We start from the raw sequence: 230,686 nt of genomic DNA, 5'->3' as shown, positions 1-230,686 counted from the left end.
TGACGGTAAGGCGTTCCGTTTCCACCATCCGGAACTCTCTGTGGCGATACATAGGTCAGATACTCCTCTTCCTCATCGGTTTATCTGTGTTCTTCGTTACATGCATTATAAACACACCCAAAAGGATTTGTCAACCATCAAAATCAAAAAGATGCAGGAAAATGAAAAAGAGTCGGTTTTTTCATTGTTTACGGAAAATTTGGAGATGAAGATGTGGACGCTGGCTGTGCGGCAGGAACAGCAAGTTGAAAAAGTTTTTGAAAAAATTTAGAAAAGTAGAAAAAAATAGTTGACATTTAAAAGACTCTCTAGTATAATAACTCATGTCGCTGAACAAGAGCGAACATGAGAATCACAGGATTCCTCAGGATGCCCAGATAGCTCAGTTGGTAGAGCAGAGGACTGAAAATCCTCGTGTCACTGGTTCGATTCCGGTTCTGGGCATTACAATTTCATAATTTATCATGCGGGTGTAGTTCAATGGTAGAACACCAGCCTTCCAAGCTGGATACGTGGGTTCGATTCCCATCACCCGCTTTTTTGTTGTTTAAAATTAAGAAAGCCCCCAGAGTTGTCGCTCTGGGGGCTTTCTTGTTTCATAGGAAATTACGTCCTATGAAACAAAAAACGCTCCGCGAGGATGTGCACTCGCGCGAAGCAGGAACATGTCGCAAGCGACCGCGCGAGACGCCCGGATGTGCCAAGGCACATTCTTTTTTATCAGATGCTATAAAAAACCAGAAAATATACCGCCATCAGGACTGCTAGAAATCCCGCATTTGCAATCGTGAACCAGCGGAAGTAGATTCCTTTTTTCTCTGGGCAGGAGCGGACGATATATTTGTAAGAAATAAGACTCGCCATGGATGCGATCAGGGTGCCGAGACCGCCGAGGTTAGTTCCGATCAGAAGGGAAACTCCTTTTTCGGTAAATCCGGACAACAGGATGGCGGCCGGAACGTTGCTGATTACCTGGCTGGCCAGAACGGAGACTATCACTTCGTGTCCCGTGATCATACTGGAAAGCAGGGAGCTTACCGCAGGAATGTGTTTCAGATTCCCGATGAAGATGAAGAATCCGATAAAAGTCAGGATGAGAGAGTAATCCACCTGACAGAAGATCTTCGGGTCTGCCAGACAGCCAATCGCCAGAATGCAGATAAACAGGATTGGAAGCGGCAGAAGACCGGCTACGGTGCAAAGGCACAGGAAAAACATTCCCAGACAGCAGAAAAGGCAGCGTTTAGGAAAGGTCTCATCGGAGGTTGTATCTCTACCGGCTGTATCTAGTGAGATAGTCTCCCTTGGTGTAAACATTGTGACGAGCAGCAGCAAAACCAATGAAAGCAGCGAAAATGGACCGATGCTCCGGATAAATGTATCAAGTGAAAGCTCAAAGTGGGAATACAGATACAGGTTCTGGGGATTCCCCACCGGAGTTGTCATGCTGCCGAGATTGGCTGCCAGTGTCTGGCAGACGACAACCGGAACGATCCGGTCTTTGCGGTTTACCATCCGCAGTAGTTCCAGAGCAAATGGAACGAAGGTAATTAAGGCCACATCGTTGGTGATCAGCATGCTGGAAAAGAAACACAGAAGAATCAGAAGCTGTTCCAGCTGCCTGAGTGAATGGATTCGAAGCAGCAGTAATTCCCCGAGCTGTCGAAAGAAACCGATGTTTTGGAGGCCTGTGGTTGCTGTCATCAGGCCAAAGAGCAGGATCAGTGTGTGCAGATCCAGATATTTCAGGTATCCGGCGGACGGTGGTATGATAAACATGGAAAGGACAGCCAGAGCCAGGGCGATGGTTAAAACGGTATCCTTTTTGAGAAAAGAACTTACTTTTTGTATCATGGTAAAATACTCCCTTGAAAAGAAAAAGTGTAACTGTGACCAGTAACGAAAATAGCGGAAACCCTCATGAAAATGAAAAGGTTTCCGCTATAAAATAAAAAGAGCGCGAGACGGGACTCGAACCCGCGGCCTCGACCTTGGCAAGGTCGCGCTCCACCAACTGAGCCACTCGCGCATTTCTGAAGCATCGCTTCAACGAGTTATATAATATCATAGGTCGGTTGATTTGGCAAGCGTTTTTTTAAAAAAAATCAAAAAATATAGAAAATTCATTACTGTTCACGGGTAGGCACGTTTGAAACCGGGAGAACCGTATGAAAACGATCAAGTTTCCATATTTTCCACTGGATGTGTTCCCGCGGTCTGCACAAACCCGATGATCTGTCCGGACAGGAGTACCGTGAGGATGGAATATACCATGCGGTTTAACGGAATGTAGCTCAGTGAAAGCACCAGTACAGCAAAATCGGACAGGAGGTAGATCCACTGGATTTTGATGTGCGTCACGTGGGAAAGGCTCATCGCAAGCGCATCGTCCCCGCCCGGGGCACCGCCGATCCGCACGCAGAGCCCGGCACCGACGCCGACGAAGACCGCGCCGAGCAGGGATGCGGCAAGCGGCATATCGGCAAGCTGCGGCCACAGGGGCGGAAACTGCTCACAGATCCGGTAAGACAGGGAGAAGCTGGCGCTGGAAAGAATGGAGTAGGCGATGAACTGCCGCCCCAGAAGTTTCCATCCCATCGCGTAGCAGGCGAGGTTCATGATGAAGCCGGACACGGATGGGGAGATATGGAACCAGTGATCAAGCAGAAGCGTCATTCCTAAGACACCGCCCTCGGTGACACCGGAAAAGGAATGGACATGGTACAGGCCAAATGCCAGAAATGCACTTCCAAACAGTGCAATCAGGCAGGATTTTAGTTTTAAATCGAGGGAATGGAATAATTTCAGCAAAATAACAGGCTCCTTACAAATGATAGTGTTGTTAATGGTTTCTCTATTTTAGTATGGAAACAAATTTGTGTCAAGAATAGACAAAAATGTGGGATGTGCGTATACTGGAAGATAGGAAGACGGAAAGGGGAATGAAAACATGGTAGAAAATCATCCGGACACCCGGAAGCAGGAATACCGCGGAATTGCCTGCCTGGTGCTGTCTGCGTTCTGTTTTGCGCTGATGAGTATGTTTGTACATTTGGCGGGCGATCTGCCGTCGATGCAGAAGAGTTTTTTTCGCAATCTTGTGGCGGCGCTGGCAGCGGTTGTTTTGCTTTTGCGGGCGGGAGAGCCGTTTCGTATCCGCAGGGAAAATCTGCCGTATTTTCTGATGCGGTCAATTTTCGGCACGATGGGAGTGCTGTGTAACTTTTATGCGGTGGATCATCTGGTGCTGGCGGACGCATCGATTCTAAATAAAATGTCGCCGTTTTTTACAGTGCTGTTCAGCTGGCTGATCTTAAAGGAAAAAGTTATGCCAATTCAGCTTTCGCTGATCTTCGGTGCGTTTCTCGGCAGTATATTCGTGGTAAAGCCGACATTCTCCAATCTGGCACTTGTGCCGTCGCTGCTGGGCTTTTTCGGCGGCATCTGCGCGGGCGCGGCGTACACGATGGTGCGGAAACTGGGAGAGGCAGGAGAAAAGGGACCGGTGATCGTGCTGTTTTTCTCGGTATTTTCCTGTGTGGTTGTGCTGCCGTGGCTGATTTTTGACTATCATCCGATGACCTGGCAGCAGATGGGGATCCTGCTTTTGGCGGGCTGCGCGGCGGCGGGCGGACAGTTTGCGATCACGGCGGCATACCGCTATGCCCCGGCGAGCCGTATTTCCATCTACGATTATTCGCAGCTGATCTTCTCGACGATGCTCGGTTTCTTCATCTTCGGGCAGGTGCCGGACGGCTGGAGTTTCCTAGGATATGGAATTATCTGCCTGATGGCAATTTTCATGTTTGTATATAATAACCGGAAAAGAAAGAATACTCAAAAGCAGGCACTTTTGGAATCGAAAGAGCCGTCAGATGTAATAAAAATGTAAGGGAAAGTATCCGCCGATATGGTTTACAAGCGATGCCAAATTATATATACTGAAGATAAAGTCGGAGTGGTTTTCGTGTCCAGAAACGTGAATTTCAGGAACAAAAGCTGGGTTGCCGACACAGTTCGAAAATGGGTTATAGATAGGGCAGAAAGTTATATAGGGAAATACGACATAAGCCCGACAGCAGACAGGAGGAAACAGGGATGAAAAAATTAGCAACCGCACTTGTGAGTGCAGCAGCCATTATGACGATGTCAACAACCGCATTTGCAGCCGAAAATCCGGCGGAGGTATTTGACCGGGTGATGGAGAAGAACAATACGATTCAGTCCGCGGAGATTCAGAGCGGCGTCCATTCGGTCATACTTGCAAAGGATGTCATTCCGGACGGTCAGATGAAAGTTGATATGGCGATGCATGCAGAGATGGATATGCAGGATACCACCGATCTCAAGTACCTGGCACAGGTCGCTTCCTCGATTCTGGGACAGGACAGCTATTCACAGGTTTTTTATACGGACGGCTACTATTACGTAGATGCCAACGGTGTCAAACTGAAATACCCGATGCCATTAGAGCAGATCATATCCTCCGTCCAGACCGGAGTCAACACCAGCAATATGGAATCCAGCTATATGAAGGGCATTTCCTTAAACGAGGTCAATGGAAAACGTGTGCTGGCATATGAGGCAAATCCAAAGAAGCTAAACAAGAACGTCAAAGAAGCCCTCGGAACCGTGATGAACACACTCGGCACCGATGTCAATCTGGACATGAACATTCAGGAAATGAAAGGCGCTTACGTGCTGGATGACAACGATTACATTATCTATATGACAAACTATATCGTATACAACATGGAAGTCCTCGACCAGCCGATGACCTGCATTACTCTGATGGAGACCGAAGTCCAGAACCCGGGCGAGCCGGTCGTAGTGACCCTTCCATCCACGGATGGCTATGAAGACTTAATCGGTTTATACGATGGAGTCATTGAAAGCGAAGTAGAATAAAAAAACAGACAAAAACAAAAATAGACAATCAAAAGCCAGCGTTCCAATTATCGATTGTACACATCCCACGCCAGCTGTCCGGCTGGGGCGGACATTTTTGTCCGATCCAGACGAACAGATGTAGCGAAAGCAAGCGAACAATGATAATTGGAGACGCAGGCGGTGCAGATTCCCGGACGCCTCTTTCCGCATCACGACAATCAATCAATCTATCTATTACTGCATCTCATCCTCAATCATCCGATACCCAATCCCGATCTCCGTAAACACATACTGCGGTTCCGCTGGATTCTGCTCCAGTTTCCTTCGAATATGTGCCATATTCACGCGCAGAATACTGTTATCATCGTCCGCATAGGGACCCCAGATATTCGAAATAATCGTATCATACGTCATGACTCTGCCGGAATTCTGTGCCAGCAGGGAGATAATCTTAAACTCGATCTGCGTCAGATGGACATCCCTTCCATCAACCGATACCAGATGTTTTTCAAAATCGATCGTCAGTCCCTTTGCATGGAATGGGCGCTTATAAAGCGGAGAAGCTGTGTTTAAGCGGTTGCTGTGGCGCAGGGCAGTCCGGATGCGCGCGAGAAGCTCGGAGGTGCCGATCGGCTTGGTCAGATAATCATCCGCGCCAAGGTCGAGCGCACGTACCTTTTCCTGTTCCTGCGTGCGGGCGGAGAGGACGATGATCGGGATGCTGGACCAGGTGCGGACCTGGCGGATGATCTCCATGCCGTCCATGTCCGGAAGCCCCAGGTCGAGGAGAATCAGATCCGGGCACTGGGACGTGATGATCGGAAGTGCTTCTTTTCCCGTGTGTGCGGTGGAAATGCGGTAATCCTGTGCGGACAGGGAGGCGGAGATGAAGTCGCAGATGTTTTTTTCATCTTCTACTAATAAAATAGAAAGTTTATGTGTCATGTTATTTGTCCTCCTTTGGAAGAGTAAAGTAAAATTCGGCACCGCGCGTGTGGTTGATTGCCTTGATTTCGCCGCCGTGGGCGAGAATGATCGTTTTACAGATGGAAAGCCCGATTCCCATGCCCTTTCGTCCATCCGGCGAAGTGCTGGTCGTGGAAGAAGAGCCGTCAAAGATGGTTGCCAGCTTCTCCGGCGGGATGCCGACGCCGTAATCACGCACATGAAAAATCGCATAGTCGGAAAGCGATTCCACATAGCACTCGATCGGTTCGGTGCTTTCCGCGTGGACAACGGAATTTTCCAGCAGGTTGATGAGAACCTGTTCGATGAGAACTGCGTCCATCGGGACCATCAGGAATTCCTCCGGCACGCGCACATGGATATTGGCGTCTGGAAGTCTCTTTTTTAAGCGGATCATCGCCTCGGAGAGAACTTCCTCGACCGGTTCCGAGGTCTTAGTTACCTTTGCCGTCTCATTGTTGATACGCGTGACGGAGAGCAGGTTTTCAACCATGTTTAAGAGCCAGTTGGAATCCTCAAGAATATGGCGCACCAGCGCATTTTTCTCAACCTCCGGGAGGCTGCTGCCATTTTCCAGATATACGGTACTGGAACCGATGATGCTGGTAAGCGGGGTGCGGAGGTCATGGGAGATTGCCCGCAGCAGGTTCGCCCGCATCTTTTCCTTTTCCGCTTCCATCAGCATCTTTTCACGTTCTGCCAGCACGCGCGCCTGTGTTTTCATGTTGCTTGTGATGGCGCTTGTAATGCTGGAAATTGAAAACATTGCCACGAAGGTAATCGGATAGCCGGCCATCGTGAAATCCAGCGCGAAATACGGATACGTGAACAGAAAATTGACGCAGACAACGCCGACAAAGGAGGAGAACAGACCGAAGCTGTATCCGTCCGTAAAACGCGCTACCAAAAAGACTGCCAGAATGTATGTTAGCGCGATGTTGGCAGTCGGATTTTTGAGCGCATGAAAAAAGCAGAACGCGATGATCGTGGCGGTACCCATGAAAAACAGGGTAAGTCCCCAGCTCTGTATGTATGTCGGAAGCGCACAGAATTTTTCAACGATCGGGCGGGTCCGGAACCAATTTTTTAAGGCGTCAATTTTGGATGGATGTGTTTTGCCGCCATTGGAAATGCTGGTATCCGGAGAGTTTGGTTCGGCTGAACCTTGAAGGCTGCTGGCTGATTCTGTTTTCAGGAAAGTTTCATTGGAAGTTCCAGAAACAGAAGGTTTACTTGAATGTTTCATTTAAATAAAGAAAGTCTCCTTTCAAAAAATTCATATGGATGCTTCTATTATACAATGTTTCTTCTGAAAAATAGAGAGGAAGACTGTTAAAAAGTTGAAAAAATCGTGAAAATTTGGGATAAAAACAGTAACACAATTATTGAGAATCTGGCTGGATAAGGGCGATTTCATTGCATTTTTAGCGTCGGTGTGTTAAACTCCAAACAGTCTCCCGAATGAGGGAAGCAGGCTGACCCGCCTGTTAGAAAGTGACAAACGGGCTGCCGGAGTGCAGGGCGAAAGGAATGAAAGTAAGATGAAAAAATTAGGAAGAAATGATCTGTGCTGGTGTGGAAGCGGAAAGAAGTACAAACATTGCCATGAGGCGTTTGACGAGAAGCTGATGGAGGCGGCGGACGCCGGATATCAGATCCCGGATCACGACATGATCAAGACCCCGGAGCAGATCGAGGGGATCCGCGAGAGCTGCAAGATCAATGTGGCAGTTCTGGACTATGTGGCTGAGCATATCAAGGCTGGCGTCACAACCGAGGAGATCGATCAGTGGGTATACAATGAGACAACCCGCATGGGCGGAATTCCGGCGCCGCTTGGCTATGAAGGATTCCCGAAGAGCGTGTGCACATCCATCAATGACCAGGTCTGCCATGGCATTCCGTCAGAGGATGTCGTATTAAAGGATGGCGATATCATCAACGTGGATGTTTCGACCATTTATCACGGCTATTATGCGGATTCTTCCCGTATGTTCTGCATCGGAAATGTCAGCCCGGAACATAAAAAACTGGTGAACGTTGTCAAAGAGTGTGTGGAATTAGGTCTGGAGCAGGTAAAACCGTGGGGCTTCATGGGCGATATGGCGGAAGCGGTCCAGAAGCATGCGGAAGAAAATGGCTATTCTGTGGTTCGTGAGATCGGCGGTCACGGCGTTGGCATCGAGTTCCATGAGGATCCGTGGGTTGGATATATTGGTCAGAGAGGCACCGGCATGATGTTTGCACCGGGCATGATGTTCACGATCGAGCCGATGATCAACGAGGGAACCGAGGAAGTATTCGTGGACGGCGATGACGACTGGAGTGTATACACGAAGGATGGAAAAGCATCCGCCCAGTGGGAGATTCAGGTGCTGGTAACCGAGGATGGCCATGAGGTGCTTTCCTGGTAGTTTGCAGAGTACATAAAAAGAGACGGCGTCAAACCGTCTCTTTTTTGTACCCAAGGTGGGTGTTCTTCACAGCCGAAGGGGGATAAAAGACTGCGAAGAAATATCTATATAAAGGAAATTGTTGTTAGTCGAGCCAGATAACGATTGCGCGCATCTTGTAGTGTCATCTGCCTCATTGATGTTATGCCATTATAATACTGGATAATTGTGTCCATATTTTGACCAATATCTAAAATAAATCTAAACGAGTATTACATAATTCGAAACTTTTTCGGAACTGTTTATGAGGACGGCGCGCTTGAATTTTTCTTGTCGATTTCTTGGATGGGGTATATAATAAATCTGGTGATTAAAGGGGTGCGGTCTGATTGGATAGAAACCGCGTCCAGAACAAAGCAATTAAGAAGAAAGTGGCAGGAATTATATGGAAAATTTTTTATTTGCACTTAATACAGTCCTTCCGTTTCTGCTTTATATCGCATTTGGATATGGAGTCAGGATGGCGGGGCTGGCGGATGAGGATTTTATGAAGCGCCTGAATAAAGTGATCTTTCAGGCATTCTTTCCGATTCTGATGTTTAACAACCTGTATTCCATTCCGGAGGGAATGACATTAAATCTGCGCCTGGTGGCAGTCGCCATTATCAGCGTGCTGCTTTTGCAGGCGGTTCTGCTTGCTGTGGTTCCGCGTCTGGTAAAGGAAAATGAGAGGCGCGGCGTTATCATCCAGGCGATTTACCGCAGCAATTTCGTCCTGTTCGGCATTCCGCTGGCAACCAGCGTGTTCGGTGAGGAGGGAACACTGCTGGCGACGATGATGGTGGCGATCGTGATTCCGGTCTACAACATAACGGCGGTCGTGATTCTGGAATTGTTCCGGGGCGGCAAGGTCCCGGTTTCTGTTTTGATTAAGAATATCCTGAAAAATCCGATGATCCGCGGCGCGCTCCTGGGCTTTATCTTCCATATATTAGGGATTAAACTTCCGGTTTCCGTGGAAGGACCGATCAAGCAGTTTGCCAATCTGACAACACCGCTGGCGCTGTTCGTACTGGGCGGAACGCTGCATTTCAATGCGATCGGCGGCAATCTGAAATATGTGGTTCCGTCGATAACCTTCAAGATGGTGATCCTGCCGGCAGTGGTTCTGGCGGTTGCGACGCTGCTCGGCTTTTCCGGTGTGGAACGTTTTGTTTACTTTGAAATGTACGCGACTCCGGTTGCGACGGCGTCCTATGCGATGGCGCAGAATATGGGCGGCGATGGCGAGCTGGCGGGACAGTTTGTCGTGCTGAGCACGGTCGCCTCGGTTGTGACGATCTTTTTGTGGGTCTATTTTCTTAATTCGATCGGATGGCTCGCATAAAAATAAATATATAATAGGAGACTGCCAGACAGTGGTTTGTGGAAGAGCAACAATTGTCTGGCAGCTTTTTTTGTGGAAACAAACACTGTTTTTCATGAGAACCGAAATTTTTTTTCATAAATTAAGATGTATGTATAATCTTTTCAAAATTAAAACATTTAATAGACAAAACTGATTGAAAAAGTTATAATAGTATACAAATGCGAGAAAACTTATTTATTTTCCATGTGCTTTTGATGCTTCGAATCAGCGAATTGTATGGAATGGGAGGATGTGAAACATAATAAGGATATTGCATTATTGTTGAAAAAAATTAGGGGAAAAGGTGGTGGTTCAATGATCAAGGAGACGATCCAGGCGGTCGAGGACGCAGAGGCGAAGGCATCGGAACTGGTCGCGCAGGCTTCGGAGGATGCACGCCGCGTTAAGGCGGAGGCGGAGGCAGAAGCGGATCGAATGCTCGCAGATGCACAGAAAAGGGGGAAAGAAGCAGCTGTGAAGCAGGAAGAAGAACTGACTCTCAGAGGGGAGGAGTACGTAAAACAGGCACTGGCAGAAGCCGAGGCGGAGTGTCAGACGCTCAGAGAGACGGCGGACAGACGGAAACCGGAGGTGGTTGACCGGCTCATAGCGGAACTGGTCTAGTGAATGGAGGGATGTAGATATGGCAGTATTGCAGATGCAAAAGCTATGTATCTGTGCCCTGAAGAAGGACCGTAAGTCCCTGATGGAGTTTCTGCAGGCTGCCGGAGTGCTGGAGCTCTCTGCGGAGGCGGAGCCGGACGAGGTATTTAAGCGGACGGACACGCTGGAGGATCGGCAGAAGTTTGAGCGAAATGCGGCGACGGCGGATCGCGCATTGGAAGTGCTTGCCGCGGTGGTTCCGGAGGAAACATCGATGCTTGCTGGACTTGCCGGAAAGCCGCTTGCAAAGGCAGGCGCGTACCGGGAGACGGAGGCGAACGCAGAGGCGCTTTTAGGTCAGGCGGAACGCATTTTGAACCTGCAAAAGCAGATCACGGAGGAAAAGACTGCGGCGCTTAGACTGCTGGCGGAGGCGGAAAGCCTGAAACCGTGGCAGAAGCTGGAGATTCCACTTGCGTATCAGGAGACGAAACGGTGTGCTATCTTAGTCGGCGCGGTCGGCGGAGGCGCTTATACGCAGGAAGAAATTTACGCTTCGGTGGCAAAACAGGAGCCGCAGCTTGAAAAATGGGAGCTGGAGGTTGTCGGAAGCGACGCCGACCAGACCTGCATTGCGGTAATTTGCCTGAAAGAGGACGAGGAGAAGCTGGAGACAGCACTCCGGTCGATTGGATTTGCCCGTCCGGCGCGTCCGGTGGAGGAAGTTCCGGCAGCTTACGCTAAGAAACTCAAAGCGCAGGCGGCAGAGCATGAGGGACGCGCGGCAGCGACGGAAGAAGAACTGAAACAGTGCGCTCCGGCGAGGGAAGATTTGAAATTGTTATCCGACTATTACCGCCTGAGGGCACAGAAGTATGAGGCGCTCGGCGAGATCTTACAGTCGGAAAAAACGTGTATGATCACGGGATTTATCCCGAAGCGCGATGCGAAAGGACTGGAGGAGAAGCTGAATAGCCGGTTTGAACTTGCAGTGGAAAGTTCGGATGTGCCGGAGGATGAGGAAGCACCGGTGCTTCTCTCCAACGGAACCTTCGCGGCGTCGGCGGAGGGCGTGACCGCGTCCTTTGGCTTACCGGCGAAGGGGGAGATGGACCCGACCGGCATCATGGCAGCGTGCTATGTATTTTTGTTTGGTCTGATGCTTTCAGATGCGGCATACGGATTTATTGTATTTTTGATGTGCTTCCTGGCACTTAAGAAATTCCCAAGGATGGAAGAAAACCTGCGGAAATCACTGCGGCTCTTTATGTACTGCGGACTTTCGACCCTGTTCTGGGGCGTCATGTTCGGCGGTTATTTCGGAGATGCGGTGGACATCGTGAGCCGGACGTATTTTGGACATACGGTGACGATACCGGCGCTCTGGTTTGTCCCGCTAAATGACCCGATGAAGCTTTTGGTTTATTCGATGTTATTTGGCGTGATTCACTTATTCCTGGGGCTGGGACTGAAAGGATATATGCTCTTAAAGGATGGCAAGGTTGTGGATTTTATCTGCGACGTGGTACTCTGGTACCTCCTGCTTCTGGGGCTGATCCTGATGCTGCTTCCGACGGAACTGTTTGGTTCCATCGCGCAGATGAATATCGTATTCCCGCCGGTGCTTAATTCGCTGGCAAAGGGAATGGCGATCGTGGGCGCGCTGGGAATTCTGGTGATGTCGGCGCGCGACAAGAAGAATCCGATCCTGCGGCTGGCGCTTGGCGCATATGATTTGTATAATATTACCGGATGGGTGTCGGATGTGCTTTCCTACTCGCGCCTTCTGGCGCTCGGACTGGCAACCGGCGTTATCGCATCGGTTATCAACCAGATGGGAAGTATGGTTGGAAATAATGTATTTGGCGTGATTGTATTTATACTGGTATTCTGCTTCGGACACCTGTTTAACCTGGCGATCAACCTGCTCGGCGCGTATGTGCATACCTGCCGTCTGCAGTACGTCGAGTTTTTCGGAAAGTTCTATGAGGGTGGCGGAAAGGCGTTCCGTCCGTTTAAGCAGATAACAAAATACGTGGAAATCAAGGAGGATTAAATATGAGCGGAATTGTATTTGCATTGTTGGGAGTTGCAGTGGCGGTTATTCTTGCAGGTATGGGTTCAGCCTACGGCGTAGGCGTGGCAGGTCAGGCAGCAGCCGGAGTCGTAACCGAGGATCCGGATAAATTCGCGAAGGTGCTTCTGCTCCAGCTGCTTCCGGGTACCCAGGGTATCTACGGTCTGCTGGTTGGTTTCATCGCTCTTTCTAAGATTGGTCTTCTTGGCGGCGGCGCTGACATGAGCATGTCGATCTCCCAGGGACTCTTATATCTGGCAGCATGCCTTCCGATCGGCGTGGTTGGTCTGGTATCGGCGAGACATCAGGGAAGAACGTCGGTTGCTTCCATCGGTATCGTAGCGAAGAAACCGGAACAGTTTGGTAAAGCGATGCTGTTCCCGGCGATGGTTGAGACCTATGCGATTCTGGCACTTCTGGTTTCGATTCTGGCAATCAATGCACTGTAATCTGGCACGGCGGAAAGAATCAAAATCAGTTAAGGAGTGAAGCGTATGAATGGATTAGATAAGATTATTGCTCAGATCCTTGACGATGCAAAGCAGGAATCGCTTGCGATTCAGGAAAAAGCAGCCGGTGAAGCGGAGACGACCCTTGCGGCAGCCGGTGAAAAGGTAAAAAAGCTGGAGGAAGAGCAGGCGAAATCGGCGGCGCAGCGTGAAAAAAGCTATGAGGAACGGCTTCGTTCTTCGGCGGCGCTAAAGAAGCGCCAGGCGATCCTTGCGGCAAAGCAGGCGATCATCGAGGAAATGCTTGCGGCGGCACACAGGGAGCTGCTGGCAAAGCCGGATGAGGCGTATTTTGCATGGATGGAGCAGCTTCTTTCCCGGTTCGTGACGGATCGGGCAGGAGAAATCTATGTTTCAAAACGTGATTTAGAGCGGATGCCGGATGATTTTCCGGCAAAGATAGAGAAGGCGGCGCAGGAAAAAGGCGGAAGCCTGGTACTGAAAAAAGAACCGAGGGAGATCGACGGGGGCTTTGTTCTGGTGTACGGCGGCGTCGAGGAAAATTGTTCTGCCGGGGCGTTGTTTGCGTCGCAGCGGGATGAGCTGGCGGACAAGGTACATGCGATGCTGTTTGGATAACGGCGGGAGAAGGTAAGGAGGGCTTATATGTCTGATACAAAATATGCCTACGCGGTCGCCCGGATCCGGGCACTGGAAAATGGGCTTTTTTCCTCCGCACAGATTGAACAGCTGCTGTCCGTAAAAAGCTACGAGGGGGCGCTGCGTTTCCTGACCGAACACGGCTGGGGGGATGCAGATACACCGCTCAGCGCGGAGGCGATCCTGACCCGGGAGAAGGCGAAATCCTGGGAGACGGTCCGCGACCTTTTGAAGGGCGACGACGCGATCCTGGCAGTGCTTTCCTACGGGGATCTCTACCACAATTTAAAGGCGGCGATCAAGGATGCAGCGGCGCCGGGCAGCCACGGCAATGTCTATTTTGACGACTGCGAGGTGGACGGCGCGCGGATGTCGAAGATCGTGGCGGAGAAGGACTGGCAGGCGCTTCCGGCACATATGCGGGAGGCGGCGAAGGAAGCCAGCGAGACATTTCTGCACACGGGCGACGGGCAGCTCTGCGATATCATTGTTGACCGGTCGGCGCTCGCAGCTATCTATGAGTGCGGAAAGAATGCGTCCGACGCGATCATCCGCGATTATGCCGAGACAACGGTCGCGGTGGCGGATATCAAGATAGCGGTGCGCTCCCAGAAGACGGGAAAACATCTGGATTTTATGCGGCGCGCGATGGCACCGTGCGATAGCTTGAATATCGAGCGCCTGTCACAGGCGGCTCTTGGCGGTGTCGGCGCGATCTGCGAGTATCTGGAAGGAACCCGCTATGGGGGCGGCGCGCAGGCATTAAAGGAATCGCCGTCGGCGTTTGAGCGGTGGTGTGACAATCAGCTGATCGAGACGATCAAGCCGCAGAAATACAACCCGTTTACGGCGGGACCGCTGGTTGCCTATATACTGGCGAAGGAAAATGAGATCAAAACGGTCCGTATCATCCTGACCGCCCGTCTGAACGGTCTTGAGGAGGAACAGATTCGGGAAAGGATAAGGGAGATGTATGTATAAGGTTGCAGTAGTCGGAGATTACGACAGCATCTACGGATTTGCGGCGCTGGGACTGGAGACATTTCCGGTGTCCGATGTAAATGAGACGGAGAAAGTATTTCTGGAACTGGCTTCTGGTTCCTACGCGGTGATCTATATCACCGAGGCGGCGGCTGCCGGGATTGAGACAGCCATCGACCGCTACCGGGAACAGCCGCTTCCGTCCGTGATCCTGATTCCGGGTATTTCCGGGAATACGGGAAAGGGCGTGGAGTCGGTCAAGCATTCGGTGGAACAGGCAGTTGGATCGGATATTCTGTTTGGAGATGCATGATAGAAAGGTGGGTGAAACCTTCCAATGAGCAAAGGAACGATAAAGAAGGTAGCAGGACCGCTGGTTATCGCCAGCGGGATGCGGGATGCCAATATGTTTGACGTCGTCCGCGTCAGCGACGAACGTCTGATTGGCGAGATCATAGAGATTCACGGAGATGAAGCGTCGATTCAGGTATATGAGGAGACTTCCGGTTTAGGACCTGGCGAGCCGGTAGAGTCGATGGATGTGCCGCTTTCGGTTGAACTGGGACCGGGACTCCTGACGAGTATCTACGATGGAATCCAGCGGCCGCTGGACGATATCATGAAGGAGACGGGCAGCAACAACTTAAAGCGCGGCGTTGAGGTTCCGTCTTTAAAGCGTGATAAGAAATGGCAGTTTGTGCCGACCGTGAAAGCGGGCGACAGTGTGGAAGCAGGCGACATCATCGGTACCGTGCAGGAGACGCTGATCATTGAGCATAAGATTATGGTGCCGTATGGTGTAAAAGGTACCGTCAAAGAGATCAAGAGCGGTGAATTTACGGTGGAGGAAACTGTAGCGGTCATTGAGACGGAAAACGGCGAAAAAGAGCTTACAATGATGCAGAAATGGCCGGTTCGGCGCGGACGTCCGTATCAGACGAAGCTGCCGCCGGTAAAACCGCTGATCACCGGACAGCGTGTCGTTGACGCATTCTTCCCGATCGCCAAGGGCGGCGTGGCAGCCGTACCGGGACCGTTCGGAAGCGGCAAGACCGTCATCCAGCACCAGCTGGCGAAATGGGCGGAAGCGGACATTGTTGTTTACATCGGCTGCGGTGAGCGCGGCAACGAGATGACGGATGTTTTAAATGAGTTCCCGGAGTTAAAGGATCCAAAGACCGGGCACTCCCTGATGCAGCGGACCGTGCTGATTGCCAATACTTCGGATATGCCGGTAGCAGCCCGCGAGGCATCGATTTACACGGGTATCACGATCGCAGAGTATTTCCGCGACATGGGTTATTCGGTGGCACTGATGGCGGATTCCACCTCCCGATGGGCGGAGGCGCTGCGAGAGATGTCGGGACGTCTGGAAGAGATGCCGGGCGAGGAAGGTTATCCGGCCTACTTAGGAAGCCGTCTGGCACAGTTCTATGAGCGTGCCGGTCATGTCATCTGCCTTGGCAGGGACGGACGCGAGGGCGCGCTGTCCGCAATCGGAGCCGTATCCCCGCCAGGCGGCGATATTTCCGAGCCGGTTTCCCAGGCGACGTTGCGTATCGTCAAGGTATTCTGGGGACTCGATTCAGCGCTGGCATACAAGCGCCATTTCCCGGCGATCAACTGGCTGACCAGTTATTCCCTGTATGTGGACAATCTGGGAAAATGGTTTGATGAGAATGTATCGGATGAGTGGATGAGCTGCCGCCAGGGTCTTATGAGCCTTCTGCAGGAAGAGGCAGAGCTGGAGGAGATCGTAAAGATGGTCGGCATGGATGCACTGTCCCCGATCGACCGCCTGAAAATGGAAGCGGCGCGCTCGATCCGTGAGGATTTCCTGCATCAGAACTCCTTCCATGAGATTGACACGTATACACCATTGCAGAAACAGTTCCGCATGATGAAGCTGGTGCTGGCGTTCTATGAGCAGTCGAAGAAAGCGCTGGAAGGCGGCGCTTCCATCCAGAATCTCATCAAGATGCCGGTGCGCGAGCAGATAGGACGTTTTAAATATACGAAGGCAGAAGACGTGGAGAAAGAGTATCAGGCGGTCCTCGATGAACTTGCGAAAGAGGTTGCCGATGCGGCTGGAAAGGGGGCATTCTAAATGCCGAAAGAATATAGAACCATACAGGAGGTTGCAGGTCCTCTGATGCTGGTGCAGGGCGTGGAAAATGTTACCTATGACGAGTTGGGTGAGATCGAGCTGGCGAGCGGCGAAAAGAGACGCTGCAAGGTGCTGGAGATCGACGGCGGCAATGCGCTGGTACAGCTTTTTGAGAGTTCCACGGGTATCAACCTTTCAAATAGTAAGGTGCGTTTTTTAGGCAGAACGATGGAACTTGGCGTATCGGAGGATATGCTGGGACGCGTCTTTGACGGTCTGGGCAATCCAATCGACGGCGGTCCGGAGATCCTGCCGGAGGAACGCCGCGATATCAATGGTCTGCCGATGAACCCGGCGGCGAGAAGCTATCCGCAGGAGTTTATCCAGACGGGTGTTTCCGCGATCGATGGTCTGAATACACTGGTTCGCGGTCAGAAATTGCCGATTTTCTCGGCGTCCGGTCTGCCGCATGCGAATCTGGCAGCCCAGATTGCGAGACAGGCGAAGGTGCGCGGCACGGACGAACCGTTTGCCGTTGTCTTTGCGGCGATGGGTATCACCTTTGAGGAAGCGCATTTCTTTACCGAGAGCTTTAAGGAGACGGGCGCGATCGACCGTACCGTCCTGTTTATCAACCTGGCAAACGATCCGGCGGTTGAGCGTATCGCGACCCCGCGTATGGCGCTGACGGCTGCCGAGTATCTGGCATTTGAGAAAAATATGCACGTTCTCGTTATCCTGACGGATATCACGAACTACGCGGATGCGCTGCGAGAGATTTCGGCTGCCCGCAAGGAAGTTCCGGGACGCCGCGGTTATCCGGGTTATATGTACACGGATCTTGCATCCCTGTATGAGAGAGCCGGACGCCAGAGAGGCAAGAATGGTTCGATCACGATGATTCCGATCTTAACCATGCCGGAGGATGACAAGACGCACCCGATTCCGGACTTAACCGGATATATTACCGAGGGACAGATTATCTTAAGCCGTGATCTGTACCGCAAGGGCATCACACCGCCGATTGACGTACTTCCGTCGCTGTCCCGTCTGAAAGATAAGGGAATCGGCGAGGGCAAGACGCGTGCTGACCATTCGAACACCTTAAACCAGCTCTTTGCGGCGTATGCGCGCGGCAAGGAAGCGAAGGAACTCATGGTGATCCTGGGCGAGGCGGCATTGTCCGATGTTGACTTAATCTATGCAAAATTTGCGGACGCCTTTGAAAAAGAATATGTTTCCCAGGGCTACAATACGGACCGCGATATCGAGGAGACGCTGCGGATTGGCTGGAAACTGCTTTCCATCCTGCCGAGAAGCGAGCTGAAACGTATCGATGAGAAGTATCTGGATCTGTATTATGGGAAAGAGTAAAAATGCCTGTGCATGGCGGATGCGCTTGAAAACGAAAGTGGCGTGTCATAACGCGGCTGCGGGAGCTGGCGGATCTGTCGTGACAAAGTGATTGCAGGAGAGAGGTGGTACGCATGGCATCGACACAGGTCAACCCGACCCGAATGGAGCTTACGAGGCTGAAAAAGAAGCTGGCGACAGCCACGCGGGGACATAAACTGCTGAAGGATAAGCGGGATGAGCTGATGCGCCAGTTCCTGGATCTGGTCCGGGAAAATATGGCGCTGCGCCAGAAAGTGGAGGCGGGCATCAGGAGTGCGAATGTGAATTTCGTCATCGCTAAAGCCGGGATGTCCGAGCAGGCGTTAAATACCGCGCTTGCCGCGCCGAAACAGGCGGTTTATCTGGAGGCAGACAAGAAAAATGTAATGAGCGTCGATATTCCGGTGTTCCATTATAAGACCCGGACGGCGGATGAGAACGATATTTACTCGTATGGATTTGCGTTTACTTCGAGCGATCTGGACGGGGCAGTCAAGTCGCTGGCGGACATTCTGCCGGATATGCTGCGGCTGTCCGAGACAGAGAAAGCCTGCCAGCTCATGGCAGCCGAGATCGAGAAAACGCGCCGGAGAGTCAATGCGCTGGAACACGTAATTATTCCGGAGGCGCGCAAAAATATCAAATATATCACGATGAAGCTGGATGAAAATGAGAGAAGCACGCAGATCCGCCTGATGAAGGTGAAGGATATGATGCTGGAGGAGAAGCATCATTATAAGGAGAAGCGGGAGCTTTGTTCGTGATGATGAAAATGCCTCTTCTGGCGGCTTTAGGGCTGTCAGGGGAGGTTTTTTTGCACATAGTTGTGAAAATGACGGGACGAGCCCACGAGGTCCGAACCGCCCTTTCGATATACCTTTGTTCGCTTGCTTTCACTACAGATGTTCGCCCATGACGGACTGCGTCCGCCCTGTTCGGACACCTGTGTTCAAGATGCGTACAAAGATATATGAAAGGCGGTTCGGACCTCGCGGGCTCGTCCCTGTGTATTGGAAAAAAAAAGAGACAGAAAAAAGTAAAGTATTTATTGGAAATATTTGGTAGAATAGGAGGAAATGAGGGGAGGAATTTTGCATGGCAAAGCAGGTACAGAGGGCGATCGGCTGGGTGGCAGCATTTCTTTTGGCGGTGGGGATGTTGTTCCTGCCGGTTTCGAAGGCGTATGCGGGTCCGGTATCGGGCGGCAGTCCTGGAAGTGGAGAGATGAGAGGTGTCTGGGTTTCGTATCTGGACTGGAATGGATGGGCGAAGGATGAGGCTGGATATAAGAAAGCGATGGATCAGACACTGGACCTCTGTGTACAGAAGGGGTTAAATGCGGTTTTCCTACAGGTTCGCCCGGATGGAGATGCGATGTATCCGTCACAGTATTTCCCGTGGTCGAAATTTGCCTCTGGAAAACAGGGAAAGAATCCGGGGTATGATCCGCTGGCATATGCGGTGCAGGCGGCGCATCAGCGGGGCTTGCAGCTTCATGCGTGGATCAATCCGTACCGGATCACGGGGTATCTGAACCGTTATTCGGATCTGTGTGCGTCAAATCCGGCGATCGCGTGGGCGAAGGACGGGGACAGTTCGAATGACCGGTGGGTATTGTGCCAGAATGGTGAGTATTATTACAATCCGGCGATTCCGCAGGTGCGCCAGCTGATTATTGACGGTGTGAAAGAGATCGTGACGAATTATGAGGTGGATGGCATCCATTTTGATGATTATTTCTATCCGAATCTCGATGACAGCAAGGCGGAAACATGGTTTGATTATCCGGAGTACCAGGCGGGCGGCACATCGCTGAGTGTGGCGGCGTGGAGACGGAATAATGTCAATGAGCTGGTAAGGGGCGTTTACAGTGCGGTCAAGTCGATCCGTCCGCAGGCATTGTTCGGTATCAGCCCGGAGGGATATTTACAGAACCTCCGAAAAGATACCCGCCAGTTTACAGATGTGGATGCGTGGATGACCCAGAGCGGCTATGTGGATTACCTGATGCCGCAGATTTACTGGGGATTTGAGGCGAAGCAGAACGGCCAGGCAGCGGGCTATGCGTTTGCAAACTGCCTGAATGAGTGGGTGACGCTGAAAAAGAAGGGCAATGTGAAGCTGTATGTCGGTCTGGCGCTCTATAAGACCGGAACAGATGCAGTGGACGGCAACGAGGTGCCGGAGTGGCAGCGGTATCATGATATCATGAAGCGCGAGGTGCAGGCTGGACGGGCAACCGGACAGGTGAGCGGTTACTGCTTCTATGATTTACCGTCTCTGACGCGTGCGTCGGCAGCGGAGGAAGTGGCGAATGTGACGGCGCTGTTCCATTAAGTGCTCCCTGATAGTTACTGTTCACGCATACGTGCCCAGTAACGGAATTTGCCGTGGCTTCGCATTTAAATACGGCAAATTCCTGCTGCCACCACGTTTTCTTACGGCACTTTCGGTTCCAAAAGTGCCTACCCGTGAACGGTAACCATGATACCTTGTTGTGTAAATGGGAACCCCTGTGGATGATTGCAACCACAGGGGTTCTGTGCTATACTGGATATACGATTGCAGTAAAAATGTTGTTGTTCACATAATGTTCAGATGGCAGCAAATATACGGACGAGGAGAGGGAAGATGAAAAAAACAGCACTTGTCATTATGGCAGCCGGAATCGGAAGCCGTTTTGGCGGAGGGATCAAACAGCTGGAGCCGGTGGGTCCGAATGGGGAGATCATTATGGATTACTCCATCCATGACGCGCTGGAAGCGGGATTTGACCGGATTATCTTTGTGATCCGCCATGATTTGGAGGAGGACTTCAAAGAAGTGATCGGGAACCGGATTGAGAAGATTGCGCCGGTGACATACGCATTTCAGGAGCTTTCGGATGTACCGGAGGGATTCAGTGTCCCGGCAGACCGGAAAAAACCGTGGGGAACCGGACAGGCGATTTTGAGCATTCGCGGACTGGTCGAAGAGCCATTTCTGGTGATCAATGCGGATGATTATTATGGAAAAGAAGTGTTCCGAAAGATTCATACATACATGGTGGAACAGATGGACGTGAACGCACCGGTGTATGATATCTGTATGGGTGGCTTTATTCTGGCAAATACGCTCAGCGAGAACGGCGGCGTGACACGCGGCGTCTGTGAGGTGGGTGAGGGAGAGATTTTAAAACGCGTAACCGAAACCTACAATATCCAGAAGACAGCGGACGGCATGACGGCGACGGATAAAGAGGGGAGTCCGGTTTCGGTTCAGGAGAACCAGCATGTATCGATGAATATGTGGGGACTCACACCGGGCTTTGTGGAGGAGCTGGAAAAAGGATTTCCAGAGTTTCTTGCGGGGCTGAAAGAGGGCGACGTGAAGTCGGAGTACCTGCTTCCGACGATCATCGATCAGATGATCCACGACGGACGCGCACGGGTGAAGCTTCTGGAGACGCATGACCGCTGGTTTGGCGTGACCTACCGTGAGGATAAGGAGAGTGTGACGGAGTCGATCCGGGCGCTGATCCGTGAGGGCGTGTACCCGGAAAAACTGTTTTGATAATTTGAGGAACAGTTGATTCGGCTGTGCAGAGGATAACGTGAAAAACGGTACGTGAGAATAACATGATACGCATAAATCCTGCATAGGATACCATGTAAGCCTTGAATTAAGGGGGAATGGCAGTCCGATGCAGGATTTTGCATATTTTAAGAGTCTTTATCCGGCTGCATGTAAGCAGATGCAGCTTTGCGTGGAAGCGGTCTGTGATGAGCTGGAGTATGAGGGGAGTCCCATCTATGATGAATATCCGGATCGGATCTTTCTGGAAAAACTGACAAAACGGGCACTGGAAAAATGGCAGAAGGTTTATCCGGCTGGAACGGAAAGGACGGATACACTGACGACCTATATAAAGGCGGCGGACGTGGGTACCGTATCCACAGAAGAAGGAACGGCGATGGTGGAAAATTCCCTGAAAATAGATTCTCCTGGTGGAGAAAGAGAAGAGAATCTGGCGGGAACCAGCATACAGCCGCATCTTCCTGGAAATGATGTATGGTATGGACCACTTCGGGGCGAACAGAAGGGCGGAAACGCTGGATATATGGTGTGGGAGGCGGATGAGCCGAATCTGACCGCGCAGGAGCGCCGTCCATGGAGTCCGCCGCCGGGACCGCGCCCGGGAGGACCAGGAAATCCGTGGGGACCGCCGCCCCCGCCGCCGGGACCGCGCCCGGGAGGACCGGGAAATCCGTGGGGACCGCCGCCTCCGCCGCCGGGACCGCGCCCGGGAGGACCGGGAAATCCGTGGGGACCGCCGCCCCCGCCGCCGGGACCGCGCCCGGGAGGACCGGGAAATCCGTGGGGACCGCCGCCCCCGCCGCCGGGACCGCGCCCGGGAGGACCAGGAAATCCGTGGGGACCGCCGCCCCCGCCGCCGGAACCGCGTCCGGGGAGACCGGGGAATCCGTGGGGAGCGCCGCTTCAGGATTTTCTTCAGGTTTTATTAATGAATGAGCTGCAGGAGCGAAGACGGTGTCGGAAGTGCTGAAATTGCGGTTTTTGGGTGCAAATTTTCTGAATCAAAATGCGGTAACATCCAGTTGTGACACGGATTTTGCCGATTTGGAAAAAGAACAATCGGAGTGAAAAATCGGAGTTCTTACAAATCATAGAAATTCTGGAATTTGAAGCCTGCTTGTGTTATACTGAGACAAAGGCTGCCGCCGGGACAGATAGGTGCCTGCGGCAGTTTTTGGCGTACATGACAAAACAAAAACAGTTCGACGGGTAGATTTTCCTGTACCTGTGAAGATACGGAACTGGTATGGTGGAGAGATAAAAGGAATTGATTTGATATATGAAGAAAAACCTGAAAAAGATACTGATTTTACTGATCTTATTTGTGCTGGCAGTAGCCGGTTATTTTACCTGGTCCTGGATGCAGCTGCGGGAGGATGGGGCAGTCTATACTTCGATTGAGGACGCGAACCTTCCAGTCGCTTATGTGAATATTCTGGGGCGGCGGATGAACGAGCTGGACGGTTTCGTGGAGGACAGCCAGAAAGCGGCTGGACGCGGGGATCTGACGCTGCTTCCGGCAGACCGGAAACTGTCGGTGACGATCGACAAGCTGGACTCCCAGATTACGGGGATGCAGTATGAGATCCGCAGTCTGGACGGCGAACGTCTGGTAGAACGGACAACGCTTGACCACTGGGAACAGTCAGGGGAAGAGGTTTCTGCGGAGCTTCCGATCCAGAACCTTCTGACGGAGGAAAGCGAATACCGCTTAACGATTGCGATCACGACGGAAAAGCACCCGGCGATCTATTTTTACACGCGCGTGATGTGGCAGCAGGAGAGCCGTGTGCAGGAGATGGTCGATCTGGCGGTGTCCTTTTCTGAAAAGACGTTTGATTATGATTCAGCGAGGGAGCTGACGACCTATCTGGAGACGGATCCGAATGCGGACAACAGTTCGTTGGGACATGTGACGTTAAAAAGCGATTTCAGCCAGCTGACCTGGAAAGGGCTTTCGATGGAGCGGGTCAGCGAACCGGAAATTCATCTGCGGGAGCTGCAAGGCATCATTGGGACGATCGATTTAAAGTATGTTGTAAGTGAGATGAAGGATGGCAAGGCGGCTGCTTATTACGATGTGATCGAGAGCTTCACGATGAAGCTGGGCGCACAGCGCATCTACATGATGAATTATGACCGCCGCGCGGACCAGATTTTTACGGGGGAGAGCAGCGCCTATTCTGGCGACCGGATTCAGCTGGGGGTTTCGGATGCGGAGGATCTGCAGTCGATGCAGGATGAAGCGGGAAAATACCGTGCCTTTGTGGCAAACCGGGCGCTCTGGATTTATGATACAGGAAAAAAAGAGAGCACAAAGGTATTTGCGTTCCGCAAGAGCGAGAATGATACGAGGGTCAATTATGATACCTACGGAATCAAGATTCTGGATGTGAGCGAGGCAGGCCAGATTGATTTTGCCGTGTACGGCTATATGAGCCGCGGTAACCACGAGGGAACGACGGGAATCGCGCTGTACCGCTATGAGACTGCGGGAAATGCCCTGACAGAGCGGCTGTATCTGCCGGCATCGACCGATTACGGCAACCTGCGCCAGGATATCAACCAGCTGTGCTACTTAAGCGGCGGGCAGACGCTGTATGTGCTGATGAACCATGCGGTTTACAGTGTCGATCTGACGGGAAAAGAGTACATGGTGGTGGCAGATGGCCTGACGGAGGAAAATTTTGCAGTCAGCACGGATGCCTCCCGGATTGCGTGGCAGGATGGGGCGGATATTTACCGTTCGACCAAGCTGCATGTCATGAATCTGGAGACAGGCAAGAAGGATGAGATTTCCTTCCAGGAGCAGACCGTGATCCGGCTGATCGGATTTGTCGGAACCGACTTAGTCTACGGGCTTGCCCATCCGAACGAGCAGCTTACGATGGACGGACGCGTGACGGGGCTTCCGCTGTATGCGGTCGAGATCGTCGGCAGCAATATGGAGATGGAGACCCGCTATGAGAAGCCGGGTGTCAGCCTGGTGGATGTGCGGATTCAGGACAGCCGGGTTCATCTGTCACGGATGCACCAGATAGGAAGCGGCTATCAGCCGATGGACGAGGACACGCTGGTCTGTAATGAGGAAGTGTCGAAAGATCCACTGGATGGAATCGCTACATTAAATGACAGCGCAAAGGGGCGTCTCTACTGCGTCAAGCTGGATGCAGGCAAGACGGCACGGAGCACGAAGGTGCATGTTCCGAAGCAGGTGGCAGCAGAAGAAAATGATGTGATTGTGCTTCAGAACAATGGCGCGGCTGCACAGCGGATTTACAGTGCCTACAGCGAGGGACGCCTGAAAGGCTCGTATGCGGAATTTTCCAGCGCGGTGCAGGCAGCTTACGATGGCATGGGACTCGTAACGGATGAAAATGACCGGGTTGTCTGGGTGAGAGCAAACCGGAGCGACGCGAAGACAATCCGCGACGTACAGAATATGGCGGGAACCGTCAGCCGCTATCTGTCGGATATGGCGGACGGAAAGACGACCTCCTCGGATGGCACAGAGTTAATCGACGCACGCGGGCTGACGCTGAACCAGATTCTCTACTTTGTCTACGCGGGCATGCCAGTGGTGGCATATCTGGGAGACGGAAGCTATGGTTTGATCTGTGGATACGACGCGTACAACATCTCCTGTCTCTGGTATCCGGGCACGGAATTTGCCTACACGGATAAGATGGGACTCAACGATGCAGCAGCATTTTTCGAGGGAAATGGAGGCAATGATTTCATCTGTTTCCTTGCTAATTAAGGAGAAAACGGAAGTTACTGTTCACGGGGAGGCACTTTTGGAACCGAAAGTGCCGTAAGAAAACGTGGTGGCAGCAGGAATTTGCCGTATTAGAATGCGAAGCCACGGCAAATTCCATTACTGGGCACATATGCGTGAACAGTAATAAACGGAAAGCCAGTGCTTTACAAATTGAGATGTTATGATATAATCATGTAGATAACATGATATAAATTTAAGAAAATATTAAAGATTTGAGGCGCCGTCTGGCGCGTGTAAGTATCGTAAGATAATAGATTTTGAGGTGCAGAATGGAACAATTTATTATGAAGGGCGGAAATCCGCTGGTAGGCGAAGTGACTATCAGCGGAGCGAAGAATGCGGCGCTGGGAATCTTGGCGGCATCGATTCTGACGGACGAGGATGTTTTAATAGAAAATCTGCCGGACGTGCGTGATATCAACGTGTTTCTGGAGGCTGTTTCGGAGATTGGCGCGATGGTAGACCGGATTGACCGGCACACTGTCCGCATCAATGCGAAGGGGATTCATGCGATCCATGTGGATGACGAGTACATCCGCCGGATCCGGGCTTCCTACTATTTTATTGGCGCCCTGCTTGGCAAGTATAAAAGCGCACAGGTTCCGCTTCCGGGCGGATGCAACATCGGCAGCCGTCCGATCGACCAGCATTTAAAGGGCTTCCGTGCCCTCGGTGCGAAGGTACAGGTGGAAAATGGCGCGGTGCTCGCACATGCGATTGATTTAGTTGGTACCCATATTTATCTGGATATGGTGTCGGTCGGCGCGACGATCAATATCATGATGGCAGCGACGCTGGCAGAGGGCGAGACGATCATCGAGAATCCGGCGAAAGAACCACATGTCGTCGATGTGGCGAACTTCTTAAACAGCATGGGAGCCAATGTCAAGGGTGCCGGAACCGACGTGATCCGCATCCGCGGCGTCCACAAGCTGCATGGAACCGAATATTCGATCATCCCGGACCAGATCGAGGCAGGTACATTTATGTGTGCGGCAGCGATCACCCGCGGCGACGTGATGGTACAGAATGTCATTCCGAAGCATCTGGAAGCAATTTCTGCGAAGCTTATCGAGATGGGCTGTGAGGTGACGGAGTTTGATGAGGCGGTTCGTGTTGTGGGACGCCCGAGCCATGTGCATACCGATATCAAGACACTTCCGTATCCGGGATTTCCGACTGATATGCAGCCGCAGATCACCGTGACACTGGCACTGGCAGAGGGAACCAGTGTAGTGACCGAGAGTATTTTTGAAAACCGTTTTAAATATGTGGACGAACTTGCCCGCATGGGTGGACGCATCAAGGTTGAGGGCAATACCGCGATCATTACCGGCGTGAAGAAGCTGACTGGAGCACAGGTGGAGGCACCAGATCTGCGCGCAGGCGCTGCCCTGGTCATTGCGGGGCTGGCAGCGGAAGGATATACGACCGTTGATGAGATCGGTTATATCCAGAGAGGCTATGAGCATTTTGAGAAGAAGCTGCAGGGACTTGGCGCGGTGATCGAGAAAGTCGATTCCGAGAAAGAGGCGCAGAAGTTCAGACTCAAAGTGGGCTGATAAAAAAGAATGCGGTGTCACATATTGCTTGACAGACACCGCGGAGTATGTTATCGTACTGTTGAAACTTTTAACAATTAAAAAGTTCGTATATATCCCTTATTCAGAGTGATGGAGATACAAAGGATCTATGAAGTCACGGCAACCCCGTTACATGGGACTGAAAATTGGTCTCAGCAGGGAACGGAAGGTGCCAGCCTGAGCGAGGAACCGGGAGATCGGTTTATCGAGCAATAAGAGGATTTGATCGAGATAATCAAGTCCGTGTTGCTGCGGACTTTTTTTATGTCTTACGACAAACTTATCAAAGGAGGAAATATGGAGAGATTACTTTTTACATCTGAATCAGTAACCGAAGGACATCCGGATAAAATGTGTGATCAGATTTCCGATGCGATTCTGGACGCGCTCTTAGAGCAGGATCCGATGAGCCGTGTGGCTTGTGAGACGGCGACGACAACCGGTCTGGTTATGGTTATGGGCGAGATCACAACGAAAGGCTATGTGGATATCCAGAAGGTAGTCCGCAATACCGTCCGTGAGATCGGTTATGACCGTGCGAAATACGGTTTTGACTGTGATACCTGCGGCGTGATCGTGGCACTGGACGAGCAGTCCCCGGATATCGCGATGGGAGTTGATAAAGCGCTGGAAGCAAAAGAGAACAAGATGACCGACGAGGAGCTGGAGGCAATCGGTGCCGGCGATCAGGGTATGATGTTTGGTTATGCGACCAACGAAACGGATGAATATATGCCATATCCGATTTATCTGGCACACAAACTGGCACGCCAGCTGACCAAGGTCCGCAAAGACGGAACCCTGCGCTACCTGCGCCCGGACGGCAAGACACAGGTAACCGTAGAGTACGATGAGAACGGCAAACCATCCCGTCTGGATGCAGTGGTTCTTTCCACCCAGCATGACGAGGAAGTAACCCAGGAGCAGATCCATAAGGATATTAAAAAATATGTATTTGACGAGATTCTGCCGGCAGAGATGGTTGATGAGAATACAAAATTCTTTATCAATCCGACCGGACGTTTCGTTATCGGCGGTCCGCACGGAGACAGCGGCCTGACCGGACGTAAGATCATTGTGGACACCTACGGCGGCATGGCGCGTCACGGCGGCGGCGCATTCTCCGGAAAAGACTGCACAAAAGTGGATCGTTCTGCTGCATACGCAGCCCGCTATGTTGCGAAAAACATCGTAGCAGCCGGACTGGCAGACAGATGTGAGATTCAGCTTTCCTATGCGATCGGTGTTGCACAGCCGACCTCCATCATGGTAGATACATTCGGAACCAGCAAGTTGCGTGAGGATCAGCTGGTTGAGATGATCCGCAAGCACTTTGACCTGCGTCCGGCTGGCATCATCAAGATGCTTGACCTGCGCCGCCCGATCTACAAACAGACGGCTGCATACGGACATTTCGGTCGCGACGATCTGGATCTTCCGTGGGAGAAGCTGGATAAGGTGGATGAATTAAAGGCGTATCTGTAAAAGTAGGAAACGCTGCAGGGATATCTGCCCGTAAAAAATCATAAGATCAGAACGAGGGGGCTGCCGCTTTTGCGGCAGTCTCTTTTATTACACAAAAAGGCACATGCTTTTTTATTTATAATACTTTTAGAGACGTAATCTGCAAAATATGATACACTATTTGTGGAAGATATCAGGAGCAAAAGCGCAGAAGTCCGACGCAGTTTTGCGGGAGGATTTTTGTAGGAGCAATCTGGTATCAGACCGGGCAATGACTGGAGGAAATAGGATGAAGATACGCACACGTCTGGCGATTGCTTTTGTGACGATTACGGTCGTTCCGATTGTGCTCATATTTGTGGCGGCGTTCGGACTCGTAAATTATCAGGAGCATCTGTTTCAGAAAACATACGGGCTGTCGGAGCAGATCGATCTGCTCTCCGGCAATCAGACACAGGTGTTTAACCGGCTGACGCAGGGAATCCAGGAGGAGATCCGCGAGGCGGTCGGGGAAAATACAGATTTATTTGAAGAACCGGCTTATTTGAACAAGGTCAATGAAGAACTGCGCGATAAATATTCGTATCTGGTCATCCGCAAGGGCAAGGACATCACATTCTGCGGAAGCGAGGATGGACGCGAGCTCTGCGAACGGCTGGCGCCGTACGGTGATCAGGGAAGTATGGCAGGCAGTATTTACATGGATGGCGAGGAACAGCATCTGGTCAAACAGATCGATTTCCGGTTTTCAGATGATTCACAGGGCAGTGTGTTCATCGTGACGAACGTCGGGGATTATGTGCCGGAGATCAAGGCGCTGCTCGGAGAGATGCTGCTTCTCGGCGTGCTGATTATCAGTTTTATGGGCGGTCTGCTGATCATGTGGATCTACCGTTCTCTGCTGCGTCCGCTGCACAAGCTGCAGGAGGCGACCAAGCAGATCCGGGATGGAAATCTGGACTTTACGCTCGATGTGGATGATGAAGATGAGATCGGAATGCTCTGCCAGGATTTCGAGGAGATGCGTCTGCGTCTCAAGGAATCGCAGGAAGAAAAACTCCAGTACGACAAGGAGAGCAAAGAGCTGATCAGCAATATTTCCCATGATCTGAAGACTCCGATCACGGCGATCAAGGGGTATGTGGAAGGCATTCAGGATGGCGTGGCTTCTTCACCTGAGAAATTGAATAAATATATTCGGACGATTTATAATAAAGCAAACGATATGGATCGACTGATTGACGAGCTGACGTTCTATTCGAAGATTGATACGAACAAGATTCCGTACAACTTTTCAAAGATCAATGTGGCGGAATATTTTGGTGATTGTGTTGAGGAAGTTGGTCTGGATATGGAGACGCGCGGCATCGAGCTGGGATATTTCAACTATGTGGACGAGGATGTGGTCGTGATCGCGGACGCGGAGCAGATGAAGCGAGTGATCAACAACATTATCGGAAATTCGCTCAAATATCTGGACAAGAAAAAGGGTATTTTAAATATCCGCATCAAGGATGACGGCGATTTTATCCAGGTCATCATCGAGGACAACGGAAAGGGAATCGCGGCGAAAGATCTGCCGTATATTTTCGACCGTTTCTACCGGACGGACTCGTCGAGAAATTCGTCCAAGGGCGGCAGCGGCATCGGGCTTTCGATCGTAAAGAAGATTATCGAAGATCACGGCGGACGCATCTGGGCGACCAGCAAGGAAGGCATCGGAACGGAGATCCATTTCGTTTTGCGCAAGTATGTCGGGGCATAGTGATTTGAAGTTTGGTCGTTTAAATAAAAACAGCAGGAGGAATTCACAGATGAGCAGAATATTAATCGTAGAAGACGAGGAGAGTATTGCAGAGCTGGAAAAAGACTATCTGGAGCTTTCTGGTTTTGAGGTTGAGATAGAAAATAATGGAGAAACGGGACTGAAACGCGGCATGGAGGAAGATTTTGACCTTCTGATTCTTGATCTGATGCTGCCAGGGGTCGATGGCTTCGAGATCTGCAAGAAGATCCGGGAAGTAAAAAACACACCGATCATCATGGTATCTGCGAAAAAGGACGATATTGACAAGATCCGCGGTCTGGGACTGGGCGCGGACGATTATATCACGAAACCATTCAGTCCGAGCGAGATGGTGGCGCGTGTCAAGGCGCATCTGGCGCGTTATGAGCGCCTGATCGGCAGCGGTATGCCGGAAAACGAGATCATCGAGATCCGGGGACTCAAGATTGATAAGACTGCCCGCCGCGTTTACATCAACGGCGAGGAGAAGAACTTCACGACGAAGGAATTTGACCTGCTGACCTTTTTAGCACAGAACCCGAACCATGTATTTACCAAGGAAGAACTCTTCCGCGAGATCTGGGATATGGAGTCGTTGGGAGATATCGCGACGGTTACCGTGCATATTAAGAAGATCCGTGAGAAGATCGAGTTCAACACGGCGAAACCGCAGTATATTGAGACGATATGGGGCGTTGGATACCGGTTTAAAGTCTGATGACTGGATAAGCCACATAAAAACGACCCTTGGGAAACGCAAACAGGAGCGCTTTCCAAGGGCCGTTTTATATTTCATAGGAAATTGCGTCCTATGAAATATAAAATGCTCCGCGAGGATGCGCACTCGCGCGAAGCAGAAACATGTCGCAAGCGACCGCGCGAGACGCCCGAATGTGCCAAGGCACATTCTTTTTCATCCCAACAGGATTTGGTCTGCCTGTTTCAGATCGTTCTCGTCCGGGATACGGATGCCGGACAGGGAATAGGGAATGCCAAGCGTTTCCCATTTATAGATGCCGAGCGTGTGGTAGGGGAGAATTTCTACCTTTTCCACATTTGAAAGTGTGTCCAGAAATGCACGGATTCCATGCAGGTTGGCTGGATCATCGGTAATGCCGGGGACTAAAACATGCCGGACCCACATGGGCTTATGAATCTGGTCTAAAAACCGGGCAAAGGAAAGAATGGATTCGTTGGAGTGCCCAGTCAGAAGACGATGTTTTTCTGGATCGATGTGTTTCAGATCCAGAATAACAAGATCGGTGTGCTCTAAAAGCGTGGTCAGGCGGGAAAAGAAAGGTTCGGCGGTGGTAAATGGCTGTCCCGCGGTGTCCAGTGTGGTGTGAATGTGCTGTTCTTTGGCAAGCTGGAAAAATTCACACAAAAAGTCAGCTTGAAGGAGCGGTTCTCCGCCGCTGACGGTGATGCCGCCGCCCCCGCGCCAGTAACTCCGGTAGCGGAGTGCCTGGCGAAGAAGTGCTTCCGGGATGATTTCCTGCGAACTGGTGTGTTTAGATGGACAAGAAACACCTTCGGAAAGAGCGGATGCGCCGGAAGTGCGGGTGGAGGCGTCCGGGAGGGAAAGTCCCTTTGGCAGTACCCATGTATCCGGATTGTGGCAGTAGCGGCAGCGCATGAGACAGCCCTGCATGAATACCACGAAGCGGACACCGGGACCGTCTACGGAGCCGAAGGTATCGATGGAATGAATATAACCGGTATGCATCGTTACAGCACCTCATGGCAGGTACGGGCGATCACGTCGAGCTGCTGTTCTCTGGTCAGATTGATAAATTTAACGGCATATCCGGAAACACGGATGGTGAAGTTGGCATATTCCGGTTTTTCCGGGTGTTCCATCGCGTCTTTCAGTTTTTCGATTCCAAAGACATTTACATTTAAATGATGCGCGCCCTGATCAAAATATCCGTCCAGGACGTGAACCAGGTTGTTTTTCCGTTCTGTCTCGGAGTGACCGAGCGCCCCCGGTGCAATCGTTTCTGTGTTGGAGATGCCGTCGAGCGCATATTCATATGGAAGCTTTGCGACCGAGTTTAAAGAAGCGAGCAGACCGTTCTGCTCTGCGCCGTAGGAAGGAGTTGCGCCTGGGGCAAACGGGGTGAATGCCGGCCGTCCGTCCGGAAGTGCGCCGGTTGCCTTACCATATACAACATTGGAGGTAATCGTGAGGATGGAGGTGGTTGCCTCGGAATTCCGGTAGGTGTGGTATTTTTTTACTTTATGTAAAAAGGTTTTTAACAGCCATACGGCAATCTCATCGGCGCGGTCGTCATCATTTCCGTAGCGTGGGAAATCGCCCTCTGTCTCAAACTTGCGGGCGATGCCGTATTCATCACGGATGACCTTCACTTTTGCATACCGGATCGCGGAGAGAGAATCGACCACGTGGGAGAAACCGGCGATTCCGGTGGCAAAGGTACGCCGGACATCCGTGTCGATCAACGCCATCTCAGCGGATTCATAGTAATATTTATCGTGCATATAGTGAATCAAATTGAGGATATTCACATAAATGCCCGCCAGCCAGTCCAGCATCTGATCGTATTTATGCATGACTTCCTGATAATCGAGGTATTCGGATGTGATCGGCGCATACGCCGGACCAACCTGCATCGGGCGTCCGTCTTTGGTAGTGTATTTCTCGTCTCTGCCTCCGTTGATGGCATAGAGAAGGCATTTGGCAAGATTGGCACGGGCACCGAACAACTGCATTTCCTTGCCTGTCTGGGTGGCGGAGACGCAGCAGCAGATACTGTAGTCGTCCCCCCAGATGGGACGCATGACATCGTCGTTTTCATACTGGATCGAGGATGTGTTGATGGAGATTTTGGCAGCATATTTCTTAAATGCCTCTGGCAGGCGGGAAGAGTAAAGGACGGTCAGGTTTGGTTCCGGGGACGGTCCCATATTTTCCAGCGTATGTAAAAAGCGGAAATCGTTTTTCGTTACCATCGGACGCCCGTCTTGTCCCAGACCGGCAACCTCCAGCGTTGCCCAGACCGGATCGCCGGAGAAAAGTTGGTTGTAGGATGGAATCCGGGCAAATTTTACCATGCGGAATTTCATTGTCATATGGTCGATTAATTCCTGTGCCTCGGCTTCGGTCAGTGTTTTTTCTGTTAAATCCCGGTTGATGTAGATATCAAGGAAGGTGGAAACGCGTCCGACACTCATGGCGGCACCGTTCTGGGTCTTAACGGCAGCGAGGTAACCGAAGTAGAGCCACTGGACGGCTTCTTTGGCATTGGAAGCCGGACGGGAGATATCAAAACCATAGATGGCAGCCATCTCCTGAATGCCCTTTAGAGCGCGGATCTGCTCGGCGAGCTCTTCCCGCTGGCGGATGATGTCATCAAACATGGCACCATTTCCGCAGCGTTCCAGATCCTTTTTCTTTTCCTGAATTAGGAAATCGATTCCGTACAGGGCGATCCGGCGGTAGTCGCCTACGATTCGGCCGCGTCCGTAGGTATCCGGAAGCCCGGTGACAATATGGCAGTGGCGGGCGGCTTTCATTTCCGGGGTATATGCATCGAAGACGGCCTGGTTGTGGGTTTTGTGGTATTCGGTAAAGATTTTATGAAATTTTGGATTGACATGGTAGCCGTAGGTTTCAGCGGCTTCCTCCGCCATCTTGATTCCGCCGAATGGCATAAATGCCCGCTTGAGTGGTTTGTCGGTCTGAAGTCCGACGATGCGTTCCAGATCTTTAAGCTCCGGATCGATATATCCCGGACCGTAGGCGGTCAGGCTGGATACGATTTCAGTTTCGCATTCGAGCACACCGCCCTTTTCGTGCTCTTCCTTCTGAAGCTTTTGAAGGCGTTCCCAGAGCAGATGAGTGGCACTGGTCGGGGCAGCGAGAAAGCTTTCATCGCCATCATATTGCGTATAGTTGTTCTGGATGAAATCGCGGACGTTCACTTCGTCGGTCCATTTGGAGCCCAGAAAATCTCTCCAGGCCGTTTGGAAGATAGGTGTGTTTTGGAATGTTTGATACATAGCAGACATGTGTTTCCCTCCTGGTTGAAAAATTTCGATCCCAGCAGAGACAGTGAGAGTGAAAAAAAGTAAAAAAAAATACCCACGGTCTGTGCTGTGACGCCCAGACGGTCGGCAATTTCCAGTCATACTTCATGTGGTTAATCCACTTATCCGTCAGTTGTATGACTGCTATGTTTAAGATATATCAGAACCGAAGAGGAATGTCAAGCTATATTTTGGGGAAGAGGTAACGGTTCAAATCCGTAGCTGTTCATAGTAACAAAAAGAGTGCCGGAAAGAGTGGACATTTGGCAAATGACTTGATAAAATGAGTAAAGTTTTAGGGCAGATGGGAATGAAAAAGGGATAAAAAGTTGCTGGGCACGATGCTTGAACAGTAATGATGAAACCTGAATTTGACAGAAATGACAGAAGTGAGGAAGAAAATGCTGGAAAAATTTTGTGTCGGGCTGGTGCGGATTTTGTTGGGAGGAATTCTTTTTTTCATGACACTGCTCAGCGCGGTTGTGACCTGCCGGGTCTATGGAGGTTCTGAGATTGTACAGTATGGAAGGGACAGTCTGTTTCTGCACCTGTTTTTTGGTGCGGGTGTGATTGGATTGACGGTGTTTTACAGGCGGAGAAAGGAACGAAAGTGCCGGAAGAACCAGTGGCTTCTTTTAGCGGCTGCTGCCTATCTTTTTTGGATTCTCCTTGTCCCGTCCTGGGGCGGTTCTGACTCCCATCAGTGTATGGCGTCCGCGCAAGGACTTCTGCAGGGCGATTTCAGCGCCTGGGAGCCGGTGGCGTATTCATATGGGACAGCGGAAGGACCGCTTGGGTATGCGTACACTTACCCGTCTCAGAACGGGCTGATTCTCTATATGGCAGTGCTGGCATTTTTCTTTGGAGATGCGGCGTATGTAGTTTTCCAGATTTTAAATATCGGATTTTTTATTCTGGGAATCGTGAGCCTGCAGCGGATGACGGTCTGGGGAAACGAAAGGTGCAGCTTGCTTTTGTGGATGGCGTGCTGTCTGCCATTTTCTTTCTATATCCTCTTCGTGTACGGCACGATGCCAGGATTTGGACTTTCGTGTCTGGCGATGGAACGTCTGGTGCGGTATGTGGAAGAGGGGCGGGGAAGAGACTTCTGGATTGGCGCGGCAGCAGTAGCGGCGGCGGTGATCCTCAAGTCGAATTATGAGATTGTGCTGGTGGCGCTGTTTTTGTATCTGGCATCCTCGGGAGTCTTTCGAAGGAAAGCACGCCTGCTGGTGGCAGCGGTGCTTCTGATTACAGTGTATGTGATTGGAAACCGGGGGATTCAAACAGGAATTTCTTCTGTGACCGGACGCACGGTATCGGACGGTGCGCCGATGATTGCCTGGGTGCAGATGGGACTGGAGGAGAGCAAACGTGGACCGGGCTGGTACAATGGCTATCAGGTAAAACTCTTTCAGAAGGCAGATGGGGATGCGGATCTGGCGGCCGCATGGGCGCAGGCAGATTTGCGGAAAACGATTTCAGATATGGCAGAGGAACCGGCGAAAGCCGCTGATTTCTTTGTTCGGAAGATCGAGTCAATCTGGGCGGAACCGACCTTTCAGAGTCTCTGGATCCAGGAGGTGGGAAATACCTCCTGGGCGGAGGGAAGCCCGCCATGGGAGCTTTTCAAGGAAGAAGGGGGTCTGAACCGGCTCTATGTTTTTGCGGCGAATCTGGTGCAGACGTTTGTGTATGCGATGGCATGTGTATGGGTGATTGCCGGGATGAGTGCCAAAGGAAGCCGAAGTAAGCATGTCCTGATGAACCGAACATGGGAAAAGAGGATAGAAGCAGAAAAGGCAGAAAAAACTGTGAAAGCTGTGAAAAAACAGGGAATGGAAACGGTCTGGGAGAGGCAGGAACGTGGAGAAACGGACAGATGGGGGATGCTGCTTCCGGGAATCGTGTTTATTGGGGGATTCCTGTTCCATCTGGTCTGGGAGGCAAAGGGGCAGTATTCGGTGGTGTATTTTATGCTGCTGCTGCCGTATGCGTATCTGGGGATGGAAAGAGTGGCGGATGTATTTTTAGATGTGACAGGTGCCGGGAAAGAATGATGTTTTGAGATAAAAAAGATACTGGGAACAGCCTGAAATAAGCCGTTTTCAGTATCTTTTTTATGGTTTAAAAGAGCTATGATTTCTAAAAATCCATTAAAAATTGCAATGATAAATCCGCTCCGCCGCCTGATAGAACACAGTTTCCCAGTATTTTTCCGGAATCAGCCGTTTCGTAATTTCGATGTAATCTTCATAGTTGGCGAGCGGCCAGTCGGTGCCGAACATGAGCTTATCATAGTCGCGGATGTAGGCAAGCCAGGTTTTCAGGGTGCTGATATACCCGCTCTGCTCTTCCAGAAACTCCGGAATGTCAAATTTGCCCTCTAAAAGCCCAGAGAGGTCGGCGGCGACATTTTCATTTTTCTCGACAACGGCGGCGGCATCCATCAGCCACGGGTTGCCGAAGTGGCACATGACGAACTGGACATCCGGATGGCGGACGGCGGCTTCATCGAGGGTCAGCGGATGGCTGTATTTGATGAATGCTTTGGAACCGGCGGTCTGTCCGGTGTGGATGGCAACCGGCTTTTTATACGCCTTGGCGAGGTCGTAGATCGGTTCGAAGCGCTCGTCGGTAACGTAGATGGAATCATATCCCGGATAGAGTTTGATGCCGACGCAGGTATTCCGTTTTAAGTTTTCTTCGACAAGATCGCATGTCTTCTGAATCTTTTCCGGCGTCAGTTTTCGTGCTTCGACGCCGACGCAATAGCGCAGAAAATCCGGGTATGTGTGATTATCCGGGTGAACGCCGCGGTTTCCCATGACGATGCCGCCGACGATATTATATTTCTGAAAGCATTCCCGCAGATGCTCTTCATTATTGATATGACCGGCTTCGATGGCAATCTCATCGAAATGCGGGTAACCGGGACAAAAGTGCAAATGTGAATCAATGATTTTCATAATGATAACAGGCGCCTGTATCAAAAACCTTTTGGAAAAAGAACGGCGCTGTCCTCCTTTCTGCTGTGATGTATGTCTGGAAGTTTTGAGAAAATCCGGTGCAACAAAACTTCGGGTGTATATAAATAAGAAATGCAGTGACAGTCCGGCAGGTTCATAGAGCATGCAGCAACTGTATGAAATCAACTGTTAGTGTAGTCCCAAATGGGGTGGATGTCAAATTTTTCTCCATCTGTTTGACATCCACACTATGATCTGGTATAGTGATAGCTATGCGTATTGCAAAGGGGCAAACTGCCTCTTTCTTTTTTTGTAAATATTCCGGAAGAATGCAAAAAAGATAACTAATATGATATATGAAATGTATCTCCGGAATGTGCAGACCGTTAATCAGACAATGAAAGGAATAGAATGGAAACAATCAGATTTGAAGATTTAGAGTTAGATGCAAAGATCATGCGTGCGATCACCGATATGGGGTTCGAGGCGGCTTCTCCGATTCAGGGACAGGCGATTCCGCTGGAACTGCAGGGACTGGATATCATCGGACAGGCACAGACCGGTACCGGTAAGACGGCTGCGTTTGGTATTCCGCTGTTACAGAAGATCGATCCGAAGAATAAGAAGCCGCAGGCGATCATTCTCTGCCCGACCCGTGAACTTGCCATCCAGGTATCTGAGGAGATCCGCCGCCTGGCAAAATACATGCACGGTGTCAAGGTTCTGCCGATCTACGGCGGACAGGAGATCGGACGTCAGATCCGTTCCCTCAAGGATGGTGTGCAGGTTATCATCGGTACGCCGGGGCGTGTGATGGATCACATGCGCCGCAAAACCGTCAAGATGGATCAGATCCACACGGTTGTCCTCGACGAGGCGGACGAGATGCTGAACATGGGCTTTTTAGAGGATATGGAAACCATCTTAAGCGCACTGCCGGAGGAGAGACAGACGCTGATGTTCTCAGCGACGATGCCGCAGGCGATTCAGCGGATCGCGACGAACTTCCAGAAAGATCCGCAGATTGTGCGCGTGGTCAAGAAAGAGCTGACCGTTCCGAAGGTAACCCAGTATTATTATGAAGTAAAACCGAAGAATAAGCTGGAGGTTATGTGCCGTCTGCTGGATCTCTATGATCCGAAGCTCTCAGTGGTATTTTGCAACACGAAAAAGCAGGTCGATGAGCTGGTACAGGGCTTACAGGGACGCGGTTATTTTGCAGAAGGACTTCACGGCGATCTGAAACAGGAGCAGCGTGACCGTGTCATGCGTGCATTCCGTACCGGACGGACGGACATTCTGGTGGCAACGGATGTGGCAGCCCGCGGTATCGACGTCGATGATGTTGAGGCGGTATTCAACTATGATGTACCGCAGGATGACGAGTATTATGTACATCGCATCGGACGTACCGGCCGTGCCGGACGCGAGGGCAAGGCGTTTAACCTCGTAGTCGGCAAAGAGGTTTACAAGCTGCGCGAGATCCAGCGCTACTGCAAGACCCGCATCATTCCGCAGGCGATTCCGTCTCTGGACGATGTGACCTCCATCAAGGCAGATAAGATTCTCGACCAGGTGGGCGAGGTGCTGCAGGACAGCGATCTGAGCAAGGTGATCGATATTGTAGAAAAACGTGTGCTGGAAGAGGACTACACGACGCTCGATCTGGCAGCAGCGCTGCTCAAAATGATGATGGGCGAAGAGGGCGAGGAGCTCTTAGAGGAGAACCGCCCGCTGCGTGAGCTGGAGGATCTCGAGGATGAGAGCCGCCGCAGCCGTGGTGGAAGAAACGGCAGAGGAAGCCGTGGCAGAAATGAGGACGTAGCGCGTCTCTTCATCAACATCGGAAAGAACCAGGGCATCCGTCCGGGCGATATCCTCGGTGCGATCGCCGGAGAATCCGGCATGCCGGGACGTATGGTCGGAAGTATTGATATGTTCGATAATTACACATTCGTCGAGGTGCCGAGAGAGCATGCGGACGTTGTACTGCAGGCGATGCGCGGTGCGAAGATCAAGGGCAAGAACGTGCATATGGAGAAGGCGAACCGGAAGTAAAGAGCATATTGAAATTATATTTGGCATATGCTATAATGCCATTAGGCGAAAAGACAAAAGTGTTCAAAGTGGCACAAAAACAAATCCCTCAGGTGCGGGCACACCTGAGGGATTTTATTCCATTTGGGCGAGGTGGCTTAAGCCTCTGGCTGACTACCTAACGATGTCCGTCCAACCACTTGCATATGTAATAGGCGATTACACTTGCCACGACGGACACAAGAAAAGACAGAAATATATTCAAAATGGCACACCCCCTTTCTGCACCTGTCTAGGGGTGGTAGCTGTATTAGTATATCATAAAGATAAAATTATAAAAAGTCATCTTTGAGATGTTTTGTTTGTCTCAAAGATGACTTTTTATCTTAATAACTTTAAAATTTGCTCTTACAGCTCCGCCGTAATAAAAATATCATAAATCGCTTTCACAGCCGCCTCGAAATCTGCGTTCTTCACGCCGATGATGATGTTGAGTTCACTGGAACCCTGGTCGATCATCTTGACGTTGATGCGGGCGTGTGCCAGAGCGGAGAAGATGCGTCCGGCAGTGCCGCGGGTGGACTTCATGCCGCGTCCTACGACGGCGATGAGTGCTAAATCGGACTCAAGCTCGATGGAATCCGGCTGTACCGCGCGGTGGATGTTGGAGATAACGAACTGCTCATGCTGTTCGAATTCGGACTGGTGTACGAAGATGGTCATCGTGTCGATTCCGGACGGCATATGCTCGAAGGAAATACCGCAGTCCTCGAAGACACCCAGAACTTTTCTCCCAAACCCAATTTCGGAGTTCATCATCGCTTTCTCGATGGTAACAGAGCAGAAACCAGTCTTTCCGGCGATACCGGTGATGGTGTATTTCGGCTTCCGGCAGGTATTCTCGACGATGAGTGTACCCGGATCCTCCGGCTTGTTGGTGTTGCGGATGTTGATCGGGATGCCCTCGCGGCGTACCGGGAAGATGGCATCCTCATGAAGGACGCTGGCACCCATGTAAGCCAGTTCACGCAGTTCTTTGTAGGTGATGGTCTCGATCGGAACCGGATTTTCCACGATGCGCGGGTCGGTTACCAGGAAACCGGATACATCGGTCCAGTTCTCGTAGAGGTCTGCGTGAATCGCGCGGGCTACGATGGAGCCAGTGATATCCGAACCACCGCGGGAGAAGGTGTGTATCGTGCCGTCCGGATTGGACCCGTAGAAGCCTGGGATGACGGCGCGCTCAGTGTGCGCGAGGCGTTCGGACAGCTCTTCATTGGTTTTCTCGGACAGGAATGTACCATTCTCGTCAAAGAAGATTACCTCGGCTGCATCGATGAACTCATAGCCCAGGTAATGGGACATGATGATACCGTTTAAATACTCACCGCGGGAAGCTGCGTAATCGCTGCCTTTTTTTGCGATAAAGTTTTCCTCGATGGTCTTGAACTCATAATCGAGGTTTAAATTCAACTCCAGACCGTCGATGATCTGCTCATAGCGCTCTTTGATGGCGGAGAGAAGCTTGCCGTAGCTTGCGCCGGTGGAAGCTGCCTCGTAGCAGGCATAGAGCATATCGGTTACTTTGGTGTCATTTTTGTTGCGTTTGCCCGGAGCAGACGGTACAACGTAGCGTCTGGATTTATCAGCACGGATAATATCTCCGACTTTTTTGAACTGTTTTGCGCTGGCGAGGGAACTTCCGCCAAACTTTACTACTTTCTTCATGATGTTCTTTGTTCCTTCCTAAAGTAAATATTGGGTTAATTCAGTTTCTGGATCTTCGGAAAATACTGGAACAGTACCTTGGCAACCAGTTTGTCGCGCTTGACGTATTTGTGCGTCCAGCGGCGGGCGTCGTTGGAATAGTTCCGGTTGTCGCCCAGCATGAAATAGCAGCCATCCGGCACTTCGTAGTGCTGCGGTTCCTCCGGTTCCATCGGTTCATGCAGATACGGTTCGTCGAGCGGTGTATCGGAACCATTTAAGTATACCTTGCCGTCTACGATGTCGATCGTGTCGCCCGGCATACCAATGATACGTTTGACATAGTACGTTTTGATGCCTTTCGCTTCATCATCCGGATAAATGAAAATGGCGATGTCACCCCGCTGCGGATCTCCGAATTTGTAGCTTAACCGTGAGCCGATGACGCGGTCGCCAGCCATGATGGTCGTTTCCATCGAGCTGGTCGGGACTTCGCTGTTGGCGATGATGAAATGGTTGACGCAGAATGCGATAATAGCGGCGGCAACCAGAACCTGAATCCAGCTTATGACCTCGTCCTTGAGATTGAAGCCTTCCTTGCGGCTCTTGCCCTTCTTGGATTTTGCGGCATTTCCGGTACCTGAAGCGTTGTTGTTCTCTTCGGGCGTATCTTCCAAATCGTGTTCCGAAGAGTTCTGGCCTGGCTGGTTGATGCCGATTTTTCCGGCGCGGAGTTCATCGAGCATCTCATCCAGTTCCTGATCGGAACGCCCGGAGAAATTGCTTCGGGACGAAATATGGTCTCTATCTTGATCTTCCATATATATCTCCTCTCTCTGCTGTTGCTGTCTGTGTGACGTTATCTTATGGCACTTTCAGTTCCAAAGGTGTCTGCTACGGCAGTAACGTTTGTGCAACGCATGAGCAGTAATAGGCTACTGTAAATGGTAACCTTCTGACATAATAGTGTATATGAGATGCCTTGATTTATCAAGTTTTTTCACGAAATTTCGGGAAAATTCATAAATGTTTTGAAGTGTATGATTGTATTATTGGGCGCGGGATGCTAAAATGAAGCTAAAACCAAAAACCACAAAGGAACGCAAGGGGGCGTATGTATGGATAAAACATTATACGATCTGATGGACTGGGCTGGAATTGAAGAAATTGTCTATTCGGAAGCGGCAAACCCGCACCGGATGCTGGGAGCCCATATGACGCCGGAGGGAATGCTGGTACAGGCGTTTATTCCGACGGCGCGCGATATTACGGTCAAACTTTCGGCAACCGGCAAGCAATACCAGATGGAGATGGCGGACGAGACTGGCTTTTTTGCGGCGCTGATTCCGCGCAAGACTCTGGCGGATTATACCCTCCTTGTGTTTTATGATAATGGTACGTTAAGCGAGATACACGATCCGTATTCCTTTGCACCGCAGTTTACGGAATCGGATTTGAAGAAATTCGAGGCGGGCGTCCACTACAGCATTTATAATAAGATGGGCGCGCATCCGATGACGGTCAAAGGTGTGAGCGGCGTCTATTTTGCAGTCTGGGCGCCGGAAGCGATGCGCGTGAGTGTCGTCGGTGATTTCAACCTGTGGGATGGCAGACGCAGCCAGATGCGGCGGTTGGGAGATTCGGGCGTGTTTGAGATTTTTATCCCGGAGCTAAAAAAGGGCGCTGTTTATAAATATGAAATTAAGTTCAAGAACGGCGACCCGGCGCTGAAGGCGGATCCGTATGCGAACTATGCGGAACTTAGACCGAACACGGCATCCATCGTCTGGGATCTGGACGAATATAAATGGAACGATCAGGACTGGATGAAGAAACGGGCGGCGCTCGACACGAAGACGGCGCCGATGTCGATCTATGAGGTACATCTCGGTTCCTGGATGCGAAAACCGACCGAGGTGGATAAGAGAGGACGCGAGATTGTCGGATCGGAGTTTTACAATTACCGTGAGATCGCGGTCAAGCTGGCGGAATATGTGAAGGAAATGGGGTATACCCATGTGGAACTTCTGCCGGTCATGGAACATCCGCTGGATGCTTCGTGGGGTTATCAGGTGACGGGATATTACGCACCGACCAGCCGCTTCGGCACACCGGATGATTTCATGTATTTTATGGATTACCTGCACGGACAGGGGATTGGCGTTATCCTTGACTGGGTTCCGGCACATTTCCCGCGTGATGCATGGGGCATGGCGCAGTTTGACGGAAGCTGCCTCTATGAGCACAAGGATCCGAGACAGGGGGCGCATCCGCACTGGGGTACGCTGATCTACAACTACGGCAGACCGGGGGTTTCAAACTTCCTGATTGCGAATGCGATGTTCTGGGCGGACCGCTATCACGCGGACGGCATCCGGTTTGATGCGGTGGCGTCGATGCTGTATCTGGATTATGGCAAGAATCCGGGTGAATGGATTGCCAATATGTACGGCGGTCATGAGAATCTGGAGGCGGTCGAGTTCTTAAAGCATCTGAACTCTGTCTTCAGGGGACGCAAGGACGGCGCGATTCTGATTGCCGAGGAATCGACGGCATGGCCGAAGGTTACCGGTGACGTGAAGAACGGCGGTCTTGGCTTTGATTATAAATGGAACATGGGCTGGATGAACGATTTTCTGGGCTATATGGAGCAGGATCCATATTTCCGGTGCCACCACTACAATGAGCTGACCTTCAGCATGATTTACGCCTACAGTGAAAATTTCGTCCTCGTCTTCTCACACGACGAGGTGGTTCACGGAAAAGGTTCCCTGGTCAATAAGATGCCGGGACAGACGTTTGAGGACAAGTTTGCGAACCTGCGGGCGGCATACGGTTTTATGATGGGACATCCGGGCAAGAAACTCCTCTTCATGGGACAGGATTTCGCCCAGATGGATGAGTGGAATGAGAATGCATCGATCGAGTGGGAGCTGCTGCAGTATCCGATCCACAGCCAGATGAAGGAGTATGTGAAGGAGTTAAATCACTTTTATACCAGCCATCCGGCACTCTATCAGAAAGATTATCAGACGGAAGGCTTCGAGTGGATCAACTGCATGGATGCAGCGGACAATATCATTGCATTTCTCCGGCGCGGCGCGGATGAGACACTGCTCTTTGTCTGCAACTTTGCCCCGCAGCTGCATGAGAAGCTGACGGTCGGCGTACCGTTTAAGGGAAAATACAAAGAGATTTTCAACAGCGATGCGGAGAAGTTCGGCGGAAGCGGAAAGGTCAATCCGCGTATGAAGTCCTCGAAGGCAGAGGAATGTGATGGAAAGGAAAATTCCATCACGATCCAGCTGGCGCCGCTTGGCATCAGTGTCTTCAGCTGCACGCCGACGGAGCCGGAGAAGAAAGAAAAACCGGCGAAGACGAAAAAGACGACCCACAGCACTAAGAGTGTAAAAGAAAAGGCTGAAACCGATCTCCAGAGCATGATGGCGGATGCAGCGGCGGCATTCAATGGAAAAGCCGGGGGGACAGCTGCTGCGGCAGCAGAACGCCTGGCGGGTATTTCAGATAAGCTGGCAGAGGCGAAGGCGGGGCTTTCCTCCAAGATTATCAGTCTGTCCTCGATTGCGAGACGACAGGCGGGATTGGAAGAAGGTCTGGATAAAAAGGTGGGAAAAGAGTAAGTACAGGAAGGAATGAAATAGATGGCAACAGCGGCAGAGCTGACAGGCGAGGAGATCGCGGCGGTAGCAGAGTCACTATCGGATCCGGCAAATTTGAACGTGGATACGATGGCTGCGATCATGCACCGGATTGGCCCGGGGCTTATGGCATTGGGACAGAAGGTACTGGTGGCGCTCATCATTTTCCTGATTGGACGTAAGGTCATTTCGATGATCGAGAAGATGCTGTCCCGCTCGATGGAGCATGCCGGTATGGATGTGGGTGTGACTCGTTTCCTGCGGGCGCTGACCCAGTTTGTGATGAATGTATTCCTGCTTTTTATGATTGCAGGGCAGCTTGGCATGGACAGCGCCTCGATTGTGGCGGTTCTTGGCGCGGCAGGTCTTGCGCTGAGTTTGGCGCTCCAGCAGAGTCTTGGAAACTTTGCGGGCGGACTCTTGATTTTAATTATGAAACCGTTCCGGGTGGGGGATTATATCATTTCCCCGTCCGGGGAGGGAAGGGTTTCGATGGTCGGGCTGGTTTACACGACTATCCTGACAACCGATAATAAAGCAATTACCATCCCGAATGGCACCCTTTCAAACTCAACCGTGACCAACGTGACGGCGATGGACAAGCGGATGCTGGAGCTCAAGGTCGGTATTGCCTATGAGGCGGATATCCGGACGGCAAAGGCGGTGTTAGAGCGCGTTTACCGGGAGCATCCGATGGTGAAGAAGGACGAGGACATCAAGGTATTTGTGGACAGCTTGGGCGACAGCAGCGTGGTGCTTGGTATCCGGGGCTGGGTAGAGACGGCCGATTACTGGCAGACGAGATGGGACATTCTGGAACAGATCAAGCTGTCATTTGACGAGGCGGGCATCGAAATTCCATACAACAAGATGGATATACATTTGAAACAGTAGCAATCGTTTAAACAGTATAAGCAATATAGACAGAGGAACAACCATGATTGACAGAGCGGCAAAATTCGCAGAACAGGCGCATAAGGGCGCACATCGGAAGGGAACCAGAATTCCGTATATCGTTCATCCGCTGGAGACGGCGCTGATTGCGTCGATGCTGACGAACGATGAGGAGATACTGGTAGCGGCACTTCTGCATGATACGATCGAGGACACGGATGTGACCTACGAGGATTTGAAACAGGAGTTTGGCACCCGGGTTGCGGATCTGGTCGCGGCGGAGAGCGAGGATAAGTCCAAAACCTGGATTGAGCGCAAGGGGCACACGCTGGAACATCTGAAAACAGCGAGTCCGGCGGAGAAGATCCTGACGATGGCGGATAAGCTGAGCAATATCCGCAGCATGGCGCGTGACTATCTGTTGGTCGGGGAGGAGCTCTGGCAGCGGTTTAATATGAAGGACAGAGAGAAACAGGCGTGGTATTACACGTCGATGATAGACCTTTTGAAGGATTTGAATGAGACACCGGAATATCAGGAATATGTGCGTCTCTGCGGCAAGGTATTTGGCGGGATCGCAGGGTGTTGTAGTTTACAAAATATATGAACGGCAGCATAAAAACAACATAGGATGACAATGAGAAACTGCAGCAGCCAGTCAGAAAGAATGGCTGTCGGAGGAGAGAAGGATGATAGGTTCTGAGATTTTGCGGAAACGGAAAGGTCATTCAGTTCAGTAAAAGGGGAAGAAACATGATTTTAAAAGATATTTGGATGGATGTAAAAGCGGTTCAGGAGCGCGATCCGGCTGCGAGAAATGCATTGGAGGTACTACTTTTATATCAGGGCGTACATGCACTGATCTGGCACCGGGTGGCGCACTGGTTTTATGAGCACCATATGTTTTTCATTGCGCGCCTGATTTCACAGGTGGCACGTTTCTTTACATTGATTGAGATTCATCCGGGTGCACAGCTCGGACACGGTATTCTGATTGACCACGGCTGCGGCGTTGTCATCGGTGAGACGGCGGTGGTCGGCGACAACTGTACGATTTACCAGGGTGTGACGCTGGGCGGTGTCGGAACACAGAAGGGTAAACGTCATCCGACGCTGGGAAATAATGTGACGGTCGGTTCCGGCGCAAAGATTCTCGGTTCTTTCGAGGTCGGTGATAACTGTTCCGTAGCGGCAAATGCGGTTCTGCTCCGCCCGCTCGAGGAAAATACCACGGCTGTCGGCATTCCGGCGCGTCCGGTCAAGAAGGACGGCGTGGCGCTGCCGAAGAAGCAGAAGATGATCATCGGCGAGGACGATCAGCGTATTTTAGAGCAGATCGACGCGCTCCGGAAAGAGCTTCAGGAACTTAGAGAAGAGTCGGCAAACCTGCGGAAGGAACTGGAGGCAGTGCGGGCAGGACAGGAGAAAGCCTGACACAAAATTATTCATAACGCCCCTTTCGGCTGCATAAATTTCTTTGAGAGAAATGCGTGCGGTTTGGAAAGGGGCGTTTTTTATGATAGAGCTGATCAAAAAAGAGATACATATGAATCGGCAGAGGGGGACGGCGGTGTCGCAGCTGACGCTGGATGATGATTTTATTGTGCCGGATGCGCTGGATGATGCGGTGCAGATACTGCTGTCAGACGGGGAAGTTCAGATAGAAAATTCACGGATTCAGGGAGAAAAGGTGTTGATCCGGGGAAAGCTTGTGTTCCGGGTGCTGTACCGCCGGGAGTCGGGCGGGCTGCAGGCGATGGGCGGGGAGATTCCATTTGAGGAAACGGTCAATGTGCCGGAGCTTTCGGAGCGCGACTATACGCAGATCGTATGGAATATCGAAGATTTGAATATTACCATGATTCATTCGCGCAAGCTGAGCGCCAAAGCGGTGCTGACGCTTACGGTGCGGGCGGAAAGCCGCGTCGATGCGCAGGCTGCCGCGGACGTCGAGACGGACGATGCGGGGCTGCAAGTCCTGAAGAGAAGCGTTCCGGCAGCGACGCTTGCAGTGCGGCGCAAAGATATCTACCGGGTCCGGGAGGAAGTAAGCGTATCGGCAAATAAGCCGAATATTGAGACGATTCTCTGGCAGGAGATGCGTCTTCGGGATGTTTCGGTGCGCCCGTTGGATGGAAAACTGCATCTGGACGGTGAATTGTCGGTGTTCCTGATTTACAGCGGCGAGGGCGAGCACACGCCGGTTCAGTGGTTGGAGGAGAGTATTCCGTTTTCCGGTGAAGTGGAACTCTCGGAGGCGGTGGAGGAGATGATCCCGGCGGTCGGGGTCCGGATTCTTCATGCAGAGGCGGACAAAAAGCCGGACAGCGATGGGGAGATGCGCGAAGTGGAAGTGGAGGCGGTGCTGGAGCTGGACATCCGACTTTATAAAGAAGAATCAGTGGAACTTTTAAGCGATCTCTATTCGACCGGCTGCGAGGTCGTGAGCGAGCAGGGGGAGGTGTGCTTTGACCGGCTTTTGACGCGCAACAGCTGCAAAATGCGAGTGGGCGGAAGCGTTTCTTTTCAGAAACCGGATCGAATTCTGCAGATTTGCCACAGCAGTGGGATTGTCCGGCTGGATGAGAGCCGCCCGTCAGAAAACGGTCTGGCGATCGAGGGAGTGCTGGAAGTCAGTCTCCTGTATCTGACGGATGATGACGCGGCGCCGGTCGGGGCAATTTCTGAGGTTCTGCCATTTTCCGGCACGGTCGAGGCGGAGGGGATCCGGGAAGACTGCGTCTGGCAGTTGAATCTGGGGCTGGAACAGCTCGGCGCGGTGATGCTGGGCGGCGGTGAGGCGGAGGTCAAGGCGCAGCTCACGGTGGAACTGCTTGTATTCCAGCCGATGCAGGAAGAGGTGGTTACATCCGTGCAGACACAGCCGTTCGATTTAAAGCGCTGGGAGCAGCAGCCAGGGATTGTGGGTTATATTGTGCAGCCGGGGGATTCTCTGTGGAAAATTGCAAAAAAATTCCACACGACGGTGGATCAGGTGCGGGAAATGAATGAAATCGACGGGGAGGAAGCCGGAGCAGGGGCGCGGCTGCTTCTGATCAAAGAGGTAACGGCGGGTAACTGTTCATAGGTAGTAATTTTAGAGAGAAAAAATCGTTTCTGTTCACGGGTGGGCACTTTTGGGACCGAAAGTGCCGTAAGAAAACGTGGTGGCAGCAGGAATTTGCCGTATTGAAATTCGAAGCCACGGCAAATTCCGTTACTGGACACGTATGCGTGTACAGTAACAAAAAATCCAGCCGGAATGGTTGCATTTGGGGGAAAACTTTATATACTATTATTGTAACGGTTCAATATCTTCACAGTTACAAGCAAAAATCCATGCAGATTTGACTTTGACAAAGGATTTTCGCCTTGTAAGCTAGGAAAACGCATCCGGCCGGTGCTTGATGATAGATCCGGGGAAGGAGTTTCCCGAACCGGGCGGTGCCCGTGCATTGCAAGGCGCGGCGCCGTTTACATAGGGCATCCGGATGCGTTTTCCTGTGTACTGAGAAATTTTTGTCGGGAGTGCGAACCATAAAGGCAGGATGAGGCATGAATTATACATATCTTTTGCGCTGCGCGGACGGAACCTTGTACTGCGGGTGGACGAACCATCTGGCAGCGCGGGTGGCGGCACACAATGCCGGGAAAGGTGCAAAATACACGAAAGCCCGCCGTCCGGTAGTGCTGGCATACTATGAAGAATATGCGACGCGCAGCGAGGCGATGCGCCGGGAGGCAGCGATCAAGAAACTGACCAAAAAGGAAAAAGAGGAGATGGCAGCGCTGGGACGGACGGAGCTTCCGGTGGATGACGAGACGTAGATATATCGCGCCGGGGCAGATTATGTACGAAGAATTGGTACAAACAATAGCGGTAAAGGCAAGAAACAGCAGTAGAAATTGGTAACTGTTCAGTAGGTCTGCACATTTACTGTGCTGACCGTACGAAAACATGGGCCAGCAGGCAAAAATCCCATTGCCGTAGGCAATTTTTAATGGATTTTTGCGCGTGACTGTGAAGGTACTGAACAGTTACAGAAATTGAAAGATAGAGAGAAAACAGGAGCGGATAGGTACAGTGAGAAAAAGTAGAAGAAACAAAGGATGTATAGTGATGGCAACAGTCCTTCTGGCAGCGCTGCTTGGCGGCTGTTCGTTTCTATCGAAGGAGGCAGACGCGACGGAGGTTTCCAGCAAGGCGGAAACGGAAAGTCCGGGTGCCACACAGGAGTCGGAGACTGAGACAGCTGAGACAGAGGAGACACAGGAGAGCCATGAGGCTGCCGAAGACGAAGAAAGCGGGGAAGAGGAAACCGAGGACCATTTCGTGGAAAAGAAGATCGTGGTGGCAACGGATATGCACTATTTTGCCGAGAAACTGGCAGGAAACCGCTGTGATTCCTTTGTCGGAATGGCGAGGGGCGGAGACGGGCGCGTGCTGGAGTACGGCTGGGAGGTCATGGACGCCTTTCTCGATGATATGAAGAAGGAAGATCCAGACCTCCTGATTCTGAGCGGAGATCTGACGCTGGACGGAGAGAAAGCGAGCCATGAGGAACTGGCAGAACTTCTGGAAGGACTCAGCGAGGCGGGAATTGAGGTCGCGGTTATACCGGGAAACCACGATATCAATAACCCGGATGCCCGCCGCTATACGGCGGATGGAGCGGAAAAGGTGGAGTCCATCACAGCGGACGAGTTCCGGGATATCTATGCTGATTTTGGCTATGTAGCGGCGGACAGCCGGGATCCGGCATCGCTGAGTTATCTTTATAAGATAGACAGTGCAAACTGGGTGCTGATGCTGGATTCCTGTCAGTATGAACCGAAAAATGAGGTCGGCGGCATGATCCGCCGGGAAACGTATGAGTGGATGGAGCCGATTCTGGAAGAGGCGGAGCGGGAAGGCGCCCGCGTGATATCCGTCAGCCATCATAACCTGCTGGATGAGAGCGGAGTGAGCCGGACCTTTTATGACAACTGTACGATCGAGCACAACGAGGAACTGGTGCGGATGCTGTCGGATCATGGCGTGCGCCTGCACTTGAGCGGACATCTGCATATCCAGCATTATAAGGAAGACGAGGACACGGGCATCTATGAGGTTGTGACGGGTTCCATGGTGATGGCTCCGTGCCATTACGGGATTGTCCGCATCTGGAACGACGGGACCTACCAGTATAATGCGAAACCTGTCGATGTGGACGGCTGGGCGATACGCCACTCGTACCACAACCGAGATCTGGCAGATTTTACGGCTTATTCGGAGTCGATCCTGCGTCGGGCGGCAATCCGCGATGCAATTCGGGATCTGAATCGCCATATCGAGGATCGCCATGCATTTTTTACGGACGAGAAGAAACAGGAAATGGCTTCGTACTACGCGGATCTGTGCGTGAATTATTATGAAGGACGGATGTATCAGATCGAGGAAGCCGCAAAGGAAAATCCAGTGCTGGAAGATTGGAACAAGATCGGCTATGTCAGCGAACTGAGCGATTTTTTGCAGAATATCCTGGAGGACGAGGCGAAGGACTACGGGCATCTGAAGATTCCGAGCGTACATTAAATAAAAATGGAGGTACCAGGAGGCATGGGAGAGACAAAAAAACAGCGTTCGCCGCTGACAACGCTCTGCTACATTGAAAAAGACGATTCATATCTGATGCTGCACCGCATTAAGAAGAAACAGGATGTGAATGAAGGAAAATGGATTGGCGTCGGCGGACATTTTGAGGAGAATGAAAGCCCGGAGAACTGCCTGCTGCGCGAAGTGAAGGAGGAGACAGGGCTGACTCTGACTTCCTGGCGCTTCCGCGGAATCGTGACGTTTATCGCGAAAGGCTGGCCGACGGAATATATGTGCCTGTACACGGCGGATGGATTTGAGGGAACGCTTCGCGAATGTGACGAGGGCGAGCTTGCCTGGGTGGCGAAAAAGGATGTATCGGCTCTGCGGCTCTGGGACGGCGATCGGATCTTTTTGAAGCTTCTGATTGAAAGGGATACGTTTTTTTCATTGAAATTGTCATATGATGGGGACGAGCTGATAGAAACTGAGCTGGACGGGGTAAAAATTACATACAAATAAGCACGCAACTGCGGGTTGGTTGGGGAACGAGGGTTCTGCAGTGCGTGCTCATGAGGAATAATCAATATATGGGAACCGATTTTGGGGAAAATCGGGGTGGTTGGCTATGCCAGAAAGATAAGAAGATGAATTATTTTCTCTTGTTCCTTATCTTTAACTTGATTATATATCATTCATCGTATATAATCAAATATAAATAAGAAGATAATTATTATAAATTTTTTGTTATAGAATCACAAGTGGACAAAAGTGCCGGAAACCCTGTAGATAAAGGGGAAAGAATGGAACAGAATGAGAATGTTCACGGGCGGGAAGTTTCGGGATGAAATATCCCGCAGGATGCAGCGATGAGAAAAAGCAGGGTACATAGGAGGAAACATGTTCGACGGAAAAGAGTATGTATACGCGGTCTACGAGGAAAAGAGTTTTTCGAAGGCGGCGCAGAAACTGTATATTACGCAGCCGGCGTTAAGCACGGCGATCAAGAAGGTGGAGAAAAAGATAGGAACTCCGATTTTTGACCGGAGCACCTCTCCGATCGGACTGACGCCGGGCGGTGAAGTTTATATCGACGCGATCGAAAAGCTGTTTGCGCTGGAACAGAACACGCTCAATCAACTGAATAACTTAAATGGGCTTCTGGCGGGCAAGCTGTCGGTTGGCGGAACGATCTTTTTTACCTCGTTTGTACTTCCGGGCGTGTTGAGCGAGTTTTCCCATCGGTATCCGCAGATCAAGATTGATCTGCAGGAGGGCACGACCACACAGCTGACCGATAAGCTGGTTGCCGAGGAACTGGATCTTCTGATCGATAACTCGGAACTGGATGACAAAAATTATGAAAAGTATTATTATAGCACGGAGAGAATTATTCTGGCTGTTCCGAAGAGTTTTCCGATCAATGAGGAGCTGACCCAGTATCAGCTTACCGCGGAAGATATCCGGGCAGGACGCCACAGTCAGGCGGAGTTCCCGGTACTGCCGCTGCCGCTCTTAAAGAGTACTCCGTTTATCTTCGTCAAAGAGGAAAACAGTATTTACAAGCGCAGCATGAAGATGTGCAGCCGCCAGAATTATTCGCCGAATATTATCATGAAACCGGACCAGGTTGTCTCTGCGTTCAACATGGCAGGACGGGGCGTGGGCGCGACCTTCATCCCGGATGGCCTGATCGTCAATCTTCCATATGAAGTGCCGCTGTGCTTTTACAAGATGAATGAAGAGCTGGCGGTCCGTTACGTTTATTTGTACAAGAAGAGAAATAAATACCTCACGAAGGCGATGGAGGAGTTTATCCGCGTGGCAGTCGGCGACGAGGCGTTCCAGAAGGTACGGGAGCAACGGGAGAAAGAGAATCAGGAGAGGAAAGGTTCGGATAAGAAGGGGGATAAATAATGCGAAGAGGAGAACGTGCGATTGAGTCGAAAGACGGGCAGAAAGCCATTTTGGAACACTGCCGGGTGTGTAGTCTCGCCTTTTCCGGGGATGAATACCCGTATGTGATCCCGTTAAATTATGGTTTTGTGTGGAACGAAGACCAGGAGATGCCGGTGCTGTATTTCCACGGCGCTCCGGTGGGAACGAAGATTGAGCATATGGAGCGCGACAACCGGGTGGCATTCTGTGTGCAGAATGAAAAAGAGATAAAGATTCTGGAACCGGCATGCAGAAGCACGATGATTTATGAGAGTGTCTGCGGGACTGGACGGTTATCCCGTGTGGCTGCTCCTGGGGAGAAAGGAGAGGCACTGACAAGGATCATGCAGCAGTATGACCCGGAGGGCGGACCGTATGAGTTTGCTCCGGAGGTAGCGGCGAGAACCACCGTCCTCTGCCTGCGTGTGGAAACTCTGACAGGTAAGAGCAATGCGCCGAAACCGGAGCAGCCATGAAACAGTTAAGACAGATGTCGATTCTGGTGCGGGGGGCACAGCTTCTGCTGCTGGTCCTCGCACTTTTTCTGGTTGTATGGCTGGTGCCGGATGCAGGGAAAAAGCATGCATCCGGGACGGAAGCTTCGGAAGCTGAGACAGATGGCGGCGATGTGGCGGAGAATGAAAAAAATAGAGCCGCCGGGAATCTGGAGGAGGATGAATCATCCGCCGGGGAAGTGATACAGGATGATGCAGATGAGAACGCTTCGGATGGAGAAACGGCTTTAAAGCGCCGGACTTCCCGGAAACAGCTGTATAAAAGAAAAAAAGAGCCCCAGAAGGCACAGGAAGAGACAGTTTATATGCCGCCGACCATCTGGCTGGCGACGGATCTTCACTATCAGTCCCCGCAGATGACAGATTTCCAGTCGGCGTTTGATACCTATACGATGGGAAATGATGGGACGATCGTGCCGTATCTGGATGAGATTACGGAGGCATTTCTGGAGGAGGTGCGGACGGCGCATCCATCGGCACTGGTTTTGAGCGGAGATCTCTCCCAGAATGGTGAGAAAGCAAACCATGAAGCGCTTGCAGAGAAGCTAGAGCGGGTGCAGGCAGCGGGAATTCCGGTGCTGGTGATTCCGGGCAACCATGATATTAACCACCCGTGGGCGGCAACGTATTTTGATGATCAGGTATCCCCGGCAGAGGGAACAAGTTCGGAAGAGTTTTACCAGATTTACCATAAGTTTGGCTATGATCAGGCGGTGTCCCGGGCTTCGGATTCGCTGAGTTATGTTTACCGCCTGGATGAAAAATATTGGCTGATGATGCTGGACAGCTGTATGTGTGAACCGGTCCATGAGACGGGCGGAAAGCTAAGCGAAGAGACGGTTGCGTGGATGAAAACACAGCTGGAGGAGGCGAAAAAACAGGGTGTGACGGTCATTCCGGTTTCACACCACAATCTGCTGGATGAGAGTACACTCTATCCGGAGGAATGCACGATTGAAAATACGAAAGAAGTGACCGCGCTTCTGGAAGCATATGGAGTTCCGGTGTATTTGAGCGGGCATCTGCATTTGCAGAGAATCAAGAAGCATACGTCAAATCTGAATACACCGGGCGGATATGGAATCCGGGAGATAGTGACTTCTCCGCTTCCGATGGCGCCGTGCCAGTACAGTATCCTAAACTGGCAGACGGATGGCAGTCTGTCCTACCATACAAAAAAGGTAGACATAGCAGGCTGGGCGCAGCGCTACGGGGAAGAAGACGAGAATCTTCTCAATTTTGATGCTTATGCGGATCAGTTTCTGGTAGATGTGATTTCGAAACAGGCGTTTAAGGCTCTGCAGTCGGCATCAAAGGATATCAAAGAAGAGATGGCAAGGCTCTATGCCGATATGAACCGTGATTATTGTTCGGGCACGAAGATTGATGTGGCAAAGATCAGAAAAAGCGAGGCATATCAGTACTGGATCCGTTATAGCGGCAATGATTTTTGGCTGGCAAGGCTGCAGGCGATCCTGCACGATGCCCGGACGGACAACACGGTGCTGGAGCTGAAAGCGGGTGTGGATTTCCCGCTGCCGGGGGAGACGATAGAAAACCCGGAGAATGCAGAAAAAGAGGAAACTGTCGGAGCAGATGCGGGCAGTCCGGCAGAGGAGATACAGAAAAAGGAGGAATCATATGGACTACGAGGGAATTGTATACAGACCGCCGAGTGAGGCGCGCAGCCTGATCATTCAGGTGACGATCGGATGTGCACACAACACCTGCGGCTTTTGCAATATGTATAAAGAAAAGAAGTTCCGGATCCGGAGCCTGGCGGAGATTCTGGCAGATTTGACGGAGGTTTCGCACAATCCGTATGCGCCGTATATCGAGAAGGTATTTTTGGCGGACGGCGATGCGCTGGTTATGAAAACAGAGGATCTTCTGGTAATTCTGGATGCGATCCACCGCCTGTATCCGGGCGTGAAGCGGGTGGCTTCCTACGGAACGGCACAGGATATTTTGCGGAAATCGGAAGAAGAGCTGATCCGCCTGCGCGAGGCGGGACTCGGAATCGTCTATGTGGGCGCGGAATCCGGCGACAATGAGATTTTAAAATATATCAATAAAGGCGTGACGGCGGAACAGACCATTGAGGCAGGGCAGAAGCTGAAACGCTGCGGCATCGCGACCTCAGTGACGCTGATTTCGGGGCTTGGCGGACGCAGCAAGGTGGAAGAACATGCCCTGTCCTGTGCGAAGCTCATCACGGCGATGAACCCGGAGTACGCATCCTTCCTGACGCTGCGCCTGTACGAGGGCACGCCGATGTATGCAGATGTCGTGGAAGGGCGGTTCCAGCGGATAACCCCGGATGAAATTGTGGATGAAATAGAAATTTTCCTGAAAAATGTGGATTCTCCGGGCACTGTATTCCGGACGAACCATGCGTCGAACTACGTGATTCTGGCGGGAACCTTAAACGGGGATATCCCGGCCATGCTTAAAAAACTGGAGGAGGCAAAGAGAACGCATCATTACCGGAAATTCCGGGAGACTGGCGATCTCTTATAAGTAGGTATGATTTATCTGATTTTTGCGATTCTTTTCAGCGCGTCCCTGGCGCTGGCGCTGCGGATCAGTGAGACGTTCAGCGATAACCGATATGGGATTTTGGTTGGAAATTATGTGACCTGCCTGGTGGTGGCATTTATTCTGCTTCCAGATAAAAATATCTTTGCGGCAGGCAGCCGGACGGCGGTTCTCACGGGAATCGTGAATGGATTTTTGTTTACAGGAAATCTGGTTCTGATGCAGAAATGCATCCGTGAAAATGGGGCAGTTCTGTCGTCGGCATTTGCGAAGCTTGGTATCGTGATTCCGGTCACGGCGAGTATCCTGTTTTTAGGTGAGATCCCGACGCTGTTCCAGCTGGTGGGAATTGTGCTGGTTATTGTGGCGATCTGGGTCATCAACAGCGAGGGGGACCGCGGCTGCGGACGCAGACGGAGGATGGGTTCGGCGGGACTTCTGCTCGTTTTATTTGTCGTCAGCGGTATGGCAGACGGGATGTCCAAGGTAACGGAGAGGATCGGCGAGAGACGGTTTGATGCGCTGTTTCTGTTCTATACGTTCCTGACCGCACTGGTTCTGACTGTGGTTCTGGCATTTCTCGAGCAGCAGAGAACCCGCCGCAAGATTGGAAAGATGGACTTTTTGAGTGGTGTGGCAGTCGGATTTCCAAACTATTTTTCAACCTCGCTGCTGCTGGCGAGTGTGTCGAGACTGCCGGCGTTTATCGTGTATCCGAGCTTTAGTGTCGGCACGATCCTGGTGGTCAGCTTTGTGAGCGTGCTGGTGCTCGGGGATCCAATCAGCCGGAGACAGATTGGGGGATGCGGGATTATTTTGGTGGCATTGGCGCTGCTGAATCTTTAGAATTTTCCGTTTCGGATGCTGCGCTCATAATAAAAGATATACTGTTGCATTACCCCTGCGTATCCTTTATAGCTTCCAAAAAAATCCTGGATAATAGTAGTGTACAGGCGGCTTTTTGGAAGGCGGCGGTAGCGGATGGGATGTTTGGGAAGGTATTCTTTGGTCAGGATCTGTTCGATCCAGGTATCGACGGGGAAGGCGTCGATGTGGTGGAGTCCGAAGAGGCAGACGCAGTTGGCGACCTTGGGACCGATGCCATAGAGGCTGGTAAGTGCGGTCATGGCTTCGTCCGGCGGCAGGGCTGCGAGGGATTCTAAGGATACGGTTCCGGCGAGGACATCCTGGATGAGGCGGTGGATGTATTTGGCGCGGTAGCCGAGTTTTAAGGCTAATAGGTCGTCCAGGCTGGCAGATGCCAGTTCTTCGGGCGAGGGAAAAGAATAGTAGGTGCGGATGGAACCGTCGGACAGGGCGGCGGTTCTCTTCGCACCGTATTTTTTTGCCAGGGTCTCGACGGCTTCGCGGATCTTTGGGATGGTTTTCTGCTGGGAGATCAGGAAGGTGATCATCATTTCCCAGAGATCCTGACGGAGAATCCGGATGCCGGAACCGGCGTCTGCCGCCGCCGCGAGGTAGGCATCGTCTGCGCGGATGGAGGCGATGAAAGAGCCGTAATCGGTGCCGAGATCGAAGTATTGTTTCCAAAAAGGAAGCGCTTCGTCCGGGCAGTCGAAGAAGAAACCGTCCGGCGTCTCGGAAATTTCCAGATAGTGCGTCCCGCTGATGAGTGACCAGATCCCCGGTTTTTCCGGAACCGGAAGCATACGGAAACATTGACCGGAGGCGGCGATCTGTGCGAGGTTCAGGTTCAGGCAGGAGATGATGTGGGAGTTGGGAAAATTGTGCTTTTCGATTGCAGGCAGGTTTGTTGTATGTGTGTTCATGGCAGGGCATCCTCTTTTTTTTAAATATTTTTTGCTTATATCAATGGAATATCAAGTTATAAAACCTTGAATCATAAAGTATCAAATCATGTAATTCTTATGAGACGTATCATAGCATAGAAGACCTTTGACTGCAAACGGTTACCTTTTATCAGAAAGGAATGTTACTGTTCACGCATACGTGCCCAGTAACGGAATTTGCCGTGGCTTCGCATTTAAATACGGCAAATTCCTGCTGCCACCACGTTTTCTTACGGCACTTTCGGTTCCAAAAGTGCCTACCTGTGAACAGTAACAAAGGAATTGCATCAGAGCGTAAAAAAATCTTGCGAAAGACGCGCTACTTAGGTATGATGTATATATGTGCGCACTCGCGCGAAGAGGAATCATGTCGCAAGCGACCGCGCTCGGCGCGAGAATGTGCCAGAGCACATGCTTTGTTCTATGGCAGGAGGGGAGACGGATGTTTTTTATCGGTGGCATCAGTTCCGGCGTGAAGCCGCTGGAGTACCTGAAAACAGTGATCTGCGGGCGCTGCGGCGCTTATGGGCGGTATCAGGTGTACATGACCTATATGTATTTTAGTTTCTTTTTTATCCCGATTTTTAAATGGAACCGGCGCTTTTTCGTAGAAATGTCGTGCTGCGGTGCGGTCTATGAGCTGGATCCGGAGGTAGGAAAGAGGCTGCTTCGGGGCGAGGAGGTCGAGATCACGGAAAGCGATCTGACACTTCGGCAGGATGGAAATGGAAATCCGTGGACGGGAAGTGATGCATCACACCGTCATAAGGTCTGTCCGTCCTGTGGATTTGAGACGGATGAGGATTTTTCGTACTGTCCAAAGTGCGGCAAACCGCTGTAAGGCGGGGAAATACAGACGGATACCGCTAAAAGAGTGATGGCGGCTGTGGAAGCACGGGACGGTTACAAAAATTTGATACAGCGCAGATTTTGGCGCAAAAAAGAAAGAGAGGCAGACAATATGTTAGAAGCTGGTATCAAGGGAAGACAGGAAGTTATGGTTACGGATGAAAATTCCGCAGCAGCAGTGGGAAGCGGTCTGTTACCGGTGTTTGCAACTCCGGCGATGGTTGCACTGATGGAGAAAACCGCGTGGATGAGCGTGGCTCCGTACTTAAACGACGGTGAGGGAACCGTTGGTACAAAGCTGGAAATTGCCCATAATGCAGCGACCCCGGTCGGCATGCAGGTTTGGTGTGAGAGTGAGCTGGTAGAAGTAGACGGCAGACGTCTCGTATTTAAGGTAGAGGCATTTGACGCGAAAGGTTCCATCGGCGGCGGCACACATGAGCGTTTCATCATCAAAAATGAGAAATTCTTAGCAAAAGCACAGAGCAAGAAAGAAAACTAAAGGTTGCGAAGAGAGCACAGCCGGCTGAAAGCGCTGCGAGTATCGTATGCGGGATACTTTTGGCTGGCTGTTGTTTCGTGTAATAGGAAATTCCTTGAAATTTCTTATTACACAAAAAGGCACTAACGTGCCAATGATGCGCACTCGCGCGAAGCAGAAACATGTCGCAAGCGACCGCGCTCGGCGCGAGAATGTGCCAAGGCACATTCTTTTTCATTATAGAAGGGAATTAATTCGTTTGAAAATCACATATATTCATCACAGCTCGTTTTCAGTTGAGCTTGAAAATGCCGTGATTCTGTTTGATTATTTTAAGGGAACTCTCCCGGAGTTCCCGGCAGGGAAGCCCCTCTTTATCTTTGCGAGCCATTTCCATGCCGATCATTATGCTCCGGTAATCTTTCAGCTGGGAGAGAAACGGGAAAATGTTTTTTATATTCTCTCAAAAGAGATTGGGAAAAAGATACCAGAGGAATATCGTAAACGATATAAAGACAGGATACGGCTGGTAAAGGCAGGAGAAAGATTTTGCCTGAATATTTCTGAAGAAAGCCTTATCGTCGAGACGTTCCATTCCACCGACGAAGGCGTCGCCTTCTGGCTCTCCTGCGAAGGAAAGGAGATTTATCACGCCGGTGACTTAAATAACTGGTGGTGGGAAGGCGAAGATATGGCATGGAACCGGAATATGGCGGCTTCTTATAAACAGGAGATGAAAAAGCTTTCCGGGCGCACGGCGGATCTGGCATTTATCCCGGTCGATCCGAGGCAGGAGCAGTGGTTTTATCTGGGCGCTGCCGGTTTTATGGAGCAGGCGGACGCAAAATGGATTTTCCCGATGCATTTCTGGGAAGATTATACGATTATACCAAAATTAATCGAACATCCATCCAGTGAAGGCTGGCGGGATCGGATTGTAGAGATTCACAAGGAAGGAGAGGAGTTTATTCGATGAAATTTACATTTGCACACAACAATTTCAATGTCATCGATCTGGACAAGTCACTGAAATTTTATGAGGAAGCACTGGGACTTAAGGAGGTACGCCGCAAGGAGGCGGCAGACGGAAGCTTTATCCTTGTTTATCTGGGCGACGCCACGACCAGCTACCAGCTGGAGCTGACCTGGCTGCGCGACTGGGAGAAGGACTCCTACAACCTGGGCGACAATGAGTTCCATCTGGCATTTGAGACGGAAGACATGGAGGCGGCACATGCCAAACATAAGGAAATGGGATGCATCTGTTTTGAAAATCCGGCGATGGGTATTTATTTCATTAACGATCCGGATGGATACTGGCTGGAGATCGTGCCGGCGAAGAGGAGTTAAGGGCTGAGTTTGTCTGAAAAAATGTTTTGACGTGATTGTGAAGGTACTGAACAGTTACGTTTTAACATATGAGTTAAAAAGGGGTTAGAATGGTAAAAATAATTAAAAACGGAAGAGTCATCGATCCGGAGAGCAGATTCGACGGAAGGGCAGATTTGTGGATTGAAAATGGAAAAATCCAGAAAATCGTGAAAAAAGATACAAAATCAGAATCAGATGAGGCATCTGACGCACCGTTCATCCCGGCGGATGCCGAGGTGCTGGATGCAGAAGGGCTGATCGTCGCGCCGGGACTGGTGGACGTCCACGTGCATTTCCGCGATCCGGGTCTGACCTACAAGGAGGACATCGAGACGGGCGCGGCGGCTGCGAAGGCGGGCGGCTTTACGACGGTGGTCTGTATGGCAAACACGAAACCGGTTGCCGATACGCCGGAGATTGTCCGGTATATTCTGGAAAAGGGTGCGAAAACGGGAATCCACGTGGAAACCTGCGCGGCAGTCTCGAAGGGATTTCAAGGAAAAGAACTGACCGATATGGAGTCCCTCAAAGAGGCGGGTGCGATCGGATTTACGGATGACGGAATCCCGCTGATGAGCGAAAAATTGGTCAAAGAGGCGATGGAGACGGCGAAACGTCTCAATGTGCCGCTCAGCTTCCATGAGGAGGATCCGGCATTTATTTTCAACAACGGCATCAACCGCGGTCCGGTGTCCGAGCAGCTGGGAATCGGTGGTTCCCCGGCGCTGGCGGAGGATTCGATGGTGGCGCGCGACTGCATGATCGCGCTTCACACGGGCGCAGATGTGGATATCCAGCACATCAGTTCCCGTAATGCGGTGCAGATGGTCGGGCTGGCGAAAAAGCTGGGCGCGCATGTCTGGGCGGAGGTGACACCGCATCATTTTACACTGGACGAGACGGCGGTTCTGGAGTACGGAACACTGGCGAAAATGAATCCGCCGCTGCGGAGTGCTGCGGATCGCGAGGCGTTGATTGAAGCAATCAAGGACGGCACGATTGATATGATTGCGACGGATCATGCACCGCACAGCGCCGAGGAGAAGGAAAAACCGCTGACCGAGGCACCGAGCGGCATCATCGGGCTGGAAACCTCCCTGCCATTGGCGGTTACCAGGCTGGTAAAAGCTGGTCACATTGATTATCTGACTCTGTTTGAGAAAATGTGCCTGAATCCGGCGAAGCTGTACCGGATGAAGGAGGCGGGACGCATCCGCGAGGGCGGCGCGGCGGATCTGGTTCTTTTTGACGACCAGACACCATATACCGTAGAAAAATTCCATTCCAAGGCGTCTAACTCCCCGTTTGTGGGAGTGAAGCTCTATGGAAAGGTTCACTATACCATCTGCAGCGGTGAGACAGTATATCGGGCAGAATAGGAGGAAACGAAGCGATGAAGACAATGTTAAAACGCGGCGCAGGCGTACTGATGCCGATTTTCAGCCTGCCGTCGCCGTATGGAATCGGTACGTTCGGACGGGCGGCGTATGAGTTTATTGATCAGTTAAAACGCGGACGCCAGACGTACTGGCAGGTGCTTCCGATGGGACCGACCTGCTACGGGGACAGCCCGTACCAGTCCTACTCTGCATTTGCGGGAAATCCGTATTTTATTGATCTGGATACGCTGAAAGACGAGAAACTTCTGACCCAGGATGAGATAGACGCCTGCTGGTGGTGCGACAAGCAGGATCAGGTCAAATATGACGCGCTGTATTATTACCGTTTTCCGCTTCTGCGCAAGGCGTATGAGCGGAGCAGCCATAAGGAAAGTGAGGAATATCAGGCATTTCTGGAAGAAAATGAAGAATGGCTGGACGACTATGCGCTCTATATGGCAGTCAAGGGTAAATATGAAGGAAAAGGCTGGATGGACTGGGACGAGGACATCCGGTTCCGCCGTCCGGAGGCGCTTTCGGCATGCCGCGAAGAGCTGGCAGAAGAAATAAATTACTGGAAGTTCTTACAGTTTAAGTTTTTTGAACAGTGGAAAAAATTAAAACAGTATGCAAAAGAAAAAGAACTTCAGATCGTCGGCGATATTCCGATTTACGTGGCGCTCGACAGCGCGGATGTCTGGAGCCACCCGGAGCTGTTCCAGCTCGACGAGGAAAATCTGACGCCGCTCAAGGTATCGGGTGTGCCGCCGGATGCATTTTCAGAGGATGGACAGCTCTGGGGCAACCCGCTTTACGACTGGGAGAAAATGGAACAAACCGATTTCGCCTGGTGGCGAAGCCGGATGAAAGCGTCCGCGAAGCTCTACGATGCGGTGCGGATCGACCATTTCATCGGCGTGGTGCAGTATTATGCAATCCCGTATGGCGCTGTGACTGCGAAAGACGGCGAGTGGGAGAAAGGTCCGGGCAAAAAGCTGACCGACGCACTTGACGAGGCGGCAGGCGAGACGAAGATCATCGCGGAGGATCTTGGTGTCTTCTGTCAGGAGGTCAAGGATCTGCTGGCAGAGACGGGCTATCCGGGCATGAAGATCATTGAGTTTGCGTTCAGTGGCGACCGTTTCAACGAGCATCTGCCGCACTGCTATGACCCGAACTCCGTAGTCTACGGTGGAACGCACGACAATGAGACGCTGGCGGGGTATTTCAAACCGGAAAAACGTCAGTGGTGGGAGCTTCAGTACATTGCCGATTACCTCGGTGCAGCACACCAGAGTGAGGTGGTAGACCGCGTGTTCCGCGCGGCATACGGTTCAGTCGCGAGCGTTGCCATTTTCCAGATGCAGGATGTGTTGAAGCTCGATAACTGGGCGCGCATGAATACGCCGGGAACTCTCGGGGAAAACTGGCGCTGGCGTCTGCTTCCGGGGCAGTTTACGGATGAGCGGGCAGATTATTTGTCCTGGCTGGTGGATACGTTCGGAAGATTTTAGTTTTTGGCGGATGGGAATAAAAACCCGTAAAATGCTTGCAAATTCGGGAAAAACCTGTAAAATATACATGGATTGCACCCGCCCGGGGCAAAGATGCACCTGGGGAGTATGAACGATTTGAACAGTATGAAAGGAAATTGCCATGATTAGTACAAGCAATGTAACACTGCGAGTAGGAAAGAAGGCGTTATTTGAGGACGTAAGCATTAAATTTATCGAGGGAAACTGCTACGGACTCATCGGTGCCAACGGTGCCGGGAAGTCTACCTTTTTACGAATCCTGTCCGGACAGCTGGAACCGACCAATGGTGAGGTTATCATCACACCGGGACAGAGACTTTCATTCTTACAGCAGGATCACTTTAAATATGACGCATATCCGGTACTTGATACCGTTATTATGGGAAATGCGAGACTCTACGAGATCATGAAAGAGAAGGAAGCTATCTACATGAAGGAAGACTTCTCCGAGGAGGACGGCGTCAAGGCTGCCGAGCTGGAGGGCGAGTTCGCCACGATGAACGGCTGGGAGGCAGAGTCCGACGCGGCGAACCTTTTAAATGGTCTGGGAATCGAGACGGATCTCCACTACAAACAGATGGCAGATCTGACCGGTGCCCAGAAGGTCAAAGTTCTTCTGGCACAGGCACTGTTCGGAAACCCGGACATCCTGCTTCTCGACGAGCCGACAAACCACTTGGATCTCGATGCGATCGCATGGCTCGAGGAGTTCTTGATCAACTTTGAGAATACGGTTATCGTGGTATCCCATGACCGTTACTTCTTAAATAAAGTCTGCACCCAGATCGCAGATATCGACTATGGCAAGATTCAGCTCTATGCCGGAAACTACGATTTCTGGTACGAGTCCAGCCAGCTGATGATCAAGCAGATGAAGGAAGCCAACAAGAAGAAGGAAGAGAAGATCAAGGAGCTGCAGGAGTTCATCCAGCGATTTTCTGCCAATGCTTCCAAGTCTAAGCAGGCAACCTCCAGAAAACGTGCTCTGGAGAAGATTGAGTTAGATGAGATCAAACCGTCCAGCCGTAAGTACCCGTATATCGACTTCCGTCCGGAACGTGAGATTGGTAATGAGGTATTAAGCGTAGAGAACCTGTCTAAGACTATCGATGGTGTGAAGGTTCTTGATAATATTTCCTTCATTCTCGGACGCGAGGACAAGGTAGCATTTGTAGGACCGAACGAGCAGGCAAAGACCGTTCTCTTCAAGATTATTTCCGGCGAGATGGAGCCGGATGAGGGATCCTATAAATGGGGTCTGACCACCAGTCAGGCATATTTCCCGAAGGACAATTCGAAAGAGTTCGATAACGACGACACGATCGTAGACTGGCTGACCCAGTACTCTCCGGTTAAGGATGTGACCTATGTCCGCGGATTCTTAGGACGTATGCTGTTTGCCGGTGAGGACGGCGTGAAGAAGGTCCGCGTTCTTTCTGGTGGTGAGAAGGTGCGCTGCATGCTTTCTAAGATGATGATCTCCGGTTCCAATGTCCTGATTCTGGACGAGCCGACCGACCATCTGGATATGGAGTCCATTACCGCTCTGAACAACGGTATGATCAAGTTCCCGGGCGTGCTGTTATTCTCCTCCCGTGACCACCAGATCGTTGAGACGACCGCAAACCGTATCATGGAAATCGTAAACGGCAAGCTGATCGATAAGATTACTACTTACGATGAGTATCTGGCAAACGATGAGATGGCGAGAAAACGTCAGGTATTTACTGTTACGGATAGTGAGGAAGAGGACGACTAAGAGCTGGAATCAAAGTGATTTAGACAAAAGTCTGAAAGATAAAAGACAGCCCCAGACGCTGCATGTGAGCGATGCCTGGAGCTGTCTTTTGCACATCTATGGTGTCAATGTCCCGTTTTTAGCGCGATCAATCCTTCTTATGGCGTGATTCCAGATAAACCAGGTAATTGATGTATTCGATCAACTGCTTTTTCGTGGAAGTCTGGAAGGATGAGATACGCCCATTGACCTCTCCATAGGTGACATTTTTAAGAAATGGTTTCGCCATTTCGGGCGGATTCTTCGGGTAGGAGGTTCGACCGAGAATATAATCGGCGCTGACCTGGTAATAATCCGCCAGCTTTATCAGATGCCGAAGAGGCAGATCCGTCCGGTTTGTTTCATAGCGGGAATAGATTTGCTGAGTTGTACCCAGCAGACTGGAAATTTCCGCCTGCGTTTTTCCTTTGTCCTCCCGTAAATCACGGAGCCGGTCACCAGCAGCAATCATTTAAAGCACCTCCCGCATACATCAAATATTTGTGAAAACAATCTATCATACAAGTATGCGCAGAACTAAAAGATACAATTAACTGATGTAGAAACAGTAAAAAATACATTTATAAAAATGTAAACAAAAAAAGAATATCCGCTCTATGGAATAAAACGGCAGCCGGGTTTTTGTTTTACTGTTTACAGTCTGCCCGAATTAGTTTAAAATAAAAGGAAATAGGCAATTCTGCTTTGAATGAAAACGGGCAGGATTGCGGATAAGAAACAGAAAGCGAGGACAATTTTCATGAGTCAGAAGCCAGTTCTGGTGATCATGGCGGCTGGTATGGGCAGCCGGTACGGCGGCTTGAAGCAGATTGATCCGGTCGATCGGGAAGGAGATCTGATCATCGATTTTTCGATCTTCGACGCAGTCGAGGCTGGATTCGAAAAGGTCGTATTTATTATCAAGAAATCGATTGAGAAAGAGTTTAAGGAACATATCGGAAACCGCATGGAAAAGCACGTGCAGGTGGAGTATGTGTATCAGGAAAATGACCGTCTTCCGGATGGGTTTGAGGTTCCGGAGGGACGCGTCAAACCGTGGGGAACCGGTCATGCGATTCTCTGCTGCAGCGAGGTGATCGACGGACCGTTTGCGGTGATCAACGCGGATGATTACTATGGAAAATCGGCGTTCAAGGCGATCTATGATCGTCTGGCATCCTGCGGTGATGATGACAAATATCAGTATGCGATGGTTGCCTATCATCTCTACAACACATTGACGGAAAACGGGCATGTGGCGCGCGGCGTCTGTACGGTGGATGCGGATGGACATCTGGCGGATATCCACGAGAGAACGCGCATCGAGAAGCACGGCGATCAGGCGGAATATACCGAGGATGACGGCGCAACCTGGGAGCAGCTGGGGGAGGATACGCTTGTATCGATGAACCTCTGGGGCTTTACTTCCAGCATCTTAAAGGAGTTAAAGGCGCGCTTTGTTCCATTTTTGGAGAAAAACCTGTCGGTAAATCCACTCAAATGTGAGTATTTCCTCCCGTTTGTGGTGGATGAACTTCTGAAAGAGGGGAAAGCCGAGGTGACCGTGTTAAAGAGCGTGGACCGCTGGTACGGCGTGACCTACAAGGAAGATAAGAAGATGGTGACAGACGCGATTCAGGGGATGAAGGACGGCGGTCTGTATCCGAAAAAACTTTGGGAAGAGTAAGAATGAAGAGATAGGTATTAGGAAGGAAAAATGGGTATGAGCAAGTTGATGAAAAGCCTGCCGTTTCGGCTGGCGCTGGGTGTAGCGATCGGTATTATTGCCGGTCTTATAGCAAATGAAAGTTTTATGAATCTCGTTGTTACGCTGAATTATATTTTTGGGCAGATTATTTCGTTCTGTGTACCGCTGATCGTCATCGGCTTTATTGCCCCGTCGATCACGAAGCTTGGAAAGAATGCCTCCAGATTGCTTGGAGTAGCGCTGATTCTGGCGTATACATCGTCTCTTGGCGCGGCGCTGTTTTCGATGGCAGCCGGATATACGCTGATTCCGCATATGTCGATTCAGTCGGCAGTCGATGGACTGCGCAGTCTGCCGGAGGTTGTCTTTAAATTGGACATTCCGCCGATCATGGGCGTTATGAGTGCGCTGGTATTTTCCGTTATGATTGGTCTGGCAGCGACCTGGACCAAGGCGGTGACGGTAACGAAACTCTTAGACGAGTTCCAGAAGATCGTTCTGGAGATTGTACAGAAGATTGTCATTCCGATTCTTCCGGTTTACATCGCATTTACGTTCTGTTCCCTGGCATATGAGGGAACCATCACAAAACAGGCGCCGATCTTCATTTCGGTTATCCTGATTGTTATGGCAGGCCACTATATCTGGATGGCGCTGCTGTATACACTGGCTGGTATTTACTCTGGCCGTGACCCGAGAGGCGTTATCAAGCATTATGGTCCGGCATATCTGACGGCAGTCGGTACGATGTCTTCTGCGGCGACCCTGGCAGTGGCGCTCAGCTGTGCCAAAAAGGCAGAGCCGCTTCGTGACGATATGGTTGATTTCGGTATTCCGCTGTTTGCGAATATCCATCTGTGCGGTTCGGTTCTGACCGAGGTATTCTTTGTCATGACGGTATCCAAGATTTTGTACGGCGCCCTCCCGGATATGATGACGATGGTTCTGTTCTGTGTTCTTTTAGGTGTATTTGCCGTAGGTGCACCGGGTGTTCCGGGCGGTACGGTTATGGCATCCCTGGGACTGATCACCGGTGTCCTCGGTTTCGATGCGACTGGAACGGCGCTGATGTTGACGATCTTTGCGCTTCAGGACAGTTTTGGTACTGCCTGCAACGTAACGGGTGATGGTGCGCTGACCCTGATGCTGACGGGATATGTGGAGAAACATGGGATTAAACATCAGGATTTACACGTAGATTTATAAAAATGAGAGAGGTGGGGCAGGCAGCAGCCGCCCCGAAACAGGTCTGTGAATGCGCCGCTGGCTCTTCGCACTATCGTTGTTCGCTTGCTTTCACTACACTTGTTCGTCTGTGTCGGACTTGCGTCCGCCCCATTCGGACAAGCGTGTTCAAGATGCGTACAACTGATAGGCGAAAGCCTGCTCTGCATCCACAGACCAGTTTCGGAGCGTCTGCCACCTGCCTGCTGTCTTTTTATGTATCGGAAAAACCTTATTTGATAAAAAGGAGAGATAGAATGAAAAAAATGATTTCCTGGAACGTAAACGGCTTGCGGGCGTGTGTGGGAAAGGGATTTCTGGATGTATTCCATGAGCTGGATGCGGATATTTTCTGTATTCAGGAGAGTAAGCTGCAGGAAGGGCAGATTGATCTGGAGCTTCCGGGGTATTATCAGTATTGGAGCTATGCGGAGAAGAAGGGATATTCAGGAACGGCGTTATTTTCGAAGGAGGAGCCGATTAGCGTGAGCTACGGTCTTGGCATTGAGAAGCACGATCATGAAGGGCGCGTCATTACGGCGGAGTACCCGGATTATTATGTGGTGACCTGCTATACGCCGAACTCCCAGAATGAGTTGGCGAGACTTCCGTACCGGATGCAGTGGGAGGATGATTTCCGCCAGTTTTTGAAGAAGCTGGAGGAGAAAAAGCCGGTTATTTTCTGTGGGGATCTGAATGTGGCACACACGGAGATTGACCTGAAAAATCCAAAGACGAACCGGAAAAATGCCGGATTTACGGATGAGGAGAGAAGCAAGTTTACGGAGCTTCTGGACTCTGGATATATCGACACGTACCGCTATTTTTACCCGGATAAAGAGGGCGTTTATTCCTGGTGGTCGTACCGGTTTAAGGCGCGCGAGAAGAATGCTGGGTGGCGGATTGATTATTTCTGTGTTTCCAAGAGCCTGAAGGACCGGCTGGCGGGCACACAGATTCATACGGAGATACTGGGTTCGGATCACTGCCCGGTAGAATTACAGATAAAGGATCGGGATGAGACATGAATTTACTGACAGCAGAACATCTGAAAAAATCATATACGGAACGGCTGCTTTTTGATGACGTGGCATTTTCCATCGGTGAAGGTGATAAGATTGGTCTCATCGGCATTAACGGAACCGGAAAATCTACTCTTCTAAAGATTGTAGCCGGTCTGGAAGAGCCGGATGAGGGTACGGTAGTAAAGGGACGAAATCTCTATATCCGTTATCTGCCTCAGAATCCGGAGTTTGAAGCGGGACGGACCGTCTTAGACTGCGTGATCCGGGAAAATATGGCGCATGAGCACGCCTGGGATCTCGAGGGCGATGCGAAATCCATGCTGAATAAGCTTGGAATCACCGATTATAGTGCCAAGGTGGAGACACTTTCGGGCGGACAGAGAAAGCGCGTTGCCCTCGCAGCGGTGCTGTTATCGACGGCGGATCTGTTGATTTTAGACGAGCCGACGAACCATCTGGACAGTGCGATGGCGGACTGGCTGGAAGAGTACCTGAAAAAATTCCGCGGCGCGCTTCTGATGATCACGCACGACCGGTATTTCCTTGATAACGTGACGAACCGCATCGTCGAACTGGACAAGGGAAAGCTGTACAGTTATCAGTCCGGCTATGAGGGCTATCTGGAATTAAAGGCAGAGCGCGAGGCGATGGCGGTGAGCTCGGAGCAGAAACGCCAGAATATCCTGCGGACGGAGCTGGCGTGGATCCGGCGCGGCGCACAGGCACGCAGCACGAAGCAGAAAGGGCGTATTCAGCGCTTCGAGGCGTTGAGTGCGGTGGAAGCGCCGAAAGTAGATGGAAATGTGGAGATGAGCTCGATTTCCAGCCGTCTCGGACGAACCACGGTCGAGGCACACCATCTTCATAAGGCGTATGGTGACCGCCTCCTGATCGATGATTTTTCCTATATCTTCTTGAAGGATGACCGCATCGGCATCATCGGACCGAACGGCAGCGGCAAATCAACGCTGATGAAGATGATTACCGGCTGGGTGAAACCGGATTCGGGCGAGACGATCATCGGCCAGACCGTAAAAATGGGTTATTTTTCACAGGAAAACGAAGATATGGATCAGTCGATGCGCGTGATCGACTACATTAAAAATGTGGCAGAGTACGTGCGGACGGCGGACGGGCTGGTATCGGCATCCCAGATGTTGGAACGGTTCCTGTTCCCGTCCCATATGCAGTACACGCTGATCGGCAAGCTATCGGGCGGCGAGCGGCGCAGACTCTATCTGCTCCATATCCTGATGGGCGCGCCAAACGTCCTTCTGCTCGACGAGCCGACCAACGACCTGGATATCGGCACGCTGACGATTCTGGAGGATTATCTTGATCATTTCCAGGGGATCGTGATTACGGTATCGCATGACCGGTATTTCCTTGACCGCGTAGTGCGCCGGATCTTCGCCTTTGAGGGCGGCGGCGCGATCCGTCAGTATGAGGGCGGCTATACCGACTATCAGGCAGCCTGTGGGGAACGCATAGCGGCAGAGATGGAGGAATCCGGTCAGGAACACGGCAGAGGCCAGAAGACCGGAGACGCTTCTGGTGCGGGAACGTCAGATGCAGCGGAGACGGCAAAGGATAAAAACCGCGGTCGCCAGCGCGAGAAAAAGCTCAAATTCAGCTATATGGAGCAGAAAGAGTGGGAGACGATCGAGGATGATATCGCGGCGCTGGAAGAGGCAATCGCGGATCTGGAGCAGCAGATGCAGGACTCTGCCCGCGATTATACGGCTCTGAACGGCATCATAAAGGAAAAAGAGGAAAAAGAAGCTCTTTTGGAAGAAAAGATGGACCGCTGGATGTATCTGAACGATCTGGCGGAAAAAATAGAAGCGCAGGCGGCTGCTCACAAATAGGCACTTTTGGAACCGAAAGTGCCGTATGAAAACGTGGAGGGGATACAGGTGAAAGCAGAAAAAATCGTGAGACAGAAGATAAGAACCCCTGATTTTACACCGGGAATCAAGCGGACAGAGACGGGAATGCACTTGTGCGTCGAGGCACCGGGGACATTCTGCCATCTGGCAATTTATGAGACAGGTAAAAAACAGGGTGTTCGGATCCCATTTTCCCCGGAAGAACGGGTGGGGGATCTCTGGATGATGGAGCTTGCGGGCGATGATTTTTCGGGACTGGAATACACGATCGAGACCGAGCAGGGGGAGCTGCCGGATCCGTGCGGGCGTATCTATACAGGACATGAGCGCTGGGGCGATCTAAAAGCTGCGCTCCGTCCGATGCGCTGCCGTTTTCCGGAAGAAACGTATGACTGGGAAATGGATCAGCCGCTGAAACATCCATATGATGAGACGATCCTGTACCGCCTGCATGTGCGCGGATTTACCCGTCATACTTCTTCTGGCGTCGGGGAGCGGGGAACGTTCCGTGCGCTGACGGAGAAAATTCCCTATTTAAAGGAATTGGGTATCACAGCAGTTGAATTAATGATGCCGAATGAATTTCAGGAAGTGATGATGGAGGATGGGGCAGACGGGAATCCATATGCGACCGGGGCACCGACCGGACGGCTCAATTACTGGGGCTATGGGGAGGGATACCTGTTCGCGCCGAAAGCTTCATATACATCTGGGAAAGAGAAAGAACCGGAGCGGGAATTTAAGGATCTGGTGAAGGAATTTCATAAAAATGATATTGAGGTGCTGGTTGAGCTTTATTTTACCGGGAAGGAGAGCGCGGCGCTGGCGCAGGAGACAGTCCGTTTCTGGGTTTACGAGTACCATGTGGATGGCGTGCACCTGTCCGGGTTTGCGCCGGCCGAACTGCTGGCGTCGGATCCGCTGTTAGCTGATACGAAGCTATTAGCTGGTTCCTGGGATGGCGTGCGCGTGCCAAAAACGGCAGCGGCATCGAAGCTGCGGGAGCGCCGTTGGCATCTGGGCGAGTACAATGAGGGATTTTTGACCGATATGCGCCGGGTATTAAAGGGCGATGAGGATCAGGTCGGCCGTCTCATTTACCAGACACGCCGGAATCCGGACGCATATGGCGTGATCAACTATATGGCGGCGACAAATGGCTTTACGATGATGGATATGGTTTCCTGTGAGCAGAAGCACAACGAGGCGAACGGGGAGAATAACCGGGACGGAAACGATTATAATTATACGTGGAACTGCGGCATCGAGGGCACGACGCGGAAAAGGAAGATTGTGCAGATGCGGAAAAAACAGCTCCGCAACGCATTTCTGCTGCTCTTTTTGAGTCAGGGAACACCGATGTTTTTAGCGGGCGATGAGTTCGGCAATTCCCAGAACGGCAACAATAATGCTTACTGTCAGGACAATGAGATTTCCTGGCTCAACTGGCATCAGCTGGAGACAAACCGGGATATTTATGAATTTGTAAAATATATGATAGCGTTCCGCAAAGCGCATCCAGTGTTCCACCTGCCGATGGAGCCGAAAAATATTGATTACCTCGTCTGCGGACACCCGGACGTTTCCTACCACGGCGTCAAAACATGGTGCCCGGAGTTTGAAAACTTCCGCCGCCAGCTCGGTATTCTCTACTGCGGCGAGTACGGGCGGAGAGCGGACGGCACCAGCGATGACTATTTCTTTGTCGCCTACAATATGCACTGGGAGCCGCATGAATTTGATCTTCCGAAACTTCCGAAGGGAATGCAGTGGACTCTGTGCATCAACACAGACGACGCAGACAATAACGGAATCTGTCCGCCAGAAAGCCTGGAGGCAGGGCAGGAGCCGCAGGAAGAGCTTCGCCAGTATATGGTTCCGCCGCGGAGTATTCTGGTATTTCGCGGCTTTAAGCCAATTTCCGGTCCGGCATCCGAAAAGGATGGCAAAAAAGCCGGGAAAGTGGTAAAATCGGTAAAACGGCAGAATGTCAGAAAAGAACCGGCAAAGGAAGCGGAGACTGTGGTTGCGGCAGCGCGCGAACTGTAAGAACGGAATTGAAAGAGGATAAAGCAAGTTGAAAAAGAAACTTTTTAGAGGGCTGGCAGCCGCCCTGTGTGCTGCCATGATGGCAGGGAGCGCGGCGCTTCCGGCATATGCGGCGGGTCCGTCACGGGAATCGGTTCCCTATGCGGATTCCTATGCCTCCTATCAGTGGGCTTTTTTAAATACAGGTGAACTGCGTCTGGTGCCGAGCCATACGGCGGCGGTGGATGCAGCGATTGGGGCGATTACCGGCAGCCCGGCGCTCTCAGCAGATGGAACGGTTCGTTCTCTGGAAGGGATCGATATAAATATTGTCCCGGCATGGAAGAAATATGACGCGAAAAGTGAAAAACGTCAGGTGATTGTGGCGCTGATTGATACAGGGGTTGACATAACTCACCCGGAGCTTAGCGGTTCGATCTGGACGAATACGGGGGAAATCCCGGGCGATGGCATTGACAATGACGGAAATGGTTATATCGATGACGTTTACGGCTGGAATTTCTATGATAATAATGCCCAGGTATTTACCGGGGTGGATGACAATCATGGTACCCACTCGGCGGGCACGATCGCGGCGGCGAGAAATGGAGTCGGAACGGTTGGAATCTGCGATCCGGCGTATGTGAAGATCATGGTGATCAAGACGCTTGGAACATCGTCCGGTGTCGGAACCGTCAGCAACGTGGTTAAGGCGATCCGGTATGCGCAGGTGAACGGCGCGTCGATCTGCAATCTGAGCTTTGGCACGATGAAATATAGCGAGGAGCTGTATCAGGCGATCAAGGATTCGGGGATGCTGTTTATTGTGGCGGCTGGAAACGGTGACGCCTCCGGCAATGGCTACAGCATCGATGAGCAGCCGATGTACCCGGCAAGCTTTGAAGTGGACAATATCATTTCCGTGGCAAACCTGCGCTTTGACGGTCAGCTCGACCGTGCGTCCAATTACGGGGTGAGAAGCGTGGATCTGGCAGCGCCGGGCAATTATATCCTGAGCACGATCACGGGCAATGACTATGCCTACATGAGCGGCACATCAATGGCGGCGCCGATGGTGACCGGAACGGCGGCGATGCTGTACTCCTGCGATGCGTCCCTGTCGCTTATGGATGTGAGAAACCGTATTCTGCAGTCGGCGCGGCCGCTTGAGAGTCTGTCCGGCAAGGTGGCAACCGGAGGTATGCTGGATGCCGGGGCGGCGATGCCGTAGATGGGAAAAACGAAAAGAAAGATTGTTAAAAAAATATTGAAATTCTTGTTTGTATATGATACCATGAACGGGTGAGATAATTGCCCCGCAGATTCATATGTTTATATGTATGAAGACGGAGTAATTACCATGATTTCTTCGGGGCAGGGCGAAATTCCCTACCGGCGGTATAGTCCGCGAACCGCGATGGCGGCCGATTCGGTGAGATTCCGAAACCGACAGTATAGTCTGGATGAGAGAAGAGGCAGGAGTCAGAGAGTGTACCGCTTGAGCGTAAGCAGGCTGGTGTACATCGGCTAAGTTGCGATTTATTATCCCAGGTCCCGAACAACCTGGGATTTTTTTAGTTTTACAAATGCAGTTAGTCCGGCACTTGATTCATACTCCTCCTTCGGAGAAATGAGTTTTAAAACCGAAAGGAGATTTAAGATGAAGACAGGAAAATGGAGTATTCAAAAATTGATTTATACGGCGATGCTGGCAGCGGTTGCTGGCGTGCTGATGTCATTGGAATTTTCGGTTCCGATGATGCCGCCGTTTTATAAGGTGGATTTCAGTGATGTACCGTCTGTGATTGCCGTGTTTCTGATGGGACCGGTATCCGGTATCTGTGTAGAAGTCATCAAGCTGTTAATCAAGCTGATTACTGTCGGAACTAACACGATGTACGTCGGTGAGCTGGCCAACCTGATTGCGGCGTTCCTGTTCGTATGGCCGCTGTGGTTCCTCTATCAGAAGCTGGGCGCTAACCGTAAGGCAGCTGTAGAAGCACTTCTGCTCAGTATCGTGATCCGCACCGCGTGTGCATGCTTTATCAATGCGAACATTACGCTTCCGTTATATGCGAAAGCGATGAGCCTGCCGCTGGATGAAGTGATCCGCATGGTAGCGTCGGTCAACCCGGCGATCAAAGACCTGAATGGATTTATCATCCTGGCGACGATCCCATTCAACGTATTGAAAGTGGGACTCAACTATATCGTTGGACAGCTTTTGTTTGTACGCCTGCGTGCGGCGAAGATTGTGCCGAAAGCAGTATAAAATGAAATAAGAGGAATGGTTTGACGGATTTGGCTGTTTGCTGTGAAACGGCAGAACCATTTCATAGAAAGGATTGTCGGGAAACCGCTGGGAAAGCTGCCTGGGGGAAGAATCCCGGACAATCCTTTTTTGTTTGATGGAACGTGCAAAGACATATCTGTTTTTATAAGAGGAGGAGATACTATGATACGTAACTATAGAGATTTGACAAGATGGGAAATGGAGCAGGTGGACCGTGAGAACACGATTGTCCTGATTCCGCTCGGGGCTCTGGAACAGCACGGCAATCAGGCACCACTGGGAACGGATGATATTATCGCGGAGGCGATGAGTCAGGAGATCAAAAAGGCACTGGAGGCAGAGGGGGAAGAAGACTTCCCGATGCTGCTGTTTCCGGTGATTCCGGTGGGCTTAAGTACAGAGCATAAGAATTTCTGTGGTTCGGTCACAGTCCGGCCGGACACTTACTATCATCTCTTATATGATATATGCGTCAGCCTGGCGCATCACGGTTTTAAGAAGCTGGCTTTTTTGGTATGCCATGGTGGGAATGCGCCGATTGCGCAGGTTTTAAGCCGGGAACTTCGGAGTGAGCTGGGGATTGCACCGTTTATCCTTTCATCGGGGGCATTTGGTCATCCGGATGTAAAAGCAACGATTTCAAAGGGGAATATCTGGGATTTCCACGGTGGAGAGATGGAGACATCGATGGTAATGGCGGTCGATGAGAGTCTTGTGAAGCTGGAACTTTCGGAAGCGGGAGAGCCGACGGCGTTTGAGAAGACCCGCGCCCTGAAGCCATACGGTCCGGTTTCGATCGGCTGGGTGTCGGAGGATTGGAAAACAAAAGACGGATCGCCGATTGGAATTGGAGGAGATCCGTCTGGTGCAAGCGCCGAGAAGGGGCGAATTATATTAGAGACGAGTGCGCGGGAACTGGTCCCGGGGCTGTTAGATATCCGGGATTGGAATGAATAGGAATCAAACTTAAAAATGGGGTGTCTATGTCATCCGAATACCAGTGTTATTTACCAGATTCCCAGCGTCCGGATGAACCGCATGGTAATACCAGTCCGGTGCGGGTAACCGGAAGTCCCAGCTCGTCCGATTTCACTGTGCCGCCGTGGGTGGAGGCAACTTCGGTTGAGAGCATATAGGTCAGGACGGACGGCGCCAGCCCGGTGGTGTAGGAGTTGATGAGGAAGAAGAGCGGGTTGTCCGATAACAGTTTCGTACAGAGCTGCACGAACGGGTAAATCGAAGTTTCGATCTTCCAGATCTCGCCTTTCGGTCCGCGGCCGTAGGACGGCGGGTCCATGATGATTCCGTCGTAATGGTTGCCGCGGCGGATCTCACGCTCAACAAATTTCACACAGTCATCGACGATCCAGCGGATGGGTGCATTTTCCAGCCCGGAGGAACGGGAGTTTTCCTTCGCCCAGGCTACCATGCCCTTGGAGGCGTCCACATGGGTCACGCTGGCGCCGGCTGCGGCTGCCGCCAGGGTAGCGCCGCCTGTGTAGGCAAAGAGGTTTAAAACCTTGATTGGGCGTCCGGCATTGCGGATACGGTCACCGAACCAGTCCCAGTTTGCCGCCTGCTCCGGGAAGAGACCTGTGTGCTTGAAGCTGAACGGTTTTAAGTTAAAGGTCAGTTCTTTGTAATGGATCGACCACTGCTCCGGCAGGTCGAAAAATTCCCATTCGCCGCCGCCCTTGGAGCTTCTGTGGTAGTGTCCGTTCATCTTTTTCCAGCCGCGGTGTGTCTTGGGGGTGTTCCAGATAACCTGCGGGTCCGGGCGAACCAGAAGATAGTCGCCCCACCGCTCCAGTTTCTCTCCTTCGGAGCAGTCAATCACTTCATAATCGTTCCATCCATCTGCAATCCACATAAAATTTTATCCTTTCAAAAAAATGAGGCGCAAACCCCGGAAAAGGGTATCTGCCGCCTTTATAATCGGTGTTATCCATAAGCCATTTCCATCCAAATGGCATAAATGGTTACTGTTCCCGGGTAGGCACTTTTGGAACCGAAAGTGCCGTAAGAAAACGTGGTGACAGCAGGAATTTGCCGTATTTAAATGCGAAGCCACGGCAAATTCCGTTACTGGGCACGATGCGTGCACAGTAACCATAAACGCAGTCTGTCTGACCGGAAAAACGGTTCAGTTGAAATGCATACCTAATTATATCGGTCATTGATTGGCGTGTCAAACCTTTTGAACGGCTTCCTGCCAAAAAAAAGTAAATAAATTGAAAGATAAATCTCCTTGAAGATTCCTACATCTCCTGTTAAAATGTATATTAGGTAAAAGATAGATTGCACGTATCTGGAACAAAACAAGGCGTTATAAGCATCTGATGCAGTCTCCACACGACGGGAAGTGTGCGAATGCGCAGCAGGTGGGAGAATAGACGTTATCAATCGTGAACTGGGAGGGCTTGTATATGAAGAAACAGAAACTGGCAGTCTGCGTCCTTTCCGCAGCGCTGATGATAGGGGCGGCGACCCTGACATCTTACGCGGCAGAAGGCTGGCAGCAGTCTGGAAACAGCTGGATATATGTGGACAACAATGGCAACAAGGTGACGAATACCTGGAAGAAGGGAGCAGACAATCTCTGGCGCTATCTCGATTCCCAGGGCAACATCGCGTCGAACTGCTGGGTGGACGACGAATACTTTGTCGAGAGTACCGGCATCATGGCGACTGACAAGTGGCTGAAACTGCCGAAGCGCAATCCGGCATGGAACGAGACTTCCGCTACGACGGTCTGGTACTATTTCTCCACCAGCGGAAAGATGGTATCCGACGGCTGGTCCAAGATCGGAGGCAAGTACTATTACTTCGACGGTGATGGAGCGATGCAGACGGGCTGGGTGGATGATGACACCTACTACACGAATGCAGATGGTGTCATGCAGATCGGCTGGGCATATCTGGAAGATCCGGATGATACCAAAAAGGACGATGATGAAGTGAAACCCGGCGACGACGATGAGGATCATCATTGGTACTACTTTCAGAGTTCGGGAAAGAAATATGTGCCTTCTTTAGGCAGTGCCAAATATAAACAATATAAGATTGACGGAACCTACTACTGCTTCGACGAAAACGGAGCGATGCAGACCGGCTGGGTCGATATGGGAAATTCCTCTGGATTTGAAAATTACCGTTATTATCAGAGCAACGGTCAGGTACAGACTGGCTGGCTCTCCACGACTCCGCCGGAGGATGATGATTACAATCTGGATCTCGGCAGCGATGTACAGTGGTATTATTTTTCAAGCAACGGCGAGCCGAAGGTGGGTCCGAAGATTTCTGACGCTTCGACGAGCAACCTGGTCCGCATCAACAATATTACCTACTTATTTAATGAGAAGGGCAACCCGGTCTATGGTCTGAGACGTCTGGAGGTAGGAACGAGCGGTCAGTATGCCTGCTATTTCTTCGGCGCGGACAAGGCGACCAGCTCAGTCGTAAAAGGCAAGGGAAATGTAGTAGAGGGCGACGGAACGACCGGACAGTTCTATTTCACTGACAGCGGCAACAAGGCTGGACGCGGCTACTCAGGTGTGGAGGATGGATTCCTGTACTACATGGGTAAGCTTCAGAAGGCAGACAGCGGTACTAAGTATGAAGTCATTGAAGTCAATGACAAAAACTATCTGGTAACGACGAGCGGCAAGGTAGTGAAATCCAGCACCGTGAAGGATGCGAACGGCACAAAGTTTAAGACAAGCTCTGCGGGTGTTGTCACAGAGGTGGACGGCACAAGCGACGATGGCAGCGACGAGGCTAGAACCCCGGTGGAACCGACGTATTGGGAGGATTAATTAAAAAAGCTGGGAGTCTTCTCGACTGAGATAAAATTTCTGCATGGAAATATATTCTTGTGGATAAACAGGAGTTTCTTCTATATAAAAGGTGTAATTACCCACCGGAAGAAGAAACTCCTGTTTTTTCTTGAAAAATATAGATTTTTTCTTAAAAAAACACTTGCATTTCCCGGAAAGCTGTGTTATTATAACGAAGCTGTGGCATGATAGCGATGAAACGAGAGGTTGCTGCTTATGATAAGCAGGTTATTCCGCGGAGCGAATGTCAAGTTAGGAAACTGGCGACAAGTCACTGTACAAGAATAGAGTATCCTGAAGACAAATGACGGATTTGGTGTGTGGACTGCGAGGACACACACGGGTATGTGTACAGTCACCGCTTGTCGTGCTTAATAGTACGAAAAGGAGGCGACTTTTTTTATGGCAAGTCAAGTAATGAGAATCACACTGAAAGCTTATGATCATCAGCTGGTAGATACATCCGCTGCAAAAATCATTGAGACTGTAAAGAAAAACGGATCAAAGGTGAGTGGACCGGTGCCGCTGCCAACTAAGAAAGAGGTAGTAACCATTCTGCGAGCAGTTCATAAGTACAAAGATTCCAGAGAGCAGTTCGAGCAGAGAACTCATAAGAGACTCATCGATATCATTGCTCCGAGCCAGAAGACAGTTGATGCACTGCAGAGACTGGAAATGCCGGCTGGCGTGTCCATCAACGTAAAGATGAAAAACAAATAATTAAGAATCCTATACTAGTTTAGATAGAGACATCTGGACAGTTCTAGGATGAACGCGGGAGTTTGACGAACGCGTTCCGCTGTAGAAAAACAGGAGGTCAGATTAATGAAGAAAGCGATTTTAGCTACCAAAGTCGGAATGACTCAAATCTTCAACGAAGACGGAGTTTTAACTCCAGTAACCGTTCTTCAGGCTGGACCGTGTGTTGTTACACAGGTTAAGACAGAAGAGAACGATGGCTACAAAGCAGTACAGGTTGGTTTTGTAGACAAGAGAGAAAAACTTGTGACAAAGCCGGTTAAGGGTCATTTTGACAAGGCAGGCGTTGCTTACAAGAGATATGTAAGAGAGTTCCGCTTAGAGAATGCTGAAGAGTATTCTGTAAAAGACGAAATCAAGGCAGACATCTTCGCAGCAGGCGATAAAATTGATGCAACTGCTATTTCCAAAGGTAAAGGTTTCCAGGGTGCCATCAAGAGACACGGCCAGCACAGAGGACCGATGGCTCACGGTTCCAAGTTCCATCGTCATCAGGGTTCCAACGGTTCTGCAACCACACCGGGACGCGTATTTAAGGGCAAAGGAATGCCGGGTCACATGGGCAGCGTAAAAGTAACTGTTCAGAACCTGGAGGTTGTTAAGGTTGATACTGAGAACAACTTACTCCTTGTTAAAGGCTCTGTACCGGGACCGAAGAAATCCTTAGTAACAATCAAAGAGACAGTAAAGGTCGCTAGATAAGGCTTTTACGGGAAAGGAGGAACATACAGATGGCAAACGTATCTGTTTTCAATTTAGAAGGCAACGAAGTTGGCACATTAGAACTGAATGATGCTGTATTCGGTGTAGAAGTAAATGAACATCTGGTTCACATGGCAGTTGTAGCACAGCTTGCTAACAAACGTCAGGGAACTCAGAAAGCAAAAACCCGTTCCGAAGTTTCCGGCGGTGGTAAGAAACCGTGGAGACAGAAAGGTACCGGACATGCAAGACAGGGTTCAACAAGAGCTCCGCAGTGGACGGGCGGCGGCGTAGTATTCGCTCCGACACCACGTGATTATACAATCCGTTTAAATAAGAAAGAGAAGAGAGCTGCTCTTAAATCTGCTCTGACAAGCCGTGTAAACGAGAACAAGTTCATCGTAGTTGAGGCTATGAACTTCGACGAGATCAAGACAAAGAAATTTGTTGAGGTTATGAACAACCTGAAAGTAAACAAAGCTTTAGTTGTTCTGGATGAGGCTTGTGACAAGGCTGTATTATCCGCTAGAAACGTGGCAGACGTTAAGACTGCTTCCGTAAGCACCATCAACGTTTACGATATCCTGAAATACAACACAGTAGTAGCAACCAAAGCTGCTGTAGCTTCTATCGAGGAGGTATATGCATAATGGCAAACGTACAGTACTATGACGTAATCCTCAAACCGGTTGTAACTGAGAAGAGTATGAATGCTATGACAGACAAGAAATACACCTTCCTGGTACACACCGAGGCAAACAAAACTATGATCAAAGAAGCCGTTGAGAAGATGTTCCCGGGCACCAAAGTTAAGAGTGTCAACACCATGAACATGGACGGCAAGACAAAGAGAAGAGGCATGACCTTCGGTAAGACAGCTGCAACAAAGAAAGCTATCGTTCAGCTGACCGAGGACAGCAAAGAGATCGAGATCTTCGCTGGTTTATAATTCATCCTCAATAGACAATTATACGACGAACACTATGTCGTGAAAAACATGAAGAAACGCCAGGAGGCGTTGAACGAAAGGAGTCAAAGTCATGGGAATTAAATCTTACAGCCCATATACACCTTCCAGAAGACATATGACCGGCTCTGATTTCTCTGAGATTACAAAATCCACACCGGAGAAATCCTTAGTAGTTTCTTTAAAGAAGAACGCAGGTCGTAACAACCAGGGTAAAATCACCGTTCGTCACAGAGGCGGCGGTTCCAGAAGAAAATATAGAATCATCGACTTCAAGAGAAATGCAAAAGACGGTATCGCAGCAACCGTACTTGGTATCGAGTACGATCCGAACCGTACAGCAAACATCGCTCTGATCTGCTACGCAGACGGCGAGAAAGCTTATATCCTTGCTCCGGCTGGTTTACAGGTTGGACAGAAGGTTATGAGCGGTGCAGAGGCTGAGGCAAAAGTTGGTAACTGCTTACCGCTTTCTGAAATCCCGGTTGGTGCACAGATTCACAACATCGAGCTTCTTCCGGGCAAGGGTGGTCAGCTGGTTCGTTCCGCTGGTAACTCTGCTCAGTTAATGGCTAAAGAAGGCAAATATGCAACCCTTAGATTACCGTCCGGAGAGATGAGAATGGTTCCGATCAGCTGCCGCGCTACTATCGGTGTAGTTGGCAACGGCGACCACAACCTGATCAATATCGGTAAGGCTGGTAGAAAACGTCACATGGGTATTCGTCCGACTGTCCGCGGTTCTGTTATGAACCCGAATGACCATCCGCATGGTGGTGGTGAGGGCAAGACCAGTATCGGTCGTCCAGGTCCTTGCACACCTTGGGGCAAACCGGCACTCGGCCTGAAGACCAGAAAGAAAAACAAACAGTCTAATAAGTTAATCGTAAGAAGAAGAAACGGTAAACAGTAATAGGAGGTATACTAATGGGTCGTTCATTAAAAAAAGGACCATTTGCAGATGCTCATCTTTTAAAGAAAGTAGATGAGATGAACGCAGCAGGACAGAAACAGGTTATCAAAACCTGGTCCCGCCGTTCCACAATCTTCCCGCAGATGGTTGGACATACAATCGCAGTTCACGATGGTAGAAAACATGTTCCGGTATACGTGACAGAGGACATGGTTGGACATAAACTCGGTGAGTTCGTAGCCACTAGAACTTACAGAGGCCACGGAAAAGACGAGAAGAAAGCAGGACGTAAGTAAGTTACGCTTGAAAGGAGGTTTCACCAATGGCTAAAGGACATAGATCCCAGATTAAAAGAGAAAGAAATGCTAATAAGGATACGAGACCGTCGGCTAAGCTGTCTTACGCCAGAGTATCCGTTCAGAAAGCATGCTTCGTATTAGATGCCATCAGAGGCAAAGATGTGAAGACAGCGCTTGGTATTGTAACATACAATCCTAGATATGCTTCTACTTTAATTAAAAAATTACTCGAGTCTGCTGTTGCTAACGCAGAGAACAACAACCAGATGAATCCGGAGAACCTGTACGTTGCAGAATGCTTCGCTAACAAGGGACCGACAATGAAGAGAGTAAAACCGAGAGCACAGGGCCGCGCTTACAGAATCGAAAAGAGAATGAGCCACATCACAATCGTGCTTGATGAGAAATAAGAGGAGGCAATTATGGGACAGAAAGTTAATCCGCACGGCTTAAGAGTCGGTGTTATTAAAGACTGGGATTCCAGATGGTATGCGGAAGCTGATTTTGCAGATAACCTGGTAGAGGATCACAAAATCAGAACCTTCCTTAAGAAGAAATTATACAGCGCCGGTGTTTCCAAAATCGAAATCGAGCGCGCTTCTGATAAAGTAAAAATCATTCTTTACACTGCTAAACCGGGCGTTGTTATCGGTAAGGGCGGCGCAGAGATCGAGAAGACAAAAGCTCAGGTTCAGAAATTAACTGACAAGAAAGTTTTTGTAGACATCAAAGAAGTTAAGAGACCAGACAGAGACGCTCAGCTCGTTGCAGAGAACATCGCTCAGCAGCTTGAGAACCGTATTTCCTTCCGTCGTGCGATGAAGTCCGCTATGGGCAGAACCATGAAGGCTGGAGCTAAGGGTATCAAGGCTTCCGTATCCGGACGTCTTGGCGGTGCTGATATGGCTCGTACAGAGTTCTACAGCGAGGGCACTATCCCGCTTCAGACATTAAGAGCAGATATTGACTACGGTTTCGCTGAGGCAAACACAACATACGGCAAGACCGGTGTTAAGGTTTGGATCTACAAAGGCGAGGTACTTCCTGCGAAAGGAAATAAGGAAGGGAGCGATAAATAATGTTAATGCCGAAAAGAGTAAAGCGTCGTAAACAGTTCCGTGGTACCATGGCCGGCAAGGCGCTTAGAGGAAATGTAATCAACTACGGTGAGTACGGTTTAGTCGCTACAGAACCGTGCTGGATCAAATCCAACCAGATCGAGGCAGCCCGTGTTGCCATGACCCGTTACATCAAACGTGGTGGTAAAGTTTGGATTAAGATTTTCCCGGATAAACCAGTAACTGCTAAACCGGCTGAGACTCGTATGGGTTCCGGTAAAGGCGCACTTGAGTACTGGGTAGCAGTAGTAAAACCAGGCCGCGTAATGTTCGAGATCGCGGGTGTACCAGAGGAGACAGCGAGAGAAGCGCTTCGTCTTGCTATGCACAAACTTCCGTGCAAGTGCAAGATTGCTTCTAAAGCAGATTTAGAAGGCGGTGATAACAGTGAAAATTAATAAGTATGTAGAAGATTTAAAAGCTAAGACATCTGCAGAATTAAACGAAGAATTAGTAGCTGCTAAGAAGGAACTCTTCAACTTAAGATTCCAGAACGCTACCAACCAGCTGGATAATACAAGCAGAATTAAAGAAGTTCGCAGAAACATCGCTCGTATTCAGACTGTTATTACAGAGAAAGCGAACTAATTATCATAGATTCCTAAAATAGGAAAGGAGATATCTACCGTGGAAAGAAATCTTAGAAAAACACGTACCGGTAAGGTAGTAAGCAACAAGATGGACAAAACAATCGTAGTTGCTATCGAAAACCACGTAAAACATCCTTTAATCGGTAAGATTGTTAAGAGAACTTATAAATTAAAAGCACACGACGAGAACAACGAGTGCGGTATCGGTGATACTGTAAAGGTAATGGAAACAAGACCGTTATCCAAGGATAAGAGATGGAGACTCGTCGAAATTATCGAGAAAGCGAGATAATTTCTAAATCAGAAAGGAGTATTGGGCATGATTCAGCAGGAGACCAGATTAAAGGTTGCCGACAATACCGGTGCGAAAGAATTACTCTGTATCCGCGTTATGGGCGGCTCTACTAGAAGATATGCAAATATTGGCGATGTAATCGTTGCCAGCGTTAAAGATGCAACACCAGGCGGTGTTGTAAAGAAAGGCGATGTAGTGAAGGCCGTTGTTGTACGTACCGTTAAGGGCGCACGCCGTAAAGATGGTTCCTACATCAAATTTGATGAGAACGCAGCCGTTATCATCAAAGACGACAAGAACCCGAGAGGAACCCGTATTTTTGGGCCGGTTGCCAGAGAGCTTCGTGAGAAACAGTTTATGAAGATTGTTTCCCTGGCTCCGGAAGTACTGTAGGAGGTGTCAGCTGTGCATAAAATTAAAAAAGGCGACCTGGTAAAGGTTATCACAGGTAAAGACAAAGATAAAACCGGAAAAGTTCTTTCCGTTAATGTAAAGAAGAATACAGTCCTGGTTGAGGGATGCAACATGGTAACAAAGCATACCAAACCGTCTGCAGCTAATCAGCAGGGCGGCATCATCCATCAGGAAGGCGCGCTTGACATTTCCAACGTTATGCTGGTAGTGGATGGCAAGGCTACGAGAGTTGGCTTCAAAGTAGAAGACGGCAAGAAAGTCCGCGTTGCTAAGGCAACCGGTAAAGTAATTGACTAATACAGAGAGGAGGAACGTTAAAATTGGCTAGATTAAAAGAAATGTATCAGAGCGAAATCGTAGACGCTATGATCAAAAAATTCGGATATAAAAATATCATGGAAGTGCCGAAGCTGGACAAGATTGTTATCAACATGGGCGTTGGCGAGGCAAAAGAAAATGCTAAAGTTCTGGACTCTGCTGTAAGAGATATGGAAATCATCACTGGCCAGAAGGCAGTTCTTACAAAAGCGAAAAAATCAGTCGCTAACTTCAAACTTAGAGAGGGTATGGCTATCGGCTGTAAAGTTACCCTGCGTGGCGAGAAGATGTATGAGTTCGCTGATCGTCTGATCAACCTGGCTCTTCCGCGAGTAAGAGACTTCCGCGGTGTAAATCCGAACGCATTTGACGGCAGAGGCAACTACGCTCTGGGTATCAAAGAGCAGCTTATCTTCCCGGAGATCGAGTACGATAAAGTAGATAAGGTAAGAGGTATGGATATCATCTTCGTTACCACTGCTAAGACCGACGAAGAAGCACGTGAGCTGTTAACTCAGTTCAACATGCCATTTGCTAAATAATAGGAGGATTTATCATGGCTAAAACTTCAATGAAGATTAAACAGCAGCGTCCGGCAAAATTCTCCACCAGAGAATATAACCGCTGCAGAATCTGCGGTCGTCCGCATGCATATTTAAGAAAATACGGCATCTGCAGAGTTTGCTTCCGTGAATTAGCTTACAAGGGCGAAATTCCGGGCGTAAAGAAAGCAAGCTGGTAAGCCGAAAGCAACTTAGTGCGGGGCGTTCCCGCACAACCCACCGAAACCCACTTACAGTAAGTGGTAGTCAAATTATAAGGAGGCACACTCAAAATGACAATGAGCGATCCGATTGCAGATATGCTTACAAGAATCCGTAATGCTAACACTGCAAAACATGATACAGTAGATGTTCCGTCTTCCAAGATGAAATTAGCAATCGCTGACATCCTGGTAAAGGAAGGTTTCATCAAGAAATATGACGTTGTTGAGGACGGCAATTTCAAGACTATCCGTATTACCTTAAAGTACGGTAAAGACAAAAACGAGAAAATCATCTCCGGCATCAAGAGAATTTCCAAACCGGGTCTGCGTATCTACGCAAACAAGGAAGATATGCCGAAGGTACTGGGCGGTTTAGGTGTAGCTATCATCTCCACCAACCAGGGCGTTATCACTGACAAGCAGGCAAGAGAACTCGGCGTAGGCGGAGAAGTTCTTGCATTTGTTTGGTAAGCCGAAAGCATCATCATCGGTTTAGACAAGGTATAGATACAACTGAAAACAGAGAAGCCGCTCAGGCTTCTCCGAAAATCTAAGTAGGAGGTAAAAGGCATGTCACGTATCGGAAGAATGCCAGTTGCGATTCCGGCGGGCGTAACCGTAACAATCGCAGAGAACAATTTAGTGACTGTAAAAGGTCCGAAGGGAACTCTTGAGAGAGAACTCCCGGTTGAGATGAACATCAAAGAAGAGGATGGTCATATCGTAGTTACCAGACCGAACGACTTAAAGAAAATGAAATCTTTACACGGTCTGACAAGAACCTTAATTAACAACATGATTCATGGTGTAACAGAAGGCTATGAGAAAGTCCTGGAAGTTAACGGTGTTGGTTACAGAGCAGCGAAGCAGGGCAAGAAACTGGTTCTCAGCCTTGGTTACTCCCATCCGGTAGAGATGGAAGATCCGGAAGGCATTGAGACTGTTCTGGAAGGACAGAACAAGATCACTGTTAAAGGTATCAGCAAAGAAAAAGTTGGCCAGTATGCAGCTGAGATTCGGGATAAGAGAAGACCTGAGCCGTACAAGGGCAAAGGTATTAAGTATGCCGATGAGGTTATCAGACGTAAAGTTGGTAAGACTGGTAAGAAATAATTAAGGAGAGTGTGAAGATGGTTAGCAAACAGTCAAGAAGCGAAATTCGCGTTAAAAAACACGTTAGATTACGCAACCGTTTTTCTGGCACAGCCGAGAGACCGCGTTTAGCAGTGTTTAGAAGTAATAATCATATGTATGCTCAGATCATTGATGATACAGTTGGAAAAACTTTAGTAGCAGCTTCCACTGCCGAGAAGGAAGTTAAAGCTGAACTGGAGAAGACGAACGATGTTGCAGCAGCAGCTCACGTTGGAACTGTAATCGCTAAGAGAGCGCTTGAAAAAGGTATTAAAGAAGTTGTCTTCGATAGAGGCGGATTTATTTACCACGGAAAAGTTCAGGCATTAGCAGATGCAGCCCGCGAGGCTGGTCTGGAATTCTAGTAGGAAGGAGAACATACACATGAAACGTACAAAAATTGATGCCAACCAGTTCGAGTTAGAGGATACTGTAGTGGCAATCAAACGTGTATCCAAGACCGTTAAGGGCGGACGTACAATGCGTTTTTCCGCTTTAGTAGTAGTTGGAGATAAAAACGGCCACGTTGGTGCTGGTATGGGAAAAGCTGCTGAGGTTCCGGAAGCAATCCGCAAGGGCAAAGAGGCAGCTGCCAGAAACCTGATGGAGGTTCCGTTCGATGAGAACAATAGCATCCCGCACGATTTCCTCGGCAAATTCGGAAGCGCTAACGTACTTCTGAAGAAGGCTCCGGAAGGTACCGGTATTATCGCTGGTGGTCCGGCTCGTGCCGTACTGGATCTGGCTGGTTACAAGAACATCCGTACAAAATCCCTTGGTTCCAACAACAAGGCAAACGTAGTTCTTGCTACCCTGGCAGGCTTAGGTTCTTTAAAGACTCCGGAAGAGGTTGCAAAACTTCGCGGTAAGTCTGTAGAAGAAATTCTGAACTAATAGGAGGAGATAAAAATGGCAGAGAAATTAAAAATCACATTGGTTAAGTCTCCTATTGGCGCTATCCCGAAGCAGAAAGCAACGGTTGCAGCTCTTGGTTTAAACAAGACTGGCAAGACAGTTGAGCAGCCGGACAACGCCGCTATCAGAGGCATGATCCAGAATGTTAGACATTTAGTTAAAGTAGAGGAAATCTAAGATATTTGCAAGGAGGTGCAGTCATGGATTTATCCAATTTAAAGCCGGCGGTAGGCTCTAAGCACAGCGACAGCTTCAGAAGAGGTCGTGGTCACGCATCAGGCAATGGTAAGACTGCTGGTAAGGGACATAAGGGACAGAAAGCTCGTTCCGGCGCTCCGAGACCAGGATTTGAAGGCGGTCAGATGCCGTTATATAGACGTCTCCCGAAGAGAGGCTTCACAAACAGAAATTCTAAGACCATCGTTGGTATCAACGTAAGCGCTCTTGAGAGATTCGAGAACGACACAGTTGTTACGGTTGAAACATTAATCGAAGCAGGCATCGTAAAGAACCCGCGTGACGGCGTTAAGATCCTCGGCAATGGCGAGCTGACCAAAAAGCTGAACGTAAAGGTTGATGCGGTAAGTGAAGGCGCGAAAGCTAAGATCGAGGCCGTTGGCGGAACCTGCGAGGTGATCTAATATGTTAAAAACGCTCCAGAATGCATTTAAGATAAAAGAGGTCAGAGAAAAACTCCTCTATACGTTCTTTATGCTGGTTGTGACCCGTATCGGATCGCAGCTGCCGATTCCCGGAGTTAATACAACATTTTTCCAGGAACTGTTTACAAGACAGTCCAATGATGCGTTTGGTTTCTTCAATACGATTACCGGCGGTTCGTTCACGAACATGTCGGTATTCGCATTGAGTATTACCCCGTACATCACTTCTTCCATTATCATGCAGCTTCTGACAATTGCAATTCCGAAATTAGAGGAAATGCAGCAGGAGGGCGAGGACGGAAGAAAGAAGATTGCGGAATATACGCGTTACCTTACGGTTGCACTGGCGCTGATGCAGTCCGTCGCTATGGCGATCGGTTTCGGCGGCAAGGGACTTTTAGTTGAGTTTACTGCCCTGAATGTGATTGTCGCTATTGTGACAATGACAGCCGGAAGTGCCATGCTGATGTGGATCGGTGAGCGAATCACCGAGAACGGCGTCGGAAACGGTATTTCTATCGTGCTTCTGTTCAATATCATTTCAACCATGCCAAGCGATATGATTACGCTCTATGAGCGTTTCCTGCAGGGCAAGATCGTGGCGGTTGCAGTTGTAACAGCCGTGATTATCGTAGCGGTTATCGTAGCGATGGTTGTATTTGTTATCATTTTACAGGATGCAGAGCGGAGAATTCCGGTTCAGTATTCTAAAAAGATGCAGGGACGTAAGATGGTTGGCGGTCAGTCCACAAGCATCCCGTTAAAAGTAAATACAGCAGGTGTTATTCCTGTTATCTTTGCTTCATCCCTGATGTCTTTCCCGGTGGTAATTGCTGGATTTTTCCAGGTTAATTATGACACCATCGGAGGAAAGATTCTTCTGGCTCTGAATTCCAGCTCCTGGTTTAATCCGGAGCGTCCGGCTTATTCAGTTGGCTTAATTGTCTACATCGCGTTGATTATTGTGTTTGCGTATTTCTACACATCCATAACATTCAACCCGCTTGAGGTGGCAAACAACATGAAGAAATCCGGCGGTTTCATCCCGGGCATTCGTCCAGGAAAGCCAACATCCGATTATTTGGATGGAATTCTGGAGTATATTATACTGATTGGTGCTTGCGGACTTATTATTGTCTGCCTGGTTCCGATCATTGTCTCTGGACTGTTCTCAGTGAGCCGTCTCTCCTTTGGAGGTACTTCTCTTATCATTATCGTAGGTGTAGTACTTGAGACAATCAAAGCAGTCGAATCACAGATGCTGGTTCGCAACTATAAAGGATTCTTAAACGACTAAGATAACTCGCTTTCTGGGCGGGAGCTCTCTTTCTTAACGGCTGGAGGTGGCCGGAGACAGCTCCTGCCTGGAGGCGATTCTGTTGTATATAGGGAGATTGTACCATTATGAAGATTGTTATGTTAGGAGCACCGGGAGCCGGTAAAGGAACACAGGCTGATAAAATTGCAGAGAAATATAACATTCCGCACATTTCAACCGGAGATATTTTCCGCTCTAATATCAAAGCGGGTACAGAGCTGGGCAAAAAAGCAAAATCGTTCATCGATCAGGGATTGCTGGTGCCGGATGAAGTAACGATCGGCATGCTTCTTGATCGTATTCACGAAGCAGATTGCGAGAATGGCTATATCCTGGACGGATTTCCAAGAACGATTCCGCAGGCAGAGAGCCTGACAGCAGCACTGAAAGAAAACGGAGAGGCAATTGATTTCGCTCTCGATGTAGAAGTGCCGGATGCGAATATTGTAAATCGTATGGCAGGCCGTCGTGCATGCTTAAAGTGCGGCGCTACGTATCATACAGAGTTTGCAGCACCGAAAAAAGAAGGAATCTGCGATAAATGTGGTTCTGAACTGGTTCTTCGCGACGATGATAAGCCGGAGACCGTACAGAAACGTCTGGAAGTATATCATGAGCAGACACATCCTCTGATTGATTACTATAAGAAAAAAGGTGTTCTGCATGCGATAGACGGTACACTGTCTATGGAAACCGTGTTTAAAAACATTGTTGACATTTTGGGAGCATAAAAGATGGCAGTGACGATAAAATCTCCCAGGGAGATAGAACTCATGCGTGAGGCTGGCAGAATCCTTGCCAAAACTCACGAGGAACTGGCGAAGAACCTTCGTCCGGGAATGTCCACCTGGGACATTGATCATATGGGAGAGGAAATCATCCGAAGCTACGGCTGCATTCCCTCATTCAAAAATTACAATGGCTATCCTGCCTCCATCTGTGTCTCTGTCAATGATGAGGTTGTCCATGGAATTCCTCATAAGGAACATTTCCTTGATGAGGGTGATATTGTCAGTCTGGATGCAGGTGTTATCTATAAAGGATATCACTCGGATGCAGCCCGGACTTATGGCATCGGTCAGATCGACGATGATGCGAAAAAACTGATTGAAGTTACCAGACAGAGCTTTTTTGAGGGGATTAAATTTGCCAAAGCTGGCAATCATCTCAATGACATCTCTGTAGCCATTCAGAAATATGCTGAAAGCTTCGGCTTTGGTGTTGTCAGAGATCTGGTAGGCCATGGAATCGGTTCTCATCTGCATGAGGATCCGGAGATTCCGAATTTTGCAAGAAAAAGAAAAGGAATTCTCTTACAGCCCGGCATGACGCTCGCGATCGAGCCGATGATCACCGAGGGCAGCTACGAAGTAGTCTGGCTCGATGATGACTGGACCGTCATGACGGAAGACGGCGGCTGGGCTGCCCATTATGAAAATACGATTCTAATTACAGAAAATGAGCCTGAGATTCTGTCTTTATAGATAGAAAATAGGAAAGAACCTTTTGTGAAAATTGAAGCGTTGATTTGGCTGGTTCCAGCTGGCTGCCACTGGTTGTTTCTCCAAACTGGTTGCACTTTGTGAAATGGACAAAAATCGTTTGTTTCAGACAAACCTGCATGTTTTTTGGATGTTTCAGGCAGAGTGGGAGAAATGGCAGCGTATCTGCTGGAGCTGCGTCAATCAGCAGCGATGTTTTTTAGAAAGTGTCTGTCTAAGTAGAAACGGAGATCAGAATGACGGAATATGGAATGGCCTGTCTGGTCCGCTCGCTGGCGGGGCATGACAAAGGCAATTATTATATCATAGTCAGAGAAGATGCACACTATGTGTATCTGGCAGACGGACGCACCAAAACTGCCGCCAAGCCGAAACGCAAGAAGAGAAAGCACGTGCAGTTCTCCCACAAGTGGGATGAGGCGCTGGCAGCCCAGTTTGCGGACGGCGCGGCAGTCCAGGATGAAGCGATCCGCTATTTCATTCAGAAATCATTGCAGGGAGGTATATAGAATGTCGAAAGCAGATGTAATTGAGATTGAGGGCGTAGTAGCAGAGAAGCTGCCGAACGCTATGTTTAAGGTAGAACTGGAAAACGGACACATCGTACTTGCTACGATCAGCGGAAAACTCCGTATGAACTACATCCGTATTCTGCCGGGCGATAAGGTTACAATGGAAATGTCGCCATACGATCTCTCTAAGGGAAGAATCATTTGGAGAGATAAATAAAGACCAATCCATTTTTCTCAATAAAAATATTGAGAGAAGTGTAAATTTCGCTTGCATTATAGGATTTTAAATGTTATAATGCTTTAGCGAACTTTGTTGAAGCATCAGGTAAGATCCGCCCTTTTGTCCTCTCACGGCAGAGGGATGGAACGAGTCTGTTGTACCTGTAAGTCCGACACAGGACTGCAATAGGTTATAAAAAATTGTATGTCCGAGATTGGACGGACTATTACGGAAAGGAGAATTGCTGTGAAGGTTAGATCATCGGTTAAACCAATTTGCGAAAAGTGCAAGATCATCAAGAGAAAAGGCAGTATCAGAGTAATCTGTGAGAATCCGAAGCACAAACAAAGACAGGGCTAATTTGATTTAGCATCTATTTTTTCGCGCGGCTTTCTATTATGAACCACTCGGATGAGTTGTTCAGTAGTTTAAGCAAATTTATACATTATCAACGAAGAAGTAAGAAAAACTAATGGAGGTGTACTACACACATGGCTCGTATTTCAGGTGTCGATTTACCAAGAGAGAAACGCGTAGAGATCGGCTTGACTTACATCTACGGTATCGGTAGAGCAAGTGCAGCCCGTATCCTGGCCGAAGCTGAAGTTAATCCTGACACTCGTGTTAAGGACTTAACTGACGATGAAGTTAAGAAGCTTGCGGCAATCATCGCTGACAGTCAGGTGGTTGAGGGTGATCTGAGAAGAGAGATCGCTATGAACATCAAGAGACTGCAGGAGATTGGATGCTACAGAGGCATCCGTCATAGAAAGAGCCTTCCGGTTCGTGGTCAGAAGACAAAGACCAACGCTAGAACTCGTAAGGGTCCGAGAAAGACAGTAGCAAACAAGAAGAAATAATTAAGTAACAAGGAAACTGAATCAGGTTAGGTTTAGCAACAGGATTCAATATTTGAGAAAGTAGGTTAGTTTAAAATGGCTAAAAAAGTGTCCACTGGCAAGAAAGTGACAAAAAAGCGTGTAAAGAAAAACGTTGAACGCGGACAGGCGCACATCCAGTCATCTTTTAATAACACAATCGTTACTTTAACAGATGCACAGGGTAATGCCTTATCATGGGCAAGTGCAGGCGGTCTGGGATTTAGAGGTTCAAGGAAATCTACTCCATATGCAGCTCAGATGGCTGCAGAAACTGCAACGAAGGCAGCTCTTATCCATGGCTTAAAGTCTGTAGACGTTATGGTAAAAGGTCCGGGATCCGGTCGTGAAGCAGCAATCCGTGCTCTTCAGGCATGTGGTCTGGAAGTAACAAGCATTAAGGACGTAACTCCGGTTCCGCATAACGGATGCCGTCCGCCGAAACGTAGAAGAGTCTAATTAGGAGGTGCAAGTAAAGTGGCAGTAGATAGAGTTCCTGTACTTAAAAGATGTAGATCTCTTGACCTTGATCCGGTTTATTTAGGAATCGACAAGAAATCAACGAGAAAATTAACGAGAGCCAACAGAAAGATGAGCGAGTATGCACTCCAGCTGAGAGAGAAGCAGAAAGCAAAATTCATCTACGGTGTGTTAGAGAAACCGTTTAGAAATTACTATGCAAAAGCATCCAGAATGAACGGTCAGGTCGGTGCTAACCTGATGATCCTTCTGGAGTGCAGACTGGATAATGTATTATTCAGAATGGGCTTTGGCCGTACAAGAAAAGAGACACGTCAGATCGTAGATCACAAGCACGTTCTCGTAAACGGCAAGAGCGTAAACATCCCGTCCTACTTAGTTAAGGCTGGCGATGTAATCGAGATCAAAGAGAAGTATAAATCTTCACAGAGATATAAAGATATCGCTGAGGTAACCGGCGGAAGAATGGTACCGGCATGGCTGGAAGTTGACGCTGAGAACCTGAAAGGTACTGTTAAAGAGTTACCGAGCAGAGACGAAATTGACGTTCCTGTAAACGAAGTGCTTATCGTCGAGCTGTACTCCAAATAATAAGAAGTATTACTATTATGTTAGTCCAGAATCTCCCATGTATCTGCTTTGGCAGCTGCTTGGGAGATTCCGAGACTACAAGAGTATGGCAGACCCTCAAAAATGTTCCCAAAAGGAGGGGCTATCGTGTTCGATTTTGAAAAACCAAAAATTGAAATTGCTGAGATTTCCGAAGACAAAAGATATGGCAAATTTGTGGTTGAACCGCTGGAAAGAGGCTATGGTACCACATTAGGCAATTCTTTAAGAAGAATTATGCTTTCCTCTTTGCCTGGTGCAGCAGTAAGTCAAGTGAAAATCGACGGCGTTTTGCATGAGTTCAGTTCTATCCCTGGTGTAAAAGAGGATGTAACTGAAATTATCATGAACATCAAGAGTCTGGCGATCAAAAACAGCAGCGAGACGAATGAGCCGAAGACGGCTTATATCGAGTTCGAGGGCGAAGGCGTCATCACAGCAGCTGACATTCACGCTGATTCTGACATTGAGATTTTGAATCCGGACCAGGTCATCGCTACATTAAGCGGCGGCGCGGACAGCAAATTCTACATGGAGCTGACGATCACGAAGGGCCGCGGCTACATCAGCGCAGATAAGAACAAGAGTGAAGATCTTCCGATCGGAGTTCTGGCTGTTGATTCTATCTACACACCGGTGGAGCGTGTCAATATGACCGTTGAGAACACCCGTGTGGGTCAGGTGACAGATTATGATAAGCTGACATTAGATGTATACACAAATGGAACGCTGGCACCAGACGAAGCTGTCAGCCTGGCAGCAAAGGTTCTGAGCGAGCATCTGAACCTCTTCATTGACCTTTCCGAGAATGCCAAGACCGCAGAGGTTATGGTAGAGAAGGAAGACAACGAGAAAGAGAAAGTGCTTGAGATGAACATCGACGAGCTGGAGTTATCCGTTCGTTCTTACAACTGTTTAAAGAGAGCCGGAATCAATACAGTGGAGGAGCTGTGCAACCGCACACCGGAAGATATGATGAAAGTCAGAAATCTGGGCCGCAAATCCCTGGAAGAGGTTCTTGCAAAACTGAAAGAATTAGGCTTGCAGCTCAACCCGAGCGAAGAGGCTTAAGATACCGCGTGGGTGGACGTGCTTTGCAGTGCGTCCCTTTCATGCAGATACGGGGACGGGTAAGTCCGAATGGCACAGGTCCCTGCATAACCATCAAACAATTATATTTTATATAGCAGACATTCAGTAAGTCCAAAGGGCATGAGTGTCGGCTTCCGCAAATGGAGGAGAAAGAATCATGGCAGGATATAGAAAACTTGGAAGAACTTCCAGTCAGAGAAAAGCAATGCTGCGCAGCCTGGTAACCGCACTGTTATTCAACGGCAAGATCGTTACCACTGAGGCAAGAGCAAAAGAAGTGAAGAAGATCGCTGAGGGTCTGATCGCTCTGGCAGTAAAAGAGAAAGATAACTTCGAGACCGTTAAAGTTACCGCTAAGGTAGCTCGCAAAGACGAGAACGGCAAGAGAGTAAAAGAAGTTGTTGACGGCAAGAAAGTTACCGTTTACGACGAAGTAGAGAAAGAGATCAAGAAAGATAAAGCTTCCAGACTTCACGCTAGAAGACAGATGCTGAAGGTTCTCTACGATGTAACAGACGTTCCGACTGCAAGAGCAGGCAAGAAGAAAAACACTAAGAAGGTAGATATGCCGGCTAAGCTGTTTGATGAGCTTGCACCGAAGTACGCTAACCGCAATGGTGGTTACAGCCGTATCGTTAAGATCGGTCAGCGTAAGGGCGACGGCGCTATGGAAGTTCTGTTAGAGCTGGTATAATTTAGATAGATTCGTTTGTTTAAGTTGTATCAAATCTTCGTTCTTTTACGCAAGTTTTGAATCATAAGATGATTTTATACCCCCGGTTTGGGAGACAGAGAAATCTGTCTTCTGAACCGGGTTTTTTGACGTTAGAATGGAATTTTTCAGGTTTTCCATTTACCTTGAGAAAAAGTCAGGGTTTTAATAACACTTGAATGAAAAAAATAGAAAGAATGGCGCAAAAATAGCAGACTGAATTTTACGGTTTTCCGCATACTAGGATTAAACGATTTTATCGAACAAGTTCTTGGATTCAAACAGAGTGTACATCTGCATTTCGTTGAGATTCGCCGCAGTGCGGAATCTACGGAACGGGGGAGGTACATAAGAGTAGAAGGAGGAAAAACCGTGCGAAAAAACTCTGGTATGTGGAAAACAATAAGTCGGAAGGAAAAACTTCGCCGTGTTCTGCTGATAATCTTTGGTGCGGGGGTCATTGCGCTTGCCGGTGTGTCTTATCAATATGTGAAGAACGCGGTTCCCGACCGCATCAATGTGGTGGTGGATCGGCAGGAGCAAGTTCGCTTTGGGCTGCCGTTTCGGGCATTGCTGGAAAGTGAGAGCGAGGAGGTGGTTCTAAACGGCAGCTCTAAAATTCCGTCCGACCAGATCCATCTGCAGCTCAACCAGCCCTTTTCCATCTATTCTGAACAGGAGGGAACGTACCGTTTAAGTCTCAAACTCTTTGGAATATGGAAATTAAAGGATATCGAGGTAGATGTGTCGGACGTCCAGTATGCGGTTCCCTGTGGGCTGCCGGTGGGTATTTACATGAAATCCGATGGACTGATGGTGATTGGAACCGGAAGGGTGACGGCACAGACGGGGGAAGTGATGGATCCGGCGGACGGAATCCTGCGTTCTGGAGACTATATCGAGGCAATCAACGGGACGCCGGCGACGGACAAGAAAGATATGATACGGGCAGTCAAGGAAGCGGGAAATATGGCTCTGACACTTTCAGTGCGCCGCGAGGGAGAGACGATGGATGTACAGATGACGCCGGTACAGACGCAGGAGGGAGACTATAAGCTGGGGCTGTGGATCCGCGACGATACGCAGGGCATCGGTACGATGACCTATGTATGTGCTAACGGCGCGTTTGGAGCGCTGGGACACGGTATCAGCGATGGCGACACGGGACTTCTGGTGCAGACCTCCGGCGGCGAACTATACGATACGGAGATTCTGGGCGTGGAGAAGGGTAGTTTCGGAAAGCCGGGCGTGATGTCGGGCGTTATTTACTATGGAAATCAGTCGCGGCTGGGAAGTGTGGAGGCTAATACGGATCAGGGCATTTTCGGGACGGCAAATCCGCGCTTTTTAAGCCGGGTAAAGAACCCTGCAATTCCGATCGGTTACCGTCAGGACGTCAAAAAAGGCCGTGCCTGCATCCGCAGCAGCGTGTCCGGGGAATTGAAAGACTACGAGATTGAGATTCAGAAAATAGACCACTCCTCCAACCGCCACAACAAGGACATGGTCATTCGCGTAACCGATCCGGAACTTCTGTCCCTGACCGGCGGGATCGTCCAGGGCATGAGCGGCAGCCCCATCATCCAGAACGGAAAACTCATCGGAGCAGTCACGCACGTTTTTATTCAGGATTCGACGCGAGGGTATGGGATTCTGGTGGAGAATATGCTGGGACATTGAATCTGGATGCAAAGTAACTGTTTACAAGTGGGAATTTTCTGGACTGAAAATTCCATATGATACAGTTCTGGCAGCAGATTTTGCCGATTTTGAATACGCAGCATCGGCAAAATCCTGTTGCTGGGCACACGTGTGTGAACAGTAACATGCAAAGTACAAAGTTTTTGCTCTCTTTATTGACAGGATATAAAAAAAGCGTATATAATAGAGCAAATTACATATTTGGCAAAACAGTTGAAAAGCTGCGACGCAAAGCTATAGGGCCTGTAAAATGGCAGCCAGTTGCATTAACACGATAACAGAGTATGTTATAGTTGTATGGCTATGGCGTAACTCTGTTTTTTTATAGGAATTTATCGAAACTTGATCTGCAAAGATGGAATTTTCATGTTCAGAAACCGGTCGTGGAGGCTTTTTAATTGCGTGTATTTTGTGTGTCTTTCGACCGGAATCGGTAAAACGTGGTGATAAGGGATCGTTAGATAGGCGTATGGCGGCTGGGCGGTAGAAGGTTTATAGCGGAATCTTAACAGATACGGTTAGCTACAATACATGCTTATATATAGTTTGCATCTTGTGTAATTTATTTTGCATCAAAAGAATTGATAGACAAAATGAGCGTTGAGTGTCGAACTGCGCGATCAAAACGAGTTGAAACTTGTTAAAAAAAGAATTTATAATTATTTTAATCATCACAGGTGCCGAGGAGGAGAATATTATGGCAGAAATGAAGATTGCGATCGCAGAGGATAATCGTCAGGCATTGGATATGCTTGGAAATATACTGGAAAGTGATAAGGAGATTCAGGTGGTCGGAAAAGCGGAAAACGGAACCGATGCCTATAATATGATCGTAAAGACAAAGCCGGATATTGTATTTCTGGACGTAGTGATGCCGGGAATGGATGGAATTTCGGTTATGGAGCGCATCAAGACAAATCAAGACTGTTCAGCTGACACTTCCTTTGTTATGATTACAGCTGCGAGCAGCGAGAATCTGACAGCGGATGCTTTTCGGATGGGCGCCTGTTATTACATAGTAAAGCCATTTTCGAAGGAGGCGGTTTTAGACAAGGTACATCGCCTGAAGAATTACAGGAACCGCGCTTCGACCCTGGCGGGCAGCCGGAAGGTGGAGCCGTATATGGTGTCGGCGGAATATGAAAGACAGAATCTGGAGAGCGATGTGACGCAGATTCTGCATGAGATTGGGATTCCGGCTCATATTAAGGGATATCAGTACCTGCGGGATGCGATTATTTTGTCAGTCAGTGATAAAGAAATGCTCGGTTCTGTGACGAAAATCCTGTACCCGACCATCGCCAAGAAGCGCCAGACCACTTCAAGCCGTGTCGAGCGGGCAATCCGCCACGCGATTGAGGTCGCATGGAGCCGCGGCAAGATGGACACGATCAACGATCTATTTGGATATACCGTCAGCACAGGGAAAGGAAAGCCGACCAATTCGGAATTTATCGCATTGATTGTTGATAAGATTTGCCTGGATTATAAGCGGGATGTATAAAATCGTGCGGTGCTTTTTGGAGCCGAAAGTGCTGTAAGCCTTTTTAACACGATTGTAACACATTTATGAAAGTGACTGATTGCATGGGTAAATGTGTGTATGATAAGATAAAGGGGAAATAAAAGATGCAGGACTGAAAAACTGCCCCTGTATAAAACAGCTGGACAGAGAGGTCAGGAAAGCAGCTAAAAGAACGGAGAATTGCCTATGAAAAAAAAAGTACCGGCGTACAATGGAACCCTGCGGGATCACACGATTATGTGTCCGTATTGTATCAGTGAATGTTCAGGAATCCGCATCTTTGGAAAGCGTATCAAATCGATCGCCTTCTCAACGGATGTGGCAATCATCAAAAATATCAACGCGGATGCGATCATCGCAGTTTATCCGTTTACTCCGCAGGCAGCTATCTCACAGTCGATCATCAGCATCTCGGATGTGCCGGTGTTTGTCGGGGTCGGCGGCGGTCTGACCGGAGGAAAGCGTTCCGTCCGTCTGGCGCTTCAGGCAGAACATCAGGGAGCTTACGGTGTAGTGGTCAACGCGCCGATCGCGGATGAGGTCATCACGGAGATCAAGCAGGTGGTCGATATTCCGGTCATTGCTACGATTGCTTCGGTTCACACGGATGTCCGCCGCAAACTGAAGGCGGGAGCCGATATTTTAAATGTATCAGGCGCTGCCGCCACCGCATCGATGGTAGCCGAGATCCGGAAGGAGTATCCGGACGTTGCCATTATCGCGACCGGAGGACCGACTAACGAATCGATTTTGGAGACGATCGAGGCAGGAGCCAATGCGATCACGTACACGCCGCCGTCCAACGGCGAGCTGTTTGCGCGGACGATGAAGAAATACAGGGAGATCAATCCCTGATTATACAAAAGGCGGGATCGAAGAGAAAACATAATTTTCTTTTCGGCTCCGCCTTTTATTTTTGTTTCATAGGAAATTGCGTCCTATGAAACAAAAAAACGCTCCGCGAGGATGCGCACTCGCGCGAAGCAGAAACATGTCGCAAGCGACCGCGCTCGGCGCGAGAATGTGCCAAGGCACATTCTTTTTCATGCGGTAAAATTTATAATTCATCCGGTACTATGCAAAATATCCAATTCAGAAAATACAGTCTGCAAATCGGAACTATTTGTCATATATTTCCCGATTTTTTTCTCTGTCGCCTACTTTCTAATTCCCTGATTCTATTGTATAATAATTTTAATAGGGTGCCAGATCGCGAGCGGGCACGGTTGGGAGGTAGTAGCTATGAAGAATATTCTGTTTATTGCATCGGAGGCGGTTCCATTTATCAAAACAGGAGGTTTGGCAGACGTTGTCGGATCCCTTCCAAAATGTTTTGATAAGCAGTATTTTGATGTGCGTGTCATGATCCCGAAGTATCTGTGCATCAAAGAGTCATTCCGCAATGAAATGAAGTATGTGAACCATTTTTATATGGATTATCTGGGACAGAACCGGTATGTGGGCATCCTGGAATATGAATATGAGGGCGTGACCTTCTATTTTATTGATAATGAGAGTTATTTCTGGGGGGATCGCCCGTATGGGGACTGGTATTACGATCTGGAGAAGTTTTCTTTCTTCTGCAAGGCGGCTCTCTCATCCCTGCCGGTGATCGGCTTCAAGCCGGATGTCATCCACTGCCACGACTGGCAGACGGGACTTATCCCGGTGCATCTCAAGGACAAATTCCACGGCGGCGAGTTCTTCCGGGATATCAAGTCCGTCATGACGATCCACAACCTGAAGTTCCAGGGGGTGTGGGATGTGAAGACAATCCAGCATTTCTCTGAGCTGCCGGACTACTATTTTACACCGGATAAGCTGGAAGCTTACAAAGACGGCAATATGTTAAAAGGCGGCATCGTATACGCGGATGCGATCACGACGGTCAGCAACACCTACGCGGAGGAGATTAAGACTCCGTTCTACGGCGAGGGACTGGACGGTCTGATGCGTGCGAGAAGCAACAGTCTGCGCGGTATCTTAAATGGTATTGATTACGATGAATTTAATCCGGAGACAGATAAACGGATCGTACAAAATTATAACGCAAAGACATTCCGCAAGGAGAAATCCAAGAATAAAAAGGCGCTGCAGGCGGAGCTGGGACTGGCGCAGGACGAGAAAAAGTTCATGATCGGTATCGTCTCCCGTCTGACCGACCAGAAGGGACTTGACCTGGTACAGTGTGTGATGGATGAGATCTGTACGGAAGATGTACAGCTGGTTGTGCTGGGAACCGGAGATGAACGGTATGAAAATATGTTCCGCCACTATGACTGGAAGTACAATGATCGTGTTTCCGCTAATATTTATTATTCGGAAGATATGTCGCATAAGGTATATGCAGCCTGTGACGCATTCCTGATGCCGTCGCTGTTTGAACCATGTGGGCTGAGCCAGCTCATGGCGCTTCGCTACGGAACCGTGCCGATCGTTCGTGAGACGGGTGGTCTCAAGGATACTGTATGGCCATACAATGAATACGATGGAACCGGAACAGGATTTTCCTTTGCTAACTACAATGCACATGAGATGCTCGACTGCATCCGCTATGCAAAATACATCTATTATAATAAGAAGCGCGAGTGGAATAAGATTGTAGACCGCGGCATGGCGGCGGATTTTTCCTGGCAGACATCGGCTGGAAAATATCAGGAATTGTATGACTGGCTGATAGGATATTAATGACGGACCGAGTGATTTAGAGACAGCGGCATATGTGTGGAAGAAAACAGAGGAATTAAGATAGTACAGGAGAGAAACATGACTTTTTTTCAGGAATTGACATCAAACCAGACGCTGATGACCGGCGTGACCGGGTGGGTGGTCGCCCAGGTGCTCAAGACGATTCTGGACATCGGGCTGAACCATTCGTTCAACCCGGAGCGTCTGGTTGGCTCCGGCGGTATGCCGAGTTCCCACTCATCCACTGTATGTTCGCTGGCAACGGCGGCGGCGCTGCGGTACGGAGTGGGAAGCTTTGAATTTTCCATCAGCTTTATTCTGGCGATGGTTGTTATGTATGACGCGATCGGTGTCCGGCAGGAGACAGGAAAGCAGGCAAGAGTTCTGAACCGCCTTCTTTTCGATGATTTCCTCAAGCTGGACGGCGTGGTATTACAGGAAAAATTAAAGGAATACGTGGGGCATACGCCGATACAGGTAGCAGCAGGCGCGATTTTAGGCATTTTGATTGCATTTATTCTCGATCCGATGTTCATATAACGAACATCGGATCTTTTCATTTTGGCTGATAGATGGTATAAATATAGGGATAACGTGTATCTAAGCGTTAAATGAAACTGAGGAAATGAGAACAGAACAATGGAACAGAGAAGAGACATAGAAAATATCAAACCAGCCTGCCGGTTAATTCTGGCGAGTGCGTCTCCGCGCCGCAGGGAGCTTTTGGAGCGGATTGGGCTGAAACCGGAGATTCATCCGAGCACTTTGGAGGAAAATCCGCTCTGTACGGAACCGGCGCAGGTTGTGATGGAACTGGCGGGACAGAAGGCGCGCGATGTGATGGCGCAGGTGCGTGAGGAGGCGCGGACGACGGGAATCCTATTTTCCGGGATTATCATTGGTTCCGATACCGTTGTCAGTGTGGATGACGAGATTTTAGGAAAACCGGCGGATCGGGATGAGGCGCTTGAGATGATCGGACGGATCCAGGGGCGCAGCCACCGTGTATACACGGGCGTGGCGATCCTGACTGAGGATCGGGAGAGCTGCTTTGCGGTTGAGACGCGGGTGGATGTATATCCGATGAGCGATGCGGAGATCGAGGCGTATGTAGACTGCGGCGAGTCGATGGACAAGGCGGGTGCATACGGCATTCAGGGAAGTTTTGCCGCGCATATCCGCGGAATCGATGGTTCTTACACGAATGTGATGGGGCTGCCGGTCGGAAGGCTCTATCAGGAATTGAAGCGGATCTGCCCGGAGAAGATAGAAGATCTGCTCAAGCATACGGCCTGAGGTGGATGGCTGATGGAAAGAAAGTTACTGTTCACGGGTAGGCACTTTTGGAACCGAAAGTGCCGTAAGAAAACGTGGTGGCAGACCGTGAACCAGAGTGGAAGGATTGACAGAACGCAGCGCTGCTGGTCATATGTGTGAACAGTATTCAAGTCGAACGTCCGTGAGACTTGGCGCGTGATTCTGGTCAGCGTAAGCTGACATATTCTTTACAGAATCACTGCGCATCCTCGTGGAGCGTTTATCTCAGTCGGAGACCCAACTCCCACTGAGACAAATTTGCTATTACTCACCACCTGAAGAGGTGGGAGTCTTCTCGACTGAGATAAATCAGCCGCTCAGAGAGAATATGTGACAGGAATTGCTAAAATATGCAGGAGAAAGGGAGTATCCATGCAGAAACAGAAAAGGAAGACAAACCATATCCACCGGGCGGCGTGTGCCCTGCTTGCGGGGCTGGCGCTCAGCCTGGGGCTTTTGACTGGATGCGGCTCGGACGGCAGCACGATCGTGGTGGGAAAGAAGAATGAAAAGGGTTATTCCCGCGCGGAAGTGATGGTGATTGCCATGACGGAGAAAAAACGCTATGAGGAGGTCTGTACGGATCAGATCTGGGGCGTTTCAGTTGGAGAAAAGGGCGATGATTTTGAAACGTATCTAAAAAAACAGATCCGTTCGTTTATGGATGAGCTGAAAATCATGAACCTGCTGGCAGCCGATCGGGGGATTTCCCTGACTTCAGAGGAGCGGGCGGCGATGGACCGGGCAGCAGCCGAGTATTTTGGGCGTCTGCCGCAGTCGGCGATTGACTCGATGGGCGTGACAGAGGCGGATGTCCAGCATATCTATGAGGATTATGGTCTGGCGGAGAAGCTGGCGGGACAGCTCACGGACAATGTGGCGCTGGAGGTCAGCGACAGTGAGGCAAAGGTGATCCATGTCAGTCAGATAAAGACATCGGATGAGAGCGAGGCAGACGCCTTCCAGCGGGCGGCATCGCAGGAAGATGCCGATTTCCAGTCCTGTGCCGAGGAGGCGGGGCTGACGGTGAGTGACCGGGTGCTGGGGCGCGGTGATGAGTCGGATGCCTATGAGAAAGAGGCATTTTCCCTTGCCGAGGGCGCAGTCAGCCAGGTGATCCATGCGGACGACGCGTACTATGTGCTCAAATGTACGGACGATTATGACGAGGACGAGACGGCGGCGCGCAAGGAGCGCATCTACGAGGAGCGGAAAAAACGCGCCTTTCAGGAGATCTACGACCGGTTCAGCAATACGATCTCCGTTTCTTACAGCAGCGGGCTCTGGGACAGTCTGGATCTGACCTCGGAGTTCGAGAAAAATGACGCGGATTTCTTTGAGATTTACGCGGAATATGCGATCAAATAGGTAGTCTGTACCTGGGGCGGGTGGATAAAAAGTAAACTTATTTTTAAAAAAGGATAACAATTCGGAACAACCGCTTGACTACCGGGGAAAATTCTTCTACAATGAACGGTAATGTCCGGTCAGGCGGACATACTGTGGAGGAAAAATACATGAATATCATAAAAGCGGTCAATCTTGTATTTGATTATATAAGACGCGATGAAGAGGGGCAGGTAGAGGAAGTAAAGCGCGCCCTGGATCATGTGAATCTGGAGATTGAGAAAGGCAGCTTTGTGGCAATCCTGGGACACAATGGTTCCGGCAAGTCCACATTTGCCAAGCAGATCAATGGCATTTTGAGCCCGACTGACGGTACGCTTTTTGTATCGGAGATGGATACGAGGGACGAGGCGCATCTGTGGGATATCCGCAAAAATGCGGGCATGGTCTTTCAGAACCCGGATAACCAGATCATAGGAAATATAGTGGAAGAGGACGTCGGATTCGGTCCGGAAAATATCGGAGTTCCGACCGAGGAGATCTGGAAGCGAGTGGATGAGAGCTTAAAGGCAGTCGGGATGACGATGTACCGCAAGCAGTCCCCGAACCATCTGTCCGGCGGACAGAAGCAGCGTGTGGCGATCGCGGGCGTCATGGCGATGAAACCAGAATGTATCGTGCTCGATGAGCCGACGGCGATGCTCGATCCGAACGGACGCAAGGAGGTTATCCGCACCGTCCATGAGTTAAACCGGGTGGAAGGAATCACGATGGTGCTGATCACCCATTATATGGAAGAGGTGGTCGATGCAGACCGCGTGATCGTCATGGATGACGGTCATATCGTGATGGACGGCACGCCGAAGGAGATTTTCTCCCGCGTGGAGGAACTAAAACAATACCGGATGGATGTGCCGCAGGTGACGGAGCTTGCGTGGGAGCTTAAGAAAAAGGGAATTCCGCTTCCAGATGGAATCCTTCGCAAATCGGAGCTTCTGGACGCACTGGTACCGCTTTTGAAAGAGGAATAGAGATGGCAATACAGGTAGAAGATTTGTGCTACACCTACGGCGAGGGCACGGCGTTAGAGCGCCAGGCATTAAAGCACGTGAGTTTTGAGATTCAGGACGGCGAATTTGTCGGTCTGATTGGTCACACTGGATCGGGAAAATCAACCCTGATCCAGCATTTAAACGGTCTGATCAAGCCGACCAGCGGCGACATTAAGTATCAGGGTGTCAGCATTTACAGCCAGGGTTATAAATTAAAGGATCTGCGGAGTAAAGTGGGGCTGGTGTTCCAGTATCCGGAGTACCAGCTCTTTGAGGCAGATATTTTTACAGACGTCTGTTTCGGACCGAAAAATCTGGGGCTTCCGCAGGAAGAGGTGGAAAAACGTGCCCGCCATGCCTTAAAGCTGGTCGGCATGGATGAAAAATTTTATAAGCAGTCCCCGTTTGAACTTTCCGGCGGACAGAAACGCCGCGTCGCGATCGCGGGTGTACTGGCGATGCGTCCGGAGATGATGATCCTCGACGAGCCGACGGCGGGACTCGATCCGCAGGGGCGCGATGAGATTTTAGGTCAGATCGAGCGCCTGAACCGGGAGCACGGGCTGACGATTTTGGTGGTTTCCCACAGCATGGAGGACATGGCGCGCTACGTGGACCGCATCATGGTCATGAACGACGGCGTGAAGATGTTTGACGATACGCCGAAGGAGGTATTCCGCCATTACAAGGAGTTAGAGGCGATCGGTCTTGCCGCGCCGCAGATCACTTATGTGGTGCAGGGACTTCGGGAGCGCGGGATTCCGATCGACGACACGATCACGACGGTAGAAGAGGCGCGGGAGGCGATTCTGGCGCTGTATAACAAGCGGAGGGAGAAACAATGATACGGGATATCACAATCGGACAGTATTATCCGGTCGAATCAGTGGTTCACCGGCTGGATCCGCGTACCAAGCTGTTTGGAACGCTGATCTACATTATTTCATTATTTTTCGCGGACAACCTGCTCTGCTATGCAGTGGCAACCGTATTTCTGGCGATGGCGGTCCGCACCTCACGCGTACCATTTAAATTTATCGTGCGAGGACTCAAGGCGATCGTGTTCCTGTTACTTATCAGTATCAGCTTTAACCTGTTTCTGACGAGCGGACGGGTTATTTTCCAGATTGGATTTTTAAAAGTGACGCATGAGGGCTTGCGGCTGGCAGTTTTCATGGGTCTGCGCCTGATGTATCTGGTGATTGGTTCCTCTGTCATGACGCTGACGACGACCCCGAACCAGCTTACGGACGGCTTGGAGCGGAGTCTGGGATGCTTGAACCGTCTCCATGTGCCGGTGCATGAGATCTCGATGATGATGTCCATCGCGCTGCGCTTTATCCCGATTCTGATTGAGGAGACGGATAAGATCATGAAGGCACAGATGGCGAGAGGCGCTGATTTTGAATCTGGCAATCTCGTACAGCGGGCAAAGAGCATGATCCCGATTCTGGTACCACTTTTCGTATCGGCGTTCCGCCGCGCGACGGATCTGGCGATGGCGATGGAGGCGCGCTGCTACCGGGGCGGAAGTGGGCGCACGAAGATGAAGCCGCTGCATTATGAGAGGAGAGACCGGATTACCTACTTGATTCTTCTGGCTTATCTGGGAATTGTGATTGTACTGCGGATCGTTTTTTAGCGAAAAAGGGGTTACTGTCCGCGGGTGGGCACTTTTGGAACCGAAAGAGAGGTGCATAGGCTGTGCAAGCTGTGTGCCTCTTGATTTTTGTATTTTGGTTAGTTACAGCTAACATAAGGTGGAATGGAGAACAACAGAAGGAGGACTTCAATGGAATTAAAACAGCTTGAATATTTTATGGTTGCCTGTGAAAAAGGTAGTTTTAATCAGGCAGCAGAATGCCTATACACATCCCAACCGAATGTCAGCAAGGTGATCGGGATGCTGGAACAGGAGCTGGGGCGTGCGTTATTTGAGCGGACAAGCAGAGGGCTCAGGGTTACCCCATATGGAGAAACGGTCCGGGAGTATGCACACAATATTTTAAATCATGTGAGTCTTATTAACTCGCTGGCAGAAGATACGCAGGAACGGAAATTTACCGTTTCTACCTACCCGAGCAACATGATTGCGAGGCTTCTGACAGATTTTTATAAGAAATATGGCTGCGAGTGCCAGATTTCCCACCGGGAAGGCAGTGTGGAGGAGATTAGTGATCAGGTATCCCAGGGAATTTCGGAGTTGGGGATTGTGTATGTAGCACAGAAACAGGTTCCGGCATTCCGGCATATTTTGTCCCACAAAAAATTGTCTTTTCAGGAACTGGATGTCAAACCTGCCTGTGTTTATGTGGGACCAAATCATCCGCGTTATGAGGATGAGAGTATCGATTTTACCGAGCTTCCGCAGTTAAAATTCGTCAGCGGAATCCGGGATTTTTTCTCAATGGAGCATCATTTAAACCATGTGAGCCTGGGAGCGATCAGCACGGATATGCTGAATACGGTTGTACATACCAATAGCGATCATATGACAATGAATCTCCTGATGCAGAGCGATATCTGCAGCCTGGGAATTGATTTTTTATATGAGGATTATAAACAATATCCAATCCGTAATCTGAAGATCCGGAATAGTGAACCATTTCTGGTAATCGGATATATTTACCAGAATGAAGAAAAGCTGAGTGCGGAGGCAGCGTGGTTTTTAGAACATTTCAAAAAAATGCTTTAATTGTTTAGATATAACAAATCGTTATAGCAATCCCCCTGTAAAACGATAGTGGTTAGTTGTGCGTAACTATGTTATCCTTTTATCTGCCGGTAAAAACGAATTGTTTTAACAAAGTAGATAAAAGAGATGCAGGCTTTCAAACCTGCGTCAGGCATAACAGGAGGACATATATGAAAAAAAGTAAAAGACTCATAGCGGCAGCTGGTGTTCTTTCCGTGGCTGTCTTGGCTGGATGTGGCGGAAACGCTTCAAACAGTACAGAAGGGACAAAATCAGAGCAGAGTGCATCGGCAGAGAGCACGAAGGATGAACTGGTATTTGTTAATTATCGGGATATCCGTGATCTGAATCCACATCTGTATGCAGGTGAAATGTATGCACAGGAAATGCTCTACGAGACCTTAGTCAATATTACAGAAAATGGGTATGAGGGCTGCCTGGCAGAGAGCTGGGATATCAGTGAAGATGGAAAGACCTACACGTTCCACATCCGTGATGGAGTGAAATTTTCGGACGGAGAGGTGTGTGACGCCAACGCGATCAAGGCAAACTTTGATGCAATCATTGAAAACAAAGATCGTCACACCTGGCTGGAAATGATGAATCTTCTGGTTGGGGTTTCGGCTCCGGATGATAAAACCTTTGTGATCGAACTGTCGGAGCCGTACTATCCTCTGCTGACAGAGTTGGGAGTTACCCGTCCGTTTGCAATGATTTCTCCGAAGGCGATGAAGGACGGAAGCACAAAGGATGGCGTAAACGAATACATTGGAACAGGTCCATATGTCCTGACCGATTTTGTGACAGATGAGTATGCAGTATTTGAAGCAAACGAAAACTATTGGGGGGAGCAGCCGTCCATCAAAAAGATTACGGTAAAAGTAATACCGGATAATCAGACGCGTATCATGGCACTGGAAAAAGGGGAAATTGATCTGATTTTCGGTAAAAATATGATTGATGCGGATGCAATTAACCAGTATACGGGAAATGACAATTTTACGGTTGCGTTATCGGATCCGACCTCGACCCGGCAGATTGTACTGAATACAACCCGTGATATTCTGGATGAGAAGGAAGTGCGTAAGGCACTTCAGCATGCGACAAACAAAGCAGCGATTTCAGAAGGTATTTTTTATGGTCTGGAACAGCCGGCGGATACACTGTTTGCATCTACCGTTCCTTACTGCGATATCAATCTGACCCCATATGAGTATGATGTGGAAGAAGCAACGAAGATGCTGGAGGAAGCAGGCTGGACGTTGGCTGGAGACGGCGTACGTGAAAAAGACGGCCAGAAAATGGAACTGGAGCTGCTTTATAACAGCGATAGTGTGACGGAAAAAGCGATTGCGGAGTACCTCCAGAGCGAATACCAGAAGCTGGGTGTCTCCCTGAACATTCATGGAGAGGAAGAACAGTCTTACCGTGATAGTATGAAGGCTGGAAACTTTGACATGGTATTTAATATCTGCTGGGGAACTCCGTATGACCCGCAGTCCTCCCTGGCGGCGATGCGCGCTCCGGTTTATGGAGATTTTGCGGCACAGCAGGGACTGGAAGATAAGGCAGATATCGATGATGCGATTACAGAGATCCTGATTTCCACGGATGAAGAGCAGCGTCAGGAGCTGTATACATTTGTGCTGACCCGTCTGCATGAGGATGCGGTCTATATTCCGCTTACTTATGAGTGCAATAAGGCAATCTACCGTTCGGATCTGCAGGGCTTTCATTTTACACAGACTCAGTATGAGGTTCCGTTCGCTGATTTCTATTTTGGAGAGAAGAAATAAAGGAAAAATAAATGAAACAATATATCATAAAACGAATCCTGTCGGCAATTCCGCTTCTTATTATCATTTCGTTTGTGTGTTTTGTGTTTATTAACCTGATACCATCCGATCCGGCGGAGGTGGCACTGCGCGTCCGCCAGGTACCGGTTATTACAGAAGAAGCGGTGGCACAGGTAAGGGCGGAACTTGGATTGGACAAACCATATCTGATACGATATATTTCCTGGCTGGCTGGCTGACTGTCTGAGGGGAGATTTTGGAATCAGTTATGTCAATCCGAGCCGTACAGTTGCGGGCGAACTGATGCGCTGTCTTCCGGCGACTCTGCAGCTTGCGGGTGTATCGTTTGTGATGGTTCTGGTACTGAGCATTCCGATTGGAGTGCTCTGTGCCGTTTATAAGGATGGTGTGTTTGACCGCATCATGCGGGCGATTGTTTTTATGACAACGGCGATGCCTGCATACTGGGTAGGGCTTCTTCTGATCTGGCTGGTTTCGATCAAGCTGGATCTGCTTCCAACGAGCGGAAGCGGGAGCTTTAAACACCTGATTCTGCCATCGTTTACGGTATCATTGAGTTATATATCGACTTATATCCGCCTAATCCGCAATAATATGTTGGAAAACATGAAACAGGATTATGTTCTCTATGCCAATGTGAGAGGCATTCCAAACCGGCAGATTCTTCTTAAACACATTTTGAAAAATTCGATGCATACTTGTATTGTAGCGATCGGAATGAGCATACCGCAGCTGATTTCAGGAACGATCGTCGTTGAGAATGTATTTGCCTGGCCGGGGCTTGGGACACTCTGTATCAGCTCGATTTTTAACCGGGATTATCCGGTGATTCAGACGTATGTGCTATTGATCGGAGTACTATTTGTCGGATTTAATTTATTATTTGATATTCTTCAGACAATTTCAGATCCGCGTCTTAGAAAGGAGAGTCATTGATGGTAGGACGATTGATTCGAAACCGGGCGGCCGTTGGAACGATTGGTCTGGTGCTTATCGTGGCGCTCATAGGGATCTTTGCACCGTTTATCGCACCGAATGATCCGTATGCAACGGATATTTTAAATAAATTTGCCGGATTCAGCCAGCAGTATCCACTTGGTACCGATAATCTGGGACGGTGTATTTTGTCGAGAATGATTTATGGAATCCGTCCGACGCTGGGGCTGGCAGTCCTGACCATGCTTGGAACGATTGGCCTGGGAGCGTTGATGGGACTTTTGGCAGGTTATTTCCGCGGGATCGTGGAAGAGGTGATCATGCGAACCGTCGATGTAATGCTTTCATTTCCGAGCCAGATCATGGTGTTTGCAGTGGTAGCCCTGTTGGGAATCAGCGTGCAGAATGTAATTCTGGCCAATGTGTTTATTAAATGGGCCTGGTATGCGCGGATGATCCGGACAGGTGTTATGCAGTATCGTGACCGGAACTTTGTGCGCTTTTCACGATGTATAGGAACACCAGAATCTTTTATATTATTTCGCCATCTTGTACCGTCAATTGCGGCAGATCTGGCAGTTTTATCCTCTCTGGATGTCGGATGGGCGATTATCAATATTTCAACCCTCTCATTTCTGGGACTGGGTGTACAGGCACCGACACCGGAATGGGGAGCGATGCTGAGCGAGGCGAAGAATGTCCTCACCAGCAATCCGGTACAGATGCTGGTTCCGGGAATTGCGGTGGTAATTCTGGTAGCAGCGTTTAACCTGATGGGAGATGCCCTGCGGGATGTGCTGGATCCGAAGGAGGTGCAGAAATGAGCCTGAATCATGAGCGGGTGCAGCCGATTCTGCGGGTGGATGGACTGAATGTAGAACTGAAAATCAGAAATAAACAGAAAAAATTGGTCGAGAATGTAAGCTTTGAGGTAGAGCCGGGGCAGTGCCTGGGTATTCTGGGAGAATCCGGAAGCGGAAAAAGCATGACGGTAAAAGCAATTCTGGGACTTCTGGACCGCCAGTTCCGGATAGAAGGACAGGCATGGTTTGAGGGAAAGGATCTATGCCGGGCAGGACGGGATGAACTGCGGCGGCTGCGTGGGCAGAAGATAGGCATGGTTCTCCAGAATCCGATGACCTGCTTTGATCCACTTTACCGGATTGGAAGCCAGATGGCCGAGACCTTTGCAGCCCATACAGATTGGGATCGGGCAAAGATCCGGGAGATTTCCCTGGAAGTATTGGAAAAAATGAGAATTCATAATCCGGAGGAAGTGCTGGGGCAGTATCCACACCAGCTTTCCGGAGGAATGCTTCAGAGAATCATGATTGGGCTGGCACTGGCGATGAAGCCGGCACTTCTGGTGGCAGATGAACCGACAACGGCAATCGATGCCATCACCCAGGCTGAAATTTTGAAGGAATTTCAGCGGATCAAGGAAGAAAGTCATACGGCGATGATATTTATCTCCCATGATTTGGGGGCGGTTTCGAAGATTGCGGACGAGATCGTCGTGATGAATGGAGGAAAACTGGTCGAACAGGGCGATTTTGAACATATCTTAAGGCATGCAAAGGATCCGTATACACGGATGCTTGCAGAGACACGGCGCTCGGTCATGGAGCGCTACCGGCTTTGCCTGGATAATCAGGAGGAATTATGCTTGAATTAAAAGATATATGTGTCAGCTTCCGGAGTGAGCGTCAGGATAAATTGTTTGGAACCTCCAGGGACCAGGTGCTGTTTGACGTATCTTTGCAGGTGGAAAAGGGAAGCTGCCTGGGGATCTTAGGAGAAACCGGAAGCGGAAAATCGACGGTTGGACGTGTCCTTTGCGGACTTTTAAAACCGGATTCCGGGCAGGTGCTTCTGGATGGGGAGGAGATTTATCGAAACCGTCAGGGGAGAAAGAATCTGCAGAAGAAAATCAGTATTGTTTTTCAGGATTATACAACCTCGGCGAACCCGCGTTTCCGTATACGGGATATTCTGGCGGAGGGACAGCGGGCAGCAGCACGTAAAAAGGGAATCCGGAAGCTTTCAAGAGAGAAAATAAAAAAAGGTGCCGGAGAGCTGATGGAGATGGTGGGACTAAGTGCAGATTTTCTGGATCGATATCCCCATGAATTGTCCGGCGGTCAGCTCCAGCGAGTCTGCATTGCCCGGGCGGTAGCCTGCGAACCGGAGATAATTCTGTTCGATGAGGCGATTTCATCTTTGGATGCACATACGCAGGTGCAGGTTATGGAGCTGCTTATAGATTTAAAGGAGAAACTGAATCTGACGTATGTATTTATTACGCATGATTTGACGTCGGTTACCTATCTGTGCGATGAGGTGCTGTTTTTATACCGCGGACATATCACAGAATGCCGTCCGGTCCGGGAGCTGGGAAAGACAACGGATGAATATGCGCGCAGGCTGCTGCAGGCGATCGTTTAGATGGAATTGAGTAAAAGGAGCAGAAAAGTTCTCAGAACAGGAAATAGAACATGAAAATATATGAAACGAAGGTGGAGGCAGGCACGAAGCAGTGGCTGAAAATTCCGGTGGATGAGGAATGCAGCCTGAAAGCGGCGGCTTTCTGTGGTTCAAGACCGGGAAAACGGTTGATTGTTACAGCGGGGGTACATGGCTGTGAGTACATAGGAATTCTGGCAGTTTCCCGTCTGATTCAGGAACTGGATCCGAGGCAGATGAAGGGAGAGGTTGTATTTCTTCCGATTGCTAATGAAGGTGGATTTTATAAGGAAATCAAGCAGCTGGTACCGGAGGATGGTGTCAATTTAAATCGGGCATTTCCGGGAACGGAAATGGGAAGCCGGTCAGCGAAGATAGCAGCAGCTGTGGAAACGTATCTGTATCCAGATGCGGACTTCCTCGTGGATCTCCATAGTGGAGATATTCACGAGATGGTAGTTCCGTTTGCCTTTTTTCCGGTGGCAGCAGGCGAGACGGTAGAAAAAAAGGCGGCTGCAGCGGCAAGAGCGATGTCTTTGTCGTGGAGAGTGGCATCAACGGCGAAAAATGGTCTGTACAGCTGGGCAGCACAGAAAGGAATCCCGGCTCTTCTACTAGAACGGGGCGGACTGGGGCGTTGGACAGAAAGGGAAGTGGATGCATATCGGATAAATCTGTATGAACTGTTGGTTCACCTGGATATTTTGCCAGAAAGTATTCTGGAATCAGTCAAAGGAATGAATTTAAAAGATTCAGAAAGATCCCCGGAATCAGAGGTGCTTCCGTCCGGGAAAATAGAGCAAAAGGAGATTCGGACCATGCGCTATCTGGAGGCACCGGGAAATGGATTCTGGTATCCGGCTATCCGGGAAGGAAGCTGCCTGAAAAAAGGAGATTTACTGGGAGAAATCCGGCGGCTTGACGGCAGCCTGATGTATCGTTATGAATCAGAGCTTGACGGTATGGTCTTTTACTATACCTTGTCACTGGGGGTAAGTGAGGGAGAACCGCTGGTAGCATATGGCGAATGCTAAGAAAAAAGCATCTTTGGATGAAAGGATCCAAAGGTGCTTTTTGCATAGGAAAAGACGGTCAATGAAAAAATATCTGTCAAAGAAAGGGGATTATATGGTATGATAAATAGCAGAAAATAGATTTTTGAGGATAAATAACAGAAATAGAGGAATATATATGAGACGAATTAAGCTAGTGGTTTCCTATGACGGAACTGCCTACTGCGGGTGGCAGCTCCAACCCAACGGAGTGACCATTGAGGAGGTGCTGAATCAGGCACTTTCTTCTCTTTTAAAAGAGGATATCCAGGTCATCGGGGCCAGCCGGACGGATTCCGGAGTCCACGCCATGGGAAATGTGGCAGTTTTTGATACAGAAAGCCGGATTCCAGGGGATAAGATCTGTTTTGCATTGAACCAGCGTCTGCCGGACGATGTGCGGATCCAGGCATCGGAGGAGGTGCCCCTTACCTTCCATCCACGCAAGGCAAACTGCGTGAAAACCTATGAATACAAGATTTTAAACCGCAAGATCGATATGCCGCTGCAGCGCTTATACAGCTATTTCTGCTATTTCAATCTGGATTTAGAGAAAATGCAGAAAGCGGCATCCTATCTCATCGGCGAGCACGATTTTAAGAGCTTTTGTACGGTGCGGACCCAGGCGGAGGAGACGGTGCGGACCATCTACAGCTTAGATATCACCAAGGTAAATGACCTTATTACCATCCGGATCAGCGGCAGCGGCTTTCTCTACAACATGGTCCGCATCATCGCCGGGACGCTGGTTAAGATCGGCATGGGCGTTTACCCGCCGGAGAAGATGGAGGAGATTCTGGAGGAGAAAAACCGAGCGGCAGCAGGTCCTACGATCCCAGCACGCGGGCTGACGCTCGTAAGCCTGGAGTATGAAAAAGAGCTGGCACCGTACCTGGAGGGCGAAAATAAGCACTGGCACTATGTGCTCGATCAGAGAAATGTCCCGGAGAAAGGGCTTGCATACCTCACGATCGAGCGCTGTGAGCCGGAAGAGCTTGACGGCGTGCTGCGCCGCGTGATCCATCAGGCATACCGAAACGGCGCGAAACGGGTGTTTGTGCGGGATACGTTTGGAGAAGAGGGGAGCATCTGCGGATATTACCGGCTGAGACGGCAGCCGGAGACGGAAGAAGGCTGGCTGGAAGCCGTCTACGAGGGTGAACATCGGTGAGCATGAGTAGAACATTTGATTATCTGGTCTGTTTCAGCGTCTATTCGCTGATTATCCTGATTATAGGAAAATCATCGTTCGGTGAGAGCGATTCGATAGGGAAATTTTTTATCGGAGAACGGAAATGCGGGTTCTGGCGGCTGTTTTCCACCTTCGTCGGGACCTGGGTGTCCGCTGCGACCATTCTGGGATACACGGGCAATGTTTTTGAAAATGGAACCTCCGTGATCGCTGTGACGGTTATCCCGTGGTTCATCGGCGCGGGGCTGCTGTATCTCATCAGCGGCCGTATCTATGACTGCGACATGCTCACGATCCCGCAGTTTATCGGGGAGCGCTACCATTCCCGCTTTCTGCGTACCTGCTGTGCGCTGCTGCTCTCGGGCGGTTACGTTTTTTATCTGGTGATCCAGATCAAGGGATTTGGAATTGCGGCGGCGACGCTTTTAAATATCGATTATAAAGTTGCAATTTTTTTGGTTTATCTGTTTATTCTGTATTCTACCTTTGGAGGATTCAATTCGGTTACCAAGACGGATGGCGGAAACCTTATCATGCTCACGATCAGTATAGTGGTTGTCTATTTTGTCGTGGTCGGAGGAATAGAGGGAAGCGGATTTCTGACAAACGCGGAGGTGTTCAGCCGAAATGCGGCGGGCAGCGGGACGGACAGTTTTGGAAATCTGATGAAAGATTACAGCCTTACCATGTACCTCACGATGTTTTTTGGCTGGGGTATGGGGCTGGCAGCGAACCCACAGTATCTGATCCGGATTGTGGCGGCAAAGAGCCGTGAGACGGCGCGGAAAGTCCTGATCTGTTCGCTGGTGTTCTTGACATTTTTTTATTTCTGCCTGACCCAGATCGGTCTGGGGCTTCGGATCCTGTTTCCTTATCTGTCCTATTACTTCGGATCAGACGATATTTTTGTCTACGCAATTAATTATTTGCTCCGATCACGGTTCAGCGGATTTTTCTTAATCAGCGTGATCGGCGCGTGCATGTCGACGGCGAACTCGCAGCTGCTTCTGATTGGCTCGATGATGTCCTACGATGTGGCGGCGCAGTATGGAAAATGGAAGAAAACAGAGGACCGTATCCTGGGGCTGACGCAGCTCTTTATCTTTCTCGGCGGAACGCTGGCGCTTCTGCTCTCCTTAAATCCACCGTCCAACAGCCTGTTTTTCGGCGCGGATATCTGGGGATTGTTTTCAGCAATTCTGACGCCACTTCTCTACGGTACGCTTTATTATAAGCGGGCAACGAGGACGGGCGCATGGGCGGCATTTGTGACAGGGGTAACCGGGACGGTGCTGCTTCAGCCACGCGAGCTGCCGGTTTACTGGGGGTTTCCGGTGACGCTGTGTTCGACCCTGGTTTTTGTCCTTGTCCCGGTGCTGGAGAGTATATGGAAAAAACGTGCTTGCTAAAGGCGGGCATTTGGAAACATGAAGCTGTCAGACAACAGCGAGAAGGAGGCGAAAACGAGCGATGAATAAATGGCTGAAACGTCTTTCAAATTGGTTTTTCCAGATTGAAAATGAGGTCATGATTCCCTTTGTTCTGGTGGGAATCCTTGTCATCGGAAGTTTCAGCGTGATTTCCTATTATAATGGCTACACGATGCAGAAAAACAGTGAGATGGAGCTGGCGGATACGCTGTTTGAGGATGTAAACCGCGATCTGCACTTTCTGGAAAAGCGTCTGCCGGAGGAGGAGATCGCGGAAAAATACCGGAATTTTGAGCGCGGGCGGATCCGGATTCTGGATCGTGACGGTGAGGAGATCACGGCTGGAACCCGTTGGGAAAACACATCGGTACTGGCAGTCAGCAAGGGGGACAATCCATTTGGCTGGCGGCTGGAGTACCGGATGAATGAGAGAATATTCGGGGAACGCATCTTAGAGCAGCAGAGCTATCTGGTAGTCGGCGCCATCGCGTCGCTGATTCTCATCTGCCAGGCAAGCATTTTCATTTCCCATAGTATCACGCGCCCCATCCGCAGGATGAGCCATACCTGTAAGGAAATTGAGGAAAACAAGGGCAGTTATCAGAAATACCGGTTTGAGGCGGTCAGCCGCCACGACGAGATCGGACAGCTGGCGGTTACCTTTGAGGGGCTGCTCAAAAACATGGATAATTACACGAAAATGGAATATACCAGCCGGATGGCAGCGACGCTGGCGCATGAGATCAAGAACCCGATCGCGGGCATCCGCTCCGGCATTCAGCTTTTAAAGGGCAGGACGGTCAAGGACGGCGATAAAATGCTCTGTGACAGCATGATCCATGAGATCGACCGTGTCACGGCGCTGATCATGAACCTTCTGACTTTGTCAATCCGGCGTGAATCACCGAAAACGGAGATTTCTGTGACCGGTGTTTTAAAGGAGATCGGAATGATCTATGCGAAAGGACCGGACAGCCGCCGCGCATCGCTTTTTGTGGAGGCAGAAGAGGGACTGAGGGCGTGTCTCAATGAAAATGAGTTTCGCCAGATCATTCACAACCTGATCAGCAACAGCCTGAGGGCGCTGGTACCGGACCGCGAGGGACAGATTAAGCTTATGGCAGCCGCGCAGGAGAAAGAAGTGATTGTGACGGTGCAGGACAACGGAAAAGGCATGACGGAGGAAGAAGTCTCCAAGGCGCTGGAACCATTTTATACAAAGAGCATCAACGGAACCGGGCTTGGGCTCTCAATCGTGAGCCGCCTGGTGGAGTCAAATGGAGGAACGATGGAGATCGTGAGCAAGCCGGGGGTAGGGACAGACGTGGTTTTAAAATTTCCGGGGAAAATGGTATAGTGTGACCATTTAATGAGGTATTTCACGAATTTAGTATTTAGAGTATAATGTTATGAAACAGGGAGGAGGATGCACATGGATCGAATTTTGATTGTGGACGATGAATTTCTGATTCGCTATACACTGGAGGAAGGACTGAAAGACAGGGGATATGACGCCTATTCAGCCGCAACCGTCGAGGAAGGGCTGGAGTTTGTCAGGAAATATCATCCGGGTGTGCTCCTTCTCGACAATCTCCTCGAAAACAGTGTCGGGATGGATGAGATTGTCAATTTCAAAAATGCAGATGAGGAACTGCAGGTCATCATGATGACGGCGTACGGTTCCGTCTCCCAGGCGGTTGAGGCGACGAAGCGCGGTGCATATGATTATATTTTAAAGCCGTTTGATGTGGATGAGATCGATATGCTGATCAAGCGGTGTCTGGAGCAGAAGCGCAACCGGGATTCACTCGTCTTCCTGAAAGGCGATGTGCCGCAGTTTTTAGGTGTCAGTGAGGCAGCTGCCCGGATCCGGCACCTTATTCAGGTGCTTGGGGAAAATTTGTCGGTCAATGTACTCCTGCGCGGGGAGACGGGAACGGGCAAGGAAGTTGTGGCGCGGCAGATTCATGCGAACAGCGCCCGCAAGGATAACCTGATGGTACGCATTAACTGCGGTGCGATTCCGGAAAATCTGATGGAGAGCGAGCTCTTTGGCTACGAGCGCGGCGCGTTTGCGGGGGCGCTCAAGACGAAAAAGGGCTTGATTGAGCTGGCGGACGGCGGTACGGTCTTTTTGGACGAGATCGGCGAATTGCCGATGGCGATGCAGACGAAACTTCTGACCTTCCTGGATGACCGGAAATTTAAGCGGATCGGCGCGCTGGAGGACACGGCGGTCGATGTTCGGATCATTGCGGCGACGAATAGAAATCTCGAGGAGGCGATCAAGGCGGGGCAATTCCGGGAGGATCTGTTCTACCGGCTGAATGTCATGCAGATCGAGATTCCGCCGCTTCGTGACCGGCGCGAGGATATCCCGGTGCTCTGTGACTATTACCTTGACTATTATAATAAAGCCTTTGCCCGCAATATCGAAAAAGTGGATCCGGATTTCATGCGGGAGCTGCTCTTGTACGACTGGAAAGGCAATGTCAGGGAGCTTAAAAATATTTTTGAGCGTTGTTTTCTCTTCAGCCAGGGAAATATCCTGGAAAAACACGTGGAGCTGGCGCCGGTCGAGCGGGAGGCAAGGCCGGAGAGCGGGGACTGCATCTATCTGAAAGATCTGAAAAAAGGACCGATCGACCTCGAGCAGGAGGTCGCGGCGCTGGAGAAACGATATATGTCGGAGGCGTTGAAACTTTCCGGCAATAACCTGACGCGGGCGGCGGCACTGCTCGGCGTCACCCGGTTCTCGATGAAACGGAAGATGGAGCGGGAAGACGGGGAGAAGTAGAAAAAGCAGAAAAACTGTATCAGGAGGAAGGACGAAAACGGTTGTCTGGTAAACCGGGTGCAGGAATGAATGGTAAAAGAGTGCAAAAAATCACATCGTGCAAAAACGCACGCCTAAAACGTGCGTTTTTGCACGATTTTTGTATATAAATTAAATTATTTTGAAAAATATTAAAATTATGATTGAAAAATACATAAAAGTCAGATAAAATATCAGCAGAAGCAAAAAAACAAGGGGAACATACAAAAAACGTCTCATCTTAAACATAGTTTCCGACAGCTGTTGAAAACAGACAGAAGAAACGCTAAGCCGCAAAAATGAGATGTGTGAGTAAGAAAGGGAGGAATGAACCATGTTTTATGTCGATTTAAACAGTGATTTAGGTGAGAGCTTCGGTAACTATACGATTGGTATGGATGAAGAAATTCTTCAGTACGTGTCTTCCGCCAACGTAGCCTGTGGATGGCATGCAGGTGATCCGATGGTTATGGATAAGACCATCGCACTGGCAAAGAAATACGGAACCGCAGTAGGAGCACATCCGGGATTTCCGGATCTGATGGGCTTCGGTCGAAGAAACATGGTGGTAACTCCGGAAGAAGCGAAAGCATATCTGAAATACCAGCTCGGCGCATTGAGCGCATTTACTAAGAGCCAGGGCGTAAAAATCCAGCACGTAAAACCGCACGGTGCATTCTACAACATGGCAGCTGTTGATGAGAAGCTGGCGAGAGCGATGTGTGAAGCAGTCTATGAAGTAGATAAAGATATCATCTTCATGGGTCTGGCAGGATCCCAGATGATCAAGGCAGCCGAGGAGGTTGGTTTACAGGCAGCGAGCGAGGTGTTCGCAGACCGTGCATACAACGATGACGGAACCCTGGTTTCCAGAAAACTTCCGGGAGCAGTCATCAAAGATAAAGACCTGGCAATCAAACGTGTCGTAAGAATGGTAAAAGAAGGGAAAGTTGAGAGCATCAACGGAAACGACATTTCCATCAAGGCAGATTCCATCTGTGTACACGGAGACAACCCAAAAGCGCTGGAGTTCGTAAAGAACATTCGTGAGACCCTGGTAGCCGAGGGAGTGGAGATTAAAAATCTGTTCCGCTAATACGTATATAAGGAGAAGAAAAATATGGGAGAAAAGAAAAAAAGTAATGCGAACACGACAGCCCTGATTGGCGCCGCGTTCCTGATGGCAACGTCTGCGATCGGACCTGGTTTCCTGACACAGACTGCAACCTTTACCGGTCAGTATGGCTCTATTTTCGCACTGGCAATCATCTGCACCATTCTTCTGGATGTTACAACCCAGTTAAATATCTGGTCCATCATCGGTGTGTCCGGTATGCGTGGACAGGATATCGCAAATAAAGTTGTTCCGGGACTCGGATATTTCATTGCGTTCCTTGTGTCTCTCGGCGGTCTGGTATTCAATATCGGTAACGTCGGCGGCGCCGCAACCGGTTTTAATATCGTATTCGGTTTCCCACTGAAAGTCGGAACCGTTGTAGCCGGTGTCATCGGTATCCTGATCTTCTTATCCAAGGATGCGAAAAACTTCATGGATAAGCTGACCAAATACTTAGGAAGCATCATGATTGTTACCGTACTTTATGTAGCATTCCGTTCAAAACCTCCGGTTGTTGAGGCAATCGGCAGTGTTGGACATCTGAACGAATTCCCGAATCTGGTATTCCCGATTATTACCCTGCTTGGCGGAAGCTGCGGCGGTTACATCACATTCTCCGGTGCACATCGTCTTCTGGATGCAGGTTTCTCCGGAACCAAGGATCTTCCGCACGTTCGCCGCTCCGTATTAATGGGCGTCAGCGTATCGGGTGTTATGAGAATTTTACTGTTCCTCGCAGTTTTAGGCGTTGTTACAGCAACTCCGGAAGTTGTTGGAAGCGAAGCATGGGTAGCAAGCCCGCCAGCAGCAGCTTTTAAGGCAGGCGCAGGCATCATCGGTTACAAGATCTTCGGTCTGGTTATCCTGTTTGCAGCTATCACCTCCATCATCGGTGCAGCGTATACATCCGTATCCTTCTTAAAGACCCTGCATCCGTTCATCATGGAGAATGAGAAATGGTTCGTTATCGGCTTCATCGCTGTATCGACCGTTATCATGACATTACTTGGACAGCCGGCAACTCTTCTGGTTCTGGCAGGTTCCGTAAACGGACTGATTCTTCCGATTACACTGCTTGTCATTCTTCTGGCAAGCCGCAGGAAAGATATCGTCGGTGAAAATTACAAACATCCGACCGTACTCATCGTACTTGGTGTATGCGTTGTTCTTCTGACCGGTTACTCAGGAATCAAGGCTCTGCCGAAGATTCTTACCATCTTTGGTTAATGAATGAAAAAATGCAAAAAATGTGGTAAAATAATAAAAAACGATTAAACGGACAGGCGCCCGGCGGACTGGCTGGATGAGCACGCAGATGGCTGGCTTATGGCAGCAGGTCTGCCGGGCGTTTCCCTGTAACTGGCTTGTTGGGTCGGAAGCAGTTTTTAGGTTTTTCGAAGAAAAGCAGAACAGGCAGGCGGGGGCTTCGTTTATCTGACAGGAGGTATATATGAGCGAGGTAAGATACCTTGTAGCGGGCGACAGCGCTGTGTGCGTTGAGTTTGGCAATGAAATCAGCCCGGAGATCAACAAGAAAATCCGCGCATTCAAGATTGCGGTTGAAAAAAGCGATATACCGGGAATTGTGGAGACGGTTCCGACATACCGCTCCTTATTAGTACATTATCATCCGGAAGTGATCGGATTCAAGGCACTCACAGAAAAATTTGATAAATTGATGGGTTCCTTATCCAGCATTCCGATCCCGCCGCCAACCGTTATCGAAATTCCGGTTCTCTACGGCGGAGAGATGGGTCCGGATATTGAAAATGTTGCGGAGCACAATCACAAGACCGTGGAAGAGGTCATCAAGATTCATACATCTGAAGAATATCTAATCTACATGATTGGATTCATCGCTGGATTCCCATATCTGGGCGGCATGAGCAAAGAGATCGCAACCCCGCGTCTGAAGAGCCCGAGAGTGAAGATTGAGGGCGGCTCCGTTGGTATTGCCGGTGAGCAGACCGGTATCTACCCGGTAGCATCTCCGGGAGGCTGGCAGTTAATTGGACGGACTCCGTTAAAACTCTATGATGCAGACCGCGAGAAACCAGTGCTTCTGGAAGCGGGACAGTATATCAAGTTTGCTGCAGTAACCGAGGAAGAGTATAAAAAGATCGAAAAAGAAGTCGAAGATGGAACCTACAAATACGTTGTGTACGATAAGGAGGTATAAAGATGGGCATTAAGTTTGCAAGCGGCGGATTCCTCACAACCGTACAGGACATGGGACGCACCGGCTATCAGGAGTCCGGTATGTCTGTATCAGGCGTTATGGATCAGCGTTCCGCAGCGATCGCGAATATTTTGGTGGGAAATGATGAAAACGAGGCGGTTCTGGAAGTAACCCTGATGGGACCGATGATGGAATTTACAGAAGACAATATTATCGCAGTAACCGGCGGCAATCTGGTTCCGAAGGTAAATGGAAAAGATCTTCCGATGTATCAGGCAGTTTTAGTACATAAGGGCGATTCCATGAACTTTGCCGGTATGACAAGTGGAAGCCGCGCGTACATTGCAGTGGCAGGCGGGCTGGATATCCCGGTACAGATGGGCAGCAAATCCACTAACTTAAAGCTGAAAGTAGGCGGTTATCAGGGAAGAAAGATCGGCGGCGGAGACGAGATTGGTTTTGCTGCTCCGAAGACGACCCTTCCAAATATGAGAAAGAGAAAAGTGACGCCGGAGGACTTCTCCCAGACTGAGAAAACCATCCGCGTTGTCATGGGACCGCAGGATGACTGCTTTACCGAGAAAGGTGTAGAGACGTTCTTAAGCAGCACATATGCATTTACGAATGAGTCCGACCGTATGGGCTGCCGTCTTGAGGGCGAGGTCATCGAGCATAAAAATGGCGGCGATATTATCACAGACGGTATCGCCTTTGGTGCGATTCAGGTGCCGTCCCACGGACAACCGATTATCATGATGGCGGATCATCAGACCACCGGCGGTTATACGAAGATTGCTGGCGTTATCTCTGTGGATCTTCCGCTGGTTGCACAGTCCAGACCGGGTTATAAAGTACATTTCCAGAAAGTAACGGTTGAGGAAGCACAGAAGCTCTACATTGAGCAGGTGGAAAAACTCAAGGCACTTAAAGAAGAATTGGCAAAAGTACCGGAACCGTGCGGAGAACTCGATGCGGTGATTCAGGTAGCGGTTGGATGTGAATCGAAGAGATACTGGAATCCGATTGGAACCTACCGGGTTGTGATCGATGGAACTGAATATATGGTTGAATTAGAGGAAGAGACTGAAAGATTCAGATAAACCTCAGATGTATTGAAAGATATGGAGGGAACGTATATGGCAGATTATAGCAAAATGACACCACCGGAAGTATGGAAACTGATTCGGACTGGCGAGATTACCCGCCCGACGGCTGGCATGTGTGCCGGATATGCACAGGCAAATCTGGTTATCCTGCCGAAGAAGTACGCGGATGATTTTAAAGAATTTGCAAGAAAGAACCCGAAACCGTGCCCAATCCTGGAAGTCGTAGAGGGCACACCGGATATCCACGATATGGGCGAGGGCGCGAGCATCGTGACGGACATCCCGAAATATTTCATTTACCGTGACGGCGTGAAAGTCGATGAGGTGACAGATGTTTCTTCTTATTGGAAAGAAGATTCGGTTGCATTCCTGATTGGCTGCAGCTTCTCCTTTGAGGAGGCGCTTATGAAAGCCGGCATTGAAGTGCGCCATATCGCGCAGGGCTGCAATGTTTCCATGTACAAGACCAACATCCAGTGCGAGAGCGCCGGCGTGTTCAAGGGACCGATGGTTGTCAGCATGCGTCCGATGACACCGGAAAACGCACAGAAAGCCAAAGAGATCACAGACCGTTATCCAAACGTACACGGCGGTCCGGTCCAGATCGGCGATCCGGCAGCGATCGGTATTAAGGATATTTCCAAACCAGACTATGGCGATCCGGTCGAGATCCGCGATGGTGAGATCCCGGTATTCTGGGCTTGCGGCGTTACCCCGCAGGCAGCGATTGAAAATGCAAAACTTCCGTTAGTCATTACCCACGCACCGGGACATATGTTCATCACCAATGTCCTGAATACAGAGCTGAATGATTATCTGGAAGCGAAGAAGCAGAAATAGGCAGAATCGGTTCTGCCATTGCAGGAACGCTTTTATCGAAAAATAAGGTTTGACGGAGATTTCCCAGTCTCCTTCAAATAAATTCTCTTGAGGAAAGAGAAAAAGTTCATTACCAACCTAAAAAGCGGCGAAAAGGGAAGATGGAATCTGAGAGGAGGAAATCTTCCTTTTTCATGTGTATCCCATGCGTATATCAGACGCATGGAATGAAACGAACTTATCTTGTAAATCCGGGGAAAAAACCTTGTATTTTCAAGGAAAAACCGCTTGACACGTCCGGAAGCGTGTAATATAATAAGTCAGTATGACATGAGTCAGGAAGATGTCGGCACCAAAGCCCCGGAGCAGGCATTTCATGATATAGTTAATCTCAATTATATGAAGTAAAACAGGAGGTCAACCAATGAAGAGTTTTATGGCTAGTCCAGCAACAATCGAAAGAAAATGGTATGTAGTTGACGCTACAGGATATACATTAGGTCGTCTTGCATCTGAGGTAGCAAAGGTATTAAGAGGCAAGAACAAACCGATCTTCACACCGCACATGGATTGCGGCGATTATGTAATCGTAGTAAACGCAGAGAAGATCAAAGTAACCGGTAAGAAGATGGATCAGAAAATCTACTACAATCACTCTGATTATGTAGGTGGCATGAGAGAGACAACCCTTCGTGAAATGATGGCTAAGAAGCCGGAGAAGGTTATCGAGTTAGCAGTTAAAGGTATGCTTCCAAAGGGACCTTTAGGAAGAAGCATGATTACAAAACTTCATGTATACGCAGGTCCGGAGCACGAGCAGGCAGCTCAGAAGCCGGAAGTTTTAGAAATCAAGTTTTAATTAAAGGCACTGGAAGGAGGAAACTATAATGGCTAACAAATTTTACGGAACAGGCAGAAGAAAAAAATCTATCGCTAGAGTATACCTTGTACCGGGAACCGGCAAGATTACTATCAATAAAAGAGACATCGACGAGTACTTTGGTCTTGAGACCCTGAAAGTGGTTGTTCGTCAGCCGCTCGTAGCAACCGAGACAGTTGATAAGTTCGATGTACTTGTAAATGTACGTGGCGGCGGCTTCACAGGTCAGGCTGGCGCTGTAAGACACGGCATCTCCCGTGCACTTCTTCAGGCAGACGCTGATTACCGTCCGGTACTGAAGAAAGCAGGCTTCTTAACTCGTGACCCGAGAATGAAAGAGCGTAAGAAATACGGTCTCAAAGCAGCTCGTCGCGCTCCGCAGTTCAGCAAGCGATAATCTACAGCTTAATAATGCTAAAAAAGCCCGGAAATACGCCATTTTCCGGGCTTTTTCTATGCCTGAAATCACCTGATTCCGATGGTGAAATTTGAGGAAATTTGACTTCAAATTAGCCCATTTTGATGGGTTTACCATGGGTTTACGGTCTATTTTTGAGCCTAATGGGTGGGAAAATGGGTTTACAGAAGGCCATTTTGGAGGGGAAATTCGCCCCATATCCTTGACAGATTTTCGGGAAAAATCCGGCTGAAACGGAATGAAAAATGGTGTCGGATTCGTTTGGCGAGTTCTGACGAAATCTGCAAAAAAATGATATCAGGTATCCTGTTACATAGAGCCTTGGCTCATTCTTTGAAAACGAGAATGGGTCGAGGCTTTATTTTTTTCGCCCGAAATCCGGCGAGACAAATTTGAGTAGGAGGTAACAGGTATGACGGATTTCAATCAGAAGACCCATGACACCGATGTGGGCAGTCATGGCGGACAGTCGAGGCAGATGATGGAGGTGTTTGAGAACCAGGAGTTTGGTTCGATCCGGTTGTTACAGGAGGCAGGCAAGACCTTCTTCTGTGCAAGCGACGTGGCGAAAGCGTTGGGATATGTGAATCCCTACGCCGCAGTGAAACGCCATTGTAGAGGCCCCCTAACGAAACGCGAGGGGGTCGTTCAGAAGGTGAATCAGTATGGAGATGCTGGAGAGCAGGTCGTTGAAATCTCCTTTATCACGGAAGGTGATGTTTATCGGCTGATCGTTCACAGCAAGCTGCCATCGGCAGAACGGTTTGAACACTGGGTGTTTGATGAAGTTCTCCCGTCCATCCGAAAGCATGGTGTGTATATGAGCGATTCTATTTTGGATCAGGTGATTCAGCATCCGGAGGTCATCTACACCCTGGCGAAGGAGCTTGTGGCCGAGAGAGAGCAGCTTGAGGGTATCCGCAAACAGCTGGATGCGGCACAGCCCAAGGCAGACTACTTCGACACCTTTGTGAATTCGGAGGATTGCACCTGCATCCGGAATTTCTGTAAGGAAATCGGAATCCCGGAGAAGACGGCAGTAGCTCTCTTACTGGATCATCGCTATCTGTACCGCAGTCCAAGCGGCTGGCTGATGCCTTTTGCAGACAAATCTGCAAGGGGCTATTTTATTGTCCGGGATTGCTACGGCAGAAGCGGAAAACTGGTGCAGCAGACGAGAGTGACCTGCAAGGGAAAGAATCATCTCTTCAAGTTGTTTAAGAAATGGGGTGTGATCGAATGACGCTTTTTACAGAGGGACGCCTTCAGGCGTTTGAACGCATGATGCAGGATACCGGCAAATACCATCGACGGGAGGACAGCGAAGATCGTCCGCGCAAATGTCCGAAGAAAAAAACGGAGCCTGCGAAAAAGGATGGTGAGCACCATGCCGGTATTCAGGGTTGAGAAAAACAGCAATTACACAACGATGTGCAATTACCACCTGCGGGATCAGGGTCTCAGCCTGAAAGGAAAAGGACTTCTCTCTATGCTGCTTAGTTTACCGGACACATGGAACTATTCGGTACGGGGATTATCTTCGATTACACCGGATGGCGTAGATGGGGTGCTTACAGCTCTGAAAGAACTGGAACGTCTTGGATATCTGGAAAGGAACCAGCAGCGTGAGAGTAACGGTCGGATGGGCAGAGCGGAGTATGTGATCTATGAGATGCCAAGGAAAAAGCCGTGTACGGAAAAGCCGTATACGGTAAATCCGGATACGGACACACCGGTTACGGAAAATCCCGCGCAATTAAGTACTAATAGAACAAGTACTGAAACAATCAATAAAAGAGAGAAGAAGGAAATCCAGCACCGGTATGGCTCATACGAAAATGTCCTTCTCTCTGACACGGAATACGGCAAGCTCCGGCAGGAGTTCCCAGGAGATTATCAGATGCGGGTGGAACGGCTCTCTGAGTATCCGCTTTGAGCTTTCTTTTATGAATATGGCTACGGATGCCTCGAATTTTGAGAAGATGGTGCGCATCCCGTACCAGAAGGATCATTTCAATCCGGTGCGCACGGAGTACAGCACCATGCTGCGCCGCCAGCTTGCCCAGGGCAACAACGGCCTGACCAAGACGAAGTACCTGACGTTTGGCATTGAAGCAGAATCCATGAAACAGGCAAAGCCGAGGCTCAATCACATTGAGATCGACCTGATGAACAACTTCAAACGCTTGGGTGTCCGGGCAAAATTGCTGAACGGTAAGGAACGGCTTCATCTGATGCACGATATGTTCCACATGGGTGACCATGACCGATTCAATTTCGATTGGAAGTGGCTGCCGGAGAGCGGGCTGTCGGTAAAGGACTTTATTGCCCCGACCGGGTTTGCCTTTCCGAAGAACCGTGTTTTTCAGATGGGTGGGATGTATGGTTCCATGTCCTATCTCCAGATTACGGCTTCCGACCTGTCGGATCAGCTGCTGAAGGACTTTCTGGATATGGAATCCAGCCAGATTGTGACCATGCACATTCAGTCGGTAGACCAGAACAAAGCAATCAAATCCATCAAGCACACCATTACGGAGCTGGATCGTTCCAAGATTGAGGAACAGAAGAAAGCTGTCCGTTCCGGATACGATATGGACATCATTCCGTCAGATTTGGCAACTTACGGCAGGGACGCAAAGGCACTGCTGAAGGAATTGCAGAGCCAGAATGAGCGTATGTTCCTGCTGACCTTTCTGGTGATGAATACCGGCGAGACGGAGCAGGAGCTGGAAACCAATGTGTTTCAAGCTTCCAGTATCGCGCAGAAGTACAACTGCAACCTGCGCCGTCTGGACTTTTCTGGGTACTCCCGGTTCCGGTAAATCCTTCTCTGCCAAGCGAGAAATCGCCAATGCGTTTCTGGTGACGGATGACGATGTAATTGTGTGCGATCCGGAAGCCGAGTACACGGCACTGGTGAAGAAATTTGAGGGGCAGGTCATTAAAATCAGCCCTTCCAGCGCGCAGTATATCAACCCGATGGACATCAATGCGAACTATTCGGAAGAGGATACCCTGCGAAGTTCTGTCAAATGTAGATAATCTGACAATACGAACATGGCTCACACGTAGTCTTCGACACCGAATATCAGCCAGCACACATATGAGGACGGAAAATGTAGCAGCTTTTGAAAAATTGCTTTTTCTGCTCAAAGTGCTATAATCGGAATATACCGAATACAAAGGGAGGAAAGCTCCCATGCCAAGACCGCCACGGTGCCGTCGAATTTGTGGCGTACCACAGGTCGATACATTCTGTCCTAACGGGTGCGAGAATACCGAGCCGATCCTGCTGACGCTGGACGAATACGAGGTCATTCGGCTGGTTGACTTGGAGCAGCAAACCCACGAGCAGTGTGCCGCTCAAATGGAGATTTCCCGCTCTACCGTGCAGGAGATTTACGAAAGCGCACGGAGCAAGATCGTAGCGTGTCTTGTCCACGGGAAACCGCTGCACATCACCGGGGGAAACTACCGCATCTGCGGAGGACAGGAGGCAGCTCACTGCGGCCGTTGCTGCCGGATGCAGAGAGCCAACATGGAAAAATCAGGCAAAACTTGCAAAGGAGATTCCATTATGAAAATTGCAGTTACCTATGACAACGGTCAGATCTTTCAGCATTTCGGTCACACCGAGCAGTTCAAGCTTTATGAATCTGTGGACGGCAAAATCGTCCATGCGGAAGTCGTTGATACCAACGGCAGCGGTCACGGCGCACTGGCAGGATTCCTGATGCAGAACGGCGTGGACACTTTGATTTGCGGAGGCATCGGCGGCGGTGCGCAGGCAGCACTCGCCGAAGCGGGCATCAAGCTCTACGGCGGTGTCAGCGGGGACGCTGACGCGGCGGTGAGCGCATTGCTTAACGGAAGTTTGGGCTACGATCCCAATGTTCACTGTGACCACTATGACCATGAACACGGCGAGGCTGGTCACTCCTGCGGTGACCACGGCTGCGGCAAGCATAGCTGCCATTGATATGGAACGCACACTGACACAACTTCCGTTCTGGTCATCCTTGACCGAACGCGAAATGGACACACTACGCCGAAGTGCCTTTGTCCGTCATTATAAAAAGGGTGCGTTCGTTCACAGCAGCGACAATGAATGTCTCGGAATGCTGTTTATTCTTTCCGGCGAGATCCGCACCTATCTTCTCTCTGATGAGGGGCGGGAGGTAACGCTGTTCCGCCTGTATCCGGGCGAACTATGCGTGCTTTCCGCCTCCTGCGTGATCAGTCAGATCACCTTTGATACACAAATGACTGCCGGAATGGATACGGACATTCTGATTATCTCTGCAAATGTCATTGCTGCACTCAAGGAGAAAAATCTCCATGTCCGCTGTTTTCTTTATGAACTGGCAACGAAACGGTTTTCTGATGTGATGTGGGCGATGCAGCAGATTATGTTCAAGGGATTGGATCAGCGGCTGGCAGAATTTCTCTTTGCCGAAGCGGAACGTACCGGCTCCGACACGATACGCATGACCCATGAGCAGATCGCCCAGCACATCAGCTCGGCACGGGAGGCAGTGGCACGGATGCTCAAAAGCTTCTCGGAGGACGGGCTGGTGGAGCTGAAGCGTGGTGCAATCACGCTGCGGGATAAGAACAGACTAAATCGTCTAAAATAAAAAGAAATGTGACTTCGTTACAGAAGAAAATCATAGATTTGCTACAATAAAAGCAGAAAAACAGGAAGGAGTATCCGCCATGAAAGAAACGAAATACGCAGGAACTCAAACCGAAAAAAACCTGATGGCTGCCTTTGCCGGTGAGTCCGAGGCGCGCAACAAATACACCTATTTTGCATCCAAGGCCAAGAAGGAAGGCTACGAGCAGATCGCGGCGCTGTTCCTCAAAACCGCTGATAATGAGAAGGAACACGCCAAGCTGTGGTTCAAAGAGCTGAACGGCATTGGCGACACCGCCGAAAACCTTCTCTCCGCCGCTGAGGGCGAGAACTACGAGTGGACGGATATGTACGACGGCTTTGCCAAAACCGCCGACGAGGAGGGTTTCCATGAGCTGGCCCAGCGTTTCCGCCTGGTAGCCGCCATTGAAAAGCATCATGAGGAGCGCTACCGTGCCCTGCTGCACAATGTGGAGATGGCGGAGGTCTTCGCCAAGAGTGAGGTCAAGGTATGGGAGTGCCGCAACTGCGGGCATATCGTGATCGGTGAGAAAGCACCGGAGGTCTGCCCGACCTGCAACCATCCCCAGAGCTACTTTGAAATTCACGCAGAAAACTATTAAAGAGAAAAGGAGAACGAATCATGGAGCAGAAGTTTTACATTTGCAAGCATTGCGGCAACATCATTGCCAAGGTCAAGGACACGGGCGTTCCCGTCATCTGTTGCGGTGAGCCGATGAGCGAGATCATCCCCGGTACCACCGACGCCGCCGTGGAGAAGCACGTCCCTGTCTGGACTGTGGAAAACGGCATCGTTCATGTCAAGGTCGGCTCCGTAGAGCATCCCATGCTGCCGGAGCACTACATCGAGTGGGTGTCCCTCCACACCAATCAGGGCAACCAGCGCAAGGAACTGCACCCGGGCGAGAAGCCGGAGGTCTGCTTTGCGCTCTGCGAGGGCGACGAAGTCGAGGCGGTCTACGCCTACTGCAACCTCCACAGTCTGTGGAAAGCGTGATCGTTCCGCGCATGGTATCTTAGAACCAACATAGAGAACTGAATGTCATGTATTGCAGGCAGGAGGCAAACAAGTCATGAAAGCACATAAATATTGGTCAATCGGAGCGGTAATTACCATGTTTGGAACTTTTTGCACTGGATATAAAGGCTCAAAAACAACGCATAAGTACCTTGCGCTTAGTTCCTTGATCTGCATGGTTATGGCAGTATATACGGGTCATAAAATGATTTCAGGGAATAAGAAAACAAAGAGAGTAAAACAAGCGGAAGCTGTGGATATTCTTTGAGTAAGATAGGAATCGTTATTGTTTCTGATGACGATAAAGTCGGGCTAATGTTGTGTGCGAAATAAAAAACAAGAAAGAAGAATTTCATTATGAAATATGTATGCGATGTGTGTGGTTGGGAATACGACGAAGAAAATGGCTATCCGGAAGGCGGCATTGCACCGGGTACAAAATGGGAAGATATTCCGGATGATTTTGAATGCCCCTTATGTTTTGTTGGCAAAGACCAGTTTTCTGTGGCTGAGTAAGGAAGCACAACAAAACCTATAAACAAAGAGCCGTGAAGCAGTATGTAAGATACCGCTTCACGGCTCTTTCTCACTTATATAAAAATTTGCCGTAACGTAACCTCGTCACAGAAAAATGCTTTGTACTGCGGTATGATAAAGCCACAATCAATCAACAAGAAAGAGGTGGCGAACATGAAAATCAAGCTCAATTCCGATCAGGAGATTGTCAGCACCATCAGAGAAGGACTCAAGCGCACCGGCGGGTACTGCCCCTGCCGCAGGGAGAGCACAGAGGCGACCAAATGTATGTGCCAGGAGTTTAAGGATCAAATTGCAGATCCGGGCTTCGAGGGATTCTGCCACTGTATGCTCTATTACAAATCCTTGCAGGATTAAGGGAGGAACGCTATGCTGTCAAAGAAACTGGCCGCCATAGATAAGACGCGGTGCGTCGCCTGCGGCGTGTGTGAAAATACCTGTCCACTGGGGGCCGTCAAGGTGCGCCGCGGCTGCTACGCCGCTGTGGAGGCGGAACGATGCGTAGGCTGCGGCAAGTGCGCAAAGATCTGTCCCGTCGGCTGCATTGAGGTGAAAGTGAGGGCTGACGCATGAAAGTAAAGCATTGGTACGATTATCTGTGGGTATATGCAATCATCTATTTTGCACTGGGCTTTTTCAATATCCTGTTCGCGTGGCTGGGCATGATCGATTTTCTTCTGCCGCTGTTCTTAGCCATCTTTGGTGGGAACAAATACTTTTGCAACCACCTCTGCGGACGGGGTCAACTGTTCAGCAAGCTGGGGACAGACCTTAAATGCTCCCGCTGCAAGCCCACGCCCCGCTGGATGTCCTCCAAGTGGTTCCGTTATGGCTTTTTGATCTTTTTCCTGACGATGTTCGGCAACATGGTGTTTCAGACATATCTGGTCGCTGCGGGTACTTCGTCCCTGCGGGAGGCCATTAAGCTGTTCTGGACCTTCCGTGTGCCGTGGGGCTGGGCCTACACCGCCGGAACGGTGACAGACTGGGTAGCCCAATTCAGCTTCGGCTTTTACAGCCTCATGCTGACCTCGCTGCTCATCGGCCTCATCGTCATGGTGCTCTACAAGCCCCGTACATGGTGTGTCTTCTGCCCCATGGGAACCATGACGCAGGGGATTTGCAAGCTGAAAAACAAAGAATAAACAAAGATAACAGAAAGGAGCCTTACTCATGGCTGAACTGAAAATTACTGCTGCGAATTTTGAAAATGAGGTACTGCGTTCCGACAAGCCCATTTTGCTGGACTTCTACGCCGACTGGTGCGGACCGTGCAAAATGCTCTCTCCCATACTGCATGAGCTTGCCGAAGAAAAAAGCGGCGCGCTCAAGGTGGGAAAGGTCAATGTGGACGAGCAGATGGAGCTGGCAATGCGTTTTCAGGTGTCCAGTATCCCGATGCTGGTCGTATTCAAGGATGGAAAGGCCGTTGCCAAATCGGTGGGCTATCGGCCTAAGTCGGAGATTGCCGCAATGGTGGAGGGCGCAAGATGAAAGTTGTAATCGTAGGCGGTGTGGCGGGCGGTGCTTCTGCCGCCGCCCGCATCCGCCGTTTGGATGAACACGCGCAGATCATCATGATCGAGCGCAGCGGCTATGTGTCCTATGCCAACTGCGGTCTGCCGTATTATGTGGGCGGTGTGATCAAGGAGCAGGAAGAATTGACGCTGCAAACTCCGGAGAGCTTTTGGGATCGCTTTCGCATTGATGTGCGAGTACGGCAGGAAGTAACTGCGATCAATCCCGCAGAGAAAACCGTCACCGTCCACGCACTGGACAGCGGGAAGGTCTACACGGAAACCTATGACAAACTGCTTCTTGCCCCCGGCGCAAAGCCGACGATTCCTGCGCTTTCCGGTGTGGACAGCGAGCGGGTCTTTACCCTGCGCACCGTGGAAGACACCCTCCGCATTCGACGCTTTGTAGAGGATCAGAAGCCGAAAACCGCTGTTTTGGCTGGCGGCGGTTTTATCGGTCTGGAAATGGCGGAAAACCTTGTGGAGATGGGCGTTTCGGTTACCATCGTCCAGCGTCTGAAGCAGCTATTAGCGCCGTTGGATGCGGATATGGCCAGCTTTGTCCATGCGGAAATGCGCAGACACGGTGTGGCTCTGCGGTTGGATGAAACCGTCACCGGATTCCGACAGGACGGAGATTCCGTGCTGACGCTGCTGGAGGAAAGTGAGCCGCTGCGCTCCGACATGGTGCTGCTGGCCATCGGCGTCACGCCGGACACCCATCTGGCAAAAGAGGCCGGACTTGAGCTGGGCATCCGGGGCAGCATCGCTGTCAACGAGCGGATGGAAACCTCCGTGCCGGATATCTACGCTGTGGGCGATGCCGTAGAGGTCACCCATTTCGTGACCGGCCAAAAAGCATTGATCTCGCTGGCGGGGCCTGCCAACAAGCAGGGACGCATTGCCGCTGACAATATCTGCGGCGGAAACAGCCGCTTTCACGGCTCTCAGGGCTCGTCTGTTCTGAAACTGTTTGGCTTGACAGCGGCCTCCACGGGGATCAATGAGAAGGCAGCGCAGGCAGCAGGGATCGCTTACGACAAAGTCGTATTATTCCCGGCATCCCACGCTATCTATTATCCCGGCGCACAGTCTATGGCAATGAAGGTGATGTATGAAAAAGAAAGCCTGCGGCTGCTGGGTGCGCAGATCGTTGGCGGCGAGGGCGTGGACAAGCGCATTGATGTACTGGCAACGGCCATTCGCGCAAAAATGACAGCCTTGGAACTGACGGAGCTTGACCTTTCCTATGCGCCGCCCTATTCCTCTGCCAAAGACCCGGTCAATATGGCCGGTTTTATGATCGAGGATTTGGAGAGCGGGAAGGTACGGCAGTTCCATTGGAATGAGGTTGAGGACTTGCCTTGCGATGGCAATGCGACACTGCTGGATGTCCGTACAGAAGGCGAATATCGGCGTGGGCACTTGAATGGATTCCGCAATATTCCACTGGACGATCTGCGGGAGCATTTGGACGAGTTAGACCGGGGTAAGCCTGTTTATGTGAATTGCCAGACAGGGCTTCGCAGTTATCTGGCCTGCCGACTTTTGACGCAGTACGGTTTCACCTGTTCCCATCTCTCCGGCGGATACAGTTTTTATCAGGTCGTAATACAAGAGCGGCAGACAGCGCGGAGCGCCTATCCCTGCGGAATGGAGAAGCTATGAGTGAGAATTTATTTGGCTTGACGGTTGCGGCAGATAAAGGCTTAGATGATTTGCAGTGCCAGCGCCTTTTAAGCGAAAATCGCAGGTATCAGGAAGTCATGCTGCAATACCGATGTGCGCTGAAAGCACTGGAAAGCAGGTTGGAAATTCTAAACGAAGAGTTTTCATTGCAGCATGATCGCAATCCGATAGAAAGTATAAAAAGCCGCTTGAAGTCGCCGTCCAGCATTATGAATAAGATGCAGAAACGCGGACTTCCTCTGGATTTTCCGACCATGCAGACAAATATCATGGATATTGCCGGTGTGCGGGTGATCTGCTCTTTCGAGGAGGATGTGTTCTTTTTGGCAAAGTGCTTAAAAAAACAGTCTGACATTGAAATCATCACAGAGAAAGATTATATTTCACACCCTAAGCCAAATGGCTATCGCAGTCTGCACCTGACGCTCCGGCTGCCGGTATTCTTTGCGGAAAAAGTGATCCATGTGCCGGTGGAGATACAACTCCGTACAATCGCTATGGACTTCTGGGCAAGCCTTGAGCATACCATCCGCTATAAGAAAAACTTGCCGATAAATGCTGAAGTCGAAACTGAACTGAAAGAGTGCGCCGATTCCAGCAGAGAATGGGACGGTAAGATGGAACATTTACTGCATATCATAACATAATGTGTCGAATATAAAATGAAAAGCACGCACTTTGGTGCTTGCCTTGGACTTGCCAGGGACCGCCTTATCCGCCTTGGGTGGGCGACCCCTGCGAGCCCCAACCAATTTCTCCGCTTTCTGGTTTTCAGGCATAGTCTTTTCTGCTTTCGGCGGACTGCCACGGCACAGCTTTTTCGGCTTCTATATTGTAAGGAACATGGCTTTTCGCTGAATGGAAAGCGAAGCTGACCCGGGCTGGAGCGGTCTGTGTTAAAACGATATATTTTTTTGAAAATTATCTTGATAAAATTTATCAAGATTGATATAATGGCATTAACAAGCAAGCGAAAAGAGGATGTGGAGCATGATCATCACCAAAGAGACGGACTACGCACTGCGCATTTTGCGGGTGCTGCTGGACGGGGAGAAGCATTCGGTGGCCGAGATGTCGGAAACGGAATTGATCCCCAATCAGTTTGCCTACCAGATTCTGCGCAAGCTCTCCGCCGGCAATTTGGTGCGGGTGAGCCGCGGCGCCCTCGGCGGCTGCGCGCTGTCCTGCGATCTGGACGCGACCTCCCTCTACGATCTCATGGGGGTCGTGGGGGAGCGGGGCATCCTGTGCGCCTGCATGGAGCCGGGATATGAATGCCGCTGGCAGGACAAGCATGGGCGGTGCGCCATCCACTGTCAGCTGGCGGCCTTGCAGCAAAAGCAGGACGAGGCGTTCCGTGCCGTGAGCCTGCGCAGGCTGCTGACCGGCGGATCCGATCCCCAAGATACAAGCAAGCTGTAAAATTTTAAGAGGAGGTACCCATATGCTGTTTCAAACCACGGCGGCGCACGAAGAGCTGCGCGCGAAGATCCGGAGTTTTGCGGAGGAGGAGATCAAGCCCCTCGCATTTTTAATGGATCAGAACAATGAGTTTCCCGAGGAGGCTGTCAAGAAGCTGGGTAAGCTGGGCTGGATGGGCATTCCCTACCCCAAGGAGTACGGCGGTGCCGGTCTTGATGCCCTGAGCTACGCCATCGCGGTGGAGGAGCTGGCCCGTGTGGACGGCGGCGCGGGCGTAATCCTCTCCGCCCACGTCTCCCTCGGCTCATGGCCCATTTTCGCCTATGGCACCGAGGAGCAGAAGAAGAAATATCTGGTTCCGCTGGCCAAGGGCGAGAAGATCGGCGCCTTCGGCCTCACGGAGTCCAACGCCGGATCCGACGCCGGCGGCACGGAGACCACGGCGCTGGATAAGGGGGACTACTACCTCCTCAACGGCGGCAAGATCTTCATTACCAACGCCCCTAAGGCGGACACCTATGTGGTTTTCGCCGTCACCACGCCGGACATCGGCACCCGGGGCATCTCCGCTTTCATCGTGGAGAAGGGCTGGAAGGGCTTTGAGTTCGGCGACCACTATGACAAGATGGGCATTCGCTCCTCCTCCACGGCGGAGCTGATCTTCAACGACGTGAAGGTTCCCAAGGAAAACCTATTGGGCAAGGAGGGCGAGGGCTTCAAGATTGCCATGTCCACGCTGGACGGCGGACGCATCGGCATCGCCGCGCAGGCGCTGGGCATCGCCCAAGGCGCGTTTGAGCACGCGTTGAGCTATTCCAAGGAGCGCGTCCAGTTCGGCAAGCCCATCGCGGCCCAGCAGAGCATCGCCTTCAAGCTGGCGGATATGGCCACCAAGCTGCGCTGCGCCCGGTTCCTCATCTACTCCGCGGCGGAGCTGAAGGAGCAGCACGCGCCTTACGGCATGGAGTCCGCCATGGCGAAGATGTACGCCTCGGACATCGCGCTGGAGGTCACCAACGATGCCTTGCAGATCCACGGCGGCAGCGGCTTCCTCAAGGGCATGGAGGTGGAACGGGCCTACCGCGACGCCAAGATCACCACCATCTACGAGGGCACTAACGAGATCCAGCGGGTGGTCATCGCCTCTCATCTGGTGGGCAGGCTGGGCAAGAGCTCCGGCGGCGAGAGCCGTTCGGCGGCCAAGAAACCCGCGCCCATCACCGGCATTCGCAAAAAGACCATCTTCCGGGAAGGGGATGCTGCCCAGCAGGTGGCCGACCTTGTAGCGGCGCTGAAGAAGGATGGTCACGACTTCTCCGTGGGCATCCCTATGGATACGCCCATCCCGCAGGCGGAGCGGGTGGTCTCCGCGGGCAAGGGCATCGGGGAGAAAAAGAACATGAAACTGGTAGAGTCGCTGGCCAAGGCTGCCGGCGCGGCCATCGGTTCTTCCCGCCCTGTGGCGGAGACTCTCAAATATCTGCCGCTGAACCGCTATGTGGGTATGTCCGGTCAGAAGTTCACCGGCAATCTGTACATCGCCTGTGGCATCTCCGGCGCATCCCAGCACCTTAAGGGCATCAAGGACGCCTCCACCATCGTGGCCATCAATAAGAACGGTAACGCGCCTATCTTCAAGAACTGCGACTACGGCATCGTGGGCGATGTGGAGGAGATCCTGCCCCTGCTCACTGCTGCGCTGGATAGCGGCGAAAAGCTGCCCGCGCCGCCTATGGTAAAGATGAAGCGGCCCACACCGCCGAAGCCCGCCCCCATCGGCGACCGCTACGTCTGCAGCGGCTGCGGCTACGAGTATGTGCCGGAGTTGGGCGACGAGGACGGCGAGATCGCGCCGGGTACGCTCTTTGAGCAGCTTCCCGCCGAGTGGGTGTGCCCGGAGTGCGCGGAGACGAAGGATCAATTTGTAAAGGCTTGAGCCGTGAAGGAGGTAAGATAAGATGTATTGCGTGCGTAAAGTAACAAACGACCTCTACTGGGTGGGCGCCAACGACCATCGCCTGGCCCTGTTTGAAAACTGCTTTCCCATTCCCCGGGGCGTAAGCTACAACGCTTACTGCCTGCTGGATGAAAAGACGGTGCTCTTTGACACGGTGGACTGGTCTGCCTGCCGCCAGCTTTTGGAAAATCTGGCGTATGTGCTGGATGGCCGCGAGCTGGACTACCTGCTGGTCAACCATCTGGAGCCGGATCACGCCGCCTGCATCGAGGAGATCCTGCTGCGCCATCCTAAGGTGAAGCTGATCTCCAACGAGAAGGCATTCATGCTCATGCGGCAGTTCGGCTTCCATGTGGACGGACATGAGTGCATCGAGGTGAAGGAGGGCGACACCTTCTCCTTTGGCAAGCACACCGTCACCTTTGTGGGCGCGCCTATGGTTCACTGGCCGGAGGCCATGGTGACCCTCGACGTCACCGACGGCGTCCTCTTTTCCGCCGACGCCTTCGGCACCTTCGGCGCGCTGGACGGTAAGCTGTTCGCCGACGAGGTGGACTTCGAGCGGGACTGGCTGGACGACGCCCGCCGCTATCTCACCAACATCGTGGGCAAGTACGGCCCCCACATCCAGCTCCTGCTGAAAAAGGCCGGCGGCGTTTTGGATCAGATCCAGTACATCTGCCCGCTCCACGGCCCCGTGTGGCGCAAGGATCTGGGCTGGTTCATCGAAAAGTACGACACATGGAGCCGCTATGCCCCTGAGACCCAGGGCGTGCTCATCGTCTACGCCTCCATGTACGGCAACACGGAGAACGCGGCGCAGGCGCTGGCGGCGTCGCTCTGCGATAAGGGCATGAGCAAGGTGGCGATGTACGATGTGTCCTCCACTCATGTCTCCCAGCTGATCTCCGAGGCGTTTAAGTACAGTCACATTGTCCTGGCCTCTGTGACCTACAATCTCGGCATCTACCCCGCCATGCATGACTTCCTCATGGATATGAAGGCACTGAATCTGCAAAACCGCACCTTTGCCATCATTGAAAACGGCTCATGGGCGGTGAAGTCCGGTGACCTCATGCAGAAATTTGTCAACGATGAGCTTAAGAACATGACGGTGCTCAACGAGCGGCTCAGCCTCGCCTCGTCCATGGGCACGGACAAGCGCACTGAGCTGGAAGCACTGGCGGACGCCATTCTGGAATCTATGAAGTAACTGGCAGGAAAGCCAAAACCAAGACAACAGACAACAAACAGCCCCGCCGTGTCGGCTGCAGAAAAACCGGCTTTCAAAAATAGAGCGGGCAAGCGTGATACTGCGCTTGCCCGCTCTTTGCCCAAAAGGACATGAAAAGTGACCGGAGAAGATGAGAGGATCGAAATGGAGATCAGAAAACGAAACGGGAAGTCTGTTCCTTTTCAACAGGAGAAAATTTTCAACGCCATGAAAAAAGCGTTTGATGGACAGGGAAGGGAGATTGGGGGCGGAGAACTGGAGGAGATCCTCGCCGCCGTTCTCAACAATCTCTCCGTCACAGTACCGCTCACCGTGGAACGTGTGCAGGACGAGGTGGAGCGGACGCTCATGGAGCGCGGACACTATGAGGTGGCCAAGGCGTACATCCTCTATCGCGAAAAGCGGTCTGCGCTGCGCCGCGTCCGGCATACCATCGCGCAGACGGTGGGGGATAACTCGCTTGACGAGGTGCTGCGCCGTATCCAGATGGATTTTACCGAGGAAATCTACTCCCTCGCGGCGCTTCAAATGAAGTTTGAGAGCTTCTGTCGCCCGGGCATGACGGAGGATGAGAGGGCTGAGGCACTGACCAAGGCAGCGGTAGAGCTGACTACGGCAGAGGCACCCAAGTGGGAGTTCATCGCGGCGCGGCTTCTGAACCACTCCTTTCGCTGTCGCAACGCACAGGAATGGGAGGGGCGCGGCGTCGGCGACCTCTATGGCAGGCTTCGCTATCTGACGGATAAGGGACTCTACGGTGACTATATTCTTGCCCACTATACCCACGAGGAGATCGCTATGGCGGAGGACTTTCTCTGCCCGGAACGGGACGAGCTGTTCACCTACTCCGGCCTTGACCTGCTGCTCAAACGCTATGTGATCCAGTCACGCAGCCGCGTGCCGCTGGAAACACCGCAGGAGATGTTTTTGGGTATCGCGCTGCATCTTGCTATGAACGAAGGCTCTGACCGCATGGGGTGGGTAAAACGCTTTTACGATATGCTCAGCCGTATGGAGGTCACGATGGCGACACCTACCATGTCCAACGCACGAAAGCCCTACCATCAGCTTTCAAGCTGCTTTGTGGACACTGTGCCGGACAGTCTGGACGGCATCTACCGCTCGCTGGACAACTTCGCAAAGGTCTCTAAATTTGGCGGTGGAATGGGGATGTACTTCGGTAAGGTGCGCGCTGCAGGCAGCACCATCCGCGGCTTTCAAGGGGCGGCGGGCGGTGTTATCCGCTGGATCCGGTTGGTCAACGACACCGCCGTGGCGGTGGATCAGTTGGGGATGCGGCAGGGCGCTGCGGCGGTTTACTTAGACGCATGGCACCGGGATCTGCCTGAATTCCTTCAACTGCGCACCAACAACGGCGACGACCGCATGAAGGCGCATGATGTGTTTCCCGCCGTGTGCTATCCGGATCTCTTCTGGCGACTGGCGGAGGAGAACATAGACGCGCCGTGGCATCTCATGTGTCCGCATGAGATCCTCACGGTCAAGGGCTACGCACTGGAGGATTACTGGGGTACGGAATGGGAGAAGCGGTATCTGGACTGCGTCAATGACCCGCGCATCGAAAAGCGCAGCGTCACCGTCAAGGACATCGTGCGGCTGGTGCTTCGCTCGGCAGTGGAGACCGGCACGCCCTTCGCCTTCAACCGCGACAGCGTAAATCGTATGAACCCAAACGGCCACACGGGAATGATCTATTGCTCCAATCTCTGCACGGAGATCGCACAGAACATGGCGCCCATCGAGCATATCAGCACTGAGGTGCACACGGAGAACGGCGACACAGTGGTGGTGACGGCCACACTCCCCGGTGAGTTTGTGGTCTGCAACCTGGCGAGTCTGTCTCTCGGTAATCTGGCGGTGGAGGACGAGGCCTATATGGAACGCACGGTGGAAACGGCCATCCGCGCACTGGATAATGTGATCGACCTCAACTTCTACCCGTTGGAATACGCGCGGCTTACCAATCAGAAGTACCGCAGCATCGGCCTGGGCGTCAGCGGCTACCACCACATGCTGGCAAAGCGCGGCATCCGATGGGAGAGCGATGAGCACCTTGCCTTCACCGATGCGGTATTCGAGCATATCAACTACGCCGCCGTCAAGGCGGACACAGCACTGGCACGGGAAAAGGGCCGCTATGCGCTCTTTGAGGGCAGCGACTGGCAGACAGGCGCGTATTTTGAAAAGCGAGGTTATACCTCAGAAAAGTGGCGGGCGCTTGCGGAAACGGTGGCGGTGCAGGGAATGCGCAACGCCTATCTGCTGGCTGTCGCACCCACTTCCAGCACATCCATCCTCTCCGGCACGTCGGCGGGCATCGATCCAATTATGAAGAAATTCTTTTTAGAGGAAAAAAAGGGCAGCATGCTGCCCCGCGTTGCTCCGGAGCTTTCTATGGATACATGGTGGTACTATAAGGCGGCGCATCTGATCGACCAAAGCTGGTCGGTACGCGCCGCGGGCTTTCGCCAGAGACATATTGACCAGGCGCAGAGCATGAATCTCTATATCACCAACGACTATTCCATGCGTCAGGTGCTCAGACTGTATTTGGAGGCGTGGAGGGCCGGCGTCAAGACCATTTATTATGTCCGCAGCAAGGCCCTTGAGGTCGAGGCCTGTGAAAGCTGCTCGTCATAAGGAGGATAGCATGATGGAACTGAAGAAAAAGCCCCTCTTTAACCCGGAGGGCGACCCTGATGTGCGCCTGCGGCGCATGATCGGCGGCAATACCACCAACCTCAACGACTTCAACAATATGAAGTACGCTTGGGTCAGCGACTGGTACCGGCAGGCCATGAACAACTTTTGGATCCCTGAGGAGATCAATCTCTCGCAGGATGTGAAGGACTATCCCCGCCTGCTGTCAGCCGAGCGCAGCGCCTACGATAAAATTCTGAGTTTTCTTGTCTTTTTGGATTCCATTCAGACAGCGAACCTGCCTAATATCGGCGCCTACATTACAGCCAACGAGGTCAATCTCTGCCTGTCCATTCAGGCGTTTCAGGAGTGTGTCCACTCACAGAGCTACAGCTATATGCTCGACACCATCTGTTCCCCCGTGGAGCGCAATGACATCCTCTACCAATGGAAAACGGACGAGCATCTGCTGCGCCGCAACACCTTCATTGGGGACTGCTACAACGAGTTTCAGGAGCGGAAGGACGCTCCCACGCTGCTGCGCGTGATGATGGCGAACTATATTTTGGAGGGCATCTATTTTTACAGCGGCTTTATGTTCTTCTACAATCTCTCCCGAAACGGGAAGATGCCCGGCTCGGCGCAGGAGATCCGCTATATAAACCGCGACGAGAACACGCACTTGTGGCTGTTCCGCAATATCATCACGGAGCTGCAAAAGGAGCAGCCGGAGTTGTTCACCGCCGAGAGCGTACAAGCGCTGCGCGAGATGATGCGTGAGGGCGTGGAGCAGGAGATCGCATGGGGGCATTATGTGATCGGCGACGACATCCCGGGGTTGAACCGGCAGATGATTAGCGATTACATCCGCTATCTCGGGAATCTTCGCTGGACGAGCCTTGGCTATCCGGCATTGTATCCGGGCTTTGAGAGCGAACCGGAGAGCATGGAATGGGTCAGCCAGTACGCTGACGCCAATATGGTCAAGACCGATTTCTTTGAGGCACGCAGTACCGCCTACGCCAAGAGCACCGCACTGATAGACGATTTATAAGAAAACCAAAGACATCAGAATAGGAGGTATTTTTTATATGGATATCCGAACGGTAACAGATGCCATCCGCTATGTAGGGGTGGATGATAACACATTGGCACTCTTTGAAAACCAGTACCCCGTCCAGCCTATGGGAGTGAGCTACAACTCCTATGTCATTCTGGACGAGAAAATCGCCGTGATGGACAGCGTGGACGCACGGGCGGCGGTGGAATGGCTTTCCAATGTAGCGCAGGTGTTGGGGGGGCGCAACCCCGATTATCTTGTGGTCACACACATGGAGCCGGATCATTCCGGCAGCCTCATGCGGATAGCGCAAGAGTACCCGGAGATGAAGATCGTGGGAAACGCGAAAACATTTACCCTGATCAAGCAGTTCTTTGGCACGGGTGCATTGTCGGAAGACCGTATGCTGGAGGTTGGCGAGGGCAGCACGATCTCTCTGGGCTCACACCGGCTGCGCTTCCTGCTGGCACCGATGGTACACTGGCCGGAGGTGATGACGGCGTATGAGGAAACGGAAAAAATCTTGTTCTCGGCGGATGCCTTCGGACGCTTTGGCTCACTGGAACGGACTGCCCGTGCCCCCTGGGTGCCGCAGGCCCGACGGTATTATTACAATATTATCGGGAAATATGGCGCACAGGTGCAGGCTCTGCTGAAAAAGACCTCCGCGCTGGAGATCCAAACGATCTGCCCGCTCCATGGTCCCGTGCTTACAGAAGGGCTGGAGGAGTGTCTGCGGCTCTATGATCTCTGGTCACAATGGGAACCAGAAGAATCGGAGAGCATACTGATTGCCCACGCATCCATCCATGGAAATACTGCCCATGCGGCGAAGACCCTCAAGGGTAAATTAGAGAAAAAAGGCGTGCAGGTCAGCATATGTGATCTCACTGTGACAGATCTTTCCTACGCTGTTGCCAGTGCGTTCTACTGCGGGAAACTGGTGTTGGCCTGCTCCACTTATGACGGAGGACTGTTCCCGCCCATGAAGGCCTTTTTGGATCATTTACAGACAAAGGGATTCCGAAACCGCCGGATCGGCCTCATGGAAAACGGCTCATGGGCCCCTGCTGCCGCGCGGCTGATGCGCGCCGAGTTGGAAAAGATGAAGGAACTCCGACTGTGTGAAACGGAGGTATCGCTGCGCGGCGCACTGAACCAAACCAGCGAAGCGCAGATGGACGCTCTTGTGGCGGAGCTCTGCGCGGAATAAGCTGCAACAAACCGCAGCTATTCTCGTACAGATGATGGTCTTACTCATCTGCTTTATGTCCCAAGGGCAGAGTACCGTCATCTCAGGTTGAGGTCACGATGTGGTGTGGGGCGAGAACGGAGTCTTGAGAATACCCAAACAAAAGAAAGGAGCTGACAGATATGGCAGCTATGAATATGAATCAGGAGCAGTTTGAGCAGGCGACCCGGGGCGAAAAGCCCGTTTTGGTGGATTTCTGGGCGCCCTGGTGCGGCTATTGCCGGAGGATCGGCCCTGCGTATGAGAAGATTGGAGAGGAATACGCGGACAGCCTCGTTGTCAGCAAGATCAATATTGACGAGGAGCCGCGGCTGGCGGGGGCCGAGGGGATCGAGGTCATCCCAACTCTGGTGCTGTACCGGAACGGAAAGGCCGTGGATTCCATCACCGCGCCCGGCTCAAAGGCAGAGATCGACCGCTTCATTCAGGAAGCCTTGGCGAAATAACGGAGGATTCAGATATGAACAACAATCATGTTTATGATATGCTCGTGGTGGGCGGCGGCCCGGGCGGGGCTGGACACCGTCGTGCTGGAAAAGCTGTCTGCTGGCGGGCAGATGGCCCTGACCGAGCAGATCGACAACTACCCCGGCTTTGAGAACGGGATCGACGGCTTCTCTCTGGCGGAGAAGATGCAAAAGCAGGCGGAGCGTTTTGGGGCACGCAGCGAATACGCGGAAGTTCTCCGCATGGATCTGACGGCGGTTCCCAAGCTCGTGGAGACCAGCGAGGGGATCTTCCGGGGGAAAACCGTGGTGCTGGCCACCGGCGCAGACCCCAGAACGCTGGGCGTTGCCGGAGAGACGGAGCTGTTGGGCCGGGGCGTGGCCTACTGCGCCGCCTGCGATGGGATGTTTTACAAGGACAAAACGGTGGTCGTGGTGGGCGGCGGCAATTCCGCCGCGGCAGATGCCCTCCTTCTCAGCCGCGTGGCGAAAAAGGTGATCCTCGTCCACCGCAGAGACACCCTGCGGGCCACCAAGATCTATCACGAGCCACTGGAACAGACCGAAAATGTGGAATTCCGCTGGAACAGCACCGTTTCCGCGCTGCTTTCCGGGGACAGGCTGACCGGCGTACGCCTGCGGGACACCGTCACCGGTGAGGAAAGCGTGGTGGACTGCGACGGCGTATTTGTCAGCGTGGGCCGACAGCCCGCCACGGCGCTGGCGGTGGGTCAACTGGCGCTGGACGGCGGCGGCTATATCGTGGCCGGAGAGACCACGGAAACCAGTATTCCCGGCGTTTACGCCGTGGGCGACGTGCGGACGAAGCCCCTCCGTCAGGTGGTCACCGCCGTGGCGGACGGCGCGGTGGCAGTCCACATGGCGGAGAAACATATCGCGGAAAACCGATAAGGAAGGTAGATTGAAAAAGCCATGTTTAAGGTCAGGCCGGATACGACCGCAGTGGGGATGCCGACATATCTGCAAGGAAAACTGCCAGAGTGATGGCAGATAAGATCACCCATGTAAGATCGGGAGATATGTTGTCTCTCCATATCCAGTCCACGCAACAGTGAGCAACTGAACACAAAACACAGCCACAGATGTACTCTGCGGCTGTGCTTTTATGCATAGTACTTACGGAAAGGATTCGATGAGCAGATTTCTGTGATACGGATTTTGGATTCTCGCAGAGAGGAATTTCGATTGAGTAAAGCATATGAGCAGAAAATTGACGTGGTAAATGTCATTACTGCTCCAGAAATTGAAATGCTGATTATTCATGCAGAAGGAGCATATGATCAGTTTAAGCGTTCTGGAAAAAAACAAGCGAATTTTGTAAAACAAATCTTCGGATGCATGATGTGAAGTCGTATGAGATAGAATCGTCTTCGATGCCTCGTTGGGAAACCAACGAGGTATTTTTTTTGCCCCAATCCGACTGCATAGGACACTGAAAAAATCAAAACAAACCATATGTAGTCCTGCAAGGACAACCAAAGTGCGCCTACGAGGCCAACGCGAAACCGGAGGATTCTTGTTAAACTTACTTTGTAAGGACGAAAGTCCGGATGTCCCTTGAAAACTGAATACTCATTCTTCAGGTACATTCCTGTTTGGTCGAGCCATCGACTGCACGCCATGAAGCCCATCGGGGCGATAGCGGTTTCGCAGAAGCAAATGCCGGATTGCAACCGGCGGCGGTGCTAAAGCCAGACAGGGACAATGATACTTCCGTAATTCGCGGTCCGGCCATAAGGAAGGCGGGATGGTTAAATTCCAATGGAGCAGTGAAGCACACTGCCGCCTGTGAGAAATCCTACATCTCTGGGGTGATAAGAAAAAGTACAGAGAAACCATATTTTCAGAAAGCACTGCTGGGTGCTGTATCAGCATGATACCTGGCAGGCTTGTTCTTCCAGTTTTGGTAATGGCACAACCCGTCTAAGTGTATCTGATACGGATATTCTTAAACGAATTTCCATAATACCCTTGGCATATTTCCGCAGCTCTTTCTGAAAACCTACAGTGCTAAAGATGTAACTAATAAACCTTAAATCAGCATCTTCTGTTTCCTTGAAAACATAATAGACAGGGCTAACACATCCGAAATAATGGGATATGCCAACTGATCCGATTATGACATTCATACTGTTTCTCTTGATGATGTTGTCAAAATCGAATTTGGACAGAACATCCTGGACATTGGGAGAGAACCCAGCCAGATAGTCCCGGAAGTTGGCTTCGATGTTATCCGGGTCAGCCAGCAGCTTTTCAAATGTGAACTTGCTGGTATTGTAGAACTGATAACCGGAAGCCTTGGTCAGAAAGCCATCAATGACGGCCAGCTTCTTGACCTTTTCATACTGTGCCAAGACTGCTTCGTGGGTGGGAAGCAGACAGTCGTGGAAACGTTTAACCACGGTCATAGGAAGGATTACAAGTCCGTACTCATGGGGCTTAAAGGGGCCACGGAGCATATCTGCCACATTCCAGATCATCGTTGCTTTTTCTGCAATATTTACTCCTACCGCTTGGATTTTATCGTTAGACATCGTGTGTACCTCGATTCGTATTTTCTTTATGCACTGGCCTGGGTGCCTTCAAGTGGCTCCAGACCAATTATGAAGTCGGTAAGCAAAATAGCATTCAGAGAAGCTTTTTTGCTCGGATAGCTGTGATACCAGCTGTGAGAAACGCCATGCCGGTTCGGCACACCATCAACCACATCATCAACCTTATTGCACTGAGAAACAATGAAGGTATTAAAATAATCGCTGAAGATCTTGTCGTAGTCGTTTGCCTCGATCAGATCTTCCAGTTCTTTTTTAGTGATCGCCATCCTTTGCCGGTGACGATCCTGCATGGTAGCATTGTTTGCCTTTATGTAGATTAAGCCCTCCCACATAGTTGCCAAGCTGGAAATACACAGGGCATATTCACCACGGAGATGTGCTTCAAGAGCCTGTCCCAGAATTCGTTTGATATGTGGTTCTAAATCAGATTCTCTCCATATTCGCTTGATGAATTTGATTTCATTCTTGTCGTAATAGTCGAGAATGACCTTGTCGATACGCTTTTCTCGTCGCTTACTTGCACCTCGGCTTGTTGCCAGGATGTCCGATATTTCCGCTGTCATGGTAATATCCGCTGCCCAGCCAGCGTAGGGGAACCATTTGCATTCATACATAGCCGTCAAGTACGCTTGATTGAACTTCTTGTATCTCCCAAGAATATCCGGTTCCAGTGCAAGATTCTCCAACACAGAGCGCATTGGAGAGATGTCAATGCTCTGAAGCCAATCCATCACAGGCGAATGAATTGTCGCTGTAAGTGCAGACCCAAAGGAGCTTATAATTCCATGAACAGAATCCGCAAGTAGTTTTACCGCACTATTATTGAAAGACTGGAGCATCGCCGTCATCCCTAAATTGGCTTGTTCAAGCAGCGGATTCTTGAAAGTATAGTTGGGGACATTAGCGACTATTGCAAGTTCTCCTAAAGTCTGGATGGTACTACTGTGTTGTAGGGCATCTATTGCAGTACCTACGCTGGTAGCCAACTTCATAGCTTTACTCTGTTCAGCAATCGCTTTCATAGCTGGCGAAGGTTCTGAAATTGCATCCAACGCAAGCGTCGGAATCTCAAAATTGGGGATATGTGCAGTAGCACCTTCTGCGATTCGCTTGAGTTTTTCCTCTTGCTCCAGAATGGGCGCTAAACTATCTGCTATTTTTTTGCTGGCTTCCATACTTTCCAGCAACTGATCAGAAATAGGGTTATGTTCAAAATCTTTGATCGGGTGCTTATTTCGTTCATACATCAGGATAGTTGCGGGTACAACATCTATTTGCTCTGCAAGCTGTCTGGTAGTCAGAGACTTTCTCTGTCTGTAATACCTCAGATTGTCACCGGGCAGATTACTTGTGGGCTTTTCCTCAAAAGGTATCGTGACCTGGGGCAAAAGCCTTTCTTGGTAAAATTGACACAACGATGTGTGATTGAAAATACCATTGCAAAGACGAATTATCATATTCATCTGGTATTTAGTGAACGGAAAATGTTGGAACAACCCGAAGTAAAGGTTGCTACCCGAAATATGTTTTATGATGAGCAGGGAAAGCATAGACGCACAAAGAAAGAGGTTTTAGACGAGAATGAGTGATATACAAGCATGTGCAAGGGAGATTGTGAATAAAGAAATGATTTATCAATAAGGAAGATGATATGGTGGAAAGCAAGTCTGAAAATGGCTTGCTTTTTACTTTAAAATGATGTTAAGTGATGATAAAGAAAATTGAATTTCCCAAAGAAATTAAAAATAATCGGATTTTATGTTTTACATAAATTTAACACACTTTTGCTTTTTTCGAATTGATTATGTTAGGTCTTTTTGTTATACTGTACTACAATACTATTTGAGAGGAGGAATATTTAACATGGACGAAAGTGATAATGATTCTGAAGCGAACCAATTCAATAGAATTTTTATTTATATATCGCAAGGCATGGACTATGTATTCGGAACATAGACCATGTCTTTTGTTGCTTTTAAGTAAGTGTGATATTTAGATAATTTTATTGTAGAAAGGTTTTATTTATGAGTACATCAATTTTTATTCTTTTAGTAGTGCAGATTATTTTAATTATATTAAACGCGATTTTTGCGAGTGCAGAGATCGCTGTTTTATCAATGAATGAAACAAAGCTAGAACGAATGGCAGAACAAGGTAATGGTCGGGCAAAGAGATTAGTACGATTAACGCAAGAGCCGGCACGATTTCTTGCGACAATTCAGGTTGCAATCACATTGTCGGGATTTTTAGGAAGTGCTTTTGCAGCAGATAATTTCTCAGAACCTTTAGTTGATTGGGTTGTTGGGATGGGCGTGAATATTCCACGTTCTACTTTAGATACCATAGCTGTTATATTGATTACATTGATTTTATCATATTTCACGTTGGTTTTTGGCGAATTAGTTCCAAAGAGAATCGCAATGAAAAAATCTGAAGAACTGGCAATGGGGATTTCAGGATTGGTTACGGGAATCTCTATCCTATTTAAGCCAATCGTTTCATTTCTTTCAATATCAACAAATATTGTCTTGAGGATTTGTGGTATTGATCCAAATGAAGCGGAAGATCAAGTAGGTGAAGAAGAAATACGTATGCTTGTTGATGCGGGAAGTGAAAAAGGAACAATAGATCATCAAGAAAAAGAGTTTATTCAAAATGTTTTTGAATTTAATGATATTATGGCTGGTACGATTGCTACACATCGAACAGATGTGACAATATTATGGATGTCTGATGATGTGAAGGAGTGGGATGAAACGATCCACAATACACGACATACCCTTTATCCCGTCTGTGGAGATTCGATAGATCATGTTATTGGTATTTTAAATGCAAAAGACTATTTTAGATTAAAAGAAAAAAGTAAGGATATGGTTATAGATTCTGCAATTTCTGCACCATACTTTGTTATGGAAACTACAAAAGCAGATGTGCTTTTTAAAAATATGAAACAATCGAAGCAATCTATGGCGATTGTATTAGATGAGCATGGTGGAGTGGTTGGAATAGTAACTCTTTTTGATTTATTAGAAGAAATTGTTGGCGATTTAAACGATATTGAACCAATATCGTCGGAAGAAGAAACTGTTATTATAAGAATAAGCGATAACAAGTGGGAAGTGAAAGGAAATATACGATTAAGTGATATTGAAGACGCTATAGGTGTTACATTTACAGCAGAAGATTGTGACACATTTACTGGATTTGTATTTCAAAAATTTGGTATGGTACCAAAGGATGGGGATACAAAAATAGAATTAGAAATAGAAAATATGCATATAATCATTGACAAAATAAAAGAACATCAAGTTGAACATGCAATTATAGAAATTTTAGAATAAAATTTTGAAATGCATTTGAAAATTATTTTAGAAACAAGGGGATATATCAGAAGAGTACATATACATTTTCAAATACAACAGGGATAGAATGATGTTGCGATAAAAAAGAGGGAGACACACATTTGTTTAATCCATGAAGTCCAATTTTGCCGTTGACGGACGAACACATGCAGAGTACCGCAAGACCAAATCGGAAATGCAGGATTGGCTTGTGGCGCAGAAGATTATGCAGGAAAACCTGAAAGAGGACGAGCAGAAAAAGAGCAGCTGCATGAGCAGGAAGTGCGGCAGGAAGAAGAAAATAGACAAAGCAGTCGATGATGGAATGTCCGGTGCAGTGTGGGTGTAATGCTCATGCTGCACCGGGCTTTTTTCTTTGAAAATGATTTTTTATAATGTTGATCTTTGACTGCTCTTAACTCAAATATTGTATCTTAACTCAAAAAAAGTTATAATACAGAAAAAGAGTTAAGAATGCAGGTGATGACATGGAATATCTCGATAAAGTTCTTGGAGTCAAGGTTACCTATGAGGACGTAGAGTTTAAGCACGGAGTGACTGTCTTGGATGCGGCATATTTGATTCCATTTAAGGCAAAAGCATGGATGGATTTGACAGATCGTAAGGCCGCAGGAGAACATGTTGATAGCAAAAATATTAAGAAACATAACAGTATTTTGCGAACTCATTCCTCGAACAGATACAGAAGATATCCGTAACCCTCTGCTTTCATCTTTGCGTAAGGCACAAAGCGCAGGGCCGCACTGTTGATACAGTAGCGCACGCCATTGGGGACTCCGGATCGCCAGTGAACACATGACCAAGGTGAGAATCTCCGGCACGGCTTCTGACCTCTGTACGGCGCATGCCGTGGCTCAGGTCCTCCAGTTCCACCACGGCAGGCTCTTCAATGGGCTTTGTGAAAGCCGCTCAGCAGCAGTACCGCGGTGAGCAGAAGCGGCAATACTCTCCGATACATGGTGTATCCCTCCTTTCGGAGAAGATAAATTCGTTTGTCAGCCCATATCGGCGGCAAGAGCCTGGTCGATGAGCTTTTGCAGAGTCTCCGCCTGCTTCTTTTCCGTGATGGCGCCTACGATGGGTTCACCCACGATATTGCCGCTGCGGTCGACCACATAGGTGGTGGGATAGGCAAAGATGTTGGTGGTAAACTTTCCCGCCTCACCGTCGGAGTCAAAATACACATTCTGATAGGTGGCGCCCTTCTTGGCAAGCACATCCTTCGCCTCGGAAATTGCCGTTTCGTCGCCGTCCAGCGTGAAGGTGTTGACGCCGATGAGGGAGCCGCCCTTCTCCGCCAGTTCCTTGTTCAGCGCATCCAGCTCGGAAAGCTCGCCTACGCAGGGATTGCAGGTGGTGAACCAGAAATTCACCACGGTGACGGCGTTGGCGGAGAACAGCTCGTCGCTCTTCACCGTGTTGCCATCCAGGTCCTTGCCCTCAAAGACGGGAAATTTCTGCATACTGCCGTCATCAGGCGGCGTGGTCATGTCGCTGCCCGCGGGCACGCTCATAGCGCCATCCGTAGATTGCTGTGCCGCCTCGGGGTACTTTTTCTCTATCATGGTCAGCTTGTTTTCAATCTCGCGGATCTTCTCTGCCGCCTCCTTGAGCAGCTTCAGCTCATCCTCTGTAAACTGATCTTTGGAATCTTCGATGGTGTCCAACAAGAACTCACCATAGTTTTTGCCGTCCTCCTGCATGGTCATGCCCTTGTCGGCCGCTATGAAAACTTTTTCCCAAAGCGCTGTGTTCTCCGAGAGAATGGCATTTTCCTGCGCCATTAGCTCCTTGTGCATGGCAACCGCTTCCTCGGCATTCTTCGGTTCGCTACTCATTCCGTCCATTTTGTCTCCGCCCTTTGTGCCGCAGGCTGCCAGAGAGAGCACCATCAGTGCAGTAAGCAGCAGCGCCAGAATTCTGCCGGCAGTATTCGTCCTATTCATCTTCATTCGTTTTATTCCTCCCTGTTAGTGTTGTTTGTCTGTAGTGTTTCCGCTGCTTTTGCCTTATCTTTACCGTCTCCGAAGCCGTAGCGGAAGCACACGGCTTTCGTCGGACAGGCGCGGATGCACATTCCGCAGCGGATGCACTCGGTATGGTTGGGCGTTTTCGTCACATCCACATCCATCTTGCAGGCTCTGGCGCATTTCCCGCAGGAAACGCACTTATTCTTATCCACCTTCATCTGGAAGAGGGACACCCGGTTGAACAGCGCGTAGAACGCGCCCAGCGGGCAGAGCCACTTGCAGAACGGTCGGTAGAACAGTACGCTCAGCGCAATCACCGACAGCAGGATGCTGAATTTCCATGTAAACAGCTTGCCCAGCGCCGCCCGGATGCCGGAATTGGCAAGGGACAGCGGGATAGCTCCCTCCAGCACGCCTTGGGGGCAGAGGTATTTGCAGAAGAACGGGTCTCCCATGCCAACATCGTTCACAAGGAATGCCGGTAGCAGGAAAACCATCACCAGCAGGACAGCGTATTTCAGGTATGCCAGCAGTTTCAGCCTCTTTGTGGAAAGCTTCTTAGTGGGGATTTTGTGCGGCAGCTCCTGAAACCAGCCGAAGGGGCATAGAAAGCCGCAGATAAAGCGCCCCAGCAGCACGCCCAGCAGAATGAGGAAGCCTATGATATAGTAGGAGAAGCTGAACTTGGAAGACCCCACCACCGCCTGAAACGCCCCAATGGGGCAGGCCCCGGACGCCGACGGACAGGAGTAGCAGTTCAGCCCCGGCACGCAGACGGTCTTCCCCGCCCCCTGATACAGTCCGCCCTTGAGAAAGTTCGGCAGATGCAGGTTGGTCAGCAGCGTCGCCCCCGCCTGAATCCAGCCCCGGAAGCGGGACATGGTCTGTGAAACGCCTGAAAACTTTTTACCCAATGCCCACACACTCCAGACATAATTTGATTGCTTTGCTCAGCACTGTCGCCGCCTCGCCCCGCCAGACACCGAAGCACAGCATGGCGGCTCCGGCCATCAGCAGCACGATCTGCGCCGCTGCCTTTTTCTCGCAGCTCATTTTTCATCACCCTTTCCGATTTTCTGTCCCTATCATAGCGCGGGAGAGTTAAAGTCTCTGTTAAGAACGAAAACTTAACACAAACCTTATCTGTTTTTGCTATAATGAAAGCAACACAAAAACGAAGAAATAAAAAGGAGGGCTCTCATGCACCTTTTAGTAATTGAAGATGAACGCGCCCTGTGCGAGACCATCGTCCGCAGCCTGCGGCGGCTGGCCTACAGCGTGGACTACTGCTATGACGGGGAAAAAGCGCTGGCGCTTCTGGGCGTGGAACGATACGATCTGGTGCTTCTTGATCTGAATCTGCCGAAAAAGGACGGCATGACGGTGCTGCGCACCCTGCGGCAGACCGACCGGGAGACGCGGGTGCTGATCCTCTCCGCCCGCAGCGAAGTGGAGGACAAGGTGCAGGGGCTGGACGCCGGGGCGAACGACTATCTGGCGAAGCCCTTCCACCTTGCCGAGCTGGAGGCCCGCATCCGCAGCCTGACATTGCGGCAGTTCACCCAGCAGGATGTGCTGCTAAGCTGCGGAGGACTGACCTTTGACACCCGCTCCCGTACCGCCACCGTCAACGGGCAGGCGCTGACGCTCACCCGGAAGGAAACAGGAATCCTGGAATACCTGATGGTGCATCAAGGAAGGCCAGTAAGTCAGGAGGAGCTGATGGATCACGTTTGGGACAATAGCGTGGACAGCTTCAGCAATTCCATTCGCGTCCACATCTCCGCCCTGCGCAAAAAGCTCCGCGCCGTGCTGGGCTATGACCCCATCCGCAACCGCATCGGCGAGGGCTATCTGATGGGAGGTGAGGAGGAATGAAGCGGCTTTCCCTGCAGTGGCGCATCACGCTGATGTCCGTCCTGCTCATCGGTGTCACCTGCGTGGCCATGAATCTGCTGCTGTGCTCCTCCGGTGTGTATTATATGGACACCATTGCGGACAACTTACAAGGCGGCGGCACGGTGATCCTGAATGATGGCGGAGCGGCGAGCTTTGACCCACAGCTCATAGCCCCTGGCGAGGATCTGACGATCATTGTCGATGGGGTGCAGGGGCGCTTCCGCACCACCAACTGGTACATCACGGCGGCGATAACGCTGCTCAGCGGCATCCTCGCCTATTTCGTCAGCGGACGCGCTCTCAAGCCCCTGCGCAGCTTTACCTCGCAGGTGGAGCAGGTGCAGCTGAACAATCTTGCCGATATGAGGATCGATGAAGACGCTATTTCGGAGTTCCGGCAGCTGAGCCGCTCGTTCAACCAGATGCTGGAGCGGCTGAACAACGCCTTTTCCGCCCAGCGGCAGTTCACCGGCAACGCCGCCCACGAGCTGCGCACGCCACTGGCACTAATGCAGGCGCAGTTGGAGCTGTTTTCCGCGGAGCATCCTGATGTGCGACCGGAGACGGCGGAGTTCCTCACGCTTTTGCGTGAGCAGACGGAACGGCTGATACAGATGACCAGGACACTGCTGGAGATGAGCAATCTGCAGCAGGTGGCGCGGAACGAGCGGATCCAGCTCGCTCCTATGATCGAGGAGATCTTCACAGATCTTGCGCCGCTCTCAGATAAGCTCGGCGTCACGCTGACGGCGGAGGGCGACGGCATTATGACCGGCAGCGATGCACTGATTTACCGGCTGATCTTCAACCTGACGGAGAATGCTGTCAAGTACAACCGGCCGGGCGGCTCGGTACGGGTTTCTGTCACTCAGGAGTTGGAAAAGCTCCTGCTCCGCGTCTCCGACACTGGCTGCGGCATCCCGGAGGTGTATCAGCGCAGTATCTTCCAGCCCTTCTTCCGGGTGGACAAGTCTCGCAGCCGGGAATACGGTGGCGCAGGACTGGGGCTCTCACTGGTATGGGAGATCGCCGACCTCCACGGCGGCTCCGTTTGGGTGGAGAAAAGTTCGGAGAAGGGCACGACCATTGCGGTGGGGTTGCCAACGCAACAATCAACGAAGCCCTAAAACCCTTTTATTCGTTTTTCGCTGCTTCGCTTGCCGCCCTGCGGCGTTCCTCTCCGTATTTTCACGCTCCAATTCCGCCGCACGGAGCTTGCTGTGGACAGACTTATAATCAGAAATTTTCTGTTTCAAACTGTCAATCTCAGCCTTGAGCTTTGCAATTAGTTTGTTTGCCGCATCCACCGCCTTTTGCAGTTTGGATTCCTTTTTCTCTGCTGTAACGTACTTCTTTGCCAGAGTGGAAAGTCGGTCAAAGTCCTCACGCTCCACGGCAACTTTGGATGAGAAGGGAATGGACGTTGCCACGATTTTTTCGATAGACCGCACATCGACCCGCTGATTCTGGATTTTTTCAATTTTGCTCCCAAGCGTTGCTGCCTGTTTTTCCTGCTGACGGTTCTGCTCTGTGAATTCTGCCAGCCGCGCCTGTTCCTGATGCACCTTGAACTGCGTTACCGTCAGATATTCCTCGGAGCTGCCGCGTTCGCCTCGCTCCACATGCGATTTAAAAAAATCCTGTTCAATATATGAATATGAGCAGGATTTTTCTATTTACAACGATATTTTTTACAATATTTCCTTCGATTATCCGGAAAATTTTTCACTGTAATGACTTTTCATATCCTCCCAGTCCATGAACAATACATAAAATACTTTGCCATATTGCTGGCTCTCAACAATTCTCCCATGGTCAAGCACAGACAGATACGATCCATCCGCTCTTCGTAAATGAAAGTGGATATAGTCATTTCCATTGCCATTATCAATCTGTTTCCAAATGCTTGCTTCTATCTTCTTCTTCTCATCTTCCCGTATCAGGTTGCTGAAACTTTTCTTTGTAAGTCTGAATAGTTCATCCATATCTTTATATCCGGCCATATGAAGAAACTCCTGATTTGCATAAAAGAGTTCATCATCTTCTTTGTCTGCTCTGTATATGATAAATGCTCCTGGAAGGTGCTCGGAGATATCCCTAAATGCAAATCCCAGTTGTTTACGAACCCTTAATTCAAGTCCTTCCCTATAAGCCATGCAGCCATTTTTTCCATGAAGTTTTATTTCGTAAAGGGCTGCATCTGCACAGCGCATAAGCTGTGAACGGTTAGACGCAAATGTCGGATATTCCGAATATCCAAGAGAAATATAAAATGGATATTCTTTTCCCTTATATGAAAATGTCTTTGGAGCCATAGTGAATTGCTGTAGCTTCTCTTTTACATCCTCGTAGGAATAATTTTTTAAAAGAATACAGAACTCATCTCCACCATTTCTTCCTAGTAACGCATCAGACGGGAAAAAAGCTTTCATACTGTCTGCCAGACTCCTTAATGCTTTGTCTCCGTAAACATGTCCATAGATATCATTAATAAATTTAAAATCATCAATATCAAGAAGTACAGCCACAAATTTCGCTTTCGGATTTTTATTAATCATCTTTTCTGCCAGTTCATCGAATCCATAGCGATTGTAAATACCTGTAAGAGAATCTGTGTGTGCCAGTATTTGAAATTTGTTTTTATTTTCTTTTGATACCAGCCACATCCGGGTAAGAGTTACCAAAAGCATGGTAATCGCAATAAAGAAAACACTGATTACTGCTATTAATGTATTGTTTCCCCAGCCATTTTCAGGCATTACTTCAAACTTCCAGTTCTCCGTTCCTATCGTAAAGTCATAGGAAACCGGATTCGTTAATTGACGATCTGACTGATAAACAACTTTATAATTATCACTCCATGGATTATCCGTTTTTGAAAGACTATATTCATATCCAAATTTCGAAAGTGCACTTGTCGCATCTGAAAAAATATCCGGAACACGAAGGATAACAATGGTAAATCCCCAAAAATATTCCTGCCCGTTTTCATCTTTCAGATAAATAGGATTGCGGACAGCAATTCCATATCCACCCTGTTTCAATTCAAAAGGTCCCTGTGTAACGATTGTATGATGATCTCTTGCATATATGGAAATTTCACCACGTTCTTTATCATGAATCAGATCAATCTTACCTGCCTCATTTCCATCGGCCGGATAAATATCCGTTACAATACCAGCCGGAGCAAGCTGTACGCTTTCAACAGAATCCGACATAATATTTTTTGCAATTGTGTCAAATTGATTGATTTCTCCAGTTCCGCTGATCAAAAGCTGTTTCAGAACATCTGTAATCTCTATTCCATTTATAATCTCATTCTCTATACGTTCTCCATAGGTTGTTGCATTTAATTGTGCTGTTGTGCGGCTCTGCTCTTTTTCATGAGTATCTGTGTTGTATACGACTAAACTAACAAGGCATATGCCCATTAAAAAAACGAGAAGAGGCACAAGTGTCTTTTTTTTCACCTGATTCACCTCGTTTTATCTCAGTCGAGAAGACTCCCACCTCTTCAGGTGGTGAGTAATAGCAAATTTGTCTCAGTGGGAGTTGGGTCTCTGACTAATGTTTTTATAATTAAGCATTATATCACGGAAGTAAAAAAATTGAATAAATTTTGCCCAAAAAGTTATAGAACGTTTTTACATTGTACTGATAACGTTTTCCTTGCGTACAATGGAAAAGAGAAGTAGTGCTCCTAAACAAAAAAAAAGTACAGTTTGATTGTTGGATTGCTTGTTTTTATGGCATCTTTTCTTTTGGAATTCAACATGGCGGTTACGCTTCTTTATGGACAGCCGACTGAACAAGAATGGCGGAACGCTTATTTTCACTACGCATTATCCGGAACTGCTGGATGAATATGACCGAAATGACGGAATTTGTATTGTAAGAAACCGTAATGGCATTACAGCAGAAAATTTGAGCCATATATTGAAACGTAATGATATTAAAAAGAGTGATGCCTACCAGAGCGGTTTCCTTGAGGGAACAACGCCAGCATATGAAGCGTATATGCGCTTGAAGAAAAGCCTGGCTGCTTCAATCAATTAAGGAGGCAGCAGAATGGAATTAGCAAAATATAAGGCGTGTATATGTGAAGGATCTGCCGAAGAAGCTATTATCGACATACTGGTTGATAATGATCTTCTGATTTTCAAAAGAGAAGAAATGTTGGAAGAATGTGTTATCCGTTGCAGAAGTGCTAAACGATTTGAGGAGCGATACTTACGGAAGGGATTCGATGAGCAGATTTCTGTGATACGGATTTTGGATTCTCGCAGAGAGGAAATTCGATTGAGTAAAGCATATGATCAGTTTAAGCGTTCTGGAAAAAAACAAGCGAATTTTGTAAAACAAATCTTCGGATGCATGATGTGAAGTCGTATGATTTTGTGAAGCAGTATTTCAGTAACCCACAGCTCCTGGTGAAAGCCATAAAAGAGTATCGCAGAACAGCAAATATCCCCAAAGGAGAATACAGCTTGTCTGATTTGCTGAGATGAGCTTTGCTTTTTTAATACATTGGCCGTGACTCAAATGGTCACCAGGAGATAAACGGGTACCAGTTTACAGAAAACAGAATAGAATCGTCTTCGATGCCTCGTTGGGAAACCAACGGGGTATTTTTTTGCCCCAATCCGACTGCATAGGACACTAAAAAAGTCAAAACGAACCGTAGGTAGTCCTGCAAGGACAACCAAAGCGCGCCTACGAGGCCAACGCGAAAACGGATGTTCCTTGAAAACTGAATAGCTTATATGCTACCCATATTCGTAGGAGAATATTTCATCATTCTTTATCGTTTAAATATTGAATATACTCGTTTCCCCATATTTCCAACTCCTTCAGTACTTTCCTGAATTTTTCTCCAATATCACTTAATTTGTATTCTACTTTTGGTGGAATCTGCTGATATTCTATGCGTTCAATCAAGCCTTCTTCTTCCAACTTTTTCAGCTGTCTTGATAGCGTTGTATGTGTCATTTCTTCTGGCATTTTTCTTTGTAATTCATTAAACCGGATGGGACCATCTGTTAACAAATACATAATATACATAGACCATTTACCTGTTAAAACTTTTTGCGAAGTCACATATGGGCAAAGCCCAAATAGATTTTTCTTTTCCATATATACGTTCCTTTCTGATACCAGTATCGTAAAATATCGTACTTGTTTGTTTGCTCCTATGATATATAATTATACGCATAAAAAATAAAAATACAATTTGTTTTCAGGAGGATTTTGAAATGAATGACGTAGTAAAATATTTGCAGGAATGCGGAACTTTTTATCTTGCCACGGTAGAAGGAGACCAGCCACATGTACGCCCATTTGGTGCTGTATGTGAATTTGAAGGAAAACTTTATATTGTAACGAATAATAAAAAAGATGTTTACAATCAGATGAAAGTAAATGGAAAAGTTGAAATGTGTGGAATGAACAAAGGTACTTGGATTCGTGTGAAAGGTGCAGTAAAAGAAGATACTCGCCGTGAAGCTCGTGTAGCCATGATGGAAGCAAATAAAAATGCTCTCCAGTCTATGTATACGGTTGATGACAATTTGATGACGGTATTCGTTTTTGAAAGTGGCATCGCAACTATTTATTCATTCACAGAAGAACCGAAGGTTATCAATCTGTAAAATTTTGAGTAATGTACATTACGGTTTGTCAGACTGGAAATTCCCCGGCTGATGTTTGGCGCTGCGGGCGGCGGCACATATTCTTTATTATCCGGAAGCGTGGTATACGCTGCACATAGACGCACCTGAGGGAGGAACGAAAATGGAAACTGAAAAAGTATATGCCATGCCATTTGCAAAAATATATCCCATGCTGGTGGATGAGCTGGCTAAGGGCAAAGTGATGGAGAAGATCAAGCGGAGAAACAAATCAGGGAGGGGAAAGCAGCCTATTACACACCGACAGAGAATGTGGTATAATCCTTGAGGAAACATTGTATGGAAAGGACAAACACGATGAACGCTCTGGATATTATGAAACGCCCTGCCGCCTACGTAAGCGGCTATGAAAACACCCCCACGGAGGAACAGAACCGTGCAAAGCAACTGTGCTGGGAGTACAACCGCACCGCTCCCAACGAACAGGAAAAGCGGCGCAGCATCCTGCAGACCCTGCTGGGCACCTGCTCTCCCATGACCGGCATTCAACCGGATTTCCACTGTGACTATGGCTTCAACATCCATACCCACGGCTTGGCGGTCATCAACTATAACTGTGTCATTCTGGATACCTCTCCGGTAAACATCGGAGCAGGTGCCTTTATTGCCCCCGGCGTATGCCTTGCCTGCTCCGGTCATGCCATCGACCCGGAGCAGCGCAGCCACGGCATTGGAACCTCAGCACCTATTACGCTGGAGGAAAACGTCTGGATCGGTGCAAATTCCACCGTCTGCGGCGGCGTTACCATCGGGGCAGGCTCGGTTATCGGGGCGGGAAGCGTCGTCACCCATGACATTCCCGCCGGTGTCATCGCAGTAGGGGTGCCCTGCAAGGTGATCCGCCCCATTACCGAAAAAGATAAGTTCAAGCCGGAGGATATTCTGTTCTGAGAAATTCAGATCAGAAACGCTGAAAAAACATACGCACAAGCTCTCCGGGGACATTTTTGTTTTTCGCCATGCTTTTCTGCGGGGAGAAGGCATGGTATACTGGGAATGACAATTCGGGATTTTTCATTACAGTGTTTTGCTAAAGGAATCCAATGGAGCTATACCCTGGATTTTTCTGTATTCTCTGGGTGACATTTTGACGATAGACTGAAAAGCGCTTGAAAACTTTCCCTGGGTTTGGTAGCCTACCTGGGAAGCAATATCCGCGATAGTGTCATTTGTTTCTCGTAATAATTTCATAGCCTGACGCACTCGAAATTCCTTCATATAGGTGGCGATAGGCTGACCGTAGACTGCCTTGAATATCTCCTTTAGAGTGGAGGTATTTATCAAATACTGTTTGGAAAGTTCTGCAATCGTAAATCGTTGCTCCAAGTGCTCTGTCAACTGTTGATGAATTTCTTTTATCAATTCGGTTTGCTGGGAAAAGTATTGAGTCAATTCTTTATGCTCCGATTTCATGTTGCTCAAATAAATCAAAATTTCCAGCACCTTCAATTTCAAGAGGGAAATTCGAACGGACACAGGAGCAGAAAAGAGTGGGGCAAAAATATGCTCTAAATCGGAACAAGACGGGATTGCGGATGGCTTTCCGGAGCAAAATCGATTCTGTAACTGGTCTGCTTCCACATCGGCATTCTTTAAAACTTCCGGGCAAATGGAAGAGAGCTGTTTCAGATCCACGGAAATGGAAATTCCCTCTGAATATCCTAGGGGAAACATCATGGCGGAATCCGCGCAGCAGGCCATACTGTGTGCTGTCACATCACCTGTACCTAAATAGACGGCAGTACCGCCGTGCATATTCCAACCCACGCGACCACTGCGACAATAGTAAATTTCTAAAACAGAATCCGAAGCATCATGCCGAAACTTGACCTCTGAAGCAAGAAAAACATTGAAGGATACCTCTATTCCAGGAAAAGTTTCATATGCCTCCATACACCCTTTTCCAGCGGTAACCGCTCGAAACTGTTCTCCAAAGAGTGTAGTACCCGTTCCACCAGCCCGGCAATGCTTCAAGGCGAGGGTGCCGTTTGGGATCTTTTGAAGTTTTTGAGCGATAACTTTGGATTCTTCTTTTTTCATGGCGTTCCTTTTTGTTTTTCTACTTGCGACGGACAGGCGATTTTTACAAGCCACTCAATCATGTGGTGGAAATTTCGGGCCTGCTCGGTATCAGCTGCTTTATAATAGACCTCTTTTCCGTCCCGGCGGTTAACGATCAGACCCGCTGATTTCAACTGCTTGAGATGGTGAGAAACTGCAGGACTGCTCATATTTACCATGGCTGAAAGATTGATAACACATTCCTCACAGTGGCAAAGCAACCAAAAAATGCGAATACGGCTGCCATCTCCCAGCTGCTTGAAAATATCAGCTACGGTTTGAAAGTTTTCTACGCTGGGCATATATTCCAGTTCATGCTCGATAGTTTGTCCGTGGTCGTGGGGTAAGTGGTTCTGAATCATTTAGCACTCCTCCTTGAAGTCTATCTTATCATAGACCGGAGAGAAAAGAAACTTTACTTTTGAGATGTTTCTGGTTCAGGGCCAGCGTCATGGGTGTAATCCAAGATACGGACACCATCGCCTACCTCTTTCTGCACCAGCTCTCGCATACGCTTAGCAAAAGGACAGGGGTAACCAATGGGAGTCCCTTTGCTGATGCAAGAAGCAAAAGCAATGGTGTCAGCGCCCTGTTCTACCAGAGAACGGGCCCGCAGCACCGCTTTTTTTCCGGGGCAGCCGCCGCAGTTGATGAAGCCCACTAACTGAATATCATCCTCTCCCATAAAAGCGCCTTTTCTCTCTCGGATTGTCCGAAAATCCCGGCTTCCGGGGCAGTAATCCTCTGTCTGCATACAACGAATAATGCCAAGTTTCATATTAGTTTCCTCCTTAATTTAGGGCCTGCCATTCAGATTTGGCCGGTCCATTGTCTATTATTATGTAACCAGATTTTCCAACAGCTGGATGGAAACGTCCTCGTAGTAGCGATCCTCTTTAATCATTCACAAAATACGGGTTATAGGCCTCTCCGGTTCTCAGTATAGCTCCGCAAGGAGGTTCTGTATTTCCCGTTCAGAAGAATTTTTGTCCCAAATGGAAGAGTTTCTGAAAATCAATCCATCATAAACGCTGCAAGAGCGTCCCTTCTAACTTCATGTGATATTGTTCCAGTACATCTTTCAGTGTAATTTCTTGCATTCTTTGTTCCGCTGTTTTTTGAATGTCCAAGTAAAAATCCCGCAGCACCAGTTGGATATTTACACCCACGCCACAAGCGGGGTTGGTGTGGATGTCCTGATGGAGCAGGGGCTTGTTGCCCTCTACGGCCCGATAGGCATCCAGCAGAGTGATTTTCTCCGGCTCACGAGCCAGAGCGGGTCGGGGATGTCCCTTCACGCTGACCAGCAGTCCTCCCTTCCGCAAGGAGGACATGAGCTGGCGCACATAGGCAGGATTCGTCTGAATGCTCTCTGCCAGCTTGTTACTGGTTAGGTCGCAGTCTGGGTACAGAGCGATAAAAGTCAGAATGTGAACAGCATCGCTAAGGCGGGTTGGATATTTCATGGACGGATCTCCTTTTTTACTTTGATGTTATTTTTATTATAACAGCATATTGACAGCGATGCAAGAGGATGCTAAGATGATTTGAAGTAAGAATAAAAATAACACCCACTCGAAAGGAATGGTGAAAATGAACTTCTATGATGATCTGGTCATGCAGACCCAGATGAATTACTCCAGGCACTATCCTATCTATGCTTCCGGCAGTACGCCTTATCAGCTGACTGACAAAAAGCCGCTGCCGTATAGCGAACAGATCCATCGTTTGGTACAGGAGGTAAAGGAAGCTGATTGTGTGGTAGTGGGCGGGGCCTCCGGCCTGTCCGCTGCCGGTGGCGGAGATTTTTACTACGAGGACAACGACTCCTATCGCAAATACTTCCGACCTTTTGCCGAGAAATACCACTTCAAAGGTGCTTTTGCAGGGATGATGCACCCATGGAAGACAAGGGAAGAGTATTGGGGATATCTCGCCACCTTCCTTCACACCACCCAGACCGCACCTGTGCGTCATCCCTATCTGGATCTGGACGCTTTGCTGAAAGGCAAGGACTTCTTCATCCTCACCACTAACCAGGATACCCAGTTTGTCAAACTCTACCCGGAGGAGAAGGTGGCGGAGATCCAGGGGGATCACCGCTTCTTTCAGTGTGCCGCCTGCTGTACCGATGACACCTGGGATGCGGTAAAGCCGGTGGCTGATATGGTAGCTGCTATGGGGGAGGGCACGAAGATTCCTACGGATCTCATTCCCCGGTGCCCCCACTGCGGCGGTGAGGCATTCCCATGGGTGCGAGGATATGGGAATTTCCTGCAAGGAAAGAAATATGAAGAACAGTACGAAAAAATTTCTCGCTATGTTCTGGAACACAAAGACAGCAAGATTCTATTTCTGGAGCTGGGCGTTGGCCGAATGACTCCCATGTTTATCCAAGAACCTTTCTGGAACATGACCCTCAGCTTTCCCCATGCTCGATATATTGCTGTCAACAACAAGTATGACTTCCTGCCCAAGCAGTTGGAGGACAAGGGCATGACCATTGTGGCCGACATTGCTCAAGTGCTACGGGATGCACGAAAACTCTAGCTGCCCTCCGGCAGGTGCGATCCATCGCAGCAACCATAAAATAGAAAGGAGCGAACGAATATGATTGATTGGAAACCCATTGCCGAAAAATTCAGAGAAGCGGACGCTATCCTGATCGGGGCCAGTAACGGCCTGTCCATCACCGAAGGACTGCATTTGTTTGCAGATAATGCAGCCTTTGATGAATTGTTTGGAGATTTCAAACAAAAATACGGCTTACATTGTATTTTGCAGGGAATGATGGCCGGATGGCCCAGCGAGGAGAAAAAATGGGCCTTCTGGGCCCGGCTCATCCATCATTACTGCGGGCAATACCAGCCTACGCCGGTGATGAACGATTTGAAGGCCATTGTGGGAGAGAAGGATTACTTTGTCGTCACATCAAACGGAGAAGGTCACTTTGAACGGTGTGGTTTCGATCCGACGAAAATCTATGAGATTGAGGGCAACTGGTTTACGATGCAGTGTGCCCGCCCCTGCCACGACACCCTCTATTCAAGTTTAGAGGTGGCCGAAAAATTATCGGTTGCGGAACAGGGCGGTCATGTGCCTACAGAGTTGGTGCCGCGTTGTCCCAAGTGCGGAGGTCCCATGGACATCCACATGGGCGCGGGTCAGAGAATGATTCCGGATACCGCTGCCCAGGCACGGTTCCAAAACTTTCTGAAAACCTACCACGGAAAGAAACTGGTGGTTCTGGAGCTGGGCATTGGCTGGCGCAATCAGCTGATCAAGGCCCCGATGATGCGCCTGGTGGCCGGCGAGCCAAACGCCACTTATGTGACCATCAATCTGGGGGAGATCTACATTGCGGACAATATCAAAGAGAAGTCCTTCGGACTGGACGGGCGGCTGGATGAGCTGCTGCCTGCTCTCCGGGAGGCGTGCGAGGCATGAAGTTTGTGGGGACCATAATCATCTATGCCTATTTGCAGGCGGTGGGAGCTATCAACTCTCATGAATCAATTTGCTTTCTGAATCCTTTGCAGCAGTAGAAAATGCAGAAAATAAAACGCCGGGAAGTTGACTCAAATTGTCAATGCCTCCCGGCTTTTTACCGGGTACTGGAATGTGCCGATAAAAGCTGCATTTTGCCCAAACAGAAGAACCCTTTTCCCGAATAGCAGGATATGGGTTCAAAGCGTTGACGAGGACGGTTTTCCTGCGTATGATGAAGATACAATTAAACGATGACTTAATTGTTCTGACAACAGGAACAAATTAAGAGAGGAGATTTTCAAAATGAAAAAGACTTACAAAATCGATGTGGATTGCGCTAACTGCGCCAACCTGATGGAAGATGCCGCCCGCAAGACCAGCGGCGTACAGAGTGCTACGGTGAACTTTATGACCCTCAAGATGAACGTGGAGTTCGAGGAAGATCAGGATCCCAAGGCTGTTATGCAGGAGGTTCGCAAAGCCTGCAAGAAGGTGGAACCCGACTGCGAGATATTTCTGTAAGCCAGCGAAACGAAATGCCCTGTCGAGCGGCAGCTTGCAGGGCATTTTTTCTCTTAGATAAATAAACGAATAAGCAATTGTGAAAGGGGTAAAACGAAATGCAGGAGTATATCATCAACGGTCTGCTGATCGTGGTGGCTCTGCTGGCCGTGATCCTTCAGATCATCGGCATGCGGCCCTCCGCCGGTATGACCAAAAAACAAAAAGTGATGTTGTGGCGGATTCTGACTGCTACGGTTCTACTGTTAATTTTGCAGGTCCTGGGCGCAGGCGCATTTGAAGTGTTTGGCTCGGCAGGCCGCTGGGTACGTCTGGCTGTGTTCCTGGTGGATTATCTGGTTATTGGCTACGACATTCTGAAAAAAGCCGGAAAAGGTATCCGTAACGGTCAGGTGTTCGATGAGCACTTTCTGATGGCGGTGGCTACGCTGGGGGCTCTGGCACTGGCTGTATATGAAAACGGCGACTATCTGGAGGCCATTGCGGTGATGCTGTTCTACCAGGTGGGCGAATGGTTCCAGTCCTACGCTGTGGGCAAGAGCCGCCGGAACATCAGTGATCTGATGGACATCCGTCCTGATTATGCCAATATCGAACGGGAGGGAAAACTGGAACAGGTAGACCCGGACGAAGTGGGTATCGGCACCATTATTGTGGTACAGCCCGGTGAGAAAGTTCCTATTGACGGTACCGTAGTGAAGGGAGAATCCACTTTGAACACTGCCGCTCTCACTGGTGAAAGTTTGCCCCGTGAGGTCAAGACTGGCGATGAGATCATCTCCGGTTGTATCAACATGACAGGTTTGCTCCATATTCAGACAACCAAGGAATTTGGCGAGTCCACTGTCTCCAAGATTCTGGATCTGGTGGAGAACGCCTCCTCCCGGAAGTCCAAGTCGGAGGACTTCATTTCCCGCTTTGCCAAGATCTACACTCCTGCGGTGTGCTATGCCGCGCTGGCGCTGGCTGTATTGCCGCCGCTGGTACGGATGTTTGCCATGGGGCTGGATGCAGGCTGGGAGACCTGGATCTATCGTGCGCTGACCTTCCTCGTTGCCAGTTGCCCCTGCGCTTTGGTCATTTCCATTCCTTTGTCCTTCTTTGCAGGAATTGGCGGAGCCAGTAAGGCGGGCGTTCTGGTGAAGGGGTCCAACTATCTGGAGACCCTGTCACAGGCTAAGATCGTGGTCTTTGACAAGACCGGTACTCTGACCCAGGGCGTGTTCGAGGTCAACGCCATCCACCACAACGAGATGGACGAACGCAAGCTGGTGGAGTACGCGGCCCTGGCAGAGAGCGCTTCCAGTCATCCCATCAGCAAGAGCTTACAGAAAGCCTATGGCATGGAAATTGACCGCAGCCGTGTAACCAATATTCAGGAGCTCAGCGGCAACGGTGTCATCGCCACAGTGGATGATCATCAGGTCGCGGCTGGAAACGACAAGCTCATGAATCGTCTGGGGGTCCAGGCTATTCCGTGCCACAGCGTAGGCACCATTATTCACATGGCGATTGACGGGAAATATGCCGGGCACATTGTTATTTCCGATATCGTGAAGCCTCACTCCAAGGAAGCCATTCAGACATTAAAGTCGGCTGGGGTTCGCAAGACTGTGATGCTTACTGGTGACGCCAAGAAGGTGGCTGATAGTGTAGCCTCCGCACTGGGGCTGGATGAGGTTTACAGTGAACTGCTTCCTGCCGACAAGGTGGAGAAAGTGGAGCAGTTGATTCAGAACAAGCCGGAGAAAGAAAAACTGGCTTTTGTGGGAGATGGCATCAACGATGCCCCGGTGCTTCGCCGGGCAGACATCGGCATTGCTATGGGCGCTATGGGTTCTGACGCTGCCATTGAAGCTGCGGATGTAGTACTGATGGATGACGATCCAATGCAAATTTCCAAAGCAATCAAAATCTCACGCAAGTGCCTTGGCATCGTCTATCAGAACATCGTGGTGGCCATCGGCGTAAAACTGGTCTGCCTCGTGCTGGTCGCTCTGGGCTTCGCCAATATGTGGCTGGCCGTGTTTGCGGATGTGGGCGTGATGATTATAGCCGTCCTCAACGCTATCCGGGCACTGTTTGTGAAAAATCTTTAAAGTTCAGAAATAAACAAAAACAAAAGGGGGGACCCTTCCCGCATGAAGGCTTTATTTTAAATTGGTCCCTCAGAAGCATGTGTCAGTGAAGTTGCAGACAAACTGAATAGGTCAGAGTCCGCTGTTTCTCACCATATCCGTATTTTACGCATGAAAGGTTTGGTTCGCTGGCGCAGGAGTGGAAAGGCTATTTACTATGTTCTAAAACGCTTATTTTCACTACGCATTATCCGGAACTGCTGGATGAATATGACCGAAATGACGGAATTTGTATTGTAAGAAATCGTAATGGCATTACAGCATAAAATTTGAGCTATGCGGTGAATTTGCGGCAGTAGAGACCTTGGCAAGGATATGTAAAACGTATAAAGAAAAATACCCACTGATTCAGATTGAACTTCATACCGCAACAGCAGATACGGTTTATGAGATGATGAAAAAAGGACTTGTAGATAGAATTCAATATAAGCATTAGACATAATAAAATAATGGGTATAAAATAGATGTATAAGAGAAATTCAAATCTTATACATCTATTTTTATACAAGAAATTTGCAAAGAAAGGGGCTTTTTATTATGAGTAAAAAATTAGTGGCATTTTTCAGTGCAAGCGGAACAACAAAAAAAGTAGCAGAGATGATTGCAGAGGAAGCAAAAGCTGATTTATTTGAGATTGAGCCAAAAGTTCCATATACAAAGGCTGATCTTGACTGGATGGATAAAAAATCTCGGAGCAGTGTGGAAATGAGTGATAAGAAATACAGACCGGAGATTATGAAGAAAGAGATAGATATGAGCTCTTATGATGAAATCCTTCTGGGATTCCCTATCTGGTGGTATGTAGCTCCAACAATTATCAATACATTTTTGGAAGCCTATGATTTCAGCGGTAAAAAGATCGTTCTTTTTGCAACATCCGGTGGAAGTGGATTCGGTAATACTGTAAAAGAATTGCAGCCATCCGCACCAGAGGCTGTTATCACAGAAGGCAGTCTGTTAAACCGCGGAACAAAACAGAAAGTCAGTGAGTGGGTAAATTCTTTATAAACAGCAGTGTTATGGAAGTATACAGAATATGGAAAAAATGGTACAGACAGCAGGAAGAAATGCGCTTGGCGAATTTGCGCCGGAGTTTGCACATTTTAACGAAAGGGCATAATTTTTTCATTCGTTCTTGACAAGTAACCATTCGGTAACTATAATGTAGTTACCGAATGGTTATTTTGATAAAGGAGATAATTATGGCAGAGGGTACAAAGGAACGGATTTTGAGAACAGCACTGGAACTGTTTGCGCAGAACGGCTATCTGGGGACATCTATGAATGATATTGCAGGGCAGTTGGGAATTACGAAAGCTGCTTTATATAAGCACTATGCCAGCAAACAGGAAATCTTAGATAAGATCGTGGAGCGAATGAACAAGATGGACTATGAGCGCGCTGAGGCGTATGAAATGCCGGAAACGGAACCAGACGGCTTTGCGGAAGCATATCTGCATACACCAATTCAAAAAATTCGCACATACAGCCTTGCCCAGTTTGACCATTGGACAAAGGAGCCGTTTTCCTCCAATTTCCGTAAAATGCTGACGCTGGAGCAATACCGTGATTCCAAGCTTGCACAGCTTCACCACGACTATCTGGCGGGCGGTCCTCTGGAGTATATGGCGGCCATCTTCCGCAAATTGGCAGATTCTGATGAGGAGGCTATGCAGCTGGCGTTGGAATTCTATGGGCCAATGTATCTTCTATACAGTGTCTACGACGGTGCGGAGGAAAAAGAATCGGTTTCTTCCTTATTGGCGACACACATTGATCGCTTTATTGCCAAGGTTGAGGCTGGTTACAGATCAGAAGCTGCCGGGACAGCTGTTTTAAGCAGGAGGAATAACGGATGAACTATATTCGGATCACCAAAGACAATATTGACAAGGAACATATCTGCTGCGCCATGTCCGGTAAGCAGAGTGTTGTAAAAAAGGAATGGCTGCGGCAGCGCTTTGATGATGGACTTGTTTTCTATCGCAGTGAGGAACGCGGTAAATGCTTTATTGAATACATTCCGGCTGAAAACGCCTGGGTGCCGATTGCGGCAGATGGTTATCTTTACATTAACTGTCTATGGGTATCCGGCTCCATGAAGGGACACGGATACTCAAATGATCTGCTGGAGGCGTGTATCTGTGATGCCAGGGTGCAGGGAAAGAAAGGTATTTGCATTTTGTGCGCGGAGGGCCGAAAGCGGGAATTCCTCGCTGACCCGAAATTCCTTACTTATAAGGGTTTCCGTGTGGCAGACATATCCGACTGCGGAATCAATCTTATGTATCTTTCCATTGAATCGGGGGCACAACCGCCGTATTTCAAGGAATGTGCGAAACATCCGGTGATTGAAGAAGCAGGTTTTGTTCTTTATTACACCGATCAATGCCCATATACCTATTATTGGGTGCCAAGAGTGCAGGAGGCGGCGAAGGAACATGGTATCCCGTTTAAGGTTATCCATATCACTGATAAAGAAAGCGCACAGAATGTACCTGCACCGGTCACGACTTATGCACTGTTTCGGGACGGTCAGTTTCTGACACAGAGTATCCAGTCAGATAAAAAATTCCTGGCGCTGGCAGGTTTAAAAAATTGATTTTACTCCGCTATTTTTGTGTCGCTTTTGAGTCGCAACATAAACGCTCCGCGAGGATGCGAAGCGTCGGCACGCTTCTGTTTGTCGAACTTTACGGAGATATTGGTGCGATCACCCCAAAGGGTGTTGCGAAGGATACCCCTGAACGCTTTGCGTTGTTCAGTGCTCCGTTTATTCGCCTCTGGATTTGGGTCCTGACACCGTTGTAATACACAATAAAGCTATCGCGCGATTCACAAGGAGTGAGTATAAAGCCCTGCAAAAGTGCTTTCGGATTTAAAAAAAGGGATTCTGATACTGACAGAAAGGAAAAACATGGAGAAAAAATTGCAAAATCCAACCTCTAACAAAAATGAAACACCCGCACCGCAGGGAGGCAAATGGCCGGACGAGACGATCATTCGCTATATCATCCGTGCTTTTTTGCTGCTTATTGTATTCGCATGGGCGCTGGTAAACATTGACGCTGTTTTGTGTTTTCTCGGCAAGGTGCTTGCACTGTTCACTCCGTTTCTGATCGGCGGCGCGATTGCTTTTTTGATCAACGTAGTTCTTCGACCAATGGAATGCTGCTGGAACAAGGCGTGCCGCAAAGCTCCTGCAAAGCTGACCCGCCCCGTGTGCTTGACAGCAAGCACCGTGCTTATCCTTGGAATTCTATTTGCTGTGGTATTTATGATGCTCCCCAGCTTGCGGGAATCCGGCGATGAGTTTATCCAAAACATTCCGGTCTATGTGGAGGAAATCGGGCGGTGGTGGGCTGGCGTTGTCCAGTTTGCTGCAAAATATAACATTGTCCTGCCCGAATATGTCATAGACTCTGACCTGTTGATTGAGAAGGTCACCGCCTTGATCAGTGACGAGAAAAGCGGGATTCTCACCGTGACATGGGGCGCGGCAACCTCTGTCCTGTCGGTTTTTGTAGATGTTCTCTTGGGGCTTGTTTTTGCACTTTATTTGCTTGCGAAGAAGGAGGTCGTCGCGGCACATTTGAAAAAACTCATTGAGACAGTCCTTCCGCAAAAGACGGCGCAGCGGCTTCTTAGTATTGCCGCGCTGACCAATCAGACCTTCACAAATTTTGTCAGCGGCCAGCTTACCGAAGCGGTTATCATCGGTGTTCTGTGCTTCTTTGGAATGCTGATTCTTGGGATTCCGTATGCCGGTGCTGTCTCCGCGTTTGTGGCTGTCACTGCGCTGATGCCGATTTTTGGCGCATGGATTGGCGGCGGCTTTGGTGCGTTTTTGATTCTGCTGGCAGAACCTGGCAAGGCTCTGTGGTTCATTCTCTTTCTGACCGTTTTGCAGCAGGTGGAGGGCAATCTGATTTATCCCAAGGTGGTCGGCAAGTCCGTCGGACTTCCTGGACTGCTTGTGCTGATGGCTGTTACGATTGGCGGCGAAGCATTCGGCATCTTAGGGATGCTGTTCAGCGTTCCCGTCTGCGCCGTGCTGTTCAGCCTTTATCTGGAGTTCATGAAGAAAGCAAGCACCCTTTAAGTTGTGGTCTATTCAACAAAGACCACGGCAATTATCGAGCATATTATTTACGATGAGATGGATGACCATTACGGCGCAGAGCCGGAATATCCCTGGAATGACTGGAAAGCTGTGCTGAGGCGCAACGACAATAATAAATGGTATGGTGTGGTTCTGAAAGTATCTGCTGATAAGTTGGGGGCGTCGGAAGCAGCCGGCATTGATCTAGGGCTGCCGTTCGAGGAAAAACGAAGGGTTTTCGAGGGAGGCAAGTCAAATGGAAGACGTTCGACTTGAATTATTCATTAGTTCTTGATAAGTAACCATTCGGTAATCATAGCGTAGTTATCGAATGGTTACTTTAATGAAGAAAATAATTATGGCGGAAGTCACAAAGAAACGGATTTTGAGAACAGCACTGGAACTGTTTGCGCATACGTGCCCAGTAAAGGATAGAGTTGTATCTTAACCTGAGTATAGTTATAATACAATTATGACAGCTGCTTTCCCAGGATTATCAATGACGGAAATGATGTATGACGATGATAGGCAGCAGGGAATTTTCTGGGTATAAAAAAGCTTGCGAAGCTAATGAGAAGGGATGACATCATGGGACATTTTTATTTTGTAAGACACGGACAGACTGTGTGGAATGTGGAGAATAAAATTTGCGGAGCAACAGACAGTCCGTTGACGGAGCATGGACGGCAGCAGGCGGCTGAAACCGGGAAAAATATTGTAGGAAGCGGAATCAAGGCAGATGAAATTCTCTATTCACCCCTTAGCCGTGCAGCAGATACAGCAAAAATTATTTCTGAAATGAGCGGGATTCCCTGCAGGGAAGAACCAAGACTCATAGAGCAGAATTTTGGAAAATGGGAGTCTACGCCGAGAGACGGCAAAGAGTTTAAGACGGCGAAAGAGTCATTTGCCTGCCGATATGAAGGGGGAGAATCCATGCTGCAGCTTGCACAGCGTATCTATAATCTGCTGGATGAAATAAAACAGGAGTCTGACCATAAGACATACATTCTGGTGGCACACAATGGAATTTCAAGGATGATTCAGTCGTATTTTACGGATATGACCAATGAAGAATTTGCATCCTTTGGCGTAAAAAACTGCCAGGTGGTGCGGTATGACTTCTAATATGTATGACCTTTCCGGTCAGGCTGCGCTCTCGACCAAGGGATATCGTTTGGAATTATGGAGAATGGAGTTTTCCAGATTTAACAACACTTTGCAAGAATTCTCCCATCCTCTCTAGGTGGTGAGATGAATTGCCTTTTGGGAAAATCATGCAATATCTGGCATATTAAAACTGCACATATCTGTGCACATAAATGAAAACAAATATAGAAGAACAAATGTTCTGAAAAACATAGGCAAACAAGTGTTCCTGTGTTATAATATAATCAGTCGAAAGCAAAAAGAAAGGCTGATTATATGAGAAAATTGGATAGTAATGCACATTCAGTGTTTCTACTCTATTATCATTTGATTTTGGTTATAAAATACCGAAAAAAGGTACTGACGGATCCTGTTTCTGACCGTGCTCGGGAGATTTTTGAATATATCGCTCCGAAGTATCATGTTACATTAGAGGAATGGAATCATGATCGGGATCATGTTCATATTATGTTCCGGGCCCATCCGAAATCGGAACTCAGCAAATTTATCAATGCGTATAAAAGCGCAAGCAGCCGATTGATTAAAAAAGAGTATCCGGAGATTCGGCAGAAGCTTTGGAAAGAAATGTTCTGGAGCCAGAGTTTTTGCCTGTTAAGTGCTGGTGGTGCACCCATTGAGGTTATCCGCCAGTACATAGAAACCCAGGGAGAAAATAAGAGTGAACATCGTGTACCGTTTTCGGATTTACCCGAATAAATCTCAAAAAGAACTATTTGCAAGGACATTTGGTTGTGTGCGTTTCGTGTATAACCGGATGCTGGCAGAGAAGATAGAATATTATGAGAAAACCGGAAAAGTATTAAAGGTTACGCCTGCAAAGTATAAGGCAGAGTTTCCGTGGCTGAAGGAGGTAGACAGTCTGGCATTGTGTAATGCACAGCTGCATCTGCAGACAGCCTATAAGAACTTCTTTCGGGATTCTTCGGTTGGTTTTCCGAAGTTCAAGTCAAAAAAGAATCCGGTAAGAAGTTATACGACAAACTGCGTAAATGGAAATATTACTTTGCAGAATGGTAAACTGAAACTTCCGAAAGCAGGTTGGATCCGCATAAAACAGCATCGGAGTATCGATGATAGTTATACTTTGAAGGGCGCCACCGTCAGCCAGGAAGCAGATGACAAATATTATGTATCATTACTGTATGCGGCAGAAAAACCGGAACATAAAATCAGGCCAGTAAAAACCGCAATCGGGCTTGATTTTTCCATGAATGAATTGTATGTAGATTCCACTGGAACTCATGCAGATTATCCTCATTTTTTCCGAAAATACCAGGAAAAACTTGCAAGGGAGCAGCGCAGGTTGAGTCATTGCAAAAAGGGGAGTAGCCGTTACATGAAACAGAAAAAGAAAATAGCCAGACTCCATGCTCATATTGCACGTCAGCGGAAAGATTATCTGCACAAGGAATCCAGAAAGATAACCAATTTTTATGATCTTGTGTGCATAGAATCTTTGAACATGAAAGAAATGAGCCAGGATTCAAGGTTTGGAAAGAGTGTTCATGATAATGGATGGGGAATGTTTACTGATTTTCTTTCCTACAAATTAGAACGTGCCGGTAAGAAACTGGTTCGTATCGATAAGTGGTATCCCAGTTCAAAAATCTGCAGCTGCTGCGGAAAACTCAAAAAAGAGCTGAAACTGGAAGATCGTATGTATAGCTGCACTTGCGGAAATCAGATGAACCGTGATGAGAATGCAGCTATCAATATTTGCAGGGAAGGCTTGAGAATATTGGGAGTTGAACTTGATGCAGAAAGAAAAATCTCCTGATTTTCCCCAAAGAACATAGATTTTGGTTGGGACTGCGTAGATACGAAACAGTTCCGCTCATAATAACAGAACCGTGGGACACACGGGGATAGCTCGCCTATGCTTTGCCCAATAGGGCAATCGAACGAGAAGCCCCCACTTCAAGCGTTAGCTAAGTGGAGGGAGTATGTCACGGAGATATTCCAATTGCTGCCTGAGTATTTTGCTCATGAAATTATTTTTAGGGAACCAAGAGAGAAGGAACGTATAATATGAAAACTTATAAAGTTGGTCTGATTCGGGTGCTGACCACAGAGGACGAGGAATTGCTGCAGCTGCATGGAAAGCTGATAGAATCGTATTTCCCTATGTTACAGGTGGTGTCACGATGTATTCCGGATCAACCGGAGGGAATTCATGACGATGAAACATTCGCTGTAGGTGTACCTAAGGTGGTGAATCTTGCAGTGGAACTGTGGAAGGAAGGCTGTCAGGCTATTATTATCAGCTGTGCCGGTGACCCGGGAGTTCCGGAGGCAAGACAGGCTGTACCGATTCCGGTTATAGGAGCGGGATCCAGTACTGCAGCGTTGAGTCTGTTTTTTGGCAGTCATCCGGCTGTGTTGGGGATTACCGAAGATGTACCGTCAGGATATCAGCGGATATTCGGTGATCGGATTGTAGACAATGCAAAGGGAGATGGGGTAGAAAGTGTCCTGGATTTGATGACAGACAGAGGATATGAAGCCACTATGAAGGCAGCGGCTGCGCAGAAAGAGATGGGTGCCGATGTGATTGCCCTTAGCTGTACAGGAATGTCCAGTATCCGTATTGCTCCCTCCATCGAAAAGACAGTAGGAATTCCGGTTCTGGATCCTGTTTTGTGTGAGGGACTGCTGACATTGTTTGAGCTATTGAGAAAAGAAAATATGGAGGATTAGGAGTTAGAATTAGGAAGCTTCGTCTATACTAAAATATAGGCGGAGCTTTTTTATATGATAGGAAATGTCGTCCTATTGTATGCATAATGATTGTATCTTAACCTAAAGATAGTTTATAATACAAATAGACAGAAGAACTGGCTATTTGTATAAATATTATGCTGGGTACACATACATTCCCAGCAGCTGCTGAACACAGTAAAAGGCAATGGAGGCACCGGATAACCATAGCTGCAACTGTGGCGCAGAAAGTGAATGAGTGAAATTATGAAACGAATTAACAATGTTATGCCAATTATTTCTGGACCCTGTTTTGGTTTTGCCGGAATTTTTGTACACGAATTACGGATCGTACTTGCTAAGCTTGTGCTTTCGGGTAAAAAGCAGGAAGTTGTGGAGGAATAGGATCATGTCAAAAGATGAGTATTTGATTACCGATGCGCCGCTGAAAGCGTTGACGGTTTTTGCAATGCCGATGATTCTCGGCAGTTTTTTTCAGCAGGTATACAATATGGCGGACTCCATTATCGTCGGCCAGTTTGTGGGTTCCTCCGCACTGGCGGCGGTTGGCGCCTGTGCAGCGCTGACGAATGTTTTCATTTGTGTGGCACTGGGGGCCGGTGCTGGTGCAGGTGTGCTTGTGAGCCGCTATTTCGGTGCCAAAGAGTATGGAAAAATGAAAACGATTGTGTCTACATCACTGATCAGCTTTTTGCTACTGAGCATCATCCTTGGTGTCTTTGGCTTTTGTTTTTCCCATGCGATGATGAGCGGATTACAGACTCCTGCCGATATTCTGGAGGAAGCAGTGCTGTACCTGCGGGTCTATTTTGTGGGCTTTCCGTTTTTGTTCATGTACAATATTCTCTCTACCATGTTCACTTCCATCGGTGAATCAAAAATTCCGTTGGGACTGCTGATCTTTTCATCAATCCTGAATATTGTAATGGATCTTTGGATGGTAGCCGGTCTGGGACTTGGCGTGTTCGGTGCGGCGCTTGCAACTTTGATCGCACAGGGCATTTCGGCTGTGTTTTCACTTTTGATTTTCTTTTACCGGATGCGGCGGTATAAGAGTATCTTTGCCTGGTTTGAGGGACAGGAGCTGCGCTCGATGCTTCGGATTGCTGTTCCGTCGGTTCTTCAGCAGTCTACCGTATCCATCGGTATGATGATCGTACAGGCGGTGGTAAATCCTTTTGGAACACAGGCACTCGCCGGATACGCGGCAACGATGCGTGTGGAGAATGTTTTTTCCCTGATTTTTGTGTCCATCGGCAATGCGGTTTCCCCATTTGTTTCCCAGAATCTTGGCGCAAACAAAACCCAGCGCATCAAAAAAGGCTACCATGCAGCATTGGTGCTGGATGTGTGTTTTGCGGCGCTTGCTTTCCTTGTCATTGAAACGCTGCACACGCAGATTTCATCACTGTTCCTTGGAAAAGATGGAACCGCCCTGGCTTATCAGGTGTCTGGGGATTATATGAGATGGCTTGGTTACTTCTTTATCTTTATGGGAATTAAAATGGCGACCGATGGAGTCCTTCGCGGACTCGGAATCATGCGGCCATTCCTCGTTGCCAACATGGTAAATCTTGCGATCCGCCTGTCCGTGGCGTTGATTGGTGCACCGCGTTTTGGCATTAATTTTGTTTGGCTTGCCGTGCCGGCAGGATGGCTTGCCAACTTTTTGGTGTCCTATGCGGCACTGAGAAAATCCTGGCCGGCTGAGAATGTGGAGTCATCCCGATAAATTTGGATGTACCGAAACGAAATACATACTTTTGCCTTGTTTGATTTATGAATATCGATTTTGTTAAAAATATGTATTTGCTTTAGAGGAAAAAAACGAATATAATAACATAAACTGACAGAAGGAGAAATTTGTGATGAAGAGACGGGAAGGTTTTACACTGGTTGAGCTATTGATAGTGGTGGTTATTATTGGAATACTGGTATCAATTTCAATTCCGATTTTTACGGCACAGATGCACAAGGCGAAGGTGGCGGCAGATTGGGCGAATCTCAGGGCATATTATGCGGAAATACAGGCAGATTATATGTCTACCCAGCAGAGAAATCCGAAGGTTAAACTTTATTGGGAGACAGATAACGCTGATGACTGGCACTCGGTGACTTTTTTAGATGGACATAAGGCTGAGATGAAGGCTGGAACCTGTCTAGTTAATTTTGAGGATACTGAGGATCATAAAGGATATTCAATTGTATATGAGTGTAATAAAGATCATGCAAAATGTTACTTAGGCTTAGGAGCGGAGCATACGAAACCGTAACAATGATATAGCTTGAGAATACATAAGGAATTTCCGGTTCTAATGCTGGACATCCACCCCAAAGTCAAGTATAATAAACTAGAACAGTTGTACGATTATAATAAACGGGTAATCAGAGCACAAGCGGACATCTGATTTCCCGTTTTTGTGTTGCAATGTATCCGGAAGAAGCTGCCGGCGGCAGGTTCTGTAGGTGAATAGAAAGACAAACAGAAGGAGGTACCCTATCCGATGTCAAGAAAAAATCCGTTCGTCATGCCCATCCTCAAATGGGTAGGCGGCAAACGGCAGCTGCTGGACAGCATCAATCCGCTGATCCCGGAATGTTCGACCTATTATGAGCCGTTTATCGGGGGCGGTGCGGTGCTCTTTGGGAGACAGCCGAACAAGGCGGTGATCAATGACTCCAACGAAGAGCTGATCAATGTATACCGTACGATCAAGGAAGATCCGGAAGAGCTGATTGCGGCGCTGAGCGCACATAAGGAACAGAATTGCGAGGAGTATTATTATACGGTGCGGGCGTGGGATCGTGACAAGGAGACGTATCAGACGCGGACCAACGTCGAGCGGGCAGCGCGGATTATCTATCTGAACAAGACCTGCTACAACGGTCTCTTCCGCGTCAACAGCTCCGGCGAGTTCAATTCTCCGTGGGGCAGATATAAGAACCCGAATATCACGAACGAGGCGACTATCCATGCGCTGAATACGTATTTAAATAAAGCGAATATCACGATCAAATGCGGCGATTACCGCGAGGCGTTAAAGGGCATCCGGAAGGGCGCGTTCGTCTATTTTGACCCACCTTATATGCCGATCAGCTCGTCGGCGTCGTTCACGGGCTACACGGCTGGGGGCTTCGGGGAGGAAGAGCAGATCGCATTAAAAGAGCAGTGTGACATGTTGAATGCAAAGGGCATCAAGTTTCTGCTTTCCAATTCGTCCTGCAAATTTATCGAGGATTTATATAAAGATTACATCATCGACCACGTGGATGCCAAGCGCGCGATCAACGTGAAACCGGAGAAGCGCGGGGAGATTCAGGAAGTTCTGGTACACAATTATGAGCTTGATTGACGATAAATGGAGAATTTTATTTGATAAATACCGGATTGAGCGGGAAATTGAGAAATATGGGCGGTTTTACATTACCGCCGACCAGATCCGTGAAGTCAAGGAACCGCGTCTGATGACGAAATTTGATACGCGGGAATCCCTGCCGCGGGTGTTTGGAAAGAAAATTTCGATTCTTCCGGTGTCGCGCGGCGGCTATGTGCTGGGCGAGTTTGACTTATATCAGGATTTTCCGGAGATTCCGTCCGGTATCAAGCGGGTGACGAGCGCGAAGATACCCGATTACTTTGAGTCCATCGACCTTCATGACATCCGTTCGGAAGCCAGCGCGATCAACGTTATGAGCATCACGGGGATTCTGGATGATTTTCTGGGCGAAGATCGCATGGTGCAGACGGTTTCGGGGCGGATGGGGTCTGGAAATTTTGAGTTTTATGTCAGCGACTATCAAAAATCAGAGCTGATTGAGAAAAAGCCGCTTATCCAGGTACAGAATTCGCAGGTCGAGATCGACGGCGGATTTGAAAATGAGAATGTATTTACGCTGATCGAGGGAAAAAACGTCGTCCACAGCAATTTTCTGATCCGGCAGCTCTATTATCCGACGAGACTCTGGGCGGGGAAGATACACAAGCGGATCCGTCCGGTGTTTATGGTGTATTCGAATAATATTTTCCGTTTGCTGGAATATGAATTTACGGATCTGCGCTATTACAATTCGCTGCGGCTGGTACAGGAGCGAAATTACAGCTTAGAGGAAATTGAGATCACGCTGGATGATTTATACGATGTCTGGACACGGACGAAGGTCAAACCGGAACCGCCGGTTACCTTTATCCAGGCGGACAGCTTTTACAAGGTTATTTCACTGGTGGAACGGCTGAACGAGAATCCAATGACGGGCGGGGAGATCGCGCAGCTTTTTGGATTTAAGGAGCGACAGTCGGACTATTATTTCAACGCGTGCCGCTATCTGGGGCTGGCGGAGAAGCAGACGGATGAGGACGGCGTGAAAGTGCATATCACGGCGATAGGAAGACGGCTTTTGAAACTGCCGTATAGGGCGCGCCAGCTCGAATACGTCCGCCTGATTCTGGAACACCCGATTTTCCACGATTTATTTGAAGCTGCCCTTCAGATCGGAGATGTTCCGGACAAGGAGTATGTCGCAAAGAAAATGCGGGAATACCAGGTCTGTGGGGAGAATCTGATCGTGCGGAGGTCAAGTTCAGTGCGGGCATGGCTGTACTGGATTCTGACGCTGGTGAACGAAGGATAGGGAAATGGTGCGGAATTATTATATGTATCCGTTATCATGCTAAGGGGGTAATTTCGTCTCAGATGCGGCGGCGTCCGTGCATGTTATGCCTGACCGTTAGAAAAACAGACCATTTGGACAGAGAATAAAATATAGAAAGTTACAGGACAGCATATGGGCAGACAAGAGCAGACAAATCATCTTTTCAGCAATCGCGATCTGCGGATTCTTCTGGTTCCGCTGATCGTAGAGCAGATTTTAAACTCCCTGATGGGTACAGCGGACAGCATTATGGTCAGCAACGTGGGATCGGCGGCGATCTCGGCGGTCTCGTTGGTTGACTCCATCAATATTTTAGTGATACAGGCATTCTATGCGCTGGCGGCAGGCGGCACGATCGTCTGCTCCCAGTACATCGGACAGAAAGATAAGAAAAATGCGGAGGAATCCGCGAGACAGTTATCTTTTGTGGTGGCGTGCATCTCGTCGGCGGTCATGGCAGTCTGCCTTCTGACACGCGGACCGCTGCTGCGGCTGATTTTCGGCAGCGTCGAGGCGGATGTCATGGAGGCAGCGCAGACCTATTTCTTCTACACGGCGCTTTCGTTCCCATTTATCGCCCTCTATGATGCCGGTTCCTCGATCTACCGGGCGCAAGGAAATACAAGGCTTCCGATGACGATCGCGGTCGTCTCTAACGGGTTAAATATCGCCGGAAATGCGGTGCTTATCTGGGGCTTCCATCTTGGAGTTGCCGGTGCGGCGATTGCCACGCTCGGTTCCCGCGTTATCTCGGCAGTGGTGGTGTTCGCCTTTTTGCACAATCCCAGCCAGGAAATTGCGGTGCGTGACTATCTGCATATCCGTCCGGACGGACGCCGGATTATGCGGATTCTCTCATTGGGAATCCCAAACGGTATCGAAAATGCGATGTTCCAGTTTGGAAAACTTGCGATTCAGTCAACCGTCTCGACCCTCGGGACGATCGCGATCGCAGCCCAGGCGATGACGAATATTCTGGAAAACTTAAACGGCATCGCGGCGATCGGTATCGGAATCGGCATGATGACGGTGGTCGGACAGTGTCTCGGCGCGGGGCGCAAGGATGAGGCGATCTATTATATCAAAAAATTGACGGCAGTGGCGGAGGTCGTCATCATCGCAAGCTGTGCGCTCGTATTTCTGGCGACGAAACCGGTCACGATTCTGGGCGGCATGGAGCCGGAGAGTGCGAAGATGTGTCTCTACATGGTCGGATGGATCACGGTGGTAAAGCCGATCGTCTGGACGCTCGCATTTATTCCGGCATATGGAATGCGGGCTGCCGGGGATGTGAGGTTTTCGATGATTCTCTCCTGCATCAGTATGTGGGCGTTCCGGGTGACGCTGTGCATTTATCTCTGCCGCGTCCACGGCTTCGGACCGATCGCGGTGTGGATCGGCATGTTTACAGACTGGACGATCCGGGGCATCGTATTCACATTCCGCTTTATGGGCCGGAGATGGCTCGCGCATAAAGTTGTGTAAAAAACAGAGGGAGCAAAATGAAAATGGAGTTACAAATACTGGATTGGATTCAGCAGATGCGGACGCCGGTGGGCGATGTCTGGATGGTGTTTATTTCGCGGCTTGGAAATGCAGGAATGATTTGGATTCTGTTTACATGCCTGCTGCTTATGATTCCGCGGACGAGAAGATGGGGAGCTGCGCTGGCGGTAGCGCTCTGTCTGGATGCGATCATCTGTAATATCTTACTAAAGCCTATGGTTTGCCGGATCCGTCCGTGCGATGTGAATCAGACAGTTCAGCTGATCATTGCCCGCCCGGCGGACTATTCCTTCCCGTCGGGACATACGGCAGCTTCGTTTGCTGCGGTCGCGGCTCTGTACTTTGCCGGGGCGAAAAAATGGTGGAAAATCACGTTGCCTCTGGCGATCCTGATGGCGTTTTCAAGAATGTATTTATATGTGCATTACCCGACCGATGTTTTGGGCGGCATGATTGTGGGGTGCGCGGCGGGGTATTTTGGAAACCGGCTGGCGGCGCATCTGATACGGTCCTGGAGACAGAAGATGAAAAAACCAGAGGACAGAAAAAATAGATAATTTTATGTAAGAGATGCCAGAAGTTACTGTTCACGCATACGTGAACAGTAATGCCAGAACACCTGTAATTACCCCGTTTTTCTCTTGATATCCTTTATTTCCGATGGTATAATTTATAATCGAAATAATTTCTTTTATGATAGAAAAGGGATGATTATGATGGGGTTAGACCAGAATCAGTAATTTTATTCATTGTTAAAAGGTACGGCGTGATCTATCGACTCCAAAGCTTAGGATGATAGGAACTGCGTTTTTTGATGATGAGGTACCTGGAAAGCGACCAGGGGTAATGTGCTCTCGGAATCTTTCTGTGCTTGATTTTGTGAGATGATTTTTTTGTCAGTTGTGCCCAAATTTCTGAGGCGTACGCGGTGCGTACGTTGATGAAATTCGGGTGCGGCTGGCGGAAAATCAGCCACAAAAGCAGGTGCAGAAAAGACTCCGAGAGTACATTATAGAGTGATGGAGGAGAAAGACATGTTAAATTACAAGAAATATAAGAGAGTTCCGGTGGTAGATTACCCGGAGCGTGAGTGGCCGAATAAAGAGATTGAGAAAGCGCCGATCTGGTGCAGCGTTGACCTGCGCGACGGCAACCAGGCACTGGTTGAGCCGATGGTCGTAGAGGAAAAGATCGAGATGTTCAATCTCCTGGTAAAACTTGGATTTAAAGAGATCGAGATTGGCTTCCCGGCAGCTTCCCAGATTGAGTACGATTTTCTGCGCCAGTTAGTAGAGCGCAAGCTTATCCCGGACGACGTAGTTGTACAGGTTCTGACCCAGTGCCGCGAGCACCTGATCAAGAGAACCTTTGATGCCATCCAGGGTATTCCGAAGGCGATCGTACATATTTACAATTCGACTTCTACCTTACAGCGTGAGGTTGTATTCCATGCAGACCGCGAGGAAGTAAAGCAGATCGCGATCGATGGTACCCGCATGGTAAAGAAATATATGAAAGATTACGACGGAAAAGTAATCCTTGAGTACTCTCCGGAGAGTTTTACCGGAACCGAGCTTGATTTTGCACTGGATATCTGCACCGCTGTACAGGAAGAGTGGGGCGCAACTCCGGACAATAAGATCATCATCAACCTTCCGGCAACGGTTGAGATGACGACTCCGAACGTATACGCAGACCAGATCGAGTGGATGAACAAGCATTTTAAGAACCGTGACAGCATTATTTTAAGTATCCATCCGCACAATGACCGTGGTACCGGCATTGCAGCGACCGAGCTGGCTCTCTTGGCAGGTGCAGACCGTGTCGAGGGTACACTGCTTGGAAACGGCGAGCGTACTGGTAATATCGACATATTAAATATCGCTTACAATATGTTCTCCCAGGGTATCAACCCGGAGTTAAATCTGGAAAATGTAAAGGAGATCACCGAGGTTTGTGAGCGCTGCACAAAGATGGCCGTTGACCCGAGACATCCGTATGCAGGCAAGCTGGTATTTACCGCATTCTCTGGTTCCCATCAGGATGCAATCAGCAAGGGTATGCAGGCGCTGCAGAAGAGAAACGACGGCATCTGGGAGGTTCCGTACCTGCCGATCGATCCGAGTGATATCGGACGCGAGTACGAGCCGGTTGTCCGCATCAACAGCCAGTCCGGCAAGGGCGGCGTAGCCTTCGTCATGGATTCCTTCTACGGATTCCGTCTTCCGAAGGGAATGCACAAAGAGTTTGCTGACATTATCCAGAAGATTGCAGAGAAGCAGGGCGAGGTAGCTCCGGAGCAGATCATGGACGAGTTCCGTGCAAACTACCTGGACAGAAAAGAGCCGATGCACTTCAAAAAATGCCAGATCACAGACAAGGAGTACGAGGGCGGCGCATTCGCAACCGTTGCAACTCTTACCTTTACCGCTCATGACACCGAGCGCACCGTTGAGGGCGTAGGTAACGGACCGATCGATGCGGTACAGAGAGCGATCGAGGAGGCACTTGGCATCGAGATCCGTGTTCTGGACTACAACGAGCATGCACTTCGTTCCGGTTCCGGCGCACAGGCAGCGTCCTACATCCATCTGATGGATGTAAAGAGTGGCCGGGCAACCTACGGTGTCGGCATCAGCTCCAACATTACGAGAGCATCTATCCGCGGTATCTTCAGTGCGGTAAACAGATTGTTTTACTAAAAAATAAAATGAATCAATTCAGAGTGACTGCTTGTGTGTGGACAGTCGCTGGTTTGGGCGGTATGCAGAAATGTGTGCCGCTCTTTTTCTGCCTGCTCATCTTCTTTAAAACAGGTTTTAGCGGATACTCCGCATTCCAATATTGACAAGAACAAAATTCAGGTGTTACGATATAGAAAACTGAAAAACTGCGTGAAATGACGATATTCGACTGAAAATTTCATGCTTATGAAAAAGAGAAAGGAAGTCCGTGAAAATGATTCTAAGGGCGAAGTATTTAATTACCGGAGATGGCAGAACCTGTTTGCAGGATCAGGCGGTGTATCTGGATAAAGAGGGAAAAATCGGCTGGATAGGAGACGCTGCGGAAGCGGCGGGGCGCTACCCGGAAGAGATGGTAAAGGATTACGGCGAGGCGACGATCCTGCCGGGACTGTTTGATATGCATGTGCATTTCGGCTACTACTACAGCCAGCCGGATCTGGATAATTATGACGATTATATGGTGGCATACTATGCGCTGGAGCAGGCGAAACAGTCGCTGCGGCTCGGTATCACGACGGTGCGCGATCTGTCCTGTCCGCCCAATCTGATGAAGCAGCTGCGCCTGGCAGGTCAGAAGGGATATGTGACGGTCCCGCGGATCATCCATGCGGACGCAGGTATCTGCATGACCGGAGGACACGGACATCAGGATGGGGTCGAGGAGGCGGACAGCCCGTGGGGCGTGCGCGCCGCTATCCGAAGACAGCTGCGCGCGGGAGCTGACTGGGTCAAGATCCTGACGAGCAACCGCGGCGATATTCCGGAATTTACCCAGGAAGAACTGGATGCAGCGGTGGATGAGGCGCACCGCCAGGGGGTGAAGATCGCGGTTCATTCGGGTACGCAGCCGTCGATTCAGATGTGTATTGACGCGGGATTTGACACGATCGAGCACGGAACCTTTTTAACAGAGGCGCAGGCGCGCCAGATGGCGGAAAAAGGAATCGCGTGGACGCCGACGATCACGGCGTACACATATTTGTATGAGCAGACAAAGCAGATGATCGAGGCGGGTGTGGACATGGACAACCCGATCGCCGCCAGAGCCGTTCACGATCAGGCATTTTTCCAACCGGCGTTTGAGGCATACCGGGATAATTTTAAAAAGCTCTATGACACAGGGGTCACGGTGCTGGCAGGCAGCGATATGGTACTTTACAAGGCACCGCCGCTTCCGATTCATCAGGAACTCGGCTATATGGTAGACTATGGAATCACGCCGGTGGAGGCAGTGAGAACCGCAACATACAATGCGGCGAGCGTGCTTGGAATCGAGAAGGAGACGGGTAGCCTGAAAGAGGGCCTGGCGGGGGATCTGCTGGTTGTAAAGGGAGATGTCTCAAAGAATATTCGTGCGCTGGATGATGTGCTGGAAGTGTATCTGGCAGGAAAAATGGTGTATACGGTGTAAAAGATATGAAAAAGCTGTCTTTTTCAGAAGTGCAGGAGTTTTTGTTTCCTGAGATGGGAAAACCAAAAAGAAAATAAAAACATCTTGAAATTCTAAAAGAGACAGCTTTTATTATGTATCTATACCGCGCAGACTGTTTAAAATACGACTTCATTCCCATGAACAAACGGATTCGGCGTGTGTACGGTCAGAATCTTAACGACACGGTTTGTGTTGTTGACCCAGTCATGCGGGGTCTGGGAGTGGATCTGGATGCTGTCGCCCGGATTCAGGCAGTATTCGCTGCCGTCCAGATATACGGTCAGGATACCCTCCAGAACGTAGATAAATTCTTCACCGTCGTGCTGATTCATCTCAAGCTGGTTTTCAGAGCTTGTGGTGGCAGACGGCATCAGGTGGAAGATACGCGGAAGACAGGCAAATCCCTGTGCATTTCCATTGACCAGGTACTGTACGATCTGGGGGTTGATCTGGGAACAGTGCATGGCAAAACTCCGGCTGACCGGGGATTTCTCCTGATCGGCGGAGGAGTCAAAGAACGAAGACAGACTGACTCCGAGAATCGTAGCAAGCTTTGCCAGAGAGTCGATTGCAATCGAAGAGAGACCGCGCTCCAACTGGGAAAGAAAGCCGATGGACAGACCGGACTCTTCGCTGAGCTGTTTCAGTGTGTATTTTTTTGCGGTACGGAAGGCTTTTACCTTGGCACCGATGGTAACATTATGATCCATAGATATATCCCCCTTGCGGCATCATTCTTTAATATAATATATTCACTATACAGGATTTTTGTTGGAACGTCAACCAAAGGGGTAGTTTTGACGGGTAAATTTAATTCGAAATGGAACGATTTTTTGGGAAAAGACCAAAATGGGCGGCGGATTTGGAGAAGTGAATCAGTGAGCGGATAGATGGGGGAGAAAATGGGATAGAGAAAACAGGTGGACAGAAAATAAAAACAGGGGGAGAAACAGAATGAAGGAAATAGTACGTGCTTCGATCGAGGATTGTTCCCAGATCGAGCGCTTCCGTTTGGTGACTCGTCTGGGGAATGCGATTCTTTCCAATGGCGGGGAGGTATTCCGGGCGGAGCAGGCGATGGAGTATGCGGCGCGGGCGCTGCGTCTCGAAGCATTCAATGCGTATGTGATTGCAAATGGGATTTTTTCAAATGTGGTGATTGACGGGCGGTTTTATTCCAGCCGTATCTGCCATGTGCCGCTGGCACCTACGATTCTATGCCGGGTGGATGCCTTAAACGATTTGTCGAGAAAGATTGCGGCGGGTAAATGTGGTCCTTATGAGATGCGGATGCGCCTTGAGCAGATTGAACAGATGAAAGTGATCGAAAATCGGGGAAAGGTTCTGGCGGCAGGAATTGGAAGCGCTGGATTTTGTTACCTGTTCCAGGGCAGCCTGCGCGATACGGCGGCGGCATTTGTGACGGGCGTGCTGCTGTATTTGTTCCTTTTATACGCAGCTCCGCGCTTTTCCTCGTCCCGGATGATGCAGACGATCATGACGAGCAGCGTGCTTGCATTGTGCTGTTGTTTTCTGTGCTGGATCGGGCTGGGAGAAAGCCTGGATCATGTCATGATCGGAGCTGTGTTCACGCTGGCGCCAGGGGTGCCGCTGACTAATTCGATCCGGAATTTTTTGGAAAATGATTATTTATCCGGTCTGATCCGTTTTGTAGACGCCTTTTTGACGGCGGGCTGTATCGCGATCGGAGTTGGTGTGGCACTGCGGTTCTGGATGTTTGCGATGGGAGGTATGCTCTGATGGAAATGGCAGGGGAAATTCTGGGGCAGCTTCTGGCGGCCTGTGTCGGAACTGCCGCCTTTTCGGCGCTGTTTGGAGTTCCGAAGAAGTATTGGCTGGATTGTGGTATCTGCGGGGCAGTCGGCTGGGGCGTGTATCTGGCGGTCATGGCAGCTTATCAGACGCCGATCATCGGGACCTTCGCGGCGAGCGCGGTTTTGACGATGCTGTCGCGCTGTCTGGCGGTACAGCGGAAAGCGCCGACGCTCCTCTTTCTGGTCTGCGGCATCTTCCCGCTTGTGCCCGGAGCGGCGATCTATTATACCGCCTACAACTTTTTTATGGGGCAGGAAGCGCTGGCGCTTCAGTATGGTATGGATACAATCAAGATGGCGGTCGCAATCGGGCTGGGGATCGGAGCGGCATATTCGCTTCCGGGACATCTGTTTGGATGGAAGTGGGAGATAGAGGTGTGGGAACCTGAGAAAGAGGGTAAAAAGTAGCCGCGGTTTACTTTTCCTTTAAAATATAGTAGAATACCCTCATACTATTAAGAAAAATATGATCAGCTGCGGCAGGCGTGGGGTGTTCTGCGGGCTTGATGGAGGGGACAGACATCGATATGGACAGTAAATTTTATGAGCCAGAAGTTCTGAAACAGCTGCAGGGAGAGATTCTGTCGATTCTGGATGATTTTATCCGGATCTGTGAAGACTATCATCTGGAATATTTCGGGATAGCCGGAACGGGAATTGGTGCGCTGCGGCACAAGGGATTTATTCCCTGGGACGACGATATCGATATTGCGATGCCGCGGCGGGATTTTGAGCGCCTGCTCCGGATCGTGGAAAAGAAGATGAGCGACCGGTATCTGGTTCTCAATGCAGAGCGATATCCCAATTATCCGCTGATGACGACCCGTCTGGTGAAGAAGGGGACGGTGTTTGTTGAGGAGGTTATGAAGGATGTGGACTGTCCGTTCGGCATCTTTCTGGATCTGTATGTGCTTGACAATGTGGCGGACAACCCGGTTCTATACCAGATTCAGTCGTGGACGGCATGGTTCTGGAGTAAGCTGATGATTCTGCGGGCGATTCCGCGTCCGACGCTGCAGCAGCGGGGCATCAAGGCGAAGCTTATCTGGGCGGTCTGCGGGATGGTCTACAAGGCGATGAAGCTGCTCCATATCTCGCCTCAGTGGCTGCGGATGCGCTGTGAGCGGGTCTGCCGTAAATACAATAAATACCGGACACGCCGGATGGCATTTCTGCCGGACACAAGCCCATACTGGAATGTCGTGGATCGGACGCGCTGTTATCCGCTCCGGAAGCTGGAATTTGAGGGCAGACGCATGAATTTCCCAGGAAATATCGAGGAAATGCTGACAAAAATGTATGGCGATTTCATGCAGCTTCCGCCGGTTGAAAAACGCAAAACACACACGCCGAGCCGGCTGGAATTTTCAAAGGAAGAGATACTGTAGTGGTAAAATATTTAGCGAACGCCCTGATCGGTGGAGACGGGCAGATTGAAAAACGAAATATGAGCTGGAATATGATAGGGAGCTTTCTCTATGCACTGGCGTCCATGGTGCTGACGATCGCGGTCATCCAGATTGTCGGCGAGGATGAGGGCGGTATCTTCTCCTTTGCGTATTCTACATTTGGTCAGCATATGTTTATGGTGGCCTATTTTGGCATCCGCCCGTTCCAGATCACGGATACGAGGCGGCGGTTTACGTTTGGCGAATATCTGCGGCTGCGCCTGATGACCTGCGGCGCGGCGCTGGTAGCCGGGCTTTTTTATGTGACGGTGATCAACCGGGACTATGCCTTTGTCAAGGCGGCGACGGTGTTTTTAATGGTCGCGTACAAGGTGATCGACGGTTTCGCGGACGCTTACGAGGCAGAATTTCAGCGTGATGGACGCCTGTATCTGACGGGCAAATCAAACGCATTCCGGACGGTTTTATCGGTCGGTGTCTTTTTAGGCAGTTTGAATGCGACCCACAACCTGGTTGGCTCCTGCCTGGCGGCGGTACTGGCGCAGCTGGCGGGCGTGTGCCTGTTTGATTTTTCGGTAATCGGTCATCTGCCGCAGGTGGACTGGGAGGTCCGCTCCGGGCGTGTCGGGCTGTTGTTTAAAGAAAATGTAGTCCTGTTTTTATCGGTTATTCTGGATTTTTATGTTTTTTCTGCCGCGAAATATGCGATCGAGGGCAATATGGCGGACAAGTATCAGGCGGTATTCGGTGCGATCTTTATGCCGACCAGCGTCATCAATCTGGTGGCAGGCTTCGTCATCCGCCCGTATATCACGAAACTCTCGGATCAGTGGGAGCGGAATGCGCTCCCGGAATTTGCCGGGACGGTAGGCCGGCTGGCGGCAATCATCGCGGCGCTTACGGCGCTGGCAGTCGGGGGTGCCTGGATTCTCGGAATCCCGGTTCTCTCAATGTTATATCCGAAGATTGCGTATATGCTGCGGGAATGCCGCCTGGCGCTGGCGTTTATCATTCTGGGCGGCGCGTTTAATGCGTATGTGAATCTGTTTTATTATGCACTCATCATTATGCAGGAGCAGAAACGAATTTTTCTGGGTTATGTCGGTGTGACGGCAGCGGCGCTCCTTATTTCTTCGCCCTGTGTACGGGCGGCGGGACTGCTGGGAGGATCGCTTTCGTATCTGCTTTTGATGGCGGCACTGACTGCCTGCTTTGGACTGACGTCGCTTGTGATGTACCGGAGACGGGTACGCGGGATATAGAACTTGTTTAGAATGTACTCTCGGAGTCTTTCTGCACTTGCTTTTGTGGCTGATTTTCCGCCAGCCGCACCCGAATTTCATCAACGTACGCACCGCGTACGCCTCAGAAATTTGGGCACAACTGACAAAAAATCATCTCACAAAATCGAGCACAGAAAGATTTCGAGAGTACATTAGATAGATTTGGAGGAAATGTATGATTAATTTTGCGGTAGGACCGGTTCAGATGGACGAGGAAATCCGGGCGATCGGGGCGGAAGAAGTGCCATATTTCCGCACACCGGAATTTTCTGCAATTATGAAGGAAAATGAGCGCCTGATGAAGCAGTTCACCGGGGCGCCTGAGGATGCACGGGCGGTTTTCCTGACAGGTTCGGGCACGGCGGCGATGGAAGCGGCAGTCATGAACCTTTTTACAGAGCGCGACCGCGTGCTGGTCGTAAACGGCGGCAGTTTTGGCGCGCGGTTTGCGAAAATTTGTGAGATCCATGAAGTTCCTCATGAGGAGATCCAGCTGGAGAGCGGACGGGCGCTTCGGGCAGAAGACCTGGCACCGTATGAGGGAAAAGGATTTACCGGATTTTTAGTCAATGTCCATGAGACTTCCACGGGCGTTCTCTATGATATGGAGCTGATTTCGGACTTTTGCAGACGAAACCAGCTGATTCTGGCGGTTGACGCGGTCAGCTCGTTTCTTGCCGATCCATTTTGGATGGGAAAATGGGGCGTTGATCTGGTGCTGACCGGTTCTCAGAAAGCGCTGGCACTTCCGCCGGGACTCTCGATTCTGGTGCTGGGGGCGCGTGCGATCGCGAGAGTGCAGGAGACGGCGGTCCGCTCGATGTATTTTGATCTGCGCGACTATCTGAAAAATGGCGAGCGGGGGCAGACGCCGTTTACACCAGCGGTCGGAGTGCTTTTACAGCTTCATAAACGGCTGACGATGATCGAGGAAAAAGGGCTTGAGGCAGAACAGGCACGGATCCGCTGTCAGGCGGAGGATTTCCGAAGCAAAATAAAAGATCTTCCGTTTGAGATCGTTTCCAATTCTCTCTCGGCGGCATTGACGCCGCTTCACCCGACGGGCGTGGACAAAGAGGGGAAAGTGGTCTCAGCGCATCGGATTTTTGAGATTTTGAAGGATGAATACGGCATCTGGATCTGCCCGAACGGCGGCGCGCTTGCCGACACGGTGTTCCGTGTCGGTCATATCGGCGCATTGACGCCGGAAGACAATGACAGCCTGATTGCGGCATGGAAAGATATGCAAAGGAGGGGACTTCTGTGAAAGTATTGATTCTGGCAGCGGGACGGGGAACCCGGATCTCGCGTTATCTGTCGGGAAAACCAAAATGTACGGTGGATATCGGCGGCGGACAGTGCCTGATCGAGTACACGATTGACCTGCTTCATTCCCGCGGCATCCAGGATATCGGCATCGTGCTGGGCTATGAGGCGCAGGTAATCCGCGAGGTCTTGGCAGACAAGGGAGTTTCCTTTTTCTACAACCCGTTTTACGATGTGACAAACAGCATTGCGTCTGCATGGTTTGCGAAGGAGTTCCTGACAGGGGACGATCTGCTGATCATGAACGGTGACGTATACCTGGAGGAAAAATTGCTTGACCGGATCCTCGCGCAGGGCAGGAGCCCGGTGATGTTTGCGGACGAGAGCCGCCGGGAGACAGCGGATTATAAGTTCTTCTATGAAGATGGAATTTTGAAAAAATATGGAAAAGAGCTGACCGGGGATGATGTGACGGGCGAGTACATCGGAATCGGACGGTTTTCAGCGGCATTTATGCCGGAATTTATCTGCCGGATGGAGGAGATGATCGACCGCCAGGAGCACGGCGTCTGGTGGGAAAATGTTGTTTACAGCATGACCGGGCAGCAGCCGGTCTATGTCGAGGACGTCAGCGGGCATTTCTGGGCGGAGGTTGATTATATTGAGGATTATGAGCGCATCCTGGAACACAGGGGCGTGGAGAAGATAGTGCGCTAGAGCGCTTGATTTGAAAGACAAAACACGGTTCACGGGTAGGCACTTTTGGAACCGAAAGTGCCGTAAGAAAACGTGGTGGCAGCAGAAATTTACCGAATTTAAACGGGAAAAATAAGGGAGAAGTACAGATGCAGTTTAACAGGCATTTTATCAATCGAATAGAGAAAAAAGATGTGCTGCGGCTGCTTCTGGCGCTTGCGGCAGTCTTTGTGATGGGTGTTCTGGGCGAGTTTGTCTGCAATTTCCCGGCGCTCCGGGCAAATGGATGGACGCGGCAGGCGACGCGGACGATCGCTCTGGACGAGGTGCAGGTGAGCGGATTTGAGCGGGTAGAGACAGAAAAGAACGGTTTGGGTGAAATCACCGGAGAGCCGGGGCAAACCATTGGAGAGAATAGGCGGCAGGTGGAAAATACAGAGGTGCTGCAGCTTTCGGATGCAAGCGGTTATCTTCACATTCCACTGGACGGCAGCTACGTCAGCCAGTTTCTTTACCATTATGATTACGATGGTCTGTTAAATGCTACCGTCCGCCTCGGTTACCGCAACATCTATGGCGAGCAGCGGGAGCACAACGCAAAGATGGTCATGGACCGCAACTGCCGGGTGCTGAAATTTTCTTCGGTTCCGGTGAATGGGAAGCTGGACTACGTGGATCTTCTGATTACGCGGGAGGATCTAGACGAAGAAGGGCTTTCCTACATGAATTTTGGCGGGATGCCGCTTGCACTGACCGGGTTTGCGACGGTGGCGCGGGCAGGTATCAACTGGTACCGGCTGGGACTTTTCTGGTGTGCGGCGGCGGTTTTGATCGCACTTCTCTGTTTCCGGGATTTCGTGGCAAAGCGCATCGAGGTTGGATTTCTGCTGATCTCCCTGACGTTTGGAACAATATTTTCACTGTCGCTCCCGGCAAATAAGGTGAGCTGGGATGAGGAAGTGCATTTCGCGCAGGCATTCTGGATGGCAAATTACCGGACGCCGGTGCAGGCGGAACCGGCGCTTTTACAGGAGTTTACGACGGGCGTAGATACCTGGCCGTACAATCAGCCGGAGAGTCGGGACGAGCAGGCGGCGCTCACTTCGTATCTGAATCAGAATGCGGGTTACCGGCACGGTGAACATCTCTGGAGTACGGATCTCAACAAAACGACGATGACTGGATATGTGGGTTCGGCGCTGGCGCTGAAAGCGGGAGGGCTGCTTCATATCCCATTTGGAATCCTGTATAAGCTGGGGAGGCTGGGAAATCTCTATGTCTATGCGGCAGTTTTGTATTTTGCCATCAAAAAGACACCGGTCGGCAAGGCGATCCTGGCATTTCTGGCGCTGATGCCCGAGCCGATGATGCTGGCGGGGGCATATTCCTATGACCCGACCGTCACGGCATTTTTGTGGCTGTCTTTCGCGGGCATTCTGGAAGCGGCGCTTGGCGGGCGGAAAATGGACTGGAAAGCGTATGCGCTTATCGTGCTTACCTTTGTATGGGGCTGCCGCGTCAAGGCGGTATATGCGCCGCTCATTCTGCTGGGACTGATGATTCCGGCAGAAAAGTTCCGTTCTAAACGGGAAATGTACCTGATGAAGGGTGGATTTATCGTGATCTGCGGTCTGATGATGTTATCTTTCATCCTGCCGGTTCTGATCGCGCCGCGCGATATCGGGGATACGAGAGGCGACAGCACCAGCGAGAAAGGGCAGATGGCATACATTCTGGGACAGCCGCTTGCCTATGCATGGGTGCTGATGTGCAACCTGTTCCGGACGCTTCCGTCCTATGTGCTGGGCGAAAATTCCCTGGGGCTTCTGGGACACACGGGAACGATGTCATTTCCGTGGGCGCTGTATGCTGGTTCGGCGGCCGTTATCCTCACAGCCGGGCAGTCATCCTGTGGAAAACGTCTGTCAAAAAAACAGAAGCTGTGGATATTTATACTCTGCGTGGGAACGGCGGTGCTGGTCTGGACTTCGATGTACATCGCATTTACCAGACCGGGTAATACCTATATCGACGGCGTACAGGGGCGCTATTACCTGCCATTTCTGCCGCTTGTCTGGCTGGTTTTAAACCCGGAGCGGGTGATGGTGCGGATGGAGAATAAAAACTATCATGCGCTGGTGTTAGGGGCGGCGGCGCTGATTCTGGCGGCAACGGTTTATCTGGATATCTGGATGAAGTTCTGCCGGTAAGCATAAGCAAGCTAGAAGAAGGCAAAGGTTACTGTATACGGGTAGGCACTTTTGGAACCGAAAGTGCCGTAAGAAAACGTGGTGGTAGCAGGAATTTGCCGTATTTAAATGCGAAGCCACGGCAAATTCCGTTACTGGGCACGTATGCGTGAACAGTAACAGGCAAAGATGTTTGAAACGTTAAAATCTATCATAAGTCTGGTAAAAATAAATTCAAGCAGGTACCGCTCTTGAAAAACGAGAAGGCAGAAGTGCGGCATGAAAGAGCGAGAGAGAAAGGGAACGAGATGCAGCAGGAAATCATTCATACATTTGCGGTCTGTGCATACAAGGATTCGCCGTATCTGGAAGAATGTCTGCGTTCGGTGACGAGACAGACGGTCAAATCGGAGGTGATCTGCTGTACCTCGACGCCGAGCAGCTATATCCGGGAGCTGGCAGCGCGGTATCAGGTGCCGCTCTATGTGCGGGACGGGGCGAGCAATATCCGTGAGGACTGGATGTTTGCCTATGGAAAGGCGCAGGGGCGTTTCGTCACGATCGCCCATCAGGACGACCGATACCGCAGCGATTATGCCGAAAAGCTTTTAAAGGCATGGAAGAAATATCCGGATCTGCTGCTGTTTGCGAGCGATTATCTCACGATCCGCATGACGGAGAAAGAGGGAAAAATGAAAGCCATTCCGGAGCCATTTAACATGGTCTGGCTGGTAAAAAAGATACTGCGCCTGCCGCTGCGGCTTCGTTTCCTGGCAAACCGCACATGGATCAAGCGGAGCAGTGTCTGGTTTGGCAATTCGATCTGCTGTCCGTCCTGCACGTACAATAAAGAACAGATTGGGGACGATATGTTCCATTCGGAGTATGATTTTGCGCTGGACTGGGACAACCTTTACGAGCTGGCGGGCAAAAAAGGGCGTTTTATCTGTTCAGAAAAACCGCTGATTGCCTACCGCGTCCATGCGGCGGCGACGACGAAAGCCTGCATTGAGGACAACCGGCGCCCGGCGGATGAGATGGCGATGTTCCGGAAAATGTGGCCGGACTGGATGGTAAAGATTCTGATGCATTTTTACAGAAAAGCCTATAAGGAGTACGAAAAATGAGAAAAGCCGATGTGATTATACCTACGTTCAAACCGGGGGATAAGCTGGAAAAACTTCTGCGGCGGCTGTTGGAACAGAGTGTGCCGGTGGGCCGTGTGATCATCATGAATACGGAAGAAAAGTACTGGGATGCTGAGCGGTTTGAGTCCTTATTTGAGGGGGAAGATACGAAGCTGACCGTGTGCCATATCCGCCAGTCGGAATTTGACCATGGAAGGACGCGCCATGAGGGAATTTTGAAATCAGATGCGGATGTCTGCATCTGCATGACGCACGACTGCGTGCCGTATGACCGGAATCTGGTGAAAGAGCTTCTGGAGGCGCTGGATGCTTCGGAACGTGTGGCGGCAGCATATGCGAGACAGCTTCCGGCGGCGGACTGCGGTGTGATTGAACGGTATACGAGGGACTTTAATTATCCGGCGGTGAGCCGTCTGAAAGGGAAAGAGGACGAGGACGAGCTGGGAATCAAGACGTATTTCTGTTCCAATGTCTGCGCGGCATACCGGCGGAATATTTACCTGAAGCTTGGCGGATTTACGAAGAAAACCATTTTCAACGAGGATATGATTTTTGCCGGACACGCGGTGGAAGCCGGGTATCAGATTGCCTACGCGGCGGACGCGCAGGTCATCCATTCCCACAATTATACGGCGATGCAGCAGCTGCACCGGAATTTCGACCTTGGCGTATCGCAGGCGGATCACCCTGAGGTGTTTGGGCGCCTTCATTCGGAGGGCGAGGGAATCCGTCTGGTGAAGAAAACAGCGAAATGGCTGGTGGAAAATGGTCATGTGCTTCTTCTGCCGCAGCTTGTGATGGCGAGCGGAAGTAAATATGCCGGGTACTGGCTGGGAAAGCATTATAAAAAGCTGCCGGAGGGGCTGATTCGAAGCCTGACGATGAATCCGGCATACTGGGAAGGAGAAGCGGGCGATGGAAGATAAGGCGTTATTGTCCACAGAAGAAGCTTCTGGGGCGGAAAAAGCCGAACTTTTGATAGTCATACCGGCGTACAACGAAGCCGAAAATATAGAGCGGGTTGTGAACCATCTGACTGCCAATTTTCCGCAGTATGATTATGTGGTCGTCAATGACGGATCGCGCGATGAGACGGCGGCGATCTGCCAGAGAAATGGATATAATCTGTTGAACCTTCCGGTCAATCTGGGACTGGCGGGAGCATTTCAGGCGGGACTTAAATATGCCGACAAGTACGGATATCAATATGCGGTCCAGCTCGATGGAGACGGACAGCACCGTCCGGAGTATCTGGAATCCATGATCAAGAAAATGGAAGAAGGTTACGATATCGTCATCGGTTCCCGGTTTGTCGGGGAGAAAAAGCCATTTACGATGCGGATGCTTGGAAGTAATCTGATCGAGATGGCGATCCGCTTCACAACTGGTGTCAATATCAAGGATCCGACCTCGGGAATGCGGATGTTCAGCAAGCGCATGATCCGCGAATTTGCATCGGGGCTTAACTACGGTCCGGAGCCGGACACCGTTTCCTACCTGATCCGCCAGGGCGCGCGGGTGGCGGAGGTGCCGGTCATCATGGATGAACGGATTCTGGGAGTCAGTTACCTGACACCGGTCAATGCGATGCGGTATATGCTTAAAATGCTGATTTCGATTCTGTTAATCCAGAATTTCAGAAAGAGGAGGTAGCGCCATGACGCCAACACTCAGAGTTGTCCTGATCGTCGTGTCGATCCTGACAACCTTTATGATTATGCGGAAGATCCGGCAGTCAAAACTCCAGATCGAGGATTCGATTTTCTGGCTGGGATTCTCGTCCATTCTCATTGTGTTCAGTATCTTTCCGGGGCTGCCGGATCTTTTGGCGGAGCTGGCGGGAACGTACACGACTGCCAATTTTATCTATCTGGCGGTTATTTTCCTTCTGATTGTGAAAATGTTCCATATGTCGATCAAACAGTCGCAGCTGGAGACGAAGGTCAAGGATCTGGCGCAGAAGATTGCGCTGGATGAAAATGAGCGGGGGAAAGAGGCACAAACATCTGTAAAAAAGGTTGTCAGCCAGAAAAACGAATGATATAGTTAAAGATGGCACAGCCGAAAAGGATGATGCCAGTTACGTATTGAAAAATGAATTGAAATACCTGCATAAGAAGGAGATAGAAAAATGGGAAAGATTAAAGTAACACCATGTGACATCAAGGGACTTTATGTAATTGAACCGACTGTTTTCAAGGACGAGCGCGGTTATTTTATGGAGACATACAATCAGAACGATTTCCATGAGGCGGGACTCGACATGGTATTTGTACAGGACAACCAGTCCATGTCTGTCAAGGGCGTTCTGCGCGGACTTCATTACCAGAAACAGTATCCGCAGGGCAAGCTGGTGCGTGCAGTGCGCGGTACCGTATTTGATGTGGCGGTAGACCTTCGTACCGGTTCTGAGACCTACGGAAAATGGTTTGGCGTGGTTCTTTCCGCGGAGAACAAGAAGCAGTTCTACATTCCGGAAGGATTTGCACACGGCTTCCTGGTACTGTCCGATGAGGCAGAATTTGCATACAAATGTACCGATTTTTATCATCCTGGCGATGAGGGCGGTATGGCATGGAACGATCCGGAGATTGGCGTTGAGTGGCCGATCGAGGAAGGCATGGAGTTGATTATTTCGGAGAAAGACCAGAAATGGGGCGGCTTCCGGGATGCATTCAAATTTTAAGAATGGAGTTAGGATAGAATGCGGGAACTGATTTCCCTGTTTCGGGAACTGATAGGAAAAAGAAAATTGGTCACCGAGCTTGCCAAGGCGGATTTCCGCAAGCGCTTTGTCGGCTCGTACTTTGGAATTGTCTGGATGTTTATTCAGCCGATGGTTACGATCGCGATCTATGCGTTCATTTTCGGTGAACATGGCATGAAAAATGCGCCGCCGGTTCCGGGGGCGACCTATGTCATCTGGCTGACGCCGGGTATCATCCCGTGGTTTTATTTCAGCGAGATTTTAAATACGGGCACAAACTGCCTGCAGGAGTACCATTATCTGGTTAAAAAGGTAGTATTCCAGGTGGAGATGCTTCCGGTTATCAAGCTTATCTCCTGTTTCCTGGTACACGCCTGCTTCCTGATCATTATGGCAGGGCTGTACCTGATTGACGGGCGTATGCCGTCTGCAACCTGGATTCAGGTGTTATACTATTCTTTTGCGGCGTCGATGCTTGGACTGGCGCTTACCTATTTTACCAGCGCCGTGCAGGTGTTCTTTAAAGATATGGCGCAGATCGTCGGCATCTGCCTCCAGTTCGGCATGTGGCTGACCCCGATCATGTACGACGAGGCAATCTTCACCAGCCGCGCATCCTGGCTGGAGTGGGTATTCAAGCTTAACCCATTCTACTACATCGCCGCAGGCTACCGCGACAGCATGCTTACGGGAAGCTGGTTCTTCGAGCGGCCGACGATGACGATTTATTTCTGGGTGGTAACATTTATTTTGATGATAATAGGACTGAAGGTATTCAAAAAACTTCGTCCCCATTTCTCAGACGTACTGTAGATGGGAAGGGAGCTGCTGTAGATGGTGTTGACAGCTATTGGATTATCGAGATGCGAACAACGATAATCTGAGAAGCTGCCAGTGCCGCCTCCGGCAGCTCCCTTCTGCGACAACTTATCAATAGGAGTTTACATAAAATGGTTTTCAGTTCAATCATCTTCCTATGGGTTCTTCTCCCCTGCATCCTGCTCCTCTACTACGTGAGCCCCAAACCGTTCAAAAACGGCATCCTGACCGTATTCAGCCTCTTTTTCTATGCCTGGGGCGAACCGCGGTATGTGGTGCTCATGATTTTTTCGGTTCTGCTCAACTACGGTTTCGGGCGTCTGGTGGAGAAATTCGGGAAAAAGAGATGGCTTTTGGCGCTCTGCGTGACGCTCAATCTTCTGATCCTCGGCTATTTTAAATATTACAATTTCCTCGCCGAGGTGCTGAATCCGCTGCTTCGCGGGTTTGATATAGCGCTTCCGGCGATTCAGGTGACGCTGCCGATCGGAATTTCCTTCTATACCTTCCAGGCGCTTTCCTACGTGGTGGATGTGTACCGGGGCGAAAATCAGGCGCAGAAAAATCCGTTCAACATGATGCTTTATATTTCCTTCTTCCCGCAGCTCATAGCGGGACCGATCGTGAAATACCATGACATCGAGGAGCAGATCGAAAACAGGACCGTCACGCTGGAGGGCTTTTCTTACGGCGTGAAACGCTTTATTTTCGGTCTGGGAAAGAAGGTCATCCTGGCAAATACCTTTGCCGAGGTGGTGGACGCGGTCTACGCGTATCAGGCGGCGGATGTGAGCCAGGCGATGCTCTGGCTGACGGCGCTTCTCTATATGCTGCAGATTTATTTCGATTTTTCTGGCTATTCGGACATGGCGATTGGGCTTGGAAAAATGTTTGGCTTTACATTTATTGAAAACTTCCGGCTGCCGTATACAGCGACTTCGATCCAGGATTTCTGGCGGAAATGGCATATTTCCCTCTCCAGCTGGTTTAAAGAGTACGTGTACATTCCGCTCGGCGGAAACAGGAGGGGCACGGCGCGGACGTATGTCAACCTTTGGACGGTCTTTCTGCTGACCGGCATCTGGCACGGAGCGGGCTGGACGTTCATTTTCTGGGGCATTTACCATGGCTTTTTCAACGTGCTGGAGCGCTGTTTTCTGGGAAAATGGCTGAAGCAGGAGAAATTCCGGCCGTTGGCGCATATCTATGCGGTGTTTGTCGTGCTGATCGGCTGGATTTTCTTCCGCGCGGACACGATCGGGCAGGCATTTTCCTTTATCCGGTATATGTTTGTGCCGCACAGCGCAGTCGTTTTGATGGAACGCTACATGAACCGGAAACTCTGGATGTTTCTGGCGGCGGCGCTGCTGGCATGTGGTCCGGTGCAGTGGTTTTGGATGAAATGGAAAGGGCGCGTGCTGGCGCAGGATGGCTCGGTGACGGTCGCAAGCTGGATCGGCTACATGGCGATCCTGTGGTTTTCCATTTTGCTGCTTGTCAACAATACATACAATCCATTTATTTATTTCCGTTTTTAAAAGCAGTGTAGAAAGCATGCTTGCCTGTGCAATGAGAACATAAAAATGAAAGCATGGGCGGCAGGGCGTGAAAGTACAGAAAGATGGATTCATGCAGGGAGAAGAAAACGAGAGATATGAATCGAGAGACAGGGACAAAAATACTTCTGATTGGTTCCTTTGCGGCGAGCCTGGTGCTGCCGACGCTTGTCTATCCGGCGGTTAGGAGCCATCTGGACCAGCAGAATTATGAAAACAGGGAATTGGCATCCTTTCCGGAACTGTCGGCTGCCAATTTTGACAATATTCCGACGGAATTTGAAGCGTATTACAACGACCATGTTCCGTTTAAAAATCTGTTTGTCAAGGCGAAGACAAAGCTGGATCTGGAGCTTTTAAATGAAAGCTCGATTTCGGATGTGACGGTCGGAAAAGAAAACTGGCTGTTTTACACCGTTTCGGAGGACGGCGAGGATGCGCTGGCGGATTATCAGCGGACAAATCTCTATACGGCGGATGAGAAAACAGCGCTGGCGGACGCGATTACCTCGGTAAACGAGAAAATGAAAGAGCGCGGCATCCGGTTTGTGATGTTTGAGGCACCCAACAAGGAAAGTGTCTATGCGGAATATATGCCGGATTCGGTCCGGGTATACGGAAGTGAGTCGCGTCTGGATGCGGCGCTCCCGGAGCTTGCGGCGCAGGGACTTCCGGTGTATGACATGAAGCCGGAGCTTCTGAAAGAGGCGGACACGTATCAGCTTTATTACAAATATGATACGCACTGGAACCAGATCGGCTCTTTTATCGGAAGCCAGCAGATTGCACAGACTTTGCTTGGAACCTCTACACCGCTCAGTGCAGTCTCGATTGAGGCGGCAGGACCGGCGTCCGGAGACCTGGCGCGGATGCTTAACATGGCAGCAGAGTACAGCGACGATACCGAATATGTGATTCAGAATTATCTGCCGGAGGTGACGGCTACGACGGTGGATATGAACGAGGACAACAGCTTTGCAGTATTTGAGTCGGATTCGCCGAATGATAAAACACTTCTGGTGGTAGGCGATTCCTTTAGCCAGAACCTTAAATATTTTATGCCGAAGCTATACCGGAAAACGGTGTTTGCGACCTTTGACACATACACGGAGGCGCTTCTGGATGAATACCAGCCGGATGATTTTGTCTATCTGACGGTCGAGCGCAACCAGGAGCTGTTTGAGGATGTGGAGACGGTTGTCTGGCGGGATGAGGTGCCGGAGAAGGACGGGTAAGGTGCCGGATGTCCGGGCGGAAGGGGGATGCAAAGTTTTTTTAAAACTAAATAAAAAGAATCACTCGTAAAGTGCTAGTTCGGGTGATTCTTTTTTTATGCCTCTTGATTCCATATTTTGTTGCGCGAGGGTTATTATAAAAAAATGGAAGAGGATGTAAAGAGGGAAATTTTGAAAAGCGAAGGTAGAAGGCTTGAAAATCAGGGGTGGATAGATTAAAATAAATGGATAATATATTATACAAAACAAATAAAAAATAGCATTAATGGATAATATATTATCCATGATTTAAATGGAAAAAATTAAAATAGAATTTCCCTAAAGTTTGTGTTTATGGGATAATAAAGGAGAAAGGATAGGGCGGATGGAGACAGGAAAGAAACTTCAGGTTATGTATGAAGACAGACTGGTAGGAACTCTTGCATTAACAGCGAATCACAAGGTGGCATTTGAGTATGATGATGCATGGCTGGAAGAGGGATTTTCGATCAGTCCGTTTTCACTGCCTTTGAAAAAGCAGGTGTTTATTCCAAATAAGGATTATTTTGAAGGTTTGTTTGGGGTGTTTGCGGATAGCCTGCCAGATGCGTGGGGGCGCCTGCTTTTGCGGCGTCTTTTGCTGGCGCATAAGCAGCAGCCAGACGATTGGACAGTGTTAGACCGGCTGGCGGTTGTGGGAAGATCTGGGATGGGGGCGTTGACCTATCGTCCGCAGCGGGAACTTTCGGTTGAGGAGAAAAATGATAATCTGGACGAACTTGCGGAGGCCTGCCAGAAAATATTAAATACCGAATACTCGGACAAATTGGATGAACTGTACCGGCTGGGCGGTACAAGCGGAGGTGCGCGCCCAAAAATCATGACGCAGATTCAGGGAGAGGACTGGCTGATTAAATTTCCGGCACATATAGATGGAAAAGATGCAGGGAAGATGGAGTATGACTATGCGTGCTGTGCAAAACAGTGCGGAATTGTCATGAGTGAATCGAGATTGTTTCCCTCAAGGCGATGCAAAGGATATTTTGGAACCAGACGATTTGATCGGGAAATAGAAAATGGGATGGTAAAGCGGGTTCATATGCTGACGGCAGCGGCGTTATTAGAACTGGATTTTGAACAGCCAAGTCTGGATTACCATCAATTGATGAAATTAACGAAAATATTGACGAATGGGAAGGCAGAAGATATAGAAAACATGTTCCGCCGTATGTGTTTTAATGTGTTTGCCCACAACCGGGATGATCATTCAAAGAATTTTACTTATATATATCGGGAGGAGGAAGAGCAATGGCGCCTGGGACCAGCGTATGATCTGACGTACAGCAACACATATTATGGGGAACATACGACCAGCGTAGATGGCAATGGACGAAATCCGGGTGAGAAGGAGCTGCTTGCAGTTGGGCTTGCAGCCGGAATGAAAAAAACGAGATGCATGGAAATGATAAAACAGATTCGTACATGTGTGCAGGACATGTTAGGTCATTATCTTTAGAGAGGCAGGAGAGCAATATGGAAGCACTTATCTGGGAAACTGCAGATGAACTGGATCAGAAACTGGCATCACGGCTGCGTAACATCCGGAAACGCCGCGCTATTTCACAGCAGAGACTGGCGGACATGAGTGGGGTGAGTTATGGCTCAATTAAGCGATTTGAGGCGACGGGGCAGATTTCCCTTTTGTCACTCACAAAAATCGCGATGGCACTGGATTTGGCGGAAGAGCTGCGGGGGCTTTTTACGCGGGTTCCGTACAAAAATATTGAGGAGGTAATCCGCGAATCCCGTTAAGCCACCGTTCACGCATTGTGTAGGCAGCACCCATCCGCGTAGCCCTGCCAGAACCGTTCGCAGGCGACCGCGCGAGACGCCCGAATGAGCCAAGGTACATTCTTTTTTAGGCGGGATGCACAAATCCGCAAATCGCCGCCGGACGTTTTTGTTTATATTTCAAGTATGGCTGTTTTTGTAACTTTTGTACATAGTCAGGGTGTCAAAATTGGTACTTATTACATATATTAACTTATGTTTATATAATTGCAAATGACTTATAAGTTTATACCACTTCCGGGGATGGTACTTTTTGTTTGACAGTGTTATATTATTGCCATCGAAAGAAACAAGAGATTTTCACAGACGGATATCGTAATAGTATCATAAGAATATTGCAATGGATTTCCGCCTATCATATGAAAAAATATAATTTTATTTGATGGAGGTAATTATCATGATGAAAGCAACAAGAACATTCAATAACGGTTTATATCAGGAGAATTTATATCAGGCATATTACAACACACCAGCAGAAAAGCATGTAGTTTCCGAGTCCTTAGAGCAGGAAGCAATGCCGGTACTGGTACATCGTTTAGCTGCACAGTTAGGTTATACCGAGTCTGAGGCAGAAGTAGAAAAAGAGTTTCTGTGCGAAATGTAATGGATAATCTGCTCGCAAGCTTATAACCATCCGGCAGAATTGGATGAGTTACCACCAACCTAAAGCATTTACGACAGAACAAGGCTTCTGAAGCCAGAAAAAGAAAACCGTCTGAGAAAGAATGAAAGATTCTTTTACAGACGGTTTTCTTTTTTTACCGAATCGCGTTTTTCATTGATTTCACGTATTCTGCCACATACGGCACACGGGATATCGCTTTCTTCTTTTATCAGATTTACCATCGCGCCGATATCGGTCGTGATCTCACTCCGGACGCCGGTGCCACCTTGATTCATGGAGTGATTCCATGCGCTTTGCGAGATACCTGCATATCTCCGGCAACTAACATAAGCCCTACGTCGCAGAGTACTAGGCTGAAAATATATCCAGCTTTTGGCTGCGCCCTCAGAGGTCCATTTGGCAGCCTGCATCTCGACCCGGTTCTCAGCCTCCCGGACTCTCTGTGCGCGCATATGCTGCTTTGATCTCCGCTTCAACGGTTTTGGTGTGTTCGATTTTTCATCAATATACTACGATGATGTAAAGTGTCAAATATTTTTTGAGAAAAAATTAAATTTTTTTAAAATTATGTGATTCTTTGGAAGTATGTCCCAGCCTTGCCAGCAGCAAAATAGCGAAGAAAGTGATCATTTCCGACGCCAGGAAAGACAGCCAGACGCCGTTCAGCCCAAACAGGCGCGCCAGTGTGACAGCGCAGGGGATGATAGCGACGGCCCCGCGCAGCAGAGAACCGGCGATGGCTGGTTTTGGCTGCGCGACGGCGGAAAAATAGGCAACCAGCAGGATGTTGATGCCAGCAAAGAGAAAGCCCAGGAAATACAGCCGGAGCCCGCTGTGGGCGTAATGCAGAAGTTCGGCGTTCTGCTCCTGGTTGAAGATCTGGATCAGTGGATCGGTCATGCTCCAGGTCAGCACCAGAATGATCGCTTCCACGATCAGGCAGGCGATGACGCCCCAGGTCAGGAACTGGCGGCTCTGCGTGTGATCGCCTTTTCCGTAGCTTTCGCTGATGAGCGGCTGCGTGCCCTGCGCGAGTCCGTTGAACAGGCACATGGCAACGACGGAGAGATTGGCAGTGACGCCGTAAGCGGCGACACCGACATTTCCAGCGAGTCCCAGAAGCAGGAAATTAAAGACGATCGCGATCACGGCGGAGGATATTTCGCCGACAAAGGCGGATACGCCGAGCTGGCAGCAGGCGATCAGGTGGCGCAGGGATGGAGCGCGAAAACGGAATCCGACCTGATTGTGTTTTCCCAGGTAGTGCGTGCCGCAGATGCTCATCGTCACAAGCGGGCAGAATGCCGTCGCTAACGCCGCGCCGGTCAGTCCCAGACCTGCCGGAAACATGAAGATGTAGTCAAACACGATGTTGAACATACTTCCGGCGATGGAGCCGAGCATCGCGATCGCCGGAGCGCTGTCATTGCGCGCAAACGCCGTGAATGCGTAGTTGGACATAAAAAAAGGCGAGGCAGCCAGAATAATGCGGAGATACTGCTTTCCGAGCGCGGTCAGCCCCGCGTCTGCGCCGAGAAGCTGCAAGATTTTATCCGGGATGAAAATGCCTGCCAGCACCAGCGGAATGCTGATGAGAATATCCCAGGTTACGGCGGAGAGAAAATAGAAGCTGGCGCTTTTGCCCTGCGCACGGTCGATCGCATAACGGGTCGCCGATCCGATCCCGATCATGGCGCCAATCGCATAGATCAGTCCGTAAACCGGTAAAATCAGATTTAAGACCGCCAGACCATCTGCACCGGAGTAGACCGAGATAAAATAGGTGTCTGCGAGGATGTAGACGGAAATTCCCAGCATGCCTGCCATGCTTTGGAGAATGTATTTAAAAAATTTCTGTAACATAAAAAATCTCCCTTGTATGTATTCTCATAAACGGTAACGACCATTGTACCGAAGAATGAGAATAAATACAAGGGAGAATGTGTTTTTTACAGCGTCTTGGCCCGCTCTTTAATATTCTGGTGGAAGTTGATGATGTCATGCTCATACTCCTCATCCATCAGCGGCGAGGTAATCATAAAATCGGCAGTCGCTTTATTGTTGGCGATCGGGATATCGTAAACCTGGGCGATTCGAAGAAGCGCCTTGACATCCGGATCGTGCGGCTGGGCGGTCAGGGGATCGGAGAAGAAGATGATAAAATCAACCTGTCCCTCGACGACTTTTGCACCGATCTGCTGGTCGCCGCCCAGAGGACCGCTGTTATAGCCCTTGACCGGAAGCCCGGTATATTCCGTAATCATGCGGGCGGTTGTGCCGGTTCCGCATAAGAAATGTTTTTTGAGGATCTCTTTGTTCGCCTCACACCAGTCGATGAGTTCACGTTTTTTATTGTCGTGTGCGATGAGTGCAATATTTTTTTGTTTTCGAATTGTCATTGTTAAAAAATCCATAGAATCATCCTCCTTTGCCATGATTTTTGCATAGCATCTGGATATTGTCAAGAAAATACAAAACATTTCACAAAAAAATACGAATGTTTTTCGTGAGTACATAGAAAGAGGTGTGTTTTTCTGCGTACAGGAATTGCAAGAAACATAGAAAACATGCTATACTACGAGAATAGTGGAACAGGAGGAACGAAAAAGATATATGTCTGCTGAAAATACAACAAACACAGGGGCACAAGAGGCGGAGAACGCAGAGAAGTACGCGGTCGAAGTGAAAAATGTGACCAAGATATACAGGCTGTATGATAAACCGATCGACCGGCTGAAAGAATCGCTGAGCGTCAGCCATAAAGAATACCACAAGGATTTCTACGCGTTGAGCGATCTTTCCTTTACGGTTGAAAAAGGTCAGACGGTCGGAATCATCGGTACGAATGGTTCGGGTAAATCGACGATCCTTAAGATCATTACCGGCGTTCTCACGCCGACGACCGGCGAGGTGACGGTGCGCGGCAAAATTTCGGCGCTGCTGGAGCTGGGAGCCGGATTTAACCAGGACTACACCGGTATCGAAAATATCTATATGAACGGTACGATGATGGGATATACCAAAAAAGAGATGGATGCAAAGCTGCCGGAGATTCTCGATTTTGCCGAGATTGGCGATTTCGTCTATCAGCCGGTCAAGACGTACTCGAGCGGTATGTTCGTGCGTCTGGCATTTGCGCTTGCGATCAACGTCGAGCCGGAGATCCTGATCGTTGATGAGGCGCTCTCGGTCGGGGATGTCTTTTTCCAGTCCAAGTGCTACCGCCGCATGGAGGAGATCCGCAAAAACGGCACGACGATCATCATGGTAACCCACGATATGGGAAGTATCATCAAATACTGCGATAAGGTAGTGTTGCTCAATAAGGGAGAATTTATCGCACAGGGTTCGGCGGGCAAGATGGTCGATCTCTACAAAAAGATTCTGGCAGGACAGATGGACGCGCTGCGCGCCGAGCTGGAAGTGATGAACGATTTTTCCGGGGACAAGGTAGTAAAAGCGGAGAAAGCAGGAGCCGGAAGTGCGGAGAAGGGTGCATCTGGAAATGAGGCTGGAAATAACGATGCCGGAGATGTAAACGGCTCCGGAGCAGTGGATGGCACCGCAGAAAATGGAGTTGGTTCAGCATCGGACGGCACCGGAAATCCGGCTGGTTTGAACGGAGAAACGGCGAAAAAGACGGGCTTGATGCGCGACAAGCTGACGATCAACGCAAACCGCGAGGAGTACGGCGACGGCAGGGCGCAGATCTTCGATTTGGGACTGGTGGACGCGCGCGGTAATATCACTAACCTGCTCTTAAAAGGCGAAGAGTTTACCATCCGCGAGCGCATCCGTTTCAATGCACCGATTCAGGCACCGATCTTTACTTATACGATCAAGGATAAGAAGGGAACCGATCTGACCGGCACGAACACCCTGTTTGAGGGAACGGATGTCCATCCGGTCAAGGAGGGCGATATTTACGATGTCGCGTTTACGCAGAAGATGACCCTGCAGGGCGGCGAATACCTGCTGTCCATGAGCTGTACCGGATTTGAGGGCGGCGAGCACGTGGTGTACCACCGTCTCTACGATGTGGCCAATATTACCGTTATTTCCAATAAGAATACGGTCGGTGTCTACGACATGGAGCCGGATGTAGCAGTCAGGTTATCGCCAGCCGGAGAGGCGGCGAAGCAGGCGGAGTCGCTCAGTGCGGACGAGGCGGCACAGGAAGATCTGCAGGCATGATAAAAGGAGATTAAGATGAAAAAAATCAATCAGGAGCTGATCGCTCTGTTTGATAAATACGGCAGTGACCGGCGCCGGGCGCTGCGGGAAAATAAGAAGCTTTCCTATCTGTACGCACTGGCAGATCTGCGGGAAAACCTGTTGGACTGGTGTCAATTTGACCCAGAACAGCAGGCGCTGCAGATCGGGGCGGACGCGGGCGCGCTGACAGGGCTGCTTGCCAGGCGTTTATCATCGGTAACGGTGCTGGATGTTTCCGAAGAAAATCTGGAGGTAGTACGCCGTCGTTTCAAGACAGAGCCGGAGCTGGCGGCGAAGATCCGCTATGTCTGTGCGGATGTGGAGACGTATGCGAGGGAAGCGGAAAAGCGCGGCGGGACATATGGATATGTAGTGCTGATCGGGGATTTGACGGCGGCAGATAGGGCTGGACGCGCGGCGCAGATGACAGCCGCAAAACAGCTTCTTTCTGCTCATGGAACCTTGATTGCGGCGGCTTCCAACTGGTTTGGCGTGAAATACATGGCAGGCGCAGAGCGGGAGACGGGCGCACTTTCCTGGAACGAAATGAAGCAGCTGCTTCCGGGCGGGGAATTTTACTATCCGATGCCGGATTACCGGACGGCGGGAGAGATTTTTTCAGATGCCTATCTGCCGAAAAAAGGCGATCTGACCGGTGTGTTACCGGTCTATGACTGTCCGCAGTATATGCTGATGGATATGGGGGCGGCGCTCGATGCAGCCTGCGAAGACGGACGGTTCCCGGAATTTGCGAATGCATTTCTGGTTTTTTGGCAGAGACAGGCTGCGCCGGAAGCTGAGAATGCTTCACAGGACGTTATCTATGTGAAATACAACCGCACCCGCGAAGACCGCTTCCAGATCCGGACAGAGATCCGTGAAAAGAATGGAACCCGCGAGGTCTGGAAGACGGCGCTCTATCCGGAGGGAAAGGCGCACATCCAGTCCTTCGAAGAAAAATATCAGGTGCTTGACCGTCAGAATCCGTCCCTGAAACTGGCAAAACCGGAGCTTCAGGACGAGGGAATGACAGCGGTATTTCCGTATTTAGAGGGAAAAACGCGGGCGGAACTTCTGGGAGAAATTCTGACTGCCCAGGGCGCGGATGCGGAGGTTTCCGCGATCCGGGCTGCGATGGATGAGATCTACAGCATCCGCCCGGAGGAACGCAAACCATTTGCGGTGACACCGGAATTTATCAAGGTATTTAATGCGCTGGGCGAGCTGGATTCCTATCGGGATAAAGAGACAGAAAATGGCGGCGGATGGGCTTCTTTAGGGGCAGTTCTTGCGGACGAGAGCTACAGCGCCTCCAACATTGACGCCCTTTTTGAAAATATGCTGGTGACGGCGGACGGAACTTATGCGATCGACTATGAGTGGGTCTTCTTATTCCCGGTTCCGGCTGGTTTTGTGAAATACAGGACACTGGTTTATTTCTACCGCCGTTATAAGAGTCTGTTGGGCGGTCAGGCCGAGCGGGAATTTATCGGACAGTTCCCGGAGTATGTGAAGGCGGATGAGAAGCTGCTTTCGCTTTACGAGGCGATGGAACGCGGCTTCCAGGAGTACGTGCACGGGGAAAACCAGCGCACTTACCAGGAAGATTACATGGTAAAGACGAAGACATTAGCCGATCTTTCCCATGTGGACGGAGAACTTGCAAGGGCAAACGAACGTCTGGATGCGCTCCGGGCAGAAAATTCGGAAAAAGATACGGCACTCCGCAAAGTGCAGGAGGTACAGCGCCTGACGAATAACCACGTGGCGAATCTGGACGTTATCATTTCTGATCTGCGCCATGAAAATGCAGAGCTTGGCAAGACGCTGACCTACTTAAATGGTCATGAGGCGGTCATTTTCAAGGTGCGCCGCAAGCTCGGACAGGCATTTAACCGGTGCTATCCAAAGGGCACGGTACGCCGCAAGAAGCTCGGCTACTGGAAACGGACGATTCTCCATCCGGGTAAAATGATGAAGATGTACACCACAGAGGAAGGAAAGAACCTTATCAAAGGTGATTTTGAGATCGGTGAGGAGTATCTGACCTACGGAAAAATCCACCTTCCGAAGGAAGAAAATCCGACGGTTTCCATCGTAATTCCGGTATACAACCAGATTCACTATACCTATCTGTGCCTGCAGTCGATTCTGGAGCATACGAAGGATGTGAGTTATGAGGTTATCATCGCAGATGACGTTTCAACCGATGCCACTGAGCATCTGGCGGAGTTTGCCGATAACCTGGTGATCTGCCGCAATCAGACCAATCAGGGATTCTTGCGCAACTGCAACCAGGCGGCGAAGGCGGCGCGCGGCAAATATGTGATGTTTTTAAACAACGATACCCAGGTAACAGAAGGCTGGCTCAGCTCCCTGGTAAATCTCATTGAATCTGACTCCACCATCGGTATGGTAGGATCTAAGCTGGTATATCCGGATGGACGTTTACAGGAGGCAGGCGGCATCATCTGGAGCGATGGTTCCGGCTGGAATTACGGCCGCCTCGACGATCCGGACAAGGCAGAATATAACTACGTCAAGGATGTAGACTATATTTCCGGCGCAGCGATCCTTTTATCCACCGCACTCTGGAAGCAGATCGGCGGTTTCGACGAGCGGTTTGCCCCGGCGTACTGCGAAGATTCGGATCTGGCATTTGAGGTGCGGAAAGCGGGCTACCGCGTCGTTTACCAGCCAAAATCCAAGGTCATCCATTTCGAAGGCATTTCCAACGGAACGGATGTCAACGGAACCGGTCTGAAACGGTATCAGGTGGAAAACAGCGAGAAACTCAAAGAAAAATGGAAAGAAGAGTTCAAGAATCAGTGCGTCAACAACGGCAATCCGAATCCATTCCGCGCACGCGAGCGCAGCATGGGCAAAAAGATCATTGTCGTGATCGATCACTATGTGCCGACCTTTGACAAAGACGCCGGTTCCAAGACAACGTTCCAGTACCTGAAAATGTTCCTGAAAAAGGGGTATGTTGTTAAATTTATCGGAGATAATTACCTCCATGAGGAACCGTATACGTCTACGCTGCAGCAGATGGGAATCGAGGTCCTCTACGGACAGGAATACCTGACCGGTATCTGGGACTGGCTGGTGAAAAATGGAAAAGATATCCACGTGGCATATCTGAACCGTCCGCATATCGCGACAAAATATGTGGATTTTATCAAAGAACACACGGATATCAAGATGATTTATTACGGTCACGACCTTCATTTTATGCGTGAGTTCCGCGAGTATGAGCTGACCGGCGATGTGAAGAAGCGTCAGGAATCCGAATATTGGAAATCGATCGAGTTTTCACTCTTCCACAAAGTGGCGGTGTCCTACTATCCGTCCTACGTTGAGGAAGAGGCGATCCACGCCGTTGATGAGACGATTCCGGTCAAGGCGATCACGGCATATGTCTATGAGGAGTTTTTACAGAATCTGAACAAAGACTTCGCCAAACGGGAAGGACTTCTGTTTGTCGGCGGCTTTGCGCATCCGCCGAACGCAGACGCGGTGCTCTGGTTCGCGAAAGAAGTATTCCCGAAGATCCGGGAACAGATCAAGGTCAACTTCTACATCGTCGGTTCCAAAGTGACCGACGAGATCAAAGCGCTGGAACAGCCTGGAAATGGCATCATCGTCAAAGGCTTTGTAAGTGAAGAAGAACTGGCAGACCTGTACCGGAACTGCCGGATTGTAGTGGTACCGCTCCGCTACGGCGCAGGGGTTAAGGGCAAGGTGGTAGAAGCTATCTATAACGGTGCCCCCATCGTCACCACCTCCGTCGGCAGCGAGGGAATCCCGGATGTAGAAAAAGTTCTCCTCGTCAAGGATCAGCCGGACGAATTTGCCGAGACAGTCGTAGAACTCTACAAAGACGAAAAACGCCTGGAAGACCTGGCAGAGAAAACGCAGGTTTATATCCGCGAGCATTTCAGTATTGATGCGGCTTGGGATGTGATTAAGGAAGATTTTGAATAAAAAATAGTAAAAGATAGAAAATTATATATAATAAAGAAAACGATCAGGGGAATGTGCTTCTGATCGTTTTCTTGCGTAAGGGTAATTTAAAGTTATCCAAGGAAGGAAAGAGCTAGCTACGCCGGTATGCTGCAGGCTCTTTCCTGTACTACCGGGTAGAGCACTCTATATTACCGATCGTTCTTCCGCAGCGCTTCCACCCGTCCATACCTCCGATACATCAAAAGCTCAAATACCACCATACAAGCCCATCCAATCGTCGTACCAATCGCTACAGCCTGAATTCCCAGCCGTCCAAACAGCGCATAACTGATCACAACGCGGATCGGAATCTGCACCAGAGTCGCGAACAGGGTGATCATCAGGTGCCCGATTCCCCGGTAATATCCCTGAAAGGTATTGGTGATACCACTGATGAAGTAAAAACCAGCCATCGGTACCAGATAGGACATGCCCTGACGCAGCGCCTCCGTTTCGTTTGGTTTTAAGAAAATACCGAGCAGCGGGTGACGGCAGAACAGCACGACCACCGCTGTCAAAATAATATAAATTTCTGCAATCACCAGCATTTTCCGAAGCCCTTTCGGAATTCGCTCATACTCTTTTGCGCCGAGGTTCTGTGCGGAGAACGTCGTGATAGATGCTGCAAGGCTGTCGCCCGGGGCGAGCACATAGCTGTCGATGATGGAGACGGCATTAAAAGCGGCAACTGCATCGACGCCGAGTGCATTGACGCCGGACTGGACGAGCAGGCGGCCGACGTAGAGAATCGTCTGCTGGACGGCGGAAATGGAGCTGAAATCGATCGTTTTTTTGAGCATCGAGGTTTTCAGTTTCAGATCCCGGATGCCGAGCCGTAAGAGGGGCACTTTCGCCCAGATATAGACGAAGAGGGCGAGCGCAGAGACCGCTTGCGAGATGATCGTAGCGATTGCCGCACCGGAAACACCGAGGCGGCAGATGCCAACCAGGAATACATCCAGGAATACATTGACAACGGTCGTCAGGATCAGGACATAGAGCGGCGCTCTGGAATCTCCGATCGCGCGCAGGGCGGCGGAGAAAATATTGTAAAAAAAGGTAAAAATAAGACCCAGCGAGATAATCTGCAAATACAAGGACGCCTGTGACGATATCTCTTCCGGTGTCTGGGTGAGGCGGATAAACAGGCGGCTTCCTGCCAGTGAAATACCGGAGAGGACAATGGTTAAAAGCAGCCCGGAGAGCACCGAGGTTGCAAATTCATCCTTTAAATTCTGATAATCTTTCGCACCAAAATAGCTTGCCATCAGGATTGATGCGCCGAGCGACAGCCCAACAATCAGAAAGGTCAGAATATTCATGATCGGACCCGCCGCACCGACTGCCGCCAGCGCCTCTTTTCCGTAGAACTGTCCGACGACTACCGAATCGACCGTGTGGTAGAGCTGCTGGAAGAGGTTGCCGAACACCAGCGGAACCGCGTAGGCAATCAGGTGCCCGGTTATATTCCCTTTTGTCATATCACGTGCCATAAGCATTTCCTCCAAATCCCAATTTATAGCTAAGATTGTAGCACGGAACGGAGTGTCTGCCAAATAAAAAAATCTGTCGAATCATGCAAAAAAATCAACAAATTGTTGCAATTTCCGCAAGGAAGCGCTGCGAATCCGATGGGAAAGTGGTAACAGCATAAAACCGCCCTATCTAGTGGAAATCACTAGGGAAATGTGGTAAGATATATAAGTTAAACTGGACTTAATAGCATTTGACAGATTGACAAGAGTAAAAAATGGATCTTTCGTAACTGTGAAGGAACTGAACAGTTACAAAACAGTAAAAATTGAGTTGGAAATAACAGACAGAAAGGAAATACAGTATGCAGGCAATCATTCTGGCTGGCGGACTGGGGACGCGGCTTCGCAGTGTGGTAAGCGACCGTCCGAAACCGATGGCGCTGGTTGAAGGTAAGCCGTTTCTGGAGTATGTGCTTCAGGGGCTGAAAAAAAGCGGAATTGATGATATTATTTTTGCCGTCGGTTATAAGGGCGGCATGGTGGAAGAATATTTTGGAGACGGATCGCGGTTTGGCATCCGGGCGCGGTATGCGTATGAGGAAGAGCTGCTCGGCACGGCGGGCGCGATCAAGAATGCCGGGAAATATGTGACGGACGAGCAGTTTTTTGTCCTGAATGGCGATACATTTTATCAGATGGATTTCGGTGATTTGAGCCGGATCCAGCAGGAAAAAAATCTGGAGATGGCGCTGGTTCTGCGCGGTGTGCCGGATATTTCCCGTTATGGGGCGGCGCGCCTGACCGACGGGCTGCTGACCGCTTTTAATGAGAAAAACGGCAATACTGGGGCGGGCACGATCAACGGCGGTGTGTACCTGATGAAGCGGGCGCTGCTGGATGAGATTCCGGAGGGAAAAGTTTCGCTGGAAAATGAGTGCATCCCCAGGTGGATGCAGGAGGGAAGACGTCTCGGCGGCATCGTAAATGACGGCTATTTTATTGATATCGGTGTGCCGGAGGATTATTTCCGGTTCCAGGAGGACGTAAGAAAAGGAGACATTACATGGTAATCAGAGGAAGAGCGCCGCTGCGCGTGAGCTTTGGCGGCGGCGGTACGGATGTAGAACCATTCTGTGTAGAACAGGGCGGTGCCATTATCGGAAGTACCATCAATAAATATGCATATTGTTCGATCATTCCGAGGGATGATGACCAGATCACGGTTCATTCCCTGGATTTTGATATGACAGTCAAATACAATGCGAAGGAAAATTATGTCTGCGATGGACGGCTGGATCTTGTCACGGCAGCGCTGCGGGCGATGGATATCAAGCAGGGATGCGAGGTTTATTTACAGTGTGATGCTCCGGCTGGTTCGGGACTTGGAACCTCCTCGACCGTCATGGTAAGTCTTCTGACCGCGATGGCGCGCTGGAAAGGAATTACGCTGGATAATTATGCGATGGCGGATCTGGCTTACGGCGTGGAGCGGATCGATCTGGGGATTTCCGGCGGATATCAGGATCAGTATGCGGCGACCTTCGGCGGCTTTAACTTTATTGAATTTCACGGACGTAATAACGTCGTGGTAAACCCGCTCCGCATCCGCCGCGATATTATCAATGAGCTGCAGTATAACCTGTTGTTATGCTACACGGGCAATATCCATGTATCTGCGAATATTATCAAGGATCAGGTAAGCAACTATAAGAAACCGGATGCATTTCAGGCGATGTGCGAGGTAAAGGCGCTTTCCTATGCGATGAAGGACGAGCTTTTAAAGGGAAATCTCCACAATTTCGGCCGCCTCCTGGATTACGGCTGGGAGAGCAAGAAGCGGATGAGCAGCAAGATCACAAATCCGCAGATTGATATGCTCTATGACGAGGCGAAAAAAGCGGGCGCTCTCGGCGGAAAGCTTTTAGGTGCTGGCGGCGGCGGCTTCCTTCTTGTGTACTGCCCATACAACGTCAAACATCAGGTGGCGCACCGTCTGGAAGCGGCAGGCGGACAGCTGATGGATTGGAATTTCGAACTGCGCGGCGCACAGAGCTGGATCTGCGATGAGGACCGCTGGGACTACCGCGACATTCAGGTGCAGATGCCGAATAAGGAGTATACATTCCATGTGTAAAGATAACTGTAAAGTAGTATTCCTTGACCGTGACGGTACGATGAACCTGGAGGTCAATTATCTTCACCGAAAAGAGGATTTGAAGCTGATTGACGGCGCCGCAGAGGCGATCCGTCTCCTGAACGAGGCTGGATATAAGGTGATCGTCATTACCAACCAGGCGGGTGTGGCGAGAGGTTACTATACCGAGGCGGATGTAAAAATCCTTCATGATTATATGAATGAGGTGCTGGAGCGTGACGGAGCACACGTAGATGCGTTCTACTATTGCCCGCACCACCCGGAGCATGGGATTGGACTTTATAAGAAAAAATGCCATTGCCGCAAGCCGGAGACGGGAATGTTTGAGATGGCAGAGCGCGATCTGCCGGAGGGCATTGATAAGGTGCATTCCTATATGATCGGGGACAAGCGCATCGACGCGCAGGCAGGAAAAAACTTTGGCGTGACCGGAGTCCTTGTCGGAACTGGCTATGGGGCAAAAGAACACGCGGAAGATAGGGCGGCTGGACTTATAAAAGAGGACGGAAGCTGTCCGGCGGGCGGTTATGATGCGTATGCGGAGACGCTGCTGGATGCGGTGCGCGGGATTTTAGGCGGGCGTATATAGAATGCGGCTCACAAAAAGATTCCGGGAGTACATAAACTAGAAAGAGAGGAACCATCGACATGCAGAATCAGAGACAAAACGGACGACCAGACGCAGCCGTGCGCATGGCTGGTCTTTTTCTGGTGCTGTTCTGTGTGGCGGCGGTTCTGATTCCGGCGAAAACGCTGTTTACGGGAAATGGTTTTTTTGCGGATTACATTCATTTTACGGAATCGAAACGGATGTATGTGGAGATTGCGATTCTGGCAGTCTTGATCTTTGGGGGGCTGGCGCTTTTGAAGCGCGGACGCAGCCGGATGTACTGGCTGACGGCGGTTGTGCTGGTGTTTTCCTGGATTCATGTGGTATTTCTGCCGATGGTGGTGTCGGCGGTGTATCTGATTAGCCTGTTGACGATCGGGCGGTTTTTGAGAAAACAGGTGTTTTTCAGGGGAACGGTCTGGGAGCGGCCTTATTTTTCTTTTTATATGGACTTCCTTTTTGGCGCCTCCTTTGCAATCGTTGTGTATTGCCTCCTTTCTGCCCTTGGCGTTGGAAAAATCGCCTGGATGCGCCTGAGCGTCTATGCTCTGGGTGTGGCGGCGCTGGGCTTTGATTTTTCCTCGATTTCCTGCCAGTGCATCATGGGATGGCAGACGCTTTCCTGGATGCTGGATGGCAGGGACAAGGTGTCGGTTCATGTGATTGAGGCAGGGAAACAGGCGTTACTGTTCACAGGTAGGCACTTTTGGAACCGAAAGTGCCGTAAGAAAACGTGGTGGCAGCAGGAATTTGCCGTATTTAAATGCGAAGCCACGGCAAATTCCGTTACTGGGCACGTATGCGTGAACAGTAACAAACCGGCTGGCAGCGGGGGATCGCGGGAAATACCGCGCCGGGTGCGCCGGGCATGGACGCTGGCGGCTGGCTGGTGTGCCCTGATGTTCCTGATTCAGGTGGGACGCCTGAATATCGCACTCGACTTTGATACACTCTGGTATGGTGTGCGTTCCCAGTACATTGTGGCAGGCGGAACCGGGCTGTATGAGAATCCGGGGCTGGTCGGCATGGTTTATGTGTATTCGAAGGGCTTTGAGGTGCTGACTCTGCCGCTTTGCGATCTGGCAAGCCACAGCTACCTGACGTTCTTTAACCTCTGGCTGGCAGTTCTGGGAATTGGGGCGATGGTCTGGAATGCGGTGCTGCTGACGGGCAATCGAAAGCAGGAGACAGAGAGCCGGAAGGCGGGAACAGAGAAGAAACTAACGTATCACAGCGTCTTGCCGGGAATTATGGCAGCTGTTTTGACGGTTTCGGTGCCGGGCATCATGAATATGGCGCTTACAGCCAAGGCGGATTTGATTACGTGGCTGCTGCAGCTTATTATGCTGGGATGTTTCTTTCAGTATATTCATGTGTATGAAAATCATTGGATATTCCTCTCCGGGGCAGCCGGTTCCTATTTCCTGTCCCTCACGATGAAGCCGACCTCCCTGGTCTTTTCCACTGCCGTATTTGGCATGATGGGGCTGTACCTTCTGTGGTTCTGGTTTCATGAGCGCGGGGCGGCGGCTGACCTGTTTCACCATCTGGTCCGCCTGATTGGCTCCTTATGCCTGCCGTTTGGGGCATTGGCCGGTATCTGGGCGCGGACGATGAAGATCACGGGAATGCCGGTCACTTCGGTGTTTACTTCGATTTTTGCATGGCTTGGTTTTAAAATGAAATACCCATTTGCTACCTCGGAGCTGCCGCAGAATTATCAGGAGGAATCAACGCTTCATGTGCTGGCGCGGCGCATCTGGCAGATGCTGATGCAGCCGCAGGGTGAAGATATGGGGCATGTAATTCTGGCGTGGGGAACCTCGCTGATGGCGGTGCTGATTGTGATGCTGGTGCTTTATGGGATTTTCTCCAAAAAGGGAGATGAGCAGTCCCATATCTGGAACGCGGCATTGGTAATTTTCTTCCCATTTGTGATCGTCAGCCTGATCAGCCTGTCGATGCTTTACCAGATCGACGGAAATTATTTCATGCTTCTGTATTCTATGCTGATTCTGGGGGCATGCCGGGCGATGGTGTATTTTAAGAAAATCGGCTTTTATCCGCTCGCGTCGAAGTGCCTGGCGCCGTTGCTGGTATTAAATCTGATTGTCACGGCGATCAGCAGCTGGGCGTGGACGGCTGGATTTTCGGAGATTCATCTTCTGAATAAAGGGCGTGTCAATCACCGGGCGCAGGAACAGGCGCGGATAGAGGAAAAGGGAAATACGCTGATCTGGCAGGAAGTGTCGCAGAATCCGGAAAACCGGGTGATCGCATTTGGAACGCATCCGTACTGTTTGCAGTTCCCGTGCAATGTGGAGTCGTATAAGGATATTACATCGCCGTGGGGCAACGTCGAACTCGTCAACTCGCCGGAGGCGTTTGAAACCTATATGGCGTATGCGAAGACAGATTATGTCTACGCGGAAGCAGGCTATCTGGGACCGGGAAGCTGGGAGTGGAGTCTGGATCTTCTGCGGGAGCTGATCCGCAGAGGCAGCCTGACCGATCTGTTTTTTGAAAATGGAAATATGCTTGCGCGGGTATCCGACACAGCGGTGCCGGAGGAAGAAGCGCAGAACAATCTGGAACTGTTTGAGCGGGAGTATTTATTTTATGATGCAGAAGCTTAATAGACATCGAAAAAACTGACAGGAGGAAATAGAAATCATGAAGGAATACGAGTACCTAGACGAGCTGATCAGCCGCTATCCGGTTCTTGCACCGGTGAAAGCGGATATTCGCACTGCGTATGAGACGCTGAAAGAGTGCTATGAGCGCGGCGGAAAACTTCTGATTGCCGGAAATGGCGGAAGCTGTGCGGATTCGGAGCACATCGTGGGCGAGCTGATGAAGGGGTTTGTGAAGAAACGCCCAGTTTCGGAAGAGATAGAAAAGGCACTGAAAACGGTGGATCCGCAGATGGGAGCGGAACTTTCCGAAAAGCTGCAGCAGGGACTTCCGGCGATCGCGCTGACTGGTCATGCAGGACTGACCACCGCATTTATGAATGATGTGGACGGCAGCATGACTTATGCGGAACAGGTGCTTGGATATGGAAAAGAGGGGGATGTGTTCCTCGGAATCTCAACCTCGGGCAATTCAAAAAATGTCCTGTATGCAGCCGTGACGGCAAAGGCAAAGGGGCTTAAGGTTATCGGGCTTCTGGGACGCGACGGCGGGCGGATCCGTGGGTACAGCGACACTGCGATTGTCGTGCCGGAGCAGGAGACATTTAAGATTCAGGAGCTGCATCTTCCGGTGTACCATGCACTGTGCCTGATGCTGGAAGAATATTTCTTTTAAGATATATTTTGTTTCATGGAAAGGAAGTAATGATTCAGCAGGTTCATGAAGAAAACTGGATGATTACAAGGGAAAAGTATGTTATTTGGAAACAGGCCGGCAGACAAAACGGCGAAATGGAGAGTCAGTACCCGCAGCTTTGCAGTGCTGCTTGCCTATACGCTTTTTATCTGGTGGCTGGAAGTGCTGGATCTTCTGGCATGGCTTTTACATGTACCACAGGGAACGGTTTTGTCGCGGGCGGCAGCGCTCGTTTTATGTGGCGCTGTCATGGTGGCAATCGGAAGATTTGAATGGGACCATGCGGGAGTGAGTCCGCTTTTTATAGTGGGAAGCTTGTTCATCCTGGCGTTCTTTTCGGTCAAGGGATTTGCCCCGGATCAGAGCTATGATACGCAGAACTATCACCTGCTGTCGCAGATACCCGGATTTGTGGACAACCTTCATTATCATGTGATACCGGGACGGTTCCAGATGTTCGGTTTCCGGCTGGGCGACCGGATGTTTTATCCATTCAGGGCGCTTTTTGGGCTTCGGATGGGGACAATGTTAAACGCACTGGCGATGCTTGTGATTTATCGGCAGGTAACTGTGTTCCTGAGCATGGAGGCAGACCGGCTGGAAAGAAAATGCAGCTGGTCGAAGCATCTTGCGCCGGTACTGGCATTTCTGATTGTCAGCCGCCTGGAGTTGATTCAGGAGAGCGGTAGCTACATGGTCGAGCTTCTGGCGCTGCCGTTTCTGCTGGAAATGGTATTTCTGCTTCTGCGCGGGCTGGATGAGGCGAAGCGGGAGCGCGAGGCGGTTTTATTCTGCCTGTTTGGTGGAATCCTGTTCTGCCTCAAGATGACGAATATCGTGTATCTGGTGCCGCTGGTGCTCCTGTATCTGTGGAAAATCCGGAAGTATCTGACACCGAAGCTGTTTCTGGGGTGTCTGGTGACGGGGGTGATTCCCGTCAGCGTGTACCTGATTTACAATGGGATAGCGATGAAAAATCCAGTTTATCCTTATTATAACAGCCTGTTTCATTCGCCGTATTTTGGGGAAACGGACTTTAAGGACCCGAGATGGGGACCCAGCAATATAAAAGAGTTTCTTTTGTGGGCATATTCGATGATCCGGCATCCAGATTACCGCCTGAGTGAGATCCCGGCGAAATACAACCTGGATCTGGCGCTGATGTATCTGGGAGCGGCGGGAGCCGGGCTCTGCTGGATTTGGAAGCGGGTTAGCAGCAGGACGGGAACCCTATTTCTGCTGTATGCCGCATCCTTTATTCTCTGGGCGGCAACGACGGGACACAGCCGCTATTTTATGGGCGGAATCTTATTTGCCGGAATGCTTTGCGGGTTCCTGGCGCTGCAGGGAATGGCTTCCGTTTCTCCCAGGCTGACAGGCGGCGTTGTATTTGCAATTATGTTTATAGTTGTTTACGCCGGGCGCGCTTACGATGCTTATACCTGTGTCTGGAACGGCGGGGAATGGGCGATGCGGGCGGTGAGCCGTGAGAGTATCCGCAGCAACCTGCCTTACGTATTTCACGATCATCAGCTGTTTACACCGGAAGAACGTTCCAAGATTGACCGCATTTTCCTGACCTGGTCGGATGTGGGAAGTTATGCGCGGCTTGCGGGCGAAGATGTGCCGGTCTGGAACCGGTATTCGATCGTCAATGAGCTGTCGGAGCAGAAAGACGCCTATATCGATGAAATCGAGGCGGCGATGGAGACAGGCGAGGGCGTCTATGACATGATACCGCAGGGGCTTGAGACGTTGGAAGGCTATCTGGAATGGATGAATGAGGCGGGATGGTACGTGCATGATATGGAATATCAGGAAACAATCCTGCAGGGTGTCCAGTCTTTTACGCTGGCAGGGCTTGAGATGGCGCATGGTCGCGAAAACTGCTGGTACCGCACGCAGAAGACGTTCATGGATGCACAGGAAACGGAAAAAGAAGTACCAGAATGGCGCTGGGAGAATGCCAGCGGGGACGATCATCCGACTATCCGGGCGGTTCTGTGCGATCCGGACTACTGGATGATGAAGCAGCCATTTGAAGTGGAGATCATCGTCTCGGATGGGACAAACAGCCGGACGGCAGCTGTGATCCAGGCGGGGCAGAAGGAATATGAACCGATGGAAGTACAGCTTGATCTGACAGGGCTTCAGGGAGAGATAAAATTGGAACTGGTAAGTACAGCTGAGACAAAACGGGCTGTTGTGATCAATCCGGAATGGTCCGCCAAAACGGTGGAAGAGTGAAAACGGGAGGAGAAAAATGGACAAGATAGCGGTATTAATTCCGTGTTATAATGAAGGCCAGACGATTGCCAAGGTGGTCAAGGACTACCGCGAGGCATTGCCGGAGGCAACGATCTATGTATATGACAATAATTCATCGGATCACACGGATGAGATTGCCAGGGAGGCAGGCGCGGTTGTGCGCTATGAATACCAGCAGGGCAAGGGAAATGTCATCCGCAGCATGTTCCGCGACATTGACGCGGAGTGCTATGTCATGACGGACGGCGATGACACCTACCCGGCGGAGGACGCGAGAAAGCTGGCAGACCAGATTTTACAGGGAAAAGCGGATATGGTCATCGGCGACCGCCTTTCTTCGACGTATTTTACCGAAAATAAGCGTCCGTTCCACAATACGGGAAATCGTCTGGTGCGTGGGCTTATCAACCTGATTTTCAAGAGTAATATCAAGGATATCATGACAGGCGCGCGTGCATTTAACTATGAATTTGTCAAGAGCTTCCCGATTCTTTCGACCGGATTTGAGATTGAGACGGAGATGAGCATCCATGCGCTGGACAAGAACTTTAAGCTGGTGGAGATCCCGGTTGGATACCGTGACCGCCCGGAGGGAAGTGTGTCAAAGTTAAATACATTTTCGGATGGATTTAAGGTGCTACGCACGATCGCGAGACTCTTCCGGGATTACAAGCCATTTGCGTTCTTTGGATGGCTGGGACTCATTTGTTTTGCGATTGCAACGGCATTTTTCGCGCCGGTGCTTGGCGGCTATCTGGCAACCGGCATGGTGCCGAAGTTCCCGACCCTGATCGCGTGTTCCGGGCTTTATGTGATTTCGTTCCTGCTGTGGATCAGCGGTGTGATTCTGGAGGTTATCACGAAGAAACACCGTCAGTTATTTGAACTTTACTTGAACCAGCTGAGCATTTTAAAGAGGAGAGACGGATGAAACGCCGTGTATTTTTAGGGCTTCCGGTTATTTTGGGGATTTTATTTTATATCTGGTATATATTTCATGCCTCAGACAATGTGGCGTATTCGGATTATATCCGGCTGATCAATTCATATCTGCCGGATGTGACAAATCCGGCGAAATTCTTTGTACCGGATATCCTGACGCGCGTTCCGATCACGTATCTGGGGCGCATTATCAATGTGAAACTATTTGGCTATAATACGTATTTTGACATGATTCTGGGTGTTTTGAGTCTGGGTGCGGGCGCGGCGGTGCTGGCGCTCTACGCAGAGCGGAACCGCTCGGTCGGCTATCTTTCCTTCCTGTTGATTCAGTTTGTATATTTCAGCCTGAATAAATGGGAAATGATGACGAACGGGACCGGCTGGGTCTGCACTCTGTCGATCTCCGGATTTTTATTCCATTTTGCAGTCCTCGACCATGCAGCGGCGACCCGGTGCCGGAATATGTCTGACCGGGTGCTTCTGGCAATTCTGCCGATCCTGCTGGTCGTGCTGGTGGCAGGACCGTACAGCGGCGGCTATGCGGTGATTCTGGTGCTGGCATACGGCGCACTGTGGCTGGCGGATCGGCGCGGGGGTGCTGAAACAAGCAGCCGCTCCTGGAGCCGAAAGTGCCGGAGAACCTGGTGCATCGGGGCATTGACAACGGTTCTTGCGATGGTATTATATCTTTGGAGCAGTTCACAGGCAGTTTACGTACACCGTGGAGCAGTGACTGATGTTTCAATCGCTCAGGAATTTGTCGCCCAGCCGCTCTTTTTCCTGCGGTTTCTGCTGAAAGCGGTGGCATCGTCGGTGATCGGCGTGGCGCAGATTCAGGAGCTGGAGGCAGGAAGCCCCTGGTTTGTCCGGCTGCATCTGGTGTATCTGCTGGGGCTGGCAGTGTTTGTTTCGTATCTGCTGGCACTGTATCTGAATGTGCGGTTTCAGCTTTATAAAAAGACTATTTTTCCGCTTCTGCTGGTTCTCAGCGGCGGCTGTAACCATCTGCTGGTGCTGGCGGCGCGGTGGATTTTCCTGAAGGACGAGTACGGGATGTCCTCGCGGTACGAGATACAGTATCAGATGGGAATTGTAGGAATTCTGCTTACGTTTGCACTCGTCTGGAGTATGTGCCGGGAAAAGGCGCAGGAAACAGAGGCAGATAAGGCGAAAACACGCGCACCGGAGAAACGGGCAGTACGCACACCTTTAAAGGTCTGTATGCTGGCATTTACCGTGTTGACGGTCTTTGGAAATGCATGGACAACCCGGGCAGAAATCCGGACAGCGCCGTACCGGAAAGCATATTTACAGGTATCAAGGGAGCTGGGACTGAATTACCGGACGGCGAGCGATGAGGATCTGGAAACCTACCTGCATAACGACCCGGATGCAGTGCGGGATGCGATGAGAATTTTGGAAGAAAACCATTTGAACATATTTCGATAAAAACGATGGACGGAAGGAGAAGTGCAATGAAAGTTGTAATATTAGCGGGTGGATTCGGCACACGAATCAGCGAGGAAAGCCATTTAAAACCAAAGCCAATGATCGAGATCGGAGAACAGCCGATTCTCTGGCATATCATGAAGCACTATTCCCAGTATGGATTCAATGATTTTGTGATCTGTCTGGGCTACAAACAGTATGTAGTAAAAGAGTATTTTGCCGATTATTTCCTGCATACGTCGGATGTGACCTTCGATCTGGCGAAGAACGAGATGCAGGTGCATAACAACTATTCCGAGCCGTGGCGCGTGACGCTGGTCGATACCGGACTGCACACGATGACGGGCGGTCGTATCAAACGTATCCGCGATTACATTGGGGATGAGACGTTCATGCTGACCTACGGCGACGGCGTTTCCAACGTGGATCTGGACGCGCTGGTGGCATTCCACAAGCAGCATGGCAAGATCGCGACCCTGACCGGCGTCAACATCGGACAGCGTTTCGGTGTCATGGATGTTGACAGCGACGGACACATCCGCGAGTTCCGTGAGAAGAACGATGATGACGGCAAGATCGTCAACGGCGGCTTCATGGTACTCGAACCGGGCGTCTTTGACTATATCGAGGGCGATGATACCGTCTTTGAGAAAGCGCCGTTGGAGCAGCTTGCCAAGGACGGACAGCTGATGGTATACCGCCACGACGGTTTCTGGAAATGTATGGATACCCAGCGTGACAAGATGCAGCTGGAACAGATGTGGCAGGAAGGCAATGCACCCTGGAAGCTGTGGAAATAATATGTTACTGTACACGCATACGTGCCCAGTAACGGAATTTGCCGTGGCTTCGCATTTAAATACGGCAAATTCCTGCTGCCACCACGTTTTCTTACGGCACTTTCGGTTCCAAAAGTGCCTACCCGTGAACAGTAACAATAATATACTGTAAGGGAAAATTCAAGGAATAGACACAAATCCTGTAAGAAAGTATGATATAATGAGCGCAGAAGGAAAGAATGCGGCTGCGAAGCAGACATATTCTTTTCTTGCGCCATTAACGAACGAACACGAAATAATTAAAAAGAGGAAAACCATGGAACTTCTTGATTTTTATAAAGGAAAACGGGTCCTTGTGACCGGTGACACAGGCTTTAAGGGAAGCTGGCTGGTCCGCATTCTCCATCTGGCGGGGGCGGAGGTGACCGGCTATGCGCTGAAAGCGCCGACCGAGCCGTCGATGTTTGAGATCCTGCATCTGGGGGAGACGATTCACCATGTGGATGGGGATGTGCGCGATTTTGTCCATTTAAAACAGGTGTTTGATGAGACGAAGCCAGAGATTGTACTCCATCTGGCAGCGCAGCCGATCGTGCGCGAGTCGTACCGGGATCCGGTCGGCACGTATGCGGCGAATGTCATGGGTACGGTTCATGTGCTGGAATGCGCCAGACAGTGTGAATCCGTCCGCTCTCTCGTCAATGTGACGACGGACAAGGTTTATGAAAATAAGGAATGGGAGTACGGTTACCGCGAAAATGACCCGCTGGACGGCTACGATCCGTATTCCAATAGCAAATCCTGTTCGGAGCTGGTGACACACAGCTATAAGCAGTCGTTCTTCACGGACGGCCGCTGCGCCGTCTCAACCTGTCGTGCTGGCAATGTGATCGGCGGCGGTGATTTTGCGGCGGACCGGATCGTGCCGGACTGCGTGCGCGCAGCGGAAAAGAAAGAGCCGATCATCGTGCGGAATCCGCATTCGACGCGCCCGTTCCAGCATGTGTTAGAGCCGCTGTTTTTGTATCTGACGGTGGCAAAGGCGCAGTGGGAAAATGCGGAGCTGGCGGGCTGCTATAACGTCGGACCGGATGACTGTGACTGCGTCAATACAGGACGTCTGGCGGATCTGTTCTGTGAAACATGGGGCGGCGGGATGCATTGGATCAACCGCTATGATGGAGGTCCGCATGAGGCGAATTTTCTGAAACTGGATTGTTCCAAAGTGAAAAAGGTATTTGGCTGGAAGCCGCACTTCCATGTAGAAGAGGCGATGGCTGCGACGGTGGAATGGTCGAAGAAGTGGCTTGCCGGAGCGGATATGCGCGAGGTGACGGATGAGCAGATCCGGGCGTATGCGGCTCGGTTTGAAGAAAAATAGATAGATGCAGGCGGCTGCACGAAAGGTGTGTCTGGCAGCAGGCAGAGCTGATACGGCTGCGGTAGAGAACGGTAGCAAAAGCAGGAGGAGAAACATGTCAGAAGAAAAAGTAACCTTGTCGGACGGAAAAGAGGCTGCGCGTCAGCAGATTCTCGATCTGGTGGCAGAGTATTGTGATAAATATCATAATCAGAAAAAAGAATTTACCGAGGGACAGCGGATTCCGTATGCGTCTCGCGTTTACGATAACCATGAGATGGTCAATCTGGTAGACAGTGCGCTGGAGTTCTGGCTGACCTCCGGACGTTACACCGATCAGTTTGAGGCGGGGCTTGCGAACTACCTGGGCGTCAAATACTGTTCCCTTGTAAACTCCGGTTCCTCCGCGAACCTGATCGCATTTATGGCGCTGACTTCCCCATTGCTGGGAGAGCGCCGGGTGTGCCGCGGCGATGAGATTATCACGGTTGCGGCAGGTTTCCCGACGACGGTAACCCCGGCGATCCAGTATGGCGCAGTTCCAGTGTTTGTGGATGTGACGATTCCACAATACAACATCGACGCCGATAAGCTGGAGGCGGCGCTTTCAGAGAAGACGAAAGCGGTTATGATCGCCCATACACTGGGAAATCCGTTTGATTTACAGAAGGTAAAAGAATTCTGTGACCGTCATAACCTGTGGTTGGTGGAGGACAACTGTGATGCCCTCGGAAGCCGCTATGAGCTGAACGGCGAGTGGCATTTTACCGGTACGATCGGAGATATCGGAACGTCCAGCTTTTATCCGCCGCACCACATGACGATGGGCGAGGGCGGTGCCGTGTACACGGACAATCCGCTTTTAAACAAGATTATCCGTTCCTTCCGCGACTGGGGACGCGACTGTGTCTGCCCGTCCGGCTGCGATAACCTATGCGGTCACCGATTTGACCGCCAGTATGGTGAGCTGCCGCTTGGCTACGACCATAAATATGTATACTCCCATTTTGGATATAATTTAAAGGCGACCGATCTACAGGCGTCGATCGGCTGCGCGCAACTTGAAAAGTTTCCATCCTTCGTG

At 50.0% G+C, this 230,686-nt stretch carries 230 protein-coding genes, 3 tRNA genes, 5 pseudogenes, 4 riboswitches and 1 other annotated feature (2 of these 243 running past the window's edge); of the genes and pseudogenes, 206 read left to right on the top strand and 32 right to left on the bottom strand.

Going from position 1 to position 230,686, the window contains the following annotated elements; all coding sequences use genetic code 11:
- Positions 1-85 (bottom strand) — a binding site (T-box leader); it reaches 166 nt to the left of the window's first position.
- A 286-nt stretch (positions 86-371) separates the two neighbouring features.
- Both C7U56_RS08070 and C7U56_RS08065 read left to right on the top strand, forming a co-directional pair.
- A tRNA-Phe gene (locus C7U56_RS08070) sits at positions 372-444 on the top strand.
- A 22-nt stretch (positions 445-466) separates the two neighbouring features.
- Positions 467-537 (top strand) — tRNA-Gly (locus C7U56_RS08065).
- Positions 538-720: 183 nt separating this feature from the next.
- Here the strand turns inward: C7U56_RS08065 and C7U56_RS08060 are convergent.
- From C7U56_RS08060 to C7U56_RS08050, 3 genes are all read right to left on the bottom strand, one after another.
- The gene (locus C7U56_RS08060) at positions 721-1,854 is read right to left on the bottom strand and encodes an SLC13 family permease (protein ID WP_107000838.1); all 1,134 of its coding nucleotides are present in this window, start codon (positions 1,852-1,854) and stop codon (positions 721-723) included.
- A gap of 102 nt (positions 1,855-1,956) precedes the next feature.
- A tRNA-Gly gene (locus C7U56_RS08055) sits at positions 1,957-2,029 on the bottom strand.
- A gap of 149 nt (positions 2,030-2,178) precedes the next feature.
- A complete protein-coding gene (locus tag C7U56_RS08050) occupies positions 2,179-2,811 on the bottom strand; it encodes a YitT family protein (RefSeq protein WP_233430219.1) in 633 nt (210 codons plus the stop codon).
- 139 nt (positions 2,812-2,950) lie between these two features.
- Here C7U56_RS08050 and C7U56_RS08045 point away from each other — a divergent pair, with 139 nt between their 5' ends.
- Both C7U56_RS08045 and C7U56_RS08035 read left to right on the top strand, forming a co-directional pair.
- The gene (locus C7U56_RS08045) at positions 2,951-3,892 is read left to right on the top strand and encodes a DMT family transporter (protein ID WP_107000837.1); all 942 of its coding nucleotides are present in this window, start codon (positions 2,951-2,953) and stop codon (positions 3,890-3,892) included.
- 206 nt (positions 3,893-4,098) lie between these two features.
- Positions 4,099-4,908, top strand: a complete 810-nt coding sequence (locus C7U56_RS08035) for a YceB family lipoprotein (RefSeq protein WP_107000835.1) — start codon at positions 4,099-4,101, stop codon at positions 4,906-4,908.
- Positions 4,909-5,124: 216 nt separating this feature from the next.
- Here the strand turns inward: C7U56_RS08035 and C7U56_RS08030 are convergent, their stop codons facing one another.
- Positions 5,125-5,835, bottom strand: coding sequence for a response regulator (locus C7U56_RS08030; protein ID WP_107000834.1), 711 nt, complete (start codon positions 5,833-5,835; stop codon positions 5,125-5,127).
- Position 5,836: 1 nt separating this feature from the next.
- Complete coding sequence (locus tag C7U56_RS08025) at positions 5,837-7,102, bottom strand: sensor histidine kinase (RefSeq protein ID WP_107000833.1); 1,266 nt, start codon at positions 7,100-7,102, stop codon at positions 5,837-5,839.
- 295 nt (positions 7,103-7,397) lie between these two features.
- Between C7U56_RS08025 and C7U56_RS08020 the strand changes: the two genes are divergently transcribed.
- The 19 genes from C7U56_RS08020 (at position 7,398) to C7U56_RS07930 (ending at position 30,837) form a co-directional block, all read left to right on the top strand.
- Positions 7,398-8,270, top strand: coding sequence for a methionyl aminopeptidase (locus C7U56_RS08020; protein WP_107000832.1), 873 nt, complete (start codon positions 7,398-7,400; stop codon positions 8,268-8,270).
- A 424-nt stretch (positions 8,271-8,694) separates the two neighbouring features.
- Complete coding sequence (locus C7U56_RS08015) at positions 8,695-9,636, top strand: AEC family transporter (protein WP_107000831.1); 942 nt, start codon at positions 8,695-8,697, stop codon at positions 9,634-9,636.
- A 303-nt stretch (positions 9,637-9,939) separates the two neighbouring features.
- Positions 9,940-10,281 carry an SPFH domain-containing protein gene (locus C7U56_RS08010; protein ID WP_146143917.1) on the top strand — a complete coding sequence of 114 codons (342 nt, stop codon included), beginning with the start codon at positions 9,940-9,942 and terminating at the stop codon, positions 10,279-10,281.
- Between the two features lie 19 nt (positions 10,282-10,300).
- Positions 10,301-12,316, top strand: coding sequence for a V-type ATP synthase subunit I (locus tag C7U56_RS08005; protein ID WP_107000829.1), 2,016 nt, complete (start codon positions 10,301-10,303; stop codon positions 12,314-12,316).
- Positions 12,317-12,318: 2 nt separating this feature from the next.
- The gene (locus tag C7U56_RS08000) at positions 12,319-12,786 is read left to right on the top strand and encodes a V-type ATP synthase subunit K (RefSeq protein ID WP_022358667.1); all 468 of its coding nucleotides are present in this window, start codon (positions 12,319-12,321) and stop codon (positions 12,784-12,786) included.
- Positions 12,787-12,831: 45 nt separating this feature from the next.
- A complete protein-coding gene (locus C7U56_RS07995) occupies positions 12,832-13,425 on the top strand; it encodes a V-type ATP synthase subunit E (RefSeq protein ID WP_107000828.1) in 594 nt (197 codons plus the stop codon).
- 27 nt (positions 13,426-13,452) lie between these two features.
- Complete coding sequence (locus tag C7U56_RS07990) at positions 13,453-14,427, top strand: V0D/AC39 family V-type ATPase subunit (RefSeq protein WP_107000827.1); 975 nt, start codon at positions 13,453-13,455, stop codon at positions 14,425-14,427.
- On the top strand, positions 14,420-14,740 hold the full coding sequence (locus C7U56_RS07985; RefSeq protein WP_107000826.1) for a V-type ATP synthase subunit F: 321 nt from the start codon (positions 14,420-14,422) through the stop codon (positions 14,738-14,740). The genes C7U56_RS07990 and C7U56_RS07985 overlap by 8 nt, the downstream gene beginning before the upstream one ends.
- A gap of 24 nt (positions 14,741-14,764) precedes the next feature.
- Positions 14,765-16,534, top strand: a complete 1,770-nt coding sequence (locus C7U56_RS07980) for a V-type ATP synthase subunit A (protein WP_107000825.1) — start codon at positions 14,765-14,767, stop codon at positions 16,532-16,534.
- On the top strand, positions 16,535-17,908 hold the full coding sequence (locus C7U56_RS07975) for a V-type ATP synthase subunit B (RefSeq protein ID WP_022358662.1): 1,374 nt from the start codon (positions 16,535-16,537) through the stop codon (positions 17,906-17,908). It begins immediately after the preceding gene.
- 113 nt (positions 17,909-18,021) lie between these two features.
- Positions 18,022-18,693, top strand: coding sequence for a V-type ATP synthase subunit D (locus C7U56_RS07970; protein ID WP_022358661.1), 672 nt, complete (start codon positions 18,022-18,024; stop codon positions 18,691-18,693).
- 331 nt (positions 18,694-19,024) lie between these two features.
- Positions 19,025-20,266, top strand: coding sequence for a glycoside hydrolase family 10-like protein (locus C7U56_RS07965; RefSeq protein WP_107000824.1), 1,242 nt, complete (start codon positions 19,025-19,027; stop codon positions 20,264-20,266).
- A gap of 294 nt (positions 20,267-20,560) precedes the next feature.
- On the top strand, positions 20,561-21,481 hold the full coding sequence (locus tag C7U56_RS07960) for a nucleotidyltransferase family protein (protein WP_107000823.1): 921 nt from the start codon (positions 20,561-20,563) through the stop codon (positions 21,479-21,481).
- Positions 21,482-21,611: 130 nt separating this feature from the next.
- Positions 21,612-22,475 carry a hypothetical protein gene (locus C7U56_RS15615; protein ID WP_181357202.1) on the top strand — a complete coding sequence of 288 codons (864 nt, stop codon included), beginning with the start codon at positions 21,612-21,614 and terminating at the stop codon, positions 22,473-22,475.
- Positions 22,476-22,784: 309 nt separating this feature from the next.
- Positions 22,785-25,265 (top strand): hypothetical protein, encoded by a 2,481-nt coding sequence (locus C7U56_RS07950; protein ID WP_107000822.1) that lies wholly within the window; start codon positions 22,785-22,787, stop codon positions 25,263-25,265.
- 290 nt (positions 25,266-25,555) lie between these two features.
- Positions 25,556-26,848 carry a UDP-N-acetylglucosamine 1-carboxyvinyltransferase gene (locus tag C7U56_RS07945; RefSeq protein WP_022359474.1) on the top strand — a complete coding sequence of 431 codons (1,293 nt, stop codon included), beginning with the start codon at positions 25,556-25,558 and terminating at the stop codon, positions 26,846-26,848.
- A 96-nt stretch (positions 26,849-26,944) separates the two neighbouring features.
- Positions 26,945-27,088, top strand: a riboswitch (SAM riboswitch).
- 78 nt (positions 27,089-27,166) lie between these two features.
- Positions 27,167-28,354: a methionine adenosyltransferase gene (gene metK / locus C7U56_RS07940; RefSeq protein WP_022359473.1), complete on the top strand. Its 1,188-nt coding sequence runs from the start codon at positions 27,167-27,169 to the stop codon at positions 28,352-28,354.
- A 268-nt stretch (positions 28,355-28,622) separates the two neighbouring features.
- Entirely contained in the window at positions 28,623-30,098 is a 1,476-nt protein-coding gene (locus tag C7U56_RS07935) for a sensor histidine kinase (protein ID WP_107000821.1), read from the top strand.
- 49 nt (positions 30,099-30,147) lie between these two features.
- The gene (locus C7U56_RS07930; RefSeq protein ID WP_022359471.1) at positions 30,148-30,837 is read left to right on the top strand and encodes a response regulator transcription factor; all 690 of its coding nucleotides are present in this window, start codon (positions 30,148-30,150) and stop codon (positions 30,835-30,837) included.
- 195 nt (positions 30,838-31,032) lie between these two features.
- On the opposite strand, the gene C7U56_RS07925 is transcribed toward C7U56_RS07930, so the two are convergent.
- Together C7U56_RS07925 and pflB are read right to left on the bottom strand one after the other, a co-directional pair.
- Positions 31,033-31,845 carry a radical SAM protein gene (locus C7U56_RS07925; protein WP_107000820.1) on the bottom strand — a complete coding sequence of 271 codons (813 nt, stop codon included), beginning with the start codon at positions 31,843-31,845 and terminating at the stop codon, positions 31,033-31,035.
- 2 nt (positions 31,846-31,847) lie between these two features.
- Entirely contained in the window at positions 31,848-34,151 is a 2,304-nt protein-coding gene (gene pflB, locus C7U56_RS07920; RefSeq protein WP_416242426.1) for a formate C-acetyltransferase, read from the bottom strand.
- An 85-nt stretch (positions 34,152-34,236) separates the two neighbouring features.
- Positions 34,237-34,316: riboswitch (ZMP/ZTP riboswitch) on the bottom strand.
- A gap of 314 nt (positions 34,317-34,630) precedes the next feature.
- On the opposite strand from pflB, the gene C7U56_RS07915 reads away from it, so the two are divergent.
- Positions 34,631-36,229, top strand: a complete 1,599-nt coding sequence (locus C7U56_RS07915) for a hypothetical protein (protein WP_146143916.1) — start codon at positions 34,631-34,633, stop codon at positions 36,227-36,229.
- 96 nt (positions 36,230-36,325) lie between these two features.
- Here C7U56_RS07915 and C7U56_RS07910 read toward each other — a convergent pair whose 3' ends face one another.
- Complete coding sequence (locus C7U56_RS07910) at positions 36,326-37,138, bottom strand: amidohydrolase family protein (RefSeq protein WP_022359467.1); 813 nt, start codon at positions 37,136-37,138, stop codon at positions 36,326-36,328.
- Between the two features lie 411 nt (positions 37,139-37,549).
- Here C7U56_RS07910 and C7U56_RS07905 point away from each other — a divergent pair, with 411 nt between their 5' ends.
- The gene (locus C7U56_RS07905) at positions 37,550-39,196 is read left to right on the top strand and encodes a DEAD/DEAH box helicase (RefSeq protein ID WP_107000818.1); all 1,647 of its coding nucleotides are present in this window, start codon (positions 37,550-37,552) and stop codon (positions 39,194-39,196) included.
- Positions 39,197-39,583: 387 nt separating this feature from the next.
- Here C7U56_RS07905 and C7U56_RS07895 read toward each other — a convergent pair whose 3' ends face one another.
- Positions 39,584-40,903, bottom strand: coding sequence for an aspartate kinase (locus tag C7U56_RS07895; protein WP_107000817.1), 1,320 nt, complete (start codon positions 40,901-40,903; stop codon positions 39,584-39,586).
- 35 nt (positions 40,904-40,938) lie between these two features.
- Positions 40,939-41,703: a signal peptidase I gene (gene lepB / locus C7U56_RS07890; protein WP_463668707.1), complete on the bottom strand. Its 765-nt coding sequence runs from the start codon at positions 41,701-41,703 to the stop codon at positions 40,939-40,941.
- A gap of 297 nt (positions 41,704-42,000) precedes the next feature.
- On the opposite strand from lepB, the gene glgB reads away from it, so the two are divergent.
- From glgB to C7U56_RS07825, 13 genes are all read left to right on the top strand, one after another.
- The gene (gene glgB / locus C7U56_RS07885) at positions 42,001-44,523 is read left to right on the top strand and encodes a 1,4-alpha-glucan branching protein GlgB (RefSeq protein WP_233430218.1); all 2,523 of its coding nucleotides are present in this window, start codon (positions 42,001-42,003) and stop codon (positions 44,521-44,523) included.
- A 21-nt stretch (positions 44,524-44,544) separates the two neighbouring features.
- Positions 44,545-45,435 carry a mechanosensitive ion channel family protein gene (locus tag C7U56_RS07880; RefSeq protein WP_107000816.1) on the top strand — a complete coding sequence of 297 codons (891 nt, stop codon included), beginning with the start codon at positions 44,545-44,547 and terminating at the stop codon, positions 45,433-45,435.
- A gap of 43 nt (positions 45,436-45,478) precedes the next feature.
- Positions 45,479-46,042 (top strand): HD domain-containing protein, encoded by a 564-nt coding sequence (locus C7U56_RS07875; protein ID WP_107000815.1) that lies wholly within the window; start codon positions 45,479-45,481, stop codon positions 46,040-46,042.
- 146 nt (positions 46,043-46,188) lie between these two features.
- A complete protein-coding gene (gene cysE, locus C7U56_RS07870) occupies positions 46,189-46,869 on the top strand; it encodes a serine O-acetyltransferase (RefSeq protein WP_022359459.1) in 681 nt (226 codons plus the stop codon).
- 82 nt (positions 46,870-46,951) lie between these two features.
- Positions 46,952-48,523, top strand: a complete 1,572-nt coding sequence (locus C7U56_RS07865; RefSeq protein ID WP_107000814.1) for a DUF3794 and LysM peptidoglycan-binding domain-containing protein — start codon at positions 46,952-46,954, stop codon at positions 48,521-48,523.
- A 467-nt stretch (positions 48,524-48,990) separates the two neighbouring features.
- Entirely contained in the window at positions 48,991-49,263 is a 273-nt protein-coding gene (locus C7U56_RS07860) for a GIY-YIG nuclease family protein (protein WP_107000813.1), read from the top strand.
- A 292-nt stretch (positions 49,264-49,555) separates the two neighbouring features.
- Positions 49,556-51,010: a metallophosphoesterase gene (locus C7U56_RS07855; RefSeq protein WP_107000812.1), complete on the top strand. Its 1,455-nt coding sequence runs from the start codon at positions 49,556-49,558 to the stop codon at positions 51,008-51,010.
- A 24-nt stretch (positions 51,011-51,034) separates the two neighbouring features.
- Positions 51,035-51,532, top strand: a complete 498-nt coding sequence (locus C7U56_RS07850; protein WP_107000811.1) for an NUDIX hydrolase — start codon at positions 51,035-51,037, stop codon at positions 51,530-51,532.
- 378 nt (positions 51,533-51,910) lie between these two features.
- Positions 51,911-52,927 carry a LysR family transcriptional regulator gene (locus tag C7U56_RS07845; protein ID WP_107000810.1) on the top strand — a complete coding sequence of 339 codons (1,017 nt, stop codon included), beginning with the start codon at positions 51,911-51,913 and terminating at the stop codon, positions 52,925-52,927.
- Positions 52,927-53,424: a pyridoxamine 5'-phosphate oxidase family protein gene (locus C7U56_RS07840; protein WP_107000809.1), complete on the top strand. Its 498-nt coding sequence runs from the start codon at positions 52,927-52,929 to the stop codon at positions 53,422-53,424. The genes C7U56_RS07845 and C7U56_RS07840 overlap by 1 nt, the downstream gene beginning before the upstream one ends.
- Positions 53,421-55,142 (top strand): metallophosphoesterase, encoded by a 1,722-nt coding sequence (locus C7U56_RS07835; protein WP_107000808.1) that lies wholly within the window; start codon positions 53,421-53,423, stop codon positions 55,140-55,142. The genes C7U56_RS07840 and C7U56_RS07835 overlap by 4 nt, the downstream gene beginning before the upstream one ends.
- On the top strand, positions 55,105-55,983 hold the full coding sequence (locus C7U56_RS07830) for a radical SAM protein (protein WP_107000807.1): 879 nt from the start codon (positions 55,105-55,107) through the stop codon (positions 55,981-55,983). The genes C7U56_RS07835 and C7U56_RS07830 overlap by 38 nt, the downstream gene beginning before the upstream one ends.
- Before the next feature lie 6 nt (positions 55,984-55,989).
- Complete coding sequence (locus C7U56_RS07825) at positions 55,990-56,847, top strand: EamA family transporter (RefSeq protein WP_107000806.1); 858 nt, start codon at positions 55,990-55,992, stop codon at positions 56,845-56,847.
- Here the strand turns inward: C7U56_RS07825 and C7U56_RS07820 are convergent.
- Positions 56,844-57,791 (bottom strand): DNA-3-methyladenine glycosylase family protein, encoded by a 948-nt coding sequence (locus tag C7U56_RS07820; protein WP_107000805.1) that lies wholly within the window; start codon positions 57,789-57,791, stop codon positions 56,844-56,846. The two genes, C7U56_RS07825 and C7U56_RS07820, sit on opposite strands and share 4 nt — an antisense overlap.
- A gap of 463 nt (positions 57,792-58,254) precedes the next feature.
- Between C7U56_RS07820 and C7U56_RS07815 the strand changes: the two genes are divergently transcribed.
- The 7 genes from C7U56_RS07815 to C7U56_RS07785 all read left to right on the top strand — a co-directional run bounded on the left by C7U56_RS07815 (position 58,255) and on the right by C7U56_RS07785 (position 65,186).
- Positions 58,255-58,653, top strand: coding sequence for a zinc ribbon domain-containing protein (locus C7U56_RS07815; protein ID WP_022360594.1), 399 nt, complete (start codon positions 58,255-58,257; stop codon positions 58,651-58,653).
- 120 nt (positions 58,654-58,773) lie between these two features.
- Positions 58,774-59,163, top strand: coding sequence for a thioesterase family protein (locus C7U56_RS07810; protein ID WP_022360593.1), 390 nt, complete (start codon positions 58,774-58,776; stop codon positions 59,161-59,163).
- Between the two features lie 238 nt (positions 59,164-59,401).
- Positions 59,402-60,118, top strand: a complete 717-nt coding sequence (locus C7U56_RS07805; RefSeq protein ID WP_107000804.1) for an MBL fold metallo-hydrolase — start codon at positions 59,402-59,404, stop codon at positions 60,116-60,118.
- Positions 60,115-60,492 (top strand): VOC family protein, encoded by a 378-nt coding sequence (locus C7U56_RS07800; RefSeq protein ID WP_107000803.1) that lies wholly within the window; start codon positions 60,115-60,117, stop codon positions 60,490-60,492. Before C7U56_RS07805 ends, C7U56_RS07800 begins: the two co-directional genes overlap by 4 nt.
- 89 nt (positions 60,493-60,581) lie before the next feature.
- Positions 60,582-61,892 carry a dihydroorotase gene (locus C7U56_RS07795; protein ID WP_107000802.1) on the top strand — a complete coding sequence of 437 codons (1,311 nt, stop codon included), beginning with the start codon at positions 60,582-60,584 and terminating at the stop codon, positions 61,890-61,892.
- Positions 61,893-61,906: 14 nt separating this feature from the next.
- Positions 61,907-63,406 carry a 4-alpha-glucanotransferase gene (gene malQ / locus C7U56_RS07790; RefSeq protein ID WP_107000801.1) on the top strand — a complete coding sequence of 500 codons (1,500 nt, stop codon included), beginning with the start codon at positions 61,907-61,909 and terminating at the stop codon, positions 63,404-63,406.
- A gap of 142 nt (positions 63,407-63,548) precedes the next feature.
- Complete coding sequence (locus C7U56_RS07785; RefSeq protein ID WP_107000800.1) at positions 63,549-65,186, top strand: ABC-F family ATP-binding cassette domain-containing protein; 1,638 nt, start codon at positions 63,549-63,551, stop codon at positions 65,184-65,186.
- Positions 65,187-65,313: 127 nt separating this feature from the next.
- Here the strand turns inward: C7U56_RS07785 and C7U56_RS07780 are convergent, their stop codons facing one another.
- Entirely contained in the window at positions 65,314-65,676 is a 363-nt protein-coding gene (locus C7U56_RS07780; RefSeq protein ID WP_022360587.1) for a helix-turn-helix domain-containing protein, read from the bottom strand.
- Between the two features lie 288 nt (positions 65,677-65,964).
- On the opposite strand from C7U56_RS07780, the gene C7U56_RS07775 reads away from it, so the two are divergent.
- From C7U56_RS07775 to C7U56_RS07740, 8 genes are all read left to right on the top strand, one after another.
- On the top strand, positions 65,965-66,891 hold the full coding sequence (locus tag C7U56_RS07775; protein WP_107001017.1) for a nucleotidyltransferase family protein: 927 nt from the start codon (positions 65,965-65,967) through the stop codon (positions 66,889-66,891).
- A gap of 36 nt (positions 66,892-66,927) precedes the next feature.
- Positions 66,928-68,118 carry a dicarboxylate/amino acid:cation symporter gene (locus C7U56_RS07770; protein WP_107001016.1) on the top strand — a complete coding sequence of 397 codons (1,191 nt, stop codon included), beginning with the start codon at positions 66,928-66,930 and terminating at the stop codon, positions 68,116-68,118.
- A gap of 275 nt (positions 68,119-68,393) precedes the next feature.
- A complete protein-coding gene (locus C7U56_RS07765) occupies positions 68,394-69,164 on the top strand; it encodes an exodeoxyribonuclease III (RefSeq protein WP_107000799.1) in 771 nt (256 codons plus the stop codon).
- A complete protein-coding gene (locus tag C7U56_RS07760) occupies positions 69,161-71,029 on the top strand; it encodes an ABC-F family ATP-binding cassette domain-containing protein (protein WP_107000798.1) in 1,869 nt (622 codons plus the stop codon). Before C7U56_RS07765 ends, C7U56_RS07760 begins: the two co-directional genes overlap by 4 nt.
- A gap of 48 nt (positions 71,030-71,077) precedes the next feature.
- Complete coding sequence (locus C7U56_RS07755) at positions 71,078-73,099, top strand: alpha amylase C-terminal domain-containing protein (RefSeq protein WP_233430217.1); 2,022 nt, start codon at positions 71,078-71,080, stop codon at positions 73,097-73,099.
- Positions 73,100-73,127: 28 nt separating this feature from the next.
- Positions 73,128-74,309, top strand: a complete 1,182-nt coding sequence (locus C7U56_RS07750) for a S8 family peptidase (RefSeq protein WP_233430216.1) — start codon at positions 73,128-73,130, stop codon at positions 74,307-74,309.
- Between the two features lie 130 nt (positions 74,310-74,439).
- Positions 74,440-74,557, top strand: a riboswitch (FMN riboswitch).
- Positions 74,558-74,738: 181 nt separating this feature from the next.
- Positions 74,739-75,350 (top strand): ECF transporter S component, encoded by a 612-nt coding sequence (locus tag C7U56_RS07745; RefSeq protein WP_022360580.1) that lies wholly within the window; start codon positions 74,739-74,741, stop codon positions 75,348-75,350.
- 183 nt (positions 75,351-75,533) lie between these two features.
- Positions 75,534-76,328, top strand: a complete 795-nt coding sequence (locus C7U56_RS07740) for a creatininase family protein (protein ID WP_107000797.1) — start codon at positions 75,534-75,536, stop codon at positions 76,326-76,328.
- Between the two features lie 46 nt (positions 76,329-76,374).
- Here the strand turns inward: C7U56_RS07740 and C7U56_RS07735 are convergent, their stop codons facing one another.
- Positions 76,375-77,241 (bottom strand): class I SAM-dependent methyltransferase, encoded by an 867-nt coding sequence (locus C7U56_RS07735; RefSeq protein WP_107000796.1) that lies wholly within the window; start codon positions 77,239-77,241, stop codon positions 76,375-76,377.
- 556 nt (positions 77,242-77,797) lie between these two features.
- Between C7U56_RS07735 and C7U56_RS07730 the strand changes: the two genes are divergently transcribed.
- From C7U56_RS07730 to C7U56_RS15930, 87 genes and pseudogenes are all read left to right on the top strand, one after another.
- Positions 77,798-79,186, top strand: a complete 1,389-nt coding sequence (locus C7U56_RS07730; RefSeq protein WP_107000795.1) for an N-acetylmuramoyl-L-alanine amidase family protein — start codon at positions 77,798-77,800, stop codon at positions 79,184-79,186.
- A 423-nt stretch (positions 79,187-79,609) separates the two neighbouring features.
- The gene (gene rpsJ, locus C7U56_RS07725; RefSeq protein ID WP_022360576.1) at positions 79,610-79,927 is read left to right on the top strand and encodes a 30S ribosomal protein S10; all 318 of its coding nucleotides are present in this window, start codon (positions 79,610-79,612) and stop codon (positions 79,925-79,927) included.
- Between the two features lie 105 nt (positions 79,928-80,032).
- Positions 80,033-80,668: a 50S ribosomal protein L3 gene (gene rplC, locus C7U56_RS07720; RefSeq protein WP_022360575.1), complete on the top strand. Its 636-nt coding sequence runs from the start codon at positions 80,033-80,035 to the stop codon at positions 80,666-80,668.
- A gap of 29 nt (positions 80,669-80,697) precedes the next feature.
- Positions 80,698-81,318: a 50S ribosomal protein L4 gene (rplD, locus tag C7U56_RS07715; protein ID WP_022360574.1), complete on the top strand. Its 621-nt coding sequence runs from the start codon at positions 80,698-80,700 to the stop codon at positions 81,316-81,318.
- A complete protein-coding gene (gene rplW, locus C7U56_RS07710; protein WP_022360573.1) occupies positions 81,318-81,617 on the top strand; it encodes a 50S ribosomal protein L23 in 300 nt (99 codons plus the stop codon). Before rplD ends, rplW begins: the two co-directional genes overlap by 1 nt.
- Before the next feature lie 91 nt (positions 81,618-81,708).
- A complete protein-coding gene (gene rplB / locus C7U56_RS07705) occupies positions 81,709-82,548 on the top strand; it encodes a 50S ribosomal protein L2 (RefSeq protein ID WP_022360572.1) in 840 nt (279 codons plus the stop codon).
- 14 nt (positions 82,549-82,562) lie between these two features.
- A complete protein-coding gene (rpsS, locus tag C7U56_RS07700) occupies positions 82,563-82,844 on the top strand; it encodes a 30S ribosomal protein S19 (protein ID WP_022360571.1) in 282 nt (93 codons plus the stop codon).
- Between the two features lie 26 nt (positions 82,845-82,870).
- Positions 82,871-83,257 (top strand): 50S ribosomal protein L22, encoded by a 387-nt coding sequence (rplV, locus tag C7U56_RS07695; protein ID WP_022360570.1) that lies wholly within the window; start codon positions 82,871-82,873, stop codon positions 83,255-83,257.
- Positions 83,258-83,269: 12 nt separating this feature from the next.
- Positions 83,270-83,926, top strand: a complete 657-nt coding sequence (gene rpsC, locus C7U56_RS07690) for a 30S ribosomal protein S3 (protein WP_022360569.1) — start codon at positions 83,270-83,272, stop codon at positions 83,924-83,926.
- Complete coding sequence (gene rplP / locus C7U56_RS07685; protein ID WP_022360568.1) at positions 83,926-84,363, top strand: 50S ribosomal protein L16; 438 nt, start codon at positions 83,926-83,928, stop codon at positions 84,361-84,363. The genes rpsC and rplP overlap by 1 nt, the downstream gene beginning before the upstream one ends.
- Positions 84,353-84,553, top strand: coding sequence for a 50S ribosomal protein L29 (gene rpmC, locus C7U56_RS07680; RefSeq protein WP_022360567.1), 201 nt, complete (start codon positions 84,353-84,355; stop codon positions 84,551-84,553). The genes rplP and rpmC overlap by 11 nt, the downstream gene beginning before the upstream one ends.
- A 39-nt stretch (positions 84,554-84,592) precedes the next feature.
- A complete protein-coding gene (gene rpsQ, locus C7U56_RS07675) occupies positions 84,593-84,847 on the top strand; it encodes a 30S ribosomal protein S17 (protein ID WP_107000794.1) in 255 nt (84 codons plus the stop codon).
- Positions 84,848-84,874: 27 nt separating this feature from the next.
- Positions 84,875-85,243, top strand: a complete 369-nt coding sequence (gene rplN, locus C7U56_RS07670) for a 50S ribosomal protein L14 (RefSeq protein WP_022360565.1) — start codon at positions 84,875-84,877, stop codon at positions 85,241-85,243.
- A gap of 12 nt (positions 85,244-85,255) precedes the next feature.
- The gene (rplX, locus tag C7U56_RS07665; RefSeq protein ID WP_022360564.1) at positions 85,256-85,561 is read left to right on the top strand and encodes a 50S ribosomal protein L24; all 306 of its coding nucleotides are present in this window, start codon (positions 85,256-85,258) and stop codon (positions 85,559-85,561) included.
- 23 nt (positions 85,562-85,584) lie between these two features.
- Positions 85,585-86,124, top strand: coding sequence for a 50S ribosomal protein L5 (gene rplE / locus C7U56_RS07660; RefSeq protein WP_022360563.1), 540 nt, complete (start codon positions 85,585-85,587; stop codon positions 86,122-86,124).
- Positions 86,125-86,138: 14 nt separating this feature from the next.
- Entirely contained in the window at positions 86,139-86,324 is a 186-nt protein-coding gene (locus C7U56_RS07655) for a type Z 30S ribosomal protein S14 (protein WP_022345134.1), read from the top strand.
- 93 nt (positions 86,325-86,417) lie between these two features.
- Positions 86,418-86,819, top strand: coding sequence for a 30S ribosomal protein S8 (gene rpsH / locus C7U56_RS07650; RefSeq protein WP_022360562.1), 402 nt, complete (start codon positions 86,418-86,420; stop codon positions 86,817-86,819).
- A 99-nt stretch (positions 86,820-86,918) separates the two neighbouring features.
- A complete protein-coding gene (rplF, locus tag C7U56_RS07645; RefSeq protein WP_022360561.1) occupies positions 86,919-87,461 on the top strand; it encodes a 50S ribosomal protein L6 in 543 nt (180 codons plus the stop codon).
- Between the two features lie 17 nt (positions 87,462-87,478).
- Positions 87,479-87,847: a 50S ribosomal protein L18 gene (gene rplR, locus C7U56_RS07640; protein WP_022360560.1), complete on the top strand. Its 369-nt coding sequence runs from the start codon at positions 87,479-87,481 to the stop codon at positions 87,845-87,847.
- Positions 87,848-87,866: 19 nt separating this feature from the next.
- The gene (gene rpsE, locus C7U56_RS07635) at positions 87,867-88,376 is read left to right on the top strand and encodes a 30S ribosomal protein S5 (protein WP_022360559.1); all 510 of its coding nucleotides are present in this window, start codon (positions 87,867-87,869) and stop codon (positions 88,374-88,376) included.
- A gap of 15 nt (positions 88,377-88,391) precedes the next feature.
- Positions 88,392-88,574, top strand: coding sequence for a 50S ribosomal protein L30 (gene rpmD, locus C7U56_RS07630; protein ID WP_022360558.1), 183 nt, complete (start codon positions 88,392-88,394; stop codon positions 88,572-88,574).
- Between the two features lie 23 nt (positions 88,575-88,597).
- Entirely contained in the window at positions 88,598-89,038 is a 441-nt protein-coding gene (rplO, locus tag C7U56_RS07625) for a 50S ribosomal protein L15 (RefSeq protein WP_022360557.1), read from the top strand.
- A 1-nt stretch (position 89,039) separates the two neighbouring features.
- Positions 89,040-90,356 (top strand): preprotein translocase subunit SecY, encoded by a 1,317-nt coding sequence (gene secY / locus C7U56_RS07620; RefSeq protein WP_107000793.1) that lies wholly within the window; start codon positions 89,040-89,042, stop codon positions 90,354-90,356.
- 107 nt (positions 90,357-90,463) lie between these two features.
- Positions 90,464-91,108 carry an adenylate kinase gene (locus C7U56_RS07615; RefSeq protein WP_107000792.1) on the top strand — a complete coding sequence of 215 codons (645 nt, stop codon included), beginning with the start codon at positions 90,464-90,466 and terminating at the stop codon, positions 91,106-91,108.
- A gap of 3 nt (positions 91,109-91,111) precedes the next feature.
- Positions 91,112-91,861, top strand: a complete 750-nt coding sequence (map, locus tag C7U56_RS07610; protein WP_107000791.1) for a type I methionyl aminopeptidase — start codon at positions 91,112-91,114, stop codon at positions 91,859-91,861.
- Between the two features lie 254 nt (positions 91,862-92,115).
- Positions 92,116-92,388, top strand: a complete 273-nt coding sequence (locus C7U56_RS07605) for a KOW domain-containing RNA-binding protein (RefSeq protein WP_107000790.1) — start codon at positions 92,116-92,118, stop codon at positions 92,386-92,388.
- A gap of 1 nt (position 92,389) precedes the next feature.
- Positions 92,390-92,608 carry a translation initiation factor IF-1 gene (gene infA, locus C7U56_RS07600; protein ID WP_022360552.1) on the top strand — a complete coding sequence of 73 codons (219 nt, stop codon included), beginning with the start codon at positions 92,390-92,392 and terminating at the stop codon, positions 92,606-92,608.
- Between the two features lie 249 nt (positions 92,609-92,857).
- Positions 92,858-92,971, top strand: coding sequence for a 50S ribosomal protein L36 (gene rpmJ, locus C7U56_RS07595; RefSeq protein WP_003497809.1), 114 nt, complete (start codon positions 92,858-92,860; stop codon positions 92,969-92,971).
- A 131-nt stretch (positions 92,972-93,102) separates the two neighbouring features.
- Positions 93,103-93,471, top strand: a complete 369-nt coding sequence (gene rpsM, locus C7U56_RS07590) for a 30S ribosomal protein S13 (RefSeq protein ID WP_022360551.1) — start codon at positions 93,103-93,105, stop codon at positions 93,469-93,471.
- A 75-nt stretch (positions 93,472-93,546) separates the two neighbouring features.
- Positions 93,547-93,948 (top strand): 30S ribosomal protein S11, encoded by a 402-nt coding sequence (gene rpsK / locus C7U56_RS07585; protein WP_022360550.1) that lies wholly within the window; start codon positions 93,547-93,549, stop codon positions 93,946-93,948.
- 18 nt (positions 93,949-93,966) lie between these two features.
- Positions 93,967-94,560 carry a 30S ribosomal protein S4 gene (gene rpsD, locus C7U56_RS07580; RefSeq protein ID WP_107000789.1) on the top strand — a complete coding sequence of 198 codons (594 nt, stop codon included), beginning with the start codon at positions 93,967-93,969 and terminating at the stop codon, positions 94,558-94,560.
- A gap of 126 nt (positions 94,561-94,686) precedes the next feature.
- A complete protein-coding gene (locus tag C7U56_RS07575) occupies positions 94,687-95,649 on the top strand; it encodes a DNA-directed RNA polymerase subunit alpha (protein WP_107000788.1) in 963 nt (320 codons plus the stop codon).
- A gap of 178 nt (positions 95,650-95,827) precedes the next feature.
- Positions 95,828-96,364 (top strand): bL17 family ribosomal protein, encoded by a 537-nt coding sequence (locus tag C7U56_RS07570; protein ID WP_022360547.1) that lies wholly within the window; start codon positions 95,828-95,830, stop codon positions 96,362-96,364.
- Positions 96,365-96,754: 390 nt separating this feature from the next.
- On the top strand, positions 96,755-98,062 hold the full coding sequence (gene spoIVB, locus C7U56_RS07565; protein ID WP_333493351.1) for a SpoIVB peptidase: 1,308 nt from the start codon (positions 96,755-96,757) through the stop codon (positions 98,060-98,062).
- Between the two features lie 214 nt (positions 98,063-98,276).
- A riboswitch (cyclic di-GMP riboswitch) is annotated at positions 98,277-98,352 on the top strand.
- Positions 98,353-98,780: 428 nt separating this feature from the next.
- Positions 98,781-99,587, top strand: a complete 807-nt coding sequence (gene spo0A / locus C7U56_RS07555) for a sporulation transcription factor Spo0A (protein ID WP_107000786.1) — start codon at positions 98,781-98,783, stop codon at positions 99,585-99,587.
- A 207-nt stretch (positions 99,588-99,794) separates the two neighbouring features.
- Entirely contained in the window at positions 99,795-100,463 is a 669-nt protein-coding gene (locus C7U56_RS07550) for a hydrolase (protein WP_107000785.1), read from the top strand.
- A gap of 387 nt (positions 100,464-100,850) precedes the next feature.
- On the top strand, positions 100,851-102,296 hold the full coding sequence (gene glgA / locus C7U56_RS07545) for a glycogen synthase GlgA (RefSeq protein ID WP_022358456.1): 1,446 nt from the start codon (positions 100,851-100,853) through the stop codon (positions 102,294-102,296).
- Between the two features lie 78 nt (positions 102,297-102,374).
- Positions 102,375-102,836 (top strand): divergent PAP2 family protein, encoded by a 462-nt coding sequence (locus C7U56_RS07540; RefSeq protein ID WP_022358457.1) that lies wholly within the window; start codon positions 102,375-102,377, stop codon positions 102,834-102,836.
- A gap of 99 nt (positions 102,837-102,935) precedes the next feature.
- A complete protein-coding gene (locus C7U56_RS07535; protein ID WP_107000784.1) occupies positions 102,936-103,592 on the top strand; it encodes a Maf family protein in 657 nt (218 codons plus the stop codon).
- 393 nt (positions 103,593-103,985) lie between these two features.
- On the top strand, positions 103,986-104,981 hold the full coding sequence (locus C7U56_RS07530) for a peptidylprolyl isomerase (protein WP_107000783.1): 996 nt from the start codon (positions 103,986-103,988) through the stop codon (positions 104,979-104,981).
- A gap of 149 nt (positions 104,982-105,130) precedes the next feature.
- Positions 105,131-105,991 (top strand): energy-coupling factor transporter ATPase, encoded by an 861-nt coding sequence (locus C7U56_RS07525; RefSeq protein ID WP_107001012.1) that lies wholly within the window; start codon positions 105,131-105,133, stop codon positions 105,989-105,991.
- A 2-nt stretch (positions 105,992-105,993) separates the two neighbouring features.
- Positions 105,994-106,857 carry an energy-coupling factor transporter ATPase gene (locus C7U56_RS07520; protein WP_107000782.1) on the top strand — a complete coding sequence of 288 codons (864 nt, stop codon included), beginning with the start codon at positions 105,994-105,996 and terminating at the stop codon, positions 106,855-106,857.
- Positions 106,854-107,654, top strand: a complete 801-nt coding sequence (locus C7U56_RS07515; RefSeq protein ID WP_107000781.1) for an energy-coupling factor transporter transmembrane component T family protein — start codon at positions 106,854-106,856, stop codon at positions 107,652-107,654. The genes C7U56_RS07520 and C7U56_RS07515 overlap by 4 nt, the downstream gene beginning before the upstream one ends.
- Before the next feature lie 150 nt (positions 107,655-107,804).
- Positions 107,805-108,707, top strand: a complete 903-nt coding sequence (locus tag C7U56_RS07510; protein ID WP_107000780.1) for a LysR family transcriptional regulator — start codon at positions 107,805-107,807, stop codon at positions 108,705-108,707.
- A gap of 170 nt (positions 108,708-108,877) precedes the next feature.
- The gene (gene nikA / locus C7U56_RS07505; protein WP_107000779.1) at positions 108,878-110,503 is read left to right on the top strand and encodes a nickel ABC transporter substrate-binding protein; all 1,626 of its coding nucleotides are present in this window, start codon (positions 108,878-108,880) and stop codon (positions 110,501-110,503) included.
- Between the two features lie 11 nt (positions 110,504-110,514).
- Entirely contained in the window at positions 110,515-110,742 is a 228-nt protein-coding gene (locus C7U56_RS16215; protein WP_338108857.1) for an ABC transporter permease family protein, read from the top strand.
- A 64-nt stretch (positions 110,743-110,806) separates the two neighbouring features.
- The gene (locus C7U56_RS07500) at positions 110,807-111,460 is read left to right on the top strand and encodes an ABC transporter permease subunit (RefSeq protein ID WP_333493349.1); all 654 of its coding nucleotides are present in this window, start codon (positions 110,807-110,809) and stop codon (positions 111,458-111,460) included.
- Complete coding sequence (gene opp1C, locus C7U56_RS07495; protein ID WP_107000778.1) at positions 111,460-112,284, top strand: nickel/cobalt ABC transporter permease; 825 nt, start codon at positions 111,460-111,462, stop codon at positions 112,282-112,284. Before C7U56_RS07500 ends, opp1C begins: the two co-directional genes overlap by 1 nt.
- Positions 112,281-113,135, top strand: a complete 855-nt coding sequence (locus tag C7U56_RS07490) for an ABC transporter ATP-binding protein (protein ID WP_107000777.1) — start codon at positions 112,281-112,283, stop codon at positions 113,133-113,135. Before opp1C ends, C7U56_RS07490 begins: the two co-directional genes overlap by 4 nt.
- On the top strand, positions 113,123-113,905 hold the full coding sequence (locus tag C7U56_RS07485; protein ID WP_107000776.1) for an ABC transporter ATP-binding protein: 783 nt from the start codon (positions 113,123-113,125) through the stop codon (positions 113,903-113,905). The genes C7U56_RS07490 and C7U56_RS07485 overlap by 13 nt, the downstream gene beginning before the upstream one ends.
- A 50-nt stretch (positions 113,906-113,955) precedes the next feature.
- On the top strand, positions 113,956-114,957 hold the full coding sequence (locus C7U56_RS07480) for a M14 family metallopeptidase (protein ID WP_107000775.1): 1,002 nt from the start codon (positions 113,956-113,958) through the stop codon (positions 114,955-114,957).
- A gap of 157 nt (positions 114,958-115,114) precedes the next feature.
- A complete protein-coding gene (gene truA, locus C7U56_RS07475; RefSeq protein ID WP_107000774.1) occupies positions 115,115-116,146 on the top strand; it encodes a tRNA pseudouridine(38-40) synthase TruA in 1,032 nt (343 codons plus the stop codon).
- A 2-nt stretch (positions 116,147-116,148) separates the two neighbouring features.
- Positions 116,149-117,576, top strand: coding sequence for a sodium:solute symporter family protein (locus C7U56_RS07470; RefSeq protein ID WP_107000773.1), 1,428 nt, complete (start codon positions 116,149-116,151; stop codon positions 117,574-117,576).
- A 61-nt stretch (positions 117,577-117,637) separates the two neighbouring features.
- On the top strand, positions 117,638-118,954 hold the full coding sequence (locus C7U56_RS07465; protein WP_107000772.1) for a sensor histidine kinase: 1,317 nt from the start codon (positions 117,638-117,640) through the stop codon (positions 118,952-118,954).
- A 75-nt stretch (positions 118,955-119,029) separates the two neighbouring features.
- The gene (locus C7U56_RS07460; protein ID WP_107000771.1) at positions 119,030-120,394 is read left to right on the top strand and encodes a sigma-54-dependent transcriptional regulator; all 1,365 of its coding nucleotides are present in this window, start codon (positions 119,030-119,032) and stop codon (positions 120,392-120,394) included.
- 352 nt (positions 120,395-120,746) lie between these two features.
- Positions 120,747-121,508, top strand: a complete 762-nt coding sequence (locus C7U56_RS07455) for a LamB/YcsF family protein (protein ID WP_022358636.1) — start codon at positions 120,747-120,749, stop codon at positions 121,506-121,508.
- A 24-nt stretch (positions 121,509-121,532) separates the two neighbouring features.
- Entirely contained in the window at positions 121,533-122,756 is a 1,224-nt protein-coding gene (locus C7U56_RS07450; protein WP_107000770.1) for an NRAMP family divalent metal transporter, read from the top strand.
- Between the two features lie 223 nt (positions 122,757-122,979).
- A complete protein-coding gene (gene pxpB, locus C7U56_RS07445; RefSeq protein WP_022358506.1) occupies positions 122,980-123,708 on the top strand; it encodes a 5-oxoprolinase subunit PxpB in 729 nt (242 codons plus the stop codon).
- 2 nt (positions 123,709-123,710) lie between these two features.
- Entirely contained in the window at positions 123,711-124,808 is a 1,098-nt protein-coding gene (locus C7U56_RS07440; RefSeq protein WP_107000769.1) for a 5-oxoprolinase subunit C family protein, read from the top strand.
- Between the two features lie 36 nt (positions 124,809-124,844).
- On the top strand, positions 124,845-125,654 hold the full coding sequence (locus C7U56_RS07435) for a putative hydro-lyase (RefSeq protein ID WP_107000768.1): 810 nt from the start codon (positions 124,845-124,847) through the stop codon (positions 125,652-125,654).
- A gap of 403 nt (positions 125,655-126,057) precedes the next feature.
- The gene (gene rplM / locus C7U56_RS07430) at positions 126,058-126,492 is read left to right on the top strand and encodes a 50S ribosomal protein L13 (protein ID WP_107000767.1); all 435 of its coding nucleotides are present in this window, start codon (positions 126,058-126,060) and stop codon (positions 126,490-126,492) included.
- A 28-nt stretch (positions 126,493-126,520) separates the two neighbouring features.
- A complete protein-coding gene (rpsI, locus tag C7U56_RS07425) occupies positions 126,521-126,910 on the top strand; it encodes a 30S ribosomal protein S9 (RefSeq protein WP_022358510.1) in 390 nt (129 codons plus the stop codon).
- Between the two features lie 433 nt (positions 126,911-127,343).
- A complete protein-coding gene (locus C7U56_RS07420; protein WP_107000766.1) occupies positions 127,344-128,174 on the top strand; it encodes a phage antirepressor KilAC domain-containing protein in 831 nt (276 codons plus the stop codon).
- Positions 128,171-128,338: a hypothetical protein gene (locus C7U56_RS15450; RefSeq protein WP_002576412.1), complete on the top strand. Its 168-nt coding sequence runs from the start codon at positions 128,171-128,173 to the stop codon at positions 128,336-128,338. The genes C7U56_RS07420 and C7U56_RS15450 overlap by 4 nt, the downstream gene beginning before the upstream one ends.
- Positions 128,319-128,867 carry a helix-turn-helix domain-containing protein gene (locus C7U56_RS07415; RefSeq protein ID WP_302689074.1) on the top strand — a complete coding sequence of 183 codons (549 nt, stop codon included), beginning with the start codon at positions 128,319-128,321 and terminating at the stop codon, positions 128,865-128,867. Before C7U56_RS15450 ends, C7U56_RS07415 begins: the two co-directional genes overlap by 20 nt.
- Positions 128,854-129,946, top strand: a pseudogene (locus C7U56_RS07410) (VirB4-like conjugal transfer ATPase, CD1110 family); the annotation flags it as partial. The gene C7U56_RS07415 and the pseudogene C7U56_RS07410, both read left to right, overlap by 14 nt.
- Positions 129,947-130,133: 187 nt before the next feature.
- Entirely contained in the window at positions 130,134-130,913 is a 780-nt protein-coding gene (locus tag C7U56_RS07405; protein ID WP_107000765.1) for a DUF134 domain-containing protein, read from the top strand.
- A 1-nt stretch (position 130,914) separates the two neighbouring features.
- Positions 130,915-131,571 (top strand): Crp/Fnr family transcriptional regulator, encoded by a 657-nt coding sequence (locus tag C7U56_RS07400; protein WP_107000764.1) that lies wholly within the window; start codon positions 130,915-130,917, stop codon positions 131,569-131,571.
- A 79-nt stretch (positions 131,572-131,650) separates the two neighbouring features.
- Positions 131,651-132,193 (top strand): rubrerythrin, encoded by a 543-nt coding sequence (rbr, locus tag C7U56_RS07395; RefSeq protein ID WP_107000763.1) that lies wholly within the window; start codon positions 131,651-131,653, stop codon positions 132,191-132,193.
- A 20-nt stretch (positions 132,194-132,213) separates the two neighbouring features.
- Positions 132,214-132,588, top strand: coding sequence for a desulfoferrodoxin family protein (locus C7U56_RS07390; protein WP_107000762.1), 375 nt, complete (start codon positions 132,214-132,216; stop codon positions 132,586-132,588).
- 76 nt (positions 132,589-132,664) lie between these two features.
- Positions 132,665-132,877, top strand: a complete 213-nt coding sequence (locus C7U56_RS07385; protein ID WP_107000761.1) for a DUF6219 family protein — start codon at positions 132,665-132,667, stop codon at positions 132,875-132,877.
- Between the two features lie 89 nt (positions 132,878-132,966).
- A complete protein-coding gene (locus tag C7U56_RS07380; RefSeq protein WP_107000760.1) occupies positions 132,967-133,125 on the top strand; it encodes a rubredoxin in 159 nt (52 codons plus the stop codon).
- Positions 133,126-133,257: 132 nt separating this feature from the next.
- Positions 133,258-133,503 carry a ferredoxin-thioredoxin reductase catalytic domain-containing protein gene (locus C7U56_RS07375; protein ID WP_107001011.1) on the top strand — a complete coding sequence of 82 codons (246 nt, stop codon included), beginning with the start codon at positions 133,258-133,260 and terminating at the stop codon, positions 133,501-133,503.
- Positions 133,504-133,515: 12 nt separating this feature from the next.
- Positions 133,516-133,719, top strand: a complete 204-nt coding sequence (locus C7U56_RS07370; RefSeq protein WP_107000759.1) for a 4Fe-4S binding protein — start codon at positions 133,516-133,518, stop codon at positions 133,717-133,719.
- A complete protein-coding gene (locus tag C7U56_RS07365; protein ID WP_107000758.1) occupies positions 133,716-134,291 on the top strand; it encodes a 4Fe-4S binding protein in 576 nt (191 codons plus the stop codon). Before C7U56_RS07370 ends, C7U56_RS07365 begins: the two co-directional genes overlap by 4 nt.
- 28 nt (positions 134,292-134,319) lie before the next feature.
- Complete coding sequence (gene trxA / locus C7U56_RS07360) at positions 134,320-134,640, top strand: thioredoxin (protein WP_107000757.1); 321 nt, start codon at positions 134,320-134,322, stop codon at positions 134,638-134,640.
- Positions 134,637-136,331: an FAD-dependent oxidoreductase gene (locus C7U56_RS07355; RefSeq protein WP_107000756.1), complete on the top strand. Its 1,695-nt coding sequence runs from the start codon at positions 134,637-134,639 to the stop codon at positions 136,329-136,331. The genes trxA and C7U56_RS07355 overlap by 4 nt, the downstream gene beginning before the upstream one ends.
- Complete coding sequence (locus C7U56_RS07350; RefSeq protein ID WP_107000755.1) at positions 136,328-136,999, top strand: GTP pyrophosphokinase; 672 nt, start codon at positions 136,328-136,330, stop codon at positions 136,997-136,999. Before C7U56_RS07355 ends, C7U56_RS07350 begins: the two co-directional genes overlap by 4 nt.
- A gap of 343 nt (positions 137,000-137,342) precedes the next feature.
- The gene (locus C7U56_RS07345) at positions 137,343-137,774 is read left to right on the top strand and encodes an RrF2 family transcriptional regulator (RefSeq protein ID WP_015553424.1); all 432 of its coding nucleotides are present in this window, start codon (positions 137,343-137,345) and stop codon (positions 137,772-137,774) included.
- Positions 137,775-137,796: 22 nt separating this feature from the next.
- The gene (locus C7U56_RS07340; RefSeq protein WP_107000754.1) at positions 137,797-139,710 is read left to right on the top strand and encodes an acyl-CoA dehydrogenase family protein; all 1,914 of its coding nucleotides are present in this window, start codon (positions 137,797-137,799) and stop codon (positions 139,708-139,710) included.
- Between the two features lie 22 nt (positions 139,711-139,732).
- On the top strand, positions 139,733-140,944 hold the full coding sequence (locus C7U56_RS07335; protein ID WP_107000753.1) for an FprA family A-type flavoprotein: 1,212 nt from the start codon (positions 139,733-139,735) through the stop codon (positions 140,942-140,944).
- A gap of 165 nt (positions 140,945-141,109) precedes the next feature.
- Positions 141,110-143,626: a ribonucleoside-diphosphate reductase subunit alpha gene (locus tag C7U56_RS07330; RefSeq protein WP_181357201.1), complete on the top strand. Its 2,517-nt coding sequence runs from the start codon at positions 141,110-141,112 to the stop codon at positions 143,624-143,626.
- Between the two features lie 10 nt (positions 143,627-143,636).
- Positions 143,637-144,680, top strand: a complete 1,044-nt coding sequence (locus C7U56_RS07325; RefSeq protein WP_098924544.1) for a ribonucleotide-diphosphate reductase subunit beta — start codon at positions 143,637-143,639, stop codon at positions 144,678-144,680.
- Between the two features lie 37 nt (positions 144,681-144,717).
- Positions 144,718-145,899: an FprA family A-type flavoprotein gene (locus C7U56_RS07320; RefSeq protein ID WP_107000751.1), complete on the top strand. Its 1,182-nt coding sequence runs from the start codon at positions 144,718-144,720 to the stop codon at positions 145,897-145,899.
- A 161-nt stretch (positions 145,900-146,060) separates the two neighbouring features.
- The gene (locus C7U56_RS07315) at positions 146,061-146,384 is read left to right on the top strand and encodes a thioredoxin family protein (protein WP_107000750.1); all 324 of its coding nucleotides are present in this window, start codon (positions 146,061-146,063) and stop codon (positions 146,382-146,384) included.
- 14 nt (positions 146,385-146,398) lie between these two features.
- Positions 146,399-147,296 (top strand): annotated as a pseudogene (locus tag C7U56_RS07310) (NAD(P)/FAD-dependent oxidoreductase).
- Positions 147,297-147,590: 294 nt separating this feature from the next.
- Positions 147,591-147,752 carry a hypothetical protein gene (locus C7U56_RS15930; protein ID WP_233430214.1) on the top strand — a complete coding sequence of 54 codons (162 nt, stop codon included), beginning with the start codon at positions 147,591-147,593 and terminating at the stop codon, positions 147,750-147,752.
- A 521-nt stretch (positions 147,753-148,273) separates the two neighbouring features.
- Here the strand turns inward: C7U56_RS15930 and C7U56_RS16210 are convergent.
- Both C7U56_RS16210 and C7U56_RS15610 read right to left on the bottom strand, forming a co-directional pair.
- Positions 148,274-148,939 carry a type I restriction-modification system subunit M N-terminal domain-containing protein gene (locus tag C7U56_RS16210; protein WP_333491304.1) on the bottom strand — a complete coding sequence of 222 codons (666 nt, stop codon included), beginning with the start codon at positions 148,937-148,939 and terminating at the stop codon, positions 148,274-148,276.
- Positions 148,940-148,965: 26 nt separating this feature from the next.
- The gene (locus C7U56_RS15610; RefSeq protein WP_181357200.1) at positions 148,966-150,207 is read right to left on the bottom strand and encodes a hypothetical protein; all 1,242 of its coding nucleotides are present in this window, start codon (positions 150,205-150,207) and stop codon (positions 148,966-148,968) included.
- Positions 150,208-150,984: 777 nt separating this feature from the next.
- On the opposite strand from C7U56_RS15610, the gene C7U56_RS07280 reads away from it, so the two are divergent.
- Positions 150,985-152,301: a hemolysin family protein gene (locus tag C7U56_RS07280; RefSeq protein ID WP_107000749.1), complete on the top strand. Its 1,317-nt coding sequence runs from the start codon at positions 150,985-150,987 to the stop codon at positions 152,299-152,301.
- A gap of 211 nt (positions 152,302-152,512) precedes the next feature.
- Complete coding sequence (locus tag C7U56_RS07275; protein ID WP_233430213.1) at positions 152,513-152,650, top strand: hypothetical protein; 138 nt, start codon at positions 152,513-152,515, stop codon at positions 152,648-152,650.
- A gap of 336 nt (positions 152,651-152,986) precedes the next feature.
- Here C7U56_RS07275 and C7U56_RS07265 read toward each other — a convergent pair.
- The 4 genes and pseudogenes from C7U56_RS07265 to C7U56_RS15605 all read right to left on the bottom strand — a co-directional run.
- Positions 152,987-153,228, bottom strand: a pseudogene (locus C7U56_RS07265) (peptide-methionine (R)-S-oxide reductase); the annotation flags it as partial.
- An 89-nt stretch (positions 153,229-153,317) separates the two neighbouring features.
- A complete protein-coding gene (locus C7U56_RS07260) occupies positions 153,318-154,274 on the bottom strand; it encodes a TlpA disulfide reductase family protein (protein WP_107000747.1) in 957 nt (318 codons plus the stop codon).
- 5 nt (positions 154,275-154,279) lie between these two features.
- Complete coding sequence (locus C7U56_RS07255; protein WP_181357212.1) at positions 154,280-155,173, bottom strand: 4Fe-4S binding protein; 894 nt, start codon at positions 155,171-155,173, stop codon at positions 154,280-154,282.
- Between the two features lie 25 nt (positions 155,174-155,198).
- The gene (locus tag C7U56_RS15605) at positions 155,199-155,345 is read right to left on the bottom strand and encodes a CD1871A family CXXC motif-containing protein (RefSeq protein ID WP_181357199.1); all 147 of its coding nucleotides are present in this window, start codon (positions 155,343-155,345) and stop codon (positions 155,199-155,201) included.
- 147 nt (positions 155,346-155,492) lie between these two features.
- On the opposite strand from C7U56_RS15605, the gene C7U56_RS07250 reads away from it, so the two are divergent.
- Together C7U56_RS07250 and C7U56_RS07245 are read left to right on the top strand one after the other, a co-directional pair.
- Positions 155,493-156,170 (top strand): response regulator transcription factor, encoded by a 678-nt coding sequence (locus tag C7U56_RS07250; RefSeq protein ID WP_107000745.1) that lies wholly within the window; start codon positions 155,493-155,495, stop codon positions 156,168-156,170.
- Complete coding sequence (locus tag C7U56_RS07245) at positions 156,167-157,318, top strand: sensor histidine kinase (RefSeq protein WP_107000744.1); 1,152 nt, start codon at positions 156,167-156,169, stop codon at positions 157,316-157,318. Before C7U56_RS07250 ends, C7U56_RS07245 begins: the two co-directional genes overlap by 4 nt.
- Here the strand turns inward: C7U56_RS07245 and C7U56_RS07240 are convergent.
- Both C7U56_RS07240 and C7U56_RS07235 read right to left on the bottom strand, forming a co-directional pair.
- Positions 157,304-157,813: a GumC domain-containing protein gene (locus C7U56_RS07240; protein WP_181357198.1), complete on the bottom strand. Its 510-nt coding sequence runs from the start codon at positions 157,811-157,813 to the stop codon at positions 157,304-157,306. The two genes, C7U56_RS07245 and C7U56_RS07240, sit on opposite strands and share 15 nt — an antisense overlap.
- Positions 157,814-157,900: 87 nt before the next feature.
- Entirely contained in the window at positions 157,901-159,661 is a 1,761-nt protein-coding gene (locus C7U56_RS07235; RefSeq protein WP_107001010.1) for a diguanylate cyclase domain-containing protein, read from the bottom strand.
- 322 nt (positions 159,662-159,983) lie between these two features.
- On the opposite strand from C7U56_RS07235, the gene C7U56_RS07230 reads away from it, so the two are divergent.
- Together C7U56_RS07230 and C7U56_RS07225 are read left to right on the top strand one after the other, a co-directional pair.
- Positions 159,984-160,247: an AAA family ATPase gene (locus C7U56_RS07230; RefSeq protein WP_333489792.1), complete on the top strand. Its 264-nt coding sequence runs from the start codon at positions 159,984-159,986 to the stop codon at positions 160,245-160,247.
- Positions 160,248-160,259: 12 nt separating this feature from the next.
- On the top strand, positions 160,260-160,574 hold the full coding sequence (locus C7U56_RS07225) for a hypothetical protein (RefSeq protein ID WP_333493407.1): 315 nt from the start codon (positions 160,260-160,262) through the stop codon (positions 160,572-160,574).
- 411 nt (positions 160,575-160,985) lie between these two features.
- Here the strand turns inward: C7U56_RS07225 and C7U56_RS07220 are convergent, their stop codons facing one another.
- Positions 160,986-161,324 (bottom strand): winged helix-turn-helix transcriptional regulator, encoded by a 339-nt coding sequence (locus C7U56_RS07220; RefSeq protein WP_107000743.1) that lies wholly within the window; start codon positions 161,322-161,324, stop codon positions 160,986-160,988.
- A gap of 119 nt (positions 161,325-161,443) precedes the next feature.
- Between C7U56_RS07220 and C7U56_RS07215 the strand changes: the two genes are divergently transcribed.
- The 3 genes from C7U56_RS07215 to C7U56_RS07210 all read left to right on the top strand — a co-directional run bounded on the left by C7U56_RS07215 (position 161,444) and on the right by C7U56_RS07210 (position 162,769).
- Positions 161,444-161,839, top strand: coding sequence for a pyridoxamine 5'-phosphate oxidase family protein (locus C7U56_RS07215; RefSeq protein ID WP_107000742.1), 396 nt, complete (start codon positions 161,444-161,446; stop codon positions 161,837-161,839).
- Between the two features lie 142 nt (positions 161,840-161,981).
- A complete protein-coding gene (locus C7U56_RS15445) occupies positions 161,982-162,146 on the top strand; it encodes a DUF2200 domain-containing protein (RefSeq protein WP_146143915.1) in 165 nt (54 codons plus the stop codon).
- Positions 162,147-162,175: 29 nt separating this feature from the next.
- On the top strand, positions 162,176-162,769 hold the full coding sequence (locus C7U56_RS07210) for a sugar O-acetyltransferase (RefSeq protein WP_107001009.1): 594 nt from the start codon (positions 162,176-162,178) through the stop codon (positions 162,767-162,769).
- Positions 162,770-162,895: 126 nt separating this feature from the next.
- On the opposite strand, the gene C7U56_RS07205 is transcribed toward C7U56_RS07210, so the two are convergent.
- From C7U56_RS07205 to C7U56_RS07190, 4 genes are all read right to left on the bottom strand, one after another.
- Positions 162,896-163,918 (bottom strand): helix-turn-helix domain-containing protein, encoded by a 1,023-nt coding sequence (locus tag C7U56_RS07205; protein ID WP_107000741.1) that lies wholly within the window; start codon positions 163,916-163,918, stop codon positions 162,896-162,898.
- Positions 163,915-164,301, bottom strand: coding sequence for an ArsR/SmtB family transcription factor (locus tag C7U56_RS07200; RefSeq protein ID WP_107000740.1), 387 nt, complete (start codon positions 164,299-164,301; stop codon positions 163,915-163,917). The genes C7U56_RS07205 and C7U56_RS07200 overlap by 4 nt, the downstream gene beginning before the upstream one ends.
- Before the next feature lie 53 nt (positions 164,302-164,354).
- On the bottom strand, positions 164,355-164,717 hold the full coding sequence (locus C7U56_RS07195) for a CGGC domain-containing protein (protein WP_107000739.1): 363 nt from the start codon (positions 164,715-164,717) through the stop codon (positions 164,355-164,357).
- 244 nt (positions 164,718-164,961) lie between these two features.
- The gene (locus C7U56_RS07190) at positions 164,962-165,405 is read right to left on the bottom strand and encodes an Rrf2 family transcriptional regulator (protein WP_107000738.1); all 444 of its coding nucleotides are present in this window, start codon (positions 165,403-165,405) and stop codon (positions 164,962-164,964) included.
- 127 nt (positions 165,406-165,532) lie between these two features.
- On the opposite strand from C7U56_RS07190, the gene C7U56_RS07185 reads away from it, so the two are divergent.
- The 16 genes and pseudogenes from C7U56_RS07185 (at position 165,533) to C7U56_RS07105 (ending at position 177,137) form a co-directional block, all read left to right on the top strand.
- Complete coding sequence (locus tag C7U56_RS07185) at positions 165,533-166,489, top strand: SIR2 family NAD-dependent protein deacylase (RefSeq protein WP_181357197.1); 957 nt, start codon at positions 165,533-165,535, stop codon at positions 166,487-166,489.
- A gap of 60 nt (positions 166,490-166,549) precedes the next feature.
- Entirely contained in the window at positions 166,550-167,386 is an 837-nt protein-coding gene (locus tag C7U56_RS07180) for an SIR2 family NAD-dependent protein deacylase (protein WP_107000736.1), read from the top strand.
- Positions 167,377-167,484: pseudogene (locus tag C7U56_RS07175) on the top strand (DNA-3-methyladenine glycosylase I); the annotation flags it as partial. The gene C7U56_RS07180 and the pseudogene C7U56_RS07175, both read left to right, overlap by 10 nt.
- Before the next feature lie 247 nt (positions 167,485-167,731).
- A complete protein-coding gene (locus C7U56_RS07170; protein WP_107000734.1) occupies positions 167,732-167,950 on the top strand; it encodes a cation transporter in 219 nt (72 codons plus the stop codon).
- A 98-nt stretch (positions 167,951-168,048) separates the two neighbouring features.
- On the top strand, positions 168,049-170,049 hold the full coding sequence (locus C7U56_RS07165) for a heavy metal translocating P-type ATPase (RefSeq protein ID WP_107000733.1): 2,001 nt from the start codon (positions 168,049-168,051) through the stop codon (positions 170,047-170,049).
- Between the two features lie 60 nt (positions 170,050-170,109).
- Positions 170,110-170,328, top strand: a complete 219-nt coding sequence (locus C7U56_RS16305) for an ArsR/SmtB family transcription factor (RefSeq protein ID WP_107000732.1) — start codon at positions 170,110-170,112, stop codon at positions 170,326-170,328.
- A 37-nt stretch (positions 170,329-170,365) separates the two neighbouring features.
- A pseudogene (locus C7U56_RS15925) lies at positions 170,366-170,503 on the top strand (LysR family transcriptional regulator); the annotation flags it as partial.
- Positions 170,504-170,625: 122 nt separating this feature from the next.
- A complete protein-coding gene (locus tag C7U56_RS07150; protein ID WP_107000731.1) occupies positions 170,626-171,096 on the top strand; it encodes a flavodoxin in 471 nt (156 codons plus the stop codon).
- A gap of 194 nt (positions 171,097-171,290) precedes the next feature.
- Entirely contained in the window at positions 171,291-171,947 is a 657-nt protein-coding gene (locus C7U56_RS07140) for a TetR/AcrR family transcriptional regulator (protein WP_107000730.1), read from the top strand.
- Positions 171,944-172,690, top strand: a complete 747-nt coding sequence (locus C7U56_RS07135) for a YoaP domain-containing protein (protein WP_107000729.1) — start codon at positions 171,944-171,946, stop codon at positions 172,688-172,690. Before C7U56_RS07140 ends, C7U56_RS07135 begins: the two co-directional genes overlap by 4 nt.
- 56 nt (positions 172,691-172,746) lie before the next feature.
- Complete coding sequence (locus tag C7U56_RS16300; protein ID WP_233430230.1) at positions 172,747-172,899, top strand: CNNM domain-containing protein; 153 nt, start codon at positions 172,747-172,749, stop codon at positions 172,897-172,899.
- 106 nt (positions 172,900-173,005) lie between these two features.
- Entirely contained in the window at positions 173,006-174,190 is a 1,185-nt protein-coding gene (locus tag C7U56_RS07125) for an AI-2E family transporter (protein ID WP_146143914.1), read from the top strand.
- 3 nt (positions 174,191-174,193) lie between these two features.
- Positions 174,194-174,466 (top strand): hypothetical protein, encoded by a 273-nt coding sequence (locus C7U56_RS15915; protein WP_227589690.1) that lies wholly within the window; start codon positions 174,194-174,196, stop codon positions 174,464-174,466.
- 312 nt (positions 174,467-174,778) lie between these two features.
- The gene (locus C7U56_RS07115) at positions 174,779-175,318 is read left to right on the top strand and encodes a histidine phosphatase family protein (RefSeq protein WP_107000727.1); all 540 of its coding nucleotides are present in this window, start codon (positions 174,779-174,781) and stop codon (positions 175,316-175,318) included.
- 297 nt (positions 175,319-175,615) lie between these two features.
- On the top strand, positions 175,616-176,056 hold the full coding sequence (gene tnpA / locus C7U56_RS07110; RefSeq protein WP_107000726.1) for an IS200/IS605 family transposase: 441 nt from the start codon (positions 175,616-175,618) through the stop codon (positions 176,054-176,056).
- Positions 176,019-177,137, top strand: a complete 1,119-nt coding sequence (locus tag C7U56_RS07105) for an RNA-guided endonuclease TnpB family protein (RefSeq protein WP_107000725.1) — start codon at positions 176,019-176,021, stop codon at positions 177,135-177,137. Before tnpA ends, C7U56_RS07105 begins: the two co-directional genes overlap by 38 nt.
- Positions 177,138-177,284: 147 nt before the next feature.
- Here C7U56_RS07105 and C7U56_RS16295 read toward each other — a convergent pair whose 3' ends face one another.
- Positions 177,285-177,431, bottom strand: a complete 147-nt coding sequence (locus C7U56_RS16295) for a hypothetical protein (protein WP_353797571.1) — start codon at positions 177,429-177,431, stop codon at positions 177,285-177,287.
- Here C7U56_RS16295 and C7U56_RS07100 point away from each other — a divergent pair.
- The 10 genes from C7U56_RS07100 (at position 177,389) to C7U56_RS07060 (ending at position 188,392) form a co-directional block, all read left to right on the top strand.
- Positions 177,389-178,057: an aspartate/glutamate racemase family protein gene (locus C7U56_RS07100; protein ID WP_107000724.1), complete on the top strand. Its 669-nt coding sequence runs from the start codon at positions 177,389-177,391 to the stop codon at positions 178,055-178,057. The genes C7U56_RS16295 and C7U56_RS07100 overlap by 43 nt on opposite strands.
- Before the next feature lie 267 nt (positions 178,058-178,324).
- On the top strand, positions 178,325-178,462 hold the full coding sequence (locus C7U56_RS15595) for a hypothetical protein (RefSeq protein ID WP_181357196.1): 138 nt from the start codon (positions 178,325-178,327) through the stop codon (positions 178,460-178,462).
- A gap of 4 nt (positions 178,463-178,466) precedes the next feature.
- Positions 178,467-179,810: an MATE family efflux transporter gene (locus C7U56_RS07095; RefSeq protein ID WP_107000723.1), complete on the top strand. Its 1,344-nt coding sequence runs from the start codon at positions 178,467-178,469 to the stop codon at positions 179,808-179,810.
- A gap of 136 nt (positions 179,811-179,946) precedes the next feature.
- Positions 179,947-180,351, top strand: coding sequence for a prepilin-type N-terminal cleavage/methylation domain-containing protein (locus tag C7U56_RS07090; protein WP_107000722.1), 405 nt, complete (start codon positions 179,947-179,949; stop codon positions 180,349-180,351).
- Between the two features lie 231 nt (positions 180,352-180,582).
- Positions 180,583-181,431: a DNA adenine methylase gene (locus C7U56_RS07085; RefSeq protein WP_107000721.1), complete on the top strand. Its 849-nt coding sequence runs from the start codon at positions 180,583-180,585 to the stop codon at positions 181,429-181,431.
- A complete protein-coding gene (locus tag C7U56_RS07080; protein ID WP_107000720.1) occupies positions 181,418-182,707 on the top strand; it encodes a type II restriction enzyme in 1,290 nt (429 codons plus the stop codon). The genes C7U56_RS07085 and C7U56_RS07080 overlap by 14 nt, the downstream gene beginning before the upstream one ends.
- A 153-nt stretch (positions 182,708-182,860) precedes the next feature.
- Positions 182,861-184,213, top strand: a complete 1,353-nt coding sequence (locus C7U56_RS07075; RefSeq protein WP_107000719.1) for an MATE family efflux transporter — start codon at positions 182,861-182,863, stop codon at positions 184,211-184,213.
- 23 nt (positions 184,214-184,236) lie between these two features.
- Positions 184,237-184,791, top strand: a complete 555-nt coding sequence (locus C7U56_RS07070) for a phosphatase PAP2 family protein (protein ID WP_333491420.1) — start codon at positions 184,237-184,239, stop codon at positions 184,789-184,791.
- Positions 184,792-185,268: 477 nt separating this feature from the next.
- Positions 185,269-186,936, top strand: coding sequence for a 2-isopropylmalate synthase (leuA, locus tag C7U56_RS07065; RefSeq protein ID WP_107000717.1), 1,668 nt, complete (start codon positions 185,269-185,271; stop codon positions 186,934-186,936).
- A 256-nt stretch (positions 186,937-187,192) separates the two neighbouring features.
- Positions 187,193-188,392 (top strand): amidohydrolase family protein, encoded by a 1,200-nt coding sequence (locus C7U56_RS07060; protein ID WP_107000716.1) that lies wholly within the window; start codon positions 187,193-187,195, stop codon positions 188,390-188,392.
- 137 nt (positions 188,393-188,529) lie between these two features.
- Here C7U56_RS07060 and C7U56_RS07055 read toward each other — a convergent pair whose 3' ends face one another.
- On the bottom strand, positions 188,530-189,123 hold the full coding sequence (locus C7U56_RS07055) for a cupin domain-containing protein (protein WP_022360036.1): 594 nt from the start codon (positions 189,121-189,123) through the stop codon (positions 188,530-188,532).
- 244 nt (positions 189,124-189,367) lie between these two features.
- On the opposite strand from C7U56_RS07055, the gene C7U56_RS07050 reads away from it, so the two are divergent.
- From C7U56_RS07050 to C7U56_RS06965, 18 genes are all read left to right on the top strand, one after another.
- Positions 189,368-190,174, top strand: coding sequence for a threonine/serine exporter family protein (locus tag C7U56_RS07050; RefSeq protein ID WP_107000715.1), 807 nt, complete (start codon positions 189,368-189,370; stop codon positions 190,172-190,174).
- The gene (locus C7U56_RS07045) at positions 190,174-190,656 is read left to right on the top strand and encodes a threonine/serine exporter family protein (protein ID WP_233430212.1); all 483 of its coding nucleotides are present in this window, start codon (positions 190,174-190,176) and stop codon (positions 190,654-190,656) included. The genes C7U56_RS07050 and C7U56_RS07045 overlap by 1 nt, the downstream gene beginning before the upstream one ends.
- Before the next feature lie 119 nt (positions 190,657-190,775).
- Positions 190,776-191,636: a LicD family protein gene (locus C7U56_RS07040; RefSeq protein WP_233430211.1), complete on the top strand. Its 861-nt coding sequence runs from the start codon at positions 190,776-190,778 to the stop codon at positions 191,634-191,636.
- Entirely contained in the window at positions 191,636-192,919 is a 1,284-nt protein-coding gene (locus C7U56_RS07035) for a lipopolysaccharide biosynthesis protein (protein ID WP_338108855.1), read from the top strand. Before C7U56_RS07040 ends, C7U56_RS07035 begins: the two co-directional genes overlap by 1 nt.
- Before the next feature lie 196 nt (positions 192,920-193,115).
- Positions 193,116-194,207 (top strand): pyridoxal-phosphate-dependent aminotransferase family protein, encoded by a 1,092-nt coding sequence (locus tag C7U56_RS07030; protein ID WP_107000713.1) that lies wholly within the window; start codon positions 193,116-193,118, stop codon positions 194,205-194,207.
- Entirely contained in the window at positions 194,204-194,923 is a 720-nt protein-coding gene (locus C7U56_RS07025; protein ID WP_022360042.1) for a phosphocholine cytidylyltransferase family protein, read from the top strand. The genes C7U56_RS07030 and C7U56_RS07025 overlap by 4 nt, the downstream gene beginning before the upstream one ends.
- Positions 194,924-195,051: 128 nt before the next feature.
- Positions 195,052-197,112: a DUF2142 domain-containing protein gene (locus C7U56_RS07020; RefSeq protein ID WP_107000712.1), complete on the top strand. Its 2,061-nt coding sequence runs from the start codon at positions 195,052-195,054 to the stop codon at positions 197,110-197,112.
- Positions 197,113-197,342: 230 nt separating this feature from the next.
- The gene (locus C7U56_RS07015; RefSeq protein WP_338108854.1) at positions 197,343-198,218 is read left to right on the top strand and encodes a glycosyltransferase; all 876 of its coding nucleotides are present in this window, start codon (positions 197,343-197,345) and stop codon (positions 198,216-198,218) included.
- On the top strand, positions 198,215-199,165 hold the full coding sequence (locus tag C7U56_RS07010; protein WP_107000711.1) for a glycosyltransferase family 2 protein: 951 nt from the start codon (positions 198,215-198,217) through the stop codon (positions 199,163-199,165). Before C7U56_RS07015 ends, C7U56_RS07010 begins: the two co-directional genes overlap by 4 nt.
- Entirely contained in the window at positions 199,155-199,892 is a 738-nt protein-coding gene (locus C7U56_RS07005; protein WP_107000710.1) for a glycosyltransferase family 2 protein, read from the top strand. Before C7U56_RS07010 ends, C7U56_RS07005 begins: the two co-directional genes overlap by 11 nt.
- Before the next feature lie 4 nt (positions 199,893-199,896).
- Positions 199,897-200,280 carry a DUF2304 domain-containing protein gene (locus C7U56_RS07000; RefSeq protein WP_107000709.1) on the top strand — a complete coding sequence of 128 codons (384 nt, stop codon included), beginning with the start codon at positions 199,897-199,899 and terminating at the stop codon, positions 200,278-200,280.
- Between the two features lie 90 nt (positions 200,281-200,370).
- Positions 200,371-200,925 carry a dTDP-4-dehydrorhamnose 3,5-epimerase gene (rfbC, locus tag C7U56_RS06995; protein ID WP_022360048.1) on the top strand — a complete coding sequence of 185 codons (555 nt, stop codon included), beginning with the start codon at positions 200,371-200,373 and terminating at the stop codon, positions 200,923-200,925.
- Positions 200,926-200,943: 18 nt separating this feature from the next.
- Entirely contained in the window at positions 200,944-201,759 is an 816-nt protein-coding gene (locus C7U56_RS06990; RefSeq protein WP_022360049.1) for an ABC transporter permease, read from the top strand.
- 137 nt (positions 201,760-201,896) lie between these two features.
- Positions 201,897-203,303, top strand: a complete 1,407-nt coding sequence (locus C7U56_RS06985) for an MBOAT family O-acyltransferase (protein ID WP_107000708.1) — start codon at positions 201,897-201,899, stop codon at positions 203,301-203,303.
- Positions 203,304-203,419: 116 nt separating this feature from the next.
- On the top strand, positions 203,420-204,556 hold the full coding sequence (locus tag C7U56_RS06980) for an alginate O-acetyltransferase AlgX-related protein (RefSeq protein WP_181357195.1): 1,137 nt from the start codon (positions 203,420-203,422) through the stop codon (positions 204,554-204,556).
- Positions 204,557-204,920: 364 nt separating this feature from the next.
- Complete coding sequence (locus C7U56_RS06975) at positions 204,921-206,051, top strand: type II toxin-antitoxin system HipA family toxin (protein ID WP_107000706.1); 1,131 nt, start codon at positions 204,921-204,923, stop codon at positions 206,049-206,051.
- Between the two features lie 17 nt (positions 206,052-206,068).
- On the top strand, positions 206,069-206,347 hold the full coding sequence (locus C7U56_RS06970) for a helix-turn-helix domain-containing protein (protein WP_107000705.1): 279 nt from the start codon (positions 206,069-206,071) through the stop codon (positions 206,345-206,347).
- A gap of 436 nt (positions 206,348-206,783) precedes the next feature.
- Positions 206,784-206,990 (top strand): hypothetical protein, encoded by a 207-nt coding sequence (locus C7U56_RS06965; protein WP_107000704.1) that lies wholly within the window; start codon positions 206,784-206,786, stop codon positions 206,988-206,990.
- A gap of 134 nt (positions 206,991-207,124) precedes the next feature.
- On the opposite strand, the gene C7U56_RS16205 is transcribed toward C7U56_RS06965, so the two are convergent.
- The 3 genes from C7U56_RS16205 to C7U56_RS06945 form a co-directional block, all read right to left on the bottom strand.
- Positions 207,125-207,286, bottom strand: coding sequence for a hypothetical protein (locus C7U56_RS16205; protein WP_338108853.1), 162 nt, complete (start codon positions 207,284-207,286; stop codon positions 207,125-207,127).
- Positions 207,287-207,560: 274 nt separating this feature from the next.
- Complete coding sequence (locus tag C7U56_RS06950) at positions 207,561-208,874, bottom strand: MATE family efflux transporter (RefSeq protein ID WP_107000703.1); 1,314 nt, start codon at positions 208,872-208,874, stop codon at positions 207,561-207,563.
- A gap of 86 nt (positions 208,875-208,960) precedes the next feature.
- Positions 208,961-209,425, bottom strand: a complete 465-nt coding sequence (locus C7U56_RS06945; RefSeq protein ID WP_022360055.1) for a methylglyoxal synthase — start codon at positions 209,423-209,425, stop codon at positions 208,961-208,963.
- 199 nt (positions 209,426-209,624) lie between these two features.
- Here C7U56_RS06945 and C7U56_RS06940 point away from each other — a divergent pair, with 199 nt between their 5' ends.
- Both C7U56_RS06940 and C7U56_RS06935 read left to right on the top strand, forming a co-directional pair.
- A complete protein-coding gene (locus C7U56_RS06940) occupies positions 209,625-211,205 on the top strand; it encodes an ABC transporter ATP-binding protein (protein ID WP_107000702.1) in 1,581 nt (526 codons plus the stop codon).
- Positions 211,206-211,220: 15 nt separating this feature from the next.
- Complete coding sequence (locus C7U56_RS06935) at positions 211,221-215,213, top strand: glycosyltransferase (protein ID WP_107000701.1); 3,993 nt, start codon at positions 211,221-211,223, stop codon at positions 215,211-215,213.
- A 170-nt stretch (positions 215,214-215,383) separates the two neighbouring features.
- Here the strand turns inward: C7U56_RS06935 and C7U56_RS06930 are convergent, their stop codons facing one another.
- Positions 215,384-216,727, bottom strand: coding sequence for an MATE family efflux transporter (locus tag C7U56_RS06930; protein ID WP_107000700.1), 1,344 nt, complete (start codon positions 216,725-216,727; stop codon positions 215,384-215,386).
- A 344-nt stretch (positions 216,728-217,071) separates the two neighbouring features.
- Between C7U56_RS06930 and C7U56_RS06925 the strand changes: the two genes are divergently transcribed.
- From C7U56_RS06925 to rfbH, 11 genes are all read left to right on the top strand, one after another.
- Positions 217,072-217,779 carry a nucleotidyltransferase family protein gene (locus tag C7U56_RS06925; RefSeq protein WP_107000699.1) on the top strand — a complete coding sequence of 236 codons (708 nt, stop codon included), beginning with the start codon at positions 217,072-217,074 and terminating at the stop codon, positions 217,777-217,779.
- Positions 217,773-218,843, top strand: coding sequence for a GHMP family kinase ATP-binding protein (locus tag C7U56_RS06920; protein WP_107000698.1), 1,071 nt, complete (start codon positions 217,773-217,775; stop codon positions 218,841-218,843). The genes C7U56_RS06925 and C7U56_RS06920 overlap by 7 nt, the downstream gene beginning before the upstream one ends.
- Complete coding sequence (locus C7U56_RS06915) at positions 218,836-219,453, top strand: D-glycero-alpha-D-manno-heptose-1,7-bisphosphate 7-phosphatase (protein WP_107000697.1); 618 nt, start codon at positions 218,836-218,838, stop codon at positions 219,451-219,453. Before C7U56_RS06920 ends, C7U56_RS06915 begins: the two co-directional genes overlap by 8 nt.
- 59 nt (positions 219,454-219,512) lie before the next feature.
- The gene (locus C7U56_RS06910) at positions 219,513-222,110 is read left to right on the top strand and encodes a potassium transporter KefB (protein ID WP_107000696.1); all 2,598 of its coding nucleotides are present in this window, start codon (positions 219,513-219,515) and stop codon (positions 222,108-222,110) included.
- Positions 222,111-222,147: 37 nt separating this feature from the next.
- The gene (locus tag C7U56_RS06905; protein WP_107000695.1) at positions 222,148-222,783 is read left to right on the top strand and encodes a D-sedoheptulose-7-phosphate isomerase; all 636 of its coding nucleotides are present in this window, start codon (positions 222,148-222,150) and stop codon (positions 222,781-222,783) included.
- Between the two features lie 78 nt (positions 222,784-222,861).
- Complete coding sequence (locus C7U56_RS06900) at positions 222,862-225,051, top strand: hypothetical protein (protein ID WP_107000694.1); 2,190 nt, start codon at positions 222,862-222,864, stop codon at positions 225,049-225,051.
- A 16-nt stretch (positions 225,052-225,067) separates the two neighbouring features.
- On the top strand, positions 225,068-226,003 hold the full coding sequence (locus C7U56_RS06895; protein ID WP_107000693.1) for a glycosyltransferase family 2 protein: 936 nt from the start codon (positions 225,068-225,070) through the stop codon (positions 226,001-226,003).
- Positions 226,000-227,463 carry a hypothetical protein gene (locus tag C7U56_RS06890; RefSeq protein ID WP_107000692.1) on the top strand — a complete coding sequence of 488 codons (1,464 nt, stop codon included), beginning with the start codon at positions 226,000-226,002 and terminating at the stop codon, positions 227,461-227,463. The genes C7U56_RS06895 and C7U56_RS06890 overlap by 4 nt, the downstream gene beginning before the upstream one ends.
- 26 nt (positions 227,464-227,489) lie before the next feature.
- The gene (gene rfbF, locus C7U56_RS06885; protein WP_022360069.1) at positions 227,490-228,263 is read left to right on the top strand and encodes a glucose-1-phosphate cytidylyltransferase; all 774 of its coding nucleotides are present in this window, start codon (positions 227,490-227,492) and stop codon (positions 228,261-228,263) included.
- A 295-nt stretch (positions 228,264-228,558) separates the two neighbouring features.
- Positions 228,559-229,623 carry a CDP-glucose 4,6-dehydratase gene (gene rfbG, locus C7U56_RS06880; RefSeq protein WP_107001005.1) on the top strand — a complete coding sequence of 355 codons (1,065 nt, stop codon included), beginning with the start codon at positions 228,559-228,561 and terminating at the stop codon, positions 229,621-229,623.
- A 94-nt stretch (positions 229,624-229,717) separates the two neighbouring features.
- Positions 229,718-230,686 carry the 5' portion of a lipopolysaccharide biosynthesis protein RfbH gene (gene rfbH / locus C7U56_RS06875; RefSeq protein WP_022360072.1) on the top strand. 387 nt of this gene lie beyond the right edge of the window, so only the first 969 of its 1,356 coding nucleotides appear in the window; it begins with the start codon at positions 229,718-229,720; the stop codon falls past the right edge of the window.

The organism is Clostridium fessum (genome assembly GCF_003024715.1).
Lineage (GTDB): Bacteria > Bacillota > Clostridia > Lachnospirales > Lachnospiraceae > Otoolea > Otoolea fessa.
This window is presented reverse-complemented; position numbering and strand designations above follow the sequence as displayed.

Bases quoted from the DNA above. Each gene is read 5' to 3' on its own strand.
- C7U56_RS08060 (WP_107000838.1), bottom strand. From the start codon at position 1,854: ATGATACAAAAAGTAAGTTCTTTTCTCAAAAAGGATACCGTTTTAACC.
- C7U56_RS08045 (WP_107000837.1), top strand. From the start codon at position 2,951: ATGGTAGAAAATCATCCGGACACCCGGAAGCAGGAATACCGCGGAATT.
- C7U56_RS08035 (WP_107000835.1), top strand. From the start codon at position 4,099: ATGAAAAAATTAGCAACCGCACTTGTGAGTGCAGCAGCCATTATGACG.
- C7U56_RS08030 (WP_107000834.1), bottom strand. From the start codon at position 5,835: ATGACACATAAACTTTCTATTTTATTAGTAGAAGATGAAAAAAACATC.
- C7U56_RS08025 (WP_107000833.1), bottom strand. From the start codon at position 7,102: ATGAAACATTCAAGTAAACCTTCTGTTTCTGGAACTTCCAATGAAACT.
- C7U56_RS08020 (WP_107000832.1), top strand. From the start codon at position 7,398: ATGAAAAAATTAGGAAGAAATGATCTGTGCTGGTGTGGAAGCGGAAAG.
- C7U56_RS08015 (WP_107000831.1), top strand. From the start codon at position 8,695: ATGGAAAATTTTTTATTTGCACTTAATACAGTCCTTCCGTTTCTGCTT.
- C7U56_RS08005 (WP_107000829.1), top strand. From the start codon at position 10,301: ATGGCAGTATTGCAGATGCAAAAGCTATGTATCTGTGCCCTGAAGAAG.
- C7U56_RS08000 (WP_022358667.1), top strand. From the start codon at position 12,319: ATGAGCGGAATTGTATTTGCATTGTTGGGAGTTGCAGTGGCGGTTATT.
- C7U56_RS07995 (WP_107000828.1), top strand. From the start codon at position 12,832: ATGAATGGATTAGATAAGATTATTGCTCAGATCCTTGACGATGCAAAG.
- C7U56_RS07990 (WP_107000827.1), top strand. From the start codon at position 13,453: ATGTCTGATACAAAATATGCCTACGCGGTCGCCCGGATCCGGGCACTG.
- C7U56_RS07985 (WP_107000826.1), top strand. From the start codon at position 14,420: ATGTATAAGGTTGCAGTAGTCGGAGATTACGACAGCATCTACGGATTT.
- C7U56_RS07980 (WP_107000825.1), top strand. From the start codon at position 14,765: ATGAGCAAAGGAACGATAAAGAAGGTAGCAGGACCGCTGGTTATCGCC.
- C7U56_RS07975 (WP_022358662.1), top strand. From the start codon at position 16,535: ATGCCGAAAGAATATAGAACCATACAGGAGGTTGCAGGTCCTCTGATG.
- C7U56_RS07970 (WP_022358661.1), top strand. From the start codon at position 18,022: ATGGCATCGACACAGGTCAACCCGACCCGAATGGAGCTTACGAGGCTG.
- C7U56_RS07965 (WP_107000824.1), top strand. From the start codon at position 19,025: ATGGCAAAGCAGGTACAGAGGGCGATCGGCTGGGTGGCAGCATTTCTT.
- C7U56_RS07960 (WP_107000823.1), top strand. From the start codon at position 20,561: ATGAAAAAAACAGCACTTGTCATTATGGCAGCCGGAATCGGAAGCCGT.
- C7U56_RS15615 (WP_181357202.1), top strand. From the start codon at position 21,612: ATGCAGGATTTTGCATATTTTAAGAGTCTTTATCCGGCTGCATGTAAG.
- C7U56_RS07950 (WP_107000822.1), top strand. From the start codon at position 22,785: ATGAAGAAAAACCTGAAAAAGATACTGATTTTACTGATCTTATTTGTG.
- C7U56_RS07945 (WP_022359474.1), top strand. From the start codon at position 25,556: ATGGAACAATTTATTATGAAGGGCGGAAATCCGCTGGTAGGCGAAGTG.
- metK (WP_022359473.1), top strand. From the start codon at position 27,167: ATGGAGAGATTACTTTTTACATCTGAATCAGTAACCGAAGGACATCCG.
- C7U56_RS07935 (WP_107000821.1), top strand. From the start codon at position 28,623: ATGAAGATACGCACACGTCTGGCGATTGCTTTTGTGACGATTACGGTC.
- C7U56_RS07930 (WP_022359471.1), top strand. From the start codon at position 30,148: ATGAGCAGAATATTAATCGTAGAAGACGAGGAGAGTATTGCAGAGCTG.
- C7U56_RS07925 (WP_107000820.1), bottom strand. From the start codon at position 31,845: ATGCATACCGGTTATATTCATTCCATCGATACCTTCGGCTCCGTAGAC.
- pflB (WP_416242426.1), bottom strand. From the start codon at position 34,151: ATGTCTGCTATGTATCAAACATTCCAAAACACACCTATCTTCCAAACG.
- C7U56_RS07915 (WP_146143916.1), top strand. From the start codon at position 34,631: ATGACACTGCTCAGCGCGGTTGTGACCTGCCGGGTCTATGGAGGTTCT.
- C7U56_RS07910 (WP_022359467.1), bottom strand. From the start codon at position 37,138: ATGAAAATCATTGATTCACATTTGCACTTTTGTCCCGGTTACCCGCAT.
- C7U56_RS07905 (WP_107000818.1), top strand. From the start codon at position 37,550: ATGGAAACAATCAGATTTGAAGATTTAGAGTTAGATGCAAAGATCATG.
- C7U56_RS07895 (WP_107000817.1), bottom strand. From the start codon at position 40,903: ATGAAGAAAGTAGTAAAGTTTGGCGGAAGTTCCCTCGCCAGCGCAAAA.
- lepB (WP_463668707.1), bottom strand. From the start codon at position 41,703: ATGGAAGATCAAGATAGAGACCATATTTCGTCCCGAAGCAATTTCTCC.
- glgB (WP_233430218.1), top strand. From the start codon at position 42,001: ATGGATAAAACATTATACGATCTGATGGACTGGGCTGGAATTGAAGAA.
- C7U56_RS07880 (WP_107000816.1), top strand. From the start codon at position 44,545: ATGGCAACAGCGGCAGAGCTGACAGGCGAGGAGATCGCGGCGGTAGCA.
- C7U56_RS07875 (WP_107000815.1), top strand. From the start codon at position 45,479: ATGATTGACAGAGCGGCAAAATTCGCAGAACAGGCGCATAAGGGCGCA.
- cysE (WP_022359459.1), top strand. From the start codon at position 46,189: ATGATTTTAAAAGATATTTGGATGGATGTAAAAGCGGTTCAGGAGCGC.
- C7U56_RS07865 (WP_107000814.1), top strand. From the start codon at position 46,952: ATGATAGAGCTGATCAAAAAAGAGATACATATGAATCGGCAGAGGGGG.
- C7U56_RS07860 (WP_107000813.1), top strand. From the start codon at position 48,991: ATGAATTATACATATCTTTTGCGCTGCGCGGACGGAACCTTGTACTGC.
- C7U56_RS07855 (WP_107000812.1), top strand. From the start codon at position 49,556: ATGGCAACAGTCCTTCTGGCAGCGCTGCTTGGCGGCTGTTCGTTTCTA.
- C7U56_RS07850 (WP_107000811.1), top strand. From the start codon at position 51,035: ATGGGAGAGACAAAAAAACAGCGTTCGCCGCTGACAACGCTCTGCTAC.
- C7U56_RS07845 (WP_107000810.1), top strand. From the start codon at position 51,911: ATGTTCGACGGAAAAGAGTATGTATACGCGGTCTACGAGGAAAAGAGT.
- C7U56_RS07840 (WP_107000809.1), top strand. From the start codon at position 52,927: ATGCGAAGAGGAGAACGTGCGATTGAGTCGAAAGACGGGCAGAAAGCC.
- C7U56_RS07835 (WP_107000808.1), top strand. From the start codon at position 53,421: ATGAAACAGTTAAGACAGATGTCGATTCTGGTGCGGGGGGCACAGCTT.
- C7U56_RS07830 (WP_107000807.1), top strand. From the start codon at position 55,105: ATGGACTACGAGGGAATTGTATACAGACCGCCGAGTGAGGCGCGCAGC.
- C7U56_RS07825 (WP_107000806.1), top strand. From the start codon at position 55,990: ATGATTTATCTGATTTTTGCGATTCTTTTCAGCGCGTCCCTGGCGCTG.
- C7U56_RS07820 (WP_107000805.1), bottom strand. From the start codon at position 57,791: ATGAACACACATACAACAAACCTGCCTGCAATCGAAAAGCACAATTTT.
- C7U56_RS07815 (WP_022360594.1), top strand. From the start codon at position 58,255: ATGTTTTTTATCGGTGGCATCAGTTCCGGCGTGAAGCCGCTGGAGTAC.
- C7U56_RS07810 (WP_022360593.1), top strand. From the start codon at position 58,774: ATGTTAGAAGCTGGTATCAAGGGAAGACAGGAAGTTATGGTTACGGAT.
- C7U56_RS07800 (WP_107000803.1), top strand. From the start codon at position 60,115: ATGAAATTTACATTTGCACACAACAATTTCAATGTCATCGATCTGGAC.
- C7U56_RS07795 (WP_107000802.1), top strand. From the start codon at position 60,582: ATGGTAAAAATAATTAAAAACGGAAGAGTCATCGATCCGGAGAGCAGA.
- malQ (WP_107000801.1), top strand. From the start codon at position 61,907: ATGAAGACAATGTTAAAACGCGGCGCAGGCGTACTGATGCCGATTTTC.
- C7U56_RS07785 (WP_107000800.1), top strand. From the start codon at position 63,549: ATGATTAGTACAAGCAATGTAACACTGCGAGTAGGAAAGAAGGCGTTA.
- C7U56_RS07780 (WP_022360587.1), bottom strand. From the start codon at position 65,676: ATGATTGCTGCTGGTGACCGGCTCCGTGATTTACGGGAGGACAAAGGA.
- C7U56_RS07775 (WP_107001017.1), top strand. From the start codon at position 65,965: ATGAGTCAGAAGCCAGTTCTGGTGATCATGGCGGCTGGTATGGGCAGC.
- C7U56_RS07770 (WP_107001016.1), top strand. From the start codon at position 66,928: ATGAGCAAGTTGATGAAAAGCCTGCCGTTTCGGCTGGCGCTGGGTGTA.
- C7U56_RS07765 (WP_107000799.1), top strand. From the start codon at position 68,394: ATGAAAAAAATGATTTCCTGGAACGTAAACGGCTTGCGGGCGTGTGTG.
- C7U56_RS07760 (WP_107000798.1), top strand. From the start codon at position 69,161: ATGAATTTACTGACAGCAGAACATCTGAAAAAATCATATACGGAACGG.
- C7U56_RS07745 (WP_022360580.1), top strand. From the start codon at position 74,739: ATGAAGACAGGAAAATGGAGTATTCAAAAATTGATTTATACGGCGATG.
- C7U56_RS07740 (WP_107000797.1), top strand. From the start codon at position 75,534: ATGATACGTAACTATAGAGATTTGACAAGATGGGAAATGGAGCAGGTG.
- C7U56_RS07735 (WP_107000796.1), bottom strand. From the start codon at position 77,241: ATGTGGATTGCAGATGGATGGAACGATTATGAAGTGATTGACTGCTCC.
- C7U56_RS07730 (WP_107000795.1), top strand. From the start codon at position 77,798: ATGAAGAAACAGAAACTGGCAGTCTGCGTCCTTTCCGCAGCGCTGATG.
- rpsJ (WP_022360576.1), top strand. From the start codon at position 79,610: ATGGCAAGTCAAGTAATGAGAATCACACTGAAAGCTTATGATCATCAG.
- rplC (WP_022360575.1), top strand. From the start codon at position 80,033: ATGAAGAAAGCGATTTTAGCTACCAAAGTCGGAATGACTCAAATCTTC.
- rplD (WP_022360574.1), top strand. From the start codon at position 80,698: ATGGCAAACGTATCTGTTTTCAATTTAGAAGGCAACGAAGTTGGCACA.
- rplW (WP_022360573.1), top strand. From the start codon at position 81,318: ATGGCAAACGTACAGTACTATGACGTAATCCTCAAACCGGTTGTAACT.
- rplB (WP_022360572.1), top strand. From the start codon at position 81,709: ATGGGAATTAAATCTTACAGCCCATATACACCTTCCAGAAGACATATG.
- rpsS (WP_022360571.1), top strand. From the start codon at position 82,563: ATGGGTCGTTCATTAAAAAAAGGACCATTTGCAGATGCTCATCTTTTA.
- rplV (WP_022360570.1), top strand. From the start codon at position 82,871: ATGGCTAAAGGACATAGATCCCAGATTAAAAGAGAAAGAAATGCTAAT.
- rpsC (WP_022360569.1), top strand. From the start codon at position 83,270: ATGGGACAGAAAGTTAATCCGCACGGCTTAAGAGTCGGTGTTATTAAA.
- rplP (WP_022360568.1), top strand. From the start codon at position 83,926: ATGTTAATGCCGAAAAGAGTAAAGCGTCGTAAACAGTTCCGTGGTACC.
- rplN (WP_022360565.1), top strand. From the start codon at position 84,875: ATGATTCAGCAGGAGACCAGATTAAAGGTTGCCGACAATACCGGTGCG.
- C7U56_RS07655 (WP_022345134.1), top strand. From the start codon at position 86,139: ATGGCTAAAACTTCAATGAAGATTAAACAGCAGCGTCCGGCAAAATTC.
- rpsH (WP_022360562.1), top strand. From the start codon at position 86,418: ATGACAATGAGCGATCCGATTGCAGATATGCTTACAAGAATCCGTAAT.
- rplF (WP_022360561.1), top strand. From the start codon at position 86,919: ATGTCACGTATCGGAAGAATGCCAGTTGCGATTCCGGCGGGCGTAACC.
- rplR (WP_022360560.1), top strand. From the start codon at position 87,479: ATGGTTAGCAAACAGTCAAGAAGCGAAATTCGCGTTAAAAAACACGTT.
- rpsE (WP_022360559.1), top strand. From the start codon at position 87,867: ATGAAACGTACAAAAATTGATGCCAACCAGTTCGAGTTAGAGGATACT.
- rpmD (WP_022360558.1), top strand. From the start codon at position 88,392: ATGGCAGAGAAATTAAAAATCACATTGGTTAAGTCTCCTATTGGCGCT.
- rplO (WP_022360557.1), top strand. From the start codon at position 88,598: ATGGATTTATCCAATTTAAAGCCGGCGGTAGGCTCTAAGCACAGCGAC.
- secY (WP_107000793.1), top strand. From the start codon at position 89,040: ATGTTAAAAACGCTCCAGAATGCATTTAAGATAAAAGAGGTCAGAGAA.
- C7U56_RS07615 (WP_107000792.1), top strand. From the start codon at position 90,464: ATGAAGATTGTTATGTTAGGAGCACCGGGAGCCGGTAAAGGAACACAG.
- map (WP_107000791.1), top strand. From the start codon at position 91,112: ATGGCAGTGACGATAAAATCTCCCAGGGAGATAGAACTCATGCGTGAG.
- C7U56_RS07605 (WP_107000790.1), top strand. From the start codon at position 92,116: ATGACGGAATATGGAATGGCCTGTCTGGTCCGCTCGCTGGCGGGGCAT.
- infA (WP_022360552.1), top strand. From the start codon at position 92,390: ATGTCGAAAGCAGATGTAATTGAGATTGAGGGCGTAGTAGCAGAGAAG.
- rpsM (WP_022360551.1), top strand. From the start codon at position 93,103: ATGGCTCGTATTTCAGGTGTCGATTTACCAAGAGAGAAACGCGTAGAG.
- rpsK (WP_022360550.1), top strand. From the start codon at position 93,547: ATGGCTAAAAAAGTGTCCACTGGCAAGAAAGTGACAAAAAAGCGTGTA.
- C7U56_RS07570 (WP_022360547.1), top strand. From the start codon at position 95,828: ATGGCAGGATATAGAAAACTTGGAAGAACTTCCAGTCAGAGAAAAGCA.
- spo0A (WP_107000786.1), top strand. From the start codon at position 98,781: ATGGCAGAAATGAAGATTGCGATCGCAGAGGATAATCGTCAGGCATTG.
- C7U56_RS07550 (WP_107000785.1), top strand. From the start codon at position 99,795: ATGAAAAAAAAAGTACCGGCGTACAATGGAACCCTGCGGGATCACACG.
- glgA (WP_022358456.1), top strand. From the start codon at position 100,851: ATGAAGAATATTCTGTTTATTGCATCGGAGGCGGTTCCATTTATCAAA.
- C7U56_RS07540 (WP_022358457.1), top strand. From the start codon at position 102,375: ATGACTTTTTTTCAGGAATTGACATCAAACCAGACGCTGATGACCGGC.
- C7U56_RS07535 (WP_107000784.1), top strand. From the start codon at position 102,936: ATGGAACAGAGAAGAGACATAGAAAATATCAAACCAGCCTGCCGGTTA.
- C7U56_RS07530 (WP_107000783.1), top strand. From the start codon at position 103,986: ATGCAGAAACAGAAAAGGAAGACAAACCATATCCACCGGGCGGCGTGT.
- C7U56_RS07525 (WP_107001012.1), top strand. From the start codon at position 105,131: ATGAATATCATAAAAGCGGTCAATCTTGTATTTGATTATATAAGACGC.
- C7U56_RS07520 (WP_107000782.1), top strand. From the start codon at position 105,994: ATGGCAATACAGGTAGAAGATTTGTGCTACACCTACGGCGAGGGCACG.
- C7U56_RS07515 (WP_107000781.1), top strand. From the start codon at position 106,854: ATGATACGGGATATCACAATCGGACAGTATTATCCGGTCGAATCAGTG.
- C7U56_RS07510 (WP_107000780.1), top strand. From the start codon at position 107,805: ATGGAATTAAAACAGCTTGAATATTTTATGGTTGCCTGTGAAAAAGGT.
- nikA (WP_107000779.1), top strand. From the start codon at position 108,878: ATGAAAAAAAGTAAAAGACTCATAGCGGCAGCTGGTGTTCTTTCCGTG.
- C7U56_RS16215 (WP_338108857.1), top strand. From the start codon at position 110,515: ATGAAACAATATATCATAAAACGAATCCTGTCGGCAATTCCGCTTCTT.
- C7U56_RS07500 (WP_333493349.1), top strand. From the start codon at position 110,807: ATGCGCTGTCTTCCGGCGACTCTGCAGCTTGCGGGTGTATCGTTTGTG.
- opp1C (WP_107000778.1), top strand. From the start codon at position 111,460: ATGGTAGGACGATTGATTCGAAACCGGGCGGCCGTTGGAACGATTGGT.
- C7U56_RS07490 (WP_107000777.1), top strand. From the start codon at position 112,281: ATGAGCCTGAATCATGAGCGGGTGCAGCCGATTCTGCGGGTGGATGGA.
- C7U56_RS07485 (WP_107000776.1), top strand. From the start codon at position 113,123: ATGCTTGAATTAAAAGATATATGTGTCAGCTTCCGGAGTGAGCGTCAG.
- C7U56_RS07480 (WP_107000775.1), top strand. From the start codon at position 113,956: ATGAAAATATATGAAACGAAGGTGGAGGCAGGCACGAAGCAGTGGCTG.
- truA (WP_107000774.1), top strand. From the start codon at position 115,115: ATGAGACGAATTAAGCTAGTGGTTTCCTATGACGGAACTGCCTACTGC.
- C7U56_RS07470 (WP_107000773.1), top strand. From the start codon at position 116,149: ATGAGTAGAACATTTGATTATCTGGTCTGTTTCAGCGTCTATTCGCTG.
- C7U56_RS07465 (WP_107000772.1), top strand. From the start codon at position 117,638: ATGAATAAATGGCTGAAACGTCTTTCAAATTGGTTTTTCCAGATTGAA.
- C7U56_RS07460 (WP_107000771.1), top strand. From the start codon at position 119,030: ATGGATCGAATTTTGATTGTGGACGATGAATTTCTGATTCGCTATACA.
- C7U56_RS07455 (WP_022358636.1), top strand. From the start codon at position 120,747: ATGTTTTATGTCGATTTAAACAGTGATTTAGGTGAGAGCTTCGGTAAC.
- C7U56_RS07450 (WP_107000770.1), top strand. From the start codon at position 121,533: ATGGGAGAAAAGAAAAAAAGTAATGCGAACACGACAGCCCTGATTGGC.
- pxpB (WP_022358506.1), top strand. From the start codon at position 122,980: ATGAGCGAGGTAAGATACCTTGTAGCGGGCGACAGCGCTGTGTGCGTT.
- C7U56_RS07440 (WP_107000769.1), top strand. From the start codon at position 123,711: ATGGGCATTAAGTTTGCAAGCGGCGGATTCCTCACAACCGTACAGGAC.
- C7U56_RS07435 (WP_107000768.1), top strand. From the start codon at position 124,845: ATGGCAGATTATAGCAAAATGACACCACCGGAAGTATGGAAACTGATT.
- rplM (WP_107000767.1), top strand. From the start codon at position 126,058: ATGAAGAGTTTTATGGCTAGTCCAGCAACAATCGAAAGAAAATGGTAT.
- rpsI (WP_022358510.1), top strand. From the start codon at position 126,521: ATGGCTAACAAATTTTACGGAACAGGCAGAAGAAAAAAATCTATCGCT.
- C7U56_RS07420 (WP_107000766.1), top strand. From the start codon at position 127,344: ATGACGGATTTCAATCAGAAGACCCATGACACCGATGTGGGCAGTCAT.
- C7U56_RS15450 (WP_002576412.1), top strand. From the start codon at position 128,171: ATGACGCTTTTTACAGAGGGACGCCTTCAGGCGTTTGAACGCATGATG.
- C7U56_RS07415 (WP_302689074.1), top strand. From the start codon at position 128,319: ATGCCGGTATTCAGGGTTGAGAAAAACAGCAATTACACAACGATGTGC.
- C7U56_RS07405 (WP_107000765.1), top strand. From the start codon at position 130,134: ATGCCAAGACCGCCACGGTGCCGTCGAATTTGTGGCGTACCACAGGTC.
- C7U56_RS07400 (WP_107000764.1), top strand. From the start codon at position 130,915: ATGGAACGCACACTGACACAACTTCCGTTCTGGTCATCCTTGACCGAA.
- rbr (WP_107000763.1), top strand. From the start codon at position 131,651: ATGAAAGAAACGAAATACGCAGGAACTCAAACCGAAAAAAACCTGATG.
- C7U56_RS07390 (WP_107000762.1), top strand. From the start codon at position 132,214: ATGGAGCAGAAGTTTTACATTTGCAAGCATTGCGGCAACATCATTGCC.
- C7U56_RS07385 (WP_107000761.1), top strand. From the start codon at position 132,665: ATGAAAGCACATAAATATTGGTCAATCGGAGCGGTAATTACCATGTTT.
- C7U56_RS07380 (WP_107000760.1), top strand. From the start codon at position 132,967: ATGAAATATGTATGCGATGTGTGTGGTTGGGAATACGACGAAGAAAAT.
- C7U56_RS07375 (WP_107001011.1), top strand. From the start codon at position 133,258: ATGATAAAGCCACAATCAATCAACAAGAAAGAGGTGGCGAACATGAAA.
- C7U56_RS07370 (WP_107000759.1), top strand. From the start codon at position 133,516: ATGCTGTCAAAGAAACTGGCCGCCATAGATAAGACGCGGTGCGTCGCC.
- C7U56_RS07365 (WP_107000758.1), top strand. From the start codon at position 133,716: ATGAAAGTAAAGCATTGGTACGATTATCTGTGGGTATATGCAATCATC.
- trxA (WP_107000757.1), top strand. From the start codon at position 134,320: ATGGCTGAACTGAAAATTACTGCTGCGAATTTTGAAAATGAGGTACTG.
- C7U56_RS07355 (WP_107000756.1), top strand. From the start codon at position 134,637: ATGAAAGTTGTAATCGTAGGCGGTGTGGCGGGCGGTGCTTCTGCCGCC.
- C7U56_RS07350 (WP_107000755.1), top strand. From the start codon at position 136,328: ATGAGTGAGAATTTATTTGGCTTGACGGTTGCGGCAGATAAAGGCTTA.
- C7U56_RS07345 (WP_015553424.1), top strand. From the start codon at position 137,343: ATGATCATCACCAAAGAGACGGACTACGCACTGCGCATTTTGCGGGTG.
- C7U56_RS07340 (WP_107000754.1), top strand. From the start codon at position 137,797: ATGCTGTTTCAAACCACGGCGGCGCACGAAGAGCTGCGCGCGAAGATC.
- C7U56_RS07335 (WP_107000753.1), top strand. From the start codon at position 139,733: ATGTATTGCGTGCGTAAAGTAACAAACGACCTCTACTGGGTGGGCGCC.
- C7U56_RS07330 (WP_181357201.1), top strand. From the start codon at position 141,110: ATGGAGATCAGAAAACGAAACGGGAAGTCTGTTCCTTTTCAACAGGAG.
- C7U56_RS07325 (WP_098924544.1), top strand. From the start codon at position 143,637: ATGATGGAACTGAAGAAAAAGCCCCTCTTTAACCCGGAGGGCGACCCT.
- C7U56_RS07320 (WP_107000751.1), top strand. From the start codon at position 144,718: ATGGATATCCGAACGGTAACAGATGCCATCCGCTATGTAGGGGTGGAT.
- C7U56_RS07315 (WP_107000750.1), top strand. From the start codon at position 146,061: ATGGCAGCTATGAATATGAATCAGGAGCAGTTTGAGCAGGCGACCCGG.
- C7U56_RS16210 (WP_333491304.1), bottom strand. From the start codon at position 148,939: ATGTCTAACGATAAAATCCAAGCGGTAGGAGTAAATATTGCAGAAAAA.
- C7U56_RS15610 (WP_181357200.1), bottom strand. From the start codon at position 150,207: ATGTATGAACGAAATAAGCACCCGATCAAAGATTTTGAACATAACCCT.
- C7U56_RS07280 (WP_107000749.1), top strand. From the start codon at position 150,985: ATGAGTACATCAATTTTTATTCTTTTAGTAGTGCAGATTATTTTAATT.
- C7U56_RS07260 (WP_107000747.1), bottom strand. From the start codon at position 154,274: ATGAAGATGAATAGGACGAATACTGCCGGCAGAATTCTGGCGCTGCTG.
- C7U56_RS07255 (WP_181357212.1), bottom strand. From the start codon at position 155,173: ATGTCCCGCTTCCGGGGCTGGATTCAGGCGGGGGCGACGCTGCTGACC.
- C7U56_RS15605 (WP_181357199.1), bottom strand. From the start codon at position 155,345: ATGAGCTGCGAGAAAAAGGCAGCGGCGCAGATCGTGCTGCTGATGGCC.
- C7U56_RS07250 (WP_107000745.1), top strand. From the start codon at position 155,493: ATGCACCTTTTAGTAATTGAAGATGAACGCGCCCTGTGCGAGACCATC.
- C7U56_RS07245 (WP_107000744.1), top strand. From the start codon at position 156,167: ATGAAGCGGCTTTCCCTGCAGTGGCGCATCACGCTGATGTCCGTCCTG.
- C7U56_RS07230 (WP_333489792.1), top strand. From the start codon at position 159,984: ATGGACAGCCGACTGAACAAGAATGGCGGAACGCTTATTTTCACTACG.
- C7U56_RS07225 (WP_333493407.1), top strand. From the start codon at position 160,260: ATGGAATTAGCAAAATATAAGGCGTGTATATGTGAAGGATCTGCCGAA.
- C7U56_RS07220 (WP_107000743.1), bottom strand. From the start codon at position 161,324: ATGGAAAAGAAAAATCTATTTGGGCTTTGCCCATATGTGACTTCGCAA.
- C7U56_RS07215 (WP_107000742.1), top strand. From the start codon at position 161,444: ATGAATGACGTAGTAAAATATTTGCAGGAATGCGGAACTTTTTATCTT.
- C7U56_RS15445 (WP_146143915.1), top strand. From the start codon at position 161,982: ATGGAAACTGAAAAAGTATATGCCATGCCATTTGCAAAAATATATCCC.
- C7U56_RS07210 (WP_107001009.1), top strand. From the start codon at position 162,176: ATGAACGCTCTGGATATTATGAAACGCCCTGCCGCCTACGTAAGCGGC.
- C7U56_RS07205 (WP_107000741.1), bottom strand. From the start codon at position 163,918: ATGAAAAAAGAAGAATCCAAAGTTATCGCTCAAAAACTTCAAAAGATC.
- C7U56_RS07200 (WP_107000740.1), bottom strand. From the start codon at position 164,301: ATGATTCAGAACCACTTACCCCACGACCACGGACAAACTATCGAGCAT.
- C7U56_RS07195 (WP_107000739.1), bottom strand. From the start codon at position 164,717: ATGAAACTTGGCATTATTCGTTGTATGCAGACAGAGGATTACTGCCCC.
- C7U56_RS07190 (WP_107000738.1), bottom strand. From the start codon at position 165,405: ATGAAATATCCAACCCGCCTTAGCGATGCTGTTCACATTCTGACTTTT.
- C7U56_RS07185 (WP_181357197.1), top strand. From the start codon at position 165,533: ATGAACTTCTATGATGATCTGGTCATGCAGACCCAGATGAATTACTCC.
- C7U56_RS07180 (WP_107000736.1), top strand. From the start codon at position 166,550: ATGATTGATTGGAAACCCATTGCCGAAAAATTCAGAGAAGCGGACGCT.
- C7U56_RS07170 (WP_107000734.1), top strand. From the start codon at position 167,732: ATGAAAAAGACTTACAAAATCGATGTGGATTGCGCTAACTGCGCCAAC.
- C7U56_RS07165 (WP_107000733.1), top strand. From the start codon at position 168,049: ATGCAGGAGTATATCATCAACGGTCTGCTGATCGTGGTGGCTCTGCTG.
- C7U56_RS07150 (WP_107000731.1), top strand. From the start codon at position 170,626: ATGAGTAAAAAATTAGTGGCATTTTTCAGTGCAAGCGGAACAACAAAA.
- C7U56_RS07140 (WP_107000730.1), top strand. From the start codon at position 171,291: ATGGCAGAGGGTACAAAGGAACGGATTTTGAGAACAGCACTGGAACTG.
- C7U56_RS07135 (WP_107000729.1), top strand. From the start codon at position 171,944: ATGAACTATATTCGGATCACCAAAGACAATATTGACAAGGAACATATC.
- C7U56_RS16300 (WP_233430230.1), top strand. From the start codon at position 172,747: ATGCGAAGCGTCGGCACGCTTCTGTTTGTCGAACTTTACGGAGATATT.
- C7U56_RS07125 (WP_146143914.1), top strand. From the start codon at position 173,006: ATGGAGAAAAAATTGCAAAATCCAACCTCTAACAAAAATGAAACACCC.
- C7U56_RS07115 (WP_107000727.1), top strand. From the start codon at position 174,779: ATGGGACATTTTTATTTTGTAAGACACGGACAGACTGTGTGGAATGTG.
- tnpA (WP_107000726.1), top strand. From the start codon at position 175,616: ATGAGAAAATTGGATAGTAATGCACATTCAGTGTTTCTACTCTATTAT.
- C7U56_RS07100 (WP_107000724.1), top strand. From the start codon at position 177,389: ATGAAAACTTATAAAGTTGGTCTGATTCGGGTGCTGACCACAGAGGAC.
- C7U56_RS15595 (WP_181357196.1), top strand. From the start codon at position 178,325: ATGAAACGAATTAACAATGTTATGCCAATTATTTCTGGACCCTGTTTT.
- C7U56_RS07095 (WP_107000723.1), top strand. From the start codon at position 178,467: ATGTCAAAAGATGAGTATTTGATTACCGATGCGCCGCTGAAAGCGTTG.
- C7U56_RS07090 (WP_107000722.1), top strand. From the start codon at position 179,947: ATGAAGAGACGGGAAGGTTTTACACTGGTTGAGCTATTGATAGTGGTG.
- C7U56_RS07085 (WP_107000721.1), top strand. From the start codon at position 180,583: ATGTCAAGAAAAAATCCGTTCGTCATGCCCATCCTCAAATGGGTAGGC.
- C7U56_RS07080 (WP_107000720.1), top strand. From the start codon at position 181,418: ATGAGCTTGATTGACGATAAATGGAGAATTTTATTTGATAAATACCGG.
- C7U56_RS07075 (WP_107000719.1), top strand. From the start codon at position 182,861: ATGGGCAGACAAGAGCAGACAAATCATCTTTTCAGCAATCGCGATCTG.
- C7U56_RS07070 (WP_333491420.1), top strand. From the start codon at position 184,237: ATGGAGTTACAAATACTGGATTGGATTCAGCAGATGCGGACGCCGGTG.
- leuA (WP_107000717.1), top strand. From the start codon at position 185,269: ATGTTAAATTACAAGAAATATAAGAGAGTTCCGGTGGTAGATTACCCG.
- C7U56_RS07060 (WP_107000716.1), top strand. From the start codon at position 187,193: ATGATTCTAAGGGCGAAGTATTTAATTACCGGAGATGGCAGAACCTGT.
- C7U56_RS07055 (WP_022360036.1), bottom strand. From the start codon at position 189,123: ATGGATCATAATGTTACCATCGGTGCCAAGGTAAAAGCCTTCCGTACC.
- C7U56_RS07050 (WP_107000715.1), top strand. From the start codon at position 189,368: ATGAAGGAAATAGTACGTGCTTCGATCGAGGATTGTTCCCAGATCGAG.
- C7U56_RS07045 (WP_233430212.1), top strand. From the start codon at position 190,174: ATGGAAATGGCAGGGGAAATTCTGGGGCAGCTTCTGGCGGCCTGTGTC.
- C7U56_RS07040 (WP_233430211.1), top strand. From the start codon at position 190,776: ATGGACAGTAAATTTTATGAGCCAGAAGTTCTGAAACAGCTGCAGGGA.
- C7U56_RS07030 (WP_107000713.1), top strand. From the start codon at position 193,116: ATGATTAATTTTGCGGTAGGACCGGTTCAGATGGACGAGGAAATCCGG.
- C7U56_RS07020 (WP_107000712.1), top strand. From the start codon at position 195,052: ATGCAGTTTAACAGGCATTTTATCAATCGAATAGAGAAAAAAGATGTG.
- C7U56_RS07010 (WP_107000711.1), top strand. From the start codon at position 198,215: ATGAGAAAAGCCGATGTGATTATACCTACGTTCAAACCGGGGGATAAG.
- C7U56_RS07005 (WP_107000710.1), top strand. From the start codon at position 199,155: ATGGAAGATAAGGCGTTATTGTCCACAGAAGAAGCTTCTGGGGCGGAA.
- C7U56_RS07000 (WP_107000709.1), top strand. From the start codon at position 199,897: ATGACGCCAACACTCAGAGTTGTCCTGATCGTCGTGTCGATCCTGACA.
- rfbC (WP_022360048.1), top strand. From the start codon at position 200,371: ATGGGAAAGATTAAAGTAACACCATGTGACATCAAGGGACTTTATGTA.
- C7U56_RS06990 (WP_022360049.1), top strand. From the start codon at position 200,944: ATGCGGGAACTGATTTCCCTGTTTCGGGAACTGATAGGAAAAAGAAAA.
- C7U56_RS06985 (WP_107000708.1), top strand. From the start codon at position 201,897: ATGGTTTTCAGTTCAATCATCTTCCTATGGGTTCTTCTCCCCTGCATC.
- C7U56_RS06980 (WP_181357195.1), top strand. From the start codon at position 203,420: ATGAATCGAGAGACAGGGACAAAAATACTTCTGATTGGTTCCTTTGCG.
- C7U56_RS06975 (WP_107000706.1), top strand. From the start codon at position 204,921: ATGGAGACAGGAAAGAAACTTCAGGTTATGTATGAAGACAGACTGGTA.
- C7U56_RS06970 (WP_107000705.1), top strand. From the start codon at position 206,069: ATGGAAGCACTTATCTGGGAAACTGCAGATGAACTGGATCAGAAACTG.
- C7U56_RS06965 (WP_107000704.1), top strand. From the start codon at position 206,784: ATGATGAAAGCAACAAGAACATTCAATAACGGTTTATATCAGGAGAAT.
- C7U56_RS16205 (WP_338108853.1), bottom strand. From the start codon at position 207,286: ATGAATCAAGGTGGCACCGGCGTCCGGAGTGAGATCACGACCGATATC.
- C7U56_RS06950 (WP_107000703.1), bottom strand. From the start codon at position 208,874: ATGTTACAGAAATTTTTTAAATACATTCTCCAAAGCATGGCAGGCATG.
- C7U56_RS06945 (WP_022360055.1), bottom strand. From the start codon at position 209,425: ATGGATTTTTTAACAATGACAATTCGAAAACAAAAAAATATTGCACTC.
- C7U56_RS06940 (WP_107000702.1), top strand. From the start codon at position 209,625: ATGTCTGCTGAAAATACAACAAACACAGGGGCACAAGAGGCGGAGAAC.
- C7U56_RS06935 (WP_107000701.1), top strand. From the start codon at position 211,221: ATGAAAAAAATCAATCAGGAGCTGATCGCTCTGTTTGATAAATACGGC.
- C7U56_RS06930 (WP_107000700.1), bottom strand. From the start codon at position 216,727: ATGGCACGTGATATGACAAAAGGGAATATAACCGGGCACCTGATTGCC.
- C7U56_RS06925 (WP_107000699.1), top strand. From the start codon at position 217,072: ATGCAGGCAATCATTCTGGCTGGCGGACTGGGGACGCGGCTTCGCAGT.
- C7U56_RS06920 (WP_107000698.1), top strand. From the start codon at position 217,773: ATGGTAATCAGAGGAAGAGCGCCGCTGCGCGTGAGCTTTGGCGGCGGC.
- C7U56_RS06915 (WP_107000697.1), top strand. From the start codon at position 218,836: ATGTGTAAAGATAACTGTAAAGTAGTATTCCTTGACCGTGACGGTACG.
- C7U56_RS06910 (WP_107000696.1), top strand. From the start codon at position 219,513: ATGCAGAATCAGAGACAAAACGGACGACCAGACGCAGCCGTGCGCATG.
- C7U56_RS06905 (WP_107000695.1), top strand. From the start codon at position 222,148: ATGAAGGAATACGAGTACCTAGACGAGCTGATCAGCCGCTATCCGGTT.
- C7U56_RS06900 (WP_107000694.1), top strand. From the start codon at position 222,862: ATGTTATTTGGAAACAGGCCGGCAGACAAAACGGCGAAATGGAGAGTC.
- C7U56_RS06895 (WP_107000693.1), top strand. From the start codon at position 225,068: ATGGACAAGATAGCGGTATTAATTCCGTGTTATAATGAAGGCCAGACG.
- C7U56_RS06890 (WP_107000692.1), top strand. From the start codon at position 226,000: ATGAAACGCCGTGTATTTTTAGGGCTTCCGGTTATTTTGGGGATTTTA.
- rfbF (WP_022360069.1), top strand. From the start codon at position 227,490: ATGAAAGTTGTAATATTAGCGGGTGGATTCGGCACACGAATCAGCGAG.
- rfbG (WP_107001005.1), top strand. From the start codon at position 228,559: ATGGAACTTCTTGATTTTTATAAAGGAAAACGGGTCCTTGTGACCGGT.